Raw genomic sequence first — 230,686 nt, forward strand, 5'->3', positions numbered from 1 at the left:
TCACTGAAAATTTCAAATCGCACTGATAGTGAATCCTCACTGCCAGGGCAGAAGTGGATAATGTGAGAGCAGACATATGCAAGAGATCGTCAAAGGTTTTCTGAATTTTCAACAGAATGTGTTCCCTGAAAGGAAGGATCTTTTCAAAAGTTTGGCATCCAACCAAAATCCCAAAGCCCTGTTTATCTCCTGCTCAGACAGCCGTCTGGTGCCAGAGCTGGTGACGCAGTCGGAGCCGGGTCAGCTGTTCGTGATCCGTAACGCCGGTAATATCGTGCCACCGTTTGGTCCAGAGCCGGGCGGCGTGTCTGCCACCATTGAGTACGCAGTAGTGGCGCTGGGCGTGACCGAAATTATTATTTGTGGTCACTCCAACTGCGGTGCCATGAACGCGATTGCTTCCAATGCCGATCTGGAAACCATGCCAGCGGTTGATCACTGGTTGCACTACGCCAACGCGGCGAAAGCGGTGGTGGAAGAGCGCAACTACGATTCGGTTGAGAAACGTCTCAACGAAATGGTGAAAGAGAACGTGATCGCGCAGCTGCACAATATCAAAACACACCCTTCTGTGGCGGTCGCGCTGCGTAAAGGCAAAGTGCGCCTGCACGGGTGGGTTTATGATATTGAGAGCGGTGGCATCATTGCGCTGACCAAAGGCGGTGAATCCTTTATTTCACTGTCGGAAAACCCGGAAACCTGCTTCGAGTAATTCCGCCTAACCACCTGCAATGCAGGTGGTTTTTCCTCGCATTTCGCTAATATTTCCTCCCGCGCTGAAAACCAACTTCTACACTTGAGAAGCAATTACCTCTGATAAGGGCTCTCTCATGCGATTTCCCCTTTGTGTTCCCGTGTTAACGCTGGCGCTGCTGGCTGCGGGCTGTACCTCTCATGTGGCCGACAAAAAACAATATTCCGGCTTCCTCGGCGATTATAGTCAGCTGCAATCGACCCAATCGCCAAGCGGTAAACCGACGCTGCGCTGGATCTCTCCCGACTATCACGATGCTGATTATCGAGGCGTGGTTTACACGCCGGTGGTCTATTATCCGGCGGCGCACCCGACTGCGCGTATCAGCCAGCAAACGCTGGATGAGGTGCGCAGTTACACCGATAGCCAGCTGAAGCGGGCGATTTCTGAACGCAAGCCGCTGGTGACCACCAAAGGCCCGCGTACGTTGCTGGTGAAAGCGGCGATTACGGCGGTATCGGCAGAGAATGAAGGCGTGCAGTTCTACGAAGTGGTGCCGATTGCCGCCGTTGTTGCCAGCACCATGGCGGCCACCGGACATCGCACGCAAGAGAGCTCGCTGTTCCTCGAAATCGAAGCGGTGGATGCACAAACCGGCAAGCCGATGATTAAAGTAGTGCGCAAAGCCTTCGGCAAAACCCTACCGAATAACAACACGCCAATTACCCTCACCGATCTCCGTCCAGGCATCGATGAGATGGTGCGCGACACGTTGGCGTTCTCCGTGCCGTGAACCTGTGCCCGGCCGTGTGCCGGGCTTAATGTTTTGTAAATCCTGCACATCCTTTGTCACGCGCTGACTACCCTTAACGGCAGACCGTGATAAAGGAGAATGCCATGCGTTTACTGCCCGCCGCGCTGCTGTTTGGCGCTTTAAGCACGTCCTTACCGTTATTCGCCGCCGATGTGCAGGTTCAGTTGCTACAGGACAAGCTCGATCATCCGTGGTCCGTGGCTTTTCTGCCCGACAATCAAACGCTGTTAATTACTGAACGATCCGGCCAGCTGCGCAGCTGGCAGCCGGGCAAAGGCCTGTCGCAACCGATCGGCGGCGTGCCGAAGGTGTGGGCGAATCGTCAGGGCGGCTTGCTGGATGTGGTGCTGGCGCCGGACTTTACCCAAAGCCGCCGCGTGTGGCTCAGCTACACCACCGCCGATGCCAGCGGTCGCGCCGGCGGCGTGGTGGGTTATGGCCGATTAAGCAATGACAACCGCCAGCTGAGCGACTTTAAAGTGGTGCTGGAGCAAACGCCAAAGCTGTCGAGTGGCGCCAATATCGGCACGCGACTGGCGTTTGATCGTCAGGGCTTTCTCTATATCGCCTTCGGTGACAACTTCGCCAGCAGCAGCGCGCAGCAGCTGGATAAGCTCTCCGGCAAAATCGTGCGTCTGACCAAAGACGGTGAAATCCCGCCGGACAACCCGTTTGTTAATCGCCAGGGCGCGCGCGCTGAGATCTGGTCCTACGGCATGCGCAATCCGCAAGGGCTGGCGCTCAATCCGTGGACGCAGCAAATGTGGGAAAGCGAACACGGCCCGCGCGGCGGCGATGAGGTAAACATCCCGGAGAAGGGCAAAAATTACGGCTGGCCGCTGGCGACGTACGGCATTGATTACAGCGGAGAGAAAGTGCCGGAAGCGAAAGGCAGTGAAGTCGAAGGTACCGAGCAACCGCTGCACTACTGGAAAGTCTCGCCGGCCATCAGCGGCATGGCGTTCTATAACAGCGCGCGCTTCCCGCAGTGGAAAAACTCACTGTTTATCGGCGCGCTGAAGGAGAAGAGTTTGATTCGCTTGCAGGTGAATGGCGAGAAAGTGGTGGAGGAGCAGCGCTTACTGGAGGATCGTGGCGAACGTATTCGTGATGTACGACAAGGCCCGGATGGTTATCTCTACGTGCTAACCGATGAGTCTAACGGCAAGCTGCTAAAAGTGGGGCTGCCAGACGCCGCCAGCGCCCCACGCGGTTAACTTAGCGCGCCCAGTTACACACTTCCCATCCGCGCTGCTGTGCTTCCTGCAGCAGCAGCGGATTGGGATTCACCACCCATGCATGGTCGGCATGCGCCAGCAGCGGTAAATCATTCATTGAATCGCTGTAAGCCCAGGTGCGTTCAAAGCGTTGATCCTGCTGTAACGCTTTCCAGTCGCTGAGGCGCGTCACTTTGCCTTCGCGATAGGTCATGGTGCCGTAAGTTTGCCCGCTGTAGCGTTCATCCACCACTTCAACGCCAATTGCCAGTGCGCCGTGAACACCAAGGCGCTCGGCGATCGGTACCGCCAGATGATCGCCGCTGGCAGTAATGATCATTACCGTATCGCCGCGCTGCTGATGCCACTCAATGCGCTCGCGGGCGGCGGGGAACACGCGCGGCATGATGTCGCGATGGATAAAGCGGCGTACCCAGCCTTCAACGGTCATAGTGGCCATACCGGCGAGTGGCGCCAGCGTGGTATTCATGTACTCTTCAATCGATAACGTACCAGTGTGATATTTTTCCATCAGGATTTTCTCCTGCTGGATGATCTCTTCGGGGGCAAATCCCTGTGAAACCAACCAGCGCAGCCATAGGCTGGTGCTGTCTTCACAAATCAGGGTTTCGTCCAAATCGAAAATGGCTAAGTCCATCGCGGCTCTCCTCAGGCTGACTGAATTCAGGTTAGCGGAAATTTGTGACTGGCTTAACCGTTCTGCGAAAAATCGGAATTACACGCAAAATTTTTCAATAGTCAGATGGGCAAAAGTGGCGGCGCTGCGCGGTTGGTGCCAGGGTTACTCTAATAAACTCTATAAAACTTTACGATTGGACGGTTTTTTTCGCTGGCCTGAACCGTTAGCGTGGGATGAGACATGTCTTATCTGCAAAAAACCAAGATTTAACAAGGACAATCTGGTCATCCTCATGAGAAAAAACACCTTCGCTACTGCATGGCGGCCGCTGGCTGCATCGTCACTATTATTACTTTTCATTCCTATTTCAACGCTGGCAGAACAAGCTCCAGCCGCTCCGCAGATAGACGCTAAAGCCTGGATCTTAATGGATTACAACAGCGGCAAAGTGCTGGCGGAATCCAATGCCGATCAGCGCCTCGATCCCGCCAGTTTGACCAAAATGATGACCAGCTATGTGGTCGGCCAGGCGCTGAAATCGGGCAAGATTACCAACGATGACATGGTCACTATCGGCCAGGATGCATGGGCAACTGGCAATCCCAAACTGCGCGGTTCATCGCTGATGTTCCTCAAGCCTGGCGATCGCATTCCGGTCTCTGAACTGAATAAAGGCGTGGTGATTCAATCTGGCAACGACGCTTGTATCGCATTGGCTGATTATGTCGCGGGCAGCCAGGATTCGTTTATTGGGTTGATGAACAACTACGTCAAAGCCTTCGGCCTGCAAAATACCCACTTTATGACGGTGCACGGCCTGGACGCTGAAGGACAATACAGCACCGCGCGTGACATGGCGATTATCGGCCAGCGCCTGATCAGCGATGTACCGGAAGAGTATGCGCTTAACAGCGAAAAAGAGTTCACCTTCAATAAGATTAAGCAGATGAACCGTAACCGTCTGCTGTGGAGCACTAATCTGAAGGTGGATGGTATTAAAACCGGTCACACCTCCGGCGCAGGCAATAATCTGGTGGCCTCGGCAACCGAAGGTGATATGCGCCTGATTTCCGTGGTGCTCGGTGCGGCAACCGATGCTACCCGTTTCCGTGAAAGCGAGAAGCTGCTGACGTGGGGCTTCCGTTTCTATGAAACCGTGACGCCGATTAAGGCCGACAAGCCGTTTGCACAGCAGCGCGTATGGTTTGGCGATCATAGTCAGGTGAATCTCGGTGTAGCAAAAGACGCTGCCATCACCGTGCCGAAAGGGCAGATGAAAAACCTCAAGGCCAGCTTTACTCTGAATTCACCGCAGCTGGAAGCGCCGCTGGAGAAGAATCAGGTGGTGGGCACTATCGATTTCCAGCTGGATGGCAAAACCATTGAACAACGCCCGCTGGTGGCGATGGAAGCGGTGCCGGAAGGCGGCTTTATTGGCCGGATTTGGGACTTCATTATGATGAAATTCCACGGCTGGTTCGGGAAGTGGTTTAGTTAATAAAAAACGGTGCGCATCAAGCGCACCGTGTTGTAGGGTCGCCATTCATGGCGACCTCATCCCTCACTCACGTATCCACCCTTTCTTAATCGGCATAGCAAACAGTGCGCGATACACCTGATGCGTAAACGCCAGCATGCGCTCGCCATACAGCTGCCACGCCATGTGCGATGCCAGACACGCCAGCAAACCAACCAAAAAGCCGCCCAGCATATCCATGGGCCAGTGCACGCCAAGGTAGACGCGTGACCACGCAATGGCGCTGCCGATCACCAGTAACAGCACGCCCGACCACAAGCGATGCCAGAAGATAAATGCCAGCGCAAAGGTAAAAATGGTGGTGCCGTGATCGCTCGGATAAGAGTCATCTGCGGCGTGAGATAAGAACTGATGCCCGAATCCTATGGCAAAAGGACGCGGATGTGGCAACAGCTGGCCGACGCACCATGAGATGCTCAGCGCGTATAGCAGCGCCATGCCGGTTTTCAACACCAGCGCGCGTTGCGATTGAACATGTTCGCGCGGTCCCCACAGCCACAGCGCCACAATCAGCAGCGGCACGATGGCAATCACATCTTTGGCGATAAAGGTCGCCAGACTGATCAGCCACTGTGGCGAATCCTGCGTGGCGTTGATCCATAAAAAAAGCGTGTGGTTCAGTGCTTCCATCACGATTCCTTGTCCTCGTCTTGTTTACCCGAAAAACAGCAGCGCAAATATGGCTGCAAAATAAGCTGGATAGATTAAAAGCGGGCCACTGATGAGTACATAGTCGCGCTCTTAAACTTATTGCGGGTTGTTGGAGTGTTTAACTTTGATGAAAGTTGCGTGACGGTTTAATTAAAACAGGGCGTAGCAAGAGGATGACGAAGGGGATTTTGGCAAGCTGGCGAAATAGCCATAAAAAAACCCGCAAGTCAGTGACCGGCGGGCTCCACAATTTGGGGATTTCAAAGAAAAGCAGTGGCACTTATTCAGACTGCGCCCCCCAAAGAAAGTTCTGGACAGCGCGAAAATATTTTTATAAAGGCAAAAGCGGCCAGATTATCACGATCAAGGTGCCAGCCAGCGTCAGCAAAACGTTAGCAATCGCATAAGTTCCTGCATAGCCTAAGGCTGGAATGCTGCTGCGCGCGGTATCGCTGATGATCTCCATTGCCGGCGCACAGGTGCGTGCGCCCATGATGGCACCAAACAGTAGCGCGCGGTTCATGCGCAGTACATAAGCGCCGAACAGATAGCAAATCACCACCGGCAGCAAACTCACCAGTAAGCCACTCACCAGCATCAATGCTCCGGCGCTGCCAAAACCGTGCTGCAAACCGCTGCCCGCGCTCAGGCCAACGCCCGCCATAAACACCATCAAACCAAACTCTTTCACCATCGTCAGCGCACCCTGCGGGATATAGCCAAAGGTCGGATGGTTGGCGCGCATAAAGCCGAGCATGATGCCCGCGAACAACAAACCGGCGGCATTACCGATGCCAAAGCTGAAATTGCTAAACTGGAAAGTGATCATGCCGATCATTAAGCCGACGATAAAGAAGGCGCAGAAGGCGAGCAGATCGGTGATTTGGCTGTGAATGGCGATAAAACCAATGCGATCGGCAAGGCTCTTGACGCGGCGTGCTTCGCCGCTTACCTGCAGCACATCGCCTTTGTTGAGCATAATGCTGTCATCGATCGGCATCTCGATCTGGCTGCGAATCACGCGGTTGAGGAAGCAGCCGTGATCGGTCAGTTTGAGGTGGCTCAGGCGCTTGTTCACCGCGTTGTGGTTTTTCACCACGATCTCTTCGGTGACGATGCGCATATCCAGCAGATCGCGATCGAACACCTCTTTGCCGTTACGGAAGCTGGGATCAAGACGCGCGTGCGCATCGGGATAGCCCACCAGTGAGATATCGTCGCCCAGCTGCAGCATCGCGTCGCCGTCCGGGCTGGCGAGAATGCCGTTGCGGCGCAGACGTTCAATGTAGCAGCCGGTCTGGCGATGAATGCCCAGCTCGCGCAGGTTTTTGCCGCCGCTCCACTCCACCAGTTCCGGGCCGACGCGATAGGCGCGAATCACCGGCAGAAACACTTTGCGCTGACTGTCGGCGTCGAGGCCGCGCTCGCGTGCGATTTGCTGCGCACAGGTCGGTAGATCCTGATGTTGCAGGCGCGGCAAATAGCGTGCGCCAAAAATCAGGCTGACTAAACCTACCAGATAGGTGAGGGCATAACCGAGGCTGAGATTATCCTGCATCAACGTGAGCTGATGGCTGTCGCTGATGCTTTGCCGCAGCGTATCGCCAGCGCCCACCAGCACCGGCGTCGAGGTCATCGAACCGGCTAACATGCCTGCGGTTAAACCAATATCCCAGCCGAATACTTTGCCAAGCGTCAGGGCGATTAACAGCGCGCTGACCACCATGACAATCGCCAGGAAGAAGTAATTTTTACCGTCGCGAAAAAATATCGAGAAAAAGTTAGGTCCGGCTTCCACGCCGACACAAAAAATAAACAACATAAAGCCAAGACTTAATGCGTCAGTATTAATGGCGAAATGCTGTTGACCTAAAATCAACGAAACAACCAGGACACCAATGGAATTACCGAGTTGGACCGAGCCGAGGCGTAATTTACCTAAGCAGAGTCCGAGTGCTAAAACGACAAATAATAACAGAACGTCATTTCCGCTTAACAATTCTGCGACGTTAATGTTCACGGTTTAACTTCTTCTTAACCTGTAACCAGTTGATGAGAGGACCTTTTTTCGCTATCTTGTGCCGAACGTTAAGGTTCCTGCAACAAAAGCGTTCAAGCCGAAATCTAAAGCGGCGTCATTCTAATCATAATTAACACCCTCAGCTATCGGCAGTTTTCATTCCTTTCGCCTCCAGCTGTTTCTTTTTATTTCCAGTCGTGCGCATCAGGGCAGAAAAAGTTTCATAATTGTTAACGTCAAAGTTGAGGATAATTATGTTGCAGCGCAATAATCGCTGGCCAGCATCCATTCTGGGCGTGATGCTTTATACGCTGGTGTTTATTTATGCACATCATTTCTGGGCCGCCGCCAGTGAACAAGCCGTGCGCGGACAACCAGAATTACTGCTGTTTTTACTGCCGGGATGTTTGATGGCGCTACTGCAGCCGGAAAGTCCGCTGATCAGCACCTTGTGGGTGGCGCTGGGCGGTACGCTGCTGGGCATGATGTGGTTAATGCTGGCGGTGCCAATGACGCATAGCGGCTTGTTGGTTGTGGCCTGGAGTTTAAGTGCGCTGTTTTGGGCGGGATGTGGTGCGCTGCTGGTGCGCTTGCTGCGGATTATGCTGGCGATGCGTGCCGAATAGCACCAATAAAAACGGGCCCGCAGGCCCGTTCTCTTACGCTTCGATACCCAGGTTTTCTTTGGTCCAGGCAGCGAATTCGGTGTAACCACCAATGTGCTGATCGTCGAGGAAAATCTGCGGCACGGTTGTTACCGGCTTGCCGGCACGGGCTTCCAGATCGGCTTTAGTAATGCCGGTGGCCTGAATATCAACGTACTGATAGTTAAAATCGTCGCGCTCGCTGGTCAGCTTGGCGGCCAACTCTTTCGCACGTACGCAGTAAGGGCAGCTAGAACGGCCAAAAATCACTGCAATCATTGCTTCTCTCCTTCCGCTGCTGTTTTGTGACTAGAATCACATCACAGCGTGAATAATGCGTCACATCATGCCCGCCCATCCTGCTTAATGAAAGAAGAAGTTACCTGTTATTCTGATACCTGCTGCCTATGCAGACGCTAAAACTGAATGAACGCCAAGGAACCCTCGCATGCGTGATCTCGCCACATTACCGAAACCCGTGTTATTGCTCGAAGTGCTCGGCGTGCTTGCCGTGATTGGCGCATTGTTGCTCACCAACGATTGGGTGAGCGCACCTGACTTCATCGCGAAAAAGCCGCTGGCGACGCTGCTGTTTTTTCTCGGCATCGCGTTGATGCTGCCTGCCGCGTGGATGATGATGTGGCGCACGGCGAAGGCGATGGCTCCACAATTGTTCAATCATTCCAACAAAAAGAAGTAACCACCGGAGAGGATTTATGACGCCGACTATCGATTTACTGTGCAGCCACCGTTCCATTCGCGCTTTTACCGAACAGGGCATTGATGAGGCGCAACGCAGCGCCATTATTGCAGCGGCACAAGCGGCTTCGACCTCCAGCTTTTTGCAGTGCTCCTCGATTATTCGTATTACCGATCCCGCAAAGCGCGAGCAGCTGGTACAGCTGACCGGCGGCCAGCCTTGGGTCAGCGCGGCAGCGGAGTTTTGGGTGTTCTGCGCGGATTTCAATCGTCATCAGCAGATCTGCCCAGACGCGCAACTCGGGCGCGCTGAACAGCTGCTGCTCGGCTGCGTTGATACCGCGCTGATGGCGCAAAATGCCATGGTGGCGGCGGAATCGCTGGGCCTTGGCGGCGTATTCATTGGCGGGATTCGTAATAGCATCGCTGAAGTAACCGAGCTGCTGGAGCTGCCGAAGTTTGTGTTGCCGCTGTTTGGCTTCTGCGTCGGTCATCCAGCTGATGCGCCAGACGTCAAGCCACGTATGCCGCAAGCGATGCTGGTGCATGAAAATAGTTATCAGCCCGTCGATAAAAAGGTGCTGGCACAGTACGATGAGCAAATTACTGCCTATTATCAGCAACGTGATAGCAACCAGCGTTCCGAAACCTGGAGCCAGCTGATTCAGCGCCTGATTATTAAAGAAACGCGTCCCTTCATACTGGATTACCTGCATCAGCAGGGTTGGGCGACGCGCTAAGCACAAGGAACTCTGCAATGAAAATGGCCATTCTCACCCGCGATGGATCGATCTATTCGTGTAAGCGTCTACGCGACGCCGCGGAGGAGCGTGGTCATCAAGTGCAGATCATCGATCCGCTCTCCTGCTACATGAACATCAATTCCGATTCACCGGCGGTGCACTATCGCGGCGAGACGCTTGGGCATTTTGATGCAGTGATCCCGCGCATTGGCACCGCCACCACCTTTTACGGCACCGCCGTGCTGCGCCAGTTTGAGGTGCGTGGCAGCTATCCCCTCAATGAATCAGTCGCTATTACCCGCGCGCGCGACAAGCTGCGTTCGCTGCAGCTGCTGGCGCGTGAAGGCATTGATATGCCGATCACCGGTTTTGCCTCCTCGCCGGATGATACCGATGATTTGATTGCGATGGTGGGCGGTGCGCCGCTGGTGGTGAAGCTGGTGGAAGGCACGCAGGGCATCGGCGTGGTGCTGGCGGAAACGCGGCAGGCGGCGGAGAGCGTCATTGACGCTTTTCGTGGCCTCAATGCGCATATTCTGGTGCAGGAGTTCATTAAGGAAGCGCAAGGACGTGATATTCGCTGCCTGGTGATTGGCAATGAAGTGGTGGCGGCGATTGAGCGCGAAGCGAAAGAGGGCGATTTTCGTTCTAATCTGCATCGCGGCGGTAAAGCGCGCGCCGTGCAGATCACCGAAAAGGAGCGGGATATCGCGGTAAAAGCCGCCAGCACGCTGGGGCTTGAGGTGGCTGGCGTGGATATCCTGCGCGCCCATCGTGGACCGCTGGTTATGGAGGTGAACGCCTCGCCCGGACTGGAAGGAATTGAGGGCATTACCGGTTTAGATATCGCCACCATGATGATCAAGTGGATTGAGCAGCACGCCTGCCCCGGCTATCGTCCTAAAACCGGCGGCTAACCCGCGCTTTTCAGCGGTTTTCGTGGCATCCAGATCGGTTTTTCCGTAAGCTAAGGCGCTCATTTCTTCACCCCACAGGATATTACGATGGATTCACTGGTCGTTCCGGACATTGACGTGCTGCGTCGCTGGCTGGATCAACAAAATATCACCTGGTTCGAATGCGATGCCTGTCAGGCACTGCATCTGCCGCATATGCAGAATTTTGACGGGGTGTTTGATGCAAAAATTGACCTGGTGGATAACGTTATCCTCTTCTCCGCGCTGGCAGAAGTAAAACCGACGGCGCTGATTCCGCTGGTAGGCGATTTATCGCAGATCAACGCCAGCTCGCTGACCATTAAAGCCTTTGTTGATATTCAGGACGACAATCTGCCGAAGCTGATTGTCTGCCAGTCGATCAGTACCAGCGCCGGATTAACCTTCGGTCAGTTCTCCCACTTTATGAAGCAAAGTGAAGAGGGCGTTTCTATGGTGATCATGGAAGCCTTTGCTAACCACTTGCTGGTGGTAGAAGAAGAAGAGGAGCGACAACCCAGCTCCAGCAGCCACGCGATGCTGCACTGAGTTCCCCGCCTCGCTAACTGCCGCTTTTTGCGGCAGTTTTCATTTTTGCCCCACCACTTTTTATTCTGCACTTTGCCCTTTATTGCCAGATATTAGTCGTGCTTTATGCCACTAACGCCAAACCCCATAGCAGAAACATGCATAACTTATCGCGAAAAGGCGTTTTTTAAGCTGGGATCTGGTGCAGGTGGTGCGGGGGGGCTATTCTTGCGGGGCTGCTTGAGACGTGCAACCTCAGCGCAGGTATAGGTTTTTGCTATTAAACTCCCGCTGAATATTGATTCATTGTGTGCCTGTGATTTAACAGAAAACGCAACGTCCGGATCGCCGTGTATGCAGCGTTGTGATGACCCGCTCAGGAGGAAGTAAAACATGTTCAACCAACGTAAAAAATGGTTGTCAGGTGTGGTTGCTGGTGCATTGATGGCTGCGGCCGGCGGTGCGCAGGCCGAAGGTAGTACGGTTCATGTGTATAACTGGTCCGATTATATCGCGGCGGATACCGTGCCGAACTTCGAAAAGCAGACCGGCGATAAAGTGGTTTATGACGTCTTTGACTCCAACGAAGTGTTGGAAGGCAAACTGATGGCCGGTAGCACCGGTTATGACGTGGTGGTGCCGTCGTCGAGCTTCCTCGCGCGTCAGCTGCAATCGGGCGTGTTCCAGGAGCTGGATAAGAGCAAGCTGCCGAACTACAAAAATCTTGATCCCGATCTGATGGCGAAAGTAGCCCAGCACGATCCGGGTAACAAATACGCAATTCCTTATCTGTGGGGCACTACTGGCATCGGCTACAACGTCGATAAAGTGAAAGCCGCACTGGGCAAAGATGTACCGCTGGATAGCTGGGATCTGGTGCTGAAACCAGAAAACCTGGAAAAACTGAAAGGCTGTGGCGTCTCCTTCCTTGATGCACCGGAAGAGATCTTCGCTACCGTGCTGAACTACCTCGGCAAAGATCCAAACAGCTCTGACGCGAAAGATTACTCTGGCGCGGCGACTGATCTGCTGCTGAAACTGCGTCCAAACATCCGTTACTTCCACTCGTCGCAGTACATCAACGACCTGGCGAACGGCAACATCTGCGTGGCGATTGGCTGGTCGGGCGATATCCTGCAGGCGAAAGATCGCGCGGATAAAGCCAACAACGGTGTGCATCTGGGCTACATCGTGCCGAAGCAGGGCGCACTGGCGTTCTTCGACATGTTTGCGATTCCTAAAGACGCGAAAAATGTGGAAGGGGCGTATCAATTCCTCAACTACATGATGGATCCCAAAGTCATCGCTGATGTTTCCAACAACATGAACTATGCCAACGGTAACAAAGCCTCGCTGCCGCTGATCAATGCGGACGTGCGTAACAATCCGGGCATTTTCCCAACGCCGGATGCCATGGCCAAACTGTTTGTGCTCAAGGTCCAGGATCCGAAACTGGATCGTGTGCGTACCCGTGCATGGACTAAAGTAAAAAGTGGTAAGTAATTCGTTCTGAACGATTATTGCCTGAAGACGACAGCAGAGGCGCAGTGATGGCCTCTGTTGTGCCATTTTTAGCGGCTGGCTGTGCCGCGCGATTTTAGCGCCGGAGAAATGTTAGTGAACGACGCGATTCCCCGCCCCCCAAATAAAACGGCTAAGGCGATGACGCCGCTGCTGGAAATTCGCAACCTGACCAAATCTTTTGACGGCCAGCACGCCGTGGATGATGTCAGTCTGACCATTTACAAAGGTGAGATTTTTGCGCTGCTGGGCGCATCCGGCTGTGGCAAATCGACCTTGCTGCGCATGCTGGCGGGATTCGAACCGCCAACCAGCGGCCAGATTGTGCTGGATGGCCAGGATCTCTCCCATGTTCCGCCGTATCAGCGCCCAATCAACATGATGTTCCAGTCCTACGCACTGTTCCCGCACATGACGGTGGAGCAGAACATTGCCTTTGGCCTGAAGCAGGACAAACTGCCGAAAGGCGAAATCACTAGCCGCGTCGAAGAGATGCTGTCGCTGGTGCACATGCAGGAATTCGCGAAGCGTAAGCCGCATCAGCTCTCTGGCGGTCAGCGTCAGCGTGTGGCGCTGGCGCGTAGCCTGGCGAAACGCCCTAAGCTGCTGCTGCTCGACGAACCGATGGGCGCGCTGGATAAAAAATTGCGTGATCGCATGCAGCATGAAGTGGTCGATATTCTCGAGCGTGTCGGCGCTACCTGCGTGATGGTAACGCACGATCAGGAAGAGGCAATGACCATGGCGGGCCGTATCGCCATCATGAACCGTGGCAAATTCGTGCAGATTGGTGAGCCGGAAGAGATCTACGAGCATCCAACCAGCCGCTACAGCGCGGAGTTCATCGGTTCAGTGAATGTGTTTGAAGGCTTGCTGCGCGAGCGCGGTGAAGACGCGCTGATCATTGACGCGCCAGGCTTAGTGCATCCGCTGAAAGTGCAGACCGATGTCTCAGTGGTGGATAACGTGCCGGTGCACGTGGCGCTGCGTCCGGAAAAAGTGATGCTGTGCGAAGAAGTGCCTGCCGATGGCTGTAACTTTGCCGTGGGTGAAGTGGTTCACATCGCCTATCTCGGCGACCTGTCGATTTATCACGTGCGTCTGCGCAGCGGTCAGATGATCAGCGCACAGTTGCAAAACGCCCATCGCTACCGCAAAGGCGCGCCAACGTGGGGCGATGAAGTGCGTCTCTGCTGGGACGCCGACAGCTGTGTGGTTCTGACGGTTTAAGGGGGCGATATGAGCCAGATTTCTCAACGCAGCGAGCCCGAAGTGGTGGGCACGCCGCTGCAGCGCTGGGCAACGCGCATCAAGATGCAGCATGGCCGCAAGCTGGTGATTGCCTTGCCGTATCTGTGGCTGATCCTGCTGTTCCTGCTGCCGTTCCTGATCGTCCTAAAGATCAGTTTCGCCGATATTGCGCGCGCCATTCCGCCGTACACCGATTTGGTCACCTGGGCCGATGGCGAGCTCAATCTGGTGCTCAACCTCGGTAACTACTTCACGCTGACCGACGATCCGCTGTATGCCGACGCATATCTGACGTCGCTGAAAGTGGCGGGCATCTCCACCATTATCTGCCTGATGATCGGATATCCGCTGGCGTGGGCGGTGGCGCACAGCAAGCCTTCGATGCGCACTATTCTGCTGCTGCTGGTGATCCTGCCGTCGTGGACCTCATTCCTGGTGCGCGTGTACGCGTGGATGGGCCTGCTCAACAACAACGGCATTCTCAACCGCTTCTTGATGTGGCTCGGCGTTATCGATCATCCGCTGGTGATCCTCTACACCAACACGGCGGTGTATATCGGCATCGTTTACTGCTATCTGCCGTTTATGGTGCTGCCAATTTATACCGCGCTGACGCGTATTGATTATTCGCTGGTGGAAGCCTCGCTGGATCTCGGCGCACGTCCGTTGAAAACCTTCTTCAGCGTGATTGTGCCGCTGACCAAAGGCGGAATTATTGCTGGCTCAATGCTGGTGTTTATTCCGGCGGTCGGTGAGTACGTGATCCCGGAACTGCTCGGCGGTCCGGACAGCATCATGATTGGGCGTATTTTGTGGCAGGAATTCTTTAACAACCGCGATTGGCCGGTAGCGTCCGCGCTGGCGGTGATCATCCTGTTGATTCTGATATTGCCAATTATCTGGTTCCACAAGCACCAGAACCGTGAAGTGGGAGAGAAAGAATGAGCCAGTTACCGACCATTCGCTCTCCGTGGCGCACCGTGATTCTGGTGCTGTGCTTTATGTTCCTGTATGCGCCGATGCTGCTGCTGGTGGTTTACTCCTTCAACAGTTCGCCGCTGGTTACGGTGTGGGAGAACTTCTCGTTCCACTGGTACAAGGTGCTGTTTCAGGATCAGGCGATGCTGGATGCGGTGGGTCTCAGCCTGACCATCGCCGCGCTCTCAGCCACCATGGCGGTGGTGCTTGGCACCATGGCGGCGGTGGTGATTGTGCGCTTTGGTCGCTTCCGTGGGCATAACGGTTTCGCCTTTATGCTGACGGCGCCGCTGGTAATGCCCGATGTGATCACCGGTTTATCCTTGCTGCTGCTGTTCGTGGCGATGGGCAATACCTTTGGCTGGCCGAGCGATCGCGGCATGCTGACTATCTGGCTGGCGCACGTGACCTTCTGTACCGCTTACGTGGCGGTGGTGATCAACTCGCGTCTGCGCGAGCTGGATCGCTCGATTGAAGAGGCGGCGATGGATCTCGGCGCCACGCCGGTGAAAGTGTTCTTCGTGATCACCGTGCCGATGATCGCGCCCGCTATCGTCACCGGTTGGCTGCTGGCGTTTACTCTATCGCTGGATGATTTGGTGATTGCCAGCTTCGTAACCGGCCCAGGCGCGACCACTTTACCGATGGCGATTTTCGCTACCGTGCGTCGTGGCGTCAATCCAGAGATCAACGCTTTAGCCTCGCTGATTCTGTTTGTCGTCGGTTTAGTCGGTTTTATCGCCTGGCGCTTTATGGCGCACGAAGAAAAGCAGCGTTTACGCGATATTCAGAAAGCAAAACGTGGCTGAACGCCGTAACATTAAGGTCGCCATTAATGGCGACCTTACGTCGTAGGGTGCGCATTTATGCGCACCTCAGTTACGGAGCAATACCATGTCGGAAACCCTGAAACACGGTTCAATGATTAACGCTACGCCGGTGCCGGTAATGGTGGCGGGCTGCGCCATCATCATTACGCGCTGCCTCAGCGTGTTGATGCTGGCCAACGAACTGGGTTACGACGAACTTGCCAATTTCGTGCATCGCAGCGCGCAAGCCTGGGATTCCACACTGATCTTTATCGCCAGCCAGCTGATTTTCCTGTTTGAACTGCGCTGCGCCTTTACCCTGATGCGCGGCAATAATCGTGGGCGCTGGGGCTATGTCGCGACGCAAATCATTGTGCTGATCTACATGTTGATGGCATCGGTGGGCTGGATCTACCCGGAAATTTTCAGCATCCCCGGCGAAAGTAATGCGCAGATCATTCATCACACGCTGCTGCAAAAGCTGCCGGATGTGCTGGTGCTAGCGCTACTGTTTGTGCCCGCTAGCAGTCGCGCTTTTTTCCGGCACCGGTGATACAATCGCCCCCCATTTTTTCTCCCGATTCTGAATACAGGCATTTGCATGCATTGCGCGCTTTATGATGCCGGTCGCTGTCGTTCATGCCAGTGGCTGGAAAAACCCTATCCGCAACAGCTCAACGACAAGCAGTCGCTGCTGGAACAACTGCTGGCTGAGAGGCCGGTAGGCGAATGGCTGCCGCCGGTGCAATCCGCGCAGCAAGGGTTTCGTAATAAAGCCAAAATGGTGGTGAGCGGTAGCGTGGAGCGGCCGATTTTCGGCATGGTGTCGCGCGACGGTGAACCGGTCGATCTCTGTGCTTGTCCGCTCTATCCCGACAGCTTCAGCGCGGTGTTCACGCTACTCAAACCCTTTATCGCCCGCGCCGGTTTAACGCCCTATAACATAGTGCGTAAACGCGGTGAGCTGAAGTTCCTGCTGCTGACGGAGAGTACGCAGGGCGGCATGATGCTGCGTTTTGTGCTGCGATCCACCAGTAAGCTGCAGCAGCTGCGCGATGCCTTGCCGTGGCTGCAACAGCAGTTGCCGCAGCTGAAGGTGATCTCCGCTAATATTCAGCCGGTGCATATGGCGATTCTTGAAGGCGATGAAGAGATTGCGCTGACGCCGGATCAGACGCTGGCCGAGCGCTTTAATCAGGTGCCACTGTATATTCGTCCGCAAAGCTTCTTCCAGACCAATCCACAGGTTGCAGCCGATCTCTACGCCACCGCGCGTGATTGGGTTGCGCAGTTGCCGGTTAATAGCATGTGGGATCTGTTTTGTGGCGTCGGGGGATTTGGTCTGCACTGCGCAACGCCGGAGATGCAGCTGACCGGCATCGAAATCAATGCCGAAGCCATCGCCTGTGCGCAGCAGTCGGCTCAGCAGCTGGGATTAGAAAAAGTGAGTTTTGCCGCGCTGGATTCCACCCAGTTCGCCACGTCGCGGGAAGCGGTGCCGCAGCTGGTGCTGGTGAATCCGCCGCGTCGCGGTATTGGTGAGGAGTTGTGTGCTTATCTCAGTGAAATGGCACCGGATTACATTCTCTATTCCAGCTGCAATCCCACCAGCATGGCACAGGATATTGCGCGTCTGGCGGAGTATGACGTGAGCCGCGTGCAGCTGTTCGATATGTTCCCGCATACTGCGCATTTTGAAGTGCTGTGCTTGCTTAAGAAGGGTGAGAAGGGTGGAACAGCGTAGCGTTCACCGGAACGGAGGACGTGCAGAACCTGTCTGGCGCCCGCCACGCTATCCCATAATGCTTATTCCGGGAACCACTTCTGATTGATCTGCTGCCAGGTGCCGTTGGCTTTCAACGCCACTAACGCGCTGTTCAGCTCGTTGAGCAGCGGCTCATTGCCTTTGCGTACTGCAATGCCTAAACCGGTGCCGAAGAAGTCGGTATCGGTGATGTGCTCGCCGACCGCGCTAAGATCGTCATTGGCCTTCAGCCACTGATTCACCACAGCCGTATCACCAAACACGCCGTTCAGCCGACCGTTTTTCAGATCGAGAATCGCGTTCTGATAGCTGTCATACGCCACCGCAATCACCTCTGGATGTTTCTCCAGCAGGTATTTCTGATGCGTGGTGCCGTTCTCAACGCCAACACGTTTGCCTTTCAGCTGGCTGAAATCGGTGAACTGGCCTTTATGCGCAATCACAATCGCCGAATTAGCGTAGTAAGGCTGGGTGAAATCGACCTGCTTACTGCGATCGGCGGTGATGTCCATGCCGGAAATGACCGCGTCGTAGCGACGGAATTTCAGCGATGGAATCAGGCTATCGAAGGCGTTATTGGTGAAGGTGCAATCCGCTTTCATCTGCTGGCACAGTGCTTTTGCCAGATCGATATCAAAGCCAACGATTTGGTTGTCGTGATCAAGGGATTCGAACGGGGGATAAGTTGCGGAAGAGGCGAAGCGGATTTTTTCGGCCGCATAAGCATTCATTGCCAGAGTTGCCAGTGCAGCAGCAACGATCCATTTTTTCATTATGTAACTCCTGTAAACCATGCCAGAGACGGAACGGGTTACACGATGCCAGTTAATGAATTTATATGCAATATTTTTGCTTATTAATTTAAATGATAACAGGCGCCGTTTCAGGCGCCTGTTGTGGTGGCATCAGTTACGGCGCTCAAATGCCAGCGCACGCTTCTCAACCAAACGCATCATCAGCGTCAGCAAGCCGTTAACCACCAGATAGATCAGGCCAGCGGCAGCGTACACCGAGATATCGTAAGTGCGGCCATATAGCAGCTGCCCGTGGCCCATCACTTCCATCAGCGTAATGGTGTAAGCCAGCGAGGTACTTTTGAATACCAGCACCACTTCGTTGGAGTAGGACGACAGGGCGCGCTTGAAGGCGTACGGCAGCAGAATGCGCAGCGTATCTTTGCGATTCATGCCGAGCGCCGCGCAGGATTGCCATTGACCGGACGGAATGGCACGCACCGCACCGTAAAACAGCTGGGTGGTGTAAGCCGCACTGTTGAGTGACAGCGCCAGCAGTGCACACAACCAAGGCTGCGACAGCAGATGCCACAACCAAGGAACGTTCTGGATGCTGGGGAACTGGCCGGGACCGTAATAGATTAGAAAGATCTGCACCAGCAGCGGCGTGCCGGTGAACAAGGTGATATAGCCTTTCACCAGCCAATTCAGCACTGGCACTTTGAGCGCCAGCACGATGGTGCAGAGCACAGAGAGCACCAAAGCCGCAATCAGCGAAGCCACGGTTAACGTCAGGCTGGTGTGTAACCCTTTCAGTAGCTCGGGTAAGTAATCCAGCATGCTTAAGCCCCTCGCTCAAAACGCGTGGTGCGCAATTCAATGCGGCGCAGCACGAACTGACTGAATAGCGTGATAATCAGATAGATCGCCGCCGCCACCAGATACCAGGTAAACGGCTCTTGGGTGCGGGTGGCAATGCTTTTGGTTTGCAGCATCAGATCGTTGACGCTGATTAGCGATACCAACGCGGTATCCTTCAGCAAAACCAGCCATTGGTTGCCCAAACCGGGCAGCGCGTGGCGCCACATCTGCGGCATGATCAGGCGCAGAAAAATCGCCGACTTCTTCATGCCCAGCGCCTGGCCCGATTCCCATTGGCCGACCGGCACCGCTTTCAGCGCGCCGCGCAGGGTTTGTGACGCATAGGCGGAATAGAGCATCGCCAGCGCAATCACACCGCACAGAAAGGGACTGACGTCGAAGTTTTCAATCTGCACCTGCACCGGAATGTTGAACAGGCCGAGATTGATGTGGAAGCCATCGGAGAGCGTCAGAAGCAGCTGAGAAGCGCCGAAATAGATAAACAGCACCACCAGAATTTCCGGCAGGCCGCGAATCAGCGTGACCAGCGCGGTACCGATCCACGCCAGCGGTTTCCAGCGTACCGATTCCCAGCCAGCAAACATCATCGCCAGCACAAGGCCGGCGATCAGTGCACAAACGGCAAGGCCGACGGTCATACCGGCGGCGCTTGCGAGTGGAATCATTTCATTCATCAGAAATTACTGCTGGAACCATTTGCTATAGATGGTTTTGTAAGTGCCGTCAGCTTTGATCTTCTCCAGCGCCGCATTGAACTTGCCCTGCAGCTCGCTGTTGCCCTGACGCACGGCAATCCCTAAACCGGTACCGAAGTAATCTTTGTCCGTCACTTTCTCACCCAGCGGCGCGAGGTTGGCGTTCTGCTTCAGCCACTCGTTGACCACGGCGGTGTCACCGAACACGGCGTCGATGCGACCGTTTTTCAGATCCAGCACCGCATTCTGATAGCTGTCGTAAGGCACAACGGTGATGTCGCTGTGCTTGTCAGAGAGGTATTTCTGGTGCGTGGTGCCGTTCTGCACGCCAACACGTTTGCCTTTCAGCGCGGCCACGTCAGCCATTTTGCCTTTCTGCGCAATGAAGATGGCAGAGTTGTCGTAGTACGGCTTGGAGAACAGCACTTGCTTCTCACGATCTGGCGTGATGTCCATGCCTGCCATCACCGCGTCAAAACGACGGAATTTCAGGCTGGGGATCAGGCTATCGAACGCCTGATTGGTGAAGGTGCAGGTCGCATCCATCTCTTTACACAGCGCGTTAGCCAGATCGACATCAAAGCCCTGAATTTTGTTATCAGAGTCGACGAATTCAAACGGAGGATAAGAAGCCTCGGTAGCAAAACGCAATGTCTGTGCCGCTGAAGCGCTGAGGCTCAGGCCAGCAAGGAGGGCAGCAATTACAACTTTTTTCATTAGAAGCATCCTGACTTAATGCGAAAGATAATTAGCAAACGCGTCGGTTTGCGGCTGTGTAAAGTGGCTGGCATCGCCTTGTTCAACAATGTGACCGTTTTCCATATACACCACGCGGCTGGCGGTTTTACGCGCCACTTCCACTTCGTGCGTGACGATCACTTGTGTGATGTTGGTCTGTGCCAGCTCACGAATAATGCTGACGATCTGGGCAGTGATTTCGGGATCGAGCGCGGCGGTCGGTTCATCAAACAGCAGCACCTGCGGCTCCATCATCAGCGCACGGGCAATCGCGACACGCTGCTGCTGGCCGCCGGAAAGATGCAGCGGGAAGCGATCGGCGTACGGCGTCAGGCGCAGACGATCCAGCAGCTTTTCCGCACGCGCACGCGCGGCATCTTTGCTGAGACCGAGCACGCGGCACGGTGCTTCAATCAGGTTTTGCACCACGCTAAGGTGCGGCCACAGATTGTATTGCTGGAATACCATGCCCACGTTCTGCCGCAGCTCGCGAATCGCGCTGTCGGAAGGGGCTTTGGTGAAATCAAACTGGTTGCCGGCAATCTGCAGGCTGCCGGAACGCGGTTGCTCCAGCAAATTGAGAACGCGCAGGAGCGAACTTTTACCCGCGCCACTCGGGCCGAGCAACACCAGCGTTTCACCCTGCGGACAAGCCAGGTTGATATCGAACAGCGCCTGATGGGCACCGTAAAAACAGTTTATGGCGTTTAGTTGAATACTCATGCGCAAAAAATGAATAGTAATTAGTGTCGCGGATTTTAACGTCACCAGAATAGTTATGCAATTGTGGTGGGTTAATATTTATTAAAGAGCAGTGAAACCTCCAAAGCGTAGCACAATATCGCGCAACTCAAGGTGGATGAGGGCTGGCGAGCCCTATTTAGTTCACAAAATATCAACAAAAAGCGCCGCAAGGATGCGGCGCGCTAATCAATGGTGTTAACTGCGCGAAAAGTAAACGGTTACTTTTTCGCTTCCAGCAGCTGCGTCAGCGAACCGCCACCGACGTGTGGCACCTGGCCGACATAACGCACATCATCAACAACCCAGCATGTGCCTTCGTGAATCATCAGCACTTCATCTTTCCAGGTTTTGTTATCGCGGCTCAGCTCAACGCGCAGCGGGATATTGCGCGCGTCGCGATTAGGAATGGTGGATGCGCTGGCAACCTCCGCCGAAGTTGGGCCTTGCGCCAGGCTGGAGAAGAGATCGCCCTGGCTCCATGCCGCCGGTTTCGGGTTATGGCTGCTGGCACTCAGCAGCTTCTGATACAGGTGATCGCTCAGATAAGGGCGATATTTCGCCAACGTGTTGCTGTCTGGCAAACCTTGTGTCGGCTGACTGACGCGTAAATCGTAGAACTGTTGTGCCACGCTGTCCGGACCACCTTCAACACAGGCAGCGGTGCGCGGGCCATTATCCTTAATGACCGGCTCAACGGTGGTACAAGCACTCAGCAGCAACGCTGCGGGAATAAGCAGCGCAAAGGCATTGTTTCTCATCTCGATTTCCTTATTGTTCACTGGCAAAGCGCCATTTTTAGCATAGAGTATAGCCTTGCTTTTAAGCGCTACGAGCTGATTCAGAAAAGGAGAACATCATGAAATTTTCTACAACGCCCACGCTGGAAGGACACAGCATCAGTGAATATTGCGGCGTGGTCGCCGGAGAAGCGATTCTCGGCGCCAATATTTTCCGCGATTTCTTCGCCGGCATTCGCGATATCGTCGGTGGCCGCTCTGGCGCCTACGAAAAAGAGTTACGTAAAGCACGCCAGATCGCCTTCAAAGAGCTGGAAGAGCAGGCCAAAGCGCTCGGCGCCAACGCGGTGGTGGGCATTGATATCGACTACGAAACCGTGGGCAAAGAGGGCAGCATGTTGATGGTGAGCGTCACCGGCACCGCCGTGATTATTCGCTAATGCGCGTGGTGGTTCTGTTGGCGATGGCGCTGTTACTGAGCGCTTGTCAGTCATCAATTGAAGCGCGCCACGGTTATTGGGTCGATACCGCGCATCCGGCGCAGGGCGCGCGACCGCGCATTAAGGTGGTGGTGATTCACTATACTGCCGAAGATTTCTCCAGTTCGCTGGCGACGCTGACCGATCGTGACGTTAGCGCGCACTATCTGATTCCGCAGCATCCGCCGCAGAAAAACGGCAAGGGCGTGGTGTGGCAGCTGGTGCCGGAAAGCCAGCTCGCATGGCACGCGGGCCCGAGTTTCTGGCGCGGCGCAACGCGCATCAATGACACCTCGATTGGCATTGAAATTGTTAACAGCGGTTATCGTCGTACTTTGACGGGTTTGCAGTGGCAGCCTTTTACGCCGCAGCAAATCAGCGCGCTGATGGCGCTGGTGGAAGACATCACCCAGCGCTACGGTATCGCGCCGGAAAATGTGGTCGGACACAGCGATATCGCACCGCAGCGTAAGCAGGATCCCGGTCCGCTGTTTCCGTGGCAGCAACTGGCAGAGCAAGGTTTAGGCGCGTGGCCCGAGCAGGCAACGGTGCAGCGCTATCTTAACGGACGCGCGGCGGATGAGGGCGTGGATCATGCAGAATTGCTGGATGCGCTGCAGCGCTATGGCTACGACGTCCCGGCGGCAACCACGCCGCAGATGCAGCGCAAGCTGATTGCGGCGTTTCAGATGCATTTCCGACCGCGTGATTATCGCGGCATCGCCGATGCGGAAACCCTGGCGATTGCGCGTGCGTTATTAGCGAAGTACGGTGCGGCGCAGTAGCAGTGGTCGCCATGAATGGCGACCCTACGATGTTTGTTTACTGCTGCAGGAACGCCTGCCAGTGCGCGACCAGCCGTTGCAGATCCTGACGGCTGACATCCAGATGCGTGACAATACGCGTCACGGGCCCGACGCTGATTAACACATCGCCCGACTGCATCCAGCTTTTCAGTGCTTCAACTTTTTCGGTTGGCACCTTCACAAACAGCATGTTGGTGTGCTGATTGATCACCTCAACACCGATGGCACTCAGCTGCTCGCCTAACCATGCCGCGTTGTCATGATCGTCTTTGAGACGCGCGACATTGTGCTTTAACGCATACAGGCCAGCAGCGGCCAGAATGCCCGACTGGCGCATGCCGCCGCCGGTCATTTTGCGCCAGCGACGCGCTTGCTCAATGTAGGCTTCATCGCCACATAACAGCGAACCAATCGGCGTGCCGAGCCCTTTTGACAGACAGATGGTTAAGGTGTCGCAGTAACGTGCAATCGCTTCCAGTTCAACGTTCTGTTCCACCACAGCGTTAAAAATACGCGCGCCATCAATGTGCAGCGCCAGCTTGCGCTCGCGGGTGAATGTCCAGGCTTGCTCCAGATAGCTGAGCGGCAGCACTTTACCGTGATGGGTATTTTCCAGGCTCAACAGACGCGTGCGGGCGAAGTGGAAATCGTCGGGTTTGATGGCGGCAGCTACATCCGCCAGCGGCAGGGAACCATCTTCGGCGTGCAAAATCGGCTGCGGCTGAATGCTGCCGAGCACCGCTGCACCACCGGCTTCATATTTGTAGTTGTGCGCCTGCTGACCCACGATATATTCATCGCCGCGCTGGCAATGGCACAGCAGCGCCACCAGATTGGCCTGCGTGCCGGTGGGGAAGAACAGGGCAGCGGCTTTGCCGCTCAAGCGTGCGGCTTCGACTTCCAGTGCGTGTACGGTGGGGTCATCGCGGTAGACATCATCGCCGGTTTCGGCTGCCATCATGGCATCGAGCATGGCAGCACTCGGGCGGGTTACGGTATCACTGCGTAAATCGATCACGTCGCTCTCCTGAAATAAAAAAGCGGGCAGAGCGCCCGCGTTATCATCATGTTTGGCCTGAATTGTTTTACCTCAGCCAGTTGGTTTTCGCCAGCTCCACGATCTCATCACCACGTCCATTCAGAATGGCGCGCATCATATAGAGGCTAAAACCTTTAGCCTGCTCGGCTTTGATCTGCGGCGGCATCGACAACTCTTCCTTGGCGGTAATCACGTCAAGCAGCACTGGACCATCATGCGCAAAGGCTTCCTGCAGCGCGCCGTTGAGATCGGAGGCTTTCTCGACGCGAATGCCTTTGATGCCGCAGGCGGCGGCAATGGCGGCGAAATCAGGGTTTTCGAGATCGGTGCCATCGGTTAGATAGCCGCCAGCTTTCATCTCCATCGCCACAAAGCCCAGCACGCTATTATTGAAGATCACCAGTTTCACCGGCAGTTTCAGCTGCGCCACCGAAATGAAATCGCCCATCAGCATGCTAAAACCACCGTCGCCACACAGCGCAACCACCTGACGCTGCTTGTCCAGCGACTGCGCACCTAACGCCTGCGGCATGGCGTTGGCCATCGACCCGTGATTGAACGAGCCGATTAAACGACGTTTGCCGTTCATCTTCAGATAGCGCGCCGCCCACACGGTTGGTGTGCCGACGTCGCAGGTAAAGATGGCGTCATCATCGGCATATTCACTGATTTGCTGGGCCAGATATTGCGGGTGAATCGCCAACTTATCGTTGGCGGTGGCCAACTCATCCAGCCCTTTACGCGCATCGACATAATGCTCCAGCGCTTTATCCAGATGCTGGCGATCGGTTTTGCTGGTGAGCTGTGGCTGCAGCGCATGTAAGGTGGTTTTGATGTCACCGACCAGCGCCATATCGACATGGCTGTGCGATCCGAGGCTGCCGGGATTGATATCGATCTGGATGATTTTGGCATCGGCCGGATAGAAGGCGCGATAGGGAAATTGTGTCCCCAGCAGCACTAAGGTATCGGCGTTCATCATGGCGTGGAAACCGGAGGAGAAGCCAATCAATCCGGTCATGCCGACATCGTAAGGGTTATCGTATTCGATGTGCTCTTTACCGCGCATCGCATGCACGATCGGCGCTTTCAGCGTTTCTGCCAGCTTCACCACTTCGGCGTGTGCGCCAGCACAACCGCTACCGCACAGCAGGGTGATATTTTTTGCTGCATTCAACGTTTCGGCTAAGGCGGATACTTCGCGGGCGGTTGGCACCACATGCGGCAACTGCGGTGGATACCATTCGCTACGTGCGCTTTCCGGCGCCGGCTGCAACGCCACGTCGCCGGGGATCACAATTACCGATACGCCACGATTGAGAATCGCTTTACGCATCGCAATGCCCAGCACCTGCGGCAGCTGCTCCGGATTGGACACCAGCTCGCAATAGTGGCTGCATTCGCGGAACAATTCTTGCGGATGAGTTTCCTGGAAGTAGCCGCTACCGATTTCGCTGGAAGGGATGTGGGCGGCGATCGCCAATACCGGAACGTGGTTGCGGTGGCAATCAAACAAGCCGTTGATGAGATGCAGGTTGCCCGGTCCACAGGAACCGGCGCATACCGCCAGCTCGCCGCTGATTTGGGCTTCGGCGCCGGCGGCGAACGCCGCTACTTCTTCATGGCGCGTTGGCATCCATTCAATGGTGCCCATGCGATTCAGGCTGTCGCTCAGCCCGTTAAGTGAGTCACCGGTGACGCCCCAAATGCGTTTCACGCCGGCGTTTTCCAGGGTTTTTGCCAGCATTGCTGCCACAGTTTGCTTCATCGTTATGCTCCTTTCTGGTGTTGAGCCATCCATGCCGATGGCGAAAACGTGTCAGTCAGAAAGCGTAGACGATGAAGCTGGCGTGCAGCCGTGAAAAAATGCGTTATGCCGAGAACAGGGCGATCAGGATTGGGGCCAGCAAACTCATAATAAAACCGTGCACAATGGCGGCGGGCACGATTTCCATGCCGCCGGTGCGTTGCAGGATCGGCAGGGTGAAATCCATTGAGGTCGCACCGCTCAAACCCAGCGTCATGCTGCGTTGACGCGTTATCAGCAGCGGAATCAGCATAATGGTGATCAGCTCACGCAGCAGGTCGTTGAAGAAGGCGGCGCTGCCTATCACCGGGCCGAAAGATTCGCTCATCAGAATGCCGGAGAGTGAATACCAGCCGAAGCCGCTGGCTAACGCCAGACCGGTTTTGATCGGCAGATCTAATAGCAGCGCGGCAATCATGCCGCCCACCAGTGCACTACACAGCGATACCAGCGCTACCAGCATGCCGCGCCGGTTGATGGTGATTTGACGCAGCGTCATGCCGCTGCTGCGCAGTTGAATACCGACCAGCAATAGCATCAGCATCAAGGCGTATTCACTGATGGTCGAGGCATGACGCAGCGGTGCCCACTGACTCAAACCAAGCAGAAAGCCCGCCAGCACCGAACCGCACAACTTGAGCGACTCCAGCGCCATATGCAGCCTTGACGGCAGCGCTTGAGGTTTGTGCTGATGACGCCACGGCCAGCGTCGCTCCAGCAGCCACAGCGCTAGCAGCGAGCAGGCAAGAATGCTCAGCATGCTCACCAGCGCGATGTGGAAAATGGCCAGCAAATTGCTGCTCAGGTTATCGAGAAACGCCAGGCTGGTGCCCATAAAGAACAGAATGATGTAGACCAGCGCGCTCAACGTGCGGCCAACCGCCTGTAAAAGCGTGGTGTGCCGCAGCGGCAGCAGATAGCCAAGAATTAGCGGCAAAAGGATGATAATCAATCCGTACATGTGGGTTTTCTATCCATGATTGGCGGGCTGCCACGCTAGCGAAAAACGGTTGAAGTGTAAACCTTTTCCCCCGGCGCTGACTTGACCAACGCAGCGTGGCGGACCATGCTCAGGCAAAGCATCGGATGGAATGTATGATGATTCTGGAACATATCGATATTCACGGTTTTCGCGGCATTAATCGGCTGTCATTGCCGTTGACCAACACCAATTTGCTGATTGGGGAAAATGCCTGGGGTAAATCGAGCCTGCTCGATGCACTGACGCTGTTGCTGGCGCCTGCCGCCGAGCCTTATCAATTCACTGAACACGACTTTCACTTTCCTCCCGGCGATATTGATGCCCGCATGCGTCAGTTGCAGCTGATATTTCGTTTTCGCGCTCAGAGCGATGATGAAAGCGCGTTGTTTCAGCCTTTCTGGCAGCACGATGAGCATGGCCGCTATATTCGCTTCAGCACTCGCGCTAAGCGTCAGGATCAGGGCGTAAAAACTACCTGGCGTTTCATCGATCAACATAACGATGTGTTGCCGCTGGCGGGCACCGACGCGGCGCTGGCACATCTGCGCGCTTATTATCCGGTATTGCGTTTACGCGATGCGCGTTTTGGCCGTCGTAACCGCCATGCGGACAGCGATGTGGAACGCCGCGCGACGACGCTGACGGCACTGGCACAGGAAGTGGAAAATCTGACGCGCGATTTGGTGGTGCGTCCTCAAACGCTGAGCGACGATCTGTTGCGTCAGGGATTGCACACCATGCAGCAGCTGCTGGAACACTATTTTCTGGTGCAGCAATCAGGCAGTAGCGCGCCGCGCGTGGCACCGGAAGTTCGCGATGGCAGCGAAGGCTGGCGTTCGCTGGATAAACTTAATCACCTGATTGCCGGTACGGAATCGCGCAGTCGTCAGGTGATTTTGCTGCGTATGTTCTCGCTGTTGATTCAGGCGCACGGCAACGAACCGCTGCCAGCGGGCGCGCATCCGCTGCTGCTGGTGGAAGATCCAGAAACGCGGCTGCATCCCATTATGCTGTCGGTGGCGTGGAATTTACTGGAGCTGATGCCGCTGCAAAAAATCGCCACCACCAACTCGGGCGAACTGCTATCGCAGGTGCCGCTGGAGAATATCTGTCGGCTGGTGCGCGAACCCGCGCGTGTGGCGGCATGGCGCATTGGACCCGAAGGTTTAAGTGCTGAAGAGAGCCGCCGTATCGGTTTCCACATCCGCGTTAATCGTCCTTCAGCGCTGTTTGCCCGCTGCTGGCTGCTGGTGGAAGGCGAGACCGAAGTGTGGATTATCAATGAGCTGGCGCGGCAGCGTGGCTATCACTTCGCGGCGGAAGGGGTGAAAGTAATTGAGTTTGCGCAATCGGGTTTGAAACCGCTGCTGAAGTTTGCCCAACGTATGGGCATCGCCTGGCATGTGCTGACCGATGGCGACCAGGCGGGCAGCAAATATGCAGCTACCGCCCGCAGTCAGCTGCCATCGGCGGCGCGGGAGAGCGATCATCTCACGCAGTTCCCGGCACCGGATATCGAACATTTTCTCTATAAGCAGGGCTTCAGCGATGTTTATCACCAGACGGCGCACCTGCCGTTAAACGCGCCGATGAATACGCGGCGTATTATTAGTAAAGCCATTCAGCACAGCTCGAAACCTGAGCTGGCGATTGCCGTCGCGATGGCTGCGGCTGAGCGCGGGCCACAGGCGATCCCGCCGTTGCTGGATCAACTGTTTGCGCACGTGATGTGGTTGGCGCGCGGTCGGGCGGATTGAGGAAAGGGTGAGATGAGCCAAATAAAAATGCCAGCGTCTGCGGCTGGCATTTTTTTTCGGGAGTGGTCAGAATACGTGAAACAGCATGCGCGTTAAGCGACCGCGGCTTGCGTGGCTTCACAGGGCACGATCAGGCTGGCATGATTGCCTTTTGGTCCTTCATGGACATCAAACTGAACCTGCTGGCCAGCTTTCAGCGTTCTGTATCCCTCCATCTGAATCGTGGAGTAGTGTGCGAAGATATCGTCGCCGCCGCTAATCGGACAGATAAACCCGAAGCCTTTGGCGTTGTTGAACCATTTTACTGTACCCGTCTCCATGCTTTTACTTCCCTCGCAAGACATTTTGATAAGTAGGTGAGGTCATTGAAGCTGTGAGTCGAGTTTGTTTAAAACTCAATCAGCTTGTGTTAGTAGAATGTAGAGAAACGGACCTTATCGTCAAGCAAACGGCCCTGGCGGACAGGGATAAATTCATCAAAATTTGAGGCAGTTAACGCTATTGCAAATTTTGTGATACAGGTCGCGCATGTGCTTTTAGGGCCAGTTTTTATCATCTGAAAACCGGCTTGACAGGCATGTTAAACTTTAGGAATGGGCGCAGAGATGTGCACAACCGTAACGCAGAATTTCGACGGAACATTATGGCAAACACAAACGACTGGCTTAATTTTGAACATCTAGCCGAAGATAAAGTACGCGAAGGGTTAAAGCCGCCTTCAATGTATAAAGTCATTCTGAACAATGACGATTATACACCTATGGAATTTGTTATTGACGTTCTGCAAAAGTTCTTTTCTTATGATATTGAACGTGCAACGCAGCTGATGTTGAAAGTTCACTACCATGGAAAAGCAATCTGTGGTGTATTCACTGCAGAAGTGGCGGAGACCAAAGTAGCCCAGGTGAACAATTACGCACGAGATAATGAACATCCGTTGCTGTGTACGCTAGAAAAAGCCTGAAGCCATCTCCATATAGGAGATAGGTTGTCAGAGCGATAATTGGGGGAGGTGCCAAATGCTCAATCAAGAACTGGAACTCAGTTTAAATATGGCTTTCGCCAGAGCGCGCGAGCACCGTCATGAGTTTATGACCGTCGAGCATCTGTTGCTGGCATTGCTCAGTAACCCGTCGGCCAGAGAGGCACTGGAAGCCTGCTCGGTGGATATCGTGGCTCTGCGTCAGGAACTCGAAGCCTTCATCGAACAAACCACGCCGGTGCTGCCTGCCAGTGAAGAGGAGCGCGATACCCAACCTACGCTCAGCTTCCAGCGCGTGTTGCAGCGCGCGGTATTCCATGTCCAGTCTTCCGGTCGCAGCGAAGTCGCAGGCGCGAACGTGCTGGTCGCGATTTTCAGCGAGCAGGAGTCGCAAGCGGCTTATCTGCTGCGCAAACACGAAGTGAGCCGCCTCGATGTGGTGAACTTCATCTCCCATGGTACGCGTAAAGACGAACCCGGCCAGCCGCAGAACAATGCGGAGAATCCGGTTAACGAAGAGCAAGCAGGCGGGGAGGATCGTATGGAAAACTTCACCACCAATCTTAATCAGCTTGCTCGTGTCGGCGGAATCGATCCGCTGATCGGCCGCGATAAAGAGCTGGAACGTACTGTTCAGGTATTATGCCGTCGTCGTAAGAACAACCCGCTGCTGGTGGGTGAATCGGGCGTGGGTAAAACTGCGATTGCTGAAGGGCTTGCCTGGCGCATTGTGCAGGGCGACGTACCGGAAGTGATGAAAGAGTGCACCATCTATTCACTCGACATCGGTTCGCTGCTGGCGGGTACCAAATACCGTGGTGATTTTGAAAAACGTTTCAAAGCGCTGCTGAAACAGCTGGAACAGGACAGTAACAGCATCCTGTTTATTGATGAAATTCATACCATTATCGGTGCTGGTGCAGCATCGGGTGGCCAGGTCGATGCGGCAAACCTGATCAAACCATTGCTCTCCAGCGGTAAAATCCGCGTGATGGGTTCAACCACTTATCAGGAATTCAGCAATATCTTTGAGAAGGATCGTGCGCTGGCGCGTCGTTTCCAGAAGATCGATATTACCGAGCCTTCTGTGGAAGAGACCGTGCAGATTCTCAACGGCCTGAAGCCGAAGTACGAAGCGCACCATGATGTGCGTTATACCGCGAAAGCGGTGCGTGCGGCGGTGGAACTGGCGGTGAAATACATCAACGATCGTCATCTGCCGGATAAAGCTATTGACGTGATCGACGAAGCCGGTGCGCGTGCGCGCCTGGTGCCGGTCAGCAAGCGTAAGAAAACCGTCAACGTTTCGGATATCGAAACGGTGGTGGCGCGTATTGCGCGTATTCCTGAGCAGAGTGTGTCAGCAACCGATCGCGATACGCTGAAAAATCTTGGCGATCGTCTGAAGATGCTGGTGTTTGGTCAGGATAATGCGATTGAAGCACTGACTGAAGCAATCAAGATGAGTCGTGCAGGTTTGGGGCAGGATCGTAAACCGGTTGGTTCCTTCCTGTTTGCGGGCCCAACCGGTGTCGGTAAAACAGAAGTTACTGTCCAGTTAGCCAAAGCGCTGGGTATCGAGCTGCTGCGTTTCGATATGTCCGAATATATGGAACGTCATACCGTCAGCCGCTTGATTGGTGCGCCTCCGGGCTACGTTGGCTTCGATCAGGGCGGTTTGCTGACAGATGCGGTAATTAAACATCCGCACGCTGTGGTGCTGCTGGATGAAATTGAGAAAGCGCACCCGGATGTCTTCAACCTGCTGCTGCAGGTGATGGACAACGGTATGCTGACCGATAACAACGGCCGTAAAGCAGACTTCCGCAACGTAGTGCTGGTGATGACCACCAACGCCGGTGTGCGTGAGACTGAACGTAAGTCGATTGGTCTGATTCATCAGGACAACAGTACTGACGCGATGGAAGAGATCAAAAAGATCTTTACGCCAGAGTTCCGTAACCGTCTCGACAACATTATCTGGTTCCGTCACCTGTCTCAGGAAGTGATTCATCAGGTAGTGGATAAATTCATCGTCGAGTTGCAAGCTCAGCTGGATGCGAAGGGCGTATCGCTGGAAGTTAGCGATGATGCGCGCGATTGGCTGGCTGATAAAGGTTACGACAAAGCGATGGGAGCGCGTCCGATGGCACGTGCCGTACAGGAAAATCTGAAGAAACCGTTGGCGAATGAACTGCTGTTTGGTTCGCTGGTTGATGGTGGATCGGTATCAGTAGCGCTGGATAAAGATAAAAACCAGCTTACTTACCACTTCCTGAGTGCGGAAAAACGTAAAACCGAAGGTACGGTGCACTAAGCGAAATGCAGATATGAAAAAGGCCGGATGCGAATCCGGCCTTTTTTTCGCGCTATGTAAATATAACCATCGCGAGATGTGAATATTTACTTAGCGACTACGGAAGACAATGCGGCCTTTGCTCAGGTCGTACGGGGTCAACTCGACAGTCACTTTGTCGCCCGTCAGGATGCGGATGTAGTTTTTGCGCATTTTACCGGAGATATGAGCGGTAACCACGTGCCCGTTTTCAAGCTCTACGCGGAACATGGTGTTCGGTAACGTATCCAGTACGGTACCTTGCATTTCAATATTGTCTTCTTTGGCCATCGAATCCTCTGGGTGTACTACCAAACTGTTGAACCGGCAAGATAATGCCGAATTCCATGATTTATGTAAAGAACCGTTGATGATTTTGCCAACGCTTCGCCGTGCGTCGCGCCGTTGCGCGTGCAGTACGGATAAATTAGGGTGTTTTTTGACGTCTGCGGGGGATTAGCGGGCTAAGAATCTGTAGCAATCGGCATCAGTTGCACAATCAAAACAGCTTCGGGAAATGTGTGAGATTCCCAACCTGGCAATTCCGGCTCGCCACAGCGAAGCGCGGACGACATACCAAACTCGCTTATTGTATCACTTTTGTCGGGAATTGTGTGCAAAACATCGGTGACCGATGTCAAAAAAGGGTTTGTGTTTGCCAGCAACTCTCGGAAACCGGTTGCCACGCCAGCGTTTGCACGTACTGTAGATAATCGACGCGGGGAATTTCAACCGCACCCAGGGAAGCGGTATGCGGGTTCAGTACCTGACAATCAATCAGTCGGCCCTGATGCGCGAGAAAATGTTGCGCGAATACCCAGAGTGCGGTTTTCGAAGCATTTTCCTGGCGGCTAAACATCGATTCACCGCAAAAAATTTGCCCCAGCGCCAGGCCATACATCCCGCCGACCAGTTGCTGATCGCACCAGACTTCAATCGAATGTGCATGGCCCAGTTCGTACAATCGTAACCACGCCCGTTTCACTTCAAAAGTAATCCACGTCCCTTCCTGTCGACCACTGGCACAGCCTTCCAGTACCTGCGGAAAAGCATGATTCATGGTGACGCGATACGGTGAGCGCTTATGGAAGCGCGCCATACTGCGGCTGAGATGGAAAGATTCTGGCAGCATTACCGCGCGAGGATCCGGCGACCACCAAAGAATCGGATCGCCCGGAGAAAACCACGGGAAAATTCCACGCTGATAAGCATTCATCAGGCGAGCAGGGGAGAGATCGCCGCCCATCGCCAATAATCCATTGGGCTCGCGCAGCGCCATTTCCGGTGGTGGGAAATTTAATGAATCTCGTGAAAGCTGTATCAGTCTCATTGCGTCAATCACACTCAGGGCTGTTGGCTAAGACTATAGCGTAAAGCGCTGATGGAAACGCCAGTAGCGGCCTGCTTTTGAGATTAATTCGGCGTGCGAACCGGATTCAATAATCTGTCCCTGATCCATAACGCAAATACGGTCCATGGCATCTAAACCGCTTAAGCGATGCGTCACCATAATCAGCGTTTTACCACGGGTGACGTGCTGCAATAGCGTCAGAATCTGCTGCTCGGTGCTGGCATCAAGACCTTCAGTGGGTTCATCCAGCAGCCACAAATCGCAATCGTGCAACAGAGCGCGCGCAATTGCCAGACGACGCAGTTCACCGCCAGATAACGGTCGACCGCCATCGCCCATCCATGCGTTCAATCCTTCGTTGTGCTCGGCCAGATGAGCCAGACCGACCTTGTTTAATGCATCAACCAGTTGCTCATCACTGGCATCAGGTTTTGCCAGCAACAGATTATCGCGCAGCGTTTGGCTAAACAGATGCACGCGCTGTGTTACCACGCTAATGCGGCTGCGCAGCGAAGCTTCATCCCATAAAGCGATATCGCTGTCGTTCAGGCTAATCGAACCTTGTTGCGCTTCCCAACCTCGGGTAATCAGCGCCAGTAGGCTGGATTTGCCGCAGCCGGTTGGACCGAGCAGCGCCAGATGTTCGCCTGCATTTAGCGATAGAGAGAAATTCTGCAACACCGGTTCAGGACGCTGCGGATAGCTGAAGCTGATGTTCTCCATTTTCAGGCTGATACCTGATGCACTACTGATTTTAGCGTTGGGAAAACGGATTGCGGCGGGCTGTTCAATGATTTCCTGGACCCGCTTAGCGGCGCTGGTCACCTGCGAAAGCGGCAGAAACGCTCCTGCAACCGGGGCCAGCGCTTCAAATGCCGCCAGTCCGCAGAACACAAACAGCGCGATAAATGCGCCCGGTGCACTGTTTCCCCCCACGTCATTGGCGGAGATCCATAACAACAGCGTCACCGTTGCGCCGCTGATGACCAGCAGCAGACTTTGCGCCAGCGCCTGCAGGCGATGTTGCCTGCGTTGCGCCTGTTGCCAGTTAAGTTCTTCGCTATCAAGCTGGGCGCGCCACATATGTGCAGCGCCATAAATTTTCAGCTCAGACAGACCGGTAATCCATTGCGTCAATTGCATGCGCCAGCTGGCCTGATGCTGGGCAATCTGGTGTCCGGCTGAAGTGCCAAGCCGCCAGAAGAGCGGCGGCATAAGCAATAGCGTCAATAGCATGATGCCGCCGAGCAGCAAAGCTAGCGGTACATCCAGCAAGGCTAAGCCGCAGGTGACCACCACAATTACCACGGCTGCGCCAATCAACGGTGAGATCACACGCAGGTAGAGATGATCGAGTGTATCGACGTCGCTGACAAAGCGGTTGAGTAATTCACCCTGACGAAAACGAGCCAGCTGTTCCGGCGCGAGGGCGATGACTTTGCCAAAGGTGAACACGCGCAAATGTTGCAGCACGCGGAAAGTGGCATCGTGACTCACCAGTCGCTCAAAATAACGCGCAGCCGTGCGCGTGATCGCCGCGCCACGTACGCCAGCTGCGGGCAACATATAGTTGAACGTGTAAAGTCCCGCTACGCCCGCCAGTGAAGAGGCGGCGAGGAACCAGCCGGATAACGTAAGCAGTCCAATACTGGCAAGCAAGGTGATGATGGCAAGAACAACGCCAAGTCCTAAACGCCATGGATGACGGCTAAACAGACGCAGGAAAGGCAATAAATCGTTCATTATGCGATCTCCTTTTGACGATGCTGCGCCATTTCGCGCAGTGGTCCATCTTGTTCAATCAGCTGCTGCCAGGGACCTTGTTGCACCAGTTGCCCCGCCTGCATCACCCACACTTCATCCCAACTCGCGAGCTCGTTAAGTTGGTGTGTGATCATCAACGTGGTTTGCTGAGTGGCTGCTTGTTGCAAGGCATTGATGACATGCTGCTCGCTCTGGCTATCCAGCCCGGAACCGGGCTCATCGAGCAGCAGCAATTGCGCTGGTTTAAGCAATGCACGCGCTACGGCAATACGCTGCGCCTGACCGACGGAAAGACCCACGCCGCCATCGCCTAAAACGGTATCTAATCCTTGTGGCAGACGATCTAAAAATTCATCAACACCCGCGCGCTGTAGAACCGACATGAGCGTAGCGTCATCAATGCGGCTATTGAGCAGCAGATTTTCGCGCAGCGTTTGCGCGGGTAAATGGGGATTTTGGCCAACCCAGGCGATATGTTTTTGCCAGCTGTCGCGGCTGATATCGCGCAGCTCCTGTCCACTAATCTGCAGCGATCCTTGATAAGGCAGGAAACCCAGCAAGACGTTCATCAGCGCGGTTTTCCCTGCGCCGCTTTGTCCTACTAACGCCACGCGTTTACCGGCGTTGAGAGTAAAATTCAGCGATTGAGACAGCGCTTCACCGCTGGCTGTCATTACCACTAGGTCCTGCGCATGAAGGTGTAGCGGTGCCGTGAGGGAAAGCTCGCGGGAAGCGTGTTCTAAGGTTGGATCGGGACTTTCACGTAGAAACTGGTCCAGCGCATCAGCTCCGCCAATCGCTTGCGCTTTGGCGTGATAAAAAGTGCCTAAATCGCGTAACGGCTGGAAAAATTCGGGCGCCAGAATGAGTGCCAGAAAACCGGCAAACAGCGTTACGCCGGTGCTGTAATGACCAAAATTCAGTTCGCCAAGGTAAGAAAAACCGAAATAGACCGCGACGACAGCAATCGCCAGTGAGGCAAAAAACTCCAGCACGGCGGAAGAGAGAAACGCCAGTCGCAACACTTCCATGGTGCGCTGACGGAAATCGGTGGTGCTGGCGGCAATCGCTTCTTGCTCTGCCGCGGCGCGATAGAACAGGCGCAGCGTTTCACGTCCACGCAAACGATCGTAAAAATCACCGCTCAGCCTTGCGAGAGCAACAAAGTTGCGGCGGTTGGCATCCGCCGCGCCCATACCAACCATCGCCATAAACAGGGGAATCAGTGGCGCGGTCACCAGCAGAATCAATCCTGCCGCCCAGTTAATCGGGAAAATGGCGATCAAAATAGCTAATGGAATAAAGACCGCCAGCGACATTTGTGGCAGATAGCGCGCGTAGTATTCCTGCATCTCTTCGATTTGCTCGAGCAGCAGCGTAGCCCAGCTGCCTGCGGGTTTGCCCTGAATCCAGGCGGGACCGAGCACATTGAGGCGATCCAGAACCTGCTGACGCAGCGCACGGCGAATGGCGACGCCAGCGCGATGTCCTGCCATTTCGCGGGCGTAATGCAATCCAGCACGTAAGACAAAGCACAGGAGCAACAACAGAAAATCGGTGAGCAGTGATGCACGAGGTTGTTGCGCGACCAGCAGATTTTGCAGCAGTGAAGCCATTAACCAGGCTTGGGCGATAATGACCAGTGCGCCAGCAAAACCCAACAGCGAAGCTACACGCAAGTTGCGCGCACCGTGATGACGTTGCTGACGGAGCCAGCGGAGAAGTTCTTGTTGCCGTGATTTGTTCATGCGATGCCGTTTGGTAACTCAAAAGAGATGTGAATCCCGGATGAAAACCCAGCAATGTCGGGCGCGTGAACTGTAGCACGCAGGTAACAAAAAAGGCGACCAAAACTGGCCGCCTTTAGGCTATTATGATCAGGTTATTAACAACTTACTTATCGTTTTTAACCAGTCCATCGAGGAAGCGTTCCGCATCCAACGCAGCCATACAGCCGGTACCGGCAGAGGTAATGGCCTGGCGATAAATATGATCCATCACATCGCCGGCAGCGAACACGCCTGGGATGCTGGTTTGAGTGGCGTTACCATGCAAACCAGACTGCACTTTGATGTAGCCATTTTCTAAATCCAGCTGACCATCAAAGATTGCGGTATTTGGACTGTGGCCGATAGCGACAAACAGACCAGCGACATCGAGTGATTCCGCCGCTTCACCTTTGGTAGACAGCAGCTTCAAGCCGGTCACGCCCATTTGATCGCCAACCACTTCGTCCAGCGTGCGGTCGGTGTGCAGCACGATGTTGCCATTACGCACTTTTTCCATCAGGCGATCGATGAGGATTTTCTCCGCGCGGAAGCTGTCGCGACGGTGAATCAGATGCACTTCAGCGGCAATGTTAGCCAGGTAAAGTGCTTCCTCAACGGCAGTGTTGCCTCCACCAATCACGGCAACTTTCTGGTTGCGGTAGAAGAAACCGTCACAGGTCGCGCAAGCAGACACGCCTTTGCCTTTGAACGCTTCTTCTGATGGCAGACCGAGATAACGCGCTGAGGCGCCAGTTGCGATGATCAACGCATCAGCAGTGTATTCACCGCTGTCGCCGACCAAACGGAACGGACGGTTCTGCAAATCGACGGTATGAATGTGGTCAAAAATGATCTCGGTGTTGAATTTCTCAGCATGCTCTTGCATGCGCTCCATCAACGCTGGACCGGTCAGATCGTTTGCATCGCCTGGCCAGTTCTCCACCTCGGTGGTGGTGGTGAGCTGACCCCCTTTTTCCAGCCCGGTGATTAATACCGGATTCAGGTTAGCGCGCGCTGCATATACCGCAGCAGTGTAACCGGCAGGGCCGGAGCCCAGAATGAGCAGCTTACTGTGTTTGGCCGTACTCATGCGTTCCTCAATTTTTCTGACAACATAGTTTTTGATTGTAGGGAAATTAACGTCGCAAAAAAAGGCTTCAGCAATTTTGTTAACAATCACTGCGAGCGGCGTAGACGATGAGTGTAAATTTTGCACGCGCGTTGCGCCAAAAGGGGGCAATGCTCGGCAATTAGTGGTGCAGCAGCATAAAAATTCTCATTTAAAAACAGCAACCCAGAACTCTATCTGGCATCTTGTACTGAATTTGGATGTTTTACTTTGACAATCGCCTGCGCTTTTGCGAAAACATTGGGAGAAGCAGAGAATATTTAGCGATTCAAAACAGAATTTCATTTCTGTTTTGGCCTTTTTAGCCGAATAAACTCAGCCTGACATTGGTAGTGACGCATGATGTGGACAGACAACATGCGTCATACGGATGGACGCGTTACTGCACAGGCTTATGGTCTTCACTTCAGTAAGGCCCTGAACAATGAGCGTTTTCAGGGTGTGGCAGGTAAAGGGAAGGAATTAAGAGAGACAATAATAATGGTAGACAATAAGAAACGCCCCGGAAAAGATTTAGATCGTATCGACAGAAATATTCTGAATGAACTGCAGAAAGACGGTCGAATTTCCAATGTCGAGCTTTCCAAACGTGTTGGATTATCGCCAACTCCTTGTCTTGAGCGCGTACGCCGCCTCGAACGTCAAGGCTTCATTCTGGGCTACACTGCGCAGCTCAATCCCCATTATCTGGATGCTTCACTGCTGGTTTTCGTTGAGATTACTCTGAATCGTGGTGCGCCAGATGTGTTTGAACAATTTAACGCCGCTGTGCAAAAACTTGAGGAAACTCAAGAGTGTCACCTCGTTTCCGGTGACTTTGACTACCTGCTGAAAACTCGTGTACCGGATATGTCCGCCTATCGTAAACTGCTGGGTGAAACCTTGCTGCGTCTGCCGGGCGTAAACGACACCCGTACTTACGTGGTGATGGAAGAGGTCAAACAGAGCAATCGTCTGGTGATCAAAACCCGGTAGTGCAGGGCAGGTGCAAAGCTTGCAGGATTTCGGTACACTCCTGTGAATTCATACAGGACCAGCGTCGGGCATGCCCGACGTTGTTGCCTTCTTAATTTACAGGCACCTGGAGAGTTCTCTTGAGCCAGGAATATACAGAAGATAAAGATGTTTCGTTACAACCGCTGAGCAGTGGACGTCGTCTGCTGGAAGCGTTGCTCATTCTTGTGGCCTTGTTCGCCATCTATTTGATGGTGTCGCTGGTTAGTTTTAACCCTTCAGATCCAAGCTGGTCACAAACCGCATGGCACGAACCTATCCATAATTTGGGTGGTAGCGTCGGCGCATGGCTGGCCGATACGCTATTGTTCATTTTTGGCGTGATGGCTTACGCCATTCCTCCCGTCATTATTGGTCTGTGCTGGATCACCTTCCGCCAACGCGATCGTCAGGATTACATCGACTACTTTGCCGTTGGTTTACGTCTGATTGGCGTACTGGCCCTGGTGGTGACGACTTGTGGTCTTGCGGCGCTCAACGTTGATGATATCTGGTACTTTGCTTCCGGCGGCGTCATTGGCAGCCTGGTCAGTAATGCGATGGCGCCGTGGTTCAGTTCTGCTGGCGGCACTTTAACGCTGCTTTGCGTCTGGGCTGCCGGGATCACCCTTTATACCGGTTGGTCATGGCTGACGATTGCCGAGAAGATCGGCGGCGTGGTAATGGGTGTTCTGACCTTTGCCAGCAACCGTTCACGGCATGACGAACCCTGGCAGGAAGAAGAATACGACGACGAAGAGCAGGCTGATGAGGTGTCGCCTTCTATGCCTGCTTTACAGCCTGCAAATGAAGAAGACGATGTCTTGTTAGCCAAACCGCGCAAGATTAGCGAACCCGTTGTTGCAGAGTTGGGCGATGATCCGCTACTAGCTAAGGCCAGTGCGGCAACTGCCGCTGCGATTGCGGTTACCACGCAAGCCACACAGCAAACCCCGGCAACCACGCAGCCTGCGGCAAGTGCGTCTGCAGAACCCGCCGCAATGCCGCGCGTTACTGAATCTGCTGCCCAGCCAACTTCGGTTCCACAGCCTGTCGCTGCGGCGCCTGAACCGATCGCGCAGCCTTCTACGCCGCTCTATCGTTTCGAGATGCCAAATGAACCGGCACCTTCACCGTTTTCGCCGGCTGATGACGATGAGGGCCCGAGAATGGGCAACTGGCAGGATGCCGCTCCATCTTCAGCGCCTTTAAATAGTGTCGCCGCTTCATCATTAGCTGCGGGAGCAGTAAAAGCAGCATCTTCAACAGCTGCTTATTCGCCTGCTTTCGATATCGTGCCTGAGCGTGATTACAACCCGCAGGTCAAGCAGGGCATTGGTCCAGAATTGCCGCGTCCGAATAAGGTTAAGTTGCCAACACGACGCGAGTTAGCGTCGTACGGCATTAAGTTGCCTTCGCAGCGCATGGCGGAAGAGCAGGCTAAAGATGCTGAGCAGCAACAGCCGGAAGTCACCGCGTCTTACAGCGTTCCTTCACAGGAAGATGATGGTGAGCTGCAAGAGGCGCAGTTGCGTGAAGCCTTCGCATCACAGCAGCAGAATCGTTATGGCGAAAGCTGGCAGGATGCGTCCGAGCCTGAGGATGAAGATGCATTGCAGCAGGCTCAACTGGCACGTCAGTTCGCCGATCAGCAGCAGCAACGCTATAACGAACCTGAAGTGAAAGAAGCGCCGGTCTTTAATCTGGACACATCGTCTGCTTTTGATTTTTCGCCAATGAAAGATCTGGTCGACGACAGCCCAAGCGAGCCGCTGTTTACGATCTCTGCAACGCCAGAGCCAGAAGAACCTGCGCAGTGGCAGCAACCCGCTGCGCCGGAGCCAGCGTCATTACCGTCGTTGAGTGCTGAATCTAGCCCGTGGTCGTCACCGGAACAGGAAGCCTATTCTGCGCCGCCTGCACCAGTGAAACCTGCTGCGTCAGCGCAGGATAGTTTGTTCCATCCGTTCCTGGTTCGCCATGAACAGCCGCTGGAAAAACCCTCTACGCCGCTGCCAACGCTGGATCTGCTCACGTCACCACCGGCAGAAGAAGAGCCGGTGGATATGTTTGCACTTGAGCAAACGGCGCGACTGGTTGAGGCTCGACTGGCTGATTATCGTGTGAAGGCGGAAGTAGTAGGTATTTCGCCTGGGCCAGTCATCACCCGTTTTGAGCTCGACTTAGCGCCAGGCGTTAAAGCCTCACGTATCTCTAACTTGTCGCGTGACCTGGCGCGTTCACTGTCAGCGGTTGCCGTGCGCGTGGTGGAGGTGATTCCAGGCAAGCCTTATGTCGGGCTTGAACTGCCAAATAAACATCGTCAAACCGTTTATCTGCGCGAAGTGCTGGATTGCCCTAAATTCCGTGAAAATCCGTCACCGCTTGCAGTGGTGTTGGGCAAGGACATTGCTGGCCAGCCGGTTGTGGCTGATTTAGCGAAAATGCCTCACTTGCTGGTTGCCGGTACCACTGGTTCCGGTAAATCGGTGGGCGTTAACACCATGATCATCAGCATGCTGTATAAAGCCACGCCGGAAGAAGTACGCTTTATCATGATCGACCCGAAAATGCTTGAGCTGTCAGTCTACGAAGGCATTCCGCACTTGCTGACGGAAGTGGTTACCGATATGAAAGATGCGGCTAATGCGCTGCGCTGGAGTGTTGGTGAAATGGAGCGTCGCTATAAGCTGATGTCTGCATTGGGCGTGCGTAATCTTGCCGGATATAACGAGAAGATTGAGCAGGCTGCGGCGATGGGCCGACCGATTCCCGATCCGTTCTGGAAGCCGGGCGATAGCATGGACACCACGCCGCCGGTGCTGGAAAAACTGCCTTATATCGTGGTACTGGTCGACGAATTTGCCGATCTGATGATGGCGGTCGGTAAGAAAGTTGAAGAGTTGATTGCTCGTCTGGCACAGAAAGCACGTGCGGCGGGTATTCACCTGGTGCTGGCGACACAGCGTCCGTCGGTCGATGTGATTACCGGTCTGATCAAAGCCAACATCCCGACACGTATCGCCTTTACCGTTTCCAGTAAGATCGACTCACGCACCATCCTCGATCAGGGCGGTGCGGAATCGCTGCTGGGCATGGGTGACATGCTGTACATGCCGCCAAACTCCTCAATGCCAGTGCGTGTGCACGGTGCATTCGTGCGCGATCAGGAAGTCCATGCTGTCGTTCAGGACTGGAAAGCACGTGGTCGCCCGCAATACATCGAAAGCATCACCGCTGGTGAAGAGAGCGATAGCGCGGCTGGCGGTATGATGGGTGATGAAGAGCTGGATCCGCTGTTCGATCAGGCTGTCTCTTTCGTGGTGGAAAAACGCCGGGCGTCCATTTCTGGGGTTCAGCGCCAGTTCCGTATTGGTTATAACCGTGCTGCACGCATCATCGAGCAGATGGAAGCGCAGGGCATCGTTTCTGAACCGGGACACAATGGCAACCGTGAAGTGCTTTCACCGCCGCCACACGAAATGTAAATTATCGCGTGCGATTGTCTGCTTATGGGCCAGTTAACACTGGCCCATTGTTTATCTGTTGGTCGATCCCCATATCTTCGGGAGCTTTCGGCTTTTTCTCCTGTCGAAGAGACAGGACGGCAACTGCATTTAATGCAGTAAGTGTCGGGAAACAATGAATAAGGAATCGAATCAGATGAAATTACGCGTTATTGCCTGTGGCCTGTTGGCCAGTTTTGTTTCCGCATCAGTATTGGCGGATGCGTCCAGCGATCTGCAACAGCGTCTCAATAAAGTGAACAGCTTCCATGCCAGCTTCAGTCAGAAAGTGACCGATGGCAGCGGCGCTAACGTGCAGGATGGTGAAGGTGAGCTGTGGGTTAAGCGCCCAAGTTTGTTTAACTGGCACATGACCGCGCCGGACGAAAGCGTAATTATTTCTGATGGCAAAAACCTGTGGTTCTACAATCCCTTCGTTGAACAAGCCAGCGTTAGCCTGCTGCAAAATGCGGCCAGCAATACGCCATTTATGCTGATTGCGCGTAACCAACCAAGCGACTGGAAACAGTACAACATCAAGCAGCAGGGTGATAACTTCGAGCTAACGCCGAAGAGCAGTGATGGCAACCTCAAGCAGTTCACCATCAATGTGACATCGTCTGGCACCATCAATAAGTTCAGCGCGATTGAGCAAGATGGTCAGCACAGCGATTATCAGCTGAAGAGCCAAAACAACGGCGCCATTAGCCCAGACAAATTCACCTTTACGCCGCCAAAAGGGGTAACGGTGGACGATCAACGTCAGTGAGGTCACGGTGAGTAACCTGTCTCTGGATTTCGCACCTTTGAATGAGTTTCAGCCGCTGGCCGCACGTATGCGGCCAGCTACGCTGCAACATTACATTGGGCAGCAGCATTTGCTGGCGCCCGGTAAACCGCTGCCGCGCGCTATTGAGGCCGGGCATCTGCATTCGATGATTTTGTGGGGACCGCCGGGGACAGGGAAAACAACATTAGCCGAAATCATCGCCCATTACGGTAAAGCTGATGTTGAGCGGATTTCTGCGGTGACTTCTGGCGTCAAAGAGATTCGTGAAGCGATAGAGCGCGCCCGGCAAAATCGTCAGGTGGGCCGACGCACCATTCTGTTTGTCGACGAAGTTCATCGCTTTAACAAAAGTCAGCAGGATGCATTCCTGCCACATATTGAAGATGGCACCATCACGTTTATCGGTGCCACCACCGAAAATCCCTCGTTTGAGCTCAACTCGGCGCTGCTATCGCGTGCTCGTGTCTACCTACTCAAATCTCTCACCACTGCTGATATCGAACAGGTTTTGCTGCAGGCGATGCATGATGACGATCGCGGTTATGGCAAAAGCGATATTGTGCTGCCGGATAATACGCGCCGCATGATTGCAGAGTTGGTGAACGGGGATGCGCGTCGGGCACTGAATACGCTGGAAATGATGGCGGATATGGCCGAAAGTAACGCCGAAGGACAGCGTGAATTAACGCCACAATTGCTTAACGAAGTTTCCGGTGAAAGAGCGGCGCGTTTTGATAACAAAGGCGATCGTTTCTACGATTTGATCTCCGCTCTGCATAAATCGGTACGCGGTTCAGCACCTGATGCGGCACTTTACTGGTATGCAAGAATCATCACCGCCGGTGGCGATCCGCTGTATGTCGCACGCCGTTTGCTGGCTATCGCTTCGGAAGATGTGGGTAACGCCGATCCGCGCGGCATGCAGGTTGCGTTAGCGGCCTGGGATTGCTTCACCCGCGTCGGTCCAGCTGAAGGCGAAAGGGCGATTGCGCAGGCGATTGTCTACCTTGCCAGCGCACCCAAAAGTAATGCCGTTTACACCGCTTTCAAAGCCGCGATGCGCGATGCCCGCGAATTTCCTGACTACGATGTGCCGGAACATTTACGCAATGCTCCGACCAAATTGATGAAGGAGATGGGGCTGGGTAAAGAGTATCGCTATGCGCACGACGAGACTAACGCCTATGCCGCTGGCGAAGTCTATTTCCCGCCAGAAATGGCGCAGACACGCTACTATCAACCGACTAATCGCGGGCTTGAAGGGAAAATTGGCGAAAAACTCGCCTGGCTGGCTGAGCAGGATCAAAATAGCCCGATAAAACGCTACCGCTGATAAACACCTTACGGTAAGGTGAGCAAGGATTTCATTGCATTCCATAGGGATGCAAGTCCCGCCATTCGTTCAATCAACCTTTTATTACACAGGATTAGCATGCTCGATCCCAACCTGCTGCGTAACGAGCCAGACGCAGTCGCAGAAAAACTGGCACGCCGAGGATTTAAACTGGATGTGGAAACCTTACGTTCGCTTGAAGAGCGTCGTAAAGTCTTGCAGGTAGAAACTGAGAATCTGCAAGCTGAGCGTAATTCCCGATCCAAATCCATCGGTCAGGCCAAAGCACGTGGGGAAGACATCGAGCCGCTGCGTCAGGAAGTGAACGCACTGGGCGAACGCCTGGATGCGGCTAAAGCAGAACTGGATGCCCTGCAGAACGAAATTCGTGACTTTGCCCTCGCATTGCCAAATCTCCCGGTTGACGAAGTCCCGTTGGGTAAAGATGACAGTGAGAACCAGGAAGTCAGCCGCTGGGGCCAGCCGCGCCAGTTCGATTTCCCGGTAAAAGACCATGTTGAGCTGGGTGAAGCCGCCAAAGGTCTGGATTTTGCCGCAGCGGTTAAACTGACGGGCTCACGTTTCATTGTGATGCAGGGCCAGATTGCGCGTCTGCACCGTGCGCTTAGCCAGTTTATGCTTGACCTGCACACGCAGCAGCACGGTTATCTTGAAACCTATGTTCCGTATCTGGTTAATCAGGAAACACTGTATGGAACCGGACAACTGCCGAAATTTGGTGAAGATCTGTTCCATACCAAGCCGCTGGGCGAAGAAGCAGGTAGCAGCAACTATGCGTTGATCCCAACCGCTGAAGTGCCGCTGACCAATCTGGTGCGCGATGAAATCGTTGAAGAAGAATCTTTGCCGCTCAAACTCACCGCACACACGCCATGCTTCCGTTCTGAAGCCGGTTCGTACGGACGTGATACGCGCGGTTTAATCCGTATGCACCAGTTCGACAAAGTGGAAATGGTGCAGATTGTGGCGCCTGAAACTTCTATGGACGCACTGGAAGAGTTGGTCGGCCATGCAGAGAAAGTGCTGCAGCTGCTCAATCTGCCATACCGTAAAGTGCTGCTTTGCACCGGCGATATGGGCTTCGGTTCTGCCAAAACTTACGATCTGGAAGTTTGGCTGCCAGCACAGGACACCTATCGTGAGATCTCCTCTTGCTCCAACATGGGTGATTTCCAGGCTCGTCGTATGCAGGCGCGCTGCCGCAGCAAAACCGACAAGAAACCACGTTTGGTGCACACGCTGAACGGTTCTGGTCTGGCGGTTGGTCGTACTCTGGTTGCTGTGCTGGAAAACTACCAGCAAGCAGATGGCCGCATTGAGGTGCCTGAAGTGTTGCGTCCTTACATGGGCGGACTGGAATTCGTTGGCTAATCAACGCGCAATTATATAAGCCCGGCAATGCCGGGTTTTTTGTTTCTTAAGCTGAAAAAGAATTATTTTTTAGTCGGAATTAATCAGAAATAAACGTCATCGACAATAAATGGCTGTTAACCATTAAAAATCATAAATTCAATTAGATAGATGCCTGCCTGTTATCTTTCATCCTGCCTCTAACCCGCTGAAGATAAATAAAATAAATTGTGCTGCAGCAAATCGTGCGGCGACGATTTTTTGCACATTGACTTTAAATTAGCAAATGGCAAACTGCGCGCAATTATCGTCATCTCTTTTGGTTTTATTCCCTATGTCAACCTGGTCGCGCCCCGTCGTTTTGCTGCTTTGCGGCTTAATGCTCATGACGGTGTCTATTGCTGTGCTTAATACGCTGGTACCGCTATGGCTTACCCATGATCAATTGCCAACCTGGCAAGTGGGTATGGCTAGCTCATCGTATTACACCGGTAATTTGCTGGGCACTTTGCTCGCGGGCTGGTTGATCACGCGTTACGGTTTTAATCGCTGTTTCTACCTCGCCAGTGTGCTTTTCGCCGTGGCGACCATGGGCATGGTGATGCTGGATGGTTTCTATAGTTGGACCATGCTGCGCTTCACCGCAGGTGTGGGTTGTGCACTGATTTGGGTGGTGGTTGAGAGCGCCTTATTATGCAGCGGTACCGTACGTAATCGTGGTCAGCTGCTCGCGTCATATATGATCATCTACTACCTCGGCACGGTTGCCGGCCAGTTGTTGGTGAGTCGTGTGTCGACAGAGCTGCTCCACGTGATTCCGTGGGTTACTGCGCTGATTATCTGTGCGGTGTTGCCGGTCGTATTTGTGCATGTTAATGCCAGCGCTGCGACGGAAGAGGCTTCAACGGGTCACCTTTGGGTGATGTTGCGCCGTCGTAGTTCACGTCTCGGCATCAATGGCTGCATCATTTCCGGTATCGTTCTCGGCTCGCTTTATGGCTTGATGCCTTTGTATCTGTCGCATCAGGGCATGAGTGATGCAACCGTCGGTTACTGGATGGCGTTACTGGTCAGCTCGGGTATTGTCGGCCAGTGGCCAGTAGGACGTTTAGCCGATCGCTTTGGTCGCCTGATGGTACTACGTGTACAAGTGTTTGTGGTTATTCTGGGTGCGATTGCCATGTTGGGTGATGCTGCGATGGCGCCAGCACTTTTTGTACTGGGTCTGGCAGGTTTCACTCTCTATCCGGTGGCAATGTCATGGGCGTGCGAAACCGTGGCGCATCATGAGTTAGTGGCGATGAATCAGGCATTACTGTTCAGTTATACCGTGGGCAGTTTGGTGGGGCCGGGAATGACGTCAATGCTGATGCAAAACTACTCTGATCGCTTGCTGTTTGTGATGATAGCTGCAGTTGCACTGGTATATCTGGTGATGCTGCTGCGTAAAGCCGATCATCAGGCAACGCCGGTTGCACATGCTTAACGCATTAATATGAAATAGTAAAAAGGGGAGCCAGCGGCTCCCCTTTTGTTTGCGGTTAATACATCACTTCATGACCGTAGCTGGCGAGGATATTTTTCACTCGCTCCATGGTTTCTTTACTCGGCGGCTTAACACCATCCAGCTTGTACTCTTCACCCATGGCAATCCATTTGTGTTTGCCTAACTCGTGATAAGGCAACAGTTCAATCTTCTCAATGTTATCCATATCCTTAGTGAACTCACCTAAGCGATGCACGGAATCATCATCATCAGAGTAACCAGGCACAACAACGTAACGAATCCAGGTGCGTTTGCCTCTCTTCTGCAGGTAGCGCGCGAAGTCCAGCGTACGATGATTGGAAACGCCCACCAGAACTTCATGCACATCATCATTGATCTGTTTTAAGTCGAGCATGACCAAATCTGTGGCATCCAGTAATTCATCGATCACTGGGTCGTAGCGACGAACAAAACCGTTGGTGTCGAGACAGGTGTGAATACCTTCAGCCTGGCAGGCGCGGAACCAGTCACGCACAAACTCGGCTTGTAAGATCGCTTCGCCACCCGACGCCGTCACGCCGCCGCCAGATGCATTCATAAAGTGACGATATGAGAGCGCATCCTTCATCAACTCTTCAACGGTAACTTCTTTACCGCCATGCGTGTCCCATGTATCGCGGTTATGGCAATACAGGCAGCGCATAAGGCAGCCCTGAAAAAAGGTGATGAAACGGATGCCTGGGCCGTCAACGGTGCCGCAGGATTCAAAGGAGTGGATACGACCGATGGTTGACATTGCGATGGGTTCTCCAGGTGAGCCTGAACCTCAGGCAGCACAATCTATGTCGTGCTCTAAAAGTGAAAGTCGATTTTGCCAGGTCGCCAGCACCAGCAAGCTGGCAAAACGGACTTGTGGAGAAAAGGCTCCCGCAGGAGCCTTTTAATCTCAGTAAAGTGCTATTACAACGACTGAGTGAACGTACGGGTAATTACATCTTTCTGCTGCTCTTTGGTGAGCGAGTTAAAGCGAACAGCATAACCGGATACGCGAATGGTCAATTGAGGATACTTCTCAGGATGTTCCATCGCATCCAGCAGCATCTCACGATTCATCACGTTAACGTTTAGATGCTGACCGCCCTCAATGTTAGCTTCATGGTGGAAATATCCATCCATCAAGCCAGCAAGGTTAGTTTTACGCACGTTATCATCTTTACCCAGTGCATTCGGCACGATGGAGAAGGTATAAGAGATGCCGTCTTTAGCATAAGCGAAGGGCAGTTTCGCGACCGAGGTCAATGAAGCTACTGCACCTTTCTGATCACGGCCGTGCATTGGGTTAGCACCCGGTCCGAACGGTGCACCCGCACGACGTCCATCTGGCGTGTTACCGGTTTTCTTACCATAAACCACGTTAGAAGTGATGGTCAGTACTGACTGAGTTGGCACCGCATTGCGGTAGGTTTGCAGTTTCTGAATTTTTTTCATGAAACGTTCAACCAGATCGCACGCCATGTCATCAACGCGCGAGTCATTGTTACCAAACTGCGGATATTCACCTTCAATTTCAAAGTCTACCGCTAAACCATCTTCATCACGGATGGTTTTCACTTTGGCGTATTTGATAGCAGAAAGTGAGTCAGCGGCAACAGACAGACCCGCGATACCACATGCCATGGTGCGATAAACGTCACGGTCGTGCAGTGCCATCAGTGAAGCTTCATAGCTGTACTTATCGTGCATGTAGTGAATGATATTCAGGGAGGTGACGTACTGCTTCGCTAGCCAATCCATGAAGTGATCCAGACGCTCCATCACGATGTCGAAATCAAGAATCTCGTCAGTGATTGGCGCTTCTTTCGGACCAACCTGCATTTTCAGTTTTTCATCAACGCCGCCGTTGATTGCATACAGCAGGGTTTTTGCCAGGTTGGCACGCGCACCGAAGAACTGCATCTGCTTACCGACAATCATTGGGCTAACGCAGCAGGCGATAGCATAGTCATCGTTGTCAAAGTCAGGACGCATCAGGTCGTCATTCTCATACTGCAATGAGGATGTATCGATAGAAACTTTTGCGGCGTATTTCTTGAAGTTAACCGGCAGTTTTTCAGACCACAGAATGGTCATGTTTGGTTCCGGAGATGGACCCATGGTGTAAAGCGTATTCAGGAAACGGAAGGTACTTTTGGTCACCAGAGTACGGCCATCTACGCCCATACCCGCTAATGATTCTGTTGCCCAGATTGGGTCACCGGAGAACAGCTCATCGTATTCAGGCGTACGCAGGAAGCGAACCATACGCAGTTTCATCACCAGATGGTCAATCAGTTCCTGTGCGTCTTCTTCAGTCAGTTTCCCGGCCTGAATATCGCGATCAATGTACACATCAAGGAAGGTGGATACGCGACCAAAGGACATCGCCGCACCATTCTGAGATTTCACCGCCGCGAGGTAGCCGTAGTAAGTCCACTGAACGGCTTCTTGTGCATTGGTAGCGGGCAACGAGATATCTGAACCATACTTCGCAGCCATCTCTTTGATTTGACCCAGCGCACGATGCTGTTCAGAAATCTCTTCACGCAGGCGAATAGTGGCTTCGAGGTCAACGCCATTCTCCATATCGCTTTGCAGAGAATTGAACTGAGCAACTTTGTCTTTCATCAGGTAATCGATGCCGTACAGCGCGACGCGGCGATAGTCACCGATGATACGACCGCGACCATAGGCATCAGGCAGACCCGTCAGTACGCCTGATTTACGGCAGCGCATGATGTCTGGGGTATAAACATCGAATACGCCTTGGTTATGGGTTTTGCGGTAATCAGTGAAGACTTTTTTCAACGCGGGATCGAGTTCGCGGCCATAAACCTTGCAAGAGCCCTCAACCATTTTGATGCCGCCGAACGGGATGATGGCACGTTTCAGAGGCGCTTCAGTTTGCAGACCAACAATTTTTTCCAGCGATTTGCTGATGTAGCCGGCGTCGTGAGAGGTGATGGTTGAAGCCAAATCGGTGTCAAAATCCACCGGCGCGTGAGTGCGGTTCTCAATTTTGATGCCTTCAAGCACGCTGTCCCACAACTTAGTTGTGGCTGGAGTCGCGCCCGCGAGGAAGGACTCGTCGCCTTCATACGGTGTATAGTTTTTCTGGATAAAGTCACGGACGTTGACGCTGTTCTGCCATTCGCCGGCGCTAAATCCTTCCCAGGCTGACGCCATTTTTTCATTCAGTTCGGACATGATATACCTGCCTTATTTAGGGAGACTTTGACGTATGGCGCGCTGCTTCAGCACGCCAGTACCAATTCATTAATGCACCGGCTCATCGCCACGCAGATAGATTACCCAGTAGGTCAAACCGACTAATAATCCGCCGCCAATAATGTTGCCGATGGTTACGGGAATAAGGTTATTAAGAATAAAATCGCTAACGCTGAGTGAGGGAAACTGTGCTGCGCTTGCACCAGCCATTTGCCAGAATTCCGGGCTGGCAAAATCACGGATAACAATGGCCATCGGAATAAGGAACATGTTGGCTATGCTGTGTTCGAAGCCGCAGGCAACAAACATCGCTACCGGTAAGATCATCGCAAACATTTTATCCATCAGGCTTCGGCCGGAGTAACTCATCCATACCGCCAGGCAAACCATCAAATTGGCGAGCGTGCCGAGACTGACTGCTTCAATAAAGGTGTGATGCATCTTGTGGTCAGCGGTTTGCAGAAGGTTTAAGCCCCAGGCACCATTCGCCACCATGTGTTCACCGGCCAGCCAGATCAGCGCTACAAAGAACAGCGCGCCAAACAGGTTACCTATATAGACGGTCAACCAATGTCGACCAAGTTGCAGCCAGGTGATTCGGCCGCTGGCTTTTGCCACCACGATCAGAACAGTTGAGGTGAACAGGTCAGCGCCACACACGACCACTAACATTAAACCGAGTGAGAAACAGATACCGCCGATCAGTTTTGCTATGCCGTAGGGCATGGCTCCACTTCCGGTAGTTGCAGTGATATAGAAGACAAATGCAATTGAGATAAATACGCCAGCAGTAATGGCAAGGAAGAATGTGGTTAAAGGACGTTTAGTAGCTTTATATATGCCGGCTTCTTCTGCAACTTTCGCCATTGCCGCCGGTAATAATGAATTAAAAGGGTTGTCAGCTTTCACACTAACGCTCTCCAAAAATTGCCTGTAAAGATACTAACAAAGGAGTATAGGTCAGAAATTGATGTGGATCATATTTGACCGGAAGGTTACTGATAAGCGAAGCGATAAAGCATGCATTTTGTGATTAAATAATTGAATTATTTAAAATAAATAATTTTTAATTTATACAAAATAAGTTGAAGTCGGATGCAGTCAAGGCTGGGTTTTGTTAAATATCATTAACGAATGAAGCTTAATTGTTATTCAATAATACGCTTTAATATCTTTGCATGGTCAAAATAAAAAAATGGCACTGATTTTTTTCAGTGCCATTTACCAATACGCTAATTTCTATGGATAAGACTTAAAGCGTTAAGGCTATTTTTGTGACCAATAACGACGCTTAGCTGTCTGCAGTTTTTCATAGGCAGCGAGTAATGATTGATGCGCAGGGAATGCTTTGAGGTCCAAATCGACCGCTTGCAATCCATAGAAAGGCGCTTCACCACTGATAGCCGCTGAAGCGGCCTCAACTGCCGCCTGGCCATACATACGGATAAAGGCACGATGATATTGAAGCGGATCGCGTTCCTCTTCCATTGCCAGCAGCAGCAAGGTTTGCAGGCAGCGATAGTAGTTAGCGCGCTCTTCGCTGAAGATGGACTGGTTAAATTCCATCGTCCATTCAGTCCAGATCAGAGCCTGATCCAGGTCGCCACCTGCCAGCGCTAGCATCGCTTTCAGCTCGCCGATACGCAGCGTGTACCAACCATTATCTTTGCCTGATGCCAGACCCAGCAGTTCGCGCACGCGAGTAAAGTCATCATGACCTTCCTCATCCAGTTGCACGATCAGCTCGAGATAGGCCTCAGGTTCCCATTGGCTTTCCGGCAGCGCCAGCAGCGTTTCGCGCAGTGGTGCACCCATGCTGTTATTCGCCAGCAGCAGATCTTCCGCTGGATAAATATCAGACATACCAGGAACGATAATGCGGCAAGCGTAAACGCTCAGATGTTCATAGTCAGCGATATAGACTTCTTTATCTTCCGCACGGAAGATCGCCATCAGCGTATCAAACTCTTCGTGCGTGGTACCCGCAAAGCTCCAGTCGACGAAAGGATAGTCAGCATCGTCTTTGAACATATCCCATGAAATCAGACCGCTTGAATCGATGAAATGCGTTTCCAGGTTAGCGTGTTCCGCCACTTCTTCATCATCAAACGTCGGCGGAGTAAACACGTCGAGATCTTTCAGACCACGGCCCTGCAGCAGTTCAGTAACTGTACGCTCCAGTGCGACGCCAAAGTCCGGATGTGCACCAAATGAAGCGAAACAGGTACCATTTGCTGGATTGAACAGCACTACGCAGATAACCGGATATTTACCGCCCAGTGAAGCATCGTAAGAGAAGATTGGGAAACCTTCTGCTTCCAGACGATCAATCGCTTCAATTACGCCAGGATAACGTTGCATCACCTCTGCTGGAATTTCTGGCAGGCTGATGGATTCGGCGATGATGCGATTCTTGATATGGCGCTCAAAAACCTCAGACAGGCCCTGTACGCGCGCTTCGTTCGCGGTGTTACCGGCTGACATACCATTCGAAACGTACAGATTACCGATGATGTTCATCGGGATATAAACCGTTTGCTGGTCAGATTGACGGGTAAATGGCAGGCCACAAATCCCACGCTCGTCATTGCCGGATTGCAGATCAATCAGCTCAGAAGCACCCAGGCTCTCATCAGGATCATAGAACTTGCGCAGGCGCGCATCCAGAATGCCTTCTGGCAGGCTGTCGTCTTCAGTGAGCGGGAACCACTTTTCATTCGGATAGTGAACAAAATCGCCATTAGCGATGGATTTACCTAACCAGAAATCGGCGAAGAAATAGTTAGTAGAGAGGCGCTCAAAATATTCGCCCAGTGCTGAAGCCAGAGCGGCTTTTTTGCTAGCACCTTTGCCATTTGTAAAGCACAACGGGCAGTCGCGATCGCGAATGTGTACTGACCAGACGTGTGGCACCGGATTCAGCCAGGAAGCTTCTTCAATATTGAAACCAAGGTCTTGCAGTTTCTGCTGAAAGCGAGCAATGGAATCTTCCAGTGCGGCGTCTTTTCCGGGGATAAACGTTTGCGTCATGGTGGCGCTCTCTTAAGTCAAAGGGGTGGGCGTAAAGCGCGCAATAATACGGGTTTTATGCGTGCTTCGCTATTCAGTCAGCCAAATTTATCTCAGTCTGGTTAAGGTTTTTACGCTATTCCGCTCCCCGCTTTTTCTTTCTGGAACTACCTCACAAAATTCCACAGCTTAATGCATTTATGACATAAGCTGCGGTGGAGCTGGCTCTGGAAATGTGATCGCTGCCGGATTAATGATTGCAGCCATCTGGAGGCAATGATAAAACCGGTGGGGTATTCATAACCGTTCGATATGACAGTGGTGAGGGGAAATGACTCAGGTTTATAATTTTAGCTCTGGCCCGGCTATGCTGCCGGTAGAAGTGCTCCGTCGCGCAGAACAAGAACTGACAAACTGGCACGGATTAGGCACCTCGGTGATGGAGATCAGTCACCGCAGTAAAGAGTTTATTGCTGTTGCAGAAGCGGCAGAACAAGATTTTCGCGATCTACTAAAGATCCCATCCAACTACAAAGTTTTATTCTGCCACGGCGGTGCGCGTGCACAATTCGCGGCCATCCCCGGCAACCTATTGGGTGACGCAAAAACCGCAGATTATATTGACGGCGGTTACTGGGCTCACAGCGCAATTAAAGAAGCCGAAAAATTCTGCTCGCCAAATACCATTGATATAAAAACCACTCGTGATGGTAAACGTGCTTTATTACCAATGCGTGAATGGCAGCTGAATGATGATGCGGCTTACGTCCATTTCTGCCCGAACGAAACGATTGATGGCATTGCTATCGATGAAGAGCCAGATTTTGGCGATAAGATCGTCGTTGCCGATCTCTCTTCTACTATTTTGTCTCGTCCAATCGATGTGAGTCGTTATGGCGTAATCTACGCTGGCGCGCAAAAAAATATTGGCCCGGCGGGCTTAACCTTAGTGGTTGTGCGCGAAGACCTGCTGGGTAAAGCACAGCGTTATGTGCCTTCTATCCTTGATTACAAGGTGCTGGCCGAAAACGAATCGATGTTCAACACCCCGCCAACTTTCGCATGGTATCTCTCTGGCCTTGTATTCAAATGGCTGAAAGAGAAGGGCGGCGTGGCCGAGATGGACAAGCTGAATCAGGCAAAAGCCGACTTACTGTATGGCGTGATTGATAACAGCGCGTTTTATCGCAACGATGTCGCGAGCGAAAACCGTTCACGTATGAACGTTCCATTCCAGTTAGCCGATTCATCTTTGGACAAAGTGTTCCTGGAAGAGTCTCTCAAGGCTGGTCTGCATGCGTTGAAAGGCCATCGCGTGGTTGGCGGTATGCGTGCATCGATCTACAATGCGATGCCGCTGGAAGGCGTTAAAACACTGACTGAGTTCATGGTTGACTTCGAACGTCGCCACGGTTAATTGCTTTTTTCATGCCAGCTTGTCTGGTATCAGACCCCGTCACATGATGGGGTCTCGTATTTTCTGGAGATTTGGTTTCACATGCAGGACTCCCTGACTCTACAACCGATTGCTCGCGTTGACGGCACGGTAAATTTACCGGGTTCAAAAAGCGTCTCGAACCGCGCTCTCTTGCTGGCCGCGCTGGCAAAAGGCACCACTCGCCTGACTAATTTGCTCGATAGCGATGACGTTAAGCACATGCTGAACGCCCTGAAAGCGCTGGGTGTCAGCTACACGCTCTCTGACGATCGCACCGTATGCGAAGTAGTAGGTAACGCGGGACCTTTGCGCGCTGAAAAGTCACTTGAGCTGTTTCTGGGTAACGCAGGCACTGCGATGCGTCCATTGGCCGCTGCGCTGTGTTTGGGCCAGCAGTCAATTGTCCTGACTGGCGAGCCACGCATGAAAGAGCGTCCGATTGGTCACCTGGTTGATGCACTGCGTCAGGGCGGAGCAAAGATCGACTATCTTGAGCAGACCGATTACCCACCAGTACGCCTCAATGGCGGTTTTGTTGGAGGCGAAGTCAGCGTTGATGGCAGCGTTTCCAGCCAGTTCCTGACGGCGTTGTTGATGACCGCGCCGCTGGCGCAGCAAGACACCATCATCACCATTAAAGGCGATCTGGTTTCTAAGCCTTATATTGACATTACCTTGCACCTGATGCGCTGCTTTGGTGTGGACGTTGATAACCAGAACTATCAGCGTTTTGTGGTCAAAGGGCAGCAACAGTATCAGTCTCCGGGCGATTACCTGGTGGAAGGTGATGCGTCTTCTGCTTCTTATTTCCTCGCTGCGGCTGCCATTAAAGGTGGTACCGTGCGTGTAACCGGTATCGGCCGTAACAGCGTGCAGGGCGATATTCGTTTTGCTGATGTGCTAGAAAAGATGGGCGCAGTGATTGAGTGGGGCGATGATTACATCTCCTGTACGCGTGGATCGTTGACGGCAATCGATATGGATATGAACCATATTCCCGATGCGGCAATGACCATTGCAACCACAGCACTGTTCGCACAAGGCACCACGCTGATGCGCAACATCTATAACTGGCGTGTAAAAGAGACCGATCGTTTGGCTGCGATGGCGACTGAGTTGCGTAAAGTCGGTGCTGAAGTGGAAGAAGGACACGACTTTATTCGTGTGACACCGCCGGCTCAGTTGCAACATGCGGATATCGGTACCTATAACGATCACCGCATGGCGATGTGCTTCGCGCTGGTGGCTCTGTCTGATACGCCGGTAACCATCCTTGATCCAGGCTGTACCGCGAAAACCTTCCCAAGCTATTTCCAGCAGTTGGCGAAAATCAGTCATACTTCCTGATCGTCTAACCCGGCGCACTACGCCGGGTTTCTTTGCTCTCCTTTGGCCTTATCAGGCGGAAATTGTTCTGAATCTGTCTATATTTCTAGCGATGTCTACGCTAAAGGGTAACTAACCTGATGCAGGCAGCGTATAATGCCGCGCAATCCAGGCGGCCTGGAAGGGCTGACAATAAGCACGCAGCAACAGGAGAGAACAATGACGGCAATCGCCCCGGTTATTACCATCGATGGGCCAAGTGGCGCAGGTAAAGGGACTTTATGTAAAGCGATGGCGGAGTCGTTGCAGTGGCACTTACTGGATTCTGGCGCTATTTATCGCGTTTTAGCATTGGCTGCACTTCACCATCAGGTGGATATTGAGTCTGAAGAAGCATTGGTTCCGATTGCCGCGCATCTTGATGTGCGTTTTCTGTCGGTTGACGGTGAAATGCAGGTGGTGCTTGAAGGTGAAGACGTTACCGGTGAAATCCGCACGCAAGAAGTGAGCAACACCGCATCGCGCGTCGCCGCTTTCCCGCGGGTGCGTGAGGCGTTGCTTCGTCGCCAACGTGCATTCCGCGAAGAGCCCGGTTTAATCGCTGATGGACGAGATATGGGAACCGTGGTTTTCCCAGATGCACCAGTGAAAATTTTCCTTGACGCCAGCTCGGAAGAGCGTGCGCATCGCCGTATGCTACAGTTGCAGGAGAAGGGCTTTAATGTTAACTTTGATCGCCTTTTATCCGAGATAAAGGAACGCGACGACCGCGATCGTAATCGTGCCATCGCACCTTTAGTGCCTGCCACAGATGCTCTGGTACTGGATTCAACCAGTATGTCGATTGAGCAAGTGATTGAAAAGGCACTTGATTATGCTAAGCAAAAGCTCGGCATTTAATCTTTCGGCAACCGAATTGCTGTAACCCTGTACCAAGGACCCGGTGCAGGGCATGTGAAACAACCCCATCCGACAATGAAGTCAGGTGGACGTTAAATTGAAGAATCCTAAGATTATCAATATGACTGAATCTTTTGCTCAACTCTTTGAAGAGTCCCTGAAAGAAATCGAAACCCGTCCGGGTTCCATCGTTCGTGGCGTTGTTGTCTCTATCGACAAAGACGTAGTTCTGGTTGATGCGGGTCTGAAATCTGAATCTGCAATTCCTGCAGAGCAGTTCAAGAACGCAGCCGGCGAACTGGAAATCCAGGTAGGCGACGAAGTTGACGTTGCGCTGGACGCAGTAGAAGACGGCTTCGGTGAAACCCTGCTGTCCCGTGAGAAAGCTAAACGTCACGAAGCTTGGATCACGCTGGAAAAAGCTTACGAAGACGCTGAAACTGTTACCGGTGTTATCAACGGCAAAGTTAAAGGTGGCTTCACAGTTGAGCTGAACGGTATTCGTGCGTTCCTGCCAGGTTCACTGGTAGACGTTCGTCCGGTTCGCGATACTCTGCACCTGGAAGGCAAAGAGCTTGAATTCAAAGTAATCAAGCTTGATCAGAAACGTAACAACGTCGTGGTTTCACGTCGTGCAGTTATCGAATCTGAGAACAGCGCTGAGCGCGATCAGCTGCTGGAAAACCTGCAGGAAGGCATGGAAGTTAAAGGTATCGTTAAGAACCTCACTGACTACGGTGCATTCGTGGATCTGGGTGGCGTTGACGGCCTGCTGCACATTACCGATATGGCTTGGAAACGCGTTAAGCATCCGAGCGAAATCGTCAACGTGGGCGACGAAATCACTGTTAAAGTGCTGAAGTTCGACCGCGAGCGTACCCGTGTATCTCTGGGCCTGAAACAGCTGGGCGAAGATCCTTGGGTGGCTATCGCTAAGCGCTATCCAGAAGGCACCCGCCTGACTGGTCGTGTAACCAACCTGACTGATTACGGCTGCTTCGTAGAAATCGAAGAAGGCGTTGAAGGTCTGGTACACGTTTCTGAAATGGACTGGACCAACAAAAACATCCATCCGTCTAAAGTTGTAAACGTAGGCGACGTGGTTGAAGTAATGGTTCTGGACATCGATGAAGAGCGTCGTCGTATCTCCCTGGGTCTGAAGCAGTGCAAATCTAACCCATGGCAGTTGTTCGCTGAGACCCACAACAAAGGCGATCGCGTTGAAGGTAAAATCAAGTCAATCACTGACTTCGGTATCTTCATCGGCCTGGACGGTGGCATCGACGGTCTGGTTCACCTGTCTGACATCTCCTGGAACGCGACTGGCGAAGAAGCCGTTCGTGAGTACAAAAAAGGCGACGAAATCGCTGCCGTTGTACTGCAGGTTGATGCAGAGCGTGAGCGCATCTCTCTGGGCGTGAAGCAGTTGGCTGAAGATCCATTCAACAACTACATCACCCTGAACAAGAAAGGCGCTATCGTGACTGGTAAAGTCACTGCAGTTGACGCTAAAGGTGCTACAGTAGAATTAGCTGACGGCGTAGAGGGTTACCTGCGCGCTTCTGAAGCTTCTCTGGACCGCATCGAAGACGCAACTCTGGTTCTGAGTGTTGGCGACGACGTTGAAGCTAAATTCACCGGCGTTGACCGTAAGAACCGCGTTGTGAGCCTGTCTGTTCGTGCTAAAGACCAGGCTGATGAGAAAGAAGCTATCAACACTGTTAACACCAAACAGGATGAAGGCAGCAACTTCTCTAGCGCGATGGCTGAAGCGTTCAAAGCGGCTAAAGGCGAGTAATCGACCTAAGGCACCGGACGATGAAAATCGTCCGGTTTCGGTAAAAGCTGTCATACCTTTCCCAATAAGGATTAACCGGAGGTTACATGACCAAGTCAGAACTGATTGAAAGACTTGCTGGCCAGCATACTCATATTCCGGCGAAAGTCGTTGAGGATGCGGTCAAAGAGATGCTTGAGCACATGGCCACTACGTTGGCCCAGGGCGAGCGCATTGAAATCCGGGGATTCGGCAGCTTTTCTTTGCATTACCGTGCACCGCGTACGGGTCGTAACCCGAAAACGGGTGACAAAGTGGATCTGGAAGGTAAATACGTTCCTCACTTTAAGCCGGGCAAAGAATTGCGTGACCGTGCGAACATCTACGGCTAAGCCGTTACCGAACGATAAAAACGACACTTTAGGGTGTCGTTTTTTTTGCTTGCAGTATGCAGAATTGCGAGCTGCTTTCCAAAATGAAGTCCCACCAATGTAATCTCTGCAAAATTCTCTGAATCCATCGCGACACACACTCTTTTCACTGAAGCAAATCCCCCATCTTCACTGCAAACTCTTCCCCCAATGAGGGAGATTACTAATGCATATGAACTGGATTGTTCTGGCGAGATTGATGATTGCCTCGGCGTTGCCGTTGGGCATATTGCCGCACATACCCGCCGCCAGCGTAATACTCATCATGGTTGGATTCGCGGTGTTACTCGGGTTGATGCCAATCACGTTTCTGCGGATATTAGGGATTGCTCTGTTAATGTTGGCCTGGACATTGAATGAAGCTCGGCAGATGGTTAATAGCATTGAGGAACTGGCTGCCGCGTCTATTGAAGCCACGGTGCGTATCACTGAAGTGCGTGAACAGAAGCAGCAGCTGACAGCGCAAATCCTGCGTGTCGGTCAGCGTTATCAATTTCCTCCTCTATTTGTCACGCTCAATAATGCTTCTACAGACCAACCATTTTGTGCCGGTCAGCGCTGGCAGATGAAATTGCGGCTGCGTGCCGTGCACGGCAGACTGAACGAAGGGGAGTTCGATCTGCAACGCTTTGCTTTGTCGAATCACACTCCGCTGCAAGGTCGCATCATCAGTCAGCAGGCGGAATCGCTAACCTGCAACTGGCGCACGCGTTTTATTGATTATCATTTACCTAAATTTGATACGCTCCAGCAACCCGCAATCATGCAGGCTTTAGCGTTTGGTATACGTACCAACATGACCGAAGAGCAGCGACAGTTGCTGCGGGAAACAGGCACCGCCCACTTGATGGCCATCTCAGGCATGCACATTGCGTTAGCTGCCAGCGTTGGATGGCTATTATCACGTGCAATCCAGGTGACTTTACCTGCTCATTTGATTGGCTATTTGTTTCCGCTGCTGATTAGCATCATAACCGCAGCCATTTACACATGGGTTTCTGGCAGCCATGCACCGGCCCAGCGCGCGATTATCGCGCTCATGCTTTGGACAGGTATTCGTAGCGTTGGTTGGCAACTCAGTGGCTGGCAAGTCTGGACGTTGTGTATTGGCGCATTGCTGGCCCTTGATCCTTTAACCGTTCTGTCAGAAAGCATTTGGTTGTCAGCGCTGGCGGTCGCGATGCTGATTGTCTGGTATCAATGGTTTCCATTGCCGCATCGCTTGCGCGCAAAGCGTCGATGGCTGCTACTGCAATTGCTGCATCTGCAGCTTGGCATGATGATCCTCATGGCTCCGCTACAAATCTTCTTGTTTCAGGGAATAAGCCTGAGTGCTTTATTGGCAAATCTGATCGCGGTGCCGGTTGTGTCATTTGTCACGGTGCCACTGATATTGCTGGCAATGCTCTTGCCTGTGCCGCCGATTTCAGCGGGACTGTGGTATCTGGCGGATCTTTCAATAAACAAAATATTGCTCGTGCTGCAGTGGTTACCCGCGGGCTGGTGGGCATGGAGCGATACCTTACCCGCGATCGTGCTGCTGTGGGTGGGATTACTTCTTTGGCGTAGCAAGCTGATATATCGCAGCCTTATGCCGTGTTTTAGCCTGGTACTCGCGATCATCCTTTGGCGCAGCACTACTCAGCGTGATGATTGGCAAATCGACATGATTGATGTGGGGCACGGCCTGGCTATTGCCATTACGCAAGGCAATGAAGTGGTGTTATATGATGTTGGACCGGGCTGGAAGCAAGATGATGCCGGTTCACGCGTCATCCTGCCATGGCTGCAGTATCACGGCAGAAGCCTTCATTCTCTGATACTAAGCCACAAGCATCTGGATCACCGTGGTGGGCTACACTCATTGCTCAAAGTAAATCCAGCGGTAGCAATTCGAAGTGCCTTAGCGGAAAAGGGACATCTGCCATGCTTCCGTGGCCAGCAGTGGCAATGGGGCAAATTGCAATTTACCGCCTTGTGGCCGCCAAAGAGTCAGACCCAGGGACAAAATAACGATTCGTGTGTGGTGCGAGTCGATGACGGGCAATTTAGCGTATTGCTCACCGGTGATATTGAGTTAGAAGCCGAGAGAAAAATTGTCGCGCTGGAAAAAGATGCGCTCAACGCGACGATTTTGCAGGTGCCGCATCATGGCAGTCGCACTTCGTCAGGCGCGTTACTGTTACGTAATGTTGCTGGTAAGGCGGCATTCGCTTCGGTGGCGCGTTATAACGCCTGGCGTATGCCTGCACCAGCCGTGGTGCAGCGCTATCGTCAGCAAGGGTATATGTGGCACGACACGGCACAATCGGGGCAGATTCATGTGGGTATCAGACAAGGTCATTGGCAAATTAAGGGCTTAAGAGAGCAAATAAAGCCTCGCTGGTACCATCAGTGGTTTGGCGTCAAACGCGATTCCAGGTAGAATGAGCGGCTATTTCAAACAGCGTGAATAAATAATGCATCAAGATAAAGATCTCTCAACGTGGCAGACATTCCGTCGACTCTGGCCGATGATTGCGCCCCACAAGGCTGGCCTGTATGTGTCAGCGGTGGCGCTGATACTCAATGCGGCAGGCGATACCCTGATGCTCTCTCTGTTGAAACCTTTACTGGATGATGGTTTCGGTAAAGCTGACAGATCCGTAATGTTGTGGATGCCGTTAGTGGTAATCGGCCTGATGCTGGTGCGTGGCGTGACCAGCTATATCTCCAGTTACTGCATCTCATGGGTTTCCGGCAACGTGGTCATGAACATGCGTCGCCGTCTGTTCGGGCATATGATGGGCATGCCGGTAACCTTCTTTGACCAGCAATCAACGGGTACGCTGCTATCGCGCATCACCTACGATTCTGAGCAAGTTGCCTCTTCTTCTTCAAGCGCATTGGTTACCGTGGTGCGTGAAGGGGCCTCGATCATTGGCCTGTTCATTATGATGTTCTATTACAGCTGGCAGCTCTCTTTAATTCTCATTGTGCTGGCACCGATCGTCTCCTTTGCTATTCGTACCGTTTCCAAGCGTTTCCGCAGCATTAGTAAGAACATGCAGAACACTATGGGACAGGTCACCACCAGCGCCGAGCAGATGCTGAAAGGGCATAAAGAAGTGCTGATTTTTGGTGGTCAGGAAGTTGAGGCAAACCGTTTTTCTCAGGTCAGCAATAAAATGCGTCAGCAAGGCATGAAACTGGTGTCGGCGTCTTCAATTTCTGATCCTGTGATTCAGTTGATTGCCTCACTGGCACTGGCATTTGTGCTTTATGCCGCCAGCTTCCCAAGCGTGATGGAGACATTAACAGCCGGTACTATCACCGTGGTCTTCTCATCGATGATCGCCCTGATGCGTCCGCTGAAGTCACTGACCAACGTGAATGCGCAGTTCCAGCGCGGTATGGCGGCATGTCAGACGCTGTTCTCGATTCTCGACAGTGAGCAGGAAGTGGATAACGGCAAGCGTGAGATGGATCGCGCTAAAGGTGATGTTGAATTCCGTAACGTGACCTTTACCTATCCAGGCCGTGAAATCCCTGCGCTGCGCGATATCAATCTGTCGCTGCCTGCCGGTAAAACGGTTGCACTGGTCGGTCGTTCCGGCTCAGGTAAATCCACCATGGCCAGTTTGTTGACGCGCTTCTACGACATCGACAGCGGTGAAATCTTGCTGGATGGTCATGATTTACGTGAATACACCCTGCGCTCACTGCGTAACCAGGTCGCGCTGGTTTCTCAGAACGTACACCTTTTCAACGACACCATTGCTAACAACATTGCTTATGCCCGCAATGGTCAATACACGCGCGAGCAAATCGAGCAGGCTGCGACTATGGCGCATGCGATGGACTTTATCCAGAAGATGGATAAAGGCCTCGATACCGTTATTGGTGAGAATGGGGTGCTGCTCTCCGGTGGTCAGCGTCAACGTATTGCAATTGCGCGTGCGTTATTGCGTGACTGCCCGATTTTGATTCTCGATGAAGCCACATCAGCGCTGGATACCGAATCTGAGCGTGCGATTCAGGCCGCACTTGATGAGCTGCAAAAAAACCGTACTTCACTGGTGATTGCGCACCGTCTGTCGACCATTGAAAAAGCTGATGAGATCGTCGTGGTTGAAGATGGTCGCATTGTCGAACGCGGTACCCACAGCGTGCTGCTGGAACAGAAGGGCGCCTATGCGCAGCTTCACAAGCTGCAGTTCGGTCAATGATTGAACGCATCTGGAGCGGGCGCTCGCCGTTATGGCTACTACTATGGCCGCTGAGTCTGCTTTATGGGGCGATCACCTCGCTGATTCGCCTCAGCTTCCAGCGCGGATGGCGAAAAAGCTGGCGCGCGTCTTGCCCGGTGATTGTGGTGGGGAACCTCACTGCAGGCGGGAATGGTAAAACGCCCGTAGTGATTTGGTTGGTGCAGGCGCTGCAACAACGCGGTTTACGTGCTGGCGTGGTGTCGCGGGGTTACGGCGGAAAAGCTGAACGATATCCGCTGCTGGTTACCGCTGAAACGCCCACGGCGCAGGCTGGCGATGAACCTGTTTTAATCGCTCAGCGTACGCAGGTGCCAGTCGCGGTTGCACCGCAGCGGCGTCTGGCGGTAGAAGGTCTGCTCGCTGCGCACGATCTGGATGTGATCATTACCGATGATGGCCTGCAGCATTACGCGCTGCAGCGCGATCGTGAAATCGTGGTGGTGGATGGTATGCGTCGTTTTGGCAATGGGTGGTGGTTACCGGCTGGGCCGATGCGTGAACGTGCCTCGCGACTTAAGACGGTGAATGCGGTGATCGTGAATGGTGGTGATGCGCAGGCGGGCGAAATTGCGATGACATTGCAGCCCGGTCTGGCGGTAAACCTAATCAGCGGCGCAACCGTAGCCTTAGCGCAGTTGCCGGAAATTGTCGCGATGGCCGGTATTGGTCATCCGCCGCGCTTCTTCAACACGCTCAAACAGCAAGGTATTCAGCCGGTGGCAGAAATTGCCTTCGCCGATCACCACGCTTACAGCGAAGACGAATTGCAACGTCTGACTCAGGCAGAACAGTGCTTGCTGATGACGGAAAAAGATGCGGTGAAATGCCGTGGCTTTGCTCGCCCAAACTGGTGGTATCTGCCGGTAGATGCGCATCTGCAGGGCACGACGGTGGCAACCTTGTTAGACGATATCACTCATCTCTGCAGCAACGCGCGCGACGCCCGTTCGCGCTAACCTCCGAAAAGGGAACTGAGTCATGAACCGCGTCGCTTCCCTCTCGTTACAAACTGCTCGTCACCTTCATCTGGCTGCTCAGGGACTGTTACGTCCTCTGGGCCGCCGAGCGCGCTTTAGCGATATTCACGCCACTGTGCGTCAAATGTCTTTGCTGCAAATCGATACCATCAATGTGGTGGCTCGCAGTCCTTATCTGGTGCTGTTTAGCCGCCTTGGCGCATACCAGGCCAATTGGCTGGAACAGGCGCTGACATCTGGCGCGTTATTTGAATATTGGGCGCATGAAGCCTGTTTTATACCTGTCGAAGATTACCCATTGCTGCGCCATCGCATGCTGGAACCGCAGCGACTTGGCTGGAAGTACAACCAACAGTGGGTTGAGGAACATCAACAGGAAATCACTGACCTTCTGCAACACATCTCCGCCAATGGTCCGGTACGTGCTGCCGATTTCAGCAATGATAAACAGACCAAACCAGGCTGGTGGGCGTGGAAGCCGCATAAGCGTCATCTGGAGAATTTGTTCAGTGCCGGTCAGTTGATGGTGGTGGAGCGGCGCAACTTCCAGCGGGTTTACGATCTGCACAGCCGCGTAATGCCGGACTGGATTGATGAACAGCATGCACTGAGTGAAGACGAAGCCGTCATAAAAATGTTGAGTCACAGCGCACGCAGCCTCGGCATTTTCCGTGATAGTTGGCTAGCTGATTACTATCGCCTCAAACGCGCACCACTCAAGTCGTGGCTCATGGATGCCGCCGCACGCGGAGAGATAGTTCGCATTGAGGTCGAGCAGCTGGGTGAAATGTGGCTACACCACGCGTTATTGCCGCTGCTGGAAAAGCCACTCTCGGCTACGCATACCGCGCTGTTGTCACCCTTTGATCCGGTGGTATGGGATCGTCGTCGTGCGCTGGAGCTGTTTAATTTTGATTACCGCATCGAGTGCTACACGCCAGCAGAGAAGCGCAAATATGGTTATTTTGTCCTTCCAGTGCTACATCGCGGCGTATTGAAAGCGCGCATCGACGCCAAAATGGAGCGTCAGGCACAACAATTGGTCATTCGTGCATTCTGGCTGGAAGAAGGCATGCGCGTTAGTAACACTTTCCTTAGTGACGTACAAAAAGCCATCAATCGCTTTGCTGCGTGGCAAGGTGCCAATGAAGTGATTATCGAAAATGCGCCGGCAGAACTGCTGGCTGCCTGGTCAAATCGCTGGTCGATTGGTGAATAAAGCCGCCATTTGTCTGGCTTGAGTGCGCCATTCACGCGCACGCTATTATGATATGCTAACCGCCTGAATCGGTCCTGAATGGAGAAGATTATGGATCACCGTTTACTCGAAATCGTTGCCTGCCCGGTATGCAACGGAAAACTCTACTTCAACAAAGAGCAGCAAGAGCTGATCTGTAAACCGGATGGCCTGGCTTACCCTGTACGTGACGGCATTCCAGTGCTGCTGGAAGTGGAAGCGCGTACGCTGTCTGTTGAAGAGATCCATCCATGAGTTTTGTTGCCATTATTCCCGCGCGTTACGCTTCAACGCGTCTGCCCGGCAAACCGCTGGTGGATATTCAGGGTAAACCGATGGTGCTGCACGTCATGGAACGCGCGCGTGAATCGGGTGCCGATCGCGTGATTGTCGCCACCGATCATCCGGATGTGGCGGCGGCGGTAACCGCAGCGGGCGGCGAAGTGTGCATGACGCGGGTCGATCATCAGTCTGGCACCGAGCGTTTGGCAGAAGTGGTCGAGAAGTATCAGTTTGCCGACGACACCATCATCGTTAACGTGCAGGGCGACGAGCCGATGATCCCGGCGGAGATTGTACGTCAGGTGGCAGTTAATCTGGCGCAATCTGAAGCCGGAATGGCGACGCTAGCGGTGCCGATCACCGATGCAGAAGAAGCCTTTAACCCGAACGCGGTGAAAGTGGTGATGGACGCCAAAGGTTATGCGCTTTACTTCTCACGCGCCACCATTCCCTGGGATCGCGAGCGTTATGCTCAATCGCGCGAGCAGATTGGCGACACGCTGCTGCGCCACATTGGTATCTACGCTTATCGCGCCGGTTTTATCCGTCGCTATATCGCGTGGGAACCTTGCCCGCTGGAGCACATTGAGCTGCTCGAACAGCTGCGCGTGCTGTGGTACGGTGAAAAGATTCACGTCGCGGTGGCAAAAGCTATCCCAAGTGTTGGGGTGGATACGCCGGAAGACCTTGAGCGGGTTCGTCTCGCTATGCAGGGTTAATCTCCGACCGGCCAGCGGCTCTCGCTGGCCTTAAAGTTTGATCTGGCGCTAAGCTTTGCGCCGCCATCACCTCCAGCATATTCCAGCCCTTTGACTTCGGAGGATATTGCATGGAACAGCTCCGTTCAGAACTCGCATTGGTGCTCGGTGAATGCATCAGCCGTCTCGAAACCATTAGCGAGAATACGCACACGCGGTTGTATGCGCTATACGATAACGCCGGTAAACCGATGCCGCTGGTGGTAAAGTATTTTCGTCATCAGGGACGTGCTGCGCTGGAAGCCAAAAAGCTGACCATGCTCGGCCATGATGGCTTAATTGCCGTGCCCGCAGTGTTTGGTCTGGTGCTCAGCCAGCAAAAGCCGGTACATGAAATGTTGCTGATGGCGCGCTTTAACGGCGTCTCGGCGGAAGCTCCGGCACGCAGCGCAGCACGCTGGGAACAGCTGTGCGAGCAGATCGTCGAAGGCGTATTGGCGTGGCATCGCATCGACAGCCATGGCTTAGTCGGCAGCGTGGACAGCGTGCAGGAGAATAGCTGGCCCGCATGGTATCGCCAGCGGGTGGATGTATTGTGGTCAACGCTGGGTTATCTGTCACCGCCGTTTTTCACACTGGAAGACCGTCAAATTCTGTTTCGCAGCCGTCAGCTATTACCGCGTCTTTTCAACGGCTTTGACGATCCCTGCGTGCTGATGCATGGCAATTTGCGCTTAGCCAGCATGCTGAAAGATGCGCACAGCGATCAGCTGATTGCGATGATGCAGCCGGGCAACATTCTCTGGGCACCACGCGAATATGATCTGATGCGCCTGGCGGATAGCGGCGCAGAAGCGTCATTGCTGCAACACTATCTGCAGCGTGCGCCCGTGGCGGAAGGTTTCCTCTGGCGACGCTGGTTGTATCAACTGTGGGATTGCGTCGACACGCTGGTCAGCAGCGGACAGTTTGACCGCCCGCGCTTCGATCATGCTCGTGCGCAATTACTCCCTTGGCTGGGTTGAGGTGAGATCGTCACCGCGCAGCTTCTGCCAGATCTGTCCTAGCGTTTCATAGATCGCTCGCTCACTGTGACCGAGCCACAGCGGTGACGGAATCGCGCGTTCCCACCAGTTGAGCGGCGATGTCACCGCCAGCTGGTTCGCCGGTGCAGCCAGAGGATTCATGCCAGCACTTTGGAAGAATTGCATCGCACGTGGCAGATGGTTAGCGGAGGTCACCAGTAAAAACGGATGTTCCCCAATCGTCTGTTTCACCGCGCGTGCTTCACCAATCGTATCCCGTGGTTGATCCAACTGAATAATCGCTTCTGATGGCACACCCAGACTTTCTGCCACTTCAGCCGCCACGCTGGCGCTGCTGCGTGGGTTTTCGCCGGCTGCTGCGCCTGTAAAGATCATTTTCGCTTGCGGATAGCGCCGCCACTGACGCACGCCTTCAGCCACGCGCGGCAAGCTATTACTGATTAAATTTGAACTCGGCGCCCAATTCGGATTGAAGGTATAGCCGCCGCCAAGCACAACGATATAATCGACCGGCTCGTTACCGTTCCAGGTGGGATAATGATTTTCCAGCGGTGACAGCAGGCGATCGGCAACCGGCTGCAGGCTTAACACCAGCAGTAGCAGCCAACTGCAAGAGATAAGGATTTTGCCGCTTTTTTGCCAGCGGCTGAACCAGAGCAGCAAAAGTCCTGCCGCCATCAGCAATAACAGCAGCGGCAAGGGGAGCAACATCCCGCCAATGACTTTTTTAAATGCGAAAAACATCGAATATGGCCTCTTTTGTCCAAAAAAACAGCTGCCAGACGGTTACTGCGGCATGAAAGGTTCATTCTTGTTGAGCCTGTGACAAAATAGCACAAGTTGAATGCAGCAAAGCGGAGCCATCATCATGCAGGATCGTAACTTTGACGATCTGGCGGACAAATTCTCACAGAACATTTATGGCACGCGCAAAGGGCAAGTGCGCCAGGCGATTGTCTGGGACGAGCTGGAAGCCCTGTTACCGACACTGCCTGCCGGATCTTTGAAGGTGCTGGATGCCGGCGGCGGCGTGGGACAAGTCTCAAGCGGCTTGGCGGCACGCGGTCATCAGGTAGTGCTGTGCGATCTCTCTGCTGAGATGCTGAAGCTGGCGGAAGCCCATGCGCTCGCCGCAGGTGTGAGCCACAACATGCAATTCAAACAAATTAGCGCCCAGCAGGTGGGCGAACATTTGGATACGCAGGTTGATCTGGTATTGTTTCACGCGGTGTTGGAATGGGTCGCGCATCCGGAAGAGGTGCTGCAAGCGCTGTGGCACACGCTCAAGCCCGGCGGCGTGCTGTCGTTGATGTTTTATAACGCGCACGGCTTAACCTTCCGCACCCTGACGCTCGGCAATTTCGGCTATATGCGCGCCAATATGAGCAAACGCAAAAAGCGAACGCTGTCGCCCGATTTCCCGCGCGATCCCGATGATGTGACGCGCTGGCTGACAAACTGCGGATTTGAAATTGAACGGCGTGCGGGCATTCGCGTCTTCTGTGATTACATGAAGCCGCAACCCGGCGCAGGGAAGAGCGTTGAGGAAATCATTGAGATGGAACGGCGTTTCTGTCGCCAGGAGCCCTTTTTAAGTTTAGGGCGCTATATCCACGTGACCGCGCGCAAACCCAGCTAGAAGGATCAACTATGAGCGAATTTTCCCAGACGGTCCCCGAATTGGTGGCATGGGCGCGCAAGAACGATTTTTCGCTTGCGCTGCCGGTAGAACGTCTGGCCTTTTTGCTGGCCATCGCCACCTTAAACGGTGAGCGCATGGACGGCGAGATGAGTGAAGGCGAGCTGATTGACGCGTTTCGTCACGTTAGCAAAGCATTCGAACAAACCCACGAAACCGTGCAGGTCCGTGCCAACAACGCCATCAATGACATGGTGCGTCAGCGCTTGCTTAATCGCTTTACCAGCGAGCTGACGGAAGGCCACGCCATCTATCGTCTGACGCCGCTCGCCATCGGCATTACCGACTATTACATCCGTCAGCGCGAGTTCTCCACGCTGCGCCTGTCGATGCAGTTGTCGATTGTGGCACAAGAGTTAAAACGTGCCGCAGACGCCGCCGAAGAAGACGGTGACGAATTCCACTGGCATCGCAACGTGTTTGCACCACTGAAATATTCGGTGGCGGAAATCTTCGATAGCATCGACATGACGCAACGTCTGATGGATGAGCAGCAGCAAGCGGTGAAAACCGATATTGCCGATCTGCTCAACAAAGACTGGCGCGCAGCGATCTCCAGCTGTGAAATGTTGCTGTCGGAAACCTCCGGTACGCTACGCGAACTGCAGGATACGCTGGAAGCGGCGGGCGATAAGCTGCAGGCCAATTTACTGCGCATTCAGGATGCGACGCTAAGCAGCCCGGATCTGGGCTTTGTCGATAAGTTGGTGTTTGACCTGCAAAACAAGCTCGATCGCATTATCAGCTGGGGCCAGCAGGCTATCGATCTGTGGATCGGCTACGACCGCCACGTACACAAGTTTATTCGTACCGCCATCGACATGGATAAGAACCGCGTGTTTGCGCAGCGTTTACGCCTGTCGGTGCAAAACTATTTCGATCAGCCGTGGGCGCTGACCTACGCCAATGCCGATCGTCTTTACGATATGCGCGATGAAGAGATGACGCTGCGTAATGACGAGGTAATGGGCGAGCTGCCGCCGGAAATGGAATACGAAGAGTTTAATGAGATTCGTGAGCAACTGGCCGCGATGATCGAAGAGGCGCTGCAAATTTATAAGCAGGAGCAGAAGCCGCTCCATCTTGCCACGGTGATGCGCGACTATCTGTCGCAGTATCCGCGCGCGCGCCACTTTGATCTGGCGCGTATCGTCATCGATCAAGCGGTGCGACTCGGCGTGGCCGAAGCTGATTTAGCCGGTCTGCCTGCGCAATGGCAGGCCATTAATGATTACGGAGCCAAGGTGCAGGCACATGTCATCGACAAATATTGAACAAGTGATGCCAGTCAAACTGGCATTGGCTCTGGCAAACCCGATTTTCCCGGCGCTCGATAGCCAGTTACGCGCGGGTCGCCACATTGGCATTGAAGAGCTGGATAATCATGCCTTCCTGATGGATTACCAGGAATTTCTCGAAGAGTTTTACGCGCGCTACAACGTTGAGCTGATCCGCGCGCCGGAAGGCTTCTTCTATCTGCGTCCGCGTTCAACCACCTTGATTCCGCGCTCGGTGCTGTCCGAGCTGGATATGATGGTGGGCAAAATTCTTTGCTATCTCTATCTCAGCCCGGAACGTCTGGCGAATGAGGGGATTTTTACCCAACAAGAGCTGTATGACGAACTGCTGTCGCTGGCCGATGAGAGCAAATTGCTCAAGCTGGTAAATCAGCGTTCCACCGGTTCCGATCTTGACCGCGCCAAGCTGCAGGAAAAAATGCGTGCGTCGCTGAGCCGCCTGCGCCGTCTTGGCATGGTGTGGTTTATGGGCAACGACAGCAGCAAATTCCGCATCACCGAATCGGTGTTCCGCTTTGGCGCCGACGTGCGCAGCGGTGACGATGCGCGTGAAGCGCAGCTGCGCCTGATTCGTGACGGTGAAGCGATGACGCTGGAAAGCGCGCCGGCTGCGGCAGAAAACGATGAAGCAGATAACGATATTGACGCTGAAAGCGACGCGAGTGATAACGCGGAGGATGAACAAGCATGATTGAACGCGGTAAATTTCGTTCGCTAACGCTGATCAATTGGAACGGCTTCTTTGCCCGTACTTTTGATCTTGATGAACTGGTCACCACGCTTTCGGGCGGTAACGGTGCGGGTAAATCCACCACCATGGCCGCCTTCGTTACGGCGATGATCCCTGACTTAACCTTGCTGCACTTCCGTAACACCACCGAAGCCGGTGCAACTTCAGGTTCGCGTGATAAAGGCCTGCACGGCAAGCTGCGCGCTGGCGTCTGTTATTCGGTGCTTGATGTGGTCAACTCACGCCATCAACGCGTGATTGTTGGCGTACGTCTGCAGCAGGTAGCGGGACGCGATAAAAAGGTCGATATCAAGCCATTCAGTATTCACGGCTTGCCGAGCGATTCACAGGCCACCGATATGCTGACCGAAATCCTCAACAACCGTCAGGCGCGCGTATTGCCGCTGACGGAAGTGAAGGAGCGCGTGGAAGCGCAGGAAGGCGTGCAGTTCAAACAGTACAACTCGGTCACCGATTATCATGCGGTGCTGTTCGAGCTCGGCGTGGTGCCGCGTCGTCTGCGTAACGCCAGCGATCGCAGCAAGTTCTATCGTCTGATCGAAGCCTCACTGTACGGCGGTATCTCTAGCGCCATCACCCGCTCGCTGCGCGATTACCTGCTGCCAGAAAACGGCGGCGTGCGTAAAGCCTTCCAGGATATGGAAGCCGCGCTGCGGGAAAACCGCATGACGCTGGAAGCGATTCGCGTTACCCAATCGGATCGCGATCTGTTTAAGCATTTGATTTCGGAAGCTACCAGCTACGTTTCCGCCGACTACATGCGCCACGCCAACGAGCGTCGCATTCACCTCGACGGCGCGCTGCAGCTGCGTAATGAGCTGTTTACCAGCCGCAATCAGCTGATTTCCGAGCAGTATCGCCACATTGAAATGGCGCGTGAGTTGTCCGAGCACAACGGTGCCGAGAGCGATCTGGAAAGCGATTATCAGGGCGCCAGCGACCACCTGAATCTGGTGCAAACCGCCATGCGCCAGCAGGAGAAGATTGAGCGTTACGATGCCGATCTGGAAGAGCTGACTTATCGCCTTGAAGAGCAAAATGAAGTTGTAGCCGAAGCGCGTGAAGTGCAGGAAGAGAATGAAGCACGCGCCGAAGCGGCTGAAGTGGAAGTGGATGAGCTGAAAAGCCAGCTTGCCGACTTCCAGCAAGCGCTCGACGTGCAGCAGACGCGTGCCATTCAGTATCAGCAAGCCTTGCAGGCGCTGGAGAAAGCACGTACGCAGTGTCAACTGCCCGATTTATCTATTGATAACGCCGCTGAAAGGCAGGAAACCTTCCAGGCGCGTGAAGAGGAAGCCACCGAGCGCCTGCTGCGTCTCGAACAGAAGCTGAGCGTCGCCGAAGCGGCGCACAGCCAATTTGAGCAAGCGTTAGCGTTAGTCACCAGCATCGCCGGTGACGTCGGTCGTCAGGATGCGTGGCAAGTGGGGCGTGATTTACTGCGTGACGCCGGCAATCAGCGCCATCATGCCGAACAACTCTCCTCGCTGCGTCTGCGCCTCAATGAATTAGAAACCCGTCTGCGTGAGCAGCATGATGCCGAGCGTCTGCTGGCGGATTTCTGCAAACGTCAGGGCCAGCAATACGATGCGGATGCGCTGGACGGCTTGCAGCGTGAACTTGAAGCGCAGATTGAACAGCTGAATAGTAGCGTCGCCGATGCCGGCGAACGCCGCATGTTGATGCGTCAGGAGCTGGAGCAGCTGCGTGAACGCATCACCGCGTTGACTGCGCGTGCGCCACACTGGCTGGCGGCGCAGGAAATTCTGACGCAGCTGAGCGAGCAAACCGGTCAGGAGCTGACCAGCAGCCAGCAGATCACTGAATTTATGCAGCAACTGCTGGAGCGCGAGCGTGAAACCACGGTTGAACGCGACGAGCTGGCCGCGCGTAAGCGTGAAGTTGAACAGCAGATTGAACGGCTGAGCCAGCCGGGCGGCGCGGAAGATGCGCGCCTGACGCAGCTGGCAGAACGTTTTGGCGGCGTACTGCTGTCGGAAATTTATGATGACGTTACGCTGGATGACGCGCCGTACTTCTCGGCGTTATACGGCCCATCGCGCCACGCCATCGTGGTGCCGGATCTGTCGCTGGTGCGCGACTTGCTCGACGGTTTAGACGAGTGCCCGGAAGATCTCTATTTGATTGAAGGTGATCCGCAAGCCTTTGACGACAGCGTATTTAGCGTCGAAGAGCTGGAAAAAGCGGTGGTAGTGAAAGTGGCTGAGCGTCAGTGGCGCTACTCCCGCTTCCCGAAAGTGCCGCTGTTTGGTCGCGCGGCGCGTGAAAACCAGCTTGAGTTGCTGAACAACGAACGTGAACAGCTGGCTGAGCGTTATGCCACGCTGTCGTTTGATGTGCAGAAAACCCAGCGTCTACATCAATCCTTCAGCCGCTTCATCGGCAGCCATTTAGCAGTGGCGTTTGATAAAGATCCAGAAGCGCAGATTCGTCAGCTTAACAGCCGCCGTGGCGAGCTGGAGCGGGCGCTGGCGCAGCATGAAAACGACAATCAGCAGCAGCGTGCGCAGTTTGAGCAGGCAAAAGAGGGCGTCAGCCAGCTTAACCGCCTGTTGCCGCGCGTTAATCTGCTGCTCGACGACACGCTTGGCGATCGCTGTGAAGAGATCCGCGAGCGCGTGGAAGAAGCGCAGGAAGCCGCGCGCTTCCTGCATCAGCACGGCAACAAACTCAGCAAGCTGGAGCCGCTGATTTCTGTACTGCAAAGCGATCCGCAGCAGCACGATCAGCTGCAACGTGACTATCAGCAGGCACAGCAGCAGCAGCGCGATGCGCGTCAACAGGCCTTTGCCCTGACCGAAGTGGTGCAGCGTCGTGCGCACTTCAGCTATGAAAGTTCGGCTGGCATGTTGGGCGGCAACAGCGATCTCAATGAACAGTTGCGTCAGCGTCTGGAACAGGCGGAAGGTGAGCGCAGCCGCGCACGTGAACGTCTGCGTGGACATCAGGCGCAGTTGACGCAGTATTCACAGGTGCTGGCTTCGCTGAAAAGTTCTTACGATGCCAAACGCGACATGCTGAAAGAGTTGCAGCAAGAGATGCAGGACATCGGCGTGCATGCCGATGCCAGCGCAGAAGAGCGTGCGCGCATTCGTCGTGATGAGCTGTACAGCGCGTTGAGCCACAACCGTGCGCGTCGCAACCAGCTGGAAAAACAGATCACCTTCTGTGAAGCCGAAATGGACAGCCTGCAGAAGAAACTGCGCAAGTTGGAACGCGATTATCATCAGATTCGTGAGCAGGTTGTCAGCGCGAAAGCCGGCTGGTGCACGGTGTTGCGTCTGGTTAAAGAGAACGGCGTTGAGCGTCGTCTGCATCGTCGCGAGCTGGCCTATCTCAGCGGCGATGAGCTGCGTTCGATGTCGGATAAGGCGCTGGGTGCGCTGCGTCTGGCGGTAGCGGATAACGAGCATCTGCGCGATGTGCTGCGCATGTCGGAAGATCCGAAACGTCCGGAACGTAAGATTCAGTTCTTTATCGCGGTGTATCAGCATCTGCGCGAACGTATTCGTCAGGACATCATTCGTACCGACGATCCAGTTGAAGCCATCGAGCAGATGGAAATCGAGCTGAATCGTCTGACCGAAGAGCTGACGGCGCGTGAACAGACGCTGGCAATCAGCTCACGCAGCGCGGCGAACATCATTCGCAAAACCATTCAGCGCGAGCAGAACCGTATTCGTCAGCTGAACCAGGGCTTGCAGGCGGTGAGCTTTGGTCAGGTGCGCAGCGTGCGCCTCAACGTGAACGTGCGTGAAGCGCACTCAACGCTGCTGGATACGCTGTCGGAAGAGCATGAACAGCATCAGGATCTGTTTACCAGCAACCGCTTAACCTTCTCGGAAGCGCTGGCGAAACTCTATCAACGCCTAAATCCGCAGATCGATATGGGCCAGCGTACGCCGCAAACCATTGGTGAAGAGCTGCTCGACTACCGCAACTATCTTGAGATGGAAGTGGAAGTGAATCGTGGCTCTGATGGCTGGTTGCGTGCAGAAAGTGGCGCGCTTTCGACCGGTGAAGCGATCGGTACCGGGATGTCGATTCTGGTGATGGTTGTGCAGAGCTGGGAAGAGGAATCACGTCGTCTGCGCGGCAAAGATATCTCGCCGTGTCGTCTGCTGTTCCTTGATGAAGCGGCACGTCTGGATGCGCGTTCAATTGCCACGCTGTTTGAGCTATGTGAACGTCTGGAGATGCAGCTGATCATCGCGGCACCAGAGAATATCAGCCCGGAAAAAGGCACCACTTACAAACTGGTGCGTAAAATGTTCAATAACACCGAACACGTGCATGTGGTTGGTCTGCGCGGCTTCTCGGCGGATCCTGCACCGAGCAAGGATCAAAGTCCTAAGGTCGGTCTTGAATATGAGAATTCATAGCGCTTAATCTGGTTAAAAAACAGCACTACGTTTAATCTGTATGCGGCATCTGCACTTAGAGGCAGATGCCGTTTTTTATTCGTATACTCAACATTAAGAGTATGGCTGTACATGGCGATCACAGGGCGCTATGTCATTGGTGAGAAGGGGGCAGGGATGTTGCTAAACAATAAGCGCAAAATGAGCCGTGCTGCAGTAGCACTCGGTTTGTCATTGGTATTATCGCCGCTGGCTGTCAGCCATGCGGCCATCACCTCCACGCTACCCAACTCGACGCATCATAGTTCGATGTCGGTTGCTGCCAGTCAGCAACAGATTCAGCAGGCGTTTAGCGCCACTGAACAACCCTTCTACCTGCCAGGCTTGGCCGGCATTTATGCGTCACGTGACATGGCGCCGCTGTGGCAGGACCAGCAAGCGGTGCAGGCTTTCCAGCAGCAGCTTGCGGAAGTGGCGCTCTCAGGCGTGCAGCCGCAGTTCACTCGCTGGGTGGAGCGGCTAACCAATCCGAACATTAAAGGCCTGGCGCGCGATATCGTGCTCAGTGATGCAATGCTTGGCTATCTGCAATTTGTTGCCAATGTGCCGACGCAGGGTGAAACCTGGCTTTACAGCAACGTGCCGTACAAGCTGACCATGCCATCGCTGGCCGCCATCAATCAATGGCAGAATGCGGTGAACGGCGGCGGAAGCCGTACTTTCGTGGTGTCACTGCAGCCGCAGCATCCGCAATATCTACCGATGCATAATGCATTGAAAACGTTGCTAAACGATCATCATCCGTGGCCGCAATTGCGTGATACCGCTACGCTGCGCCCAGGACAAATCAGCAATGATGTGCCTGCGCTGCGTGAGATTCTGCAACGCACCGGCATGTTGACCGCCAGTCACAGCACTACGCCAACGCCGGCGGAAGATGCAGTACCCACGGCGCCGGTTCCGGTGAGTCAGAGCAATCAGCCGGTGGCGGTGAGCCCGTCAGCGGCGAACTTTGATGATATTGATGCGGCTCCGGCACTCGCTGCTGCGCCTGAAGTCGCTAATAATGTGGCTGCCAATCCAGCGGCAACCGGCCCCAACGTCTATGACGCTGCACTGGTGGAAGGTGTGAAACGCTTCCAGCACTGGCAAGGCTTGGCCGATGATGGCGCAATTGGTCCGCGTACACGTGAATGGCTGAATGTGCCGCCGCAGATGCGCGCCTCGCTGCTGGCGCTCAATATTCAGCGTCTGCGTCTGCTGCCGGATGATATGCATAACGGCATCATGGTAAACATTCCCAACTATTCGCTGACCTACTACAACAATGGTGCCACCATTTTGTCATCACGCGTGATTGTGGGTCGTCCCGACCGCAAAACGCCGCTGATGCGCAGCGCGCTGAATAATGTGGTGCTGAATCCACCTTGGAATGTGCCAACCACGCTGGTGCGCCAGGATATTGTGCCGAAGGTGAAGCAAGATCCGAGCTATCTGTATAAACACGGTTATACGCTGCTGTCGGGTTGGAGCGCGGATGCGGAAGTGATCGATCCTTCAATGATTGACTGGCATATGGTGTCGGCGGCGAGCTTCCCATATCGCATTCGTCAGGCGCCAGGCGCGACTAACTCGCTGGGTCGCTACAAATTCAATATGCCGAGTTCGGATGCGATCTATCTGCACGATACGCCAAACCATAATCTGTTCCAGCGTGATATTCGTGCGCTCAGTTCCGGATGTGTGCGCGTCAATAAAGCCTCGGAATTGGCCGATCTGCTACTGCAGGATGTGGGCTGGAATGACGGCCGTATTTCGGACACATTGAAAGAGGGGAATACCCGTTATGTGCCGATTCGCCATCGTATACCAGTGAACCTTTACTACCTCACCGCCTGGGTTGCAGATGATGGACTTCCGCAATATCGTACAGATATTTACAATTATGATAACCCTGCGCGTTCCGGCAGTCAGGTGCTGTATAAAGCCGGCCAATTGTTACTCTAGTACTTGATTTGGCTGTTTTCTCTTCACATGAATTTAACCAAGACCAGTCTCGAAAATTTGATTTTGAGCTGGTTTTGGTCTTCTGCAACATATTCTGGGTTGACTGAGTCTTAGGCGGACGTTAATGTTCGGCCTTGTGTATTTTTCGCACATATTTTATCCGCTTTAGACTAGGTAACCTCGCTTCATGGCTAATATTGATTCTCAACGTCGTCGATTACTCTTGATTGGAGGCGCAGCTGCAGGATTATCACTGCTTCCTGGCTCCGCTCTGGCTTCGCTTTCCACCGCCCGCCCTCGAGTATTGACACTTAGTAACCTTCACACCGGCGAAACCCTTAAAACGGAGTTTTTTAACGGTAAGCGTTATGACAAGGATGAGTTAGCCCGCTTAAATCACTTTTTCCGTGATTACCGCGCGAATCAGGTGAAGAACATCGATCCCCATCTTTTTGATCAGCTTTACCGCCTGCAAACGTTGCTCGATACGCGTAAGCCGGTGCAGTTGATCTCGGGTTACCGCACCTTAGCCACCAACACCATGCTGCGTGAATCGGGTCCGGGCGTGGCGAAAAAAAGCTATCACACCAAAGGACAAGCGATGGATTTCCACATTGAGGGAATTTCGTTGAGCAATGTTCGCAAAGCGGCGTTATCTATGCGCGCCGGTGGTGTAGGATATTACCCGCGCAGCAACTTCGTACACATAGATACCGGGCCTGCAAGGCACTGGTCCTGATACCGGCAGCGCTGCGTGTGTCGGTCATGGAGCGCTATGAATTACCAAATTATTCCGGTTACGGCTTTTTCCCAAAACTGTTCAGTTATTTGGGATGACGAAACCCAACAAGCCGCATTGGTCGATCCCGGCGGCGATGCAGAAACCATCAAAGCCGTGCTGGCAGAACGTGGTTTAACGCCGTCACAAATCCTGCTCACACATGGACATCTTGATCACGTTGGTGCCGCTGCGGAACTTGCGGCACATTATCAGGTGCCGATTGTCGGTCCGCATCCGCTTGATGCTTTCTGGTTAGACAATCTGCCTACACAGAGCCGCATGTTTGGATTACCTGAATGCGCGCCGCTGACGCCTGACCGCTGGCTGGAAGAGGGTGAAACTGTTCAGGTTGGAAATGTCGTGCTGGAAGTACTGCTTTGTCCGGGCCATACGCCGGGACACATCGTGTTCTTTGATCGTGCTGGACGTCTGCTAATCTCAGGGGATGTGATTTTCAACGGTGGCGTGGGACGCACCGATTTCCCACAGGGTAGCCACAGCGACCTAATCGATGCGATTAAAGCGAAGCTGCTGCCGCTAGGCGAAGATGTGACTTTCGTGCCGGGTCACGGGCCAATCTCGACGCTAGGTCGTGAGCGCCTCAGCAATCCGTTCCTGCAAGAATAAAAAATGGGCCACTTCGGCCCATTTGTCGTTATTCGCCGCCTGATTTATAAAACCGCGACAATCGCTTCACACAGCGCCGACATGTTATCTGGCGTCATGCCTGCCACGTTAACGCGACCAGAATTTACAGCATACACACCAAACTCTTCACGCAAACGTACCACCTGATCTTTGGTCAGGCCGCTAAACGAAAACATGCCGTTCTGCTTGATGATGAAGCTAAAGTCCTGATTAGCACCTTTCTCCGCCAACGTGTTCACAAATAGCTGACGCATGCGCTGGATGCGCTGACGCATATCGGTCAGCTCCTGAATCCAGATGGTACGCAGCGCATCGTTGCTGAGGATGGTGGCGACTACTGCCGCGCCGTGTGACGGCGGGTTTGAGTAGTTGGCGCGAATCGTATATTTCACCTGGCTAAACGCGGTTTTCGCCACGTCGCTGCTCGCAGCAACCAGCGTCAATGCACCAACACGCTCGTTATACAAACCGAAGTTCTTCGAATAAGAACTGGCAACGATCAGTTCCTGATGTGAAGCGGCAAAAATACGCAACCCTTCAGCATCTTCGTCCAGACCGCGAGCAAAGCCCTGATAGGCGAAATCAAACAGCGGCAGCCAGCCTTTTTCTAGCGACAGCTGCGCCAGCTGCTGCCATTGATCTGCAGAAGGATCAACGCCGGTTGGGTTGTGGCAGCAGCCGTGGAACAGCACTACATCGCCCGCTTTGGCTTCCTGCAGTGATGCCACCATCGCGTCGAAATCCAGGCTGTGGCTCGCTGCATCGTAATAATCGTAATCACACACTTCAAGGCCAGCAGCGTTGAACACGTTGTTATGGTTCGGCCAGCTTGGGTTGCTCACCCAAACGCGCTTTACGCTGGTCTGGTTTGCCAGAAAATCTGCCGCTACGCGCAGGGCGCCGGTGCCACCTGGCGTTTGTGCGGTGCAGGCGCGACCGGCTGAAATCAGTGCGCTCTCTTTGCCGAACAGTAACTCCTGCGTGCAACGTGCGAAATCCGCCAGACCATCAATGCTCAGGTAGTTCTTGGTGGTTTCATTTTCCAGCAAATACTGCTCAGCTTTTTTGACACTGGTGAGGACCGGCGTTTTACCGGTTTCATCTTTATAAACACCAATGCCAAGATTGATTTTATTCGGCCGGTCATCGGCACGAAAAAGGTCAGCCAGTCCCAGAATAGGATCGGCGGGTGCGGCAGAGATCGATTCAAACATGAGTCAGTTCCGTTTGGGTGAACTTTAGCGAAATGAGCTATCAGGTTAACGTCAGTCGGCACGCTTGCCAACCGCTGATATAAAAAAGAAATATGTCGGCAGGATAAAGTAGAAAAGCTAATTGCGAAGCCGATCACTGAAATGCAAAACGGAGCCCGAAGGCTCCGTTTTTAGGTATTACGCAAATCTAATCGGGTGATTAGAACTGGTATACCAGACCCAGTGCAACAACGTCGTCGGTAGCCAGACCCAGTGGGTTGTCATCGTTCAACTGGTTGATTTTATAATCAACGTAGGTAGCCATGTTTTTGTTGAAGTAGTAGGTTGCGCCCACTTCAATGTATTTAACCAGGTCAGCATCGCCAACGCCTTCGATGTCTTTGCCTTTAGACTGAACATAGGCGATGGACGGACGCAGACCGAAGTCGAACTGATACTGTGCTACAACTTCGAAGTTCTGAGCTTTGTTAGCGAAGCCAGAAACGGTAGTTTGAGTACCATCAGCTAAGGTAGCTTGCGCACCTGAGATTGGCGTTGAGTTACGGGTTTCACCGTACATTGCAGCCAGGTATACGTTGTTTGCGTCATATTTCAGAGCGGTAGCCCAGTTTTCAGCACGCTTACCTGCACCGATGTTAGTCGCTACTACATCACCATTGCTATCTACTACTGAACCAGCAGACTGCAGGTTAGTACGGTCGCTGCTGCTATAAGCTGCAGCTACACCAACACCGATTGGTGAGGTGTAAGAGGTTGACAGGCCATAGCCGTCACCGTTTGCACGGCGGATATCAGAGCGATCGTTTTTGCCCTGGTACTGTGCTGCGAAGTTCCAACCGTCAACCAGACCGAAGAAGTTGGTGTTACGGTAGGTCAGCAGACCGGTGCTACGACCGTTCATGAAGTTATCTGAGTAACCTGAGTCGCCACCGAATTCTGGCAGAACGTCAGTCCAGCCAATTGCGTCATATACAACACCGTAGTTACGACCGTAGTCGATTGAACCCGCATCGCCAAATTTCAGACCTGCGAAGCCCAGACGGGTTTTGTTGCCGTCTTGCGCATCAGAACCTTCAGAGTTGTTAGCCTGAATGTTGTATTCCCACTGGCCGTAACCGGTCAGTTGGTCATTAATTTGGGTTTCACCCTTGAAGCCGAAGCGAACATAAGTCTGGTCGCCGTCGCTGCCAGCGTCATCCGAGAAATAGTGCAGACCAACAGCTTTACCGTACAGGTCCAGCTTGTTGCCGTCTTTATTATAGATTTCTGCTGCGTTTGCTGCGCCGGCAGCTAACAGAGCAGGGATAACCACTGCAAGAATGTTGCGCTTCATCATTTTTTATTACCCTCATTGGAGTTATTTGGACATCTGCCACTGCTGCCAAGAAATCTTTACAGAACCTTGAAAGAAGTTTGATGTCTCCTGTGTCTGCACGCATCTTTCCATCACAGGGTTGCTAATTCTAGCCCGAAAATGATTCAAATCTCTCGATTAAGTATCAAAAGGAAAATATGTATTACAAAATGTAAGATATTGGGAACTTTGTGAGAGAACTCTAAATTTACAAAAATAAAAAAAGGCCGGCTAGGCCGACCTCTTTATATATATGAATTACTTATAATTAATCGCTAAATTTAGAAATTCGCATTGCGTGGCGTACGTGGGAAGGGGATAACATCCCTTACATTTTGTACGCCGGTGACATAGGCGATTAATCGTTCGAAACCTAATCCAAAACCAGCATGTGGCACGGTGCCGTAACGACGCAGGTCACGATACCACCAATAATCTTCTTTATTGAGACCCATTTCCGCCAGACGCGCATCCAGCACATCCAGACGCTCTTCACGCTGTGAACCACCGATGATTTCGCCGATGCCCGGCGCAAGAACATCCATCGCCGCCACGGTTTTACCATCTTCGTTCATACGCATATAGAAAGCTTTGATGTCTTTCGGATAGTTTTTCACTACCACTGGCGCTTTGAAATGCTGCTCTGCGAGGTAACGTTCGTGCTCGGATGACAGATCCACGCCCCATGAAACCGGGTTCTCGAAGGTCTGGCCGCTTTTCAGCAGGATTTCAACCGCATCGGTGTAATCCACCTGAGCAAAGTCGGTAGTCACGAAACGCTCAAGACGCGCAATGGCATCTTTATCCACGCGCTCGGCAAAGAATGCCATGTCATCAGCACGTTCGTTGAGAACGGCCTGGAACACGTATTTCAGCATGGATTCAGCCAGAGCTGCGGCATCATCCAGCGTTGCGAAAGCAATTTCCGGCTCCAGCATCCAGAATTCCGCCAGATGACGGCTGGTGTTGGAGTTTTCTGCGCGGAAAGTTGGACCAAAGGTATACACCTTCGACAGCGCACAGGCGTAAGTTTCGGCATTGAGCTGGCCGGATACGGTCAGGAACGCTTCTTTACCGAAGAAGTCTTTATCGAAATCGATTTTGCCCTGCGGATCGCGCGGCAGGTTTTCCAGGTCCAGCGTTGAAACGCGGAACATCTCGCCGGCACCTTCGGTATCCGAAGCGGTGATCAGCGGAGTCGAAACCCAGAAATAGCCGTTTTCGTGGAAGAAGCGATGCAGCGCTTGCGCCAGCGTATGACGCACGCGCGCCACGGCACCCACCAGGTTGGTACGCGGACGCAGGTGCGCCACTTCACGCAGGTATTCGATGCTGTGACGTTTCGCCGCCATCGGATAGGTATCCGGATCGTCAACCCAACCAGTAACTTCAACCTTGGTTGCCTGCATCTCGAAGGCCTGGCCTTCGCCTGGAGATTCGACCACTTTGCCGGTAATGATCACCGAGCAACCGGTTGTCAGACGCAGCACTTCATCCTGATAATTATTCAGAGAATTATTGACGACGGCCTGAACGGGATTAAAGCAGGAACCGTCGTAAACGGCGATAAAGGAAAGACCAGCTTTGGAATCTCTTCGGGTACGCACCCAACCACGTACGGTGACTTCACTGTCAACCGCGACACGGCCGTGCAGTACATCCGCTACAGGCACAACGCTCATAAAGTTCTCTCTATATATAAAAGAAGGTGGATAAAAACCCTTTTTCAGGGTTTTGCTATGTTACTTGCGAGCCGACAGGAAACAAGCAAAATTGCCGGGTTAATCGGAGATTTGTTGCGTGAAAGCAGGGTGCAAGCACCCTGCAATAAGAATCAGCTGGCTCTTTTGACCAGCGGCAGATCGAAGGCTTTGCGCAAGGCGCGCACGAAGGCTTTATCCTGGCAAATGGTTTTGCCGGGACTGTCGGAGAGTTTTGCCACCGGTTTGCCATTGCAGCTCACCAGTTTGATCACGATATTCAGCGGCGTCACGCCCGGAATATCGCAGGACAAGCGCGTACCGATACCGAACACCACGTTGGCCCGTTGGCCAAAGTGACGATAGAGTGCCAGCGCTTTATCCAGATTGAGATTATCTGAGAACACCAGCGTTTTGCTTTTCGGATCGATATCCAGACGCTGATAGTGCGCAATGGCTTTTTCACCCCATTCCACTGGATCGCCGGAGTCATGGCGCAGGCCTTGATAACGATGAGCAAAGCCTGGACCAAAGTCGCGCAGGAAGGCATCCATGGTGATGCAGTCGGTCAGGGCGATACCTAACTGGTCGTCATACTCATCCAGCCAGGATTGCAGCGCCGCACGTTGGCTGTTCGCCAATACCGGACTGATTTGCTGGTGCGCCTGGAACCATTCGTGTGCTTGCGTGCCCACCGGATTAAGCTGCAGGCGGCGCGCCAAATCGTAGTTGCTGGTGCCAACCAGCCAAGGAAATTCCGCTTTGAGCGTAGCGACAATCGCTTCCTGTACGGCTTTGGAGTAGCGACGACGCGTACCAAAATCCATCAGCTGGAAGCGTGACATATCCAAATCGCCGACCTGCTGACGGAAATCCGTAAGCTTGTGCTGCAAGTGCGCAACCGCCTGATCCACACCCATTTGCGGCGTGCGATGGCGATGCACCACCTCACTGATCAGCGCCAGCAGCGGCACTTCCCACAGAATCACTTCACGCCACGGCCCGCTGATCTGAATCGTCAGATGGCCGTTGTTGTTACGTACGTTGACTTGTGACGGATCGAGGCGGAACTGGCGCAGCCAGTTAAGGTAGTCGCTTTGGAAGAAAGGCAGCCCGCTGAGATAGTGATACTCATCGTCGCTCAGGGCGAGCGTTTGCAGGGTTTCAATTTGTGCGCGGATCTCGTCCGCATAAATACCGAGCAGTTCGTCGCCACGGCAGCGAAATTCCGCCGTAACCGGGACATCATAATAGCGATGATAGACGGCCTGCTGCATATGAAGCTTGTACGCATCGGTATCAAGCAGCGTGGTCAAAATCGGGGAAGCATGTCCAGTCATGGTGCGTTTCAGCATCCTCTTCCGCGGAGCAGAGCCCGGTGTTCAACAAAGTCATAAAGACGCAGGAGTATAAAACAGTAATGACCGCGATCACACCATAATTGCGGGTGGCAGGTCGAGGGTCATTTGTGCCATTGTTAATGAATTGTAGCCTTTTCAACGAACGCACGCATTGACCGTGGCAACCGAGGCACAACCCGCTTAGACTTTGACGGGTCAACATATTAACGATTTAACGATGCGAGAAGGACTCATGACGCAACAGCCGCAAATTAAATATCGCCACGATTACCGTGCGCCGGATTACACCATTACCGATATCGACCTGACTTTTGATCTGGATGCAGCTTCGACGCGCGTTACGGCGGTCAGTCAGCTGAAGCGTCTGGGTGCGCCGGGTGCGGAACTGCGTCTGGATGGCGAAGATCTCACACTGGTATCGCTGGCGGTGGATGGCAATCCGTGGTCGCATTACCGCGAAGAAGAGGGCGCGTTGTTCATCAGCCAGCTTCCGGACAACTTCACTCTGACCATCATTAATGACATTCATCCGGATAAAAACACCGCGCTGGAAGGGTTATACCAATCTGGCGAGGCGCTCTGTACCCAATGTGAAGCTGAAGGTTTCCGCCACATTACGTGGTATCTCGATCGCCCGGACGTGCTGGCGCGCTTCACCACCACCATCATTGCCGATGCCGCGCGTTATCCTTATTTGCTCTCCAACGGCAACAAGCTGGAGAGCGGGCGCAATGAAGATGGCCGCCATTGGGTGAAGTGGCAAGATCCGTTCCCGAAACCGTGCTACCTGTTTGCGCTGGTGGCGGGTGATTTCGACGTGCTACGCGATAGCTTTACTACCCGCTCTGGTCGTGATGTGGCGCTGGAGATCTTTGTCGATCGCGGCAATCTCGATCGTGCCGATTGGGCAATGACCTCGCTGAAAGCCAGCATGAAGTGGGATGAAGAGCGCTTTAACCTCGAGTACGACCTCGACATCTTTATGATCGTCGCGGTTGATTTCTTCAATATGGGCGCGATGGAGAACAAAGGCCTCAACGTCTTCAACTCCAAATATGTGCTGGCGAAAGCTGAAACCGCCACCGACAAAGATTACCTCGGTATTGAAGCCGTTATCGGTCACGAATATTTCCATAACTGGACCGGCAACCGCGTGACCTGCCGCGACTGGTTCCAGCTCAGCCTGAAAGAGGGTTTGACGGTGTTCCGCGATCAGGAGTTCAGCTCCGATCTCGGTTCGCGCGCGGTGAACCGTATCGATAACGTACGCGTGATGCGCGGTGCGCAGTTCGCGGAAGACGCCAGCCCAATGGCGCATCCGATCCGTCCGGATCAGGTGATCGAAATGAACAACTTCTACACCTTAACGGTGTATGAAAAAGGTTCAGAAGTGATCCGCATGATGCACACCTTGCTGGGCGAAGTGAATTTCCAGAAAGGCATGCAACTCTATTTCGAACGTCACGACGGCAGCGCCGCAACCTGTGATGATTTCGTGCAGGCGATGGAAGATGCGTCGAATGTCGATCTGTCGCAGTTCCGCCGCTGGTACAGCCAGGCGGGCACGCCGATTTTGACAGTGCGCGATGACTACAATCCAGAGCTGGAGCAATACACGCTGCACGTCACTCAGCGCACGCCGGCCACCGCCGAGCAGAAAGAGAAGCTGCCACTGCACATTCCGCTGGATATCGAACTGTACGATAACGAAGGCAAGGTGATTCCGCTGCAGCATAACGGTCATCCGGTGCATCACGTGCTGAACGTTACCGAAGAGTTCCAGACCTTTATTTTCGATAACGTTTATTTCCAGCCGGTGCCATCGCTGCTGCGTGAATTCTCTGCGCCAGTGAAGCTCGATTATAAATGGAGCGACGCACAACTTACCTTCCTGATGCGCCACGCGCGCAACGACTTCGCGCGCTGGGATGCGGCGCAAAGCCTGCTGGCGACCTACATTCGCCTCAACGTGGCGCGCCATCAGCAGGGTCAGCCGCTGTCGCTGCCGCTGCATGTGGCTGACGCGTTCCGCGCGGTATTGCTGGATGAGCAGGGCGATCCAGCGTTGAAAGCGTTGATTCTGTCGCTGCCGTCTGAGAATGAAATCGCCGAACTGTTTGATGTCATCGATCCGCTGGCGATCTCGGCAGTACGCGATGCGCTGGTACGTACGCTGGCTAAAGAGTTGAGTGACGAATTCTTCGCGCTCTATCTGGCCAACCAAAGCGGCGAATACAAAATTGAGCATGCGGAGATTGGCAAGCGCACGCTGAAAAACGTCTGCCTCGGCTATCTGGCGTTTGCCGATGCGGCACAGGCCGACAAGCTGGTGCAGGCGCAATATCAGCAGGCGAACAACATGACCGACGCGTTAGCGGCGCTGGCTGCAGCGGTAGCGGCGAATCTGCCGTGCCGCGATTCACTGCTGGCAGCCTATGATGAGCGCTGGCATCAGGATGGTTTGGTGATGGATAAATGGTTTGTGCTGCAAGCCACCAGCCCAGCGGCGGATGTGCTGAGCAACGTGCGTAAGCTGCTGAATCACCGTTCGTTCACCATGGGCAACCCGAACCGTATCCGTTCACTGATTGGTGCGTTTGCTTCAGGCAATCCAGCGGCATTCCACGCCAAAGATGGCAGCGGTTATCAGTTCCTGGTGGAGATGTTGACCGATCTGAACACGCGCAACCCGCAAGTGGCTGCACGGATGATCGAGCCGCTGATTCGCCTGAAACGCTACGATGCCGATCGTCAGGCGCTGATGCGTAAGGCGCTGGAAACGTTGAAAGGGCTGGATAAGCTGTCTGGCGATCTGTACGAGAAGATCACCAAAGCGTTGAATGCGTAAAAGTAACCGTAGGGTCGCCATTTATGGCGACCTCTATCATTAACTCTGCTGCGCAAACTTCAACGGCTGTTCTGACGAGCCACGCTTCATCACCCGATCCAGTACTTCCGCTTCCAGCTCCGCCAGACGTGCCGATCCACGACGGCGTGGCCGTGGCAAATCGACGAGCAAATCCAGGCCAATCTGTCCTTCCTCGATGAGCAGCACGCGATCGGCAATCGCCACCGCTTCGCTGACATCGTGCGTCACCAGCAGCACGGTGAAGTTATGCTGCTGCCACAGCGACTCAATCAATCCCTGCATTTCGATGCGCGTCAACGCATCCAGCGCACCGAGTGGCTCATCGAGCAGCAGCAAACCTGGACGGTGAATCAGCGCACGTGCCAGCGCCACACGCTGTTTCTGCCCGCCGGACAACGCAGCAGGCCACTCGTAGGCGCGGTCCGCCAATCCCACGGCTTCCAGCGCGTCCAGCGCGGCGGCGCGCCATTCGCGACCTTTCAGTCCCAGCCCAACATTATCAATCACCTTTTTCCACGGCAGTAAGCGTGAATCCTGGAACATCAAACGCGTATCTTCGCGTGCTTCGGATAACGGCGCATTGCCCGCCAGCAACGCCCCGCGCGTGGTAGATTCGAGTCCCGCCAGCAGACGCAGCAAGGTACTTTTCCCGCAGCCGCTGCGGCCGACGACGGCGACAAACTGCCCGGACGGAATATGCAGATCGATATTATTCAGGATGGTGCGATCGCCATATTGCTTGCTGACGCCATTCACACCAACCGGCGTACCGCGATTTAAACGCGCCGGATTTAGGGTTGCGTTGCTCATGCGTTCTCCTTCAATTGGTAGGCTGGATGCCAGCGCAGCCAGACGCGCTCCAGCAGTTGTGCTGCAACGTCGGCCAGTTTGCCGAGCAGGGCATAGAGAATGATGGCCACCACCACCACGTCGGTTTGCAGGAATTCACGGGCGTTCATCGCCAGATAACCAATGCCAGAGTTAGCGGAAATGGTTTCGGCGACAATCAGCGTCAGCCACATCAGGCCAAGGGCAAAACGTACGCCAACCATAATAGAAGGCAGCGCACCTGGCAGAATCACCTGAATGAACAGGCTCCAGCCAGACAAGCCGTAGCTGCGCGCCATCTCAACTAAACCCCGATCAATGTTACGAATGCCGTGATAAGTGTTGAGGTAAATCGGGAACAAGGTGCCGAGCGCCACGAGGAAAATCTTGGCGGATTCGTCGATGCCAAACCACAGAATCACCAGCGGAATCAGCGCCAGATGCGGCACGTTACGCAGCATCTGCACCGAGGTATCCAGCAAGCGTTCACCGACGCGCGAGGTGCCGGTAATCAATCCCAGAATCAAACCAATCGAGCCGCCGATAGAGAAACCGATGGCGGCACGCCAGCTGCTGATCGCCAGGTTTTGCCACAGTTCACCGCTCACCGTCAGCTTCCAGAAGGTGATAAGGATGTTTTCTGGCGACGGCAAAATACGCGTCGACAGCCATCCCACTTGCGATGCCAGTTGCCACACCGCAATCAGCACCACCGGTAAAACCCAGGGCAGTACAGCATTCGTCAGCTTGGTTTTAACGTTCGCCATCATCGGCTCCTTTAGCTCTGCGACACTTTTTGCGGTGTGAAATCGTTGGCCACCGCTTCACCGTGCGCCTGTACTACCCGCGGCTTCGGTACTTCCGGAATCGCTAAATCGAGGTGCGGGAACAGCAACTCGCCAACGCGATAAGCCTCTTCCAGATGCGGATAGCCGGAGAGAATAAAGGTCTCGATGCCGAGATCCTGATACTCCTGCATGCGCGCCGCTACGGTTGGGCCATCGCCCACTAACGCGGTTCCCGCGCCGCCACGCACCAGACCGACACCGGCCCACAGATTCGGGCTGATCTCCAGCTTGTCGCGACGCCCACCGTGCAGTGCGGCCATGCGCTGCTGTCCCACTGAATCAGTGCGCGCAAACGCCGCCTGCGCTTTGGCAATGGTGGCATCGTCGAGATGGGCAATCAGGCGATCCGCCGCTTGCCACGCTTCTTCATTGGTTTCACGCACAATCACATGCAGACGAATCCCGAAGCGCACGGTGCGGCCTTGCGCTGCCGCTTTGGCGCGCACTTGCTCAATCTTCTCTTTAACTAACGCGGGCGGTTCGCCCCAGGTGAGATAAACATCAACCTGCTCGGCGGCCAGATCCTGCGCGGCATCCGACGATCCGCCAAACCACAGCGGCGGACGCGGTTCCTGCACCGCTTTAAACATCAGACGCGCGCCGCGCACCTTCACATGCTTGCCTTCGTAATCGACCGTTTCGCCTTCGCTAACCCGACGCCAGACGCGGGTAAACTCGGCGGATTCTTCATAGCGTTCGCGGTGATCGAGGAATACGCCATCGCCGGCCAACTCTTCCGGATCGCCGCCGGTAACCAGATTAAACAGCGCGCGACCATTCGACAGACGATCCAGCGTGGCGGCCTGACGCGCCGCTTGCGTCGGTGAAATCACGCCCGGACGCAGAGCAACGAGGAAACGCAGACGCTGCGTCACCGGAATCAATGATGCTGCCACCAGCCAGGCATCTTCACAGGAGCGGCCGGTGGGGATCAGCACTCCGCCGAAGCCAAGGCGATCCGCCGCCTGCGCAATCTGTTGCAGGTACCCATGATCAACCGGGCGCGAACCTTCCGCTGTGCCAAGATAGTGACCATCGCCGTGCGTCGGGAGAAACCAAAATACGGATACGCTCATGATTAATTTCCTTTGGGCTGGGCGGATTGTGGATGCCAGATGCGGTCTGCGATATTCACTTTTACCGGCATCAGATGATTGGCATAAAACAGATCGGCCGTTTGCTGTTGGGCCTGCGCGGTATGGGCGCTGACCGGCGTAATGGTGGTGGGTGGACGATGGTCGAGATAGCTGGCAATTACCGGTTTCGGTAAGCCCATGGCGTTTGCCAGCAGATCGATACTCTGGTCGCGCTGACTGCGCGTTAATGCATCGGCGTCGCTGAAGGTATTCAGAACCTGCTGCACGAAGGCGCCGTTAGCTTCGGTGTATTTGCGCGTGGCTAAATAGAAGGAGCCGGTTTGATTGAGTTTGCTGCCGTCGGCCAGCACGCGCACGTTGCCTTGCAGCAGGGCGGCGGAGTAGTAAGGATCCCAAATCGCCCAGGCATCGACGTCACCTTGCTGGAACGCGGCGCGCGCATCGGCGGGCGTCAGATAGGTTGGCTGAATATCTTTAAAGCTCAGTCCGGCTTGTTCCAGCGCACGCAACAGCAAGTTGTGCGAGCTGGAGCCTTTCTGGAACGCCACTTTATGGCCTTTCAGTTCGGCCACGCTGTGAATCGGACTATCTTTCGGCACCAGAATTACTTCGGCCTGCGGCTTGGGTGGCTCCGAGCCGACGTACAGCAGATCGGCACCCGCAGCTTGGGCAAACAGCGGCGGGATATCGCCGGTGCTGCCCAAATCGATGCTATCGACGTTAAGCGCTTCGAGCATTTGCGGGCCAGCCGGGAATTCCACCCACTTGATGTTGGTATGCGGGAAGCGCTGCTCCAGCAGCTTATGGGTTTTCGCCAAAACCATGCTCACCGAACCTTTCTGATATCCGATACGCAACTGTTCGGGTGCGTCGGCGCCCTGGGCGCTCACGCTCAAGGTGAACAGTGCCGCTACGGCTGGCATGAGTAAACCCGTCAATATCCTTTTCATCTCTCTTCCTTTATACCGCTTGTGCGTAGGGTTGGTGGCGACGATGCAGCGCGTGCCAGAAGGTATCCAGCGCTTCGTCAATGCGTTGCGACAGCAGCGGATCGAGCAGCGGCTGGCGATCGTAATCAGTAATCTGGCCGTCAGTGGCGAACACGCCGTGCAACACTTCCTGCGCCTTCAGCGCATTCAGCACCGGCTTCAGCGCGTAATCCACCGCCAGCAGATGTGACGCGCTGCCGCCGCTTGCCAGTGGCAGCACCACTTTGTGCTCCAGCGCGCGCTCTGGCAGCAGATCGAGCAGAGTTTTCAGTGCGCCAGAAAACGAAGCTTTATAAATAGGCGTGGCGACAATCACGCCATCTGCCAGCGCCAAATCAGCTTTCAACGCGGCTAAGGCAGGTGAATCGAAGCGTGCATAGAGCAAATCTTCAGGCTGGAAGTTGTGAATATTCCACGGAATCACTTCAACGCCGCGTGCTTCCAGCGCGTGCTGGCAAAGGCTCAGCAGCGCAGTAGAGCGTGAAGGGTAGCGAGGGCTGCCCGCCAGCGTAATAACCCGCATGGTCACTCCTTATAACTGAAAGTTATTGATTATCTGATATTCAGAACTGATGTATTCAATACTGTCAGAGCAGGCAGCGAGGCTTAAATGATTTATCTGGTAATCCTAAGTCGCAAAATGGGATAGCCAGCGACATATAAAGGAAGGGTAAAAAAGCTGCCGATGGGTACTTAGGCATAATCTGAAAAGCGGTGCAGGAAGTAGGCGGTTATATAAATCCTGAGGCCCATTGGACTGAGTTTAATGATTAAGGGTCGTAATGCATGGGTAAAACAGAGGAGTAACCGGAGAAATATATTTACACAGACCACGTGGATACCGGATAAATGCGGTGGTTACTATTGAAAGATATGGGGAAAAACCATCAATTCACCACTATTCATTTTTTTATGAATCGGATTAAACTTAGCAAGCTTTGATTGTTTCCTAATATACCGTGGTTTTTATTTCGCGAAATTTATGTCGAAACGCGAATAAAGGTTAATAAAATACGTGCCATTCATCTCGCTGGTTACAACTAATGCAAATTTGCGCAGATCAACTTCACACTTCATGCAGTCGCGCTAAACAATGAATCTCTTAAGTTACGTGTTAATGCTATTAGTGGTTGGAATTACAATCCCCGGCCTGTTTATAATTGGTTGAGCTAATTTCCGCTAGAACACGATAACGATATTTCACTTATTTATTTACGCCCGCGTTTTGTGGCGTGAACTGCCGTTGCGGCAAGCTAATTTATTCTTAGGGAGATAAATATGGGTAGTTCTTCATTTGCTCAGGATTTAACTGAGCAGCAGGTCGTGCCTGCCACCTTCAATCGCATCTCACCCTCACCTAAACCAGAAGAAGAGCTGGTGTGTTATTGGCTGCAACCCGATGCCGCAGGCGCGCATCTTACTTCTTCATTGCTACCAACCTTCCCACACAGCACGCCGGCAGAAGATGACTTCCTGCTGTTCAGCGCGGAGCGCAGCGCCTTGCCGGCCAGCCTGCTGCAGGATGTGGCGAAGCTCAGTGACCAGCGTCCAGAGCTGAACTGCTTTATTATCTCGCTGGCGAAGCGCGACTTGGCGAACGGCTTACACTCGTCTCTGCAGCTGTTTCAGCAACTGCATGAGCAACGCTGGTGGCAGCAGGGCGGCTTTGCGGTGATCTTGCGTGCTGGCCTGGCCCGCGTGGGTGCGCCGCTGACACGTATTCAGGATGTGATGCTGGCCGGATTACTGCATACGCAAACGGCGTGGGTGCTCGACTACGCCAGCGAAGCGTCGCTGACCACCAAAGCCGATGCCGTGCCGCGCTTAACTTATCAGCAATTTATTACTGATTATGAAAAACTCACGCGTTTGTCACACTATATTCCGGAGCGAAACCGCTATCGGGAAAGTTATTTACGCAGCGGCTTATTACAATTAGTCCAGTACGAGTTAAGTGGCGCGGCGAAATTCTCAGATAATACCCGCCATGCATTAACCTACTTTGCGGAAAACTTCCCGGCCAAGGGTGCAATGGAAAAACTTATGTTGAAACAACCTGACATCTATTTCTCCATGATGAAAATGAGAAAAAGGCTGGGCGCTTAGCACCAAGGTTAATTTTAAGAATAACTCCGGTGTGCGCGTGAATACTTTTATGTCACGCTTAAGGCCACTGAGATAATCCCCAGATGCCAAAACACCTATGTCTATAAAACGTAACGCGATTGCCAACTATGTTGGTCAAATCTATCTGACGCTGTCAGGTATTTTGGTTGTACCACTTTATATTCAACACTTAGGAATGGAAGCCTACGGTTTAGTGGGCTTCTTTTCGATCTTATTAACCTGGCTGCAATTACTCGATGCCGGCGTTTCCACCACCTTAATGCGGGAAGCGGCGCGCTATCGTGCCAATCAGTCGGAATTCGTCTGGTTCCCGGCGCTGTTTGCCACGCTGACCAAATTCTTCCTGTTCTCTACCATTGTGCTGGTGGTGTTGGGCTGGCTGGCAACGCCGTGGATTGCCACGCACTGGCTGGATGCGCGTCATCTTCCGGCGGGTGATGTGGTGATTGCCGTGGCGATTATGGTGATTACCGCCGCGATTCGCTGGCGCACCAGTCCGTATCGCAGCGTGATTGTCGGCTTCGAACATCAAGTCTGGCTGAACGGCGTCAACCTGGTCATCACCACCTTACGCACCTTCGGCGCAGTGCTGGTGATTCAGTTCTTCTCCAATCCGGTATTGGCGTTCTTTATCTGGCAGCTGCTGGTGTCGATTGCCGAAGCGGCCTGCTGTATCTACAAGTCCTGCCAGCTGATTCCAAAGGCGGCACGCAAAGAGAAGCGCGGCGATCTGAAAGAGGTACTGAAACCCTTTATTCGTTTTGCCCTCAGCGCGGCATTCTCCAGTGCGGTGTGGACCTTTATTTCGCAAATCGACCGATTGGTACTTTCTAAGACGCTGCCGCTAAGCGAATACGGTTCGTTTACCGTGGTGGCGACGGCTGCGACCGGCATTCTGTTGCTCAGTAGTCCGATAATGCAGGCGATTGTGCCACGTATGACCGGCATGAAAACTCGTAAAGAGGGCGATGCGGAGTCGCTGAAACTCTATCGCTACACCACGCAGGCGGTGGCGATCTTTATGGCACCGCTCAGCATCACTATCGCCTGTTACGCCGGCCCGCTGCTGTGGGCGTGGACGCAGAAGAGTCAGATTGTTGATGAGATGTCGTTTGTTCTCAGCCTGTACGCGTTGGGCAGCGGCATTCAGGCCATCTGTGGCTTGCTCTATCACCTGCAATACATCAACGGCAACCTCAAGCTGCACATGAAAGGCTTCACCTGCTTTGCCGTGCTGCTGGTGCCGCTCAACATCTGGTGCGCTATTCACTACGGCGCGTTGGGCACCGGTTGGTTGTGGCTGGGGCAAAACATCTTCTATTTGGTGGGTTGGGCGTGGCTGGTGCATCGCCGTTTCGCGCCTGGCATTCATTTCACCTGGTTAACCCGCGACGTAATGCTGATTTGGGCGGTATCCGCCGCCATCGCCTGGTTAAGCACTTTCTTGCCGATCGAGTGGAATCAAAATCGTTGGATCAACCTGCTGTGGCTCGGCTTGATTGGCGCGTTCAATCTTGGTGTCTGCTGCCTGCTGCACAGCGTGGTGTTGAAGCGTCTCAAAATTCCGTTGTTTAACGTTGAGGAAAGAGGATGAGCATGATGTCATCTCACCGTATCCCTACGGTTTCGGTCATCATTCCGAACTGGAATTGCGCGCCCTGGCTGCCAGAAGCGATGAGTTCTTTGTTGCGGCAGTCATCGCCGCCGGAACAGATCATTGTTATCGACGATGGCTCCAGCGATAGCAGCGTGGCCTGGCTAACGGCATTTGCGGCCCAGCATCCGCAGGTGATGCTGCTGAGCGGTGAGCGCGGTGGCGTCAGTGCCGCGCGTATGAAAGGGCTCTCAGTAGCAACCGGCGATTTTGTTTACTTCATGGATGCGGATGATTTTGTCTCCACTGACTTGTTCGCCGACTTCCGTCGCGTGCAGGCGCGCCATGAGGATATTGACCTGTTCTGCTTTGGCGCAAAAATGTTCTTCGATCTGCCCGCCGCGCAGCGTCACTATCAAACCATTCATCAGCGTCACGTCAGTGGATTATTGCCCGGCGGCAGCACCAGCTTGCGTACGCTGATGCAGCATCAGTCGGCGCACCGCGTGGTGTGGAGCAGCATCATTTCGCGTCGCTTAATTGATCAACTGGCGCTGCAGTTTCTGCCGATCCAGAACCATGAAGATGCACCGTACATGTTTGCGCTCTATCTGCAGGCGCGTAACATCTATTGCACTAGCCAAAGCTATTATTACAAGCGCTTTATGCTGACTTCGCTGTCGCAAAGCACGCGCGATTTTTCCTACGTGAAAAACTACTTTATTGCGCGTGAAAGCAGCGAACAGTTCCTGCGTGACCAGCAATTGCCGGTGGATGCAGCCTTGCTGGATAGCTATTACCAAACGGTGATGCACAGCTGCCTGGCGCAGATCCGCAAAAATCACATGGTGATTCCGACAGATTGGCAGCCGCAGGTGAATCAGCTGGTGCGCAATGTGTTGCAGCACAGCGCGCGTCTGAAGCTGATGTGGTACTGCCCGACGATTTACAGTGGCCTGCAGGCGTGTCGTGAACAGCTTGGCCGCTATTCTGCACGACGCTGATAACGATCAAATTGTGATGCAGTAGAACAATTTACTTTTGCGCCAGAGCACCTTACCATTCTGGCGCACATTTTCCCGTGCACCCCGACTTCCCTGGTTTCCGTCATTGAGGAGAGTGCATGTTATATCCTATCGTCCGGCCGGCGCTGTTTAAGCTTGATCCTGAGCGTGCGCACGAACTCACCTTTCAACAACTGCGTTTTATCAGCGGCACCCCGCTGGAAGGGCTGATTCGCCAGTCGCTGCCATCCCGTCCGGTCACCTGCATGGGATTAACCTTCCCGAACGCGCTCGGCTTAGCGGCCGGCCTCGACAAAAATGCCGAGTGCATTGATGCCTTCGGCGCGATGGGCTTTGGTTTTGTCGAAGTGGGAACGGTAACGCCGCTGGCGCAACCGGGAAATGATAAACCGCGTATGTTCCGCTTAGTGCCTGCGGAAGGGATTATTAACCGCATGGGGTTTAATAATCACGGCGTTGATCATCTCATTGCCAACGTCAAAAAGTCGCGCTTTAAAGGCATTCTCGGCATCAATATTGGCAAAAATAAAGATACGCCGGTGGAAAATGGCAAAGACGATTATCTGATCTGCATGGAAAAGGTATATGCCCACGCCGGTTATATTGCCATCAATATTTCCTCACCGAACACGCCAGGATTACGTACGCTGCAATATGGTGAAGCGCTGGACGATCTTCTCTCTGCCATCAAATTAAAACAGCAAGAGCTGCAAGAACGGCACCTTAAATATGTGCCGGTGGCGGTAAAGATCGCGCCGGATCTTACCGAAGAAGAATTGATCCAGGTTGCTGACAGTTTGCTGCGCCACAATATTGATGGTGTGATTGCCACCAATACCACGCTCGATCGTTCGCTGGTGACCGGCCTTAAATATGCCGAAGAAGCGGGTGGATTAAGTGGTCGTCCGGTGCAATCACGCAGCACCGAAGTGATTCGCCGCCTGGCGCAAGAGCTGCAGGGCCGCTTACCTATTATTGGCGTCGGTGGTATTGATTCGCTGGTTTCTGCGCGCGAGAAAATTGCCGCAGGTGCAACATTAGTGCAGATATACTCCGGATTTATTTATAAAGGCCCAGGCTTAATTAAAGATATCGTGACCCACCTCTAAGACATTTCCCACTTTACTGCGCCGAGGGGTTTATTTATCCCTTCGGCTCGTTTATATTTTGTCCTGCTGGTGCATTTTTCAGCTTTTTCTCAGCTTTATTTTTTTAATTAAGCGCCATTTAGCGCAGCGATAAACCACAGGGCAGATCATGAAAATCAAACCTGATGACAACTGGCGTTGGTATTTCGACGCAGAGCATGACCGCATGATGCTGGATTTAGCCGACGGCATGTTATTTCGCTCGCGCTTCTCGCGCAAAATGCTGACGCCTGATGCATTTAATATCAGCGGCTTTTGCGTTGATGACGCCGCGCTCTATTTTACTTTTGAAGAACGTTGCCGTCAGAGTGGATTAAAAGGCGATCAGCGTGCCGAATTAGTTTTAAACGCGCTGGTGGCCAGCCGTTTTCTCAAACCCTTGATGCCTAAAAGCTGGCACTTTACTAATCACGCGCACAGCTGGCAGCCGGCTGCGGGCGATATGGTGGCGGTGACGCTGGCCGATAGCGGCGAGCAGGCACGACTGTTTGTGGTTGAAAGCGGTGAAAATGCGGCGCTGTGCTTATTAGCGCAAAATGCGTTAACCGTGGCGGGTAAAGGTATGCAGTTGGGTGATGCGATCAAGATCATGAACGATCGTTTACGTCCACAGCAGCAGGAACAAACCGCCCACTTTGCGCGGGCGGTGTAATCGGCTTACGCCAGTTCGATATCGCCTGCCGGAATACAGCTGCAGCTTAAGATCGTGCCATCTGCGCGCACAGCGCTTTTCTTCAGTGCTTTCACTTCACCCGCGACCAACGTCACTTTGCAGCTGCCACAAAGTCCGGCGCGGCATGAGTAGGGAATGCGGAAACCCTGCATCTCCAGCTGTTCCAGCAACACTTGCTGATTGTCGCCGCTAAAGCGCGCACCCTGATAATCAATGGTTACTGTACTGTGACTGCTGGCGGCCGGCGCCAGCGTTTCGACCACGGCACCCGCACCGTAAGCGCGCGGCGTTTGCTTCTCTAAAATGGTCACCGCATCGCCGACGCGAATAATGCCGCTGTTGAGCGCAATCAAATTCAGACCGAAATCGATGTCGCCGCTGCCATCCTGCGCGCTGCGGAAACCCTGCAAGGTGGTAAGCGGTTCGCCATTAGGATGTTTACGGCCGGTTTCGGTGCCGACAGTGGTAAACACGCAGCGGCTGCACGGCTTCGGCATCTCAAAGGTGATCTCGCCAATTTGCAGACGCTTCCAGCTATCTTCTTCCCACGCGGCCGCGCCGCTTACTACCAGATTGGGTCGGAACTGCTCAACGCGCACGCTGGCCGGACAGCGCTGTTGCAGATCCTGCAATGAGGCCATGTTCACCAGCAGGTAGGGAAAACCGTCGGCAAAGCTCAGCGGCACGTGATCAAAACGTTTCACGCGGCGCGTCGGTTCCGCGCCGGTCCAGCGCAGTTGCACCGGACGCGGGAAGAAGGTGCTCAACCAGCTATTGATCGTTTCCGGTGCAATACGCGCGGTAAAATGATTGCCCCATACTTCGGTAGGTGACTGCTCAGCGGTGAAATCACTGAAGCGAATCAGCGCCTGCGATCCATCCGGTGCTTGTAAAAACAGGCCATCCGGCAGCAGCGCAGGTGTGAAACGCACCATTTCCGGAAACTGGCGCGCGGTCACAAACGTGCCGTCCAGTTCGGTCACCATAAAGATGCGATCAAAGCCCAGACCGCTTTCCAGCACCTGCGCATGTGACAGTTGCAGACCGCGCATAGATTTAACGGGATGGATGTAAAGGCGTGAAAGCGTAATCATCACCACTCCAGAAATAGGGTCATAAGTTTAAAAGAAGCTAACTTTATGACATAGCACGCTGATTCGCTATAATGCGCAGCAATTTAAGCAAGAGTAAAAAGTGACGATATGAATTCTCTGTTTGCCAGTACGGCGCGTGGGCTCGAAGAGCTGTTGAAAAGTGAGCTAGACGCGCTGGGTGCGCAGGATTTGCAGGTGGTGCAGGGCGGCGTCCACTTTCAGGCCGACGACCATGTAATGTACCAAAGCCTGCTGTGGAGCCGTCTGGCTTCGCGCATTTTGCTGCCGCTGGGAGAATTTGGCGTCTGGAGCGATCTCGATCTTTACGTGGGTGCGCAAAGTATTCCATGGACCGAGATGTTCGACAGCAACACCAGTTTTGCCATCCATTTTAGCGGCACCAACGAGGTGATCCGCAACAGCCAGTTCGGTGCGCTGCGTATCAAAGATGCCATCGTGGACAGCTTTACCCGTCAGAACCTGGAACGTCCGAACGTTGATCGTGAACAGCCGGGCATCCGCATCAATGCGTGGCTGAACAAAGATCGCGTCAGCATCGCGCTGGATCTGAGCGGTGATTCACTGCATCAGCGCGGCTATCGCCAGCAAACCGGCGCCGCGCCGTTAAAAGAAACCTTAGCGGCGGCGATTGTGATGCGTTCCGGATGGCAGAGCAGCACGCCGCTGGTCGATCCGATGTGTGGTTCCGGTACGCTGCTGCTGGAAGCGGCGTTGATCGCCTGCGATCGCGCGCCTGGCCTGTTGCGTACCCATTGGGGCTTCAATCGCTGGAAGAAACACAATCAGGCGGTGTGGCAGGAGGTTCATGCTGCCGCGAAAGAGCGCGCACGCGTCGGCACCGCCGCTGCGACCGCCCGTTTCTATGGCTACGATAATGACAGCCGCGTGCTGGAATCGGCGCGCGCCAATGCTCGTCGTGCAGGCGTGTTCGAGCTGTTCACCTTCGCGCAGCAGGATGTGATCAAGCTGAAGAATCCGCTGGCGGGTAAAGAGATCACCGGTACGGTCTTGAGCAACCCGCCGTACGGTGAGCGTCTGGAAAGCGAACCAGCGCTGATTGCTTTGCACAGCCAGCTGGGCCGCATCATGAAGCAGAATTTCGGCGGCTGGAATCTGTCGCTGTTCAGCGCTTCGCCAGAGCTGCTGAGCTGCTTGCAACTGCGTGCCGATCGCCAGTTTAAAGCCAAAAACGGCCCGCTTGAGTGCGTGCAGAAAAACTATCAGCTGGCTGCAACCAGCGCAGAAGGCGGCGCGCAGATCGCGGAAGATTTTGCTAACCGTCTGCGCAAGAACCTGAAGAAGCTGGATAAATGGGCGCGTCAGTCGAATATCGACTGCTATCGTCTGTATGACGCCGATCTGCCTGAGTACAACGTGGCGGTCGATCGTTACGCTGATTGGGTGGTGATTCAGGAGTATGCGCCGCCGAAAACCGTGGACGCCAACAAAGCGCGTCAGCGTCTGTTCGATGTGATCAGCGCCACGCTGAGCGTGCTGGAGATTCCGGCGAATCGTCTGGTGATGAAAACCCGCGAGCGTCAGAAAGGTAAAAGCCAGTATCAAAAGCTGGGCGAGAAGGGCGATTTCTTCGAAGTACAGGAATTTGATGCGCGCCTGCTGGTGAATCTCACCGATTATCTGGATACTGGTTTGTTCCTCGATCACCGTATCGCGCGCCAGATGCTGGGCAAAATGAGCGCAGGCAAAGATTTCCTCAACCTGTTTGCCTATACCGGCACCGCCAGCGTGCACGCCGGTTTGGGTGGCGCGAAAACCACCACCACCGTAGATATGTCGCGTACTTATCTCGAGTGGGCCGAGCGCAACCTGCGTCTTAACGGTTTAACCGGCCGTCAGCACCGCCTGATGCATGCGGATTGCCTGAGCTGGCTGCGCGAGAGTGACGAACAGTTCGATTTGATCTTTATCGATCCACCGACGTTCTCTAACTCAAAGCGCATGGAAGACGATTTCGACGTGCAGCGCGATCACATGATGCTGATGCAGAACCTGAAACGTCTGCTGCGTCGCGGTGGCACCATTATGTTCTCCAACAATAAGCGCGGCTTCAAAATGGATCTCGACGGCTTAGAACGTCTGGGTCTGCAGGCGCAGGAAATTACCCAAAAAACGCTGTCGCAGGATTTCGCGCGCAACCGTCAAATTCACAACTGCTGGCTGGTTAGCCACGCCGGTAAGGAATAAGTTTTATGTCACTGATCAGTATCCATGGCGCTTACCTCTCGTTCAGCGATGCGCCGCTGTTGGATAACACCGAACTGCATATCGAAGAGGGCGAACGCGTCTGTCTGGTTGGCCGTAACGGCGCCGGTAAATCGACGCTGATGAAAATCATCAACGGCGAACAGCCGCTGGATGATGGCCGCATCATTTATGAGCAGGATTTGGTGGTGGCGCGTCTGCAACAGGATCCGCCACGCAACATTACCGGTTCCGTATACGACTTCGTTGCCGAAGGCGTGGCCGAGCAGGCTGAGCATCTTAAGGCTTATCACGCGATTTCCCATCTGGTGATGGAAGATCCAAGCGAGAAGAACCTCAACGAGATGGGCCGTCTGCAAACCATTCTTGACCATCAAAACCTATGGCAGCTGGATAGTCGTATCAACGACGTGCTGCTGCAGATTGGTCTGGATGCGGATACCGAGTTGTCTTCGCTCTCCGGCGGCTGGCTGCGTAAAGCGGCATTGGGCCGCGCGCTGGTGAGCAACCCGCGTGTGCTGATGCTCGACGAACCGACGAACCACCTCGATATCGAAACCATCGACTGGCTGGAAACGTTCCTCAAGACCTTTAGCGGCAGCATCGTGTTCATCTCGCATGACCGTTCATTTATCCGCAACATGGCAACGCGTATTGTCGATCTCGATCGCGGCAAGCTGGTTTCCTGGCCGGGCAACTACGATCTGTTCCTGACCGGTAAAGAAGAAGCTCTGCGAGTCGAAGAGATGCAGAACGCCGAGTTCGACCGCAAGCTGGCACAGGAAGAAGTGTGGATCCGTCAGGGCATCAAAGCGCGCCGCACGCGTAACGAAGGCCGCGTACGTGCCTTGAAAGCGCTGCGTAACGAGCGCTCTGCACGCCGTGAAGTGATGGGCAAAGCCAATATGCAGGTCGGCGAAGCGGCACGTTCCGGCAAAATCGTGTTTGAGATGGAAGATGTCAATTACAGCGTGGGTGGCAAAACCCTGGTGAAAGACTTCTCTACTCAGGTACAGCGCGGCGACAAAATCGCCCTGATTGGCCCGAACGGTTGCGGTAAAACCACCTTGCTGCGTTTGATGCTGGATCAGCTGAAAGCCGACAGCGGTCGTGTGCACTGCGGTACTAAGCTGGAAATCGCTTACTTCGATCAGCACCGCGCTGAGCTGGATCCGGATCGTACCGTGATGGATAACCTCGCTGAAGGTAAGCAGGAAGTGATGGTTAACGGCAAACCGCGCCATGTGCTCGGTTACCTGCAGGACTTCCTGTTCCATCCGAAACGTGCCATGACGCCGGTGCGCGCTTTGTCCGGCGGTGAACGTAACCGCCTGCTGCTGGCGCGTCTGTTCCTCAAGCCAAGCAACCTGCTGATTCTCGATGAACCGACCAACGACCTCGACGTCGAAACGCTGGAGCTGCTGGAAGAGCTGGTGGATGGTTATCAGGGCACCGTGATGCTGGTGAGCCACGATCGTCAATTCGTCGACAATACCGTGACGGAGTGCTGGATCTTCGAAGGAAACGGCGAAATTGGTACCTTTGTTGGTGGCTATCACGATGCACAGCAGCAGCGCGCGGCTTATAAGCAGGGCAAAGCCACTCAGGCCAAATCGGCTGCACCGGCGAAAACTGCAGAGAAAAGTGACGCCGCCAAACGTCCGGCCAACAAGCTAAGCTATAACCTGGCACGTGAACTGGAACAGCTGCCGCAAAAACTGGAACAGCTGGAAACCCGCATCGGTGAGTTGCAGGCTAAAATGAGTCATCCGGACTTCTTCAGCCAGCCACACGATAAAACCCAGCCGGTTCTGGATGCGTTAGCGCAAACCGAGCAGGAACTGGAAGTGGCGTTTGAACGTTGGGAAGAGCTGGAAGCGCTGAAAAACGGCGCGTAATCGGAAGGAGTCAGCATGTGTGCAGCGGATCAAGCGCATCAGTGGAGTCTTTGTCCACAATGTGATTTAACAGTAAAGCTGCCCGCTGTACCGGTCGGCAGCCGTGCGCGTTGCCCGCGTTGTCACACCACGCTGCAAGCCAACTGGCAGGAGCCGCGTCGACGTCCGACCGGCTACGCCCTTTCGGCGCTGTTTATGCTGGTGCTGGCCAATCTGTTTCCTTTCATCAATATGCACGTCGCGGGATTGAGCAGCCAGATATCGCTGCTCGAAATTCCGCAGGTGATGGATCGTGAAGATTACCGCAGCCTGGCAACGCTGTTTCTGCTGTTTGTGCAGGGCATTCCCGCCTTCTGCATGATCACCATTATCCTGCTGGTCAATAACGTTCGCATGCCGCATAACCTGCGGCTTGGGTTGGCGCGCGTGCTGTTTCAGCTGCGTAGTTGGGGCATGGCGGAAATCTTTATGGCTGGCGTGCTGGTCAGTTTCGTTAAGCTGATGGCGTACGGTGAAATTGGCCTCGGCAGCAGCTTCTGGCCGTGGTGTCTGTTCTGCGTGCTGCATCTGCGGGCGTTTCAATGTGTTGATCGCCGCTGGGTGTGGCAACGTATCGATCCGTTACCGCCACTGCCGAAAGTGCCGCTGGCCGGTATTAGCGGCTTAAAACAGGGTTTGCGTAGTTGTCCTTGTTGTACTGCTATTCTGCCCGCCGACCAACTGGCGTGCCCGCGTTGTGGTGTGAAGGCGCATGCGCGCCGTAAGAACAGTCTGCAATGGACGCTGGCGCTGCTGATCACCTCGGTGATGCTCTACATTCCCTCAAATATCATGCCGATCATGGTGACCGAAACACTCGGTTCGCAATATCCCTCGAACATTATGGCCGGGGTGATTTTGCTGTGGAGCGACGGTTCGTGGCCGGTAGCGCTGGTGATCTTCATCGCCAGCATCATGGTGCCTTCGCTGAAAATGCTGGCGATCGCCTGGCTGTGCTGGCACGGCAGCGGACGCGGCGGGCGCGATGATGAAAAGATGCACGTGATTTATGAGGTGGTTGAGTTCGTTGGCCGCTGGTCAATGATTGATGTGTTTGTCATCGCCGTTCTCTCTGCGCTGGTGCGGATGGGAAGGCTGATGAGTGTGTATCCTGCGCCGGGTGCGCTGCTGTTTGCCATGGTGGTGATTCTCACGATGTTCGCCGCCATGACCTTTGATCCGCGCCTGCTGTGGGATCGACAACGAAAAACTGAACGTAAGGAGCCGCGTCTTGACGGACAACCATCACGGGACTGCTAAGGTCGACCAGATTAAACGCTGGTCACCGGTCTGGATTGTACCCATCATCACGCTGTTAATAGGCGGATGGATTCTTTTTTATCACTTCAGCCATCAGGGCCCGGAAGTCACGCTGATTACCGAGAATGCGGAAGGCATTGAAGCCGGTAAAACCACCATTAAAAGCCGCAGCGTTAACGTCGGCGTGGTGGAAAGCGCGGTTCTGACCGACGATCTACATCACGTCGAGATCAAAGCGCGTCTCAACTCCGGCATGGAAAAGTTGCTGCAAGGCGATAGCGCATTCTGGGTGGTCAAACCGCAAATTGGCCGCGAAGGTATTTCCGGTTTAGGTACCTTGTTGTCGGGTGCTTACATCGAACTGCAGCCGGGCGCGAAGGGCGATAAGCCAGAGAGATACCAACTGCTGGATGCGCCGCCGTTAGCGCCGCCGGATGCCAAAGGCATTCGTGTCACGCTTGACAGTAAGAAAGCGGGACAGCTGAATCCGGGCGATCCGGTGTTGTTCCGTGGTTATCGTGTCGGCTCGGTTGAAACCAGCACCTTTGATACCGATAAACGCATGATGGCTTACCAGCTGTTTATCTCGGCGCCTTATGATCGCCTTATTACCACCAACGTGCGCTTCTGGAAAGACAGCGGCATTGCGGTGGATATGTCGGCTTCCGGCATGCGCGTAGAGATGGGATCGCTCACCACGCTGTTCAGCGGCGGCGTCAGTTTTGACGTGCCGGACGGCGCTGAGTTGGGCCGTGCTGCGGAGAACAAAGCGGAATACCATCTGTACGACGATCAGCGCAGCATCCAGGATTCGCTCTACAGTGCTCACACCGATTTCCTGCTGTTCTTCACCGATTCGATTCGTGGCTTGCAGGTTGGCGCACCGGTTGAGTTCCGCGGTATTCGTCTGGGTACGGTTTCACAAGTGCCTTACATGATTCCTGGTGTGAATCAGGCGCTGAATACTGACTATCGTGTGCCGGTGCTGATTCGCATTGAGCCGGACCGTTTTGTTAATCGTCTGGGCGGGGATTTCAATCTTGAGCAGCATCTGCAAGAAGGCAAAAAACGCGGTCTGCGTGCGACGCTGAAGACCGGTAACCTGCTGTCTGGCGCGCTGTTTATCGATCTTGATTTCTACGACAACGCACCGGCGTATAAAGGCCCGAACGAAGTGGCGGGACTGGAAGTGATTCCGACCGTCAGCGGCGGCCTGGCGCAGATTCAGCAGAAATTGATGGCGGCGCTGGATAAGATTAATGGTTTGCCACTCAATCCTGTGCTGAACGAAGCCACCGGTACCTTGAAAGAGAGCCAGCGCACGCTGCAGCAGCTGCAAAAAACGCTGGATAACCTCAATCAGGTAACGGCGAATCCGGCGATGAAAACGCTGCCTTCAGATATGCAGCAAACCCTGCGCGAACTGAATCGTATTATGAAAGGGCTGCAGCCAGGTTCGCCGGCTTACAGCAAACTGGTAGGCGACATGCAGCGGCTTGATCAGGTGCTGCGTGAACTGCAGCCGGTGCTGAAAACGCTGAATAGCAAAAGTAACGCGCTGGTGTTTGAAGCCAAGCCGGGCCAGGATCCACAGCCAAAGAGGGCGAAACAGTGAAAAAAGGGCTAATTATCGGGGCGCTGTTGCTGCTGGCAGGCTGCAGTAGCACCATTGAAAATACCTATTATCAGCTGCCGGCGGGCAATAATGTGGCGCGCGTTGAAAGTGCCGCTGGCACTGGACAGCCGATGATTTGGGTCGAGCAGGTGACAGTGCCGGATTATATGGCGGGCAATGGCCTGGTGTATCAGACCAGCGATGTGAAGTACGTGATTGCGGCCAATAACCTGTGGGCCAGTCCGCTTGATCAACAGCTGCAGCAAACGCTGATCAGTAATCTCAGCAAAGCGCTGCCTGGTCGTTTGGTTGCTGGTGCTCCGCTGGGCGATAGCCACGATACGCTTTCCGTCAATGTCACCGGTTTCCAGGGACGTTACGATGGGCAAGTGGTGGTGAGTGGCGAATGGTTACTGCAGCATCAAGGGCGCCTAATCAAACATGGCTTTAATCTGACGCTGCCGCAAACTGAAGATGGCTATGATGCGTTGGTGCGTACTCTGGCTCTCGGCTGGCAGCAAACGGCGCAACAAATCGCAAATAGTGTCGTTTCGCTAAATTAAGATTTGTTCGATGCTTATGCTAAGTCCTTGATTTGCTGTAGTGTGATCGCAGTCAAATCAGGGGCTTTTTTTATTGTCTAATCAGCCAGATAGACATTCCACTGACAATTCCACATGGCACTTTAACGTCAAAAACATGACATTGGCGTGAATTTTGCGCATTGACCTTTCTTCTGCATCGGGTTAGAACATTACTGTGGTTGAACATTATATCGCCACTCTTTCTTTCCACCCAGATTCCACCAGACCTGAAAAATGAGGGAAACGAGGCATGAAGAGACAGAAGAGAGACCGCCTGGAACGAGCACATTCACGAGGCTACCAAGCCGGGATTACAGGGCGTTCAAAAGAGATATGCCCTTATCAATTGATCGATGCACGGTCTCACTGGTTGGGAGGTTGGCGTCAAGCCATGGAGGACAGGTCAGCGGTGGCCTAGCACTGCTGGATGTCTATCATTAAGGAAGAAACCTCCGCTGCGTGCGGAGGTTTTCGTTTGGAAGGATTAGAAAGCTGAAGTGTCTTTGAACAGACCTACTTTCAAATCAGTCGCAGAGTAAATCAGGTTCCCGTCAACGAAGACTTCGCCATCTGCCACGCCCATCACCAGTTTACGGTTGATCACACGCTTGAAGTGAATTTTGTAGGTCACTTTCTTCGCGGTAGGCAGGACTTGTCCAGTGAACTTCACTTCACCCACGCCCAATGCGCGGCCTTTACCTTCTGCGCCCAGCCAGCCGAGGTAGAAACCAACCAGCTGCCACATCGCATCAAGGCCAAGACAACCCGGCATCACCGGATCGCCAATGAAGTGGCAGTCAAAGAACCACAGGTCAGGGCGGATATCCAGTTCGGCTTCTACGAAACCTTTATCGAATTTACCGCCATCTTCGGTCATTTTGACCACGCGGTCCATCATCAACATGTTGTTGGATGGAAGCGGCGGTCCATTTTCGCCAAACAGTTCGCCGCGACCCGAGGCAACCAGGTCTTCTTTACTATAGGATTCGCGTTTATCTACCATGTTCTCAATATGCCTTCTTTTAGTGAAGCCCGAATATTAGCGAACAGTTGTACGCTGAGCAATCTTATCAGCTGTGGTTGAACCAGTTGAGCCAACGTAATGGCCATGGACGCAGGCGAGCTTCCTGCTGGTTCAACTGGGTAATGCGTTCCTGAATGGTGCTAAGCAATGATTCGCCGCTTTCACTCTGCCAGGCAATACCGGTCAGCAGCGGCAGCGCTTCATCTACGCTCTCAATGGCCCAGAGATGGAATTGTCCGGCTTTAACCGCCTCCACTACATCCTGATTCAGACTGAGATGACGCGCGTTACTGGCAGGGAAAATCACACCTTGCTTGCCGGTCAGTTCACGTGAGTTACAGATGTGGAAGAAGCCTTCAATTTTTTCGTTCAGGCCGCCGACGGGCTGCACGTTACCAAACTGATCGACTGAACCGGTTACCGCAATCTGCTGATTAACCGGCTGATTAGCCAGCGCACTGATTAACGCACACAGTTCGGCCAGTGAGGCGCTATCGCCATCTACTTCGGAATAGGATTGTTCAAACACCAGCGAAGCCGAGAAGGGCAGCTGTTGTTCCAGTTCCAGCTCGGCAATCAGGTAGGCTTGCATAATCATCATGCCTTTCGCATGAATGTTGCCACCCAATTCAGCTTTACGCTCCACATCGGTGAACTCGCCATCGCCCGGATGAACCACACAGGTAATGCGTGAAGGTTCGCCCCACGGACGCGGATGACCAGGGAACTCAACCACTGAAAGGCCATTGATTTGGCCAACCACTTCGCCTTCGGTCTCAATCATGATCTGATTAAGCAGAATTTCATCGCGCATGCGATCGGCGAGGAAGCCTTCACGCCACTGGCGTGCTTCCAGCGCTTCTTTTAACGCTTCGCCATTGATGCTGTCGCCATGCAGCGCCGTTTCCTGCAGCTGACGACGGAGCCAGCGTGGGCAAAGCGGTAAGGTGTCTTGATCACCGGTCATGCGTGCCGCTTCGGTGATCAACAATGGCCAGAAATCCGCTTCAGGCTGCGCTAATCCGGCTTGTTCAGCTTGGGTTAGCGTCCATTGGCACCATGACGTCATGTCGTCTTCGTCGAGAATCTGTAAGCTCTCTTCAAATTCGCTATACAGCGCCATCTCATGAACTTCGACGTCCATTTCCTGGAAGGCGGCCAGTGCATCACGATCGCCACACAGTACCAGACGCACTTGCAGCGGTAGCGAGGGAATGGCGACGGGCAGCGGTTGACGCTCATCCTGTGAATACCAATCGAAGCGACCTTGCTCAATGCACTTACGCAGACGTAGCCACAACAGCGGCTGTGCCAGCAAAGTATTGACCGCAAGTATTAACGTGCCGCCATTGGCGCGATGCAGTAAGCCTGGTTCAGGCTGCACACGGTCTTTATATTGACGTACGCAACCGAACAGTTGCTCAGCTTCAATCCAGTCGGCGAAATGCACGCCGCCCTGGCTGGTAAACGGACGATTGATATCGGTGGGCGCGAGTAGGCTAACGTTGTCGCCCATCACATGATAGTCACCACCGTAGAGAGCAATCTCATCCGGCTGGAAACGCTGCGCTGCATCGGCGATGCAGGCCAGGTAATCGCTATTTTCCTGACTGCGCAATAACAGCAGTGGAAAACCCAGGGTTTGATGATGCAAATGCGCCAGCGCATTCAGCAGACGCGGCTGAACCGCGGCAAGACTATCGCAATCTTCCAGTGAGACGTTCGAGAAAATGGATTGGTAGCGGTCGCTATCCGGCTGCAGGGCTTGCCACGTAATTTGAGTGCTGGTCAAAATATTCGCATTAGTCTGATTTAGGAAAAGCGCGATTATACAGGAATCAACCCGGTTAATCACGGCGGAGTTCCGGCCCGGATTGTGACGGCTGCAACATGTTTTTCCTTGCTGCATCCAGGAAAAAAGCTGTTATTCTTAGTTTGTTACGTGATCACGATGAGATTCCGATGAAATACCAGCAACTCGAAAATCTTGAAAGTGGATGGAAGTGGAAATACCTGGTGAAAAAGCATCGGGAGGGTGAACTGATCACCCGTCATCTTGAGCTTAGCGCGGCGCAAGCTGCGGTTGATACGCTGCTATCGATGGAAAATAGCCCGGTTGAGGTTAACGAGTGGATCGCCCAGCACATTCATCCTGATTTGGAGAATCGTCTCAAGCAGACGATACGTGCGCGCCGTAAGCGTCACTTTAATGCCGAGCATCAACATACGCGTAAGAAATCGATCGATCTGGAATATCTGGTGTGGCAGCGTCTGGCAGGATTGGCGCAGCGTCGGAGTAATACGCTGTCAGAAACTATCGTCCAATTGATTGAAGATGCCGAACGCAAAGAGAAGTATGCCAGCCAGATGTCTACGCTGAAGCAAGATCTGCAGGCGATCCTCGGGAATGGTGGCTCGGAAAAAGAGTAGAATTCTTTTCGTTCTCATTACATTCAGCCATAAAAAAACCCCGCCTTAGCGGGGTTTTTTACTGCGTGATAACTTAAGCCTGTGGCTGAGTTACAACGTCTTTGATACCTTTCACGTCGATTTCAACGCGACGGTCTGGCGCCAGGCAGTCGATCAGGGCATTACGGCCTTTCACGCTGTCACAGGTGTTGCCAGTAACTGGGTTAGATTTGCCCATACCGCGTGCAGAGATCTTGTTAGAAGGGATACCTTTAGATACCAGGTAATCAACTACAGACTGAGCACGTTTCTCAGACAGTTTCTGGTTGTACTGCTCTGAACCGATGCGATCGGTGAAGCCCAGTACTACAACAGAACCGTCTTTCGGATCCATTGAGCTCAGCTGGCTGTACAGCTGATCCAGAGCCTGCTGACCTTCTGGCTTCAGAGTTGCCTTGTTGAAGGTGAACAGAACGTCAGACTTCAGAGTGAAACGCTTGGTTTCAACAACTGGCGCTGGAGCTGGAGCCGGAGCTACAACTGGCGCTGCATCTTCTTCCTGACCGAAACGGTAAGAAACGCCGACGCTCAGCATGCTGTTGTCTGGACGCGCACCAACGGTACCTGCGTCACCGATGTTGTTAACCCACTGATAGTCCAGGCGAGTCGCCCAGTTTTTGGTCAGTGCGTATTCAACACCAACAGCAGCCAGCGGAGAAACGCCGGTGTCGTGGTCGCTGATGCGGCCAGTAGTTGGGTTGGTCTGAGTAGAGTCAGCACGCCATACCATACCACCCAGACGGGTATAGACATCAAAGTCTTCGGTGATTGGGTAGCTCAGTTTAGCAGCCAGCTGAACGCCTTGTGCTTTGAACGCGCCATTGGTCACGCTGCCTTTGTTAGGCATACGGCCTAACCAGTCGTAGCCCAGCTCGAAGCCCAGGTACGGGTTAGCCTGGTAGCCCATGAATGCACCAGCACCCAGCTGAGATTCGTGAGTTGGACCGTTGTTGTTCTCGTAACCGTTACCGTAGTAACCAGTATCGTGATACTGAGACCAGCCCAGTTTAGCACCGGTGTACCAGGTGTTATCTTTAGGTGCGGCCTGCGCTACGGTAGCGAAGCCAGCCAGTGCCACTGCAATTGCGATAGCTGTCTTTTTCATTTTTGCGCCTCGTTATCATCCAAATAGGCAATGAGCAAAAAGGTTGCTCTTTGTGTTAATCCTTCGCCGGGTCTAAACGCTCGCTTTTGACTCTACCGAAAAAACGGAGGTTATTGAGCACCCTGGCGAGCTAAAGTCTACAACGAGATTGGAAACTTACAAGTATGATGTGACGCCGGGCAGCAAAAAAACAGCGATTTATACACACATTTTAACAAATCACCTGGCTAAATCTTCGGTATTAGAAAACAAAAAAGCTTCTAAGCCATTGTCATAGCTGGCGGGAAAAGAATCAGTAGCTTAGATGCAACTTATGCAAAAAAAATGCTGAGAAAATTCCTGGAATTTACTTAATGAAACAATTCAGACGGAATTTTTGCTGAGTTAGGTTGTCTGGAAGGGGCATATTGACGTCCCTGCGGACGCAAAATCAGACCGAGTGCTTCACCTTCCGCCGCTGCTTGTTCCAATTCTAATCGCTCTTCATCACTCAATTCGTACGGAATCCAGGCAAGAACGACGCTGTAATTACCCGTACGTAATGCTTTCACCATACTTTCCACGGTGTTAAAACGCTCAGATTCGGTGATATGCATACTCTTTTCTAACGGCAATCCCGACTGCTGCATCCAGTTACGATTCAGCTTATGCGCTGGAGTGAGCCACAGCTGCCAGCGTGATTGCTCACTAAGCTGTTTTAGTACCGGCAACAGCATAAGTTGCATCATTCCAGGTTGTTCGCTGGAACGCAGTTCAGTGATTCCACCCAGCGAAGGTTGCGCTAAGCTGGATGAAGCGAAACGATTTGAACGGTCAGCAGAGCCAGAGAATTGAGTACGCATAATTTAATCACTCAGTAATGAACTGTATGGATGTACAGTAATGACTTCCTGGATAAAGATCAACCTCAATTTCTGAAAACGCCTCGCAATTTCTGCACAAGATACCGCCCGCCTGCTTTTATTCATTGAACAGCTAAATCGTTTTTTTTATCTTCTAACCAGATGAATCTGCGAGCTTTTATAGGAAATTTCCCGCGCATGGAATCCATTGAAGGGGGCGTTATGAAGAGATATAACCCGGTAGTTGAGCAATCGAAAGCGCAGTTGGCAGCATTAGGTAAAATTGAATCGCGCACGCAATTTGGTGGTTATGCACTGACTGTTGAGAAGGTAATTTTTGCGTATATCAATGAGGATGCACTCTATCTTCGAGCCAGCGAGGCGCTTCACGTCTATAACGCACAGCGTTCACTGGAACCGCTGGTGTACCGTAAGCGTGGCGTGCCGGTGACACTGAGCTACTTCAAAGTGGATACGCAATTGTGGCAAAACCCTGAACAGTTATTGCAGCTGTCAGCATGTTCTCTGCGTGCCGCACAGGACGAAGCGGCTACCAGACTTGTCTCGCTGCGTCTGAAAGATCTGCCGAATTTAAGCCTGCGATTAGAGTTGATGCTGCATAAGGTAGGGATCAGTTCGGTGCAATTGCTGTGTGAAACAGGGTCGCGACAAAGCTGGCTGAAACTGCGGGCGGTGAATAAGCACATTGGGTTAAAAACGCTGTTGGCGCTGGAAGGTGCAATATCAGGACATCATGAAGCAGCGTTACCCAGCGCAATCAGGCAAGAGCTTTATACCTGGTATCTAAAAATGCTCCGCCAGCACGCGGCGGAGCATCAACCGCTTTAATCGTTGACGAGGGTACGGCGTAGACGGGCGATTTCAGGCAGCAGCGCGACTAACAAGCCCAATTGCTGAATCACTAGTGGTGCGCGTGTATCCGGGCTGTTTTTCATCTCGCTCATGCGCTGCATTAGCGCCTGCTGCATCTCAGTGGCTTGAGCATCCGTAACCCGGTCGATCTGCAGCACATCTTCAATGAAGCAGACGGCGTCATCCAGTAAGGTAAGCAAGGTGCTATCCGCGAGATGTTCGCGGTGCGCTCCCAATGCGGAGATATAGCTGAGGAAGGAGTGGTTCAGGCACAGCAGTCGAAACGCATTCTCACGTAGCGGTTGTTGTAGCTTGAGTTCACTACGGATGTTTGACACCACTGACGCTAGCTCGGCATCGGCGTTATGCGCATCGCGACGTGCCACACGATAAGCGAGACGATTGTCCTTGCCTTGATGGTATTGCTCCATAATCGCATCCAGATAGCGGCAGTTCGCATCCAGTGTACGATCGGCAACGGCAGTGATTTTGCGAAAACGCCAGTCTGGCCAGACAAAGGCCACGGCCAGCCACGCCAGACCGCAGCCCAGTAAGGTGTCCACCACGCGCGGTAGCGCCACTTCAAAACCTTCGCCGAGCAAATTAAAGCACAGCAGAACCAGCAAAGTGATAAACAAGGTGGCTTGAGCATACTGAATCTGGCGGAAGGCGAAGAACAGCACGCCGCTCAGTACAATCAGCACCAGCTGGCCTTCAATCGAGGGCACTAGCCACAAGACCGGCAGGCCGATGGCAATGCCGGCTAAGGTGCCGCCAATACGCAATGCCAGGCGTCGTCGGGTGGCGTTGTAGTTGGGCTGGCAGACAAACAGGCTGGTCAGCAAGATCCAGTAACCGCGATCGACGCCGGTGATTTTAATGAAGGCGTAGCCAACGCACAGCACCAGCGACATACGCACCGCATGGCGGAAGAGAGCAGATTGCGGGCTAAGATGGCGACTGAGCCGCAAGCGGATATCCGCCCAGCCGCTGAGTCCTTCCCGTGATAGATGGTGATCGCTCTGCGGGGACGGTTCGGCCAGCATCTGTTCTGATTCAATCGACGCCAGTTGAGCATCAATAGCACGCAGATTACGCAGCAGCCAAAACAGCGCGTGAATGTGTGGATCCTGCGGCTCATTCTGCTGAAGACGTTGCAGCGCGGTTTCCAGCCGTTCGAAGGTGCGCTCAAAGTGGCTGTCATGATGCCACGGCTGACGCAGCAAAATGGTCTCCGCCAGCTGCCGACAGGCACGCGCTTGCATATTCATCAGGCGCTGGAAACGGAACAGCACTTCGTTGTAACGCCAGTTATCACGCAGCAGATGGTATTGCAGATGCGAGGAGCTGGCGCGCTCATGGATATCCTGCGCGACAAAATAGTAGTGCAGGCTGCGGCGCGTGCTGCGTGAACCGCGATCACCACGCAAACGGCTTTGAATGGTGCTTTTGGTGAGATTCAGCTGTGCCACCAACTGACTGTTAACCATCGCCGTGGCAACCAGCGTGGCGTCATCCTGATCGCCGCCATCGGGATCAAACAGGTTCGCTTTGGCTTCGAGATAACGCGCCAGCTGGGAAAAACTGCCTGCCAGCTGCTCCTGTACCGGGCGCACCGGGAACATCAAATGGCCAATAAAGGTCAGCAAGTTGTACCAGAGGGCACCAATCAACAGCAGCGCTGGCTGCATCCACCATTGTGGGAATAAGCCGATGCCCAGCATGGTGTAAACCGCAATCAGCAGCGCACCGAAGGCGATGGTGGCATAACGCTGTCCCAGCGCACCGAGCAAAATAAAGCCCCAGCTGGAAAGCGCCAGGCCCAAACCGAATGCCCACGGATGGGGGAACAACAGTTCCACCGACACCGAAGCAATACAGAAACACACCAGCGTGATCAACAGATTGCGTACACGCCCAATCCAGCGATCATCGAGATCCGCCAGCGCCGCAGCGACTACACCCAGCGTCAGCGGAATGGTCCACTCGATTTGGTGCAGCCACCACGGCACCGCCGCGCATCCGGTTAAGGCAAAGAAGATGCGCAGCAAATAGCGCAGGCTGCTGTTAAACAGATAACGTCGCCAGCCTGGCAAGGCGTCATGAATCATTGAACGGCCTCAGTAACGGCGACGCGCATTGGCTTCACGCGCGGCCTGGGCTTCTTCAACAGAGACCACGCGACGGCCCACCGGCCACAGCGCAATCGCGGCGATTTTGAAGTTGGCGATGCCAACTGGAATGCCGATGATAGTCAGACACTGCACGATACCGGCCGAGATATGCGCCAGACACAGCCACCAGCCAAACAGAATCAGCCAGAAGATGTTGAGGAAGGTGCCGCCAGTATTCATCACATGGCTTTTGCTGTCGGGGCGCAGCACATCGACATGCACCGCTTCGTTGCCAAAAGGCAGCAGAGACAGCTTGGTGATTTCCCAGCAGGAACGCGTCAACGGCAGCGTGAAAATCAGTACGATGCTCACCAGCGTGGCGAACAGCCAGCTGAGGGTGGTGAAGAAGCCGCCGAGAATGAAATTAAGAATATTAAGTACGGTACGCATAAACGTGTTTTTCCTTTTGCAATCCGCAATATGTGGCGCCAAGTTTAGCTCTTTTTAAGGCTGGAGCGCCAAGAGTCTGACAGGTAAACTGCGCGATATCGAATTCCACATGACGGTGCGGACATGGAACTGAAAGCAACATCAATGGGTAAACGTCTGGCACAGCATCCCTATAATCGGGTGCGCTTGCTGGCCGCCGGCGTGGAAGTCAGTGGCGATCGCCATGAATATCTGATTCCGTTTAACCAGTTGCTCAACATTGCCTGCAAGCGCGGCATGGTGTGGGGCGAACTGGAGTTTCTGCTGCCAGATGAGAAAGTGGTGCGCCTGCATGGCACCGAATGGCAGGAAACGCAGCGCTTTTTCCATTACTTGCAGCACGCCTGGCAGCAGTGGAGCCAGGAGATGAGCGAGGTGAGCGCCGAGGTGCTCGCCGCGCTGGAGCAGGAAATCCTCGCCTTTACACAGCAGGATCGCTGGTTGAAACGCAGTGAGCTGAGCGCGGTGAAAGAGAGCATTACGCGCCAGTTTTCTGCCTTGCCGTTGCCCCTCGCGCGTATTGCCGAGTTTGAAAACTGCCGTGAACGCTGGGAATTCTGCCAGCAATGGCTGGATCAGGGTGAAACGGCCATTCGCCAACGCAATCGTGAATGGACCAGCAAGATCCTCAGCGATTATCACGAATTCTTCTCCAAGGTTGAAACCACGCCGCTCAATCCATCGCAATGTGAAGCTGTAGTAAATGGCGAAGATGCGCTGCTGGTGCTGGCGGGTGCTGGCAGCGGCAAAACCTCGGTGCTGGTGGCGCGCGCGGGTTGGCTGCTGAAACGCAAACTGGCGCAACCGGATCAAATTCTGCTGCTGGCGTTTGGTCGTCAGGCGGCAGAAGAGATGAATGACCGCATTCAAACGCGTCTTGGCGAGAGCGCGATTCAGGCGCGTACCTTCCATGCGCTGGCGCTGCATATCATCCGCGAAGGCAGTAACAAACAACCGGTAATCAGCAAACTGGAGAGCGACAGCAAGGCGCGGCGACAGCTGCTAATTGAGACCTGGCGTGAGCAGTGCAACAGCAAAAAAGCGCAGGCCAGCGGCTGGCGTCAGTGGTTGCAGGATGAGTTGGAGTGGGAAATCCCCGAAGGTCCGTTTTGGCAGGATGACAAACTGGCGCAGCGTATCGCATCGCGCATGGAGCGCTGGCTGGGTTTGATGCGCATGCACGGCGGCGCGCAGGCGGCAATGATCGCGGATGTGGCAGAAGCGCAGCGCGATAACTTCAGCAAACGCGTCAAACTGATGGCGCCACTGCTTAAAGCGTGGAAAAGCGCGCTGAAAGAGGAAGGCGCGGTCGATTTCTCAGGGCTGATTCATCAGGCGATTGCCATTCTGGAGAAAGGGCGCTTTATCAGTCCGTGGAAGCATATTTTGGTCGATGAATTCCAGGATATCTCACCGCAGCGAGCCGCACTGCTGACGGCGCTGCGTCAGCAAAACAAGCGAACCAGCCTTTACGCGGTGGGCGATGACTGGCAGGCAATCTATCGCTTCAGCGGTGCCGAAATGAGTCTGACCACCGCGTTCCATCACTATTTCGGTGATGGCGATCGCTGCGTGCTGGATACCACCTATCGCTTTAACGATCGCATTGGTGAGATTGCCAATCGCTTCGTGCAGCAAAACCCGCATCAGCTGCGCAAGCCGCTAAATAGCTTGAGCAAGGGCAATAAAAAATCGGTGACTTTGCTGCCGCAGGAGCAACTGGAAGCGCTGTTCGATAAACTGAGCGGCTATGCCAAACCCGATGAACGCGTGCTGCTGCTGGCGCGTTACCACCATTTGCGGCCAGCAATTCTCGATAAAGCCAAAACGCGCTGGCCAAAGTTAAAGCTGGATTTTATGACCATTCATGCCAGCAAAGGCCAACAGGCGGACTTCGTCATTGTGTTGGGGCTGCATCAGGGACGCGACGGTTTTCCGGCAGAAGCGCGTGAATCCATCATGGAAGAGGGTTTGCTGCCGCAGCCGGAAGATTTCCCGGATGCGGAGGAGCGGCGGCTGGCGTATGTGGCGATGACGCGCGCGCGCCAGCAGGTATGGCTAATGTTTGATAAAGATCGGCCTTCGGTATTTGTCGAACACCTGCGCGAGTTAGGTGTGCCGCAAAGCCGTAAGGCTTGATGATTAGGGTTTCAGACGTTCGGCGAGATAACGCTGATAGTCTGGAATCTGAATCTCAATCTGCTGGGCAAATTTCGGTGACTGAATAATAAAGTCTGCGGTGGTGCGGTTATTAGCCACCGGGATATTCCACACTGTGGCGAGGCGCAGCAGCGCTTTGACATCCGGATCGTGCGGCACCGCATTCAGCGGGTCCCAGAAGAAAATCAGCACATCAATTTTGCCTTCCGAAATCAACGCGCCCACTTGCTGATCGCCGCCCATCGGGCCGCTCAGCATGGCGTTAACGTCTAATCCAGTATGACGATTAATCAGATTGCCGGTGGTGCCGGTAGCGTAAAGCACATGCTTTTGCAGCGTGCTTTGGTTGATTTGCACCCATTCAAGCAGCGAGGCTTTGCAGTGATCGTGTGCAACGAGGGCGATATGTTTCTGAACCTGAAGGGTACGAACGGTCTGCTCCATAGGGCTTCCTGTTTCTTCTCATGCATTATGTGTTAATGCAGGAGTTTACCCCTGGCGTTTCATCACTATCAACTTGTGCGTAAGGTTTTCATCCAGCTAATAAAACGCAGACGTGTGGCGGCATCAAAACGCTTGAACCAGCCTTGCAAAGAGGGGAGATCGCTAACGTCCTGCCAGGCGTAGTCCATATTCAACTGCGCCTCGCTCACGCTCAGCGAATGTAAGGCAAAACGCGGAACCGAAGCGGCGTGGGCATCACGATTATAATTCACCATCGCCTTTTCGAAATCGTTATCACTTTCCTTTGGCAAATGGTCGCGCAGGCTGGTGATCTCCATGCCGCGTTCATCAATCAGCTGGAAGTTGAGCGTTTTGTCGAAGGTAGTGCGTTCGCGACGATTATTGAGCGCGGGCAAGCGAATCGCCACCGAATGGGCGTTGGCGTTAAAAGTGACAATCATCGGCACGGATTGAAAGTGCGCGGCGTCAGCGCCCGGTTTTTCCACACGAAACAGAAACTGATGCTGCCCACGCTCCAGCTCAAGGCTGCCAGCACCTTTCAGCAGCGAGCCAGAGATTTTACGCCCGTCCAGCACCAGCAGTTCGATCTCGGGATCGAGCTTGAGAGTGATGGCCTGGCATGAGGCTGATACGAGCAACAGCAGTAAACTCGTAGCAGTTAAAGACAGCTTCATTTCAACTCCCGGCAGAAGGGGGTAAATCGATTATGTGTAGCAAAGTATTACATTATGGCAGTAAATTTACATTTTTACATATTTATTCGTGCTGCTGCGCAAAGTTCTCGTGCCCGGCAGTTGCAGCCTAATGCGCAATGCCATCTACACTTAAGCGAATGAACCAGGAGAAAAAAGATGAATGATCAAACGATTCGCGATGTGCTGACTAAAACCAAACGTATCGCATTAGTAGGCGCCAGCGATCGTCCCGATCGCCCAAGCTATGGCGTGATGAAATACTTGCTCGATCAGGGATACGACGTGATTCCAGTGAGCCCTAAACTGGCAGGTCAACAACTTCTTGGTCAAACCGCTTATGCCACGCTGGCGGATGTACCTGGAAAAGTGGATATGGTGGATGTGTTTCGCAATGCCGAAGCGGCGTGGGGCGTAGCGCAGGAAGCGATTGCCATTGGGGCGGATACATTGTGGTTACAGTTGGGCGTGATTAATGAGCAGGCGGCGGTGCTGGCGCAGGACGCGGGTATGACCGTAGTCATGGATCGCTGTCCGAAGATTGAAATTCCGCGGTTAGGTATCACGCGCTAAAACAAAAACGGCGACCTGAGTCGCCGTTGTCATTAATGTCGCAGGCTGGGTGCCTGCAGCTGCTGCCGAATTGACGCGGCCAGCTCATCCATTGAAGGTTGTTCGGGATGTTCAAAGGAGGTTTCTCCCGCCAGCTGAACTTCCGCAACGTAGGTATGCACCTGATCACCTTCTTCATCTTCCATCACCACATGATACCAGGGCGCGGCGCGCAGCGTTTCGCTGGCAGCGACATCATCAACTTCTGGCTCATCAAGCGAAAACTCCGGATCGACATCCACGATAACGCCGAGCACCCCGGAGAGACGATGTCGGACCTGCTGTCCAATTCCAAATTTAGTCGTAATCATTGTGACCTCCCAAAAGACTGCCCTGTAACCAATATGGAGGCAGGGACAGCGTTTTCAAGTCACAGCACGCGGCAGGCAAAACCTTTCAGATAAAGCCCTTCAGGATAGCTGGCGATCACTGGATGGTCGGCTGCCTGACGGAACTGCTCTATAAATTGTACATCACGCCCGGCATCAACGGCGGCATCCGCGATGATTTTCTGGAACAAATCGGTCGGCATCAGGCCAGAACAGGAGAAGGTCAGCAACACGCCGCCGGGATTCAACAGCTGAATGGCCAGCATGTTGATGTCTTTATAGCCGCGACACGCGCCCATCAACTGGTTCTTGTTCTCAACGAATTTCGGCGGATCCATCACGATCAGATCGAACTTCTCGCCGCTGTCGCGATAACGGCGCAGCAGTTTGAATACATCGTCACGCACGAACTGGGCGCGCGACACATCCAGACTATTGAGCTCAACGTTCTGTTTCGCCACGTCGAGTGCGTCCTGCGAAGTATCAACGCTGATCACTTCACGGCAGCCGCCCATCAAGGCCGAAACCGCAAATCCACCGGTGTAAGAGAAGCAGTTCAGCACGCGTGCATTCTCTGAGTAGCCACGCGTGGCAAAACGGCTGTCACGCTGATCAAGGTAATAACCGGTTTTATGGCCGCCTTGAATATCCACCAACAGCTTCATACCGTGTTCGGTAATCGGCAGCAGCGCTGGCGGCAGTTCACCCGAAACCGGGCCTTGTGCCAGCTCCAGTCCCTCTTTTTTACGCACCGCGACGTCTGAGCGATCGTAAATAGCGCAATCCGGGAAGCACTGTTGCAAGGCTGATACGATAGCCGGACGTTGATATTCGGCACCCGCAGACAACAGTTGCAATACCAGGAAATTACCAAAGCGATCGATGGTAACGCCCGGCATGCCATCGGACTCACCGGCAATCAGGCGATAGCTGTCCAGCCCATCACGTTTAGCCAGCCAGTCACGCCACAGCTGCGCTTGCTCAAAGCGGCGCACGAAGAAGGTGATGTCGATTGACTCATCCTGTTGCCAGCTCCAGACGCGTGCGCGAATTTGTGATTGCGGAGAATACGCGGCGCGAGCCAGCCATTTGCCATTGCTGTCACAGACATCAATGGTTTCACCAGACTGGGCTTTACCTTCCATACGTGCAACGGCACCAGAGAACACCCACGGATGGCGGCGGAGCAGGGATTTTTCACGTCCCTTTGCGAGAATCAATCGAACGGTCATAGTTTGCTATGCTTACCTGAAAAAATGAGGCGCCATTTTCCGGCGGATGGCGGCAAATTGCAACGCAAGGTGATGGGAGAACGTAATGGCAACCACATGCTGCAAAATTTGGGTGCATGGCATCGTGCAGGGCGTGGGATTTCGCTACCACACGCAAGCGCAAGCCAGAGAGTTGAATCTTAACGGTTATGCGCACAATCTGGCGGACGGCAGCGTTGAAGTGCTGGCGTCCGGTGAAGCGCAGCAGGTCGATGAATTGATCAGTTGGCTAAAAGCGGGTGGGCCGCGTAGCGCGCGGGTGGACAAAGTGCTGGTGGAGCCGCATCAGCCCAGAGAAGTGCCTACGCAATTCACCACCGGCTGATTACAGGCACTTGGCCGGTTTCGGCAATCCGGCAATTTTGGTCGCTTGCTTCGCCGGGCCTTCCGGGAAGAGGCGGAACAGATAGCGGCTGTTGCCTTTCTCCTCGCCATACTTTTGCGCCATAGCTTTCACCAGCATGCGCACCGCCGGCGAGGTATTAAATTCCTGATAAAACGCGCGCACAAAGTGCACCACTTCCCAATGCGCTTCACTCATCACGATCGCCTCTTGCTCCGCAATAGCGGCGGCCAGCGGTTCGCTCCAGTCCGCGCTATTTTTCAGATAGCCTTCCGCATCGGTGGCAATCTCTTTACCGGCAAAATTCACAGTCATTCCTCATTGCGTTAATCGATACATTGTAAATTCGCCCGGCCATAAAAAGCAAAAACCCCGCCGAAGCGGGGTTTGATAACTGTTACGGCATCTTAATCGCGGTTAGCGAAGCCCAGCAGGCTCAACAGGCTAACAAAGATGTTATACAGCGAGACATACAGACTCACGGTGGCGCGAATGTAGTTAGTTTCGCCGCCATGAATGATGTTGCTGGTTTCCCACAAAATGGCACCGGCAGAGAACAGAATGAACAGGGCGCTAATCGCCAGATGCAGCGCAGGCAGTTGCAGGAAGATGTTAGCAACAACCGCCACCAGCAGCACCACAAAGCCGGCCATCATCATGCCGCTCAGGAATGACATATCACGGCGCGTGGTCAGCACATAAGCCGAACAACCGAAGAACACCAATGCGGTGCCGCCTAATGCCATGGCGATCACATCACCCATGCCCGCAGTGAGGAACGAACTGAGGATTGGGCCAAGGCAGTAACCGAGGAAACCGGTAAAGGCGAAGGCGGCCAGAATACCTGCTGGGCTGTTAGCTAGTTTATGCGTCAGGAACATCAAACCATAAAAGCCCACCAGCATCAGAATCAGACCCGGTGAAGGCAACGCAAACACGGTGCTAAGTGTTGCGGTAACCGCCGAGAAGGCCAGCGTAAAGCCAAGTAACAGATAAGTATTGCGCAGCACCTTGTGGGTGCTGACTAACGATTGCTGCGACGAGCTAAAAACTCTTTCCATCACGCGCTCCTTAAAGAGAGAAACACCAAATATGGCACGAGGATACGCAGCGCCTGAAAGACAGAAAAGGCGTTTTACCCATCTTTACGCGATAAATTGCTGTTTCACTGAGCAGAATGGCGAAATTGACGCCGAAAAAATAGAATTTGGCTGTTTTTCAGCCGAACGATTCATTGCAGGCTTTACATCGTTATGGGGGATGTTTATAGTGCGCCTCATTGCGGAGGGGTGGCCGAGTGGCTTAAGGCAACGGTCTTGAAAACCGTCGATGGGAAACCATCCGAGAGTTCGAATCTCTCCTCCTCCGCCATCACTCTTGCTGAGTGATGACGCAACAAAAAAATCCCCGGAGGGATGGCCGAGTGGCTTAAGGCAACGGTCTTGAAAACCGTCGATGGGAAACCATCCCAGAGTTCGAATCTCTGTTCCTCCGCCATATTAAAGAAGCCCGCAGAAATGCGGGCTTTTTGCTTTTCTGCGTTCACAGATTCCGAAAAACATCGCGTTGCTTTTCAATCTGCTGCCATTGCCCAACGCCACGCGCGTTTACTGCTATATTCCATGCACGGTTTTTTGCAAACATCTGGCGATTTTCCGATGCAAGCTGAGTTACACTGTGCGGTAATTCGCTCTTTGGCGGGCTAATCGTTTGAAAGCCAGAGTGTTTCACTGATGAATTATGGAATAGGCACAATGATCAAGAAACTGAGTCTTTGCGCGTTGTCAGTCATCGCTGCGCTCCCGATGGGCATGTCCGCATATGCTGCGGATGGAGATATGCAACTCCAGCAGGTGCTGATGTTAAGCCGTCATAACCTGCGTGCGCCGCTCGCCAATAACGGCAGCGTACTGGAACAATCCACCAAGAAGAGCTGGCCGCAGTGGGATGTAGCGGGCGGTGAGCTCACCACTAAAGGTGGCGTGCTGGAAGTCTACATGGGTAATTACACCCGTCAGTGGCTGGCACAGCAGGGCTTAGTCCAGAACGGTACTTGCCCGGACAGCAGCAACATCTTTGTCTATGCCAACAGCCTGCAGCGCACCGTGGCGACCGCGCAGTACTTTATCACTGGCGCTTTCCCTGGCTGTGATATCGCGGTAACGCATCAGGATGCGATGGGCACCATGGATCCTATCTTCAATCCGGTCGTCACTGACGGCAGCGATGAATTCAACAAGAAAGCGTTGGCTGCCATGACCGCCGCCAATGAAAAGCTGGCACTGAAACCTGCCTTCCAGCACCTTGAAAAAATCGTTGATTACAAATCTGCCCCGGCCTGTAACGGCAAAAAGCAGTGTGATTTAAGCAGCGGCGATAACACCTTCAGCGCGGATAACGGTAAAGAGCCAAACGTAAGCGGTCCGCTTAAAATCGGCAACTCGCTGGTGGATGCGTTTACGCTGCAATATTACGAAGGTTTCCCGGCCGATCAGGTTGCCTGGGGCCAGATCAAAACGCCTGAGCAGTGGAAAGAGCTGGCGTCGATCAAAAACGGTTATCAGGATGCGCTGTTCGCCTCTCCTGAAGTGGCGCGCGAAGTGGCCGCACCGCTGGTGGATTACATCCGCAGCCAGTTAGTCGATCAGGACAAAGCCAACGCGCCAAAAGTGACGTTGATGGTCGGTCATGATTCAAACATCGCATCGTTACTCAGCGCACTGCAGGTTAAGCCTTATGAGTTGCCGGGCAACGATGAGAAAACGCCAATTGGCGGCCAGGTGGTATTCGAACGCTGGCACGATGTGAAGAACAACAAAGATCTGCTGAAAATTGAGTACGTCTATCAAACGGCCGATCAGCTGCGCGATGCCGACGTGCTGAGCCTGAAAAATCCACCGAAGCGCGTCACGCTGCAACTGGCAGGCTGTGAAACGGATGCCAACGGCTACTGCAGCTGGGATCAATTCACCGGCGCACTCAATGGCGCTCTGCAAGGTACGCCACTTCAGCCTGCTGCTGCACCAGCTCCGGCAGAACAGCCAGCACCAGCGGCGGCCGCACCGGCCGCAGATGATGCCAAGCAGAAAGCCGATCAGGCCGCTGCCGATAAAGCGGCTGCAGACAAAGCAGCAGCAGATAAAGCCGCAGCACAGAAGGCTGCAGACGCGAAAGCGGCTGAAGAGAAAGTGAAGGCGGATAAAGCTGCAGCGCAGAAAGCCGCTGACGAGAAAGCCAAAGCCGAGAAATCCACCGCCCAAAAAGCAGCGGATGACAAAGCTAAGGCCGATGCGGCTGCTGCACAGAAAGCACAAGCCGATGCCACGCCAGCCAAGCCAGAAGAGCCGGCCAAAGCGGCGACCAGCAACTGAGTTTGCTGAAAAAACAAAACCCCGCCGAAGCGGGGTTTTTTTATGCCTGTGAACTTAACCGGCAACCACAACCAATTTTTGGTTAGCGAACTCTTTAATACCCAAATCCGACAGCTCTCGCCCGTAACCGGAACGTTTGACGCCACCAAACGGCAGCTCTGCTGAGGTATCGCTCTGCGAATTGATGAACACCATGCCGGTTTCAATCTGCGACGCCATCTTACGGCCGCGCGCAATGTCTTTGGTCCAGACCGAACCGCCCAAGCCGTAATTTGAATCATTCGCCAGCGCCACAGCGGCACGATCGTCCGCCACCACATACACCTGTGCCACCGGACCAAAGAACTCCTGATAATAAGCCGGATTATCTGGCGTTAGACCGGTAAGCACCGTTGGCTGGTAATAGCAGCCGACGCCATCAATGGCGCGTCCACCAAATTCCAAGCGCGCGCCATTTTTTACCGCTTCATCAACCTGCTTCACTAATCGATCGCGCGCATCTTTAGAAGAGAGCGGACCGAGCGTGGTTTTCTCATCGAGCGGATCGCCCGGCGTGGCCGATTGCAGAGCCGCGCTAAATTTGGCCATAAACGTATCGGCAATTTTCTCGTGCAGAATAAAGCGTTTGGCAGCGGTACACACCTGGCCGCAGTTGCTGAGGCGAGCCTGCGCGCCCTGACGAACCGCTTCATCGATATCGGCATCGTCCAGCACCACAAACACATCGTTACCGCCCAGTTCCAGCGTTGATTTCTTCAGATGTTTACCGGCCTGTTCCGCCACGGCGCTACCGGCACGTTCGGAACCGGTCAGCGCCACACCTTGCACACGTGGATCGGCGATCAGATCCGCAACCTGATCGGTAGAGATAAACAAATTGGTCCACGCGCCTTTTGGCGCACCGGCTTCTTCCACCAGCTTTTCAAATACATCGGCGCAGTGCGGCACAATGTTGGCGTGTTTTGCCAGTACCGGATTGCCCAGCGCCAGGTTTGGCGCCAGTACGCGCATCAGCTGATAGTAAGGGAAGTTCCACGGTTCAACCGCGACAATCACGCCAATCGGATGGTACTCAAGCCAGGCATCGCCCACATCGCTGGCGTAGGGCTGCGGCTGTAAAAATGTCGCGGCATGTTCAGCGTAGTAGCGGGCGATCTGCGAACAAATTTTCACTTCACCGCGACTTTGCCCAATTAACTTGCCCATCTCTTTACTGGCGATGGTCGCCAGTTCTTCAACACGTTGGTCGATCAGGTCGGCTAAACGATGCAGCACCTGCAAACGCGGCTGAATATCGCCTTTACTCCACGCGGAATGATAGAGCGAATCTGCGGTTTTCAGTGCCTGTTGTGCATAGGCATCATCGTGCTCGTTCCACGCTTTTAGCAGTTGGTTATTGGCTGGATTGATACTTTGATAGGCAGACATACAAGGCTCCTTGGTGATGTAAAGGTAACAAAGGCGGGACAGTGCCCGCCTGTAACTCAAACGTTTTTCCGCTCGACCGTTTTGTCGTCCCAGGTCAGAACATCCTGGTCGGTCTTTTTGAAGGCGCGAATCAGCACTTCATCACTGCCTTGCTGACTCCAGATCTGCTCGGCTAAACGTTCGTCGTAGTTGGCTACCTCAAAAATGGCTTCAGCGATTTCGCGTGAAGTGTGGCGCAGTGATGCCCATTCGCCCACGTGATGCTCTTTCGACTGTTCTGTTGTCATGAAGATCTCCTGTTGTGGATTTTATCCCTGCAGCTTAACCGCCAGTCCGGCGACGTGTTGACCCTGATAACGGGCAATATCCAGTTCTTCCGCCGAAGGTTGACGTGATCCATCTCCGCCCGCCAGCGTAGTCGCGCCGTAAGGCGTTCCGCCGCGTACGTGAGAAATGTCAAAAAGTTGTTTCGTGCCATAACCGATAGGAACGATCACCATGCCGTGGTGGGCGAGGGTGGTCCAGACGGAGGTGATGGTTTGCTCCTGGCCGCCGCCGGTGCCCGTAGAGGCAAAGACGCTGGCGATTTTGCCGTACAGCGCGCCCGAAGCCCACAGACCGCCGGTGCGATCCCAGAAGTTACGCATCTGGCCCGCCATGTTGCCGAAACGCGTGGGTGTGCCAACGATGATGGCATCGTACTGCGGCAAATCTTCCGGTTTCGCTTCAGGCGCGGCCTGATTCACTTTGCCGCCAACCTGGGCGAAACGCTCGGCATCCATGCTTTCCGGCACGCGTAATATCGTGACTTCCGCGCCACTTACGCTCTTTGCACCGTCGGCCACGGCTTGCGCCATGGTTTCAATATGTCCGTACATCGAATAATAGAGCACCAAAATCTTTGCCATAGTTTTCATCCTGCTGGGGTGATGAGTAATCAGAAGTATAGAAGAGCCTGCGCAGGCTGCTGTACAGAGGTTAAGCAGGTGCCAATAAGTGTCGGCTAACTGCTTGTAACGCGGCGGTAAATTTGGTTTTTCGCAGATAAATTAGTGAATTATCTGTTTCAAATTATGAATATCAGGCCGATCTCACCGTTGCGTTGTCTATTATTTAATCAGGCGTGTGGAATGTCCGCCGCCGTGCTTTTCACGGCAGCATCGTGATCAGCCCCTAATCTGAATGCTCAATCCCTGGAGGAAATGATGGCCGAACATCGTGGAGGATCAGGCAATTTCGCAGAGGACCGTGAAAGGGCCGCAGAAGCGGGTCGCAAAGGCGGCAAAAACAGCGGGGGTAATTTCAGAAACGACCCACAGCGCGCTTCTGTAGCCGGTGAAAAAGGGGGACGCAGCCGCGGCAAGAAATAACGCGACTGCCCGTTAATCCCCGGCCGCCGGGTTCGCCCGGCGGTAACAAGCATTGCAATTTCCCCGCTCTCTGAGCAAACTGACCGCCAACTGATTATTCTGGTGCGTTATGTCCGCTTCCTTTTCTCGTCTCAGCCTGCGTATTTCGCGTCAGGAGCTGGTGCTCATTTTTATTACCATGGTTTGGGGCGGCACCTTTTTGGTGGTACACCGCGCGATGGCGCATTCCGGTCCATTCTTCTTTGTCGGATTACGTTTTGCCACGGCATCGCTGCTGCTGGCCTTTTTCTTCCGTCGATATCTTAAGCAGGTGACCTGGCTGGAAATCAAAGCCGGCGCGCTGATCGGCCTGTCGATTGCCGGCGGCTACGGTCTGCAAACCTGGGGCATGCAAACCATTTCCAGCAGCCAGTCAGCATTTATTACCGCGCTGTATGTGCCGGTGGTGCCGCTACTGCAGTGGTTATTTCTGCGCCGTCCGCCGGGATTAATGGCGTGGCTGGGCATTTTGCTGGCATTTACCGGTTTAGTGCTGGTGGCCGGTCCACAGGATGGCAGTTTGACGCTGAATGCCGGTGAGATCGCTACCTTGCTGAGTACGCTGGCGATTGCGGCGGAGATTATCCTGATCAGCCGTTATGCCGGACAAGTTGATGTGCGCCGCGTAACGCTGATTCAGCTGATGGTGGCATCGGCCTGCGCTTTTGTTCTGATGATCCCGAATGGCGAATCGGTTCCCGCTATGTCAACGCCGCTGCTGTTGAGCGCGTTGGGTTTGGGCGCAGCCAGCGCCTTGATTCAGGTGACGATGAACTGGGCGCAACGCAGTGTTTCACCGACGCGTGCCACGGTGATTTACGCCGGTGAACCGGTATGGGCGGGCGTGGTGGGACGTTTGGCGGGTGAGCGTTTACCTGCGGCGGCACTGTTGGGCGCGGCATTGATTGTTTGTGGCGTGATCGTCAGCGAGCTGCGTATTCGTCGCAAGAAAGCAGTGCCCGATCAGGCACCGCTCGAACCTTAAGGATGTTGCCGCGCCGCCTGGTTCGCCAGTGCGGCGCCGCGACGTTGCAAAATGGCGTTCAGAATGATGGCACCAAAGGTTGCAGTGCCAATGCCGCCAATGGTGAAGCTGCCAATCTTCAGCGCAAAATCACCCGCGCCCAGCACTAGCGTGGTCGCTACCATGATCAAATTGCCATTTTGATTGAAATCCACGTGGTTCTGCACCCAAATGCGTGCGCCTGCCACCGCAATCAAACCAAATACCACAATTGATGCGCCGCCAATCACCGGACCGGGAATGGTGTGAATCAGCGCGCCAAATTTCGGTGAGAAGCCGAGCACCAGAGCGATCACTGCGGCGGCCACGAAGGCCAGCGTGGAATAGACTTTGGTTACCGCCATCACGCCGATATTTTCCGCGTAAGTGGTGACGCCGCTGCCGCCGATAGATCCCGACAGCATGGTTGCCAAACCGTCGCCGACAAAGGCGCGGCCCATCCAGGGATCGAGGTTGCGCCCGGTCATGCCCGCTACGGCTTTAATGTGGCCGAGGTTTTCCGCCACCAGAATGATCGCTACAGGCGCAATCATCACGATGGCCTGCATATCAAAGATCGGTGCGGTGGTGTGCGGCAGACCAAACCATGGCGCGCTGGCAAGGCCGCTGAAATCCACCGGTTTGCCAAAGCCCATCACGTTAGTCAGCAGCGCGTAGATGGCCCACGCGACAATCAGACCGACCAGAATCAGCAGGCGCTGGATCATACCGCGCGTGAACACCGCGACCAGACCAATGCACAGCACCGTCATCACCGCCATCCAGCTGTCGAACATCGAGCCGGAAACGCCGTGCACCGCAATCGGTGCCAGGTTCAGACCAATTGCCATCACCACCGCGCCCGTGACCACCGGCGGCATCAGGCGTTCAATCCAACCGGTGCCGACTTTCATCACGATCAGGCCAATCACGGTATAGAGCGCGCCGCAGGCGATAACGCCGCCCAACGCAAGCGCCAGATTAGGGTTGAGTCCCTGGCCGTTAAAGCCGGTTACCGCGATGATCACGCCGACAAACGCCGCGCTGGATCCGAGATAGCTGGGTACGCGTCCGCCGGTGATCAGGAAGAACAGCAGCGTACCGATGCCCGAAACCAGAATCGCCAGATTGGGATCCAGTCCCATCAGCAACGGCATCAGCACCGTTGCGCCAAACATTGCCACAGCATGCTGCAGGCCAAGGACGACTGTCTGCGCAAACGGCAGCGTTTCGTCCGGCGCAATCAGCCCATCATCGTTCAAGGCTGACTTTTTCTGCCAGCGGGGGAACCAGGAACTCGCCATCGTCATCTCCAGGGTGTCAGTGAAAGCGGGCCGCACAAGGCGGCGTTAGCGGGCGTCCTGCCGTAAAAGGTGATGATAGCCACGGTCAAACCATGCCAGACCGTGGGTTTCATCATTGCGTACCAGCGCCTGCACTTCGCAAAACAGAATGTCGTGCGTGCCCACGCTGACTACTTGCGCCACTTTGCAATCAAACGACACCAGCGCGCCGTCTAACAGCGGTGAACCGCTGGCCAGCGTGTGCCAGTCAGCGGCGGCAAAGCGTGCTGCCATTGGCGTTTTGCCGCCAAACAGCGTCGAGAGTTGTTCATGCCCGGCGGCCAGCGTGTTAACGCACAGATAACCGTTGTCGCGGAAAATCGGCCACACCGACGCTGAGCGATTAAGACAAACCAGCAGCGTTGGCGGCGTATCGGTCACGCTGCACACCGCCGAGGCGGTAAAACCGGCACGTCCGGCGGGGCCGTCGGTGGTGATGATATTTACCGCTGCGCCTAAGCACGCCATCGCGTTGCGAAATGCATCGCGTTCTACAGCGGGTAAAACCGGCAGTTCATGCACGCTCATTGGCTGCTCCTGTGATTAGCTGGCCGCACGCTGAGCAGGCGCAGCCGTGTCGGCCAGCCAGCGCAGCAGCAGCGCATTAAAGTTGTCGGCATCGGTGACACTCATCGCGTGTCCGCCCCATGCCATCTCAATCAGGCTGCCGTTAGGCAGCGCCTGCGCCAGCTGTGGTGAGCAACTCCACGGCACCAGCAGATCGTCCTGGCTGCAAATCGCTAATACCGGCTGGGTGATGCGCGCCACATGTGGACGGAAATCCGCGCTTTTTAGCGCATGCAGGCGGCGCAACAGGTTTTCCATGCCCTGGAAATGGGCGACATGGTACGCATCTTCCGCGTTAATGCGCTCCTGATTGCGCGCCAGCCATTCAGCGGGATAGAGGAACAGCGGCTGCGCACGCACAAAGGCTTCGACGCCGACGTTCATCAGCAGATCCTGACGCACCTGGAAGCAGCGCTGCGTGTGCGCATCCAGCGAAAGCCAGCCGTTGATCACCACCACGCGGCCCACGCGCTGCGGGAAGTCCAGCGCCAGCTGCAGGCCGATTAAGCCGCCCAGCGCATGGCCGATAATGTCGTAATGCTCAATGCCGTGCTGTTCCAGCGCCTCCGCCAGTTCCGCCGCCATCATCGTCATGCTGTAGCCGTCCGGCAGCGTATCTGCGCTGCGGCCGGTGCCGCGCTGATCGAAGGTCACCACGCGATAATGCGGCGTCAGCGCCGCCAGCTGCGGCTGCCAGAAACCGGCGACGCCGCCTAAACCAGAGGCGAGCACCAGCGTCGGCGCATCTTCAGTGGTTAAACCCTGAATCTCCAGATGCATCACGCCTCCTGTTTGCCGATATGCGCAACGGTGGCGATTTCAATCAGCGCATCCGGTTTCACTAAGCCACACTGAATGCAGAAGCGCGCCGGTTTATCGCCGGGGAAGTACTCGGCATAGATCTGGTTAATCGCCGCGTAGTTGCTCCAGTCGGTGAGAAAAATCGAGTTGAAGGTCACGTCGTCCATCGTGCCGCCGGCGGTTTCGATCACCTTTTTGATGGTCTCCAGCACGTGACGCGTTTGCGCGGCGGCATCACCGACGTGCACCACGTTGTTGTTGGCATCGAACGGCAAGGTGCCGGAGACGTACACAATGCCGTCAGCTAGCGTGCCGGGCACGAATGGCGCGATTGGCGTACCGCTGCCGGGCGGAATAATCACACTTTTAGGCATGGTGAAATCCTCTTGTTATTGATGTGCAGGTGAATCGAGGCGTTAGCTTTTCAGCGTTTCGCAGAACGTGTCGGTATCGCTGACCCAGCCAAAAAACGTTTCAATGTTGAAAATGGCCGCCTGCTGCGCAAACGCCGGACCTGCCTGATAGGTCGCGTCTTCCAGCACCACGCCGAAATACTCCAGGAAGAAGCCGTCACGCAGCGTCGATTCCACGCAGACGTTGGTAGCAATGCCGGTAAACACCAGATGGCGGATGCCGCGGCTGCGCAGCATGCTGTCGAGCGAGGTGTTGAAGAAGCCGCTGTAGCGTGGTTTCGGCAGCACGATATCGCCTTCCTGCGGCACCAGTTCATCGACCAGCGCATAATCCCAGCCGCCTTTCGACAGCAGCGTGCCCTGCAATTCCGGGCGCTTGCGCATGGTTTTCAGCGCGTTGGATTTGTGGAAGTTAGGGGATCCAGCGTCACCGGCTTCGACGTATTGGTCGTCCCAACCGTTCTGGAACCAGATGATCTGCATCCCGGCGGCACGCGCTGCGGTGACCGCCTGATGAATTTTGGCAATCACCGGTTTGGTGGCGGAGACATCAAAGCCCGCCAGATCGAGATAGCCGCCTTGCGTGGCGTAGGCGTTCTGCATATCCACCACAATCAGCGCACTTTGCGCAGGCGGCAGCGCGATGGCTTCCGGGCGCGCCGGCAAGGTGACGTTCGGTAAACTTGAGGTGTGGGCGCAAACAACGGTACTCATCAGGCAACCTCCTGCTGGGATGCGATTAAATCGTGACGACACTGCATTAATGGCTGAATACGTTCACCGAAATCTTCGATGCCTTGCAGGAAGTCGTCGAAGGTGAGCAACACGCCTTGCGTGCCATCTACTAAAGCAACCTCATCCAACATTCGTGCCACATTGGCGTAAGAACCCACCAGCGTGCCCATGTTGATGTTGACGGCGGAAGTTGGATCGGCCATCTGGCGCACGTTGGTGTCGCTACCGGATTTGGTATCCTGCTGACTTTGCGTGGTGAGCCAGGCGAGCGCCTCTTCATCGGCTCCGGCTTTGTAGTGCTCCCATTTGGCGCGTGCGGCTTCGTCGCTTTCGGCGGCAATGATCATAAACAGCACATAAGAACCGACGTCGCGGCCCGCTTTATCGGCAGCTTGTTTCATGCGCGCGGCGGTTGGCGCGAAGGCGGTTGGCGTGTTGACGCCTTTGCCAAAGCAGAAGTTGTAATCGGCATGCTGCGCCGAGAACGCCATGCCCGCATCGCTCTGGCCGGCGCAGATCACTTTCATCGGTTTCTGCGGCTGCGGGCTGACGCGGCAATCGTTCATAGTAAAGAACTCGCCTTTGAAGTCGCTCTGGCCGGTGCCCCACAGATCGCGCAGCACGGTGACGTATTCGGTCAGATATTCGTAACGACTGGAGAAGTAGGCATCGCCCGGCCACAAGCCCATCTGCTCGTACTCGGGTTTCTGCCAGCCGGTGACGAGGTTGACGCCGAAGCGGCCATTGGAGATGGAATCAATGGTGGAGGCCATACGCGCCACAATCGCGGGCGGTAAGGTGAGCGTGGCGGCGGTGGCGTAGATCTCAATGCGTGAGGTCACCGCCGCGAGTCCCGCCATCAGCGTGAAGGATTCGAGGTTGTGATCCCAAAACTCGGTTTTACCGCCAAAGCCGCGCAGCTTGATCATCGAAAGGGCAAAGTCGAAATGATAATGCTCCGCTTTCAGCACGATCTCTTTGTTCAGTTCAAAGGTCGGTTTGTATTGCGGCGCATGGGTGGAGATCAGCCAGCCGTTATTACCAATCGGGATAAAGACGCCAATTTTCATGTGAAACCTCTCTGCATTAGACGGGGACTGCTTCACGCGCTGCGCTGCTTCCTGCACGCATCCTGCGGGCGGCGCTCCATCACAAAATTGCAAAGGCTGTGCCACATTTTCAAAAGACTTAAATAACAATGTGTTAAAAGTAGCGATATTTGTAAGCTGGAGTAATTGGTCCAATTCAGACCGTTTGGTCAAAACGTTCTGCACGTTTTTCATGCGCGACATGGTCAAAAAAGGTGCAGGCAGGCGATTAGGCAGGAAAGAGGGCCTTTGTTATGATGCGTTCACGCAGGACGGAAGAGGTAACAGTGTGAAAAGCGATGAAAAAAAACCGGGACGCCGTTCGCGTGCGGTCGCCGCAAAGCGGGCAGCCATTCTGGAAGCGGCATTAGCCTTCTTCTCGCAATACGGCATTCACGGCACCAGCCTGGATAAAGTGGCGGAGCGTGCCGACGTCTCGAAAACCAATCTGCTGTATTACTATCCGTCGAAAGAAGTGCTGTATGTGGCCGTTTTAAAAGAGATTCTTGATGTGTGGCTGGCACCATTGCGTGCGCTGCAGCACGATCACGATCCGCTGACGGCCATTCGTCAATACATTCGGCTCAAACTGGAAGTCTCGCGCGATCATCCGCAAGCTTCACGGTTGTTCTGCCTTGAGATGTTGCAAGGCGCGCCACTGCTGAAAGGTGAACTGGCCGGTGATTTAAAAGCGCTGGTGGATGAGAAAGCGGCGATTATCGAGCAGTGGATCGCTGAAGGGCGGCTGGCGGGCGTGCAGCCGCAGCACCTGTTTTTCCTGCTGTGGGCGACCACGCAGCACTATGCGGATTTCGCCTCGCAGGTGGAAGCGATTACCGGCCAGACGTTGAACGATGCGGCGTTCTTTGAACAGACGCTGGAAAATGTGCAACGCATGATTATTGAAGGGATCCGCGTGCGCTGATCCCGCTGGTTCAAGGAGAGTGCATGGATTCGTTATCACAATTGACGTTAGGCGCGGCGGTCACGGTTGCGGTGATGGGCAAACGCGTTCCGCTGTGGCAAGCGGCGCTGGTAGGCGCGGTGGCGGGCACCTTGCCGGATCTCGATGTGTTTATCGATCACGGCGATGCTATCCGCAATATGACGCTGCATCGTACCGAAAGTCATGCGCTGATATTCCTCACCTTATTTGCACCGCTGCTCGGCTGGCTGGTGGCTGGTGCGACACGCAGTCGCGCACATTGGCGCGGCTGGACGCTGGCGATGTGGCTGGCGCTAATAACGCATCCGCTGCTGGATCTCACCACGGTTTACGGCACGCAGCTGGGCCTGCCGCTCACCGATTTCCCCTATGCCATTGGCAGCATGTACATCATCGATCCGCTGTATACCTTGCCGTTGCTGATTGCGCTGCTGGTGGCTCTATGGCGGCGTGATGCGGTGGGTTTGCGCTGGAATCAGGCGGGATTGCTGGTGAGTACGCTCTATCTCGGCTGGAGCATGGTGGCACAAAGCATCGCGACTCAGCACATTGAGCAAGCGCTGACGCAGCAATCGGTGCAGCCCGAGCAATTGCTGGTGACGCCGACCGCGTTTAATACGCTGGTGTGGCGCACGGTGATCATGACGCCGGATCGTTATGGCGAAGCCTATTGGTCGCTATTGTCGCCCGGGCGTCCGCTGCAGATAAGCTGGCACGACCGTCAGCCCGCGCTGTTTGCACCGTTCAAAGGGCAATGGCACGCCGAGCGTGTGGCGTGGTTTAGTCATGGTTTTTACGCGATGAAGCAGCAGGGCGATCGTACGTTGATCAGCGATTTGCGCATGGGTGAAGAGCCGGATTACACCTTTACCTTTAATCTGGGATCGCCGCAGTCGCCGGAAGTGGCTCCTCAGCGTGAACCTTCGATGCGGCCCTCGCTGGCGCAGGCATGGCACAAACTCCGCGAGCGACTCTGATTTGTAGGGTCGCCATTTATGGCGACCAATGCTTATGGCTATCTGGTTGCATTTTTCTTTAGGATTGCTATCCGTGCGGGCTCTGACACATCTGCTACGTCACGGGCCGTCCTCGCGCCGCTAGCGCGGTGCCTTCGGCTTTCACGTCGTGCCGACGGACCATTCGGGGATCGGCCCTCCTGGCCGGCCCCGAACTGCCTCACGCATCCATGCGCGAGGCTCCTGGCCCAACGTTAAAGCCTCAGCGCTGCGGATAGCCCTTTTGCCGCAGCAGACGCGTCAGCGCCTCTGGCAAATGTGTCCCCGGCCAGCGCACGGGCGATTGCCTTAAATAACAAGCATTACGCCATTCATGGCAACCGGTAACTTTTACGCTTTACGACGACGTAACAACCAGCCCATGGTCAACATCACAAACCACAGCGGCGTTATCATCAGCGCCTGACGGGTATCTTCCTGCAGCGTCAACAGCACCAGCACAAAGGCGAAGAACGCCATGCACGCCCAGCACATAAACTTACCCAGCGGCATTTTGAACGTCGATTCGGCATGACGTTGTGGATGCTGCTTACGGTACGCCAGATAGCTGCACAGGATGATGGTCCAGACGAACATAAACAGAATCGCCGACACCGTAGTGACCATGGTGAACACTGTCATCACATCCGGAATCAGGTAGATCAGCGCCACGCCGGCCAGCAAACACAGGCAGGAGAAGAACAGGCCGGTGGTTGGCACCGCACGCGCTGAGAGGCGACCAAAGGCTTTATGCGCCACGCCTTGTTCCGCCAGGCCGTACAACATGCGGCTGGTGGAGAAGATACCGCTATTAGCGGAAGAGGCGGCGGAGGTCAGCACCACGAAGTTGACGATGCTGGCAGCAGCAGGCAAGCCAATCAGCACAAACATCTCAACGAACGGGCTGCGATTTGGTAGCACATGATTCCACGGCGTTACCGCCATAATCACCATCAGCGCCAGCACGTAAAACATAATGATACGCAGTGGAATGGCGTTGATCGCGCGTGGCAGAACTTTGTGCGGATCTTTGGTTTCTGCTGCCGCAGTGCCAACCAGCTCAATACCGACAAAGGCGAAAACCGCAATCTGGAAGCCGGCAAAGAAGCCGCTTAGTCCTTTCGGAAACATGCCGCCGTGATCCCAGATATTGCTCAGGGAAGCGGTGCCACCGTTCGGCGACGGATAATGCATGCTCACCAGCACAATGCCGGTAATAATCAGCGCCACAATGGCGACGATTTTAATAATCGCGAACCAGAACTCCATCTCACCAAACAGCTTCACCGTGGCGATGTTCAACGCCAGGAAGACAAAGACGCACAGCAGAGCGCTCATCCAGATGGAGAAGTCCGGGAACCACAACTGGAAATAGGCGCTGATGGCGACCACATCGGCAATCCCGGTCACCACCCAACAGAACCAGTAAGTCCAGCCGGTAAAATAACCCGCCCATGGACCAAGTAAGTCAGCGGCGAAATCGCTAAAGGATTTGTATTCGAGGTTGGATAACAGCAGTTCGCCCATGGCGCGCATGACGAAGAACAGCATAAAGCCAATGATCATATAGACGAAAATGATCGACGGACCCGCCAGACTGATGGTTTTACCCGAGCCCATAAACAGCCCGGTGCCGATGGCGCCACCGATGGCAATCAGCTGGATGTGACGATTATGCAGGCTACGCTGGAGTTTATCCGGCTGTTCGGCCTCAATGAGCGCCTCTTTTGATTGATCAACCATAAATTATTCTTTCCTGTCGGGATGTTGTGTCAGCTATGTCAGCTCTAATGGCTGTTTTGCCCGTCATACTTCAAGCCGCAGATGCGTTGGCTACGCGTGTTCACCCCAGTCACTTACTAAAGTAAGCTCCTGAGGATTCACACACTTGCCGCCTTCCTGCGGCTCGAATTATTTAGGGCAATCGTTATGAGCCGTTGTATAGGCAAGTGGCATAAGATAGTGGAAAGCTAAGCAGTGTCGGTAATGGTTTTTCCCCCTTTGTGACCTTTTACGCGCTTTGCTGTGTCAGTAATTATTTACAGAGTTTAAAGCGCAGTCATTTTGCGTAAATCTTCAACAATTAAGCGATTTACGTCACTTTCCGCACGCATGACTTCTACACTTGTTAGTTCATTTCATCAGGAAAAGTGAGGCATTGTGCGCGCTCTGTTCGCCGTCGCGTTGCTGGCTGTTTGCGGCTGGCTCAGTTTGCCGTGGTTGAAAACCCATCTGCCGCCTCAGTGGAATCCCTTCACGCCGCTTAAGGTCACCGATCCGCCCGGTTGGATGACGCGCTACAAGTTGAAAAAGCTGAGTGGCGATCCTGCCGCCTGCATGGCGGTGATGCGGCAAGCCAGTGAACAGCGGCTGGTGCAGTTTCGCGCCGTGCCGCCGATGCAGGGTGATTGTCCGATTGAGCAGCCGCTACGCATCAGCGGCTATGGCGATGTTTCTCTTAGCAGCAGTTTTCTCGCCAGCTGTCCAATGGCGGTGACCAGCACCATGTTCGTGATTAACAGCGACAGCGCGTTGCGCCAGGCCGGTTTTGACAGCCCGCTGAAACGCATTGCCCATGTTGGCAGCTACGCTTGTCGCAATATCTATCATCGTCAGGAAGGGCGTTTGAGTGAGCACGCCAGCGCTGATGCCTGGGATATAACCGGATTTCAGCTGGCGAGCGGGCGTTGGTTACAGGTAGGGAAAAACTGGCAACAGCCGGAGGATGCGGCGGCAGGACTGCATGCGCTGTGGCGTAACGGCTGCGCCACATTCGGTAATGCGCTGGGGCCTGATTACAACGCTGCGCATGCCAGCCATTTTCATCTCGGCATGCGCGGCTCAGGTTACTGTCGTTAGCTATACCGCAGGATTAAGTCCACGTTTTATCAGGAAATGATTAGCCGGCCAGGAGAAAATAAAGCCAATCATTATTGCCAGCTGCAGCATAAACCAGAATGCCACCAGCAGCGGATTGACTTGCTCGTGCAGCACAAACTTTAGGGCCAATGCCATAAAGATAAAAATACCTAATTGATAAATCAGCAGTGGGAAAATCTCGGTTTTCAACGCCAATAATAATGCGCTGCCAAATGAATGTTTTTCACGTTGACGAATCGCCAGGAATTGAAATAGTAATCCGATGAACAATGAAACGATAATGCAAATAAGCGCCTGCATCCCAATCGTTGGATTAAAGGCAAATTGTTTTAGTAATGTGACTATCGGGATTGTCATTATATCGCCGAATATACAGGCCGCTGCGGATAATGAAGTGGAAATAAATATGGTTTGCCAGCTGGCATTACTGCGTATTTTTTGGGGAACCAGCAGCGCAAGTTTTTGCTGTTGTGAAGGCTTGCGGCCTAAGTACCACCAGGCTATCCAGCCAATAAAAGGCATATACAAGCCAGTAATAGGCCAAATGATATTCATCACCGCGACAGGATGCGGATGGCGGAACAGGTCTTTTAGAATCATCAGGGCAGTACAGCCGCCCAGAACAAGGAAAGGTAATGCCAACTGGTTCAACATAGTCTGTTCCGCTAAGTTTCCCACCTACCTGTGACAATACGTGTGAGCCGTTCTGTCGCATTGTCCCCCATTGCCTCTTTACCTTCATTTCTCATGCCGCGAGTATTAAGCGTAGCCGTGAATCAGCATGAGAGAAATCACATCATTACTAAAAGCATCATCTTAACCGCAGAAATAGGTGGGATTAAGATTAAGTAAAAACTAATGCACTGTAGAAATGGCGTTGATAGCAAAAGAATATGCTTTGCCATGCGTTAATTTTAGTTAATGACGATGCTAAAAATTTATCAATCTAACGTCCATTTTCAATCAAACGGGTGATTGAAACTACTTCAGAAAAATCCTATTCTAATCTGCTGAGGAATTAAAGTTGTGAACCTGTTAACAAATAGCGTGAACTTACACATTTCCATTACGTTAAAGCATTGACATTAGAAGAGTTATGCCCGCTGCTGGAAAATATGCTCTCTTTTCAATCAATATTTTTTGTCTGGCTAATTTATTTTTTTTGCGTTAACACGAATCAATTTCAGAATGTAAAAGCGTGAAACAGCGCTAAGGCAATAATGACGACCGATAATTATTTCGTCTGGCGAGACGAAATGGAAAATGAATTTCTGGCGCTAACGCAAGTGGCGCATTTGAAATCGCTATTGCAACAGCAGATTGAAAAGCTGGGTTTTGATTACTTCGCTTTTTTGGTTCAGCATCCGGTACCTTTTACCCGGCCGCGCCTGTTTTTGTTCAGTACGTACCCGGAAAGCTGGGTAAAACGCTATGAAAGTGAGAACTATTATGCGGTCGATCCGGTGCTATTACTCTGTCAGCGGCCGGGACGCGGTGTGGAATGGACGCGCGATTTATTTACCGGTGCGGGTAATTTATGGGCGGAAGCTAACGCCGCAGGATTAATGAGCGGCTTTTCCTGCTCAGCAATGGCACCAAATCGTACCATTGGTATATTATCAATTGCATCGACGCTTCACAGTAAGACCCAACACTTACGTGTACAGTTAGAGGTGAAACTGCATCTTCTGGCGGAACTGAGTTTGCGCGTGTTGGAGCGTCTGAATGACGATTCTATGGTCGTTTTATCTAACGATTTTAGTCAGCGTGAATTAGAAATTCTGAAATGGACGGCAGAAGGAAAAACGTCTGCGGAAATTTCACTTATTTTAGCCATATCTGAACATACGGTGAATTTTCACCAAAAGAATATGCAAAAGCGTTTTAATGTTTCCAATAAAACGCAGATTGCCTGTTATGCCGCAGCGGTTGGCCTGATATAACGAAAACGCAACTACTAATTTTAGTAGTTCCTTCTCTAGTGTCAGTTGTCTACCCTGCGCGCAATGTTGCCAGGCTGGCTCAAAGAAATCATTGCATACATGGGGATGTCAGAGGCGCATGATGAAAGTAATTCAAACACAGCTTAAGGATATGCCGTCCTCACTGTTGGCAGAACTGGGAACGTATCGCTATAGCGTGTTTGCGCGCGGTGAAGGGTGGTCGATTCCACCGCGATTAAGTACGCCAGGGCAAGAATACGATCGGTTTGATCGCTCGGATGTTACCTGGTTGATTGCCTGGAACGCTCGTCAGGGTATTTGTGGTTGCGCACGCTTGTTACCGTGGCATGAACCTGAGGTGCCTGAAGGTTTTGTTCTGCCTTTCGATCAGGAAAAGGTTTGGGAAATGTCGCGCTTCTCGGCGCGTCTTGAAGTAGACGCTGAGTTGCCACTGAGTATTTTGTGGCACTCGGTGCAATTAGCAGAACTGAGCGGCATGGAGTATTTGATCAGTTCGGCGACGCCGATGCTTGAGAAGATGTTTGAACAGCATCAGGTGGTCTACGAACCGCTCTCACCGGGCTTGATCCAATCTGAAGACAATCTGTTTGCCATTCGCATTCCGGTTGATCAACCTGCGCTGGCGGATAAGTATCGTGGTACGCGACGCTTTAGCCCGGAAGAGGTGCTGCCATCGCTGGGTGTTTCAGTGAATTGGCAATCACACAGCTAAATACCCCGCGCATCGCGCGCGGGGCATATCGCTTATTGACGGTAAGCAGTTTTGATCTGACGAATCGTATTGTTAAATACTTCCGCCTGCGGCTTATCGCCTAACGAAGCTTGCACATAACGCTCCATGTTGATGATCACCTTACCGGCATCGGCTTGGCCCATTCCTTTCAGAATCAGCGTCACCATCATTTTCAGACAGGCGACTTCGTCTGCCAGCGCCTGCGTGTCTCGTGAAGTTGCGAAATCTTCATCACTCATAATTGACTCCTTGGTGGTGTTACTCAATGTAGACACATTCTTCCTGTGCGTAAAAAAGAGAGTATATCATATGGTTGTCAGACGAATTTTAATGCAGGCGAAGCGGTAAAATCCAGACCGCGATTTAATTGCCTATTGCGCTATTTGTCAGCAATCAGAATTAGCGTTTAGCTGTTATTTACCCGGCAAACAGAGTGCGACAACAAAATCGAGCTATAAATTATAACTTAATGATATTAGTCACAATTTTACTTCTCTAATTTTGCATGTTATTGCCCCGTGCTGTAAAAGCAAGTTCAAAAGAATGTTATTGATTTGCATCATTTCATTTGAGATTTATCTGTGGCGATAGATGTTTTTTCCACCTGAAAACCGGTAAGATAGCCGCTCTGAAATATATTTCCCTTTCTTAACCTGCGGAGTACGTCCCGTTGATCAGCCTGCTTCTTGTTGATGACCATGAACTGGTCCGCGCCGGTATTCGCCGCATTCTGGAAGATATGAAAGGACTCGTCATAGCCGGTGAAGCGGCCTGCGGTGAAGACGCCGTGAAATGGTGCCGCAGCAATCCGGTTGACGTGGTGCTGATGGACATGAACATGCCCGGTATTGGCGGCCTGGAAGCAACACGCAAAATTGTGCGCTTTAACCCCGACATCCGCATTATCATGCTCACCATTCATACCGAAAATCCACTGCCGGCAAAAGTGATGCAGGCGGGCGCAGCAGGTTATCTCAGCAAAGGTGCCGCGCCGCAGGAAGTGGTAAGTGCGATTCGCTCGGTGCATTCGGGGCAACGCTACATCGCCTCGGATATTGCTCAGCAAATGGCACTCAGCCAGATCGAACCGCAAAAAGCCGAATCACCCTTCAGCTGCTTGTCGGAAAGGGAATTGCAGATTATGCTGATGATCACGCGCGGGCAGAAAGTGACGGAAATCTCCGAACAACTCAGTCTCAGCCCGAAAACCGTTAACAGTTACCGCTATCGCATGTTCAGTAAGCTGAATATCAGTGGCGACGTCGAGTTAACGCATTTGGCCATTCGACATGGCCTGTTCAATGCGGAGCCATTAATCAGTAGTGAGTGACGTCTTCAATTCCAAAGCCTTTCTCAGCACCGTGACCAGCCAACCCGGCGTCTACCGTATGTACGATGCGACCGGCACGGTGATCTATGTTGGTAAAGCCAAAGACCTCAAAAAGCGCCTGACCAGCTACTTCCGTACGCAGGTGGGCAGTCGCAAAACTGAAGTGCTGGTCAGCAACATCCAGAACATCGACGTCACCGTGACGCACACCGAAACGGAAGCGCTGCTGCTGGAGCATAACTACATCAAGCTCTACCAGCCGCGCTATAACGTGCTGCTGCGCGATGACAAATCCTATCCTTACATTTTCCTCAGCAGCGATAGCCATCCGCGCCTGGCGATGCACCGTGGTGCGAAGCATGCTAAAGGCGAATACTTTGGGCCGTTTCCAAATGGTTATGCGGTGCGTGAAACCCTCGCGTTGTTGCAGAAGGTGTTCCCGATTCGTCAGTGTGAAAACAGCGTGTATCGCAACCGTTCGCGCCCGTGTTTGCAGTATCAGATTGGCCGCTGCCTTGGGCCTTGCGTTTCGGGGCTGGTCAGCGAAGAGGAATATGCGCAGCAAACCGATTACGTGCGTCTGTTCCTTGCGGGCAAAGATGATCAGGTGATCAATCAACTGGTCAAACGCATGGAAAAGGCCAGTGAGGAGCTGCGCTTCGAAGAGGCGGGGATCTTACGTGACCAGATTCAGGCGGTAAGGCGTGTTACCGAGCGGCAGTTCGTCTCCAATCAGGGTGAAGACCTGGATGTGATGGGCGTGGCCTTTGATGCCGGCATGGCCTGTTTGCACGTGCTGTTTATTCGTCAGGGCAAAGTGCTCGGCAGCCGCAGCTACTTCCCGAAAGTGCCCGCTGATACCGAACTGACCGAAGTGGTGCAAACCTTTGTCGGCCAGTTCTATCTGCAAGGCAGTGAAGCGCGCACTTTGCCGGCGGAAATCCTGCTGGACTTTAATCTGCCAGAACGCGAGCTGCTGGCCGAATCGCTTAGCGTGCTGGCGGGGCGCAAAGTGAATATTCAAAGTAAGCCGCGTGGCGACCGCGCGCGCTACCTGAAACTGGCGCGTACCAATGCGGCGACGGCGCTGATTACCAAGCTGTCGCAGCACTCGACCATTCAGCAGCGTCTGGCGGCGCTGGCGACGTTCCTCGAGCTCGACACCATTCATCGCATGGAGTGCTTCGACATCAGCCACACCATGGGCGAGCAGACCATTGCATCGTGCGTGGTGTTTAACCGTGATGGTCCGCTGCGTTCCGATTACCGTCGCTACAACATTGAAGGCATCACGCCGGGCGATGATTACGCGGCGATGAATCAGGTGCTGCGCCGTCGTTATGGCAAAGCGCTGGAAGAGGACAAAATCCCCGACGTGATTATCATCGACGGCGGTAAAGGTCAGTTAGCGCAGGCGAAACAGGTGTTCGCCGAGCTGAATGTGCCGTGGGATAAAGATCGTCCGATTTTACTCGGCGTGGCGAAGGGTAGCGATCGTAAAGCCGGGCTGGAAACGCTGTTCTTTGAAGCGGAAGGTGAGGGCGTTTCCTTGCCGCCGGACTCGCCTGCACTGCATGTGATCCAGCATATTCGTGATGACTCTCACAATCATGCGATTTCAGGTCACCGGAAAAAACGCGCCAAAGTGAAGAACACCAGCGCACTGGAAAGCATTGAAGGCGTGGGGCCAAAACGGCGCCAACAGCTGCTCAAGTATATGGGTGGCCTGCAACCGTTGATGAATGCCAGCGTCGATGAGATCGCCAAAGTGCCGGGAATTTCTACCGCGCTGGCGGAAAAAATCTTCTACTCACTGAAACACTAACGTTGAAAGAGGGGGGGCAATGTAGGAACATACATGAAACCCTACTCACACCAGACAGTTACTGGCATATGCAATTTAACATTCCGACGTGTCTTACCCTGTTTCGAGTCGTACTTATTCCCTTCTTTGTCCTGGCGTTTTATCTGCCATTTCAATGGGCTCCTTTTGCTACTGCACTGATCTTTGTGATTGCTGCGGTCACTGACTGGTTTGATGGTTTTTTAGCGCGTCGCTGGAAGCAGACCACGCGTTTTGGCGCGTTCCTCGATCCGGTGGCGGATAAAGTGCTGGTGGCGATTGCGCTGGTGCTGGTGGCAGAGCATTTCCACGCGTGGTGGATTACGCTGCCTGCGGCAACCATGATCGCACGCGAGATCATAATCTCTGCGCTGCGCGAGTGGATGGCGGAAATTGGCAAACGCAGCAGCGTAGCGGTGTCGTGGATCGGCAAGGTGAAAACCACCGCGCAGATGTTCTCGCTGTTCGCCTTGCTGTGGCGTCCTGAAGCCACAGTAGTTGGCGTGGGTGTGGTTGCGCTGTACATCGCCGCGGTGCTGACTTTCTGGTCAATGTTCCAGTATTTGAGCGCGGCGCGCGGCGATTTGCTCGATAGCTGATCGATGCGATTTAAAAAGCAGCAAACGGACGCAGTGTGTGGATAATTATATTGACTCACTGCGTCAGATAAGTAGAATGCATCGCATCGAACAGCAGCGAGTCTGCAAGAAGCTGAGTTAAATCAGTAAGTTCGATGAAGAAATACAGAATCTCCTTTGTAAATTTGCAGGTAATACGGCAGCAAATAAGCAGGCGAAGATTATGCGGGAATAGCTCAGTTGGTAGAGCACGACCTTGCCAAGGTCGGGGTCGCGAGTTCGAGTCTCGTTTCCCGCTCCAAATTTAGTAATTCGTATTCAACGAATTACATATCAGATTAAAGGCGCGTTGGCAGAGTGGCCATGCAACGGATTGCAAATCCGTCTACCTCGGTTCGACTCCGGGACGCGCCTCCAATTTACACCCTGCCCGGGTGGTGAAATCGGTAGACACAAGGGATTTAAAATCCCTCGGCTTATGGCTGTGCGGGTTCAAGTCCCGCCCCGGGCACCATATTCGCAGTTGATAAAACGAATAAAATAAAGCAATAAGCAGTAATGTCGTAACCGCCCAAGGGCGGTTTTTTTGTTTTTGTCTTTTACTAAATTCAATAAAAAATCCGGCAAAGCCGGGCAAATCATTACGATTGTGGTTGTCCCACCGGACCCGCACCTTCGCTGGCGCCTGGCACTGGTTGGTTACTTGGCGCATGTGGACGCCCATCGCCGCCGACCGCATCACTTTTGTGCATACAGCCCGCCAACGAGACCAACGTTAACGTCACCAATGCTGCTTTTGCTAAAACTTTCATCTATTGCTCCTCATAAATGAGCGATTGAGTAACCAATCTCAAAGAGATCAAAGGATTGACCTTGAGGTAAGCAAAGTCAGTAACAGCTAATTACGCAAGCGAAGCGCGTTGATAAGCATAAAAAACGCCGGATTTCCGGCGTTTTTCGTCTCAATCCTAATAATTGCTATCCCAAGTTCCCACTCAGCCGCTCGCGGAAATCGCTGCTGCGGTTATCCAGCCCAATAAAGGTGACTTTCGCGCCATGGCGCTGATAGCGATATTCGATGGCATCAAGGGCCGCCACGCTGGATGCGTCCCAAATCTGCGCATGGGTTAAATCGATAGTGACAGATTTAGGATCGTGGCCGTAATTGAAGTGCTCAAACAAATCATTGCTGCTACCGAAGAACAGCGGGCCGCGCACGGTGTAATTGACCTGTTCGCCATCGTCGCTCAAGTGGCGTTCTGCGTGAATCACATGGGCGATACGGCGGGCAAACAGCATCATTGCCAGAATTACACCAACCAGTACGCCAATCGCCAGGTTGCCGGTCCACACGGTGACCGCCACCGTCAGCACCATTACAAAGGTTTCAGACCACGGCATGCGTTTCAACGTTGCCGGTTGCAGGCTGTGCCAGTTCACGGTTTTCACCGCCACCACCATCATAATGCCCGCCAGCACCACCATTGGGATCTGCGCCATAATCTGGCTCAGTCCGGTCACTAATAACAGCAGCACGATACCCGCCGCGATAGTTGAAACACGCGTACGCGCTTTGCCCAGCTCGACGTTAACGATGGTTTGACCAATCATCGCGCAACCGGCGATGCCGCCATAAAAGCCGGCCAGAATGTTGCCAACGCCGAGCGCCCAGGATTCGCGGCGTTTACCGGAAGGCGTATCAGTGATGTCATCCACCAGTTTGGCGGTCAGCAGCGATTCCATCAGGCCAACAAAGGCGATGCTCAAGGCGGTTGGCCAGATAATTTGCAGGGTGTGTAGATTGATTGGCACCAATAAGGTGGTGAAGCCAGGCAGACCAGCAGTCATTGGCCCTTCATCGCCGACGTTCGGTACACGATAGCCGAGCAGCAACGCTACAGCCGTCACCACCACAATGGCGACCAGCGGTGATGGGACGCTTTTCAGCACTTTCGGCAGCAGCAGGACAATCGCCAACGTCACGGCAAACAGAGCCCACACCAAAGTGGATTGCCCCCAAACGTGCGGGACTTGCGCAAAGAAGATCAGGATGCCGAGGGCGTTGACGAAGCCGATCATCACCGAGCGCGGGATATAGCGCATCATGCGCGACAGTCCAGCAAGGCCAAAGATAATTTGGATAATGCCGCCCATAATCACGGCGGGCAGAATGTATTCGACGCCGTGCGCATGCACCATCGGGCCGATCACCAGCGCCACCGAACCGGCTGCAGCGGTAACCATCGCCGGACGGCCGCCCAGAATCGACAGCGTCAGGCACAGCACCACAGAGGCCACAAGGCTGACTTTGGGATCGACACCGGCAATCACGGAGAAGGAGATCACTTCAGGGATCAGCGCCAGCGCGGTGATAATGCCGGCCAGAAACTCGCGGGTTAGCAGGGCAGGCGAACGTAATACGCGCCCCACGGTGATATCGCTCTCCACCGTAGTGGCGCGCTCAGTTGGTTGGCTCATAGATTGTGCAGGCTCTTTTATTATTGTGCGCATACCGTCACGGTACGGCAGTAACCAGTTTGAATTTTCGAGAGAGGATGTTACCGGGCAATAAGATTAGACGCTAGCGCGTTGGGGCAGATGAGGGTGATTCCATCCCTGGAATCCGGCTTTAGACCGCGAGATCGTCAGGTGTTTTATTCACAACCAATTCAAGCAGGTGGCGATAAATATCCAGCTGAATCACATCGCTTTCCATCTCAAGACGGTTAATCAGCGATGCAATAATCGCTTTATTGGAAACCGGCATACCGGCTTGCAGGATTTCGGCGATGATCTGCCCGAAAACTTCCATCTCACTGCTGTCGCTGTTACCGGCCAGTTTGAAGTAGTCAGCGATGGCAGCGCTACTGTTTGCGGCGTTTTGCATATGTGAAGCCCTTAAGATCGGCCTGATGGCAATGTGCCTTCAGCTCCATGATGAAAAAACGTGCACGCGGACAGACGCGCACCACCCAACTCATCAACCAACGCAAAAAGACACCTCTGAAGGTGGAAATCCACAACACCTTCAGAGGCGACGCAAAGTGCATCATTCGTTACGGAGCCATCAGCTGGCTCGCGGGATGTAAACTTATACAATCTGGAGTAACTTGTACAACAAGGATCTTAAGCAATTTGTGCTAATGTATATTTAACAAAGAGTTATAATTTGTAATGTTTTCTAAAATCTATACAAACCTATGCAGGAACAGCAAAAAAATCCGCGAGTTGTACAACTGATACAGAAAGCTGGAGATTTTTTTGCCGTGCCAACTACGTTTGCTAATGTAAGCAAGGTTTTCATTGGTGAGCGGCTTCGCCTATAATAACGCTCCCGTTTAGTTAGATACCTAACCATTAGGCCACTACGTTTTGAGCGACTATCCGCAACCCTTTTCTCGTTTGCTGCATCTCACCGCGCACGCGTGGCGTTTGGCCGTTGATCGTCGCCTCAAAGAGAGCGGATTAAGTATGAGCAGCTGGATGGCGATTGCCAGCGTCGCTACCGCCGCCGAGCCGCCAACGCAAAAAGCCCTGGCGCAATTGCTCGGTCTGGAAGAGGCCAGCGTCGTGCCCTTGGTCGATCGCCTGGTGAAGCAGCAGCTGTTGGCGCGCGTGCAGCCGCCGGAAGATCGCCGCAAGCGCCTGCTGATTTTGACGGAGCAAGGCAGCGTGGCCTTTGCCGAAGTGAAAACCCAGGCCGATGAGCTACGTGCGCAGTTGCTGGCGGATATCGATCCCGAATCGCTGGCGATAACGGAACAGGTGCTGAAACAACTGCTGGCGCGTCTGGGAAGCGTTTAACCGTGGCGAAACGTAATCCTTATGCTCCACGCGAATGGCTGCCACATGAAAAGCCGATGCTACCGGGCTCGCCCTCAACGCCGCTGCATTCGCCCTCGAAGCGCATCGCGTTTGGCATCATCGGCTTACTGATCTCAATTACCGGCGCGTTGAGTAACGCGTTGGTCTCTGCCAACCTCACCAATCTGCAAGGCACTTTTGGCGCCTACAGCAATGAGATCGCCTGGCTGCCTGCGGTGTATGTGATGGGCAACATCTCCATCAACCTGCTGCTGGTGAAGTTCCGCCAGCAGTTTGGTCTGCGGCTGTTCACCGAAGCATTTCTGGTGCTGTATGTGATCGTGGCGTTTTTCCACCTGCTGGCCAACGATCTCAGCTCGGCCATCATTGTGCGCACCGCGCACGGCATGGTTGGTGCGGCGTTGAGTTCGCTCGGCATCTATTACCAGATTCAGGCGTGGCCCGCGAAGCATCGGCTTAAAGCCCTGGTGATTGGCATCACCGCGTCGCAGCTGGCGATTCCGCTGGCACGATTGTTCTCCACTGAACTACTGCAACTGCAAGAGTGGCGCGGTTTGTACCTGTTTGAACTCGGTCTGGCGCTGATCTCGCTGGGCTGCGTGCTGGTGGTAAAACTGCCGCCCGGCGACCGCATCAAAGCGTTTGAAAAGATGGATTTCCTCACCTTTATGCTGATGGCGCCTGGCATGGCGCTGTTGTGTGCGGTGCTGTCGCTGGGACGCATCGAATGGTGGTTCAGCACGCCGTGGCTCGGTGTGGCATTGGCGCTGGCGCTGGTATTAATCGTGGCGGCGATCGTCGTCGAGCACAATCGCAAGAATCCGTTGATCAACACACGCTGGCTGAGTAACGGCATGATTGTGCGACTCGGCATTGTGATGATCATGATGCGTATTCTGCTGGCTGAACAAAACACCGGCGCGGTGGGTTTCCTGCAGCAATTGGGCTTACTCAACGATCAGATGCGCGGTCTGGCGTTAGCGATCATCGCCGGGGTAATTTGCGGCATGATCGCCAGCGCGTTAACCATCAAACCTACGCATCTGAGCTGGCCGATTGTCGCGTCGCTGGTGGTGATGATCGTCGCCTCACTCATGGATGCGCAATCCAGCCCGCTGACGCGAGCCAATAATCTCTACTTTAGCCAGTTTTTACTCGGCTTCGGCAGCGCCTTCTTCCTCGGGCCAGCCATGCTGCTGGGGATTGGCGGCGTGGTGACGCAGCCGAAGAACCTGGTGAGCTTCTCGGTGCTGTTTGGCATGAGCCAGAACTTAGGCGGCTTGATCGGCGCAGCCATTCTCGGCACGTTCCAGACGTGGCGCGAAAAGTATCACTCCAGCTTATTGGGCGATCAGCTGTCGCAGCTTGATCCCAACGTTACCGAACGCCTCAGCCAGTACAGTTCGCTGTTCAGCAGCCAGTTGCCGGATAGCGTTCTGCTCAGCGCGCAAAGCAGCAGCCAGCTGCAAATTGTGGCGACGCTGCAAGCCAACGTGCTGGCCTATAACGACACCTATCTTCTTACCGCCGCGCTGGCCTTCATCACCTTAATCTGGGTGCTGTATCGCCTGACGCGTTTACGCTATATCAACTGGCGTCAGACCAAAATGAATGCGGCACAACCAGTAAACCCGACGGAGAATTCATGAGCCAACAGGACGACATTCAGGCGGCAGAGCGCGAGCGCACCAACCGCCGACGCATTCTTTCCATCGCCGCCGGCAGCGGCATTGTTATCGTCGGCGTGCTGGTGATTTTGTATGCCTGGCAGCTGTGGCCGTTCACCAGCACCGTTCAGTCGACGGAAAACGCCTACGTACGCGGCCAGGTGACCTTTATTAGCCCGCAGGTGAATGGCTATCTGACCGAGGTTAACGTGGTGGATTTGCAGCCGGTGACCAAAGGCCAGCTGCTGATGACCATCGACGATCGTATTTACCGTCAGCGCGTGCATCAGGCGCAGGCGCAGCTGGATATGAAAATCGCCGCGCAGAATAATAACCAGCAGCAGCGTAAAAGTGCCGAAGCCAACATTCTCAGCAACAAAGCGGCACTGGAAAATGCCAAAGCGCAGGCGCTGAAAAGCAGCCTCGATCTCAAGCGTGTAGAAAATCTGGCGGCTGACGGTTCGCTGTCGGTACGTGAACGTGACGCGGCGCGCGCGGCGAATGCCCAGGCGCAGGCGCAGTTGCGTCAGGCGGATGCGCAGGTCGCCGTTTCACAACAGAATCTGCAAACCGTGGTGGTAAATAAGGCTTCACTGCAAGGCGATGTCGCCAGTGCGCAAGCGGCGTTAGAGCTGGCGAACATCGACCTGGCCAATACACGCATCATCGCGCCGGACAGCGGCCAGCTCGGTCAGTTGTCGGTGCGTAAAGGCACCTATGTCACCGCGGGCACGCGTTTGACTTCGGTGGTGCCGGAAAACAAATGGATCATCGCCAACTTCAAAGAAACCCAGCTGGCGCGCGTGCGTCCCGGTTTGCCGGTGAACATCCGCGTCGATGCGCTGGACGGTAGGCATTACGATGGCCGCGTCGAGTTTATCTCGCCTGCCGCCGGTTCCGAATTCAGCGCTATCTCGCCGGATAACGCCACCGGCAACTTTGTGAAAATTGCCCAGCGTATTCCAGTGCGCATCAAAATTCTTAACGACGATCTGCACGCACTGCGCCCCGGCATGTCGGTGGAAGTGAGCATTGATACCGCCGCTGAACCGCACAAGGATGCGCCATGAAGCGCTTACTGTTAGCCACGTGCGTGGCATTAATGGTGGGCGGCTGTGCGACGGAAGTGGAAAAAGCGCCGTCATCGTTGCCGATTCCCGATAGCTGGCGTCAGCAGGTCGGCCCACATGCGCTGCCGGAAGCGCAATGGTGGCAGAACTTTGGCGATGCCGATCTCAATCGCCTCGTCACGCAGGCGTTGCAGCACAACAGCGATATTCTCACGGCGCGTTCACGCGTCGATCAATACCGTGCCGAATTACGTGCCGCGCAGGGCGACAATTTCCCAACGCTGTCGGCGGGCGTCGCGGCCACGCATCAGCGTGCGCTGTCGGCGGCCACCGGTCAGCCGTATGAAAACGCGGTGTTTCAGGGATTGCTGCAGGCCAACTATGAAGTGGATTTATGGGGCAGCCGCAGCAACAGCATTCGCGCCGCGCAAGCTTCGCTGGATGCGCAGCGTGCCGCCGCGTCTGCCGCTGAGCTCACCGTCGCCAGTTCGGTGGCATCGGGCTATCTCAGCTTGTGCGCACTTGATGAGCAGTTACGCGTCACTGAAGCGACGTTAGCAACGCGCGAAAACTCGCTCAATCTGGCGCAGCGCCAGTTTGAAACCGGCTACACCTCGCGTCTCGAATGGATGCAGGCCGCCTCGGAATATCAAACCGCCAAAGCGCAGATCCCGCAGCTGCAGCATCAGATCGAGCAGCAGGAGAACGCGCTCAGCGTGCTGGTGGGCATGAACCCGCGTGAAATTGCGCGCAGTAGCCAGTTCGACCACATCAAACCGCAAACCTTGCCATCGCTGCTACCATCGCAGTTGCTGAATCGCCGGCCGGATATCGTGCAGGCACAGCGACAGCTGCTGGCCGCCGACGCGTCACTGGCATCATCCCAGGCCAAATTGTTGCCGTCGCTTAATCTCACCGCCAGCGGCACCTTGCAAAGCGGCGAACTTCATCAGCTGCTGGATAATCCGTTCCGTTTGTGGAGCATTGGCGGCAGCATTCTGGCACCGCTGCTGAATCGCGAAGCGCTGACAGCACAGGTTGATGTGGCGATGGCGACGCGCAATCAAGCGCTCTACGGTTATGAGAAGGTGGTGCGCAATGCGTTCTCCGATGTGGATAACGCGCTGGATGCCATTCGCCGCAGTCAGGAGCAGCTTGAAGAGTTGCAGAAGCAGGAAGGCTATGTGGCGGAAGCGTATCGCATTGCGCATAACCGCTATCAAAACGGTTACGCCTCTTATCTGGATGAGCTGGACGCCCAGCGCACGCTGTTCAGCACTCAGCTCAATATCGTGTCAGTGAAAAATACGCTGCTGCTGGCACAAATCGATCTTTATCGTTCGCTCGGTGGCGGCTGGCAGGGTTAAACATCATGCGACAAGGCCATTTTTCGGTAGAAATTCCGCCGTAAGAGGGCCTGTGAATAGTTTTAAATCGGCATTAAACGATTCTTAAGTGATTCATGCTTATTTTTACTTGTCTTTACAAATAATGTTATTATCCGCCCGCTTTACACAGTCTGAACGGAACAGTGTTGGTAAGTTTACCAGCGCGGTCGCTCACTGAGGCGGCTTGCAAAGACAGGGGAAGAAAAGGAAATGATGAATAAGAAAATCGGTTTGGCTTTGTTAGTATCTGCGGTCCTGTTAACCGGCTGCGCGCCACGTACCGCGCCGATCGAGAATGTTAGCCAGACCGTGGGTCAAAGCTACTCGGATGATCAAATGAAGCAGGCTATTATCCAGTCAGGTGCCGCTAACCATTGGGTGATGACGCCAGCCGGTCCAGGCGAGATGAATGGTCACCTGGCCGAGCGCGGACATACCGCAGATATTCGCGTGAATTACACCGCGAATAGCTATCAAATCCAGTATGTCAGCAGCCAGAATCTGAAAGCCGGTAGCGGTCAGATTCACCGTAATTACAACCGCTGGATTCAGAACCTGAGCCAGGGCATTCAAACGCGTCTGGCGGTCGAAGCCGCTAAATAAGCGCGAAGCGTGATTGCTGACATAATGTTGTAAAGTTAGCCGACACGCTGCCGAAATAGAAACAGGCGGGCCATGTGCCCGCCTTGTTAATCGGCGACATCCGCATGGGATGACGGGTATTGAGAGCAAGGAAGGGATGCCGCGCAGCGAAAATCTGACCATCCCTGAGGCTGAAGAAAGAATACAGGTATGAAACTCGCTTACTCCCTTGTTGACTGGCACGCCATCGCGCCGGGCAACAGCACCGCAGAAGAGTGGCAACGTTGGGCGCAACAGGCTCCGGCGTTAGATGCCACGCAACCCATCGCGAAACCCCAATTTTTGCCGATGATGACCGCGCGTCGTCTCAGCCCAGGCAGCCGTGCAGCGGTTGAGTGCGGGCTGGCGCTATTGGCGCGGCAAAGCGTGGACGCCATCGTCTTCACCAGTCGCCACGGCGAACTGGAACGCAATCTGCGCATTCTCACCGCGCTGGCGGAACAGCAAGCGCTGTCGCCGACCGATTTCGCCATGTCGGTCCACAACTCTGCGGTGGGCAGTTTGACCATCGCTGCGCGTCAGCCGCTGGTTTCATCCTCGATTTCGGCCGGTATCGATAGCTTCCAGCAAGGATTGATTGAAGTAGCGACGCTGCATCAGGCGGGTTACGCGCAGGTGCTGCTGGTGGATTTTGACGGCGTGGTGCCGGATTACTATCGTCCGTGGCTGCCGGAAATCGATCGCTTTAATGCGCCGTACGCGGTGGCGCTGCTGCTGCGCGCGGGCGAGGCGTGGCGCTGCGAAGCGCAGGCGGGCAAACTCGCCGATCCGCATGATGAGCTGCCGCAAAGCCTGCAATTCCTGGCGGCGATGCTGCACAACACGCCTGCTTTTAGCGTGGCTGGCGAACGCCATCAATGGCACTGGGAGCGTCAGCATGGTGGATAATTCGCTGGCGCAGGCGCGTCCTGGTTTCAACTATTACTGGCGGCTGGTAATGACCGCCGTCAGCTTCACGCTGTTCAGCGTGGGCGGCCTGCTGCTATCGCTGATCTGGTTCAATCTTCTGCTGCTGGTGCAGCGCGATGGGCTGCGTCGTCGCCACATTGCCCGCAGCAGCATTGCGTGGAGCTTCCGCTGCTTCCTGCGTTTCTGCCGTTTTGTCGGCGTGTACGATTACCAGATCATTGGCGCAAAACAGCTGCGGCAGGATCGCGGCTGCCTGATCGTCGCTAACCATCCGTCATTGATCGATTACGTGATGATCGCGTCGGTGCTGCCGGAGATGGATTGCCTGGTGAAAGCCGAGCTGCAGCACAACATTTTCTTCCGTGGCGTGATTCGCGCCGCCGATTACCTGATTAACAGCGAAGCCGATACGCTGCTGCCGGACAGCCAACAGCGTCTGGCGCGCGGCGATACCATTCTGATTTTCCCGGAAGGTACGCGCACGCGTTATGGCGAGCCGCTGAAGTTACAGCGCGGAGCTGCCAACATTGCGGTGCGCGCTGGCTGCGATCTGCGCGTGGTGCACATTAGCTGCACCGAGCGCATGCTCGATAAGCAAAGCCGCTGGTATCAGATTCCGCTGGTTAAACCGATTTTTACTGTACGCGTACAATCGCGTATTGCTAGCCACGCCTTTAGTGAAGCTGAAGAGGATGCGCAGCCGCTGGCTGCACGTCGTCTGACGCGTCATCTGCAACAGGCGCTGGTGCCTGACGAGACCAACTAAGTTATGCAAGTACTGATTAACGACATCAAACAGATGATTATCGACACGCTGAATCTGGAAGATATCAGCCCTGACGACATCGAAACCGACGCGCCGCTGTTTGGCGAGGGGCTGGGCCTCGATTCAATCGATGCGCTGGAGCTGGGACTGGCGGTGAAAAATCGCTTCGGCGTACAGCTCTCAGCCGAGAGCGAAACGCTGCGCGCGCACTTTTTTTCCGTGGCTACACTGGCCGCGTTTGTTGAACAACAGCAAGCCTGAGAACAGTCAACATGATGAACAAAAACGAAATTTACCAGGAAGTGGCTTCGCTGCTCACCTCGCTGTTTGAAATTGAGCCGGAGGATATTCGTCCGAACGCTCGCCTGTATGAAGACCTCGAGCTGGATAGCATCGATGCGGTGGATATGGTGGTGCATCTGCAAAAGCGTACCGGCCGCAAAATCAAACCGGAAACCTTCCGCGCGGTGCGTACCGTGCAGGACGTGGTGGATGCCGTCGACCAACTGATGCGCGACGAAGCCTGATCGTATGCTGCTGCGGCTGCTAAACGGCGTGGCGCTGCTGGCGTGGCCGTTTCTGGTGTGGTTAACCATCACCCAGCCACAGTGGCGCGGCGTGACGGCTCTGCTGGCGCTGCTGTTTGTGCTGCGCGTCTGGACGCTGCGCCGCGCCGCCAGGCCGATGGCGCGCGTGATGCTGCTGCTGGCGCTGGTCGGCAGCGCGTTATGTCTCGCCAGCCTGCTGCTGCGATCGCAACATCTGCTGTTGTGGTATCCGCTGGTGGTCAATGCGCTGATGCTGCTGCTGTTTGGCGCGTCGCTGTGGAGCCCAATGCCGCTGGTGGAGCGGCTGGCGCGGCTGCGCGAACCGGATCTGCCACCGCGCGCGGTGCGTTATACCCGCCGCGTGACGCAAGTGTGGTGCGGCTTTTTCATCTTCAACGGCAGCGTGGCATTGCTCACCTGCCTGCTCAATGATGTCACGCTTTGGACACTCTGGAATGGGTGCATCAGCTATTTGCTGATGGGCACGCTGATGGGCGGCGAATGGCTGCTGCGTCAGCGCATAAGGAAACAGGCATGAACCTACATAGCCTTCGCGACTGGCTCAGCGCGCCGGATCGCATTGTGGCCTGGCACGGCCAACAGCAATATACGCTGCATATCTTGCGTCAGCAGGTGCAGGCGCTGGTTGATCGGCTGCAAAATCAGCCCGGCCAATATTGGGCGCTGTGCTTTGATAACAGTTATGCCTTCACTGCCGCGCTGCTGGCGCTGTGGCACGCCGGTAAAACGCCGGTGATCCCCGGACACTGTCGCGCGGCCCAGCTGGAAGAGATGGCCGATAGCCTCGATGGCGTGATCAGCGATATGCCGCTGGCGGTATCCTTGCCGCAGTTGTACTGGGATGGCGCGTTGGCGAGCGACGCATTACCGCCGATCGCCACCGACGCCACGCTGGTGCTGTTTACGTCCGGTTCGACCGGCACGCCGCGTCGCGTGGTGAAATCGCTGCGCGCGCTGGATCTCGAAGCCCACTGGCTCAACACCTTGTGGGGCGCACGCTTACGTGATTGCCATGTGATTGCCTCCGTCAGCCATCAACATCTGTATGGCCTGAGTTTTCGTATCGTGCTGCCGATGGCGCTGGGTTTACCCTTTGCCGCGCAGCAAATTTTCTACAGCGAACAGCTGGCCGATCAATCACCCGATCGTCGCTACGCGTTTATTAGCAGCCCAGCGTTTTTGCGTCGTCTCGATCCGGCGCTGGCCGGGCCGTGCTGTGAGCTGATCGTCTCCGCCGGTGGCGCATTGCCGTGGACGGCGGCGCAGCATGCGCAACAGGCGCTGAGCTGCACGGTTGATGAAATTTATGGCAGCACTGAAACGGGTGTGATTGGCTGGCGCTGCGCCAGCGAGGAGAACGCACTGTGGCACTGTTTCCCGCAAATTACCTTGCGTGAGCAGGAAGCCGGACGCTGGCGGGTGTTTTCCGCTTTGCTGGAAACCGATGCCGGTTGCGCGCTTGACGATCGTATCTTGCAGCAACCGTCCGGGCAGTTTCAGCTGGCGGGACGTCAGGATCGCGTGGTGAAGATTGAAGATAAGCGCGTCTCGTTGAGTGAAATTGAACGCCGCCTGCTGGCGTTGCCCGGGGTGGACGATGCCGCCGCGCTGGCGATTCAGCGTCACGGTCGCCACGCGATTGGCGTGGTGCTGGCGCTGCCCGAAATGCTGGATGCGGCGACGCTGCATCAGCTAAAAATTGAGTGGAAACGCGCGCTGCAACCCTGGCTGGAGCCGGTGGCGATGCCGCGCTACTGGCGCGTGGTGACAACCATTCCTGTCACCGCACAAAGTAAACGCGCCTGGCCACAAATTGAGGAGTTGTTTGATGTTGCCGGTTGAACTGCATGCCGAACAGCAGAGCGATGCACTGACATTGCGCCTGCACGTTGCCGCCGATCTGTTTTGGTTCCGTGGACATTTCCCGACGCTGCCGATTTTGCCGGGCGTGGCGCAGCTCGACTGGGCGCTGCATTACGGCCTGACGCGTTTAGCTGTCGGAAAATCCTTTGCCGCCATCGACAATATCAAGTTTCAGCAGCCGGTGCCGCCGGATGCTGAACTGCAATTACAGCTGCAGTGGCAGGCAGAAAAATCGCTGCTCAGTTTCAGCTACAGCCTGATCAACGGCGACGTGGCAACGATCGCCAGCAGCGGGAAGATCCGCCTGTGTTAAGCCCTGACTTCATGCCTTGCGTATTAATTCCCTGCTATAACCACGGCGCGATGCTAGCGTCGGTGCTGGCGCGGCTGGCACCGTTTAATTTGCCGGTGATTCTGGTGGATGACGGCAGCGATGCCAGCACCAAACAGCAGATTGCAGCGCTGGATGCGCCACAGTTGCAGGTGCTGACGCTGCCGCATAATCAGGGCAAAGGCGCGGCGGTGATTGCCGGTTTGCGCGCGGCGGCGGCGGCGGGTTTTAGCCATGCGCTGCAGCTCGATGCCGATGGCCAACATCAGGTGGAAGACACGCCGCGTATGTTAGCCGAAGCGCAGCGTTATTCGCACTGCCTGATCTCCGGTCAGCCGCTTTACGACGCTTCGATTCCCAAATCGCGCCTGTATGGTCGCTACATCACCCATTTCTGGGTGTGGGTCGAAACGCTGTCGTTTTCGCTGAAAGACAGCATGTGCGGCTTCCGCGTCTATCCGCTCGCACCGTCGCTGGCGTTGTGCGATCGCCGCCCGATTGGTCAGCGCATGGATTTCGATACCGAAATCATGGTGCGTCTCTATTGGCAGGGCACGCCGAGCCGTTTTATCACCACGCGCGTGACCTATCCGGCCAGCGGCGTGTCGCACTTTGACGCGCTGCGTGACAACCTGCGCATCTCATGGATGCACACACGGCTGTTCTTCGGCATGTTGCCGCGCATCCCGCAATTGCTGCGTCAGCGTGGCGATGCGCAGCACTGGTCGGCGACGCCGGAACGGCGCGGTCAGAGCGGTTTACGCTTTATGCTGTGGCTCTATCGGCGTGCCGGACGCTTACCTTTTGTCTTACTGTTGTGGCCAGTGGTGGCGGTTTACTGGCTAACTGGACGCACCGCGCGCGCCGCCTCGCAGCAGTGGCTGACTCGGGTGCAGGCGGTGGCGCAACAGCAGAACATCGCGCTGCCTGCGCCGCTCAACAGCTATCGTCACTTTCTGCGTTTCGGCTACAGCATGCTGGATAAAGTCGCCAGCTGGCGCGGCGATCTGCAATGGGGACGAGATATCGATTTCGCGCCCGGTGCTGAAGCCACCATTCGCGCCGCCGAAGGCAAAGGTCATTTGATTCTCGCCTCGCATCTCGGTGATATCGAAGCCTGCCGCGCGATGGCCAAACAGGTCAGCGGATTGGTGATTAACGCGCTGGTGTTTACCGACAATGCGCAGCGCTTCCGCGAGGTGCTGGAGAGCATTGCGCCACAGGCGGGCGTGAATCTGATGCCGGTCACCGATATCGGCCCGGAAACCGCCATTCTGCTGCAGCAAAAACTGGATGCCGGTGAATGGGTGGCGATTGTTGGCGATCGCACCGCCGTGCATCGCCAGCGTGGCGGCGAGCGTCGCGTAGTGTGGAGCGAATTTATGGGCCAGCGCGCACCGTTTCCGCAGGGACCGTTTGTGCTGGCGGCGGCGTTGCGTTGTCCAGTGCTGCTGATGTTTGCCCTGCGTGAACAGGGCCGGTTGCGAGTGCATTGCGAAGCCTTCGCCGATCCGCTCTCGCTGCCGCGTGCGCAGCGCCAGCAGGCGTTACAAGCCACGGTCGATCGCTACGCCGAACGGCTACAACAGCACGCGCTGATGGCGCCGCTGGACTGGTTTAACTTTTACGATTTCTGGACGTTGCCCGAGGAGAAAAGCCGCGATGAGTGAAAGCAACTACCGCGCTGAGGTGGAAATTACCGTGTCGTTTCACGATTGCGATCCGATGGGCGTGGTGTGGCACGGCAACTATTTCCGCTTCTTTGAAGTGGCGCGCGAAGCCTTGCTGCGCAGCGTCAATTACAGCTACGGCGAAATGGCCGCCAGCGGCTACGTCTGGCCGGTGGTGGATACCCACGTGAAATACCGCCAGCCGCTGCGCTGCGAAGAGGTGGTTCGCGTCGCCGCCAGTATCAGCGAATACGAAAACCGTTTGCGCATCGATTACGTGATCCGCAACGCGGCGGGGCAGGTGACCACCAAAGCACACACGCTGCAGGTGGCGGTAAATGCGGCCACGCAGGAGATGTGTTTTGTCTCGCCCGATATTCTGTTTGAACGCCTGGGAGTGAAACCGTGATCAGAATCCTTTGTCTGCTGCTGCTGGTGATCTGTGCCAACGCCAGCGCGGTCACGATCGAGCAGCTGCAACAGCGCTTCGCCAGCCAACCGGTGATCCGCGCCAATTTTGTTCAGGTGCGCACCATTGCTGGCATGGCGCAGCCGCTGGTGTCACGCGGTCAGCTATTGATCGCCCAGCAGCAGGGTTTGTGGTGGCAGCAAGCCACGCCGTTCCCGCTGATGCTGATCCTCGATGACAAGCGCATGGTGCAAAGCATGAGCGGCCAGCCGCCGCAGGTTATCACTGCCGACAGCAATCCGCAGATGTTCCAGTTCAACCATCTGTTGCGCGCGCTGTTTCAGGCGGATGAAAAGGTACTGCGCGAGAACTTTGAGCTCGATTTCCACGATCAGGGCAACAACCGCTGGCAGCTTGGCCTGACGCCGAAAGCCGCGCCGTTAAATAAGATCTTTAACCGTATCGATCTGCAGGGCGAAGCGTTCCTCAACCGCATCACGCTGGATGACAAGCAGGGCGATAAAACCGAGATCACGCTGAGCGATACCCGCACCGAACCTAAACAGTTAACCGATGAAGAGCGAGCCCGTTTTGCCCCAGCGCAGTGAGAAAACCGTTGCGCTGCTATGGCTGGCGGTATGCCTGACGTTAGCGCTGGCGCTGGCGATGTTGCTGCCGCGCAGCCAGCTGAACAGCAGCGTGCTGGCGTTATTGCCGCAGCAGAACCTCGGCCAGGCACCGGCGGAGATCCAGCACGGCTTTATGCAGCGCCTCGATCGTCAACTGGTGTGGCTGGTGAGCGCCAACAATCAAGACGGCGATGCGGTCGCGGCCTGGTGGCAAGCGCAGCTGCAAGCCTTGCCGATGCTGAAACAGGTCAGCGGCGCGCTGGATGACGATCAAATGCAGCGCTGGGGCGCCTATGCTTTTCAGCATCGCAACGGCTTGATCGATCCGGCTACGCGCACACGCATGCAGAACGGCGGCGGTGCGCAGGCCGACTGGATTCTGGCGCAGCTGTTCTCGGCCTTCGCGGGCGTCGGCAGCAAAGAGATCGGCAACGATCCGCTACTGCTGGTGCGCGGCGCGCAATTAGCGTTGCAGCAGAGTGCCAACAAAATGCTACTGCATAACGGCTGGCTGACGGTCAACGATGCGCAGCAGCGCCGCTGGTATTTCCTGCACGGCGAACTGGCGAGCAATGCTTTCAGTATCAAAGAGAGCCATCAGCTGGTGACCGCGCTCAATCAGCTGGAGCAGCAGCTGAAAACCCGCTGGCCGGATGCGCAATTACTGACGCGTGGCACGGTGCTGTTTAGCGACGATGCCAGCCAGCGCGCGCAGCATGATGTCGAAACCCTCGGTAGTGCGACATTAGCGGGATTGCTGCTGCTGGTGTGGCTGGTTTTCCGTTCGTTGCGACCGCTGGCGCTGTGCGCACTGTCGGTGGCGATTGGCGCGATGGCGGGCACGGTGCTAACGCTGCTCTGTTTTGGTGAGCTGCATCTGACAACGTTAGTGATGAGCCTCAGCATTGTCGGTATCTCGGCCGATTATACGCTTTACTACCTGACGGAACGCATGGTGCACGGCGAGCAGGCCACGCCGTGGCAAAGTTTGCATAAGGTACGCGGCACGCTGTTGCTGGCGCTCGGCACCACGGCGATTGCCTGGCTGCTGATGCTGCTGGCACCGTTCCCCGGCTTGCGCCAGCTGGCGGTGTTTGCTGCCAGCGGATTGAGCGCTTCCTGCCTGACGGTGATCGGTTTTTATCCGTGGCTGGTGCGCGGTTTACCGGTGCGACCGATTCCGGCAATGGTGTGGCTGGCGCGCTGGCTGGCCGCGTGGCGGCGCAATAACTGGCTGAAGTGCGGTTTACCGGCGCTGGTAGCGATCTATGCGCTGAGCGGCATGCTGCAACTTAAGGTCGATGATGATATTGCCCATCTGCAAAGCGCACCGGCGCAACTGTTAGCGCAGGATCGCCAGCTGGCGCAGTTGACCGGTCAGCAGGCCGATCAAACCTGGTTTGTGGTGTGGGGCGATGATGAACAGCAAGCGCTGCAAAGGCTGAGCGCGCTGGCACCGCAGCTACAGCAGGCGCAGCAGCAAGGCTGGTTTAGCAGTTATCGCGTGCTGCCGCTCAGTTCGCTGGCGCAGCAGCAGCAGGATGTGGCGCTGCTACAACAGGCCGCACCCACCATTCTGCAGCAATTGAAGCAGGCGGGCATCACGGTAGCGAATGCCAATCTCAGCGCCATGCCGGTGACCGCCGCCGACTGGCTGGCGAGCCCGCTGAGTGAAGGCTGGCGGCTGCTGTGGTTGTCGCTGCCGGACGGACGCAGCAGCGTGCTGGTGCCGATCGGCGGCGTTAAAAACAGCACCGCGCTGCAGCAGCTGGCGTCACAACAGGCGGGCGTCAGCTGGGTCGATCGCAAGGCCAGCTACGATGAACTGTTCCGCTTCTGGCGCACGCTGCTGAGCGGATTGCTGGCGCTGGCGTTATTGCTGATTACCGCCAGCTACATGCTGCGGCTGGGCGTGAAAGCAGGCATGCGCAGCGCGCTGCCGTCGTGGCTGTCGCTGGCGGCGGCGCTGGCGACACTGGGTTGGATCGGCGCGAGCCTCAATCTGTTTGCCTTGCTGGCGTTAATATTGGTGCTGGGCATCGGCATCAACTACACGCTGTTCTTCAGCAATCCGCGCGGCACGCCGTTAACCTCGATGCTGGCGGTGACGCTGGCGATGATGACCACGCTGTTGACGCTCGGCATGCTGGTGTTCAGCAGCACTGCGGCCATCAGCGGTTTTGGTACCGTGCTGTGCAGCGGGATTTTTTGTGCATTCTTGCTGGCGCCGCTGGCGCTGGCTCCGGGGAAAAGGAAGCAACGATGAAAATGGGCATTTTGCTGCTGTTGAGCCTGCTGGTAAGCGGCTGCGCGCAGCATCAGAGCGATCTCAATCGGCCGAGCGCGTGGCTGAAACCGGGCGTGCGCGTCACGCTGCCAGCGCCGGGTATTTCGCCAGCGTTTCAGCAGCAGCAGTTGCTGACCGGCCACGCCAAAGGCAAAACCCAGTCGCTGCTGGTGCTGCTGAGCGCTGATTCGCAACAGCTGAGCCTCGCCGGTTTGTCATCGCTTGGCATCCGCCTGTTCCGCGTCACCTATGATAAAAACGGCATTCACACGCAGCAGATGATGGCGCTGCCGGAAATGCCGCCCGCCAGTCAGGTGCTGGCGGATGTAATGCTCAGCCACTGGCCGATCAGCGCGTGGCAGCCGCAGTTGCCGCGCGGCTGGACGTTGACCGACATCGACGATCGCCGCGAGCTGCGCGATCCGTCCGGCAAGGTGGTGACGCTGATTCGCTATCTGCAGCGCGGCGAGATGCGTGAGCCTATCAGCATCGATCAACGTGCTTTTGGCTATCAGATTCAAATCCAACATCTGGATGCGTCATCATGATCTACATCTCCGCTTTTGGCATGGTGAATGCGCTGGGCAATAACCTGGCGCAGATTGCCGCGCAGCTGCAAGCCGGTGAAGCGCCGGGCATGCAGCCGCGCGACGGCTGGCTGCAAGACGGCAAACGCTGCTGGCTGGGCGAAGTGCAGGGCGCGTTGCCGCCGATTCCTGCCGCGCTGGCGGCGCATAACACCCGCAACAATCAGCTGGTGCTGGCTGCGCTGGCGCAGATACGCCCGGCACTGGATGCGGCCATCGCACAATATGGCCGCGAGCGCGTGGCGATTGTGCTCGGCACCAGCACCTCCGGCGTCGATGAAGGCGATCGTCAGGTGGATGACGCATTGCCGGGCTACGATTACCGCATGCAGGAGCTTGGCGATCCGTCGCGCTTCCTGGCACACTATCTAGAACTGGATGGTCCGGCTTACACCATTTCGACTGCCTGCTCCTCCAGTGCTCGTGCGATCATCAGCGGCCAACGTTTGATTGATGCCGGATTAGCGGACGTGGCGCTGGTGGGCGGCGCGGATTCGCTGAGCCGCATGCCGATTAACGGTTTCGCCAGCCTTGATTCGCTCTCTGAAGGTCACTGCGCGCCCTTTAGCGCCAATCGCGACGGCATTTCGATTGGCGAAGCTGCCGCGCTGCTACTGTTGACGCGCGAACAGCAGCCGCTGGCGCTGCTCGGCTGCGGTGAATCGTCGGACGCGTGGCACATGTCGGCACCGCATCCGGAAGGTATCGGTGCCGAGCGCGCTATGCGGATGGCGCTGCAACAGGCGGGTTTACAGCCGCAGGATGTCGGTTACATCAACCTGCACGGCACCGCTACGCCGCTGAACGATCAGGTGGAATCTGCAGTGATTCATCGCCTGTTTGGCGACCGCGTGCCGTGCAGTTCAACCAAACACCTTACCGGCCACACGCTGGGCGCGGCGGGCGCGACCGAAGCGGCTTTGGCTGCACTGATTCTGCAGCAGAATCTGCCGCTGCCGCCGCAGGATTTCTCGCAGGTGGCACGCGATACCTCGCTGCCAGAATGCGGTTTGATCACCGCGCCGCAGCCTTTGGCGCGTCCGGTGATTGCTTCAAATTCGTTTGCTTTTGGCGGGAACAATGCCTGCCTGATTGTAGGAAAGCCTCATGAGTGATTTTCTGCCGGTTGATGCCTATCTGCCGCATCGCGCGCCGATGCTGCTGCTGGATCGCGTCATCCAGGTCACCGACGACAGCGTGATCTGCGAAGTCAGCATCAACGCAACGGGCGTGCTGGCGCCGTTTCTCACCCCGCAGGGCGATTTGCCGGCGTGGTACGGCGTGGAGATCATGGCGCAGACCGTTGGCGTCTGGTCGGGATTTCATGCGCGTCAGCGCGGCGACAGTGAGATTCGTCCCGGCATGCTGCTGGGCGGACGCGGCTATCGTGCCAGCAGCGCCGCTTTCGCCGCCAACAGCAAGCTGTGCGTTGAAATGCGCCTGCTGATGCGCGACGACCGATTGGGCAGCTTCGAAGGGGAAATCCGCTGCGGTGAGGCGATCATCGCCAGTGGGCGGCTGAATACTTATCAGCCCAATGAACACGAGTTAATTCAATTGCAACAAGGAATTCAGCCATGACACGCAGCGTTTTAGTGACCGGCGCAAGTAAAGGAATTGGCCGCGCGATTGCACAGCGTCTGGCGCAGGATGGCTTTGAGATTGTGGTGCATTATCACCGCGACAGCGCCGGTGCAGCGCAGACGCTGGCAGAGATTGTAGCGGCGGGCGGATGTGGACGCACCTTGCAGTTTGACGTGGCGCAGCGCGAGGCTACACGCAGCGCACTTGAACAGGATATCGCCGCGCACGGCGCCTATTACGGCGTAGTGAGCAATGCGGGCATCACGCGCGATGCGGCGTTTCCGGCGCTGACCGATGATGAGTGGGACAGCGTGATCCACACCAATCTCGACAGCTTCTACAACGTGATTCATCCGTGCGTGATGCCGATGATTGGCCTGCGCAAGGGCGGACGTATTATTACGCTCTCTTCGGTATCGGGGATCATGGGCAATCGCGGCCAGGTCAACTACAGCGCCGCCAAAGCGGGCATCATCGGTGCCACCAAAGCGCTGGCAATTGAGCTGGCGAAACGCAAAATTACCGTGAACTGCATCGCCCCCGGCTTGATTGATACAGGCATGACCGATCTTGAGCCGCTGGTGATTGATGAAGCAATGAAGCTGATTCCGATGAAGCGCATGGGCGCGGCAGATGAAGTCGCCGGATTGGCCAGCTACTTAATGTCGGACATCGCGGGCTACGTCACGCGTCAGGTGATTTCAATCAATGGAGGTATGCTGTGATTCAGCGTGTAGTGGTAACCGGCATGGGCGGCGTGACTGCCTTTGGTGAGAGCTGGAGCGCGGTGGCTGAGCGGATCAGGCAGGGCAAAAATGCGGTGCGTCATATGCCGGAATGGCAGGTTTACGACGGCTTGCACACGCTGCTTGGCGCGCCGGTGGACGACTTCACGCCTCCCGCGCATTACACGCGCAAACGCATTCGCTCGATGGGCCGCGTTTCACTGATGGCGACGCGCGCGACCGAACTCGCGCTGGAACAGGCCGGTTTGATCGACCATCCGGTGCTGACCAACGGTGAAACCGGCATTGCCTACGGATCCTCAACCGGCAGCACCGGACCGGTGAGTGAGTTCGCTACCATGCTGACCGAAAAGCACACCAACAACATCACCGGCACCACTTACGTGCAGATGATGCCGCACACCACCGCCGTCAATGCGGGCCTGTTTTTCGGCCTGCGCGGCCGGGTGATCCCGACGTCCAGCGCCTGTACTTCGGGCAGCCAGGCGATTGGTTATGCGTGGGAAGCGATTCGCCACGGTTATCAAACCGTGATGGTGGCGGGTGGTGCAGAAGAGTTGTGTCCATCCGAAGCAGCGGTGTTTGATACGCTGTTTGCCACCAGCCAGCGCAACGACGCGCCGCACACCTCGCCCGCGCCGTTTGATCAGCAGCGCGACGGTTTAGTGATTGGCGAAGGCGCCGGCACTTTGATTCTCGAATCGCTGGAACATGCGCAGGCGCGCGGAGCCACCATTTACGCGGAGCTGGTGGGTTTTCACACCAACTGCGACGCCGCGCATATTACCCAGCCGCAGCGGGAAACCATGCAGATTTGTATCGAGCGTGCGCTGAAAACCGCCGGTGTTACGGCGGAGCAGATCGGCTATATCAACGCCCACGGCACCGCCACCGATCGCGGCGATATCGCCGAGAGTCAGGCCACTGCGGCGATTTATGGCAATAGCACACCAATCTCTTCGCTGAAAAGCTACTTTGGTCATACGTTGGGTGCGTGCGGGGCGCTGGAAGCCTGGATGAGCATTGAGATGATGCGCGAAGGCTGGTTTGCGCCCACGTTGAATCTGTCGCAACCGGCAGCGGAATGCGGTGAACTTGATTACATCATCGGCGAAGCGCGCCAGATTGAGACGGACTTTATTCAATCCAATAACTTTGCGTTTGGCGGTATTAATACCTCGTTGGTGTTTAAACGCTGGCGCGAGGTCTGATAGCAGGTCGCTATGAATGGCGCTTGTTAGTTAAGTCCGCGACGAACGCATGCCAGATGCGCTTTTGGTCCGGCGGTCCTCGCGCCGCTTACGCGGTACCTTCACTTAGCTCGTTTGCCTGACGGACCGGCGGAGACGGGACTTCCTTGTCCCGGCTCCGCCTTTCGCCCGCGTCCTGCGGGCTCTCCTGGCTTCCTCGCTTCGTTCAGCGCTGCGGATTGCCTAACCAAAAGCGCACCTGGCCTGCTCGTAAGCTTCGGTACATGTTGTTGAAAAGGGCACAGTTGCCAGAGGCGCTGGCGCGTCTGCTGCGGCAAAAGGGCTATTCGCAGCGCTGAGGCTTTTACGTTGGGCCAGGAGCCTCACGCATGGATGCGTGAGGCAGTTCGGGGGCGGCCAGGGAAGGCCGATCCGCGAACGGTCCGTTGGCACGACGTGGAAGCCGAAGGCACCGCGCTAGCGGCGCGAGGACGGCCCGTGACGCAGCAGATGTGTCAGAGCCCGCTACCTATTCAAAGCAAAACCCTTTCTTCAGTGATAAGCATTGGTCGCCATGAATGGCGACCCTACAAGACCGGGCAGGGTATCTAATGCACCACTCCTCCATGATATGAACGCAGAAAGTAGGATTTTTCTTGCTTTCGGGCAACGACTGCGCATAATCGCAAACCGCAATAATAATGATTATCACTTCGTTTGCATTAGGGGATCCCATGCGCGCTATGCCTTTCAATCCCGGACTGAAACCGACGCTGTTGGCCGTTATGGTCAGCGCCGGTTGTTTGCCAGTGATGGCTGCTACCACCAACACCACAACTCAAACCAACGCGAAAAATGAGCAGCAGACGCTGACCGTGACCGCGACACCACAAACCGATTTCAAACCAGGCGGCGACGATCTGGTACCAGCGTTCCTTGATGGCCAGGTTGCGCACGGCGGCCGTCTCGGCATGCTGGGTGAGCAAAACGCCATGGACGTGCCGTTCAACGTCATCGGTTTTACCTCGAAAATGATTCAGGACCAGCAGGCGCAAACCATCGGTGATGTGGTGCGTAACGATGCTGGCGTGCAGAATCTGAAAGGCTACGGCAACTTTGCCGAGAGCTATCGCATTCGTGGCTTCAAACTGGATGGCGATGCCATGACTTACGGCGGCCTGGCCGGTATCGTGCCGCGTCAGGTGATGGATGCCTCGCTAATCGATCGCGTGGAGATCTTCAAAGGCGCTAACGCCTTGCTGAATGGTTCGGCGGAAAGCGGCGTCGGCGGCATGATTAACCTTGAGCCGAAGCACGCTGATGATACGCCACTGACGCGCATCGGTGTGGATTACACTTCCGGTTCACAAGTGGGCGGCACCGCCGATATCGGCCGTCGTTTTGGCGACAATAACCAGTTTGGTGTGCGTCTGAATGCGGTTAACCGCGAAGGCGGCACTGAGGTGGATGGCGAGAAGAAACGCACCACCGCTGCGTCACTCGGCCTGGATTATCGTGGCGATCGTCTGCGTACGTCGCTCGACGTCGGCTACCAGAAAAAGACCTTCCACGATGCGCGTAACGGCATCAACATCAGCGGCATCGATTTCATTCCTGATGTGCCGTCCAACTCGAAAAACTACAGCCAGAATTGGGTGTTCAGCGATATCGAGTCGGAGTTTGGTCTGGCGAAAGCCGAATACGATCTCACCGATCAGTGGACCGCCTATGCGGGCCTCGGCGCGCAGCACACCCATGAAGTGGGCAACTACGGCATTCCGAAGATCCTCGATAGCGCTGGCAACGCCACCATTGGCCGCTTCCGCACCAATCGCGTGCAGGACAACATGAGCGGCATGGTTGGTCTGCGTGGTGATTTCACCACCGGTCCAGTGACGCATAAAGTGAACTTCGGCTATTCAGCGATGACCGCGAATGCGAAAAACAGCTATCGCATGTCGTCGGGCAACGATGCCAATGTGAACATTTATAATCCGCAGGATGTGGCCGAACCGGATAGCGTGTTTGCTGGTGGCGCTAAGTTCAGCGATCCACTGACCACGTACCGTTCACGTTCGCAGGGCTACCTGCTGAGCGATACGCTGGGCTTCTTTGATGACACCTTGCTGGCAACTGTCGGCGCGCGTCATCAGAAGGTGGTGGTGCGTAACTACGGTTATGACGGCGCAGAAGATACCGCGACACGTTTCGACAGCAGCCGTTGGTTGCCAGCGTACGGGTTGCTGTATAAAGCCACGCAAAATATCTCGCTGTATGCCAACCATACCGAATCGCTGACGCCGGGCACCGCCGCGCCGTTTACCGCCACCAACTACGGTAGCGTGACCGGCATCGTGCACGCGAAGCAGAACGAAGTGGGTGTCAAAGCGGACTTTGGCCGCGTTGGCGGATCGCTGGCGCTGTTTGAAATCAAACAGCCGGTTGGCGTGCTGAACAATTCAGTTTACCAACTGAATGGCGAGCAGCGTAACCGTGGCGTGGAGCTGAACGTATTCGGTGAGCCGGTGCTGGGCCTGCGTCTCAACAGCAGCGCCACCTGGATCGATCCGGATATGACCAAAACCGGTGACAGCGATCAGAATGGCAAAAACGCTATTGGCGTTCCGCGCTTTACTGCGGCGCTGGGTGCGGAGTATGACATCAAGCCGGTGGACGGTTTGACTGCCACGGCATTGCTGAACTACACCGGTTCGCAATACGCTGACCTGGCAAACAACATGAAGCTGGATGATTACACCACGCTGGATTTGGGTCTGCGTTACCGCATGAAGGTTAACCAGAACGATATGGTGTGGCGCGTGGGCGTGGATAACGTCACCAATGAGAAATATTGGGCCAACGTCGATGACAGCGGCACCTATTTGTCTCAGGGTGAACCGCGTACGGTGAAGGTTTCACTGAGCTACGATTTCTAATCTGTTCTTCACGGGGCGCTTGCGCCCCGTTATTTTTTCCGCAAGAAATAATCCTGTAACTTAGAGCACATTGCATTACACTCTGAGCGGCAATCCTGCACGAAAACTCGCCTTTATTTTTGAGTCATCATGAGTTCACCTGCACCACCAGACGACCACGACGAACCTTATCGGCAGCCGCTCGACGACGCGCTCTTCGCTATTGTGGTACTTGCAGTCACTTCGGTTACGCTTATAATCTTCGTCCTGATGATTACGCTGTGGATGAGTTAAGGTCAGCACCGGGAAAAGGAAGCCTGCAAGGAGATGTCGATGGAATCCAGAGATGACAAACTGATCGCCATAATTGGCCTGCTCTCCGCCTGTCTAATTGGCGTGGTATTTCTCTTCACTATGACCTGGCTCACCGACGTACGTCATCCGGCTGATCCTTCACTTGATGTGCAAACCTGTCCGCAAAAACCAACCACCACGCAACAGTCTTAGCTTTTTGTCTGCCAGTTCTGCCACTTAATCTGTTGACTGCGCAACTCCAGCGCCAGCGCCTCATGCAAGGTGCGATTGCCATTGGGATCGCCGAGGCCGAACAGCGCGCCCGGTGAACGCCGATCGTCGGCCCACGCTGGATATTCCACCACCGGATAGAGCGAAATTCCTTCCAGCGCCACACCCTGATCCAGCGCCAGACGCGCTTCTTCACTTATGTGACGCAGCCAGGGCGCACGCGCATCACCTTCAGCGCCGGTTTCAGCCAAAATCATCGGGCGCTGATAGCGTTGCCAGCACTGCATTAATAAACGGTGCAGCGGTTGCCGCGTTGGATGGTCGAGCGGAATGGTTTCGCCTGAGAAAAACCAGTGATTGTCGGGATAGTAATTGAGACCCAGAATATCGAGAAAATCCGCGCGACCGCCCAGTTCCGGCGCATCGCGTCCGCCAATCCAATCCCAGGCCTCAAATTGCGCCTGATGCTGCGCGTCGGCGTAGGGTTTGCTGTCGGGATTCTCAGGATCTGTCGCCACCTGCACCAGCGGATCGGTCAGCACAAAACGGGCATCGGGATAGACTTCGCGGATGGCGTGCATCGCCGCCAGCGAGGCGCGCACCAGTTGGCGCTTCAGCTCGCGACCGCGATCGCTGGCGTAGGGATCGAGCCAGGAAACGTCCGCGCCGGCCCACGACCAAAATGAGATTTGGTTAATCGGCGTGAAAAAGGGCTGTTCGATGCCTTCATCGCGCATCAGTTGCGCCATCGCGCGGGCGAAGCGTTCGAAGTGATCGACAAAGCTGGCTTTCCAGATATCCAGGTGATCGGGATAGCCAAAGTGCGCCAGCTCCCAGATAATCTGCATGTCGTGACGCGCAGCGGCATGCACCATCGGCAGAAAGGTGCGCCAGTCATATGTGTTGGGCACGGCTTCAATCAGATGCCAGCGAGCGCCATCACGCGCGGTGTGCAAACCTTCTTGCGCTAACGCGGCATAATCTTTTTCCAGCAGCATATCGTGGCCGCTGCTGATCACCATATCGAGCCGACGTCCGCCTGCACGACAGGCGGTTGAACAGGGAAAACTGCCCTGAAAGAAACTGCGGAACAGCTGAGGGTGATGGCGCAGGGATTGCTGAGTCATAATCCTCTCCTCACGGTGAACGCCGGATGCAGAATGCAGAACGCCTGGCTAAGTCTAGACTAAATTGACGGTGCGCCATCGGGCAGAAAAGGAAGCCTCCGATTGCTTGTTAGCGCATTGATACCAACAATAATAGGTCCACAGCTTTCAGGGATTCACTATGAGTGAAGCAGCAACTTCTTTGCCGCCTGAGGAACATTCGGGCAACGGGCTGAAACCGAGTGTTGAGGCGCGTTGCGCGCGGCATCCGGGCATGAGCGGCATTCATCCGCTTAACGATGGATTGGACGCTTTTGCTGCGCGCTATCAGATGATGAGCATGGCGCAGCACAGCATTGATGTGCAGTACTACATTTGGCACAACGACATGTCCGGCCGCTTACTGTTTAGCGCACTACTGGATGCCGCCGAGCGCGGGGTGAAGGTGCGACTGCTGCTGGATGACAACAACACGCCGGGTTTGGATGAAACGCTGGCGGAACTCGATCGCCACGCCAATATCGCCGTACGTCTGTTCAATCCGTTCTCGTTCCGCACCTTGCGCGCGCTCGGTTATCTCACCGATTTTTCCCGCCTCAATCGGCGGATGCACAATAAAAGTTTGACGGTGGATGGCGCGGCGACGCTGGTGGGCGGGCGCAATATCGGCGACGAATATTTTGGTACCGGCGATGAGCCGCTGTTTACCGATCTCGATGTGCTGGCGATTGGTCCGGTGGTGGACGAAGTGACACAGGATTTCGAACGCTACTGGCGCAGTAAAGCCGTTTCGCCGCTGCGCAAGGTGGTTGACGTGAGCGGCGATGCGCATCAGGCGGTGCGCTTGCCGCAAGAGTGGCAGCAGAGTGAAGCGGTAGAGCGCTATCTGGCGCGGCTGGAGCATTCATCGTTTATCAGCCAGATGGAGCAGGGCGAGCTGGAGATGACGTGGGCGGAATCGCGCCTGCTGAGCGACGATCCGCGTAAAGGGCTCGGCAAAGCAAAACGCCGCAGTTTGCTGCCTCAGCGCATGCTGGAAGTGATTGGCACGCCGCAGCAGCAGTTCGATATTATCTCGGCCTATTTTGTCCCGACGCGTGCTGGCGTGGCGCAGCTGCTGGCGTTGAAGCGGCGCGGGGTGAAGATTGCGATACTCACCAATTCGCTGGCGGCGAATGACGTCACGGTGGTGCATGCCGGTTATGCGCGCTGGCGCAAAAAACTGCTGCGCCACGGTATCGCGTTGTATGAACTGAAGCCGCAGGATAATCCGCAAAGCGCGCCACACGATCGCGGCATCACCGGTAATTCGGGTTCCAGTTTGCATGCCAAAACCTTCACCGTCGACAATCGCAAAGTGTTTATCGGCTCGTTTAACTTCGATCCGCGTTCCGCCATGCTAAACACCGAAATGGGTTTGGTGATTGAGAGTGAAACCCTGGCGCAGCAAACCCATCAGCGCTTTATTGCCGGGATGCGCGATCGCGCCTGGACGCTGCGTCTGGATAAGTGGGGACGCGTCAATTGGGTGGAGTTTGCGAACGAGCAGGGCGAAGTGGTGCATAAACACGAACCGCAGTGCACGCTGCTGCAGCGCTTGCTGGTGCGTTTGGTGTGGCGTTTGCCGGTTGAGTGGTTGTTATAATTTGGGTCACCATAAATGGTGACCCTACAAAAGTTGGGCCCGGTTTTCCAGGTGCGCATTTATGCGCACCTGGAAAACCAGGCATTTCTGGCTTGAGTCTGCTGCGTTAACCGATTATTTCTTTTGCTGCTGCGGCTTACCGGAGAACAGGAAGCGCAGCAGCGGAATGCGCAGATGGATTTCATACAGCGTAAACGCCACGCCAAACACCATCAACAAGCCGACAAAGAAACCGAGCGTGTCGCTACCGATGTGCGGCGTGATGTAGATGCCGTACAAAATGGTCAGCGGATGGTGCACCAGATAGATAAACAGCGAAGCATTCACCAGATACATAATGCGCGGCGAATGGCTGTTCAGCAGCTTGTGCCCGAAGCTAAAACAGACGTTTAGCATGCACAAACCCATCAGCGTCGAAATAATCATATCGATCTCGTACAGCCAACCTTCACCGCTGCTGTAACGCTGATTCAGGCTGTAAGCGATAAATACCGCGATAGCGCCAAAGCACATCACCGGATTAAAGCGTACAAACAGCGCCTTCAGCGCCTGATGCTTCCAGCTCAGCGCGCCCAGCATAAAGAACGGCAGGAACATCAGCATTTGCATCACGGCAATGCTGAACAGGCCATCGGCAAAAACGGCCGGGACGAAATAAAACAGCACGCGGCGGAAGGCGCACCAAATCAACGCATAAATCAGCAGCGCCAGCGTCAGTTTACCCCAGCCAATTTGCTGATAATTGATGCTGCGCTGCTGCTTGTTTAGCCAGCGAAACGCCACCATACCCAGCGTGGTCAAAATCACCAGTACCAGTAAAAACCACAGATGCGAGATCAACTCCCACATCAGCGTGTTGTACTTGTCGTACAGCGAGAAACTGCTCCAGTCGCCGATTTTATCGGTGAGATTTTTAGTGATGAAAAACTGTGGCAGCGTAATCAGCGGAACGGCGGTCAACATCGGGATACCGACACGCTCCAGACGCACTTTCAACCAGCGTTGCGGCTGGTAGCGTAAGTAGAGCATGTAGGAAAAATAGCCTGAGATAACAAAGAACACCTGCATGCGGAAGGCGTGAATAAAGTCATTCAACACCGTCAACCACATCGATGCGTCATGGCTGTTCACAGCCCATTTTTGCGTGGAGTAAATCAGGGAGACGTGAAAAGGCACGCCTAATAACATTAAATATGCGCGAATCGAATCGAGGAAATATTCACGTTCGGGTTTTGCTGAACTCATAATCTTCCAATAGTCAGTTTACTTGCCGGTTTCACCCTGAAACCGGATTATGCCGAAGGAAAATTCTACCGGCTGTAAACAGGGTATACTATCAGGTGAATCTGTATGTGATTTTGCGGGGTTTAATTATCCTAAAAGCACACTTTCAGCTTACAAATCAGCGGAACAATCTATTACATACGCTGTCGGAAAACCGAATAATCCTTTAAGATAATCGGGTTTGATCTAAGCACACGAAAGGGGGGGATGTGCTGAATAATGTGAATAATAAAGTGGGACTGGTAAAGATGCGCTGGGTAGGCGCGGCAGTTCTGCTGGCTATGTATGCCAACAATAGTTGGGCGTTTAACATTGATGATGTTGCAAAACAAGCCAAGGCGTTGGCAGGGAAAAGTTTCGAAGCGCCAAAAAGCAATTTACCCTCTCAGTTTCGTGAAATGAAGTTTGCTGACTATCAGCAGATCCAGTTTAACCACGACAAAGCTTATTGGGGCAAACTGCGCACGCCGTTTAAGCTTGAGTTCTATCATCAGGGCATGTATTTCGATACGCCGGTGAAAATTAACGAAGTGACGGCGTCTTCAGTACGTGAAATTAAATATAACCCTGACTACTTCAATTTCGGCAACGTAAAACACGATGCTGATTCAGTCAAAAACCTCGGCTTTGCTGGGTTTAAGGTGTTGTATCCTTTAAATAAAAAGGGCAAAGACGACGAGATCACCAGCTTCCTCGGTGCCAGCTATTTCCGTGTGATTGGCGAAGGCCAGGTGTACGGTCTTTCGGCGCGCGGTCTGGCGATTGACACTGCCTTGCCGTCCGGCGAAGAGTTCCCGCGCTTTAAAGAGTTCTGGATTGAACGTCCAAAACCGCAGGACAAACAGCTGGTGATTTATGCGCTGCTGGATTCACCACGTGCGTCCGGTGCCTATCGCTTCATCATCAAACCGGGCAAAGAATCGACGGTTGATGTGCAATCTAAAGTTTACCTGCGTGATAACGTCGGCAAACTGGGCGTTGCGCCGTTGACCAGTATGTTCCTGTTTGGTGCTAACCAGCCTTCGCCGGTGACTAACTTCCGTTCAGAGCTGCACGATTCGAATGGTCTTTCGATTCATGCTGGCAACGGTGAATGGATTTGGCGTCCGCTGAATAACCCGAAACATCTGGCGGTCAGCACCTTTACCGTTGAAAACCCGAAAGGCTTTGGCCTGCTGCAGCGCACGCGCGATTTCAGCCGCTTCCAGGATCTCGACGATCGCTACGATCTGCGCCCAAGTGGCTGGGTTGAGCCGCAGGGTGATTGGGGCAAAGGTCGCGTTGAGCTGGTAGAGATTCCAACCGCGGATGAAACCAACGACAACATCGTTGCGTTCTGGACGCCGGAAAAACTGCCTGAGCCAGGCAAAGAGATGAACTTCCAGTATCGTCTGCACTTCACCCGTGACGAGAATCAGCTGCACTCCGACGATATCGCCTGGGTGAAAGACACGCTGCGCTCTGCCGGTGATGTGAAGCAGTCGAATCTGGTACGTCAACCTGATGGTTCTATCGCCTTCACCGTGGATTTCGTTGGCAAAGCGATGAGCAAGCTGCCGGAAGATACGCAAGTGGCACCGCAGGTGAGCGTGGGTAATAACGCTGACGTGGTTGAGCAGAGTGTGCGCTACAACCCGGTGACCAAAGGCTGGCGTCTGGTGTTGCGTCTGCGTGTGAAAGATAACAAGCAGCCGACTGAGATGCGTGCGGCGCTGGTGAGCGGCGACAAGACATTGACGGAAACCTGGAGCTATCAGCTACCTGCCAATGAATAAATCGATATTTCTACCTCAATCTTACGTGGAGGCTCTGCCGCTTGATGCGGCAGGGCGCGCCCGTCTGAGCGATTCGCTACAGAATGCGCAGGCGTTCCACGCTATTCATACGTCGCTGGGGCAGGATAACGCCGCCAGCGAGCGCCCGGATGATGCGCCGCTGAAATCGGTGTCATCCCGTGTGCAAATGGCCTGGCCGGACTCACTTGCGGATGGTCAGCAGCTCAGCAAGGATTATCTCGACCGCACCACACTCAAGGCGATGCCGAAAGTGAAGCGTTCGCTGATGTTCCCGGAGATCTGGCGTACCAACCCGATTGCGCGCGCCTGGGATTCCCTGCGCGGCCAGAAATCCAATCCGCGTTATGCCACCGTTGAAGAGCAGAAAACCGAAGATAAGTGGCGCCACGTTGGCTCCATGCGTCGTTATGTGCTGCTGATTCTGACGATTCTGCAGACCGTGGTGGCAACCTGGTACATGAAAACCATTCTGCCGTATCAGGGCTGGACGCTGATCGATCCGATCGAGATGTTCAACCAGAACTGGCTGCAGTCGGTTGAGCTGATTCTGCCGTATATCCTGCAGACCGGGATTTTGTTCCTGTTCGCCATTCTGTTCTGCTGGGTTTCAGCCGGTTTCTGGACCGCGCTGATGGGCTTCCTGCAGTTGCTGATTGGTCGCGACAAATACAGCATTTCGTATTCGACCACCGGCGATGAACCGCTGAATCCGGAACATCGTACTGCGCTGATTATGCCGATCTGTAATGAAGACGTAGAACGTGTGTTTGCTGGCCTGCGTGCGACCTGGGAATCGGTCAAACGTACGGGCAACGCCGAGCACTTCGACGTCTACATTCTGAGCGACAGCTACGATGCGGATATCGCCATCGCCGAACAGAAAGCCTGGATGGAGCTGGTACGTGATGTCGGTGGCGCGGGCAAGATTTTCTATCGTCGCCGTCGTCGTCGTGTGAAGCGTAAAAGCGGCAACATCGATGACTTCTGCCGTCGCTGGGGCAGCAATTACAGCTACATGGTGGTGCTGGACGCCGACAGCGTAATGAGCGGTGAGTGTCTTACCGGCTTGGTGCGCATGATGGATGCTAACCCGAACGCCGGTATTATCCAGTCTTCGCCAAAAGCATCAGGCATGGATACGCTGTATGCCCGTTGCCAGCAGTTCGCCACGCGCGTGTACGGTCCGCTCTTCACCGCCGGTCTGCACTTCTGGCAGTTGGGTGAATCACACTATTGGGGCCATAACGCCATCATTCGTGTGCAGCCGTTTATCGAGCACTGTGCGCTTGCGCCGTTGCCGGGTGAAGGTTCCTTCGCCGGTTCGATCCTGTCGCATGACTTCGTTGAAGCCGCGCTGATGCGTCGTGCCGGTTGGGGCGTGTGGATCGCCTACGATCTGCCTGGCTCCTATGAAGAACTGCCGCCGAACCTGCTGGATGAGCTGAAGCGTGACCGTCGCTGGTGCCATGGTAACCTGATGAACTTCCGTCTGTTCCTGGTAAAAGGGATGCACCCGGTTCACCGTGCGGTGTTCCTGACGGGCGTAATGTCTTATCTCTCTGCTCCGTTGTGGTTCATGTTCCTTGCGCTGTCTACTGCCTTGCAGGTGGTGCACACGCTGATGGAACCGACCTACTTCCTACAACCACGCCAGCTGTTCCCGGTGTGGCCGCAGTGGCGTCCGGATCTGGCGATTGCCTTGTTCTCAACCACTTTGGTGCTGTTGTTCCTGCCGAAGCTATTGAGCGTGGTGCTGATTTGGTTCAAGGGAGCGAAACCTTACGGTGGCGCCATCCGCTTGTTCTTCTCGCTAATTCTGGAAATGCTGTTCTCGGTGCTGCTGGCGCCGGTACGCATGCTGTTCCACACCGTGTTCGTGGTCAGTGCATTCCTCGGCTGGGAAGTGGTGTGGAACTCGCCGCAGCGTGATGATGATGCGACGCCGTGGAGCGAAGCTTTCCGTCGTCATGGTTCACAGATGCTGTTGGGTATCGTGTGGGCAGGCGGAATGGGCTTCCTCGACCTGAACTTCCTGTGGTGGCTGTCGCCGATCGTCTTCTCGCTGATCCTGTCTCCGTTTGTGTCGGTGATGTCGAGCCGTGCAACGGTAGGGCAGAAGAGTAAGAACGCCAAACTGTTCCTGATCCCGGAAGAGTATGAGCCACCAAAAGAGCTGGTCGATACCGATCACTACCTGCAGATCAACCGTCAACGCGCGCTGAAAAATGGCTTTATGCATGCGCTGTTTAACCCGGCGTTTAACGCGCTGGCGACGGCGATGGCAACATCGCGTCATAAGCAGAGTGATTTGCTGGACCATGCGCGTGACCGTCGTGTCGATCAGGCGTTGAGTGATGCGCCAGAGAAACTGAACCGCGAGCAGCGTTTGCAGCTGATCAGCGATCCAGTGGTGCTGGCGCGTGTGCACTCACGCCTGTGGGAAAGCGCGGACAAATATCATCAGTGGGTGGAAAGCTATCAGAAGCTGAAGCTCAATCCAGAGGCGCTGCCACAGCGCTAAAGATGAGAAAGTGAAAAGCGGCAGAGATGCCGCTTTTTTTTCGCCCGGAATATGACGCAATCTTTACGCGTCAGGAGTAGGTATTTCACCTCACAGGCAGTTAAACTAACGCCAGTTCATTGTGAGTAAATGTTGTGAATTATTTCCTGAAAATAACCGCGCTTAGCGCCGCCATTCTTCTGCTCACTGGTTGTGGCAGTATCATCAGCCGCACCTTTCCTGGCCAAGGTCACGGCAATCAATACTATCCCGGCGTGCAGTGGGACGTTCGTGACGGACCGTGGCGTGTGCTGACCATTCTCGATTTGCCGCTATCGCTGGTCATGGACACGCTGTTACTGCCCGTGGATGCCAGTCACGGCCCGTACGAATAAGCGTTATTACAGATTGTCAGAAGGGCTGTTGTCGTCTTCCCACTCTTGCGCCGCAGCTTCACCCTCTTCAAGGTCACGCGGAGGTTCCAGCTGGAATTCGCCTTCATCCCATTCGTGCAGCGTATTTTCCGCCTGCCACTCCTGACGTAGTTCGACTTCATCAAAATCGCCGTCAAAAATGGCCTGCGCGGCTTCTCCGCTGGAGATCGGCAGGCATTCACCCTGGCCATCCTCTTCAGCGAAAAACTCGGCCTGCCACATAATGTCGCCATCCTGCATCACATACTTCTGCAGGGCAAACTGGCTGACGCTGGCATCTTCTTCAGCGATCTCAGGTTGGCTGGCAAGGAACTCTTCGCGAGCGGCTTCAATGGCTTCTTCAAGGGTGCTAAACAGGCTCATCATCAACTCCATGTCTGTAAAAAAGGGATTTCACAGAAGGATAGACGAAAAATCGTGAAGTGCAGGACGCAAAGGGAATATCGGTTGGGCGGTTGCATGAAATTCAACCGCCCAACCGGTCAGGCTATTTTCTGAGGAAAGTGTAATACCGGACGTACAGATTCATGAATAATTGGAGCAGAGTAACGAATACAACATTTAATACAGGGCTTAACCTTTTTGAAATTAATACGAGCGGTTGATAATGCCTGATTTAAGTTATACAGAGTGCCGATAAAAACCATATCCTCCTTTACGGGTAGCCGTTTGCACTCTTTTCGATGCAGAAGATGATAACCTTCCTGATCGGTACTGATCGTCACGTAGTAGTAGATGCCTTTATTCATTTTATGATTGTCCTGAGATATATTTGCTGTGTGTAATCTTTTTATATTTTTTAAAAGTGAACTTAATGTTCTAACTGACATCACGAAATTAACTGGATTCGAATTTGCCGACAAATTCCATAAGGATATAAAGACGCGGAATTTTTTCGCAAAAAGGAATATGGGTATTTTTATTAAGACAATACCTTGTTTAGTAAGTTAATTTTACTGCATTGATAAGCGAGGCCGAAGGGTTCAGTAAAATTAAATAGGAATAGCCCTGGATGTTGGGAAAAACAGGTCCGAAACGGCATATTTTGATTAGTAAATATTTCCGATCAAGCTGCGGCAGAATCAAATACTAGCGCAGTTTTTTGCCGGCGCATTGCCTTGAAAGATTAATTTCTTGCAAAGATATAGCTAAGAAAGAAGGATTTGATGGGTTAAGAGTGGTGCTAACTGAACAATTAGCCCAAGCTCAAGCTGGACCGATTAGCTGGTTAATAACCGGATAAAATCACGTAATAAGGTAAATTTCTGCTGAAGGGCGTGGGGCGCGCAATCATGCCCCACATCACATTAATAAACCGAAGGCTCACCTTGCGGACGGGTTTTAAAACGACGATGCAGCCACATATATTGCTCTGGAGCCAGTAACACCGTCTCTTCCACCACTTTATTCATCACTACAGCGGTCTCAAGTTCTGATTCCAGAGTAAATTTATCACGGATATCAGGCATCATTTTCAGCTCATAGCCGCGTGCGTTTGGCAGACGTCGCGCCAGGAATGGCACCACGCTGGGATTTGCCAGACGAATCAACATATGGGTACCGGTGGTTGTCGCCGCGTCCTGAACCGCAAAGAAAGGCGCAAATACGCTGCTGCGCGGGCCATAATCATGATCCGGTGCATACCAGATAATGTCGTTGTTCTTCATGGCGCGAATCATGCCTTTCAGATCTTTGCGGTCCAGCATGCTTTTATTGGAACGCATGCGGCCCCAGGTTTGCAGCCAGTCGATGAGCTTATTGTCGTTCGGACGATACACGCCAATGCCTGGGTTATGCATACCAAATACCCGCGCGCCCAATTCCAGAGTCAGAAAGTGCATACCAATTAATAATATGCCCCGCTTCTCTGCCAGCGCGTTAGCAACATGTTCCAGGCCGCTGGTGGTGACCCATTTACGGATGCGCCAGTCTGGCCAGAACCACGCCATGCCGGTTTCAATCAGTCCCATGCCCACCGATTCAAAGTTGTGCTTCACCATCGCGTCGCGTTCATTGGTTGGCATGGTGGGAAAGCACACTTCCAGATTGCGCTGCGCCACTTCAACACGACGTTTCATGAAACGCATGGCAATGCGACCCAGTCCACAGCCAATGGCATGCAACACCGGATAGGGCAACAGCACTAACAAGTAGAGAAAACCAATGCCGAGCCAGGTCAGCCAATAGCGTGGATAGAGGAGTTCACGGGTGAGTTTGGGAAGTTGAGTCATGGAAATGTCAGTATCCTGCGTCTTATGCCAGAGAGTCCGGTTTCTGTAATTTTTTGTCATTATGCCATTTTTTCATTCTGGCTGAAATCAAGCATAGACCGTGGACGGCTATCTGGCAGCAGGTATGCGCACGAAAACGCAATTGTGTCGCAGAAATGCGCCTGTAATTGCACTCGTCAGGCTTATCACACCAAAATTTTTGTATCCGGCAGAATTCGGGTATCATACGCGCGCTAAATTTCTCTGATTGCTAACAGGACGAACACCATGCCAGTGTTACATAACCTTGTTTCCAATAAAGAGCTGAAGGAACGTATGTTGGCGGAAACCGAACCACGTACCACAGTCTCTTTTTATAAATACTTCCAGATTGCCGATCCTAAAGCCTTCCGTGATGCCCTTTACGTTGAGTTAACCAAACTCAAGGTGTTTGGTCGCGTCTATGTCGCGCATGAAGGTATCAACGCGCAAATCAGCGTGCCAGCCAGCCGCTACGAAAAAATGAAGGCAGCCTTGTATGCCTTTGATGCAGCGCTGAATAACCTGCGCATGAACATTGCGCTGGATGATGACGGTAAATCTTTTTGGGTGCTGCGCCTGAAAGTGCGTGAGCGCATTGTGGCGGATGGGATTGAAGACAATAGCTTCGATGCCAGCGATGTGGGCGCTTACCTGAAAGCCGCTGACGTTAACGCGATGCTCGACGATCCGGATGCGCTGTTCGTGGATATGCGTAACCACTACGAATATGAAGTGGGGCGTTTCGATAATGCCATGGAAGTGCCGGCCGATACCTTCCGCGATCAGCTGCCGATGGCTGTTGATATGCTGCAGGATAAGAAAGATAAAAAGATTGTCATGTACTGCACTGGCGGCATTCGGTGTGAAAAGGCCAGCGCCTGGATGAAGCACAACGGCTTCAATGATGTTTATCACATTGAAGGTGGGATTATTGAATACACCCGTCGCGCGCGCGAGCAGGGCTTACCGGTGCGTTTCAAAGGCAAAAACTTTGTCTTTGATGAACGCATGGGCGAACGCATTTCCGACGATATTCTTTCCAGCTGTCATCAGTGCGGCACGCCTTGCGATAGCCACACCAACTGCATCAATGATGGCTGTCACTTGTTGTTCATTCAGTGCCCAAGCTGTGCTGAAAAGTACAACAACTGCTGCAGCCCAATCTGCATGGAAGAGTCAACGTTGTCGCCAGAAGAGCAGCGCGCACGCCGTGCGGGCCGTGAAAATGGCAACAAGGTGTTTAACAAATCACGCGGTTTGCTGAACATGACGATGGCGATTCCCGCGCCAGATAAAAAATAAGCGCAAAACAGCCTGAAGTCAGCGGACTTCAGGCTGCATTTGGTTTACTTACGCACGCCTTCCACCGAAATAATCAGTTCAGCTTTCTGCGATGCCGGGCCAAGATCTTTGCTGATGTTGAACTCTTTCAGCACGATTTCACCGCTGGCTTCAAATCCTGCACGATAGCCGCCCCACGGATCTTTGCCTTCTCCCATCAATTTTGCATCCAGCGTCACGGGCTTGGTCACGCCATTCAGCGTCAGGTCGCCAGTGATTTTGTAATCCTTGCCGTCTTTCTTCACAGCGGTAGAAGCAAAGGTCGCCTGCGGGAACTTACCGGTGTTGAGGAAATCCGCGCTGCGCAGGTGTTTATCACGCTCAGCATGGTTGGTATCGAGGCTGTTAGTGTTGATGGTCACGTTGACTTTATCTGCTGCAGGATTGGCTTCATCAAACGTGAAGCTGCCGTCAAAATCTTTAAAGGTGCCGTACAACCAGCTGTAGCCCAGGTGCTGAATGCGGAACTGAACAAACGCGTGCTGGCCTTCCTTATCAAACTTATAGTCAGCTGCGCTGGCCGTCAGGCTGGCGCTCAATAAGCCGGCCGCGGCTACGGCCAATAATGTCTTCTTTAGCATGTTACTTTTCCTTTTCAGAGGTTAACGGGATGCGGTAACCCAACATCCTTTTCAGTGTCACATCACGGTCGATTAAATGGTGTTTCAGGGCTGCCAGCGCGTGCAGTGCAGAGAACAGCACTAAACCCCACGCTAGCCAAAGATGAATGTCACCCGCCACATCCGCTTGCTGCGCGGCACCGCTGAATAGAGCGGGAACCTCAAACCAGCCAAATACTGAGATCGGTTTGCCATCGGCGGTGGAGATGAGATAACCGGTGAACAGCAGCACAATTAGCAAGCCGTATAACATCCAGTGCGCGGCAGTGGCACCGCGCCGAACGGCGGGGGAATAGCTCGACAACGGTTTGGGTGGCGGTGAAATAATTCGCCAGCCGAGGCGCAGCAGCAGCGCAGCGAACAGCAGGATGCCGATGCCTTTATGAATTTCGGGCGCGTCATGATACCAGCCGTCGTAATAACCCAATCCGACCATCCACAAACCCAGCGCAAACATACCGTAAATAGCCAGCGCCATAAGCCAATGCAATAAAATGGAGACAGCGCCGAAATGCTGTGTGGAATTACGCCACATATGAAGTTCCAGGAATGAAATAAGTGGCAATGAGCATCTACATTTTGCAATGAAAGATCAATTAACCTTACTTTTCTATAAAGTCGAAAATCATCTTCGGAATAAATGAGGATTTAATTAAAACTCAGTCAGGATAATTGAAGGGATGACTTAAAACATGAGGGCTATTGCGGGGTATTGCATATTGACTACACCAAATGCGGCATATCGCTGCATTGAATGTTTATTTAGGTAATTAAATGTCAACTTGCGTCAATCTTGCCGGCGCGGAATGAGCGCCGGCATCTGCGCATCAGTTAAATCGCGCGAGTGAGAAGGGCTTAATATCGAAAGAGAATGGTTTGTTCTGGGCAAATTCACTGGCAAGTTCACCCAACACGCTGGCGAATTTGAAACCATGCCCGCTTAAACCGGTGATGATCAGGCGATTTGGCTCACCGGGCAGCGTATCGATTATGAAATCTTCATCCGGCGTATTGTCGTAGCTGCAGGCTTCGCCATGCAAACAGACGCCCACGCCCGGCAGGAATTTACGCAGGAAGTTAAAGGACTCGTTACCATCCACCGCGATGCTGCCAAAAGGTTTGCGGTCTGCCGGCGTTTGCATTAATTGGCCGCCATCGTGACGTCCCACTTTCAGCGCATTGTTATCCGCTGGGAAGCCATAGAAGTGGCTGCCATCGCTCATCTCTACGGTAAAGCCGGGGAATTTGTTGTTCTCGCTGTAGCGACCATCTGCCTGATACCAGGCAAAAACTTTACGCACCGGCGCAACCGGCAGATCAGCGACCAACTGGCTAACCCATGTTCCGGCGCTGACCAGCAATTTACGCGCGCGGAAAATGCCATCGCTGGTGGTGACCTGCTGCAGATCGCCATCGCGACCAATTTCTGTCACCGGACAGTTAAACAGCTGCGCGCAGCCGGCTTGTTCCGCCAGCTGCACCCAGCTGCGCACCGCCTGCTCGCATTTGAGGAAACCGGAGTTAGGTTCGAACACGCCAATATAGCCATCTGGCACCGTGAACTGCGGCCAGCGCGCGCGCACTTCATCGGCTTGCAGGATTTTCACATCCAGCTGCCATGCTTTCGCGCTATCGATGACATTTTGAATAAAGGAGGAGGTAATAGGCGCTAAGTTGAGGATGCCGCTACGATGCATGATGCGCTCGCCGCTCTGGCGTTCCAGTTCATCCCACAGCGTCTGCGCGCGCAGCACCAGCGGCACGTAGCGTTCACCTTCGCCATAAGCATGCCGAATCAGGCGGGTTTCGCCATGATGCGTGCCCTGGCTGTGCGGGGGATGGGCGCTATCAATCATCAGTACCGATAAGCCAGCCTGCGTGGCGTAAAACCCGGCTGCTGCGCCTACCGAACCGCTTCCCACCACAATCAGATCATAAACCATAACGACATCACTCCAGCAAAACGGCGAAATTTTTCAATAGCATATCAAAAGAGAGCGCCCATGAAAAAGGCACCCTGTTGGGTGCCCTTTCACGCGATAGTAGAAATTAATGCTTTTGATTGTCGCGTAGGTACTGCTCGGTAGACTCTATTTTTGCAATGCCAGCTTCGAGTAGAGAGATGAACTGTCTGGCTACATCGGTGGTCAGCCAGTAGGTCGGGCCCACGTCAGCTTCTTCTTCTTTCTGCCCCTGCGAGGAGAGCGAGTGCAGGCGAATCATCATGGCGTCATAACTGTCTACGGTGCTGATGTCCCATCCTACCAACGGATGAGTCTGGATGACGTCTTTATTTCTGTCCATTATAACCTCCGTATTACTCGTTAAACGAAGTGCTTCTTGAGGTTCAATGCGGCTGTATCGTGCACTAGCGAAACAATTATAACATGAAATAGCGGGTACAATAGTTAAAAGGTATGACGAACCTAATCTGAGTGAAAATAAATGCGCTTCACATTGACGTTATGGCGAATAATAAAATGCCCGAAACGTCAGGCATTTTATTGGAAATATTACTGGCAGTAGTTACGAAATTATCGGCTTTTATAAGAGAAAACTTTAGGCCGAAAAAAGAGAATCTTTTAGGCGTGTGGCTCGCTCGGCAGCAGGCCGTGACGCTTCTGAATCTCTTCCGCCAGCCGGGTAAAATGCTGCTGTAACTGCTCGTCATGGTTCTGGTTTTGCGCTTCCAGCGTCAGGTTGTGGACCAGCAACTGATTGGCGCGATCGTCGAGACAGAAGGTCAAGGTGGCAAACGCATTTTCTAATACGGTTAAGCGGCGCTGTTGCTCAGCAATAAATGCCAGCAACTCTCCGAAGGTCATCGCCTCTTCTGGTTTTTCAGTAGTCATGTAAAACACCTCCTGTAAGCATGACGAGGCAAGAATAGGGGATCGTTTAACATGAGTCTAGATGCAGGAAGTTTTTCTGGCGAGAGGGAAATAAAAACAAAAAAGCCGGGTGGCGAAACCCGGCAAAAACGGCACAGTGGCTGTTAATCGTTATTAAACCAGTCGTCAGCGCTTTCCCAGGTTTCTTGTAACAGTTCGCTGATGCGTTCGCGTGACTCTTTGCAGCCACCAAACACGCTAAGTTGGTTGCCGCCGGCATAACGCACTTTGACGTGATGATCGTCGTCAGGGAAATCCTGCGTAATGCGACGAACCAGTTCGATGCTGAGTGCATCAAGTGCACCTGCAGGAAGGGGCGAAGTTTTTGCTACGGTAATTTCAACGCGCATAGAAGCCTCCGGAATAATATACTGTTTATTTGTACAGTATAATTATCCCGAAGGCAAGCAGCAGAAAATTATTCTTTGATGCGCCAGTTCAGCGTTTCACCGGCAAGGAAAGGCACCAGCGTGTCATCCGCCAGGGCAATGCTCTCTTCAACCTGCCAGGATTCACGCACCAACGTCAAAGTGCCTTCATTCAGCGGCAAACCATAGAAGTTCGCGCCATTTTCCGAGCAGAAGGCTTCGAAATGCTCCAGCGCATTCAGCTCCTCAAACACCGTGGCGTAAGCAGGCAATGAGGTCGGCGCATTGAACACACCGGCGCAGCCGCAACTGGCTTCTTTCAGGTGACGCAGATGTGGCGCGGTATCGGTCCCGAGGAATACGCGACGATTACCGCTGGCGACCAGTTTACGCAGCGCTTCCTGATGAATATTGCGCTTCAGAATCGGCAAGCAGTAGAGATGCGGACGCACGCCGCCAACCAGCATGTGGTTACGGTTGAACATCAGGTGTTGTGGCGTAATGGTGGCGCCCAGCAGTTCGTTACCGGCAGCCAGATATTCTGCTGCTTCTTTGGTGGTGATATGTTCCATCACCACTTTCAGCGCCGGGAACTGTTTGCGCAGCGGTTCCAGCACGGTTTCAATAAAGCGCGCTTCGCGATCAAAAATATCGATATGAGAATCAGTCACTTCACCGTGTACCAGCATCGGCATGCCAATCTGCTGCATGCGATCCAGCACCTTCGCAATCGCGGCGATATTGGTGACGCCGTGGCTGGAGTTGGTGGTGGCGTGCGCAGGGTAGAGCTTGGCAGCAGTAAAAGTGCCGTCACGGAAGCCACGTTCGATCTCATCGGGATCGAGTGAATCGGTGAGATAGCAGGTCATCAGCGGAGTAAAAGCATGCTCAGCAGGCAACGCAGCCATGATGCGCTCGCGGTAAGCCACGGCAGCGGCCACGCTAATAACCGGTGGAACTAGGTTAGGCATGACAATCGCACGACCATTTACTGCGCTGGTATAAGGCAGTACGGCGTTGAGCATCGCGCCATCGCGCAGATGGATATGCCAGTCGTCAGGGCGGCGGATGGTGATTTGCTGAGGTTGGGCTGTCATTCAAAAAGACTCCGGCTGAGAAGAAAACGAGAGGCACGTTTAGGCCGGGGAGTAATCATAAGGATGTGGGCAACCGTTTGCACGGGATTTTATTGTGACAAACAAAAACCGCACCCGAAGGTGCGGCTGCGCGGATTAATCAGTAAACGGAATCACCAATTGTCCCGGTTTCACTTCTATCCCTTTAGCGAGTTTCTTCGCCAGCGCTTCGCCTTTGCTGCGGTCTGCGCTCAGCACGTAGGCGGGTTTCTCATTGAAGTAGCGCTTCAGCGACTCATTGAGATAAGGCGTAAGGGTTTTCATGATCGACGCCATTTTTTCCGGCTGCACCTGCGCATCGACAATCTCCATATCATGCAGATAAATCGCGCCTTCCTGTGCGTTGTAAACCGGCTGCGCCTTCATCTTCAGTAGCATTTCGGCCTGTTGCGGGCCAAACAGCGAGCTGACATTGATATTGGCTTTACCCGAGAGGGTGATTTTGCCGGGTTCTTCACGGCCAATTTGGCTGTTGAGATCGCTCAGCACAATGTGCGCATTCACCAGCCCGGAAACACCGATGTCTTTTTCGAAGTTATTGCGCTTTTGCAGCGCCTGATTCACTTCCTGTTCGCTGATGGTGTATTGCGTCAATTGGTTACAGCCGCTGAGTAGCACGGCAAAAAGCAGGGCGACAAGCCCGGTAAACGCCTTTTTCATATAGTCCTCATCCTGATCGAAACGGCAAAACAGCGATAGCCTGCCTGAATCAGCGGCACCTGTCACCAGGAGAGAGATGAGAAGCGCCGGAGCGCCTCTCGTGGATGAGGATTATGCGGCGATGGAGGAGAGCAGATTGACCTGAGTTTGTTTCGCCATATTATCGCGATAATCGGCAACGCGACTCGGCCACTCAATGCCGTTGACCAGCGTTAAGGAACGCAGCAGTGGAAACAGATGAATGTCATCTTCTGAGAGTTCGCCATTGACCGCATTGGGTTTGACGATCAGCTTATCGAGCTGGCGCAAATCGTCGCTGATGTTTTTGATTAAGCCCGGCGCGTGTTTCCGCAACTCGCTGAAATCGCCGACGCTGGCCTGCTTCTTCTCGCTAAAGTAACTGCGCGCTTCCGGCGTAGCGAATTCGGCAAAGGAGGCATCGGCAATGCGCGGTAGCAGCAGCTTATTCACGTAGCCATTTACATGGCGCAGCCAGTCGCTAATCGCCGGATTGCTTTTGCCATTGAGCAGCGGCTCGTGATCGTATTTATCCACCAGCCGCACAATATCCATACTTTCCGGTACCGCGCTGCCATCGGCCTTTTGCAGAATCGGCGCCATTTTCTGGCCGATCAGTTTTTTCGGTGTTTGCTCGTCGTCATTCAGCATAACGATGAGTTCTAACGGCAGATTTTTTAAGCCGAAAATCATGCGTGCTTTGACGCAGAAAGGGCAGTGATCGTAGATGTAGAGTTTCATCCCGTTTCTCCTGTGGTTCTAAGGGTGACGGAGGTCACCCTTTTTTCGGACGTGCGGGAAGTATGGAAGAGATCTGTGGCAGGGGCAAACTAGCTGCTGAAAATCGCTGGCGCCACCGAACGCGGCTGGAACTGCCACCACAGCGCCAAAAGGGTGATCATGCCGACGCTGCTCAGCAGCATCCACGGCAGTTCCGGCAGCGCCCATTGCTGGCCCATATCGAACATCCAGCCGCCACCGGAGTAGCCGATCAAGCCGCCAATGGCGAGGCCGAGACGGCTGAAGCCCATGTAGCTACCGCGTGCGCGGGAGCTGGCGAGCGAAGCGCTGAGTGTCTCACGCGCCGGTTCAGCAATGATCGAGCCGAGATAAAAGATGGCGATCAGCATAAACAGCGACGGCAGCGAGTCGGTCATGCCAACCGGCAGCAGACTGAACGTCATCAGGAACAAACCGGCCATCAGACGCGTTTCCAGGCGGAAGCGTTTTTCGCTCCAGCGTGCCAGTGGATAGAGCAGGCTTAATGACAGCAGCGCTTCAATGGCGTACATCCACTTCACCGCAGCAGGCGCACCGGCCACCTGATTCACCATCACCGGCAGCATCAACATCACTTGCACGGCGAGAATGTAGTAGCCGGTCAATGTCAGTACATACAGGCGAAAACGCTTATCCTGCCAGACGCGTTGCATCCCTTCACGCATCGCAATGCGTTCGGTTGAGATACGCCACGCCGGTAACCAAATGGCGTTGAACAGCGCAGCAGCGACAAACACCGCCGCGCCAACCCAGCACACCAGGCGGAAATCCCACGCCAACAGCCAGCTACCAATCAGCGCGCCCAGCACCGCTCCGGCACTGTCCTGCATCATCAGCAGTGAGAAGAAGCGGCCGCGATCGCGTGCGCGCACCAGTTTCATCACCAGCGCGCTGCGTGGCGGATCAAACAGCGTGCCGCCAAGACCGGAAAGTAAACAGGCGAACCACAGCAGCCAGGGTTCATGCGCCAGCGCCATGCAGGCAAAACCCGCCGCACGCATTAACATGCCGGTGACGATCAGCGGACGCGCACCAAAACGGTCGGCAATCGCACCGCCGAAGATGCCGAATCCCTGTTGGACGAACTGCCGCAAGCCAAGCGCAATGCCGACCATCAATGCGGCCCAGCCCAGCTGTTCGACAAAATGGATGGAGATGAGAGGAAATACCACGAAAAATCCCATCACAACCAGCATGTTATCCACTAAAAGAAATGTTTTACCGAGGCGTCGTGCCCGCGCAACCCGAGACATGCTAATTCCTGAGCAAGTGAGAGGAGAAAAGAGACCAATTGGTCTATTTTCCGCCTGCTCAGGGGCGAAAAACAGCTTTATCAGGATGATATTTTTTCATCGAATCAGCAGAAATATTAATCCTAAATCAGGATGAATCCGGAGGAACGCGTTCAAGGGTTTTACCGCAAGCGGGGTGACGGTTATAGTGAGAAGTATCGCCGCTGGCGTACATCTTTCTTAAGTTATGGATTTCAGGAGTCATGATGTTTGGCTATCGTTCTGCTGGCCCACGCGTGCGCCTCACTACCGATCGCTTAGTGGTGCGTTTAGTACACGAACGCGATGCCTGGCGATTAGCGGATTATTACGCTGAAAATCGTGCGTTTCTCAAGCCGTGGGAACCGGTGCGCGACGAGAGCCACTGTTATCCTTCAGGTTGGCAAGCACGCCTCGGACTGATCGCTGACATGCATAAACAGGGCTCAGCCTACTATTTTGTGCTGATGGACCCGGAAGAGACCGAAGTGCGTGGTGTGGCCAACTATAGCAACGTGCTGCGCGGATCGTTTCACGCCTGCTATCTCGGCTATTCTCTGGGCGAGAAGTGGCAAGGTCAGGGATTGATGTTTGAAGCGCTCACGACCACCCTTCGCTATATGCAACGCCAGCAACGCATTCACCGCATTATGGCAAACTACATGCCGCACAATCAGCGCAGTGGCGATCTGCTGGCGCGTCTCGGATTTGAAAAAGAGGGCTACGCCAAAGATTACTTATTGATTGATGGGCGCTGGCAGGATCATGTCCTGACTGCGCTGACCTACCGGGAGTGGACCCCGGATCGTCGTGGACAATAAAAAAGGATTCCCCCAATGAAAATGGCTTTATCCGCGCAGGCGCTGCGCGTAATTGGATGCCTGCTGGAGAAGCAGGTCACCACGCCGGATCAATATCCGCTCTCCCTCAATGGCGTCGTCACCGCCTGTAATCAGAAATCCAACCGCGAACCGGTGCTGAATCTCAGCGAGATGGAGGTGCAAACGCAGCTCGATGAGCTAGTGAAAAAGCATCTGGTGACCTCCAATAACGGCTTCGGCCAGCGCGTCAGCAAGTATGAACAGCGTTTCTGTAATTCCGCGTTCGGCAACTTGCAGTTGAGCAGCGCTGAAGTCGCCGTCCTGACTCTGCTGTTCCTGCGCGGCGCTCAGACGCCGGGCGAACTGCGTACTCGCAGCGGCCGTCTGCATGAATTCAGCGATATGAATGAGGTCGAGCAGACGCTTAACGGCTTGAGCACGCGCGATGATGGTCCAATGGTGGTGCGCCTGGCGCGCGAACCGGGCAAACGTGAAAGCCGCTATATGCATCTGTTTGGCGGCGAAGTGGTGGAAGACGCGGCCAGCGCAGAAACCGCGAGCGACAATAACGATTTAACCGCGCGTGTCGCGCAACTTGAAGAAACGGTTGCTCAGTTGCAGTCGCAACTGCAACAGCTGCTGCAAAAGGAGCACTGATATGACGCTGCGCATTGGCATTGTAGGTTTAGGCGGTATCGCGCAGAAAGCGTGGCTGCCGGTGTTATCGCAGGCCAGCGGCTGGCAATTGGCTGGCGCTTTTTCGCCGAATCAGGCAAAGGCACAACCGATTTGCGATAGCTATCGCATCCCCTATTTTGGTCAACTGGATACGCTGGCCGCAGCCAGCGATGCGGTGTTTGTTCACAGCAGCACCGCCAGCCATTACGAAGTGGTCAAAGCGCTATTGCTGGCGGGAAAAGATGTGTGCGTCGATAAACCGCTCGCCGAAACGCTGCAACAGGCCGAAGCGCTGGTGGCGCTGGCGGACAAGCATAAGCGCAAGCTGATGGTGGCATTTAATCGCCGTTTTGCGCCGCGTTACCAGCAGCTAAAAAATGACATGCCACGCGCGGCCTCGCTGCGTATTGAGAAGCATCGCGCGGATAGCGTTGGCCCGCACGATCTGCGTTTTACCCTGCTGGATGATTATCTGCACGTGGTTGATACCGCGCTGTGGCTGGCGGGCGGCACTCTGACGCGCGAGTTGGGACATATCGAGACCAATGACGATGGCGCGATGTTGTACGCCGAACACCATTTCACCGCCGGTTCGCTGCAAATCACCACCAGCATGCATCGTCGCGCCGGGACGCAACGCGAAGTGGTCAGCGCCATCTGTGACGGTGATTACATCGAAATTAACGAGATGCGCGACTGGCAGCAGGAAAACCGCAGCGGCATCGTGCGTGATGTGCCGCCCGCGTGGCAAAGCCATCTTACCCAGCGCGGTTTTAGCGGCGCAGCGCACCATTTCATTCAGTGTGTTGAAAATCAGACGATGCCTGAAACCAGTGGTGAACAGGCGCTGGCGGCGCAGCGTCTGGTGGAAAAGTTGTGGCGCGATGCCGAACGTGAATAATCCCTTGTAACACTCAATGCTGGTCATTTCCCGCCGTGTCAGTAGACTATCGCCGGACATCACGGGATGTCCGCGCTAAGTCGCTCATTTCTCCGACACTTTTCAGGATGCGCCACTCAATATGAATTTGTTGAAATCGCTGGCTGCGGTCAGTTCGATGACCTTGTTTTCCCGCGTACTGGGCTTTGCCCGCGATGCCATTGTGGCGCGCGTTTTCGGTGCGGGGATGGCAACCGATGCCTTCTTTGTTGCCTTCAAACTGCCTAACCTGCTGCGCCGCATTTTTGCCGAAGGCGCGTTTTCTCAGGCGTTCGTGCCAATCCTGGCGGAATATAAAAGCAAGCAGGGCGAAGATGCCACGCGGGTGTTTGTCGCCTACGTTTCCGGTTTATTGACGCTAGTGCTGGCGGTGGTGACCGTGTTGGGGATGATTGCTGCGCCCTGGGTGATTGTGGTGACGGCGCCAGGCTTTGCCGATACCGCTGATAAATTCGCTTTAACCAGCGCGCTGTTGCGCGTCACCTTTCCTTATATTCTGCTGATCTCGCTGGCCTCGCTGGCGGGCGCCATCCTCAATACCTGGAACCGTTTTTCCGTGCCGGCGTTTGCGCCGACGCTGCTCAACATCAGCATGATTGGTTTTGCCGTCTTCGCTGCGCCGCATTTTAATCCTCCGGTGATGGCGCTGGCGTGGGCCGTGGTGTTGGGCGGCGTGTTGCAGCTGTTTTATCAACTGCCGCACCTGAAGAAAATTGGCATGCTGGTTCTGCCGCGTCTGAATCTGCGCGATGCGGGCGTGTGGCGAGTGATGCGTCAAATGGGGCCGGCGATTCTTGGCGTGTCGGTCAGTCAAATTTCACTGATCATCAACACCATCTTCGCCTCCTTTCTGGTTTCCGGTTCGGTTTCGTGGATGTACTACGCCGATCGTCTGATGGAGTTTCCTTCCGGCGTGCTGGGCGTGGCGCTGGGCACCATTTTGCTGCCCTCGCTGGCGAAGAGTTTTGCCAGTGGCAACCAGGAAGAGTATTCACGGTTGATGGATTGGGGCCTGCGTCTCTGCTTCCTGCTGGCGTTGCCGAGCGCGGTGGCGCTGGGGATTTTGTCCGGACCGCTGACGGTCGCGCTGTTCCAGTACGGGAAATTCACCGCCTTTGATGCCTTGATGACGCAACGCGCGCTGATTGCCTATTCTGTAGGTTTGATGGGACTGATCGTGGTGAAAGTACTGGCACCCGGCTTCTATTCTCGTCAGGACATCAAGACTCCGGTGAAAATTGCCATCGTGACGCTGATTGTGACGCAATTGATGAACCTGGCATTTATTGGCCCGCTCAAACACGCCGGTTTGTCGCTGTCGATTGGTCTTGCCGCTTGTCTGAATGCCGCGCTGTTGTACTGGCAACTGCGTAAGCAGGATATCTTCCAGCCGCAGCCTGGCTGGTTCAGTTTCCTGACTCGTTTACTGATTGCGGTATGTGTGATGGCCGCAGCATTGCTGGGCATTCTGCAGGTCATGCCAGCATGGGAAGAGGGGCAGATGTGGTGGCGCCTGATTCGTCTGGCGGCGGTCTGCGCTATCGGCGGTGGCTCATACTTTGTGATGCTTGGCTTGCTCGGCTTCCGCCCGCGCGACTTCGCGCGCCGCACTATGGCGTAAAAAACCAGCTCTCACGCAGACGGAAGTTTGTTTTGGTCCGGCGGTCCTCGCGCCGCTTCGCGGTTCCTTCACTTCGTACGTCAGCCTGACGGACCGGCTCAGACGGGACTTCCTTGTCCCGGCTGAGCCTTTCGCCCGCGTCCTGCGGGCAAATCCTGGCTTCCTTTCTCAGTTCAGCGCTGCGGATGCCTGCCCAAAACAAGCTCCCGCCTGCTGTTTATCTCTTGTGCGCTGTACTTAAAACCAAAACAAAAAGGCCGCCATCCCGAAAGATAGCAGCCTCTTCAAACCCACTTTTTTTACCCTTTACGACTCAGCGTCGCCTGACCTTTACCCAAACCATCCGGCCCGTAAAATGCCTGCGTTTGGTGCGGGCGCAATACCGCCAATGCTTCATTGGTGAAGCCAATCTGATGCTGCAACAAAATCCCGTTATGCGTATTGGCATCGCGCAAGCGGCGCGTATGCTGTTGAATACGCATCCAGCGGTTTTCGCGATCGCTGTGATCACCATAGGGCGCCTGCGTACCGAGGGATTTCTCGGTGGTGCGGCGCATCTCGTCCAGATAATTCAACGTAGTCAGCAGCGCGCTTTTATCTTCAGAAATACGCTGCAGCATGTTGCCATTAACCTGGCCGGCAGAAAGTTGCTGTTGTTCTTCATCCATTACCAGCGCAAGGGATGTCAGCACGTCCTGCATTTTGTCTAAGGTGATCAGCAGATTGTCCATTGGGATTAGTTACCCTCTAAATACGCCTTGGTATCGGCGATCAGCGCGTCGGCGATCTTACCGGTATCCATTTTCAATTCGCCATTACGAATGGCCGTCTTCAGCTGCTCAACGCGCGCTGTATTGATGTCTTTGCTGCCAGGCTGCATCAGTTGCGCCTGCGCGGTACTCAATTTCACTTCCGCACCGCTTTCGCTGGTGGTGCTGGCTGCTGGCGTCGCGCTCTGACGCACTTTGCTGCTGTTATCGTTGGTATCGCGTGTTTGAACAGTGCTAACCGGATTCGTAGGCTGCGTTCTGTCGATGCTCATGGTAAGGCTCCTGTAAGGTCAGTTGGGGGTCAGCCAACTGAGTCAGCATAGGGTAATGTCTTTGTTGATATCTCTATCGGCAGAACAACAGGGTTCTTTAACGCTTTATAGCGATATCAGAATATTCCCATCCGCGTCGACGCGACCACTGACAACCTGACCATTTCCCATCCTCACGCGCACCATTTGTGCCGCACTGGCGTTGTTCAGCGCACGTCCTTCGCTGCTGGCATTAAACCCGTTTCCACTGGCGACTACCATCACATTTTGACCGGCTTTCACGCGCCACGGCTGGCGCACCATGGTGGCAGTCACCGGCTGTCCTGGCGGGATATCGCGCAATGCGACGGCATCGATGACGCCGCTGCTATCCATCAAGGCGCGCGCCGGCAGTTCATCCAGCCGCCCGGTTTCCAGACGCACATCAGACTGGCTGAGATTGCTGCCGCGCGCCACCTGACGGCTCGCCACCAGATATTGTCCGGTGACCTGCACCTGCACCTGCAGGAAACGACGATTTTGATCGCAGTTAGCGGCGATGCTGATGTTGCCCCACTGACGGCTATTACCCGGCAGTTGCAGCTCAGGGGTTTCGCAGTTTGGCCACTGCGCCTGCGGCGTACGTACCACCACCGTCATGCCGGCGGCATGTTGTGGGTCGCGCGCCTTAAAAAATTGGGTTAACTGCGCGGTAAGGTCCGCGGCAGAACTGGGTAGCGCCAGTGCCAGCAAAAGTGTGGCTAGCAAAGTGGAATATCTGCGCATAACGCCTCCTGACGAGAAGATGGCACCGAGTCTACGCCTCGCGCAAAAAAATCAATGTCAAAAATAGCCGTCATTTTTGCTGCTATTCAGACGATCGCCCTTGCATTTGTCCACTTAAGCTGTCAACTCAAAATTCTCATTCGCGGAGGAAGCATGCTCGACAAACTCGATGCCGCGCTGCGATTTGGTACTGAAGCGTTAAACCTGCGTGCTCAGCGTCAGGAAATCCTGGCGTCAAACATTGCCAACGCCGATACCCCGGGCTACCAGGCGCGGGATATCGACTTTGCCAGCCAACTGAGCAAGGTGATGCAAAACGGTCGCGCCGAAGGCAGCAGTCTGGCGCTGAATGTGACGTCCTCACGCCACATTGAAGCGCAAACCAACTCTCAGCCGTCACTGGATCTGCTGTACCGCATTCCCGATCAACCCGCCGCGGATGGCAACACCGTGGATATGGATCGCGAACGTACGCAGTTTGCTGATAACAGCCTGAAATACCAAACCGATCTCACCCTCATCAGTAGCCAGATCAAAGGCATGATGAGCGTTCTGCAGGGGCAATAAGCATGGCATTGCTGAATATCTTTGATATCGCCGGTTCTGCGATGACAGCGCAATCACAGCGCCTCAACGTCAGCGCCAGTAACCTGGCCAACGCCGACAGCGTAACCGGCCCTGATGGCCAGCCTTACGTGGCAAAGCAGGTGATTTTCCAGACCGACGCCGCACAAGGTGCAGCGACCGGCGGCGTGAAGGTCGCAGGCGTGGTTAACGATCCTACTCCGGCAAAACTGGTGTATGACCCAGGCAATCCGCTGGCGGATCAGAAGGGCTACGTCAAGATGCCAAACGTTGATGTTGTGTCCGAAACCGTTAACACCATGTCCGCGTCGCGCAGCTACCAGGCCAACGTTGAAGTGCTGAACACGGTGAAGTCGATGATGATGAAAACCCTCACCATGGGTCAATAACGGAGAGACATGATGGGCATTGCAGTAGGCGTAAATGATTCACTCGACCCAACGGTTCTGAGCTCCTCCAGCAGCTCAAGCACGGGTAACAGCGCGCAAGATTTGCAGAATCAGTTCCTGACCATGCTGGTTACACAGCTGAAGAACCAGGATCCCACCAATCCAATGGATAACAGCCAGCTGACCACCCAGTTGGCACAGATCAACACCCTGAGCGGTATTGAAAAGCTGAATACCACGCTGGGATCCATCTCGGGTCAGATTAGTTCTAGCCAGTCGTTGCAGAGCGCGACCTTGATCGGTCACGGCGTGATGGTAAACGGCAGCCAGGTTCTGGTCGGCAGCGGCACCACCACGCCGTTTGGTGTGGAATTGACCACCGCGTCAACCGCCACCACCGCTACCATCAAAGATGCCAGCGGCGCGACCGTTCGCACTATCGATTTGGGTGCGTTGACTGCAGGCGTGCACACCTTCTCATGGGATGGCACCTTGACCGACGGCAGCACTGCGCCAGATGGCAAATATACCGTTTCACTGGCCGCCAGCAATGGCAGCACCCAATTGGTGGCACAGCCGCTTAACTATGCCTACGTCAATGGCGTCAGCACAGTGGATGACACCGCAAAACTGGATCTCGGCACCATGGGCTCCGCAACCCTCGATGAAATTCGTCAGATTCTCTGATTAACCTTTTAGCAGGAGAAATACTATGTCTTTTTCACAAGCGGTGAGTGGTCTGAGTGCTGCCTCCAGTAACCTCGACGTCATCGGTAACAACATCGCCAACTCCGCCACAGCCGGTTTTAAATCCAGCACCATCTCGTTTGCCGACATGTTTGCCGGTTCAAACGTCGGTATGGGTACCAAGGTTGCAGCGGTGATTCAGAACTTTAACGACGGTACCACCACCACCACCAGCCGTGGCCTGGATGTGGCACTGAGCGGCAACGGCTTCTTCCGTATGACCGACACCAGCGGCGCAGTTTACTACTCGCGTAACGGCCAGTTCACGCTGGATGCCAACCGTAATCTGGTCAACACCCAGGGCTTATCTGTCACCGGCTATCCTGCAACTGGCACGCCGCCAACCATTCAGACCGGTGCTAACCCGGTGGCGCTGAGTGTACCGACCACCCAGATGTCAGCCCGCGCGACCACCACGGCGACACAGGTTGCCAACCTGAACTCCACCAGCACCGCGCTGGATGACACCAAATTCGATGCGTCGGCAGTTGATACCTATAACGCTAAAAGCACCGTGACCGTTTATGACTCACAGGGTAATGACCACGCGCTGGATTTGTACTACGTCAAAACTGCGGATAACACCTGGTCAGTACATGCGATTGACTCTACTACCGGTAAAAGCGCCGGTAATTTTGCTGTTGGCTTCGACGAAAGCGGGAATATGACTAGCCTGGGTGGCGTCAATGGCGCAACCACCGTTGGCCTTTCTATTGATGGCAGCAACGGTGCCGCTGCGGGCCAGGCTATCACGCTGAACATGAGCGGCAGCCTGCAGCAGAACACTGGTGCTACTACCTTCGGTAACCCAACGCAGGATGGTTATGCGCCAGGCGATCTGACCAGCTATGCCATCAACGATGACGGCACCATCACCGGTACCTATTCCAACCAGAAAACCCAGCTGTTGGGTCAGGTGGTGCTTGCCAGCTTCTCTAACCCGGAAGGTCTGAAGTCTGAAGGCGACAACGTCTGGTCTGCGACTAGCTCTTCGGGTCAGGCAGCGATCGGTTTGGCGAACACCGGCACCTACGGTTCATTAACCGCTGGCGCGCTGGAAGCGTCTAACGTCGATATGAGCCAGGAACTGGTCAACATGATCGTGGCACAGCGCAATTATCAAGCTAACGCCCAGACCATCAAAACTCAGGACCAGATTCTTAACACCCTGGTTAACTTACGTTAATTCGCTAACGGGATTGCTTTATGGATCACGCAATATATACCGCTATGGGCGCGGCCAGTCAGACGTTGGAGCAGCAGTCGGTAACGGCCAGCAACCTCGCCAACGCCTCAACGCCGGGCTTTCGTGCTCAGCTCAACGCGTTGCGCGCAGTGCCGGTCAGCGGCTGGTCGCTGCCAACGCGTACGCTGGTTGCCGCTTCCACGCCGGGCGCCGATATGTCACCGGGCTCAATGGATAACACCGGCCGCACGCTGGATGTGGGTGTCGCGCAGGATGGCTGGTTGGCAGTGCGTGCCGCTGACGGTACCGAAGCCTATACCCGCAACGGCAACATGCAGATCAGCTCGACCGGTATTTTGACCATTCAGGGCAATCCCGTGATGGGCGATGGCGGTCCGATCGCCATCCCGCAAGGTGCTGAATTGACCATCGCGGCGGACGGTACTATCACCTCGCGTAACGCCGGTGATGCACCCAATGCCACGGTGCAGATTGGTCGCCTGAAGCTGGTGCGCGCCACCGGTAAAGAGATGCAACGTGGTGATGACGGCATGTTCCGTCCTAACCAGCAAACCCAGGCGACGCGCGGCGCTGCGCTGGCGAACGATGCCACCATGACGGTGATGCCTGGCGTGCTGGAGGGCAGTAACGTGAAGCCGGTGGAAACCATGGTCGATATGATCGCCAACGCCCGACGTTTTGAGATGCAGATGAAAGTGATCTCCAACGTCGATGAAAACGAACAAAAAGCTAACAGCTTGCTCAACATGAGCAGCTAAGGCGTAAGGAAAACACCATGATTCGTTCTTTATGGATCGCCAAAACCGGTCTTGACGCTCAGCAAACCAACATGGACGTCATCTCCAACAACCTCGCGAACGTGAGCACCAACGGCTTTAAACGTTCGCGCGCGGTATTTGAAGATTTGATGTACCAAACCCTGCGTCAGCCGGGCACTCAGTCGTCGGAGCAAACTACGCTGCCGTCAGGTCTGCAGATCGGTACCGGTGTGCGTCCTGTCACCACCGAACGTCTGCATCAGCAGGGTAACCTGTCGCAGACCAGCAACTCGAAAGACGTGGCAATCAACGGCCAGGGTTATTTCGAAGTGCAGATGCCAGACGGCACCTCGGCGTATACCCGTGATGGTTCATTCCAGGTTGACCAGAACGGTCAGCTGGTAACAAACGCCGGTTATCCGGTTCAGCCAGGCATCACCATTCCGGCCAACGCCACCAGCATCACTATCTCGCGCGATGGCGTGGTGAGCGTGACGCAGCAGGGCCAGACCAACCCGGCGCAGGTCGGTCAGTTGACGCTCAGCACCTTCATGAACGATGCGGGCCTGAATAGCCAGGGTGAAAACCTCTATCAGGAGACGCAGGCATCCGGTGCGGCAACGCAGAGCACGCCGGGCCAGAACGGCGCGGGTCTGCTGTATCAGGGTTATGTCGAAACCTCGAACGTCAACGTGGCGGAAGAGCTGGTCACCATGATCCAGACGCAGCGCGCCTACGAGATCAACAGTAAAGCGATCAGCACCTCCGATCAGATGCTGGCGAAGTTAACCCAGCTGTAATGCTGGTGTCGTTGGGCCAGCCTGGCTGGCCTGATTAAGCAACATGAATAAGGTTAGAACTCCGTGGCGAAGCAAGTGATTCTCAAGCCTGGTCATTGGTTGGTAGCCACGCTGCTACTCACTCTTAACGGTTGTGCGCTGGTTCCGCGCACGCCACTGGTGCAAGGGGCGACAACGGCAGAGCCGACGCCATCCGCACCGCCAGTGGTGAACGGTTCCATTTTTCAGGGCGTCGCACCGCTGAACTACGGCTATCAGCCGCTGTTTGAGGATCGCCGTCCACGCAACATTGGCGACACATTGACGATCACCTTGCAGGAAAACGTCAGCGCCAGCAAAAGTTCTTCCGCCAACGCCAGCCGCGATGGCAGCAACAGTTTTGGTGTGACAGGTGTACCAACCGGCCTCAGTGGTCTGGTGGGTGCCGGTGGCGAAAAAGCCACGCTGGATGCCAATGGCAAAAATGATTTCGCCGGCAAAGGTGGCGCCACGGCGAATAACACCTTTACGGGCACCATCACCGTCACCGTCAATCAGGTGTTGTCGAACGGCAACCTGCGCGTGGTGGGTGAGAAACAGATCGAAATTAACCAGGGCACCGAATTCATCCGCTTCTCGGGCGTGGTTAACCCGCGCACCATCAGCGCCAGCAATGCGGTGCTCTCCACCGCGGTGGCCGATGCACGTATTGAGTACGTCGGAAATGGTTATATCAATGAAGCGCAGACGATGGGCTGGTTCCAGCGTTTCTTCCTGAACGTCTCGCCGATGTAAGAGGTATTAAGAATGAATATGACGACTCTGCTTCGCCTGTGCCTTGGTTTGCTGCTTGGTTTTAGCGTGCTGGCGCATGCTGATCGCATCCGCGATCTGACCTCCGTACAAGGTGTGCGCGATAACCAGCTGATCGGTTACGGCTTGGTGGTGGGCCTTGATGGTACCGGTGACCAGACCACGCAAACCCCGTTTACCACGCAAACCGTGAGCAACATGCTCTCCCAGCTCGGCATTACTTTGCCAGCGGGTACCAACATGCAGCTGAAAAACGTGGCGGCCGTTATGGTCACCGCCAAACTGCCGACCTTTGCGCGTCAGGGCCAAACCGTTGATGTGGTGGTCTCCTCGCTGGGTAACGCCAAAAGTTTGCGCGGCGGTACGCTACTGATGACGCCGATGAAAGGCGTCGATAACCAGGTTTATGCGCTGGCGCAGGGTAACATTCTGGTTGGCGGTGCCGGCGCTTCAGCCGGTGGCAGCAGCGTACAGGTTAACCAACTGAACGGTGGCCGTATTACCGGCGGCGCAACGGTAGAGCGTGAACTGCAGAGCAACTTTGGTAGCCAGAACACCATCAACCTGCAGTTAAATAATGAAGACTTCAGCATGGCGCAGCGCATCGCCGACGCCATTAACAGCCGTGGTATTGGCTCCGCGCAACCGTTGGATGCGCGCACCGTGCAGATCCGCGTGTCGCCGAATAACAGTTCTCAGGTGCGTCTGCTGGCTGAAATTCAAAACCTCGACGTTTCGGTGCCGCTGGAAGATGCCAAGGTGATTATCAACTCACGTACCGGTTCGGTAGTGATGAACCGCGAAGTGACGCTGAACACCTGTGCGGTGGCGCAGGGCAATCTGTCGGTTACCGTCAATCAGCAGCAGAACGTCAGCCAGCCTGATACGCCGTTGGCGGGTGGTCAGACGGTGACCACTAACAATACCCAGATCGATCTGCGTCAGAGTGGCGGCGCGCTGCAACGTGTTAACTCCAGCGCCAACCTCAACAACGTGGTGCGTGCGCTGAATGCGCTGGGTGCGTCACCGATTGAGCTGATGTCGATTTTGCAATCGATGGAAAGCGCAGGCTGCTTGCGCGCCAAACTGGAAATTATCTGATGAACGATACGCAATCGCTGGTGAATGCGGCGTATGACAGCCGCTCGCTGAACGACCTGAAACGCGAAGCCGCCGCCGACCCGAAAGGGAAGGCGATGCAGGTGGCCAAGCAGGTGGAAGGGATGTTCGTGCAAATGATGATGAAAAGCATGCGCGCAGCGCTGCCGCAGGATGGCCTGCTGAGCAACGATCAGACGCGGCTTTTCACCTCGATGTACGATCAGCAGATTGCGCAAGACATCGGCAAGCGTGGTCTCGGCATGGCCGATATCATCGTTAAACAGATGCAGCCCGCTCAGGAGCCGGACGAAACCGCCGGTACGGTGCCGATGAAGCTGGATAACAGCTTCATCTATAGCAATCTGCCGTCGAATCAGCTGGAGCAGATGGTGCGTAAAGCGGTGCCGCGTTTGCCGGTCTCGCCCAGCAGTTTGCCGAGCGACAGCAATGACTTTATCGCGCAGCTGGCGCAGCCGGCGCAGGTCGCCAGCCAGCAGAGCGGCATTCCGCATCACCTGATTCTGGCGCAGGCCGCGCTGGAATCCGGTTGGGGCCAGCGACAGATTCTGACGCGCGACGGCAAGCCGAGTTACAACGTGTTTGGCATCAAGGCGAGCGGCGACTGGAAGGGCGAAACCACCGATATCATGACCACCGAATACGAAGGCGGCGTGGCGAAGAAAGTGCGCGCCAGTTTCCGTGTGTATGGCTCCTATATGGAAGCGCTCAGCGACTACGTCAAACTGCTGTCCAACAATCCTCGTTATGCCGCCGTTGCCAACGCACCGAGCGCCGAGCAGGGCGCGCGTGCCTTGCAGGCCGCCGGTTACGCTACCGATCCAAAGTATGCGCAGAAACTGGTGGGAATGATCCAGCAATTCAAAAACATGGGCGAAAAAGTGGTTAAGGCGTACAGCAACGACATCACCGATTTGTTCTGATTTTTGCTCTCAAGTTTCACTTAAGCACGCCGATAACAATCACATGCCGCGGGCGTTCACCGCCCGCGCAATCGCACTGATGACTGCCAGCCCGGTTAACGGGAAATTAAGGAACCGAGATGTCCAGCATAATTAACTCAGCGATGAGTGGGCTGAGCGCCGCACAGGCTGCATTAAGCACCACCAGTAACAACATCAGCAATTACACGGTAGCGGGCTATTCGCGTCAGACTATTCTGTTGAGCCAGGCCAACAGCACGCTCTCCGGCAGCAGCTACTACGGAAATGGTGTCAACGTGACCGGTGTGCAACGTGAATACGATCAGTTCATTACCGCGCAATTGCGTGGCGCCAGCGCCAATTACAGTGCGGTGAACACCCAATATTCGCAGATCTCCAATATCGATGATCTGCTCTCTACCTCGACCACCAGCCTGTCGACGTCGATCCAGAACTTCTTCACCAACGTGCAGAGCGTGGTGAGTAACGCAGATGATCCGTCGGCACGTCAGTCGATGCTGAGTTATGCGCAAGGCCTGGTGAACCAGTTCCAGACCACCGCGCAGTATCTCAACAACATGCAGAGCAGCGTGAATACTGATATTGGCTCCAGCGTTGACCAGATTAATACCTATACCAAGCAAATCGCCGATCTCAACACGCAGATCGCGAAGCTGACCACTGGCGGTGGTACGGCGCCAAACGACCTGCTCGATCAGCGCGATCAGTTAGTCAACAACCTGAACAATGTGGTTGGCGTGAGCGTGTCGCAGCAGGATGGCAGCTATGTGGTTTCTATGGGCAGCCTGACGCTGGTTAACGGCAAAAACACCACGCAATTGGTGGCGATGCCTTCCAGCAGCGATCCATCGCGCACCACGGTTGGCTATGTCGATAAGCTGGCGGGTAACGTTGAAATCCCGGAAAAAACCCTCACCACCGGCTCGCTCGGCGGTTTGCTGGCGTTCCGTACCCAGGATCTGGATACCGCGCAGAATCAGCTGGGTCAGTTGGCTGCCGCGTTCACCACCAGCTTCAACGCGGTGCAAACTCAGGGTTACGACAGCAACGGTAATCAGGGAACCAATTTCTTCACCATCGGCAGCCCAACGGTGGTCAGCAACAGCAAGAACACCGGCACCGCGACAGTCAGCGCGGCCTGGTCAGACAGCAACGCCTTAAAAGCCTCGAACTACACCGTAAGCTATGACGGCAGCAACTGGTCTGTGACGCGCATGTCGGACAACGTGAAAATCACTCCGACGCAAGGCACGGATGGCAGCGGCAATACCACATTGAGCTTCGATGGTCTTGATCTGACAGTTAGTGGCAGCGCGAGTGCAAAAGATAGCTTCCTGGTGAAACCGGTACAGAACGTGATCGCTGGCATGACGGTAGCGATTACCGATGAGTCGCAGATTGCGGCGGCATCCTCGGCGACCAGCGGTGAAAGTGATAACACCAACGCGCAAAAGATGCTGAACCTGCAGGACGCCAACCTGGTGAACGGCAATGCCACCATCGCGCAGGCTTACGCCAGTATCGTTAGCACCATCGGTAACAAAACCAGCTCGCTGGAAACGGCAAGCACCACTCAGGAAAACGTGGTTAATCAGTTGACCGATCGTCAGCAATCCGTTTCCGGCGTTAACCTCGATGAAGAGTACGCCAACCTGACTAAGTATCAGCAATTTTACATGGCTAATGCGCAGGTGCTGCAAACGGCGAGCACCATTTTCAATGCGCTGATGGACATCCGCGGCTAAGCAGAGAGGATAAAAGCCCATGCGTTTAAGTACTAATATGATTTTTAACCAGCAGGTACGCGGGATTACCGATTCGCAGTCTTCCTGGTTGAAAGTGGGTGAGCAGCTTTCCAGCGGCCGCCGCGTTAGCAATCCATCCGATGATCCGATTGCCGCCGCACGTTCTGTGGTGTTGTCGCAGTCACAGGCGCAAAGCAGCCAGTATGCAACGGCACGCAGCTACGCCGATCAAAGCTTGTCGATGGAAGAGAATGCGCTCTCCAGCGTCACCAGCAGTATTCAGGATGCGCAGACGCTGATCGTTTACGGCTCAACCGGTACGCTGAGTGATGATGACCGTGGCTCCATTGCCACGCAGTTAGAAGGCATTCGTGCGCAGTTGCTCAACCAGGCGAACAGCCAGGATGGCAACGGCCGCTACATTTTTGCTGGCTACAAAACCGATACCGCACCGTTTACCGATTCAGGTACCGGCGTGACGTACACCGGCGGCACCGACGCTATTTCGCAGAAAGTGGACTCTAGCCGCACCATGACGGTGGGCGATACCGGCAACTCGGTATTTATGTCGATCACCGGAAACGCGAAAGCCGAGCCCGATGGCAGCGCCAGCGAAACTAACCTGTTTAACATGCTGGATAGCGCCATTGCCGCGCTGAAAGTGCCGCAGGATGACGCTGATGCCGCGACGAAACAGACTTTCCAGGATGCCCTGGACAAGACTAACCGTGGTTTGAGCAACTCTCTGAACAACGTGTTAACCGTGCGTTCTGCCGTGGGTACGAAGTTAGCTGAACTGGATACGCTGGATGCGCAAGGTGACGATCGTGACACCATCATGGCGTCGCAGATGAGTGATTTGGTTGAGGTTGACTACACCTCAGCGATCTCCAGTTACACCATGCAACAGACAGCGCTGCAGGCGTCGTATAAGACCTTCACGGATATGTCGCAGATGTCGCTGTTCCAGCTTAATTCGTAATTGACCTGAACCTTTGAGCGTACTTTAACCGGGTGCGCTTAGTTTCTCCCACCGCCTTTCGGGGCTGTGGGATTTTTTTTGCCTGTTATTCAGGTCGCCATAAATGGCGACCCTACAGTGGTTTGGTGTAATGCCGCGCATTGTAGGGGCGCCATTTATGGCGACCGCAGGCAATAAAAAACCCCGGACTGGCCGGGGTTTGCTGTTTACTGGCGTGTTTTAGCTTACGCGCTTTCCGGACGTGTTGCCGGGGCGGTGGCCTGATGCGTCGCGCTGTGACCGCCGGCAGAGCCGCGGCCCTCGAAGCCAAAGGCTGGACGGACCCAGTCGCTGTTACGAACCGGTTCAGGTTCCCACGCCGGAGCCGGTGCTTTGGTCATCGGTGCGGTAGCGTGGTGCTTGAAGCGCGTCTCTACCGTGGTAACTGCGGTATCACGAGCCGCAACCGGCGCATGAGGTTCAGTGACCGGCGTGACTTCCGCTTTAGCCGCGACTGGCGCAGCCAGCACTTCTTCAACCTGAGCTTCCACTGCTGGAGAAACATCAGCTGGCGCCTGCTCTACAACCGCAGCGACTTCGCTGACTTCACCTTCAGGCTTCGCTTCTTCAACGACAACAGCCGGTTCCGCTTGAGCCGCAGTTTCCTGTGCAACTTGTTCATCAGCAGCAGAGATCACGGCTGGCTCTTCGTTGACAGGCGCGGCAATCGGCGTGACGTCATCAGTGTTTACCACTGGAACATCGGTATGTGCCTGTGGTTCAGCATGATGCACAGCTTCTTCAGCGGCAACCTGCTCAGCGGCCGGTTCAACTGCAGCGGGTTGAGCCTCGGCATCTGCGGCTTGCTGGTAGCCGTAATCCGACACTTCATGCATCGCATCTTGCGTGCTGTACTCTTCCTGCGCTTGCGCAACCGGGTAAGAAATCCACACTTTGCCTGACGCCATTTCTGGTGAGGCAGCAGCAGATTCCAGCGGCATTGCAGACTGCGTTGGGTAACGCTCGTCACGATAACGGCGACGACGCTGTCCACTCACGCGCAGGTGACGCGGTGAACGACGTGAACGGCGCGGCATATTGGCGCTATCACGGTTATCGCTATCATCTTGCTCGTCATTGCTGGCTTCAGGATGTTCGTGGTACTGAGCGCGCGGCGCAGTTTCAACGGCGGCTTCATGAACCACTGGCGCTTCGGCAGCAATTTCAGTGGTATCGCCCACACGCACGCGCTGTGACAGCTGACGCTGCTTACGACGCGGCATAACCTGAACGCGTTCTTCTTCCTGCTCGACGTTTTCGTCAACAACAGGAGCCTGAACAACCGGCTCAGCGGCTTTCTGATCCTGCTGCTGAGTGCGCTTCTCTTCCTGACGACGACGCTGGCGATCGGCACGCTGTTCGCGGCGCTGTTGTTGCTGCTCATCACGTTGCTCAAGTGCTTCATCGCTCAGGACCGGACGCGCTTCACGCGGCTCGTTCTGACGCTTGTTGCGACGATTGTCCTGATTGTCACGCGGTTCGCGGGCTTCACGTGGCTCACGTGCTTCACGCGGCTCGCGCGGTTCACGACCTTCGCGCACCTGACCATTCTCGCCATTACGCGGAGTACGTTCGCGACGGTTGTTGCGGCGGTTGTTATTGTTGCGACGTTCGCCACGCTGCTGGGTATTTTCAGATTCAGCAGCAACAACGGCTGGGGATTCTTGTTTAGTTTCAGCAGGAGCCGCAGCTGGCGCATCACCGGCAAACAGTTTCTTCAATCCGCTCAGCAGGCGTGCCACGAAGCCGGTGTTAGTCACCGCTGGTGCTGCAACAGCAGGCTTGGTTTTCACTTCTGCTGCAGGCTGAGACTCTTTCACCACTTCAACCGGCGCAGGCGGCGCATCAGGCATCGCGAAGGCGGCCAATGCTGGCTGCTCCGGACGACGACGCTCAGCGTGCTCTTCTTCAGAAGGCAGCGCCATTTCCGCTTCGTGCAGTTTCGGTAAGTGATAGCTCAGCGTTTGCGTCTCTTCGCCGGTGCGAACACGCAGTACCGAGTAGTGTGGCGTTTCCATCTGATCGTTTGGCACGATGATGGCACGCACGCCGCCCTGGCGTTTTTCGATGGCGCTAACGGCATCACGCTTTTCGTTCAGCAGGTAAGAGGCGACCTGAACCGGAACAATGGCATGCACTTCTTTGGTGTTGTCTTTCAGCGCTTCTTCTTCAATCAGACGCAGAATAGACAGCGACAGCGATTCGTTATCACGGATGGTGCCGGTACCGCTGCAGCGAGGGCAGACGTGATGGCTGGATTCACCCAGTGACGGGCTCAGACGCTGACGCGACATCTCCAGCAAACCGAAGCGTGAAATGTGGCTGATCTGAATACGCGCACGATCCTGACGCACCGCTTCACGCAGACGGTTTTCTACCGCGCGCTGATGGCGCACTGGCGTCATGTCGATGAAGTCGATAACAATCAGGCCGCCGAGATCGCGCAGACGCAGCTGGCGAGCGATCTCATCGGCCGCTTCCAGGTTGGTGTTATAGGCGGTTTCTTCGATATCACCGCCGCGAGTTGCACGTGCGGAGTTGATATCAATCGCCGTCAGGGCTTCGGTACTATCGATAACAATCGAGCCGCCTGATGGCAGACGCACTTCACGCTGGAAGGCTGATTCAATCTGCGATTCGATTTGGTAGTGGCTGAACAGCGGGATTTCACCGGTGTACAGTTTGATTTTGCTGCTGAAGTCTGGACGACCCAGTGCAGCAATGTGCTGACGAGCCAGTTCCAGGACTTTTGGATTATCGATAAGGATTTCACCGATATCCTGACGCAGATAGTCGCGGAAGGCGCGCACGATAACGTTGCTTTCCTGATGGATCAGGAAAGGCGCCGGGCGGCTGTCTGCGGCTTTCTTAATGGCTTCCCAGTGCTTCATACGGAAGCTGAGATCCCACTGCAGTGATTCGGCAGATTTGCCTACGCCCGCAGTGCGAACGATTAATCCCATGCCGTCTGGAAGTTCCAGTGCGGAAAGTGCTTCTTTTAATTCGGTACGATCGTCGCCCTCAATGCGGCGTGAAATACCACCGGCACGTGGGTTGTTCGGCATCAATACCAGATAGCTACCGGCCAGAGAAATAAAGGTGGTCAGTGCTGCACCTTTATTACCGCGTTCCTCTTTATCAATTTGAACGATAACTTCCTGACCTTCACGCAGCACATCTTTGATATTCGGACGACCATGTGCGTTGTAATTGGCGGGGAAGTATTCGCGGGAAATTTCTTTCAGAGGGAGGAAACCGTGACGTTCTGCACCGTAATCGACAAATGCAGCTTCAAGGCTGGGTTCAACGCGGGTGATTTTACCTTTGTATATGTTGGCTTTTTTCTGTTCGTGTCCAGGACTTTCAATATCCAGATCGTACAGACGTTGTCCATCAACCAGGGCAACGCGCAACTCCTCCTGCTGAGTTGCGTTAATTAACATTCTTTTCATCGTGACTTACTCGTTATTCTCACATGAGTGATCTAGCTGCGGGCATCGTTACCCTGGACGAGAATCAACCGATGGCCCCGTGTCTTAATGCACTGACGTCAACCTCACGGTTGTCGGCGGCTAAAGGGGCGCAAATCTTGTCGGTGGCCTGTTTTTCATAAGGAAATCCAGCGCCTGAAGGTGGAAATGTTACAGAGTATTCAAAAATCCACACATCCTAGTCTGTCGTCCAGGCCGCAACCCGCAGCCCGCTAAGTGCCTGATTTAACATTACGTCTTACGCCATTGCTGCGTGTCCGTTCAATCCGGCAAAATGACTTATTTCGCTCTTTTTCCTGCCTGAATCTTTCCAGGGCAGAAACACCTGCATTATTCCATTGCTAACCAACATTAAGCAAGGCGACTTTTGCCAAGCTGAGAAGTTTATTCGTCCATAACCTGTTCATTTGCAGGGCTAATCATCGCATCGCTGAAAATGTCGCCATTTTCACCGTTTCATCACGCGACAAAGAGAGAGTTAAGCACAGAAAAAGGGGTGGCGCTATCCAGGGACACTAATTAGAATCGCCGCCATGAAAACAGAGAATCCCGGCGTACAGTATGTCGCCATCACGGCTGAAAATGCCGGACAACGAATTGATAACTTTTTGCGCACCCAGCTCAAGGGCGTGCCGAAAAGCATGATTTATCGCATTTTGCGTAAAGGCGAAGTGCGGGTGAATAAAAAGCGCGTCAAACCTGAGTATAAGCTGGAGGATGGCGACGAGCTGCGTATTCCGCCGGTGCGGGTTGCCGAGCGCGAAGAGAACACGGTTTCACCTAAGCTGGATAAAGTCGCGGCGCTCACCAATGCCATTCTCTATGAAGATGATTACCTGATGGTGCTGAATAAGCCGTCGGGCACGGCGGTGCACGGCGGCAGCGGATTAAGTTTTGGTGTGATTGAAGGGCTGCGTGCGTTGCGTCCGGAAGCGCGTTTCCTTGAGTTAGTCCATCGCCTCGATCGTGATACCTCTGGCATCCTGCTGGTGGCGAAGAAGCGTTCTGCTTTGCGCTCGCTGCATGAGCAGCTGCGCGAGAAGGGCATGCAGAAGGATTACCTTGCTCTGGTGCGCGGTGACTGGCCATCGCATCTGAAAGTGGTGCAGGCTCCGCTGCTGAAGAACATTTTGCAGAGCGGCGAGCGCGTAGTGCGCGTTAGTGCGGAAGGCAAGCCTTCTGAGACGCGTTTTAAAGTCGAAGAGCGCTTTGGTTTCGCGACCTTGGTGAAAGCCAGCCCGGTGACCGGTCGTACCCATCAGATTCGTGTGCATACGCTTCATGGCGGCCACCCGATCGCCTTCGACGATCGTTACGGCGACCGCGAGTTTGATGCACAGCTCAGTTCAACCGGTTTGTCGCGCCTGTTCTTACATGCCGCCGCGTTGACCTTCACCCATCCTAACACCGGAGAAGTGTTACGGATGGAAGCGCCACTGGATGGCGCACTGAAGAATTGCCTCGCCAAACTGCGTCAGAAAAAAGCCTGATTATCCGGGCATTAACACAATGCGTTGATGCCCACCTTTCTTAGCATTTCATCTAGCGCAATCAGCGGTAAACCAATCAAGGTATTGGGATCGCGACCTTCCAGCCTGTCAAATAAACAAATCCCCAATCCTTCACTTTTGAAACTGCCGGCGCACTGCAGCGGCTGCTCCTTTTCGACATAGCCACGAATCTCTTCAGCACTCAACTCGCGGAAATGCACGGTAAAGGGTTCGCAAATGACCGATTGTTTGCCGCTCTGCGGTTGCAGTAGCGCCAGACCGGTATAAAAGGTGATGGCGTTGCCACTGGCCGCCGCAAGTTGCTGGCAGGCTTTCTCCACAGTGTGCGGTTTGCCGGTTATCTCGCCATTCAGCACACAAACCTGATCGGACCCGATTATCCAGCTGTCCGGGTAACGTGCGGCCAGCGCCTGCGCTTTGGCTAATGCCAGACGCTGCACCAGCTCAGGGGCCGATTCATGCGGTAGCGGGGATTCGTCGCAATCTGGGGCGGCGGTAATAAAAGGCAGGCCCAGTTTGCTTAGCAGCGCCTGACGAAAAGGGGAGGTAGAGGCTAAAACCAAAGGTGTCGTCATTTTTTTTCAGAATAGATAGCGTAAAGATGACAGTCATTTTAAACTATGCGCCGCACTGGATGCGACTAACGGGTGAAAGATGCCGTAAACCGGCCTTTTTCTTTGACTCTATGACGTTACAAAGTTAATATGCGCGCCCTATGCAAAAGGTAAAATTACCCCTGACGCTCGATCCGGTCCGCGCCGCGCAAAAACGCCTTGATTATCATGGTGTTTATGCACCTGAATTGGTGGCGCGCTTGGCCGAAACGGTCGTGAGTGTGGACAGTGAAGTTGAATGCGATATGTCGTTTGCGGTTGATAACCAGCGCCTCGCCGTTCTGCAAGGAACAGCCGAAGTGCAGGTGACTCTGTCATGTCAACGCTGCAACCAGTCGTTTCCACGTCATGTTCACGTAAGCTATTGCTTCAGTCCTGTCTCTTCTGATGAGCAGGCCGAGGCACTACCGGAAGCCTACGAGCCAGTTGATGTCAATGATTTTGGTGAGATCGACTTGCTGGCAGTGATCGAAGATGAGCTCATCCTCGCGCTGCCCGTGGTTCCGGTGCATGATTCTGAACACTGTGAAGTGTCCGACGCGGACATGGTGTTTGGTCAACTGCCTCCAGAGGCAGAAAAACCAAATCCCTTTGCCGTATTAGCCAGTTTAAAGCGTAAGTAATAGGAGTAAGGTCCATGGCCGTACAACAGAATAAACCAACCCGTTCTAAGCGTGGTATGCGTCGTTCACACGATGCTCTGACCACTGCTGCTCTGTCAGTAGATAAAGTTTCTGGCGAAACTCATCTGCGTCACCATATCACTGCGGATGGTTACTACCGCGGTCGCAAGGTTATCACCAAGTAATCCTCGCGATTACACAAGGCGATACCTTGACACGTTTGACCCTGGCAGTTGATGCCATGGGCGGGGACTTCGGTCCTTGCGTGACAGTGCCTGCAGCCTTGCAGGCACTGGCCTCTCATTCGGAGCTGGTTCTTCTTCTGGTCGGCGATCCCGACATCATCTCGTCATTTCTTGCCAAAGCAGATTCCTCGTTACAGAGGCGTGTGCAGGTTATTCCTGCCGAATCGGTTATTGCAAGTGATGCCAAACCTTCTCAGGCGATTCGTAATAGCCGCGGCAGTTCCATGCGTGTGGCGTTAGAGTTGGTGAAAGAGGGGAAAGCACAAGCCTGTGTCAGTGCCGGAAATACCGGCGCGCTGATGGGACTGGCGAAAATGTTATTAAAGCCGCTGGATGGCATTGAGCGTCCGGCGTTGATGACGGTGTTGCCGCATCAGCAGCATGGCAAAACGGTGGTGCTTGATCTTGGCGCTAACGTGGAGTCTGACAGCGCCATGCTGGTGCAGTTTGCGATCATGGGCGCTGTAATGGCAGAAGAAGTGCTGGAGATCGCCCAGCCGCGTGTGGCGCTGCTGAATATTGGTCAGGAAGAGACCAAAGGATTAGAAACAATCCGCGCCGCATCTGCGGTGCTGCGAGCGTCACCGCAAATCAACTATATTGGATACCTTGAGGGGAACGATCTCCTCACCGGCAAGACGGATGTGCTGGTTTGTGATGGCTTCGTTGGTAACGTCACGTTGAAGACCATGGAAGGCGTGGTAAGAATGTTCCTCTCTCTGATCAAATCTTCAGAGGAAGGAAAAAAACGGGCCTGGTGGCTAACATTGTTGGGGCGCTGGATTCAAAAGCGTCTGGCAAAGCGTTTCGGCCATCTCAACCCCGACCAGTACAATGGCGCTTGTCTGTTAGGATTGCGCGGGACAGTGATCAAAAGCCACGGTGCGGCGAATCAACGTGCATTTGCCGTGGCGATAGAGCAGGCAGAGCAGACGGTGCGAAAGCAAGTCCCAGAGAGGATTGCTGCGCGCCTTGACACTGTATTAGCCAGGAGTGACAAAGCGTAGATGTTTACCAAAATTATCGGTACGGGCAGCTATTTGCCTGAGCAGATTCGCTCCAATGCGGATCTGGAAAAAATGGTCGAGACGACGGACGAGTGGATTGTCACCCGTACCGGCATCCGTGAGCGCCGTATTGCCGCTCCGGAAGAAACCGTTGCTACTATGGGCTTCACTGCAGCACAGCGCGCGCTGGAAATGGCGGGTGTGAATGCGAGCGACGTTGGCCTGATCATTGTGGCAACCACCTCTTCCAGCCATGCCTTCCCTAGTTCAGCGTGCATGATCCAGCAAATGCTGGAGATCAACGATTGCGCTGCCTTCGATTTGGCCGCTGCCTGTGCGGGCTTCACCTATGCACTGAGCGTTGCCGATCAATACATCAAAAATGGTGTGGTAAAACATGCGCTGGTGATCGGTGCAGACGTGCTGGCACGTACGCTCGATCCTAACGATCGTGGCACTATCATTCTGTTTGGTGATGGCGCGGGCGCGGTGGTACTGAGCCAGAGCGAAGAGCCAGGCATCCTTTCTACCCATCTGCACGCCGACGGTCGTTACAGCAAACTGCTGACGCTGCCGTATCAGGATCGTGCCCATCAGGATGAGCCTGCTTATCTGACGATGGCGGGCAATGAAGTCTTCAAAGTGGCCGTGACTGAACTGGCGCACATTGTTGATGAAACCCTGCAAGCCAACAATCTTGATCGTGAAATGCTCGACTGGCTGGTGCCGCATCAGGCGAACCTGCGCATTATTAGCGCAACCGCCAAAAAGCTCGGCATGGGCATGGATAAAGTTGTCGTTACGCTGGATCGTCACGGTAATACCTCGGCCGCGTCAGTGCCAAGTGCACTGGACGAAGCGGTGCGCGATGGCCGTATCAAACCGGGACAACTGATTCTACTGGAAGCCTTTGGTGGTGGTTTCACCTGGGGTTCTGCGCTGGTTCGCTTTTGATTGACAGGAACGAAAGATGACGCAATTTGCTTATGTTTTCCCAGGACAGGGATCGCAGACCGTCGGCATGTTAGCCGAGCTGGCTGCTGAAAACCCGCAGGTTGAAGCCACTTTCCGTGAAGCTTCTGATGCGCTGGGTTATGACTTATGGCAGCTGGTCCAGCAGGGACCGGCTGAAGAATTGAATAAAACCTGGCAGACGCAACCTGCGCTGCTGGCGGCTTCTGTTGCTATCTATCGCGTATTGCAGAGCAAAAATGCGGTGCAGCCAACCATGATGGCCGGCCACAGCCTCGGTGAGTACTCGGCGCTGGTATGTGCCGGTGTGCTGAATTTCGCAGACGCCATTGAATTGGTTGAGCTGCGCGGCAAACTGATGCAGGAAGCGGTACCGGAAGGTACTGGCGCTATGCAGGCGATTATCGGCCTGGATGACGCATCCATCCGTAAAGCCTGCGAAGAGAGTGCTCAAGGCCAGGTGGTTTCACCGGTTAACTTTAACTCGCCGGGCCAGGTGGTTATCGCTGGCAACAAAGAAGCGGTTGAGCGTGCAGGTGCAGCTTGTAAAGCTGCCGGTGCCAAACGTGCACTGCCGCTGCCAGTCAGCGTGCCATCACACTGTGCGTTGATGAAACCTGCGGCCGATAAATTGGCGGTGGCGCTCGAAGCGATCACCTTCAATGCACCTTCGGTACCAGTGGTAAATAACGTCGACGTGAAGTGTGAAACTGAAGCTGCTGCGATCCGTAGTGCGCTGGTCCGTCAGCTGTATAGCCCGGTGCGCTGGACTGAATCGGTCGAGTTTATTGCTGCGCAGGGCGTTGAGCAATTGCTGGAAGTCGGTCCAGGTAAAGTCCTGACCGGTCTGACCAAACGTATTGTGGATAGCCTGAGTGCTGCTGCGGTGAACGATACTGCTTCACTAAGTGCTGCACTTACACAGGAATAAGAGGAAAAACATGAGCTTTGAAGGTAAAGTAGCGCTGGTTACCGGTGCAAGCCGTGGAATTGGTCGCGCCATTGCGGAAACGCTGGCTGCGCGCGGTGCCAAAGTGGTGGGAACCGCCACCAGTGCAAGCGGTGCGGAAGCAATCAGTGCTTACCTCGGCGACAAGGGCAAAGGCCTGCTGCTGAACGTCACTGATGCCGCCTCAATTGAGAGCGTCCTCGAACAAGTTCGCGCCGAATTTGGCGAAGTGGACATTTTAGTCAATAATGCAGGCATTACGCGTGACAATCTATTGATGCGCATGAAAGACGATGAGTGGGCGGATATCCTTGATACCAACCTGACATCTGTCTTCCGTCTTTCTAAGGCGGTTATGCGTGCCATGATGAAAAAACGCGTGGGCCGTATCATTACCATCGGTTCTGTAGTTGGAACCATGGGTAACGCGGGTCAGGCAAACTATGCGGCAGCAAAAGCAGGTTTGATTGGCTTTAGCAAATCACTGGCGCGAGAAATTGCGTCACGTGGCATTACTGTAAACGTCGTGGCTCCGGGCTTTATTGAGACGGACATGACGCGTGCACTGAACGAAGATCAACGTTCGGGTATTTTGGCAGAAGTTCCAGCAGGTCGTTTAGGTGACCCGCAGGAAATTGCCAATGCTGTTGCATTCTTAGCCTCTGACGAAGCAGCCTACATCACGGGTGAGACGCTTCATGTCAATGGCGGCATGTACATGGTCTGATAATCACGAAAACATTTGCTTTATCTGCGGCAAACACCGCAGAATAACTCAAAATCGTGGTTCGACCAGCCGGGATTTTGTTGCATCTTTTTCAACATTTTATACACTACGAAAACCATCGCGAAAGCGAGTTTTGATAGGAAATTAAATAGTATGAGCGATATCGAACAACGCGTTAAGAAAATCGTAGCTGAGCAGCTGGGTGTTAAAGAAGACGAAGTGATTAACACTGCTTCTTTCGTTGAAGACCTTGGTGCAGATTCTCTTGACACCGTTGAGCTGGTAATGGCTCTGGAAGAAGAGTTTGATACTGAAATTCCAGACGAAGAAGCTGAGAAAATCACTACCGTTCAGGCAGCGATCGATTACATCAATAGTCATAAACACGACTAATGAATATCTTCAGGCGGTCACCTCGACCGCCTGAGTTTTATGTATGCCCCACATAGCGTTATTTTTTCCCTCCCTGGAGGACGTGCGTGTCTAAGCGTCGTGTAGTTGTGACTGGTCTTGGCATGTTGTCTCCTGTCGGCAATACCGTAGAGTCTACCTGGAGTGCTCTCCTTGCCGGTCAGAGCGGCATTAGCCTGATCGACCATTTTGATACTAGTGCCTATGCAACGCGTTTTGCGGGCTTAGTAAGAGATTTTAATTGCGATGATTTCATCTCGCGCAAAGATCAGCGCAAGATGGATGACTTCATCCAATACGGCATCGTTGCAGGCATTCAGGCTATGGCAGACTCCGGTCTGGTCGTAACCGATGAGAATGCTGGTCGCATTGGTGCGGCAATCGGTTCTGGTATTGGCGGACTGGGTTTAATCGAAGATAACCACAGCTCGCTGGTCAACGGTGGACCGCGCAAAATCAGCCCATTCTTCGTGCCTTCTACCATCGTCAACATGGTTGCAGGTCACCTCACCATCATGTACGGCCTGAAAGGTCCAAGCATCTCTATCGCAACTGCCTGTACGTCCGGTGTGCACAACATTGGTCATGCGGCGCGTATCATTGCGTATAACGATGCTGATGTGATGTTGGCCGGTGGTGCGGAGAAAGCCAGTACGCCGTTAGGTGTCGGTGGTTTTGGTGCTGCGCGTGCGCTCTCCACGCATAATGACAATCCTCAGGCGGCAAGCCGTCCGTGGGATAAAGATCGTGACGGTTTCGTGTTGGGTGACGGTGCTGGCATTATCGTACTGGAAGAGTACGAACACGCGAAGAAACGTGGTGCGAAGATTTATGCTGAGATCATTGGTTTCGGCATGAGCAGCGATGCTTACCACATGACGTCACCTCCGGAAGACGGTTCAGGTGCAGCAGCAGCGATGGTTAACGCGCTGCGTGACGCGCAGCTGAACGCTGAGCAGATTGGTTATGTCAACGCGCACGGCACCTCGACGCCAGCCGGTGACAAAGCGGAAGCGCAGGCGGTGAAATCGGTGTTTGGTGCGGCAGCTCACAGTGTGATGGTCAGCTCCACCAAGTCGATGACTGGCCACCTGTTGGGCGCTGCGGGCGCAGTAGAAGCGATTTATTCGATTCTGGCGCTGCGCGACCAGGCGATTCCACCAACCATCAACCTCGACAATCCTGACGAAGGTTGCGATCTGGACTTCGTGCCGCATACGGCGCGCCAGGTCAGCGGACTGGAGTACACCTTGTGTAACTCCTTTGGATTTGGCGGCACTAACGGCTCGCTGATCTTCCGCAAGGTTTAATCGCTCCTCAGCCATACAGAGGCCCGCATTGCGGGCCTTTTTTATATTTTCTACCGGGCTAATCAAGGCGGCCAACATGTGGATAAACGGCATACCGCAAACCGAGCTTTCAGCACGCGATCGCGCAGTGCAATTTGGTGATGGCTGTTTTACCACTGCTGCAGTGATCAACGGCCATATTGTTATGCTGGATGCGCATCTGCAGCGGCTGAAAGAGGGCTGCGCACGGTTATTGATGGATGCACCTGATCTAGTTCAACTCGCCGCAGAAATGCATCACGCCGCTGCGCAACAAACGCAGGCAGTGCTCAAGGTGATTTTGACGGCAGGCGCAGGAGGACGCGGATACAGCCGCGCAGGCTGCCAAACGCCGACGCGCATCCTTTCGCTCTCGCCGTGGCCACAGCATTACGCCACGCTGCAACAGCAGGGCGCTGTGCTCCACACCAGCCCAATACGCCTGGCACGCAATCCATTGCTGGCCGGCGTAAAGCACCTGAATCGCCTTGAACAGGTGCTGATTCGCCAGCATCTTGACCAGACGGGCGGCGACGAGGCGCTGGTGCTTGACACTAACGGGACGGTGGTGGAATGCTGTGCGGCCAATTTATTCTGGCGCAAAGGCAACCACGTCTTTACACCTAAGCTTGGGCAGGCTGGCGTGGATGGTATTATGCGTCGTTATCTGATGGCGCAGATGGCCGCGAATGGCCAGACTTGTCAGCTAATTGATGGCAGCAGGGACGACGTGTTGAACGCCGATGAAGTGGTGATATGCAACGCCCTGATGCCCGTTTTACCCGTGCGACAAATTGACGACGTTTCGTTTACCGCACGCTCGCTGTATCAGCAACTGCGCGCCAGTTGCCCGACGATGGAAGCATCATGACTCGAATGAAAAAAATTCTCGCAGGCGTTGTGGTAGTCGCAGGACTCGCCGCCGCCTTTAGCTATTGGCAGATTGAACGGTTAGCTGATACGCCCCTAACACTGCAGCAGGAAACCATTTACACCTTGCCGGCTGGCAGCGGCCGTGTAGTACTGGAAGCGCAACTCGAAAGTCAGCACATCATTCCGCAAAGCATCTGGTTTGGCCCGTTACTGAAGCTTGAACCGGAACTGGCGCGTTTTAAGGCCGGTACCTATCGTCTGGAAACCGGTATGACGGTGCGTCAGTTGTTGCAATTGCTGGCAAGCGGTAAAGAAGCGCAATTCCCGGTGCGTTTTATTGAAGGTTCTCGTCTTACCGAGTGGTTAGCCGAGTTGCGTAAAGCGCCATACCTGAAACACACGCTGACCGACGATCAATTTGCCAGCGTTGCCGCTGCGCTCAAACTCGACGTGGGCCAACTGGAAGGCAGCTTCTATCCTGATACGTATCTCTACACTGCCAATACCAGCGATGTGGCGCTGCTGGAACGTGCCCACGCGCGCATGAATAAGCTGGTCGATGAGATTTGGCAGGGACGCATGGAGAATCTGCCTTACAAGAAAGATCAGGACATGGTCACCATGGCATCGATCATTGAGAAAGAGACTGGCGTGAGCGAAGAGCGCGCGCGCGTGGCGTCGGTGTTTATTAATCGCCTGCGTACCGGGATGAAACTGCAAACCGATCCCACGGTGATTTACGGTATGGGCGACAGCTACACCGGCACGCTAACCCGTAAAAATCTGGAAACGCCAACCGACTACAACACCTACACCATTAGCGGTTTGCCGCCGGGACCGATCGCGATGCCGGGCCGTGCTTCACTGGAAGCGGCTGCGCATCCGGAAAAAACCAATTACCTCTATTTTGTCGCGGATGGCAAAGGTGGACACACCTTTACCACCAATCTGGCCAGCCACAATAAAGCGGTGCAGGTTTACCGGCTGGCAATGAAGGAAAAAAATGAAAAGTAAGTTTATCGTCATTGAAGGCCTGGAAGGTGCAGGCAAAACCACCGCGCGCGATGCGCTGGTTGCTGTGCTGCATGAGCATGGCATTAATGATGTCGTCTTTACGCGCGAGCCGGGCGGTACGCCGCTGGCAGAGCAATTGCGCGTGTTGGTCAAGCAGGGCATTGATGGCGAGCAGGTGACCGATAAAGCCGAGCTGCTGATGCTGTACGCGGCACGCGTGCAGCTGGTAGAGAACGTGATCAAACCGGCGCTGGCACGCGGTGCCTGGGTGGTCGGCGATCGTCACGATCTCTCCTCACAAGCTTATCAGGGCGGCGGACGAGGTCTGGATGCACAGCTAATGACCACGCTGCGCGATGCGGTGCTGGGCGATTTCCGTCCCGATCTCACACTCTATCTCGACGTAACGCCAGAAATTGGCCTGCAACGCGCCCGCGCTCGCGGTGAGTTAGATCGTATAGAGCAGGAATCATTACGGTTCTTCGAGCGCACGCGTGAACGCTATCTGGCTTTAGCCGCTCAGGATCCCTCAATTCTAACCATTGATGCGACGCAAAATATTGCAGACGTGACATCGTCACTTCAAGGCACCTTGCGTAGCTGGCTGGCAGGCCAATCCGCATGAACTGGTATCCGTGGCTGAATCAGCCTTATCGACAAATTATCGCCCGCCATCAAAGCGGCCAGGCGCATCACGCCTTACTGGTGCAGGCCATTGAAGGCATGGGTGACGATGCGTTGATCTGGGGCGTAAGCCGTTGGTTGATGTGTTTGCAGCCGGAAGGATTGAAGAGCTGTGGCCACTGCCACGGCTGCCAGTTAATGCAGGCGCATACGCATCCCGATTGGTATCGCCTGGAAGCCGAAAAGGGGAAATCCTCGCTTGGTATTGATGCGGTGCGCGACGTCACTGAAAAGCTGTATCACTTCGCCCAGCAGGGCGGCGCAAAGATCGTTTGGTTGCCCGATGCCGCGCAGCTGACAGAAGCCGCCGCCAACGCATTACTGAAAACGCTGGAAGAGCCGCCGGCGAATTGCTGGTTTTTCCTCAGCGTGCGCGAACCTTCGCGCCTGCTGGCGACGCTGCGCAGTCGCTGCATGACGTGGCATCTGTCGCCGCCGGAAGAGGCGCATAGCCTGCAATGGCTGCAGAAACAGCAACCGCAGCCGGAAGAGAAGCTGCGCGCCGCCTTACGTTTGAGTAATGGCGCACCCGCCGCCGCCTTGACGCTGTTGCAGCCCGAGCGCTGGCAGGCGCGTGAAACGCTGTGCGAAACGCTGATCAAAGCGCTTAACGGTGATGTACTGCAGCTATTACCCGCGCTGAACAGCGAAGATGTGGCCGAACGCCTCAGCTGGCTGATTTCGCTGCTGGTGGATGCGATGAAAGTGCAGCAGGGCGCCAGCCAGTGGCTGAGCAACGGCGATCGTCCGGATGTAGTTACGCAGTTGGCGCAAAGAATGAACAGCAGTGCGCTTAACAGCAGCGCACAGCAATGGATGCAGTGCCGCGAACAGCTGTTACATGTCGCCGCACTCAACCGTGAATTAATGTTGACCGATCGTTTACTCGCCTGGGGACGTTTACTGACTCCGGCAACGGTCGGCTAAGCGAAAAGAGAGCTCTATGTTTATTGTCGATTCCCACTGCCATCTCGATGGCCTCGATTATGAAAAACACCATCGCGATCTGGATGATGTCATCGCCAAAGCGGCGGCGCGTGATGTGAAGTTTATGCTGGCAATTGCCACCACCTTGCCGGATTACTACAAAATCAAACAGCTGGTGGGCGATCGTGAAAACGTCGCGCTGGCTTGTGGCGTGCATCCGCTGAACCAGGAAGCGCCGTACGACGTCGAAGAGTTCCGCCGTCTGGCCGCCGAGGATCGCGTGGTCGCGCTGGGTGAAACCGGGCTGGATTACTTCTATCAGCAGGAAACCAAAGCGCAGCAGCAAGTCTCGTTTCGTGAGCACATTCGTACCGGTATCGCACTGAATAAACCGATCATTGTGCACACGCGTGATGCGCGTGAAGACACGCTCGCAATTCTACGCGAAGAGCAGGTGGAGAAATGTGGCGGCGTGCTGCACTGTTTTACCGAAGACAAAGAAACGGCAGCCAAATTGCTGGATCTTGGTTTTTATATCTCCTTCTCTGGCATTCTGACCTTCCGTAACGCCGAACAGATCCGCGATGCGGCGCGCTATGTGCCACTTGATCGCATGCTGGTAGAAACCGATTCGCCGTATCTGGCGCCGGTACCGCACCGTGGTAAAGAGAATCAGCCAGCGTTTACGCGTGATGTGGCAGATTACATGGCGGTATTAAAAGGCGTGGATATCGAAACCCTCGCCGCTGCCACCACTGAAAACTTCTCCCGCCTGTTCCACATCCCGATGAGTCGTCTCGGCGGCTAACCGCTTTATTTCAAAGGCTGTAATTAATCAAAAATAACCCAACTGCACTGCGTCTGACTGGACGCAGGCAGTGATTTATTGCTGTTTATTAGCGCAAATCAGTCAGAAATGACTGAAAGGAAGAGGCCGCTCTTAGCGAAATGTGATGGCCGTCAATTTAACAATTAGCGATTTATTTTACTCTTCGTAATAAATCAAAAGACGCTCAGCGTCACCCCGGCGAAGGATCCTCCCCCTAAGCCATGCGCACTGCGCAAAAAATTGCACTCATACTCAGGAGTTTCTATGTTCAAGAACGCATTTGCGAACCTGCAGAAAGTAGGTAAATCGCTGATGTTGCCGGTATCGGTTCTGCCGATTGCCGGTATTTTGTTAGGTGTTGGTTCAGCAAACTTTAGCTGGCTGCCGGAAGTGGTTTCCCACGTCATGGCCGAAGCGGGTGGTTCGGTGTTTGCCAATATGCCGCTGATCTTTGCGATCGGTGTGGCGCTCGGCTTTACCAATAACGACGGCGTGTCTGCGCTGGCGGCTGTGGTTGCTTACGGCATCATGGTGAAAACCATGGCGGTGGTTGCGCCATTGGTACTGCATATGCCTGCCGGAGAAATCGAGGCCAAGCATCTTGCCGATACCGGTGTGCTCGGTGGGATCATCGCCGGTTCCATCGCGGCGTATATGTTTAACCGCTTCTACCGCATCAAACTGCCTGAGTATCTCGGCTTCTTTGCCGGCAAGCGCTTTGTGCCGATCATCTCCGGTCTGGCCGCGATTTTCACCGGTGTAGTGCTGTCATTCATTTGGCCGCCAATCGGTACCGCGATTCAGGACTTCTCACAGTGGGCTGCGTACCAAAACCCAGTCGTCGCCTTTGGCCTTTACGGTCTGATTGAGCGTTCACTGGTGCCGTTTGGTCTGCACCATATCTGGAACGTACCTTTCCAGATGCAGATTGGTGAGTTCACCAATGCCGCAGGTCAGGTGTTCCACGGTGATATTCCACGTTACATGGCGGGCGACCCAACGGCAGGCAAACTGTCAGGCGGCTTCCTGTTCAAAATGTACGGTCTGCCAGCAGCAGCGATTGCGATTTGGCACACCGCTAAACCAGAAAACCGCGCCAAAGTGGGCGGCATCATGATCTCAGCCGCGCTGACCTCGTTCCTGACCGGAATTACCGAGCCAATCGAGTTCGCTTTCATGTTCGTGGCGCCGATTCTGTATGTGATCCACGCGATTTTGGCGGGCCTGGCCTTCCCAATCTGTATCCTGCTGGGTATGCGTGATGGCACCAGCTTCTCACACGGTCTGATCGACTTTATCGTGCTGAGCGGTAACAGCAGCAAAATCTGGCTGTTCCCGATTGTGGGTATCATCTACGGCCTGATTTACTACACCGTATTCCGTTTCCTGATTGTGAAACTGAATCTGAAAACCCCTGGCCGTGAGGACACCGCGATGGAGCAGAGCAGCGCAACTGGCAGTGAAATGGCTGGCAAACTGGTTACCGCGTTTGGTGGTAAAGAGAACATCACTAACCTTGATGCCTGTATCACGCGTCTGCGTGTGAGCGTGGCAGATGTGGGTAAGGTTGATCAGGCTGAACTGAAAAGCCTTGGCGCACGTGGTGTGGTGGTAGCAGGTTCAGGCGTTCAGGCGATCTTCGGCACTAAGTCCGATAACCTGAAAACTGAAATGGATGACTATATCCGCAGCATGTAACGATAAAGGGCAGGCAGAGCCGGTGCGATGAAGCGGCGTCAGATCGTAAAGACGCCATAAACCATCCCTGGGGCTCGGCCCAAGCCATCCCTGGCTTGGGACGCTTTACTCCTCTGCCGCCGCTTCATCGCACTTCACTTTCGGTGCGTAAAAATGCCCTCAAATGAGGGCATTTTTTATTTATAAATAAACCCGCAAATACTCCGTCAAACACAGCAGCGCCATCGCCTGACCATACGGCATCGAGGTGAGCGGTATCTGACGGTAATACTCCAGATCGCTGCCCATCGCCGTTCCGAACGACACCTGCTTCAGTTCCCCATCCTCATCGATATTACCGATCACGCCACGCAATGCTTTCTCCGCCAGCGGCAAATATTCGGGCGAAAGGTAGTGTTTGCGCACCGCTTTAAGAATGCCATAGGCGAAACCAGCGGTGGCGGAGGCTTCAGGATAGCTGTTGGGATCGTCAAGCAAGGTGTGCCACAAACCGCTGCTGTGCTGACAGGTGCTCAGCGCCTTCACCTGGCTCTCCAGCACCTGCTGCAGGAAACGCCGCGTGGCATGCTGTTCCGGCCAGTTCATCATCTCGAGGAAATCAGGAATAACGATAGTCAGCCAGCTGTTGCCGCGCGCCCAACGTGCGTTGGCGAAGTTGTGCCGCCCATCAAACGTCCAGCCGTGGAACCACAAACCGGTTTGGCGATCCATCAAATATTGGGTATGAATCAGGAACTGATAGCTGGCTTCTTCGACAAACTCCGGACGTTCCAGCAACTGACCAATCTTCGCCAGCGCCATCACGCTCATCATCAGGGTGTCATCCCACAGCTGCTGAGTGTTTTCGTTGTTGTAAACGATGTGCTGCAAGCCGCCTTGCTCGGTACGCGGCATCTCATACATCACCCATTCGGCCCAACGCTCCAGCACCGGCCGCCATGCGGCATTTCGCGTCTCTTCATAGCGATACGCCAGCGTCAGGAACGGACAAACGGTATTGACGTTCTTGGTTGGCGTACCTTCCGCCAGTCGCGTACTGAACCAGTCATCGATAATCTTCAGCGTCTCTTGATCGCCGGTTTGCTGATAGTAGTGCAGCATGCCGTACAGGCCGATGCCGTGTGTCCATTCCCAACCGGCCCAGCCTTTGGTATCGATCACGCGGCCATCATCAAGGCGCAGTAAAAACTCGCCGCTGTGATCGGTAATATTCACCAGATTATGGGTTAGCCGCTGAATCAACTGCACCAGCTCAGTACGTGGCAACAGATATTCAGGCTGGCGCAGTAACGCGCTGTGCTTCACAGGAAATACAGTCATGGTTCATTCCTATCGTTAATCAGGGTAGAGAGAGAAGGTAAAGATCGTGGCTGAGTCGGCAGCGGCGGTGCGGCAGGCTTATGACGGTTGAGATACCCGACGTTGTTATTGCCCCACAGATTTTCATACGGCATGCCCGCCAGCATTTCGACCACTTCACGCGCTTGCGGCGTAATGCGTTCGGGCACCACGCGTCCGGCTTCGCGCATTTTCAATGTCTCTTCGCGCAACACCGTGTGGGTTTGCAGGTTAAGTTTGAAGCGCAGTGAAATAATGAAGCCGCAGGCCAGCACGCACAGTGTGCCCACGCTGAGGATCGCCAGAATGGTATGGCCGACAGCCGGGACTTGTGTGGCCTTGCCGGAAGAGAAGCCCGCCAGCTGCAACACGATACCGACGAACATCACCGCACCTGCTTGTGAGGCTTTGCGCGTCAGCGTCATGATGCCGGCAAAAATGCCTTCGCGACGCTGACCGGTAATCACTTCATCAACGTCAGCGATATAGGTGTAAGTATTCCACGGCACATAGTTGATGCCACCGCGACCAAGACCAGCAAGGCCTGAAATCAGTACCAGCAAGGCGAAGTTGTCGTTCATGCCGGTGTACCACAATCCGGCGTAGGAAAGGGCGCTCAGACCAAACAGCACCACCACCATACGATAAGCGGGCGCCGGTCCAAGGCGGATACACAGCGGAATCATCGCCATCACCGCAATAAACTGCATCACCGCCATGGTGCCCATCAGGTTGGAGGCGATTTGCGCGCTTTGCATCAGCACAAACACCACATACCAGGTAAACACCGCGTTAAACACGTCCTGCGCGATATAGCCACCGAGATACATGCCAAGATGCTGACGGAAAATACGAATGCGCAGCGTTGAGGCCAGCTCGGTGTAGAGGCGTTTCAGGCTCTGCAGCAAGGTTAGCTGTGATTTTTCCTGCTCTGCGCGGCGCGATTCGGCAGAGAAATCGTCGGGATCGCGTTCCCAGGTAAACAGCCACACCAGCGTTAACACCAGCGCACAAATCACCGAGAACACCAGGCTGGCATAGAAAAAGGAGATCGGATTATCTTTGCCAAACCAGCCAATCAGCACGCCCGGCAGGAACGCCGCCAGAATGGCCGACAGCTGCGCCAACCCAATACGCGCGCCAGAGAAGCGGGTTTTCTGTTTGAAATCATCGGTCATCTCCGGCACCAGCGTTTCGTAGGGCACCAGAATCATGGTGTAGACCATATCGAACAGCAGATAAGTCAGCAGATACCACCAGAAACTCATGTCGCCAACCCACATCAGGCTGTAGCTGAACACGCACGGGATGCCGAGCAGAATGAAGAATTTGCGGCGGCCAAAGCGCTTGCCGAGCCAGGTCGAACCAAAGTTGTCGGTCAGAAATCCCATCAGCGGGCTCACTACCGCATCCAGCACGCGAGCGGCAGCAAAAATGAAGGTCGCCTGAATCGGCGAGAGCCCACAAAAGGTGGTGTAAAAGTAGAGCAGCCAGGCGGCGGTTAACGCCGTGGTGCCTGCACCGAGGAAATCCCCGGACCCATAGGCCAGATAATGGCCCAGGCCAATCTTACGAGAGCGCATGGCAGGTTCTCCTTGAATTAGTCGGTAAACACATCCCTCATCACTCCGTACAACTTGCTCGGATTGGATTGAAAGTAGAGCGGCTTAAGCGTGCAAACCTTCGTGATTTCGCAATGACTTGAAGGCGAGTGGCAAAATCACAAAGAAAATGGCGTGATATCTCTAATTTATAAAACAGTGTTTCATTTTTGTGGTTAATGAGATGTTAGAAATGCGAGTTGCAGCACAATGCGTGGCGAAGGGAGAAAACGGCTTAAAGGCAGTCATTTAATACAGGAAATGTGGTCCTGAGGTTGAAAGAAATGGAATTCCTCACGCATACTGCCTGACTGAACTCAGGCTTAAGGAAATGCACCATGGCTGAAGAAACCATTTTCAGTAAAATCATCCGTCGCGAAATCCCCGCCGACGTGGTTTATCAGGACGAACTGGTCACCGCCTTCCGTGATATCGCGCCCAAAGCGCCCACCCATATTCTGATCATCCCCAACGTATTGATTCCCACCGCCAACGATGTGCAGGCCGCACACGAGCAGGCGCTGGGCCGGATGATCACCGTGGCCGCCAAAATTGCCCGTGATGAAGGCATTGCCGAAGATGGCTATCGTCTGATCATGAACTGCAACAGTCATGGCGGTCAGGAGGTTTATCACATCCATATGCATTTGGTCGGCGGTCAGCCGCTGGGCCCAATGCTGGCCATCTAACTCAGGCGGACAAATTGATGCGTCAATGGCTGAGTGGCTTGCTGTTGCTGACCCTTGCAGGTTGCAGTAGCGATAAGCCGATGATTAATACCTCGCAGTCGCTGGTAATGGAATCGTCAGTATTATCTGCGGGCATTATTACCGATGATCCGAAACTGACCGAACAAGATGGTCAGCAGCGTGCCATGAGCGTGTTGTATAACCAGCGGGAAACGCCGGTGAAAGTGCACTATCGTTTCTATTGGTACGACGACAAAGGATTGGAAATCACGCCGGAAGAGCCGGCGCAGAGCCAAATTGTCCCGGCGCATGGCAGCGTAGAAGTGGCCTCACAAATGGGCAATCCGACCGCCAGTAAGGTGCGTCTCTATCTTTATCTTTGAGGAGTAAGCTGTGATTCGCAGTGTAAAACGTTCGGGCGCGTTGTTATTTGCGCTAATGCTCACCGGTTGTGTGGTGAAACAACAGACGCCAGCGCCGGTAGAACCCACGCAGCCGACTACGCCGACTCAGCCGGTCGAACCGACGCCGCAGCCGGTGCCGCCGCCAGAAACCGTGCCGCAGCCACCGAAGCTGAAAACCATTAACTGGGATGCCAGCGTTCAGCCGTTGGTCGGCAAGATGGTGCAATCTTCAGGCGTGAATCCTGGCAGCGTGCTGCTGGTGGATCGCATTAAGAACAGCACCAATGGCGCGTTGCAAACTGACAAAGCCACCGATGCGATTCAGAATGCGCTGGCCAACAACGGCAAGTTCACGCTGATCACTCCCGAACAGCTGGCGCAGGCCAAACAGACGCTGGGCTTATCGCCGGATGACAGCCTCAACTCGCGCAGTAAAGCGATTGGTCTGGCGCGCAACGTTAACGCGCAGTATGTGCTCTACAGCAATGCGCAGGGCGATGTGAAAGCACCAACGCTGCAAATGCAGCTGATGCTGGTACAAACCGGTGAAATCATCTGGTCAGGAAACGGTGTTGCTCAACCCTGATCCTCAGCTGCAAAACATGATTCAGCAACAATGGCCGACGGCGCAAGCTGCCGGTCATTTTTTCGCGCTGCCGGGACTGAGCGGGCAAAGCGTGCGCGTGCAGATGCCGCAGGGCGCGTTGCTGGCGCGACGTGCGCCGCCGCAGCCGATCCCGTTTGTTGATCGTCAGCGCGAATACCGCATCCTGCAGCAGTTCAGATATGCAGATCTCGGGCCGCAGCCGCTGGCGTGGCGCGATCCCTGGCTGCTGCAAAGCTGGTTGCCGGGCGAGGTGCTCATCTCCGCTCAGTTTAACGCGCAGCGGGAGGCGATTGTGGCGCTGCTGCAGCGCCTGCATCAACAGCCGCTCACCGGCTACCGTTTACGATTAGCGCCGCTGCTGCAGCGCTATTGGCAACTTTGCCAGCAGCGTCACTGGCGCTGGCAACGTCGTCTGCAACGCTTATTACAGCAGGGCGAACCGCAGCCGCTGCGCCTGGCACCGCTGCATATGGATGTCCACGCCGGCAACCTGATTGCCACGCCTGCCGGTTTGCGCCTGATCGACTGGGAATATGCCGCCGATGGCGACGTGGCGCTGGAGCTAGCGGCGGTTTGTGCGGTTGATGGCGATACGCGTTCAGCGTGGATTGCCGAGTACGCCGCGCGCGCGAAGTTGGATGAGCATGAACTGGCGCGGCAGATGCAGCGCTGGCAGCCGTGGCTGCAACTGCTGATGGCCAGCTGGTATCAGTTGCGCGCCGAGCAGAGCCAGGATGACACCTTACAACAGCTGGCGCAGGCCAGCTGGCACGACCTTTAACGTAGGATTTTAATCATGACCATGAATACGCCTGGACCGCTGATGCTCGACGTCGAAAGCTATGAGCTGGACGCCGAAGAACG

At 54.4% G+C, this 230,686-nt stretch carries 218 protein-coding genes, 5 tRNA genes and 2 pseudogenes (1 of these 225 only partly in view); 142 read left to right on the forward strand and 83 right to left on the reverse strand.

Features of this window, described 5'->3' with window-relative positions:
- Positions 1–76: 76 nt before the first annotated feature.
- From NR302_RS06640 to NR302_RS06650, 3 genes are all read left to right on the forward strand, one after another.
- Positions 77–712 carry a carbonic anhydrase gene (locus NR302_RS06640; RefSeq protein ID WP_007887698.1) on the forward strand — a complete coding sequence of 212 codons (636 nt, stop codon included), beginning with the start codon at positions 77–79 and terminating at the stop codon, positions 710–712.
- 118 nt (positions 713–830) lie between these two features.
- The gene (locus NR302_RS06645) at positions 831–1,487 is read left to right on the forward strand and encodes a DUF3313 domain-containing protein (protein WP_008102487.1); all 657 of its coding nucleotides are present in this window, start codon (positions 831–833) and stop codon (positions 1,485–1,487) included.
- Between the two features lie 104 nt (positions 1,488–1,591).
- Positions 1,592–2,725, forward strand: a complete 1,134-nt coding sequence (locus NR302_RS06650) for a PQQ-dependent sugar dehydrogenase (protein ID WP_258144844.1) — start codon at positions 1,592–1,594, stop codon at positions 2,723–2,725.
- Between the two features lies 1 nt (position 2,726).
- Here NR302_RS06650 and NR302_RS06655 read toward each other — a convergent pair whose 3' ends face one another.
- A complete protein-coding gene (locus NR302_RS06655; RefSeq protein WP_008102483.1) occupies positions 2,727–3,383 on the reverse strand; it encodes an HAD family phosphatase in 657 nt (218 codons plus the stop codon).
- Positions 3,384–3,657: 274 nt separating this feature from the next.
- On the opposite strand from NR302_RS06655, the gene NR302_RS06660 reads away from it, so the two are divergent.
- Positions 3,658–4,863, forward strand: coding sequence for a serine hydrolase (locus NR302_RS06660; RefSeq protein WP_154192059.1), 1,206 nt, complete (start codon positions 3,658–3,660; stop codon positions 4,861–4,863).
- 63 nt (positions 4,864–4,926) lie between these two features.
- On the opposite strand, the gene ybjG is transcribed toward NR302_RS06660, so the two are convergent.
- The gene (gene ybjG, locus NR302_RS06665; protein WP_061717185.1) at positions 4,927–5,532 is read right to left on the reverse strand and encodes an undecaprenyl-diphosphate phosphatase; all 606 of its coding nucleotides are present in this window, start codon (positions 5,530–5,532) and stop codon (positions 4,927–4,929) included.
- Positions 5,533–5,884: 352 nt separating this feature from the next.
- Positions 5,885–7,573: an aspartate:alanine antiporter gene (locus tag NR302_RS06670; RefSeq protein WP_061717183.1), complete on the reverse strand. Its 1,689-nt coding sequence runs from the start codon at positions 7,571–7,573 to the stop codon at positions 5,885–5,887.
- 254 nt (positions 7,574–7,827) lie between these two features.
- Between NR302_RS06670 and ybjM the strand changes: the two genes are divergently transcribed.
- Entirely contained in the window at positions 7,828–8,199 is a 372-nt protein-coding gene (gene ybjM, locus NR302_RS06675; protein ID WP_258144845.1) for an inner membrane protein YbjM, read from the forward strand.
- 33 nt (positions 8,200–8,232) lie between these two features.
- Here ybjM and NR302_RS06680 read toward each other — a convergent pair whose 3' ends face one another.
- Positions 8,233–8,496 (reverse strand): GrxA family glutaredoxin, encoded by a 264-nt coding sequence (locus NR302_RS06680; protein ID WP_007887673.1) that lies wholly within the window; start codon positions 8,494–8,496, stop codon positions 8,233–8,235.
- A gap of 169 nt (positions 8,497–8,665) precedes the next feature.
- Between NR302_RS06680 and NR302_RS06685 the strand changes: the two genes are divergently transcribed.
- From NR302_RS06685 to rlmC, 10 genes are all read left to right on the forward strand, one after another.
- A complete protein-coding gene (locus NR302_RS06685; RefSeq protein WP_008102474.1) occupies positions 8,666–8,917 on the forward strand; it encodes a DUF1418 family protein in 252 nt (83 codons plus the stop codon).
- 16 nt (positions 8,918–8,933) lie between these two features.
- Entirely contained in the window at positions 8,934–9,656 is a 723-nt protein-coding gene (gene nfsA, locus NR302_RS06690) for an oxygen-insensitive NADPH nitroreductase (RefSeq protein ID WP_258144846.1), read from the forward strand.
- Positions 9,657–9,673: 17 nt separating this feature from the next.
- Entirely contained in the window at positions 9,674–10,576 is a 903-nt protein-coding gene (rimK, locus tag NR302_RS06695) for a 30S ribosomal protein S6--L-glutamate ligase (RefSeq protein WP_154153091.1), read from the forward strand.
- An 87-nt stretch (positions 10,577–10,663) separates the two neighbouring features.
- Positions 10,664–11,143, forward strand: a complete 480-nt coding sequence (locus NR302_RS06700; RefSeq protein ID WP_008102469.1) for a YbjN domain-containing protein — start codon at positions 10,664–10,666, stop codon at positions 11,141–11,143.
- Between the two features lie 372 nt (positions 11,144–11,515).
- The gene (potF, locus tag NR302_RS06705) at positions 11,516–12,625 is read left to right on the forward strand and encodes a spermidine/putrescine ABC transporter substrate-binding protein PotF (RefSeq protein ID WP_008102467.1); all 1,110 of its coding nucleotides are present in this window, start codon (positions 11,516–11,518) and stop codon (positions 12,623–12,625) included.
- 114 nt (positions 12,626–12,739) lie between these two features.
- Positions 12,740–13,873: a putrescine ABC transporter ATP-binding subunit PotG gene (gene potG / locus NR302_RS06710; RefSeq protein ID WP_008102465.1), complete on the forward strand. Its 1,134-nt coding sequence runs from the start codon at positions 12,740–12,742 to the stop codon at positions 13,871–13,873.
- 9 nt (positions 13,874–13,882) lie between these two features.
- Positions 13,883–14,839, forward strand: a complete 957-nt coding sequence (gene potH / locus NR302_RS06715) for a putrescine ABC transporter permease PotH (RefSeq protein WP_008102463.1) — start codon at positions 13,883–13,885, stop codon at positions 14,837–14,839.
- A complete protein-coding gene (gene potI / locus NR302_RS06720) occupies positions 14,836–15,681 on the forward strand; it encodes a putrescine ABC transporter permease PotI (RefSeq protein WP_008102460.1) in 846 nt (281 codons plus the stop codon). Before potH ends, potI begins: the two co-directional genes overlap by 4 nt.
- A gap of 85 nt (positions 15,682–15,766) precedes the next feature.
- Entirely contained in the window at positions 15,767–16,234 is a 468-nt protein-coding gene (locus tag NR302_RS06725) for a YbjO family protein (protein ID WP_008102457.1), read from the forward strand.
- 48 nt (positions 16,235–16,282) lie between these two features.
- Positions 16,283–17,425 carry a 23S rRNA (uracil(747)-C(5))-methyltransferase RlmC gene (rlmC, locus tag NR302_RS06730; protein WP_258144847.1) on the forward strand — a complete coding sequence of 381 codons (1,143 nt, stop codon included), beginning with the start codon at positions 16,283–16,285 and terminating at the stop codon, positions 17,423–17,425.
- 62 nt (positions 17,426–17,487) lie between these two features.
- Here rlmC and artJ (NR302_RS06735) read toward each other — a convergent pair whose 3' ends face one another.
- The 6 genes from artJ (NR302_RS06735) to NR302_RS06760 form a co-directional block, all read right to left on the reverse strand.
- A complete protein-coding gene (gene artJ, locus NR302_RS06735; protein WP_097094391.1) occupies positions 17,488–18,219 on the reverse strand; it encodes an arginine ABC transporter substrate-binding protein in 732 nt (243 codons plus the stop codon).
- A gap of 132 nt (positions 18,220–18,351) precedes the next feature.
- Positions 18,352–19,020, reverse strand: a complete 669-nt coding sequence (gene artM / locus NR302_RS06740) for an arginine ABC transporter permease ArtM (RefSeq protein WP_258144848.1) — start codon at positions 19,018–19,020, stop codon at positions 18,352–18,354.
- A gap of 2 nt (positions 19,021–19,022) precedes the next feature.
- Positions 19,023–19,736: an arginine ABC transporter permease ArtQ gene (gene artQ / locus NR302_RS06745; RefSeq protein ID WP_258144849.1), complete on the reverse strand. Its 714-nt coding sequence runs from the start codon at positions 19,734–19,736 to the stop codon at positions 19,023–19,025.
- Positions 19,737–19,742: 6 nt separating this feature from the next.
- Complete coding sequence (gene artJ / locus NR302_RS06750) at positions 19,743–20,474, reverse strand: arginine ABC transporter substrate-binding protein (protein WP_008102446.1); 732 nt, start codon at positions 20,472–20,474, stop codon at positions 19,743–19,745.
- A 15-nt stretch (positions 20,475–20,489) separates the two neighbouring features.
- Complete coding sequence (gene artP / locus NR302_RS06755) at positions 20,490–21,218, reverse strand: arginine ABC transporter ATP-binding protein ArtP (RefSeq protein ID WP_008102444.1); 729 nt, start codon at positions 21,216–21,218, stop codon at positions 20,490–20,492.
- 239 nt (positions 21,219–21,457) lie between these two features.
- A complete protein-coding gene (locus NR302_RS06760) occupies positions 21,458–21,997 on the reverse strand; it encodes a lipoprotein (RefSeq protein ID WP_258144850.1) in 540 nt (179 codons plus the stop codon).
- A 98-nt stretch (positions 21,998–22,095) separates the two neighbouring features.
- Between NR302_RS06760 and NR302_RS06765 the strand changes: the two genes are divergently transcribed.
- Together NR302_RS06765 and NR302_RS06770 are read left to right on the forward strand one after the other, a co-directional pair.
- Entirely contained in the window at positions 22,096–22,416 is a 321-nt protein-coding gene (locus NR302_RS06765; protein WP_007887640.1) for a heavy metal-binding domain-containing protein, read from the forward strand.
- Positions 22,416–23,240: an N-acetylmuramoyl-L-alanine amidase gene (locus NR302_RS06770; RefSeq protein WP_154192082.1), complete on the forward strand. Its 825-nt coding sequence runs from the start codon at positions 22,416–22,418 to the stop codon at positions 23,238–23,240. The genes NR302_RS06765 and NR302_RS06770 overlap by 1 nt, the downstream gene beginning before the upstream one ends.
- 37 nt (positions 23,241–23,277) lie before the next feature.
- On the opposite strand, the gene ltaE is transcribed toward NR302_RS06770, so the two are convergent.
- From ltaE to NR302_RS06785, 3 genes are all read right to left on the reverse strand, one after another.
- On the reverse strand, positions 23,278–24,279 hold the full coding sequence (gene ltaE, locus NR302_RS06775) for a low-specificity L-threonine aldolase (RefSeq protein WP_258144851.1): 1,002 nt from the start codon (positions 24,277–24,279) through the stop codon (positions 23,278–23,280).
- Between the two features lie 67 nt (positions 24,280–24,346).
- Entirely contained in the window at positions 24,347–26,068 is a 1,722-nt protein-coding gene (gene poxB, locus NR302_RS06780) for a ubiquinone-dependent pyruvate dehydrogenase (protein ID WP_258144852.1), read from the reverse strand.
- A 103-nt stretch (positions 26,069–26,171) separates the two neighbouring features.
- Positions 26,172–27,068 carry a lysine exporter LysO family protein gene (locus NR302_RS06785; RefSeq protein ID WP_008102433.1) on the reverse strand — a complete coding sequence of 299 codons (897 nt, stop codon included), beginning with the start codon at positions 27,066–27,068 and terminating at the stop codon, positions 26,172–26,174.
- A gap of 137 nt (positions 27,069–27,205) precedes the next feature.
- On the opposite strand from NR302_RS06785, the gene NR302_RS06790 reads away from it, so the two are divergent.
- The gene (locus NR302_RS06790) at positions 27,206–28,846 is read left to right on the forward strand and encodes an ATP-dependent endonuclease (RefSeq protein WP_258145165.1); all 1,641 of its coding nucleotides are present in this window, start codon (positions 27,206–27,208) and stop codon (positions 28,844–28,846) included.
- Positions 28,847–28,938: 92 nt separating this feature from the next.
- Here NR302_RS06790 and cspD read toward each other — a convergent pair whose 3' ends face one another.
- A complete protein-coding gene (gene cspD, locus NR302_RS06795; RefSeq protein ID WP_007887624.1) occupies positions 28,939–29,166 on the reverse strand; it encodes a cold shock-like protein CspD in 228 nt (75 codons plus the stop codon).
- Positions 29,167–29,489: 323 nt separating this feature from the next.
- Here cspD and clpS point away from each other — a divergent pair, with 323 nt between their 5' ends.
- The gene (clpS, locus tag NR302_RS06800; RefSeq protein ID WP_007887621.1) at positions 29,490–29,810 is read left to right on the forward strand and encodes an ATP-dependent Clp protease adapter ClpS; all 321 of its coding nucleotides are present in this window, start codon (positions 29,490–29,492) and stop codon (positions 29,808–29,810) included.
- A gap of 55 nt (positions 29,811–29,865) precedes the next feature.
- Entirely contained in the window at positions 29,866–32,145 is a 2,280-nt protein-coding gene (gene clpA / locus NR302_RS06805; protein WP_008102430.1) for an ATP-dependent Clp protease ATP-binding subunit ClpA, read from the forward strand.
- 90 nt (positions 32,146–32,235) lie between these two features.
- On the opposite strand, the gene infA is transcribed toward clpA, so the two are convergent.
- The 5 genes from infA to trxB form a co-directional block, all read right to left on the reverse strand.
- Entirely contained in the window at positions 32,236–32,454 is a 219-nt protein-coding gene (gene infA, locus NR302_RS06810; RefSeq protein ID WP_002211347.1) for a translation initiation factor IF-1, read from the reverse strand.
- A gap of 346 nt (positions 32,455–32,800) precedes the next feature.
- Positions 32,801–33,493, reverse strand: a complete 693-nt coding sequence (aat, locus tag NR302_RS06815; protein ID WP_036647907.1) for a leucyl/phenylalanyl-tRNA--protein transferase — start codon at positions 33,491–33,493, stop codon at positions 32,801–32,803.
- A gap of 33 nt (positions 33,494–33,526) precedes the next feature.
- Entirely contained in the window at positions 33,527–35,257 is a 1,731-nt protein-coding gene (gene cydC / locus NR302_RS06820) for a cysteine/glutathione ABC transporter ATP-binding protein/permease CydC (protein ID WP_258144853.1), read from the reverse strand.
- The gene (gene cydD, locus NR302_RS06825) at positions 35,257–37,026 is read right to left on the reverse strand and encodes a cysteine/glutathione ABC transporter permease/ATP-binding protein CydD (protein ID WP_258144854.1); all 1,770 of its coding nucleotides are present in this window, start codon (positions 37,024–37,026) and stop codon (positions 35,257–35,259) included. Before cydD ends, cydC begins: the two co-directional genes overlap by 1 nt.
- A gap of 145 nt (positions 37,027–37,171) precedes the next feature.
- Complete coding sequence (gene trxB / locus NR302_RS06830) at positions 37,172–38,137, reverse strand: thioredoxin-disulfide reductase (protein WP_061717155.1); 966 nt, start codon at positions 38,135–38,137, stop codon at positions 37,172–37,174.
- Positions 38,138–38,656: 519 nt separating this feature from the next.
- Here trxB and lrp point away from each other — a divergent pair.
- The 7 genes and pseudogenes from lrp to NR302_RS06860 all read left to right on the forward strand — a co-directional run bounded on the left by lrp (position 38,657) and on the right by NR302_RS06860 (position 47,655).
- Positions 38,657–39,151 carry a leucine-responsive transcriptional regulator Lrp gene (gene lrp, locus NR302_RS06835; protein WP_006118610.1) on the forward strand — a complete coding sequence of 165 codons (495 nt, stop codon included), beginning with the start codon at positions 38,657–38,659 and terminating at the stop codon, positions 39,149–39,151.
- A 230-nt stretch (positions 39,152–39,381) separates the two neighbouring features.
- Positions 39,382–39,783: pseudogene (locus NR302_RS23725) on the forward strand (DNA translocase FtsK 4TM domain-containing protein); the annotation flags it as partial.
- A gap of 702 nt (positions 39,784–40,485) precedes the next feature.
- Positions 40,486–42,657: pseudogene (locus tag NR302_RS23730) on the forward strand (DNA translocase FtsK); the annotation flags it as partial.
- A gap of 175 nt (positions 42,658–42,832) precedes the next feature.
- Complete coding sequence (lolA, locus tag NR302_RS06845; protein ID WP_008102417.1) at positions 42,833–43,444, forward strand: outer membrane lipoprotein chaperone LolA; 612 nt, start codon at positions 42,833–42,835, stop codon at positions 43,442–43,444.
- Positions 43,445–43,451: 7 nt separating this feature from the next.
- Positions 43,452–44,798, forward strand: coding sequence for a replication-associated recombination protein A (locus NR302_RS06850; RefSeq protein WP_258144856.1), 1,347 nt, complete (start codon positions 43,452–43,454; stop codon positions 44,796–44,798).
- Positions 44,799–44,897: 99 nt separating this feature from the next.
- Positions 44,898–46,190: a serine--tRNA ligase gene (gene serS, locus NR302_RS06855; protein WP_008102413.1), complete on the forward strand. Its 1,293-nt coding sequence runs from the start codon at positions 44,898–44,900 to the stop codon at positions 46,188–46,190.
- A 313-nt stretch (positions 46,191–46,503) separates the two neighbouring features.
- Complete coding sequence (locus tag NR302_RS06860; protein WP_258144857.1) at positions 46,504–47,655, forward strand: MFS transporter; 1,152 nt, start codon at positions 46,504–46,506, stop codon at positions 47,653–47,655.
- Positions 47,656–47,710: 55 nt separating this feature from the next.
- Here the strand turns inward: NR302_RS06860 and pflA are convergent, their stop codons facing one another.
- From pflA to ycaO, 4 genes are all read right to left on the reverse strand, one after another.
- Positions 47,711–48,451 carry a pyruvate formate lyase 1-activating protein gene (gene pflA / locus NR302_RS06865; RefSeq protein ID WP_154153048.1) on the reverse strand — a complete coding sequence of 247 codons (741 nt, stop codon included), beginning with the start codon at positions 48,449–48,451 and terminating at the stop codon, positions 47,711–47,713.
- A gap of 164 nt (positions 48,452–48,615) precedes the next feature.
- Positions 48,616–50,898: a formate C-acetyltransferase gene (gene pflB / locus NR302_RS06870; RefSeq protein ID WP_258144858.1), complete on the reverse strand. Its 2,283-nt coding sequence runs from the start codon at positions 50,896–50,898 to the stop codon at positions 48,616–48,618.
- A 69-nt stretch (positions 50,899–50,967) separates the two neighbouring features.
- A complete protein-coding gene (focA, locus tag NR302_RS06875; protein WP_008102405.1) occupies positions 50,968–51,828 on the reverse strand; it encodes a formate transporter FocA in 861 nt (286 codons plus the stop codon).
- A gap of 357 nt (positions 51,829–52,185) precedes the next feature.
- Complete coding sequence (gene ycaO, locus NR302_RS06880; RefSeq protein WP_258144859.1) at positions 52,186–53,949, reverse strand: 30S ribosomal protein S12 methylthiotransferase accessory factor YcaO; 1,764 nt, start codon at positions 53,947–53,949, stop codon at positions 52,186–52,188.
- 310 nt (positions 53,950–54,259) lie between these two features.
- On the opposite strand from ycaO, the gene serC reads away from it, so the two are divergent.
- From serC to NR302_RS06940, 12 genes are all read left to right on the forward strand, one after another.
- On the forward strand, positions 54,260–55,345 hold the full coding sequence (serC, locus tag NR302_RS06885) for a 3-phosphoserine/phosphohydroxythreonine transaminase (protein ID WP_061717145.1): 1,086 nt from the start codon (positions 54,260–54,262) through the stop codon (positions 55,343–55,345).
- A gap of 81 nt (positions 55,346–55,426) precedes the next feature.
- Complete coding sequence (gene aroA, locus NR302_RS06890; protein WP_258144860.1) at positions 55,427–56,713, forward strand: 3-phosphoshikimate 1-carboxyvinyltransferase; 1,287 nt, start codon at positions 55,427–55,429, stop codon at positions 56,711–56,713.
- A gap of 198 nt (positions 56,714–56,911) precedes the next feature.
- Positions 56,912–57,592 carry a (d)CMP kinase gene (cmk, locus tag NR302_RS06895; protein ID WP_036647904.1) on the forward strand — a complete coding sequence of 227 codons (681 nt, stop codon included), beginning with the start codon at positions 56,912–56,914 and terminating at the stop codon, positions 57,590–57,592.
- A gap of 121 nt (positions 57,593–57,713) precedes the next feature.
- The gene (gene rpsA, locus NR302_RS06900; RefSeq protein WP_052025984.1) at positions 57,714–59,390 is read left to right on the forward strand and encodes a 30S ribosomal protein S1; all 1,677 of its coding nucleotides are present in this window, start codon (positions 57,714–57,716) and stop codon (positions 59,388–59,390) included.
- A gap of 86 nt (positions 59,391–59,476) precedes the next feature.
- Entirely contained in the window at positions 59,477–59,761 is a 285-nt protein-coding gene (ihfB, locus tag NR302_RS06905; protein WP_003849360.1) for an integration host factor subunit beta, read from the forward strand.
- Positions 59,762–59,966: 205 nt separating this feature from the next.
- Entirely contained in the window at positions 59,967–62,225 is a 2,259-nt protein-coding gene (locus NR302_RS06910) for a DNA internalization-related competence protein ComEC/Rec2 (RefSeq protein WP_258144861.1), read from the forward strand.
- A 34-nt stretch (positions 62,226–62,259) separates the two neighbouring features.
- On the forward strand, positions 62,260–64,008 hold the full coding sequence (msbA, locus tag NR302_RS06915; protein ID WP_258144862.1) for a lipid A ABC transporter ATP-binding protein/permease MsbA: 1,749 nt from the start codon (positions 62,260–62,262) through the stop codon (positions 64,006–64,008).
- The gene (gene lpxK / locus NR302_RS06920; RefSeq protein WP_258144863.1) at positions 64,005–65,006 is read left to right on the forward strand and encodes a tetraacyldisaccharide 4'-kinase; all 1,002 of its coding nucleotides are present in this window, start codon (positions 64,005–64,007) and stop codon (positions 65,004–65,006) included. The genes msbA and lpxK overlap by 4 nt, the downstream gene beginning before the upstream one ends.
- A gap of 22 nt (positions 65,007–65,028) precedes the next feature.
- The gene (locus tag NR302_RS06925; RefSeq protein WP_258144864.1) at positions 65,029–66,246 is read left to right on the forward strand and encodes a winged helix-turn-helix domain-containing protein; all 1,218 of its coding nucleotides are present in this window, start codon (positions 65,029–65,031) and stop codon (positions 66,244–66,246) included.
- Positions 66,247–66,336: 90 nt separating this feature from the next.
- Positions 66,337–66,519 (forward strand): Trm112 family protein, encoded by a 183-nt coding sequence (locus NR302_RS06930; protein ID WP_007887424.1) that lies wholly within the window; start codon positions 66,337–66,339, stop codon positions 66,517–66,519.
- Positions 66,516–67,265, forward strand: a complete 750-nt coding sequence (gene kdsB / locus NR302_RS06935; protein ID WP_008102384.1) for a 3-deoxy-manno-octulosonate cytidylyltransferase — start codon at positions 66,516–66,518, stop codon at positions 67,263–67,265. The genes NR302_RS06930 and kdsB overlap by 4 nt, the downstream gene beginning before the upstream one ends.
- A gap of 110 nt (positions 67,266–67,375) precedes the next feature.
- Complete coding sequence (locus tag NR302_RS06940; protein WP_008102382.1) at positions 67,376–68,269, forward strand: YcbJ family phosphotransferase; 894 nt, start codon at positions 67,376–67,378, stop codon at positions 68,267–68,269.
- Here NR302_RS06940 and elyC read toward each other — a convergent pair.
- Complete coding sequence (gene elyC, locus NR302_RS06945) at positions 68,249–69,034, reverse strand: envelope biogenesis factor ElyC (protein WP_258144865.1); 786 nt, start codon at positions 69,032–69,034, stop codon at positions 68,249–68,251. The genes NR302_RS06940 and elyC overlap by 21 nt on opposite strands.
- A gap of 124 nt (positions 69,035–69,158) precedes the next feature.
- On the opposite strand from elyC, the gene cmoM reads away from it, so the two are divergent.
- The 7 genes from cmoM to NR302_RS06980 all read left to right on the forward strand — a co-directional run bounded on the left by cmoM (position 69,159) and on the right by NR302_RS06980 (position 79,835).
- Positions 69,159–69,929, forward strand: coding sequence for a tRNA uridine 5-oxyacetic acid(34) methyltransferase CmoM (cmoM, locus tag NR302_RS06950; protein WP_258144866.1), 771 nt, complete (start codon positions 69,159–69,161; stop codon positions 69,927–69,929).
- An 11-nt stretch (positions 69,930–69,940) separates the two neighbouring features.
- On the forward strand, positions 69,941–71,263 hold the full coding sequence (gene mukF, locus NR302_RS06955) for a chromosome partition protein MukF (RefSeq protein ID WP_007887410.1): 1,323 nt from the start codon (positions 69,941–69,943) through the stop codon (positions 71,261–71,263).
- Positions 71,244–71,978 carry a chromosome partition protein MukE gene (mukE, locus tag NR302_RS06960; protein WP_154153015.1) on the forward strand — a complete coding sequence of 245 codons (735 nt, stop codon included), beginning with the start codon at positions 71,244–71,246 and terminating at the stop codon, positions 71,976–71,978. The genes mukF and mukE overlap by 20 nt, the downstream gene beginning before the upstream one ends.
- Entirely contained in the window at positions 71,975–76,441 is a 4,467-nt protein-coding gene (gene mukB, locus NR302_RS06965) for a chromosome partition protein MukB (RefSeq protein ID WP_258144867.1), read from the forward strand. The genes mukE and mukB overlap by 4 nt, the downstream gene beginning before the upstream one ends.
- A gap of 156 nt (positions 76,442–76,597) precedes the next feature.
- Positions 76,598–78,427: a L,D-transpeptidase gene (gene ldtD, locus NR302_RS06970; protein ID WP_154192126.1), complete on the forward strand. Its 1,830-nt coding sequence runs from the start codon at positions 76,598–76,600 to the stop codon at positions 78,425–78,427.
- A 187-nt stretch (positions 78,428–78,614) separates the two neighbouring features.
- Complete coding sequence (locus tag NR302_RS06975) at positions 78,615–79,166, forward strand: YcbK family protein (protein WP_008102370.1); 552 nt, start codon at positions 78,615–78,617, stop codon at positions 79,164–79,166.
- 36 nt (positions 79,167–79,202) lie between these two features.
- Complete coding sequence (locus tag NR302_RS06980; protein ID WP_258144868.1) at positions 79,203–79,835, forward strand: MBL fold metallo-hydrolase; 633 nt, start codon at positions 79,203–79,205, stop codon at positions 79,833–79,835.
- 44 nt (positions 79,836–79,879) lie between these two features.
- On the opposite strand, the gene NR302_RS06985 is transcribed toward NR302_RS06980, so the two are convergent.
- From NR302_RS06985 to pncB, 4 genes are all read right to left on the reverse strand, one after another.
- On the reverse strand, positions 79,880–81,070 hold the full coding sequence (locus tag NR302_RS06985) for an amino acid aminotransferase (RefSeq protein WP_258144869.1): 1,191 nt from the start codon (positions 81,068–81,070) through the stop codon (positions 79,880–79,882).
- A 199-nt stretch (positions 81,071–81,269) separates the two neighbouring features.
- Positions 81,270–82,406, reverse strand: a complete 1,137-nt coding sequence (ompF, locus tag NR302_RS06990) for a porin OmpF (protein WP_308713823.1) — start codon at positions 82,404–82,406, stop codon at positions 81,270–81,272.
- Positions 82,407–82,705: 299 nt separating this feature from the next.
- Positions 82,706–84,106: an asparagine--tRNA ligase gene (gene asnS / locus NR302_RS06995; RefSeq protein WP_008102363.1), complete on the reverse strand. Its 1,401-nt coding sequence runs from the start codon at positions 84,104–84,106 to the stop codon at positions 82,706–82,708.
- 152 nt (positions 84,107–84,258) lie between these two features.
- The gene (gene pncB / locus NR302_RS07000) at positions 84,259–85,464 is read right to left on the reverse strand and encodes a nicotinate phosphoribosyltransferase (RefSeq protein WP_036647933.1); all 1,206 of its coding nucleotides are present in this window, start codon (positions 85,462–85,464) and stop codon (positions 84,259–84,261) included.
- Positions 85,465–85,717: 253 nt separating this feature from the next.
- Between pncB and pepN the strand changes: the two genes are divergently transcribed.
- Positions 85,718–88,333 (forward strand): aminopeptidase N, encoded by a 2,616-nt coding sequence (gene pepN / locus NR302_RS07005; protein WP_258144870.1) that lies wholly within the window; start codon positions 85,718–85,720, stop codon positions 88,331–88,333.
- Between the two features lie 39 nt (positions 88,334–88,372).
- Here the strand turns inward: pepN and ssuB are convergent, their stop codons facing one another.
- The 5 genes from ssuB to ssuE are packed head-to-tail and all read right to left on the reverse strand — an operon-like array spanning position 88,373 to position 92,639.
- Positions 88,373–89,164 (reverse strand): aliphatic sulfonates ABC transporter ATP-binding protein, encoded by a 792-nt coding sequence (ssuB, locus tag NR302_RS07010; RefSeq protein ID WP_258144871.1) that lies wholly within the window; start codon positions 89,162–89,164, stop codon positions 88,373–88,375.
- Complete coding sequence (ssuC, locus tag NR302_RS07015; RefSeq protein WP_008102356.1) at positions 89,161–89,949, reverse strand: aliphatic sulfonate ABC transporter permease SsuC; 789 nt, start codon at positions 89,947–89,949, stop codon at positions 89,161–89,163. The genes ssuB and ssuC overlap by 4 nt, the downstream gene beginning before the upstream one ends.
- A gap of 11 nt (positions 89,950–89,960) precedes the next feature.
- Positions 89,961–91,106, reverse strand: coding sequence for an FMNH2-dependent alkanesulfonate monooxygenase (ssuD, locus tag NR302_RS07020; protein ID WP_008102354.1), 1,146 nt, complete (start codon positions 91,104–91,106; stop codon positions 89,961–89,963).
- A gap of 2 nt (positions 91,107–91,108) precedes the next feature.
- Entirely contained in the window at positions 91,109–92,077 is a 969-nt protein-coding gene (locus NR302_RS07025) for a sulfonate ABC transporter substrate-binding protein (RefSeq protein ID WP_154152988.1), read from the reverse strand.
- A 10-nt stretch (positions 92,078–92,087) separates the two neighbouring features.
- Positions 92,088–92,639 carry an NADPH-dependent FMN reductase gene (gene ssuE, locus NR302_RS07030; RefSeq protein ID WP_008102350.1) on the reverse strand — a complete coding sequence of 184 codons (552 nt, stop codon included), beginning with the start codon at positions 92,637–92,639 and terminating at the stop codon, positions 92,088–92,090.
- Positions 92,640–93,394: 755 nt separating this feature from the next.
- Here ssuE and NR302_RS07035 point away from each other — a divergent pair.
- The 5 genes from NR302_RS07035 to NR302_RS07055 all read left to right on the forward strand — a co-directional run bounded on the left by NR302_RS07035 (position 93,395) and on the right by NR302_RS07055 (position 98,662).
- Positions 93,395–94,222 carry a hypothetical protein gene (locus tag NR302_RS07035; RefSeq protein WP_258144872.1) on the forward strand — a complete coding sequence of 276 codons (828 nt, stop codon included), beginning with the start codon at positions 93,395–93,397 and terminating at the stop codon, positions 94,220–94,222.
- A gap of 97 nt (positions 94,223–94,319) precedes the next feature.
- On the forward strand, positions 94,320–95,837 hold the full coding sequence (locus NR302_RS07040; RefSeq protein WP_258144873.1) for a lipopolysaccharide biosynthesis protein: 1,518 nt from the start codon (positions 94,320–94,322) through the stop codon (positions 95,835–95,837).
- Between the two features lie 2 nt (positions 95,838–95,839).
- Positions 95,840–96,841 carry a glycosyltransferase gene (locus NR302_RS07045; RefSeq protein WP_238541688.1) on the forward strand — a complete coding sequence of 334 codons (1,002 nt, stop codon included), beginning with the start codon at positions 95,840–95,842 and terminating at the stop codon, positions 96,839–96,841.
- A 119-nt stretch (positions 96,842–96,960) separates the two neighbouring features.
- On the forward strand, positions 96,961–97,971 hold the full coding sequence (gene pyrD / locus NR302_RS07050) for a quinone-dependent dihydroorotate dehydrogenase (RefSeq protein ID WP_154192141.1): 1,011 nt from the start codon (positions 96,961–96,963) through the stop codon (positions 97,969–97,971).
- A 148-nt stretch (positions 97,972–98,119) separates the two neighbouring features.
- On the forward strand, positions 98,120–98,662 hold the full coding sequence (locus NR302_RS07055) for a cell division protein ZapC (RefSeq protein ID WP_258144874.1): 543 nt from the start codon (positions 98,120–98,122) through the stop codon (positions 98,660–98,662).
- A 5-nt stretch (positions 98,663–98,667) separates the two neighbouring features.
- Here the strand turns inward: NR302_RS07055 and NR302_RS07060 are convergent, their stop codons facing one another.
- Positions 98,668–99,777 carry a YcbX family protein gene (locus NR302_RS07060; RefSeq protein ID WP_258144875.1) on the reverse strand — a complete coding sequence of 370 codons (1,110 nt, stop codon included), beginning with the start codon at positions 99,775–99,777 and terminating at the stop codon, positions 98,668–98,670.
- Between the two features lie 108 nt (positions 99,778–99,885).
- On the opposite strand from NR302_RS07060, the gene rlmKL reads away from it, so the two are divergent.
- The 6 genes from rlmKL (at position 99,886) to rmf (ending at position 107,835) form a co-directional block, all read left to right on the forward strand.
- The gene (gene rlmKL / locus NR302_RS07065; RefSeq protein WP_008101457.1) at positions 99,886–102,003 is read left to right on the forward strand and encodes a bifunctional 23S rRNA (guanine(2069)-N(7))-methyltransferase RlmK/23S rRNA (guanine(2445)-N(2))-methyltransferase RlmL; all 2,118 of its coding nucleotides are present in this window, start codon (positions 99,886–99,888) and stop codon (positions 102,001–102,003) included.
- 5 nt (positions 102,004–102,008) lie between these two features.
- The gene (locus tag NR302_RS07070; RefSeq protein ID WP_258144876.1) at positions 102,009–103,919 is read left to right on the forward strand and encodes an ABC transporter ATP-binding protein; all 1,911 of its coding nucleotides are present in this window, start codon (positions 102,009–102,011) and stop codon (positions 103,917–103,919) included.
- A gap of 15 nt (positions 103,920–103,934) precedes the next feature.
- A complete protein-coding gene (gene pqiA, locus NR302_RS07075; protein ID WP_258144877.1) occupies positions 103,935–105,218 on the forward strand; it encodes a membrane integrity-associated transporter subunit PqiA in 1,284 nt (427 codons plus the stop codon).
- Positions 105,190–106,833 (forward strand): intermembrane transport protein PqiB, encoded by a 1,644-nt coding sequence (gene pqiB, locus NR302_RS07080; protein WP_258144878.1) that lies wholly within the window; start codon positions 105,190–105,192, stop codon positions 106,831–106,833. Before pqiA ends, pqiB begins: the two co-directional genes overlap by 29 nt.
- A complete protein-coding gene (gene pqiC / locus NR302_RS07085; RefSeq protein ID WP_008101448.1) occupies positions 106,830–107,396 on the forward strand; it encodes a membrane integrity-associated transporter subunit PqiC in 567 nt (188 codons plus the stop codon). The genes pqiB and pqiC overlap by 4 nt, the downstream gene beginning before the upstream one ends.
- A 271-nt stretch (positions 107,397–107,667) precedes the next feature.
- Positions 107,668–107,835 (forward strand): ribosome modulation factor, encoded by a 168-nt coding sequence (gene rmf, locus NR302_RS07090; RefSeq protein WP_071531634.1) that lies wholly within the window; start codon positions 107,668–107,670, stop codon positions 107,833–107,835.
- Positions 107,836–107,901: 66 nt separating this feature from the next.
- On the opposite strand, the gene fabA is transcribed toward rmf, so the two are convergent.
- Both fabA and NR302_RS07100 read right to left on the reverse strand, forming a co-directional pair.
- Entirely contained in the window at positions 107,902–108,420 is a 519-nt protein-coding gene (gene fabA, locus NR302_RS07095; RefSeq protein WP_007887361.1) for a bifunctional 3-hydroxydecanoyl-ACP dehydratase/trans-2-decenoyl-ACP isomerase, read from the reverse strand.
- Between the two features lie 67 nt (positions 108,421–108,487).
- Positions 108,488–110,350 (reverse strand): Lon protease family protein, encoded by a 1,863-nt coding sequence (locus tag NR302_RS07100; protein ID WP_258144879.1) that lies wholly within the window; start codon positions 110,348–110,350, stop codon positions 108,488–108,490.
- 53 nt (positions 110,351–110,403) lie between these two features.
- Here NR302_RS07100 and matP point away from each other — a divergent pair, with 53 nt between their 5' ends.
- Positions 110,404–110,871 (forward strand): macrodomain Ter protein MatP, encoded by a 468-nt coding sequence (matP, locus tag NR302_RS07105; RefSeq protein WP_008101445.1) that lies wholly within the window; start codon positions 110,404–110,406, stop codon positions 110,869–110,871.
- A gap of 73 nt (positions 110,872–110,944) precedes the next feature.
- On the opposite strand, the gene ompA is transcribed toward matP, so the two are convergent.
- Positions 110,945–112,015, reverse strand: coding sequence for a porin OmpA (ompA, locus tag NR302_RS07110; RefSeq protein ID WP_008101442.1), 1,071 nt, complete (start codon positions 112,013–112,015; stop codon positions 110,945–110,947).
- Between the two features lie 350 nt (positions 112,016–112,365).
- Positions 112,366–112,857: an SOS-induced cell division inhibitor SulA gene (gene sulA / locus NR302_RS07115; RefSeq protein ID WP_258144880.1), complete on the reverse strand. Its 492-nt coding sequence runs from the start codon at positions 112,855–112,857 to the stop codon at positions 112,366–112,368.
- A 222-nt stretch (positions 112,858–113,079) separates the two neighbouring features.
- On the opposite strand from sulA, the gene NR302_RS07120 reads away from it, so the two are divergent.
- Positions 113,080–113,706 carry a TfoX/Sxy family DNA transformation protein gene (locus NR302_RS07120; protein WP_061717085.1) on the forward strand — a complete coding sequence of 209 codons (627 nt, stop codon included), beginning with the start codon at positions 113,080–113,082 and terminating at the stop codon, positions 113,704–113,706.
- Here NR302_RS07120 and yccS read toward each other — a convergent pair.
- Entirely contained in the window at positions 113,703–115,841 is a 2,139-nt protein-coding gene (gene yccS, locus NR302_RS07125; protein ID WP_258144881.1) for a YccS family putative transporter, read from the reverse strand. The genes NR302_RS07120 and yccS overlap by 4 nt on opposite strands.
- 9 nt (positions 115,842–115,850) lie before the next feature.
- Positions 115,851–116,294, reverse strand: a complete 444-nt coding sequence (locus tag NR302_RS07130; protein WP_008101434.1) for a YccF domain-containing protein — start codon at positions 116,292–116,294, stop codon at positions 115,851–115,853.
- Between the two features lie 123 nt (positions 116,295–116,417).
- Between NR302_RS07130 and helD the strand changes: the two genes are divergently transcribed.
- Positions 116,418–118,472, forward strand: a complete 2,055-nt coding sequence (helD, locus tag NR302_RS07135; RefSeq protein WP_258144882.1) for a DNA helicase IV — start codon at positions 116,418–116,420, stop codon at positions 118,470–118,472.
- 3 nt (positions 118,473–118,475) lie between these two features.
- Here the strand turns inward: helD and NR302_RS07140 are convergent, their stop codons facing one another.
- Both NR302_RS07140 and NR302_RS07145 read right to left on the reverse strand, forming a co-directional pair.
- Positions 118,476–118,937, reverse strand: coding sequence for a methylglyoxal synthase (locus NR302_RS07140; RefSeq protein ID WP_008101429.1), 462 nt, complete (start codon positions 118,935–118,937; stop codon positions 118,476–118,478).
- A 68-nt stretch (positions 118,938–119,005) separates the two neighbouring features.
- Complete coding sequence (locus NR302_RS07145) at positions 119,006–119,632, reverse strand: DUF2057 family protein (protein WP_258144883.1); 627 nt, start codon at positions 119,630–119,632, stop codon at positions 119,006–119,008.
- 177 nt (positions 119,633–119,809) lie between these two features.
- Here NR302_RS07145 and NR302_RS07150 point away from each other — a divergent pair, with 177 nt between their 5' ends.
- Complete coding sequence (locus NR302_RS07150) at positions 119,810–120,223, forward strand: CoA-binding protein (RefSeq protein WP_154181458.1); 414 nt, start codon at positions 119,810–119,812, stop codon at positions 120,221–120,223.
- Positions 120,224–120,255: 32 nt separating this feature from the next.
- Here the strand turns inward: NR302_RS07150 and hspQ are convergent, their stop codons facing one another.
- Together hspQ and rlmI are read right to left on the reverse strand one after the other, a co-directional pair.
- Entirely contained in the window at positions 120,256–120,573 is a 318-nt protein-coding gene (hspQ, locus tag NR302_RS07155) for a heat shock protein HspQ (RefSeq protein ID WP_008101422.1), read from the reverse strand.
- A gap of 59 nt (positions 120,574–120,632) precedes the next feature.
- Positions 120,633–121,823: a 23S rRNA (cytosine(1962)-C(5))-methyltransferase RlmI gene (gene rlmI / locus NR302_RS07160; RefSeq protein WP_154192161.1), complete on the reverse strand. Its 1,191-nt coding sequence runs from the start codon at positions 121,821–121,823 to the stop codon at positions 120,633–120,635.
- Between the two features lie 85 nt (positions 121,824–121,908).
- Between rlmI and yccX the strand changes: the two genes are divergently transcribed.
- Complete coding sequence (yccX, locus tag NR302_RS07165) at positions 121,909–122,187, forward strand: acylphosphatase (protein WP_258144884.1); 279 nt, start codon at positions 121,909–121,911, stop codon at positions 122,185–122,187.
- Here yccX and tusE read toward each other — a convergent pair whose 3' ends face one another.
- Positions 122,188–122,514: a sulfurtransferase TusE gene (tusE, locus tag NR302_RS07170; protein WP_061717573.1), complete on the reverse strand. Its 327-nt coding sequence runs from the start codon at positions 122,512–122,514 to the stop codon at positions 122,188–122,190. It abuts the gene before it with no gap.
- A 98-nt stretch (positions 122,515–122,612) separates the two neighbouring features.
- A complete protein-coding gene (gene yccA / locus NR302_RS07175) occupies positions 122,613–123,266 on the reverse strand; it encodes an FtsH protease modulator YccA (RefSeq protein ID WP_008101414.1) in 654 nt (217 codons plus the stop codon).
- A gap of 222 nt (positions 123,267–123,488) precedes the next feature.
- Between yccA and NR302_RS07180 the strand changes: the two genes are divergently transcribed.
- From NR302_RS07180 to agp, 3 genes are all read left to right on the forward strand, one after another.
- A tRNA-Ser gene (locus NR302_RS07180) sits at positions 123,489–123,576 on the forward strand.
- Between the two features lie 38 nt (positions 123,577–123,614).
- Positions 123,615–123,702 (forward strand) — tRNA-Ser (locus NR302_RS07185).
- Positions 123,703–123,959: 257 nt separating this feature from the next.
- Positions 123,960–125,576, forward strand: a complete 1,617-nt coding sequence (gene agp / locus NR302_RS07190) for a bifunctional glucose-1-phosphatase/inositol phosphatase (protein ID WP_154181460.1) — start codon at positions 123,960–123,962, stop codon at positions 125,574–125,576.
- 54 nt (positions 125,577–125,630) lie between these two features.
- Here the strand turns inward: agp and NR302_RS07195 are convergent, their stop codons facing one another.
- From NR302_RS07195 to wrbA, 3 genes are read right to left on the reverse strand one after another with little or no spacing between them, the layout of a single operon-like run.
- Entirely contained in the window at positions 125,631–127,004 is a 1,374-nt protein-coding gene (locus tag NR302_RS07195) for an NAD-dependent succinate-semialdehyde dehydrogenase (RefSeq protein WP_258144885.1), read from the reverse strand.
- A gap of 56 nt (positions 127,005–127,060) precedes the next feature.
- Positions 127,061–127,291: a YccJ family protein gene (locus NR302_RS07200; protein ID WP_007887329.1), complete on the reverse strand. Its 231-nt coding sequence runs from the start codon at positions 127,289–127,291 to the stop codon at positions 127,061–127,063.
- Positions 127,292–127,312: 21 nt separating this feature from the next.
- Positions 127,313–127,912: an NAD(P)H:quinone oxidoreductase gene (gene wrbA, locus NR302_RS07205; RefSeq protein WP_258144886.1), complete on the reverse strand. Its 600-nt coding sequence runs from the start codon at positions 127,910–127,912 to the stop codon at positions 127,313–127,315.
- Positions 127,913–128,209: 297 nt separating this feature from the next.
- On the opposite strand from wrbA, the gene NR302_RS07210 reads away from it, so the two are divergent.
- Together NR302_RS07210 and NR302_RS07215 are read left to right on the forward strand one after the other, a co-directional pair.
- Positions 128,210–128,374, forward strand: coding sequence for a general stress protein (locus NR302_RS07210; protein ID WP_061717065.1), 165 nt, complete (start codon positions 128,210–128,212; stop codon positions 128,372–128,374).
- 109 nt (positions 128,375–128,483) lie between these two features.
- Positions 128,484–129,398: a DMT family transporter gene (locus NR302_RS07215; RefSeq protein ID WP_258144887.1), complete on the forward strand. Its 915-nt coding sequence runs from the start codon at positions 128,484–128,486 to the stop codon at positions 129,396–129,398.
- On the opposite strand, the gene rutG is transcribed toward NR302_RS07215, so the two are convergent.
- The 6 genes from rutG to rutA are packed head-to-tail and all read right to left on the reverse strand — an operon-like array spanning position 129,395 to position 134,345.
- Entirely contained in the window at positions 129,395–130,720 is a 1,326-nt protein-coding gene (rutG, locus tag NR302_RS07220) for a pyrimidine utilization transport protein G (protein WP_154192175.1), read from the reverse strand. The two genes, NR302_RS07215 and rutG, sit on opposite strands and share 4 nt — an antisense overlap.
- Before the next feature lie 45 nt (positions 130,721–130,765).
- Positions 130,766–131,287 carry an NADH-dependent FMN reductase RutF gene (rutF, locus tag NR302_RS07225; RefSeq protein ID WP_258144888.1) on the reverse strand — a complete coding sequence of 174 codons (522 nt, stop codon included), beginning with the start codon at positions 131,285–131,287 and terminating at the stop codon, positions 130,766–130,768.
- 15 nt (positions 131,288–131,302) lie between these two features.
- Positions 131,303–132,106 carry a pyrimidine utilization protein D gene (gene rutD / locus NR302_RS07230; protein ID WP_258144889.1) on the reverse strand — a complete coding sequence of 268 codons (804 nt, stop codon included), beginning with the start codon at positions 132,104–132,106 and terminating at the stop codon, positions 131,303–131,305.
- Positions 132,106–132,501, reverse strand: a complete 396-nt coding sequence (rutC, locus tag NR302_RS07235) for a pyrimidine utilization protein C (RefSeq protein ID WP_008109435.1) — start codon at positions 132,499–132,501, stop codon at positions 132,106–132,108. The genes rutD and rutC overlap by 1 nt, the downstream gene beginning before the upstream one ends.
- Positions 132,502–132,543: 42 nt before the next feature.
- Positions 132,544–133,254 carry a pyrimidine utilization protein B gene (gene rutB / locus NR302_RS07240; RefSeq protein ID WP_008109438.1) on the reverse strand — a complete coding sequence of 237 codons (711 nt, stop codon included), beginning with the start codon at positions 133,252–133,254 and terminating at the stop codon, positions 132,544–132,546.
- Positions 133,254–134,345, reverse strand: coding sequence for a pyrimidine utilization protein A (gene rutA / locus NR302_RS07245; protein ID WP_008109441.1), 1,092 nt, complete (start codon positions 134,343–134,345; stop codon positions 133,254–133,256). Before rutA ends, rutB begins: the two co-directional genes overlap by 1 nt.
- Before the next feature lie 307 nt (positions 134,346–134,652).
- Between rutA and rutR the strand changes: the two genes are divergently transcribed.
- Together rutR and NR302_RS07255 are read left to right on the forward strand one after the other, a co-directional pair.
- Positions 134,653–135,288: an HTH-type transcriptional regulator RutR gene (rutR, locus tag NR302_RS07250; protein ID WP_036649823.1), complete on the forward strand. Its 636-nt coding sequence runs from the start codon at positions 134,653–134,655 to the stop codon at positions 135,286–135,288.
- Positions 135,289–135,311: 23 nt separating this feature from the next.
- Positions 135,312–136,286, forward strand: coding sequence for a metal-dependent hydrolase (locus NR302_RS07255; RefSeq protein WP_258144890.1), 975 nt, complete (start codon positions 135,312–135,314; stop codon positions 136,284–136,286).
- Between the two features lie 369 nt (positions 136,287–136,655).
- Here NR302_RS07255 and cycA read toward each other — a convergent pair whose 3' ends face one another.
- Positions 136,656–138,047, reverse strand: coding sequence for a D-serine/D-alanine/glycine transporter (cycA, locus tag NR302_RS07260; RefSeq protein ID WP_258144891.1), 1,392 nt, complete (start codon positions 138,045–138,047; stop codon positions 136,656–136,658).
- Positions 138,048–138,464: 417 nt separating this feature from the next.
- Here cycA and NR302_RS07265 point away from each other — a divergent pair, with 417 nt between their 5' ends.
- Positions 138,465–139,163 carry an extensin family protein gene (locus tag NR302_RS07265; RefSeq protein ID WP_258144892.1) on the forward strand — a complete coding sequence of 233 codons (699 nt, stop codon included), beginning with the start codon at positions 138,465–138,467 and terminating at the stop codon, positions 139,161–139,163.
- On the opposite strand, the gene NR302_RS07270 is transcribed toward NR302_RS07265, so the two are convergent.
- Positions 139,164–139,838 carry a DUF4396 domain-containing protein gene (locus NR302_RS07270; protein ID WP_258144893.1) on the reverse strand — a complete coding sequence of 225 codons (675 nt, stop codon included), beginning with the start codon at positions 139,836–139,838 and terminating at the stop codon, positions 139,164–139,166.
- Positions 139,839–140,404: 566 nt separating this feature from the next.
- Here NR302_RS07270 and sdiA point away from each other — a divergent pair.
- Entirely contained in the window at positions 140,405–141,127 is a 723-nt protein-coding gene (gene sdiA / locus NR302_RS07275) for a transcriptional regulator SdiA (RefSeq protein WP_154192191.1), read from the forward strand.
- 121 nt (positions 141,128–141,248) lie between these two features.
- Positions 141,249–141,860 carry an acyl-homoserine-lactone synthase gene (locus tag NR302_RS07280; RefSeq protein ID WP_154181533.1) on the forward strand — a complete coding sequence of 204 codons (612 nt, stop codon included), beginning with the start codon at positions 141,249–141,251 and terminating at the stop codon, positions 141,858–141,860.
- A gap of 32 nt (positions 141,861–141,892) precedes the next feature.
- Here the strand turns inward: NR302_RS07280 and NR302_RS07285 are convergent, their stop codons facing one another.
- A complete protein-coding gene (locus NR302_RS07285) occupies positions 141,893–142,120 on the reverse strand; it encodes a DUF2594 family protein (protein ID WP_007887303.1) in 228 nt (75 codons plus the stop codon).
- 431 nt (positions 142,121–142,551) lie between these two features.
- Here NR302_RS07285 and uvrY point away from each other — a divergent pair, with 431 nt between their 5' ends.
- From uvrY to NR302_RS07315, 6 genes are all read left to right on the forward strand, one after another.
- Entirely contained in the window at positions 142,552–143,211 is a 660-nt protein-coding gene (gene uvrY / locus NR302_RS07290; RefSeq protein ID WP_008102320.1) for a UvrY/SirA/GacA family response regulator transcription factor, read from the forward strand.
- Positions 143,204–145,036, forward strand: a complete 1,833-nt coding sequence (gene uvrC / locus NR302_RS07295) for an excinuclease ABC subunit UvrC (RefSeq protein ID WP_258144894.1) — start codon at positions 143,204–143,206, stop codon at positions 145,034–145,036. The genes uvrY and uvrC overlap by 8 nt, the downstream gene beginning before the upstream one ends.
- A gap of 68 nt (positions 145,037–145,104) precedes the next feature.
- Entirely contained in the window at positions 145,105–145,653 is a 549-nt protein-coding gene (pgsA, locus tag NR302_RS07300) for a CDP-diacylglycerol--glycerol-3-phosphate 3-phosphatidyltransferase (RefSeq protein WP_008102316.1), read from the forward strand.
- A 204-nt stretch (positions 145,654–145,857) separates the two neighbouring features.
- Positions 145,858–145,933: transfer RNA gene (locus NR302_RS07305), tRNA-Gly, on the forward strand.
- Between the two features lie 42 nt (positions 145,934–145,975).
- Positions 145,976–146,049, forward strand: a tRNA-Cys gene (locus NR302_RS07310).
- Positions 146,050–146,060: 11 nt separating this feature from the next.
- Positions 146,061–146,146: transfer RNA gene (locus tag NR302_RS07315), tRNA-Leu, on the forward strand.
- A gap of 127 nt (positions 146,147–146,273) precedes the next feature.
- On the opposite strand, the gene NR302_RS07320 is transcribed toward NR302_RS07315, so the two are convergent.
- The 3 genes from NR302_RS07320 to NR302_RS07330 all read right to left on the reverse strand — a co-directional run bounded on the left by NR302_RS07320 (position 146,274) and on the right by NR302_RS07330 (position 148,519).
- Positions 146,274–146,444: a hypothetical protein gene (locus NR302_RS07320; protein ID WP_008102314.1), complete on the reverse strand. Its 171-nt coding sequence runs from the start codon at positions 146,442–146,444 to the stop codon at positions 146,274–146,276.
- Positions 146,445–146,610: 166 nt separating this feature from the next.
- Positions 146,611–148,110: a SulP family inorganic anion transporter gene (locus tag NR302_RS07325; RefSeq protein WP_258144895.1), complete on the reverse strand. Its 1,500-nt coding sequence runs from the start codon at positions 148,108–148,110 to the stop codon at positions 146,611–146,613.
- Between the two features lie 151 nt (positions 148,111–148,261).
- Positions 148,262–148,519, reverse strand: a complete 258-nt coding sequence (locus NR302_RS07330) for a biofilm/acid-resistance regulator YmgB/AriR (protein WP_008102310.1) — start codon at positions 148,517–148,519, stop codon at positions 148,262–148,264.
- A 485-nt stretch (positions 148,520–149,004) separates the two neighbouring features.
- Here NR302_RS07330 and NR302_RS07335 point away from each other — a divergent pair, with 485 nt between their 5' ends.
- The 23 genes from NR302_RS07335 (at position 149,005) to NR302_RS07445 (ending at position 171,186) form a co-directional block, all read left to right on the forward strand.
- Complete coding sequence (locus NR302_RS07335; protein ID WP_258144896.1) at positions 149,005–149,436, forward strand: MarR family winged helix-turn-helix transcriptional regulator; 432 nt, start codon at positions 149,005–149,007, stop codon at positions 149,434–149,436.
- Between the two features lie 2 nt (positions 149,437–149,438).
- Entirely contained in the window at positions 149,439–151,106 is a 1,668-nt protein-coding gene (locus tag NR302_RS07340; protein WP_258144897.1) for an MFS transporter, read from the forward strand.
- Positions 151,103–152,194, forward strand: coding sequence for an HlyD family secretion protein (locus tag NR302_RS07345; RefSeq protein ID WP_258144898.1), 1,092 nt, complete (start codon positions 151,103–151,105; stop codon positions 152,192–152,194). The genes NR302_RS07340 and NR302_RS07345 overlap by 4 nt, the downstream gene beginning before the upstream one ends.
- Positions 152,191–153,561 (forward strand): efflux transporter outer membrane subunit, encoded by a 1,371-nt coding sequence (locus tag NR302_RS07350; protein ID WP_154152807.1) that lies wholly within the window; start codon positions 152,191–152,193, stop codon positions 153,559–153,561. Before NR302_RS07345 ends, NR302_RS07350 begins: the two co-directional genes overlap by 4 nt.
- A gap of 234 nt (positions 153,562–153,795) precedes the next feature.
- Positions 153,796–154,185: a hypothetical protein gene (locus NR302_RS07355; protein WP_374990642.1), complete on the forward strand. Its 390-nt coding sequence runs from the start codon at positions 153,796–153,798 to the stop codon at positions 154,183–154,185.
- A 189-nt stretch (positions 154,186–154,374) separates the two neighbouring features.
- Positions 154,375–155,112, forward strand: coding sequence for a beta-ketoacyl synthase chain length factor (locus tag NR302_RS07360; RefSeq protein WP_258144900.1), 738 nt, complete (start codon positions 154,375–154,377; stop codon positions 155,110–155,112).
- A complete protein-coding gene (locus NR302_RS07365; protein ID WP_258144901.1) occupies positions 155,102–155,899 on the forward strand; it encodes a 1-acyl-sn-glycerol-3-phosphate acyltransferase in 798 nt (265 codons plus the stop codon). The genes NR302_RS07360 and NR302_RS07365 overlap by 11 nt, the downstream gene beginning before the upstream one ends.
- Positions 155,900–155,902: 3 nt before the next feature.
- Positions 155,903–156,160 carry a phosphopantetheine-binding protein gene (locus NR302_RS07370; protein WP_007887282.1) on the forward strand — a complete coding sequence of 86 codons (258 nt, stop codon included), beginning with the start codon at positions 155,903–155,905 and terminating at the stop codon, positions 156,158–156,160.
- 11 nt (positions 156,161–156,171) lie between these two features.
- Positions 156,172–156,426 carry an acyl carrier protein gene (locus NR302_RS07375; RefSeq protein WP_258144902.1) on the forward strand — a complete coding sequence of 85 codons (255 nt, stop codon included), beginning with the start codon at positions 156,172–156,174 and terminating at the stop codon, positions 156,424–156,426.
- 4 nt (positions 156,427–156,430) lie between these two features.
- Complete coding sequence (locus tag NR302_RS07380) at positions 156,431–156,985, forward strand: hypothetical protein (protein ID WP_258144903.1); 555 nt, start codon at positions 156,431–156,433, stop codon at positions 156,983–156,985.
- Complete coding sequence (locus NR302_RS07385; RefSeq protein WP_258144904.1) at positions 156,982–158,310, forward strand: AMP-binding protein; 1,329 nt, start codon at positions 156,982–156,984, stop codon at positions 158,308–158,310. Before NR302_RS07380 ends, NR302_RS07385 begins: the two co-directional genes overlap by 4 nt.
- Complete coding sequence (locus NR302_RS07390; protein WP_258144905.1) at positions 158,297–158,644, forward strand: hydroxymyristoyl-ACP dehydratase; 348 nt, start codon at positions 158,297–158,299, stop codon at positions 158,642–158,644. Before NR302_RS07385 ends, NR302_RS07390 begins: the two co-directional genes overlap by 14 nt.
- An 11-nt stretch (positions 158,645–158,655) precedes the next feature.
- Entirely contained in the window at positions 158,656–160,332 is a 1,677-nt protein-coding gene (locus NR302_RS07395) for a glycosyltransferase (RefSeq protein WP_374990643.1), read from the forward strand.
- Positions 160,325–160,741 (forward strand): thioesterase family protein, encoded by a 417-nt coding sequence (locus NR302_RS07400; protein WP_258144907.1) that lies wholly within the window; start codon positions 160,325–160,327, stop codon positions 160,739–160,741. Before NR302_RS07395 ends, NR302_RS07400 begins: the two co-directional genes overlap by 8 nt.
- Complete coding sequence (locus NR302_RS07405) at positions 160,738–161,349, forward strand: outer membrane lipoprotein carrier protein LolA (protein ID WP_258144908.1); 612 nt, start codon at positions 160,738–160,740, stop codon at positions 161,347–161,349. The genes NR302_RS07400 and NR302_RS07405 overlap by 4 nt, the downstream gene beginning before the upstream one ends.
- Positions 161,315–163,636: an MMPL family transporter gene (locus tag NR302_RS07410; RefSeq protein ID WP_258144909.1), complete on the forward strand. Its 2,322-nt coding sequence runs from the start codon at positions 161,315–161,317 to the stop codon at positions 163,634–163,636. Before NR302_RS07405 ends, NR302_RS07410 begins: the two co-directional genes overlap by 35 nt.
- Positions 163,633–164,205 (forward strand): DUF3261 domain-containing protein, encoded by a 573-nt coding sequence (locus NR302_RS07415; protein WP_258144910.1) that lies wholly within the window; start codon positions 163,633–163,635, stop codon positions 164,203–164,205. The genes NR302_RS07410 and NR302_RS07415 overlap by 4 nt, the downstream gene beginning before the upstream one ends.
- Positions 164,202–165,359, forward strand: a complete 1,158-nt coding sequence (locus NR302_RS07420; protein WP_258144911.1) for a beta-ketoacyl-[acyl-carrier-protein] synthase family protein — start codon at positions 164,202–164,204, stop codon at positions 165,357–165,359. The genes NR302_RS07415 and NR302_RS07420 overlap by 4 nt, the downstream gene beginning before the upstream one ends.
- The gene (locus NR302_RS07425; RefSeq protein WP_258144912.1) at positions 165,352–165,825 is read left to right on the forward strand and encodes a 3-hydroxy-fatty acyl-ACP dehydratase; all 474 of its coding nucleotides are present in this window, start codon (positions 165,352–165,354) and stop codon (positions 165,823–165,825) included. Before NR302_RS07420 ends, NR302_RS07425 begins: the two co-directional genes overlap by 8 nt.
- A complete protein-coding gene (locus NR302_RS07430; RefSeq protein WP_258144913.1) occupies positions 165,822–166,553 on the forward strand; it encodes a 3-ketoacyl-ACP reductase FabG2 in 732 nt (243 codons plus the stop codon). Before NR302_RS07425 ends, NR302_RS07430 begins: the two co-directional genes overlap by 4 nt.
- A complete protein-coding gene (locus NR302_RS07435) occupies positions 166,550–167,785 on the forward strand; it encodes a beta-ketoacyl-ACP synthase (RefSeq protein ID WP_258144914.1) in 1,236 nt (411 codons plus the stop codon). Before NR302_RS07430 ends, NR302_RS07435 begins: the two co-directional genes overlap by 4 nt.
- A gap of 713 nt (positions 167,786–168,498) precedes the next feature.
- Entirely contained in the window at positions 168,499–170,700 is a 2,202-nt protein-coding gene (locus NR302_RS07440) for a TonB-dependent siderophore receptor (RefSeq protein ID WP_154181476.1), read from the forward strand.
- A 312-nt stretch (positions 170,701–171,012) separates the two neighbouring features.
- The gene (locus NR302_RS07445) at positions 171,013–171,186 is read left to right on the forward strand and encodes a hypothetical protein (RefSeq protein WP_258144915.1); all 174 of its coding nucleotides are present in this window, start codon (positions 171,013–171,015) and stop codon (positions 171,184–171,186) included.
- Here NR302_RS07445 and NR302_RS07450 read toward each other — a convergent pair.
- Positions 171,183–172,331, reverse strand: coding sequence for a beta-glucosidase (locus NR302_RS07450; protein WP_258144916.1), 1,149 nt, complete (start codon positions 172,329–172,331; stop codon positions 171,183–171,185). The genes NR302_RS07445 and NR302_RS07450 overlap by 4 nt on opposite strands.
- 160 nt (positions 172,332–172,491) lie before the next feature.
- On the opposite strand from NR302_RS07450, the gene NR302_RS07455 reads away from it, so the two are divergent.
- Positions 172,492–173,955, forward strand: coding sequence for a phosphatidylserine/phosphatidylglycerophosphate/cardiolipin synthase family protein (locus tag NR302_RS07455; protein WP_154192225.1), 1,464 nt, complete (start codon positions 172,492–172,494; stop codon positions 173,953–173,955).
- Positions 173,956–174,069: 114 nt separating this feature from the next.
- Here NR302_RS07455 and mdoC read toward each other — a convergent pair whose 3' ends face one another.
- Complete coding sequence (gene mdoC / locus NR302_RS07460) at positions 174,070–175,200, reverse strand: glucans biosynthesis protein MdoC (RefSeq protein WP_258144917.1); 1,131 nt, start codon at positions 175,198–175,200, stop codon at positions 174,070–174,072.
- Between the two features lie 278 nt (positions 175,201–175,478).
- Between mdoC and NR302_RS07465 the strand changes: the two genes are divergently transcribed.
- The 3 genes from NR302_RS07465 to NR302_RS07475 all read left to right on the forward strand — a co-directional run bounded on the left by NR302_RS07465 (position 175,479) and on the right by NR302_RS07475 (position 179,930).
- Positions 175,479–177,014, forward strand: a complete 1,536-nt coding sequence (locus NR302_RS07465; RefSeq protein ID WP_175501680.1) for a glucan biosynthesis protein G — start codon at positions 175,479–175,481, stop codon at positions 177,012–177,014.
- Entirely contained in the window at positions 177,007–179,556 is a 2,550-nt protein-coding gene (gene mdoH, locus NR302_RS07470; protein WP_008103139.1) for a glucans biosynthesis glucosyltransferase MdoH, read from the forward strand. Before NR302_RS07465 ends, mdoH begins: the two co-directional genes overlap by 8 nt.
- A 134-nt stretch (positions 179,557–179,690) precedes the next feature.
- Positions 179,691–179,930, forward strand: coding sequence for a YceK/YidQ family lipoprotein (locus NR302_RS07475; protein ID WP_008103136.1), 240 nt, complete (start codon positions 179,691–179,693; stop codon positions 179,928–179,930).
- A 6-nt stretch (positions 179,931–179,936) separates the two neighbouring features.
- On the opposite strand, the gene NR302_RS07480 is transcribed toward NR302_RS07475, so the two are convergent.
- The 3 genes from NR302_RS07480 to NR302_RS07485 all read right to left on the reverse strand — a co-directional run bounded on the left by NR302_RS07480 (position 179,937) and on the right by NR302_RS07485 (position 182,200).
- Complete coding sequence (locus NR302_RS07480) at positions 179,937–180,332, reverse strand: MysB family protein (RefSeq protein ID WP_008103134.1); 396 nt, start codon at positions 180,330–180,332, stop codon at positions 179,937–179,939.
- A gap of 119 nt (positions 180,333–180,451) precedes the next feature.
- Positions 180,452–180,718, reverse strand: coding sequence for a hypothetical protein (locus NR302_RS23690; protein ID WP_008103132.1), 267 nt, complete (start codon positions 180,716–180,718; stop codon positions 180,452–180,454).
- A 558-nt stretch (positions 180,719–181,276) separates the two neighbouring features.
- Positions 181,277–182,200 carry a Kdo(2)-lipid IV(A) acyltransferase gene (locus NR302_RS07485; RefSeq protein ID WP_008103130.1) on the reverse strand — a complete coding sequence of 308 codons (924 nt, stop codon included), beginning with the start codon at positions 182,198–182,200 and terminating at the stop codon, positions 181,277–181,279.
- A gap of 267 nt (positions 182,201–182,467) precedes the next feature.
- Between NR302_RS07485 and NR302_RS07490 the strand changes: the two genes are divergently transcribed.
- Positions 182,468–183,523, forward strand: coding sequence for a rhodanese-related sulfurtransferase (locus tag NR302_RS07490; RefSeq protein WP_258144918.1), 1,056 nt, complete (start codon positions 182,468–182,470; stop codon positions 183,521–183,523).
- 44 nt (positions 183,524–183,567) lie between these two features.
- Here NR302_RS07490 and NR302_RS07495 read toward each other — a convergent pair whose 3' ends face one another.
- The 10 genes from NR302_RS07495 to mdtH form a co-directional block, all read right to left on the reverse strand.
- Positions 183,568–184,143 (reverse strand): YceI family protein, encoded by a 576-nt coding sequence (locus NR302_RS07495; protein WP_008103126.1) that lies wholly within the window; start codon positions 184,141–184,143, stop codon positions 183,568–183,570.
- 1 nt (position 184,144) lies between these two features.
- A complete protein-coding gene (locus NR302_RS07500; RefSeq protein WP_258144919.1) occupies positions 184,145–184,717 on the reverse strand; it encodes a cytochrome b in 573 nt (190 codons plus the stop codon).
- Between the two features lie 292 nt (positions 184,718–185,009).
- The gene (gene solA / locus NR302_RS07505) at positions 185,010–186,125 is read right to left on the reverse strand and encodes an N-methyl-L-tryptophan oxidase (RefSeq protein ID WP_258144920.1); all 1,116 of its coding nucleotides are present in this window, start codon (positions 186,123–186,125) and stop codon (positions 185,010–185,012) included.
- Between the two features lie 106 nt (positions 186,126–186,231).
- On the reverse strand, positions 186,232–186,486 hold the full coding sequence (bssS, locus tag NR302_RS07510; protein WP_008103119.1) for a biofilm formation regulator BssS: 255 nt from the start codon (positions 186,484–186,486) through the stop codon (positions 186,232–186,234).
- 278 nt (positions 186,487–186,764) lie between these two features.
- A complete protein-coding gene (locus NR302_RS07515) occupies positions 186,765–187,034 on the reverse strand; it encodes a hypothetical protein (RefSeq protein ID WP_008103116.1) in 270 nt (89 codons plus the stop codon).
- A 143-nt stretch (positions 187,035–187,177) separates the two neighbouring features.
- Positions 187,178–187,423: a DNA damage-inducible protein I gene (dinI, locus tag NR302_RS07520; RefSeq protein WP_007893661.1), complete on the reverse strand. Its 246-nt coding sequence runs from the start codon at positions 187,421–187,423 to the stop codon at positions 187,178–187,180.
- Between the two features lie 68 nt (positions 187,424–187,491).
- Complete coding sequence (gene pyrC / locus NR302_RS07525) at positions 187,492–188,538, reverse strand: dihydroorotase (protein WP_154152737.1); 1,047 nt, start codon at positions 188,536–188,538, stop codon at positions 187,492–187,494.
- Positions 188,539–188,673: 135 nt separating this feature from the next.
- The gene (locus tag NR302_RS07530; protein WP_008103112.1) at positions 188,674–189,237 is read right to left on the reverse strand and encodes a lipoprotein; all 564 of its coding nucleotides are present in this window, start codon (positions 189,235–189,237) and stop codon (positions 188,674–188,676) included.
- Positions 189,238–189,348: 111 nt separating this feature from the next.
- Positions 189,349–189,996 carry a glutaredoxin 2 gene (gene grxB, locus NR302_RS07535; RefSeq protein ID WP_008103110.1) on the reverse strand — a complete coding sequence of 216 codons (648 nt, stop codon included), beginning with the start codon at positions 189,994–189,996 and terminating at the stop codon, positions 189,349–189,351.
- Positions 189,997–190,085: 89 nt separating this feature from the next.
- On the reverse strand, positions 190,086–191,288 hold the full coding sequence (gene mdtH, locus NR302_RS07540; RefSeq protein ID WP_008103107.1) for a multidrug efflux MFS transporter MdtH: 1,203 nt from the start codon (positions 191,286–191,288) through the stop codon (positions 190,086–190,088).
- A gap of 245 nt (positions 191,289–191,533) precedes the next feature.
- On the opposite strand from mdtH, the gene rimJ reads away from it, so the two are divergent.
- The 4 genes from rimJ (at position 191,534) to murJ (ending at position 195,366) form a co-directional block, all read left to right on the forward strand.
- Positions 191,534–192,127 (forward strand): ribosomal protein S5-alanine N-acetyltransferase, encoded by a 594-nt coding sequence (rimJ, locus tag NR302_RS07545; protein ID WP_008103106.1) that lies wholly within the window; start codon positions 191,534–191,536, stop codon positions 192,125–192,127.
- A gap of 15 nt (positions 192,128–192,142) precedes the next feature.
- Positions 192,143–192,784, forward strand: coding sequence for a DUF480 domain-containing protein (locus NR302_RS07550; RefSeq protein ID WP_258144921.1), 642 nt, complete (start codon positions 192,143–192,145; stop codon positions 192,782–192,784).
- Position 192,785: 1 nt separating this feature from the next.
- Positions 192,786–193,706 (forward strand): Gfo/Idh/MocA family protein, encoded by a 921-nt coding sequence (locus tag NR302_RS07555; protein WP_258144922.1) that lies wholly within the window; start codon positions 192,786–192,788, stop codon positions 193,704–193,706.
- A 121-nt stretch (positions 193,707–193,827) separates the two neighbouring features.
- Entirely contained in the window at positions 193,828–195,366 is a 1,539-nt protein-coding gene (gene murJ, locus NR302_RS07560) for a murein biosynthesis integral membrane protein MurJ (RefSeq protein ID WP_258144923.1), read from the forward strand.
- A 299-nt stretch (positions 195,367–195,665) separates the two neighbouring features.
- Here murJ and flgN read toward each other — a convergent pair whose 3' ends face one another.
- The 3 genes from flgN to flgA form a co-directional block, all read right to left on the reverse strand.
- On the reverse strand, positions 195,666–196,097 hold the full coding sequence (gene flgN / locus NR302_RS07565) for a flagellar export chaperone FlgN (protein ID WP_258144924.1): 432 nt from the start codon (positions 196,095–196,097) through the stop codon (positions 195,666–195,668).
- Between the two features lie 5 nt (positions 196,098–196,102).
- Complete coding sequence (gene flgM / locus NR302_RS07570) at positions 196,103–196,408, reverse strand: flagellar biosynthesis anti-sigma factor FlgM (protein WP_008103096.1); 306 nt, start codon at positions 196,406–196,408, stop codon at positions 196,103–196,105.
- A 105-nt stretch (positions 196,409–196,513) separates the two neighbouring features.
- Complete coding sequence (gene flgA / locus NR302_RS07575) at positions 196,514–197,173, reverse strand: flagellar basal body P-ring formation chaperone FlgA (RefSeq protein ID WP_154152717.1); 660 nt, start codon at positions 197,171–197,173, stop codon at positions 196,514–196,516.
- 153 nt (positions 197,174–197,326) lie between these two features.
- On the opposite strand from flgA, the gene flgB reads away from it, so the two are divergent.
- The 11 genes from flgB (at position 197,327) to flgL (ending at position 207,241) form a co-directional block, all read left to right on the forward strand.
- Entirely contained in the window at positions 197,327–197,740 is a 414-nt protein-coding gene (gene flgB / locus NR302_RS07580) for a flagellar basal body rod protein FlgB (RefSeq protein WP_008103091.1), read from the forward strand.
- A 2-nt stretch (positions 197,741–197,742) separates the two neighbouring features.
- Positions 197,743–198,147: a flagellar basal body rod protein FlgC gene (gene flgC, locus NR302_RS07585; RefSeq protein WP_008103089.1), complete on the forward strand. Its 405-nt coding sequence runs from the start codon at positions 197,743–197,745 to the stop codon at positions 198,145–198,147.
- A gap of 12 nt (positions 198,148–198,159) precedes the next feature.
- On the forward strand, positions 198,160–198,834 hold the full coding sequence (gene flgD, locus NR302_RS07590; protein ID WP_258145167.1) for a flagellar hook assembly protein FlgD: 675 nt from the start codon (positions 198,160–198,162) through the stop codon (positions 198,832–198,834).
- A 25-nt stretch (positions 198,835–198,859) separates the two neighbouring features.
- Positions 198,860–200,080 (forward strand): flagellar hook protein FlgE, encoded by a 1,221-nt coding sequence (gene flgE, locus NR302_RS07595; protein WP_258144925.1) that lies wholly within the window; start codon positions 198,860–198,862, stop codon positions 200,078–200,080.
- A gap of 20 nt (positions 200,081–200,100) precedes the next feature.
- Positions 200,101–200,859: a flagellar basal body rod protein FlgF gene (locus NR302_RS07600; RefSeq protein ID WP_008103084.1), complete on the forward strand. Its 759-nt coding sequence runs from the start codon at positions 200,101–200,103 to the stop codon at positions 200,857–200,859.
- A gap of 17 nt (positions 200,860–200,876) precedes the next feature.
- The gene (gene flgG / locus NR302_RS07605) at positions 200,877–201,659 is read left to right on the forward strand and encodes a flagellar basal-body rod protein FlgG (protein WP_007885801.1); all 783 of its coding nucleotides are present in this window, start codon (positions 200,877–200,879) and stop codon (positions 201,657–201,659) included.
- Between the two features lie 63 nt (positions 201,660–201,722).
- On the forward strand, positions 201,723–202,433 hold the full coding sequence (locus tag NR302_RS07610) for a flagellar basal body L-ring protein FlgH (RefSeq protein WP_008103082.1): 711 nt from the start codon (positions 201,723–201,725) through the stop codon (positions 202,431–202,433).
- A 12-nt stretch (positions 202,434–202,445) separates the two neighbouring features.
- Positions 202,446–203,552, forward strand: coding sequence for a flagellar basal body P-ring protein FlgI (locus NR302_RS07615; RefSeq protein WP_308713837.1), 1,107 nt, complete (start codon positions 202,446–202,448; stop codon positions 203,550–203,552).
- Entirely contained in the window at positions 203,552–204,493 is a 942-nt protein-coding gene (gene flgJ / locus NR302_RS07620) for a flagellar assembly peptidoglycan hydrolase FlgJ (RefSeq protein WP_258144927.1), read from the forward strand. Before NR302_RS07615 ends, flgJ begins: the two co-directional genes overlap by 1 nt.
- A gap of 119 nt (positions 204,494–204,612) precedes the next feature.
- Positions 204,613–206,259, forward strand: coding sequence for a flagellar hook-associated protein FlgK (flgK, locus tag NR302_RS07625; protein WP_258144928.1), 1,647 nt, complete (start codon positions 204,613–204,615; stop codon positions 206,257–206,259).
- Between the two features lie 19 nt (positions 206,260–206,278).
- Complete coding sequence (gene flgL / locus NR302_RS07630; RefSeq protein ID WP_258144929.1) at positions 206,279–207,241, forward strand: flagellar hook-associated protein FlgL; 963 nt, start codon at positions 206,279–206,281, stop codon at positions 207,239–207,241.
- Between the two features lie 224 nt (positions 207,242–207,465).
- Here flgL and rne read toward each other — a convergent pair whose 3' ends face one another.
- A complete protein-coding gene (gene rne, locus NR302_RS07635; protein ID WP_258144930.1) occupies positions 207,466–210,732 on the reverse strand; it encodes a ribonuclease E in 3,267 nt (1,088 codons plus the stop codon).
- 572 nt (positions 210,733–211,304) lie between these two features.
- On the opposite strand from rne, the gene rluC reads away from it, so the two are divergent.
- Positions 211,305–212,261: a 23S rRNA pseudouridine(955/2504/2580) synthase RluC gene (rluC, locus tag NR302_RS07640; protein WP_008103072.1), complete on the forward strand. Its 957-nt coding sequence runs from the start codon at positions 211,305–211,307 to the stop codon at positions 212,259–212,261.
- An 11-nt stretch (positions 212,262–212,272) separates the two neighbouring features.
- On the opposite strand, the gene NR302_RS07645 is transcribed toward rluC, so the two are convergent.
- A complete protein-coding gene (locus NR302_RS07645; RefSeq protein ID WP_258144931.1) occupies positions 212,273–212,857 on the reverse strand; it encodes a nucleoside triphosphate pyrophosphatase in 585 nt (194 codons plus the stop codon).
- 140 nt (positions 212,858–212,997) lie between these two features.
- Between NR302_RS07645 and yceD the strand changes: the two genes are divergently transcribed.
- The 14 genes from yceD to ptsG all read left to right on the forward strand — a co-directional run bounded on the left by yceD (position 212,998) and on the right by ptsG (position 225,183).
- On the forward strand, positions 212,998–213,519 hold the full coding sequence (gene yceD / locus NR302_RS07650; RefSeq protein WP_007885785.1) for a 23S rRNA accumulation protein YceD: 522 nt from the start codon (positions 212,998–213,000) through the stop codon (positions 213,517–213,519).
- A gap of 14 nt (positions 213,520–213,533) precedes the next feature.
- A complete protein-coding gene (gene rpmF, locus NR302_RS07655) occupies positions 213,534–213,704 on the forward strand; it encodes a 50S ribosomal protein L32 (RefSeq protein WP_007885783.1) in 171 nt (56 codons plus the stop codon).
- 26 nt (positions 213,705–213,730) lie between these two features.
- Entirely contained in the window at positions 213,731–214,771 is a 1,041-nt protein-coding gene (plsX, locus tag NR302_RS07660; RefSeq protein WP_008103068.1) for a phosphate acyltransferase PlsX, read from the forward strand.
- Entirely contained in the window at positions 214,772–215,725 is a 954-nt protein-coding gene (locus tag NR302_RS07665) for a beta-ketoacyl-ACP synthase III (protein ID WP_008103066.1), read from the forward strand. It abuts the gene before it with no gap.
- Between the two features lie 16 nt (positions 215,726–215,741).
- Positions 215,742–216,674 (forward strand): ACP S-malonyltransferase, encoded by a 933-nt coding sequence (gene fabD / locus NR302_RS07670; RefSeq protein ID WP_258144932.1) that lies wholly within the window; start codon positions 215,742–215,744, stop codon positions 216,672–216,674.
- Between the two features lie 10 nt (positions 216,675–216,684).
- On the forward strand, positions 216,685–217,419 hold the full coding sequence (gene fabG, locus NR302_RS07675; protein ID WP_007885776.1) for a 3-oxoacyl-ACP reductase FabG: 735 nt from the start codon (positions 216,685–216,687) through the stop codon (positions 217,417–217,419).
- A gap of 153 nt (positions 217,420–217,572) precedes the next feature.
- Positions 217,573–217,812 carry an acyl carrier protein gene (acpP, locus tag NR302_RS07680; protein ID WP_008103063.1) on the forward strand — a complete coding sequence of 80 codons (240 nt, stop codon included), beginning with the start codon at positions 217,573–217,575 and terminating at the stop codon, positions 217,810–217,812.
- 86 nt (positions 217,813–217,898) lie between these two features.
- Positions 217,899–219,140: a beta-ketoacyl-ACP synthase II gene (gene fabF, locus NR302_RS07685; RefSeq protein ID WP_258144933.1), complete on the forward strand. Its 1,242-nt coding sequence runs from the start codon at positions 217,899–217,901 to the stop codon at positions 219,138–219,140.
- A 76-nt stretch (positions 219,141–219,216) separates the two neighbouring features.
- Positions 219,217–220,029, forward strand: a complete 813-nt coding sequence (pabC, locus tag NR302_RS07690) for an aminodeoxychorismate lyase (RefSeq protein ID WP_258144934.1) — start codon at positions 219,217–219,219, stop codon at positions 220,027–220,029.
- Positions 220,026–221,045, forward strand: a complete 1,020-nt coding sequence (gene mltG / locus NR302_RS07695; RefSeq protein ID WP_258144935.1) for an endolytic transglycosylase MltG — start codon at positions 220,026–220,028, stop codon at positions 221,043–221,045. Before pabC ends, mltG begins: the two co-directional genes overlap by 4 nt.
- Positions 221,035–221,670, forward strand: coding sequence for a dTMP kinase (gene tmk / locus NR302_RS07700; RefSeq protein WP_154152695.1), 636 nt, complete (start codon positions 221,035–221,037; stop codon positions 221,668–221,670). Before mltG ends, tmk begins: the two co-directional genes overlap by 11 nt.
- Positions 221,667–222,656 carry a DNA polymerase III subunit delta' gene (holB, locus tag NR302_RS07705; RefSeq protein WP_154152691.1) on the forward strand — a complete coding sequence of 330 codons (990 nt, stop codon included), beginning with the start codon at positions 221,667–221,669 and terminating at the stop codon, positions 222,654–222,656. The genes tmk and holB overlap by 4 nt, the downstream gene beginning before the upstream one ends.
- Positions 222,657–222,672: 16 nt before the next feature.
- Entirely contained in the window at positions 222,673–223,464 is a 792-nt protein-coding gene (locus tag NR302_RS07710; protein WP_258144936.1) for a metal-dependent hydrolase, read from the forward strand.
- Positions 223,465–223,749: 285 nt separating this feature from the next.
- Positions 223,750–225,183 carry a PTS glucose transporter subunit IIBC gene (gene ptsG / locus NR302_RS07715; protein WP_008103049.1) on the forward strand — a complete coding sequence of 478 codons (1,434 nt, stop codon included), beginning with the start codon at positions 223,750–223,752 and terminating at the stop codon, positions 225,181–225,183.
- A 180-nt stretch (positions 225,184–225,363) separates the two neighbouring features.
- Here ptsG and NR302_RS07720 read toward each other — a convergent pair whose 3' ends face one another.
- Complete coding sequence (locus NR302_RS07720) at positions 225,364–226,503, reverse strand: glycoside hydrolase family 105 protein (RefSeq protein WP_258144937.1); 1,140 nt, start codon at positions 226,501–226,503, stop codon at positions 225,364–225,366.
- On the reverse strand, positions 226,500–228,104 hold the full coding sequence (locus tag NR302_RS07725) for an MFS transporter (protein ID WP_154194698.1): 1,605 nt from the start codon (positions 228,102–228,104) through the stop codon (positions 226,500–226,502). Before NR302_RS07725 ends, NR302_RS07720 begins: the two co-directional genes overlap by 4 nt.
- A 356-nt stretch (positions 228,105–228,460) precedes the next feature.
- On the opposite strand from NR302_RS07725, the gene hinT reads away from it, so the two are divergent.
- The 5 genes in view from hinT to nagZ are tightly spaced (at most 17 nt apart) and all read left to right on the forward strand, a layout consistent with a single transcriptional unit that may run on beyond the window.
- Positions 228,461–228,811 carry a purine nucleoside phosphoramidase gene (gene hinT, locus NR302_RS07730; protein ID WP_007885755.1) on the forward strand — a complete coding sequence of 117 codons (351 nt, stop codon included), beginning with the start codon at positions 228,461–228,463 and terminating at the stop codon, positions 228,809–228,811.
- A 17-nt stretch (positions 228,812–228,828) separates the two neighbouring features.
- Entirely contained in the window at positions 228,829–229,194 is a 366-nt protein-coding gene (locus NR302_RS07735) for a YcfL family protein (protein WP_008103043.1), read from the forward strand.
- A gap of 10 nt (positions 229,195–229,204) precedes the next feature.
- The gene (lpoB, locus tag NR302_RS07740) at positions 229,205–229,801 is read left to right on the forward strand and encodes a penicillin-binding protein activator LpoB (protein ID WP_008103041.1); all 597 of its coding nucleotides are present in this window, start codon (positions 229,205–229,207) and stop codon (positions 229,799–229,801) included.
- 16 nt (positions 229,802–229,817) lie between these two features.
- Positions 229,818–230,603, forward strand: a complete 786-nt coding sequence (gene thiK, locus NR302_RS07745; RefSeq protein WP_374990639.1) for a thiamine kinase — start codon at positions 229,818–229,820, stop codon at positions 230,601–230,603.
- Between the two features lie 15 nt (positions 230,604–230,618).
- Positions 230,619–230,686, forward strand: partial view of a beta-N-acetylhexosaminidase gene (gene nagZ / locus NR302_RS07750; RefSeq protein ID WP_154152676.1) — the 5' portion only. The gene runs 976 nt beyond the window's last position; only the first 68 of its 1,044 coding nucleotides appear in the window; its start codon is at positions 230,619–230,621; the stop codon falls past the right edge of the window.

It is taken from the genome of Pantoea sp. SOD02, from assembly GCF_024707505.1.
Classification (GTDB): Bacteria; Pseudomonadota; Gammaproteobacteria; order Enterobacterales; family Enterobacteriaceae; genus Pantoea; species Pantoea symbiotica.

Coding starts and splice junctions, on each gene's coding strand:
- NR302_RS06640 (WP_007887698.1), top strand. CDS start 77: ATGCAAGAGATCGTCAAAGGTTTTCTGAATTTTCAACAGAATGTGTTC.
- NR302_RS06645 (WP_008102487.1), top strand. CDS start 831: ATGCGATTTCCCCTTTGTGTTCCCGTGTTAACGCTGGCGCTGCTGGCT.
- NR302_RS06650 (WP_258144844.1), top strand. CDS start 1,592: ATGCGTTTACTGCCCGCCGCGCTGCTGTTTGGCGCTTTAAGCACGTCC.
- NR302_RS06655 (WP_008102483.1), bottom strand. CDS start 3,383: ATGGACTTAGCCATTTTCGATTTGGACGAAACCCTGATTTGTGAAGAC.
- NR302_RS06660 (WP_154192059.1), top strand. CDS start 3,658: ATGAGAAAAAACACCTTCGCTACTGCATGGCGGCCGCTGGCTGCATCG.
- ybjG (WP_061717185.1), bottom strand. CDS start 5,532: ATGGAAGCACTGAACCACACGCTTTTTTTATGGATCAACGCCACGCAG.
- ybjM (WP_258144845.1), top strand. CDS start 7,828: ATGTTGCAGCGCAATAATCGCTGGCCAGCATCCATTCTGGGCGTGATG.
- NR302_RS06680 (WP_007887673.1), bottom strand. CDS start 8,496: ATGATTGCAGTGATTTTTGGCCGTTCTAGCTGCCCTTACTGCGTACGT.
- NR302_RS06685 (WP_008102474.1), top strand. CDS start 8,666: ATGCGTGATCTCGCCACATTACCGAAACCCGTGTTATTGCTCGAAGTG.
- nfsA (WP_258144846.1), top strand. CDS start 8,934: ATGACGCCGACTATCGATTTACTGTGCAGCCACCGTTCCATTCGCGCT.
- rimK (WP_154153091.1), top strand. CDS start 9,674: ATGAAAATGGCCATTCTCACCCGCGATGGATCGATCTATTCGTGTAAG.
- NR302_RS06700 (WP_008102469.1), top strand. CDS start 10,664: ATGGATTCACTGGTCGTTCCGGACATTGACGTGCTGCGTCGCTGGCTG.
- potF (WP_008102467.1), top strand. CDS start 11,516: ATGTTCAACCAACGTAAAAAATGGTTGTCAGGTGTGGTTGCTGGTGCA.
- potH (WP_008102463.1), top strand. CDS start 13,883: ATGAGCCAGATTTCTCAACGCAGCGAGCCCGAAGTGGTGGGCACGCCG.
- potI (WP_008102460.1), top strand. CDS start 14,836: ATGAGCCAGTTACCGACCATTCGCTCTCCGTGGCGCACCGTGATTCTG.
- NR302_RS06725 (WP_008102457.1), top strand. CDS start 15,767: ATGTCGGAAACCCTGAAACACGGTTCAATGATTAACGCTACGCCGGTG.
- rlmC (WP_258144847.1), top strand. CDS start 16,283: ATGCATTGCGCGCTTTATGATGCCGGTCGCTGTCGTTCATGCCAGTGG.
- artJ (WP_097094391.1), bottom strand. CDS start 18,219: ATGAAAAAATGGATCGTTGCTGCTGCACTGGCAACTCTGGCAATGAAT.
- artM (WP_258144848.1), bottom strand. CDS start 19,020: ATGCTGGATTACTTACCCGAGCTACTGAAAGGGTTACACACCAGCCTG.
- artQ (WP_258144849.1), bottom strand. CDS start 19,736: ATGAATGAAATGATTCCACTCGCAAGCGCCGCCGGTATGACCGTCGGC.
- artJ (WP_008102446.1), bottom strand. CDS start 20,474: ATGAAAAAAGTTGTAATTGCTGCCCTCCTTGCTGGCCTGAGCCTCAGC.
- artP (WP_008102444.1), bottom strand. CDS start 21,218: ATGAGTATTCAACTAAACGCCATAAACTGTTTTTACGGTGCCCATCAG.
- NR302_RS06760 (WP_258144850.1), bottom strand. CDS start 21,997: ATGAGAAACAATGCCTTTGCGCTGCTTATTCCCGCAGCGTTGCTGCTG.
- NR302_RS06765 (WP_007887640.1), top strand. CDS start 22,096: ATGAAATTTTCTACAACGCCCACGCTGGAAGGACACAGCATCAGTGAA.
- NR302_RS06770 (WP_154192082.1), top strand. CDS start 22,416: ATGCGCGTGGTGGTTCTGTTGGCGATGGCGCTGTTACTGAGCGCTTGT.
- poxB (WP_258144852.1), bottom strand. CDS start 26,068: ATGAAGCAAACTGTGGCAGCAATGCTGGCAAAAACCCTGGAAAACGCC.
- NR302_RS06785 (WP_008102433.1), bottom strand. CDS start 27,068: ATGTACGGATTGATTATCATCCTTTTGCCGCTAATTCTTGGCTATCTG.
- NR302_RS06790 (WP_258145165.1), top strand. CDS start 27,206: ATGATTCTGGAACATATCGATATTCACGGTTTTCGCGGCATTAATCGG.
- cspD (WP_007887624.1), bottom strand. CDS start 29,166: ATGGAGACGGGTACAGTAAAATGGTTCAACAACGCCAAAGGCTTCGGG.
- clpS (WP_007887621.1), top strand. CDS start 29,490: ATGGCAAACACAAACGACTGGCTTAATTTTGAACATCTAGCCGAAGAT.
- clpA (WP_008102430.1), top strand. CDS start 29,866: ATGCTCAATCAAGAACTGGAACTCAGTTTAAATATGGCTTTCGCCAGA.
- infA (WP_002211347.1), bottom strand. CDS start 32,454: ATGGCCAAAGAAGACAATATTGAAATGCAAGGTACCGTACTGGATACG.
- aat (WP_036647907.1), bottom strand. CDS start 33,493: ATGAGACTGATACAGCTTTCACGAGATTCATTAAATTTCCCACCACCG.
- cydC (WP_258144853.1), bottom strand. CDS start 35,257: ATGAACGATTTATTGCCTTTCCTGCGTCTGTTTAGCCGTCATCCATGG.
- cydD (WP_258144854.1), bottom strand. CDS start 37,026: ATGAACAAATCACGGCAACAAGAACTTCTCCGCTGGCTCCGTCAGCAA.
- trxB (WP_061717155.1), bottom strand. CDS start 38,137: ATGAGTACGGCCAAACACAGTAAGCTGCTCATTCTGGGCTCCGGCCCT.
- lrp (WP_006118610.1), top strand. CDS start 38,657: ATGGTAGACAATAAGAAACGCCCCGGAAAAGATTTAGATCGTATCGAC.
- lolA (WP_008102417.1), top strand. CDS start 42,833: ATGAAATTACGCGTTATTGCCTGTGGCCTGTTGGCCAGTTTTGTTTCC.
- serS (WP_008102413.1), top strand. CDS start 44,898: ATGCTCGATCCCAACCTGCTGCGTAACGAGCCAGACGCAGTCGCAGAA.
- NR302_RS06860 (WP_258144857.1), top strand. CDS start 46,504: ATGTCAACCTGGTCGCGCCCCGTCGTTTTGCTGCTTTGCGGCTTAATG.
- pflA (WP_154153048.1), bottom strand. CDS start 48,451: ATGTCAACCATCGGTCGTATCCACTCCTTTGAATCCTGCGGCACCGTT.
- pflB (WP_258144858.1), bottom strand. CDS start 50,898: ATGTCCGAACTGAATGAAAAAATGGCGTCAGCCTGGGAAGGATTTAGC.
- ycaO (WP_258144859.1), bottom strand. CDS start 53,949: ATGACGCAAACGTTTATCCCCGGAAAAGACGCCGCACTGGAAGATTCC.
- serC (WP_061717145.1), top strand. CDS start 54,260: ATGACTCAGGTTTATAATTTTAGCTCTGGCCCGGCTATGCTGCCGGTA.
- aroA (WP_258144860.1), top strand. CDS start 55,427: ATGCAGGACTCCCTGACTCTACAACCGATTGCTCGCGTTGACGGCACG.
- cmk (WP_036647904.1), top strand. CDS start 56,912: ATGACGGCAATCGCCCCGGTTATTACCATCGATGGGCCAAGTGGCGCA.
- rpsA (WP_052025984.1), top strand. CDS start 57,714: ATGACTGAATCTTTTGCTCAACTCTTTGAAGAGTCCCTGAAAGAAATC.
- ihfB (WP_003849360.1), top strand. CDS start 59,477: ATGACCAAGTCAGAACTGATTGAAAGACTTGCTGGCCAGCATACTCAT.
- NR302_RS06910 (WP_258144861.1), top strand. CDS start 59,967: ATGCATATGAACTGGATTGTTCTGGCGAGATTGATGATTGCCTCGGCG.
- msbA (WP_258144862.1), top strand. CDS start 62,260: ATGCATCAAGATAAAGATCTCTCAACGTGGCAGACATTCCGTCGACTC.
- lpxK (WP_258144863.1), top strand. CDS start 64,005: ATGATTGAACGCATCTGGAGCGGGCGCTCGCCGTTATGGCTACTACTA.
- NR302_RS06925 (WP_258144864.1), top strand. CDS start 65,029: ATGAACCGCGTCGCTTCCCTCTCGTTACAAACTGCTCGTCACCTTCAT.
- NR302_RS06930 (WP_007887424.1), top strand. CDS start 66,337: ATGGATCACCGTTTACTCGAAATCGTTGCCTGCCCGGTATGCAACGGA.
- kdsB (WP_008102384.1), top strand. CDS start 66,516: ATGAGTTTTGTTGCCATTATTCCCGCGCGTTACGCTTCAACGCGTCTG.
- NR302_RS06940 (WP_008102382.1), top strand. CDS start 67,376: ATGGAACAGCTCCGTTCAGAACTCGCATTGGTGCTCGGTGAATGCATC.
- elyC (WP_258144865.1), bottom strand. CDS start 69,034: ATGTTTTTCGCATTTAAAAAAGTCATTGGCGGGATGTTGCTCCCCTTG.
- cmoM (WP_258144866.1), top strand. CDS start 69,159: ATGCAGGATCGTAACTTTGACGATCTGGCGGACAAATTCTCACAGAAC.
- mukF (WP_007887410.1), top strand. CDS start 69,941: ATGAGCGAATTTTCCCAGACGGTCCCCGAATTGGTGGCATGGGCGCGC.
- mukE (WP_154153015.1), top strand. CDS start 71,244: ATGTCATCGACAAATATTGAACAAGTGATGCCAGTCAAACTGGCATTG.
- mukB (WP_258144867.1), top strand. CDS start 71,975: ATGATTGAACGCGGTAAATTTCGTTCGCTAACGCTGATCAATTGGAAC.
- ldtD (WP_154192126.1), top strand. CDS start 76,598: ATGTTGCTAAACAATAAGCGCAAAATGAGCCGTGCTGCAGTAGCACTC.
- NR302_RS06975 (WP_008102370.1), top strand. CDS start 78,615: ATGGCTAATATTGATTCTCAACGTCGTCGATTACTCTTGATTGGAGGC.
- NR302_RS06980 (WP_258144868.1), top strand. CDS start 79,203: ATGAATTACCAAATTATTCCGGTTACGGCTTTTTCCCAAAACTGTTCA.
- NR302_RS06985 (WP_258144869.1), bottom strand. CDS start 81,070: ATGTTTGAATCGATCTCTGCCGCACCCGCCGATCCTATTCTGGGACTG.
- ompF (WP_308713823.1), bottom strand. CDS start 82,406: ATGATGAAGCGCAACATTCTTGCAGTGGTTATCCCTGCTCTGTTAGCT.
- asnS (WP_008102363.1), bottom strand. CDS start 84,106: ATGAGCGTTGTGCCTGTAGCGGATGTACTGCACGGCCGTGTCGCGGTT.
- pncB (WP_036647933.1), bottom strand. CDS start 85,464: ATGACTGGACATGCTTCCCCGATTTTGACCACGCTGCTTGATACCGAT.
- pepN (WP_258144870.1), top strand. CDS start 85,718: ATGACGCAACAGCCGCAAATTAAATATCGCCACGATTACCGTGCGCCG.
- ssuB (WP_258144871.1), bottom strand. CDS start 89,164: ATGAGCAACGCAACCCTAAATCCGGCGCGTTTAAATCGCGGTACGCCG.
- ssuC (WP_008102356.1), bottom strand. CDS start 89,949: ATGGCGAACGTTAAAACCAAGCTGACGAATGCTGTACTGCCCTGGGTT.
- ssuD (WP_008102354.1), bottom strand. CDS start 91,106: ATGAGCGTATCCGTATTTTGGTTTCTCCCGACGCACGGCGATGGTCAC.
- NR302_RS07025 (WP_154152988.1), bottom strand. CDS start 92,077: ATGAAAAGGATATTGACGGGTTTACTCATGCCAGCCGTAGCGGCACTG.
- ssuE (WP_008102350.1), bottom strand. CDS start 92,639: ATGCGGGTTATTACGCTGGCGGGCAGCCCTCGCTACCCTTCACGCTCT.
- NR302_RS07035 (WP_258144872.1), top strand. CDS start 93,395: ATGGGTAGTTCTTCATTTGCTCAGGATTTAACTGAGCAGCAGGTCGTG.
- NR302_RS07040 (WP_258144873.1), top strand. CDS start 94,320: ATGTCTATAAAACGTAACGCGATTGCCAACTATGTTGGTCAAATCTAT.
- NR302_RS07045 (WP_238541688.1), top strand. CDS start 95,840: ATGATGTCATCTCACCGTATCCCTACGGTTTCGGTCATCATTCCGAAC.
- pyrD (WP_154192141.1), top strand. CDS start 96,961: ATGTTATATCCTATCGTCCGGCCGGCGCTGTTTAAGCTTGATCCTGAG.
- NR302_RS07055 (WP_258144874.1), top strand. CDS start 98,120: ATGAAAATCAAACCTGATGACAACTGGCGTTGGTATTTCGACGCAGAG.
- NR302_RS07060 (WP_258144875.1), bottom strand. CDS start 99,777: ATGATTACGCTTTCACGCCTTTACATCCATCCCGTTAAATCTATGCGC.
- rlmKL (WP_008101457.1), top strand. CDS start 99,886: ATGAATTCTCTGTTTGCCAGTACGGCGCGTGGGCTCGAAGAGCTGTTG.
- NR302_RS07070 (WP_258144876.1), top strand. CDS start 102,009: ATGTCACTGATCAGTATCCATGGCGCTTACCTCTCGTTCAGCGATGCG.
- pqiA (WP_258144877.1), top strand. CDS start 103,935: ATGTGTGCAGCGGATCAAGCGCATCAGTGGAGTCTTTGTCCACAATGT.
- rmf (WP_071531634.1), top strand. CDS start 107,668: ATGAAGAGACAGAAGAGAGACCGCCTGGAACGAGCACATTCACGAGGC.
- fabA (WP_007887361.1), bottom strand. CDS start 108,420: ATGGTAGATAAACGCGAATCCTATAGTAAAGAAGACCTGGTTGCCTCG.
- NR302_RS07100 (WP_258144879.1), bottom strand. CDS start 110,350: ATGCAGCAAGGAAAAACATGTTGCAGCCGTCACAATCCGGGCCGGAAC.
- matP (WP_008101445.1), top strand. CDS start 110,404: ATGAAATACCAGCAACTCGAAAATCTTGAAAGTGGATGGAAGTGGAAA.
- ompA (WP_008101442.1), bottom strand. CDS start 112,015: ATGAAAAAGACAGCTATCGCAATTGCAGTGGCACTGGCTGGCTTCGCT.
- sulA (WP_258144880.1), bottom strand. CDS start 112,857: ATGCGTACTCAATTCTCTGGCTCTGCTGACCGTTCAAATCGTTTCGCT.
- NR302_RS07120 (WP_061717085.1), top strand. CDS start 113,080: ATGAAGAGATATAACCCGGTAGTTGAGCAATCGAAAGCGCAGTTGGCA.
- yccS (WP_258144881.1), bottom strand. CDS start 115,841: ATGATTCATGACGCCTTGCCAGGCTGGCGACGTTATCTGTTTAACAGC.
- NR302_RS07130 (WP_008101434.1), bottom strand. CDS start 116,294: ATGCGTACCGTACTTAATATTCTTAATTTCATTCTCGGCGGCTTCTTC.
- helD (WP_258144882.1), top strand. CDS start 116,418: ATGGAACTGAAAGCAACATCAATGGGTAAACGTCTGGCACAGCATCCC.
- NR302_RS07140 (WP_008101429.1), bottom strand. CDS start 118,937: ATGGAGCAGACCGTTCGTACCCTTCAGGTTCAGAAACATATCGCCCTC.
- NR302_RS07145 (WP_258144883.1), bottom strand. CDS start 119,632: ATGAAGCTGTCTTTAACTGCTACGAGTTTACTGCTGTTGCTCGTATCA.
- NR302_RS07150 (WP_154181458.1), top strand. CDS start 119,810: ATGAATGATCAAACGATTCGCGATGTGCTGACTAAAACCAAACGTATC.
- hspQ (WP_008101422.1), bottom strand. CDS start 120,573: ATGATTACGACTAAATTTGGAATTGGACAGCAGGTCCGACATCGTCTC.
- rlmI (WP_154192161.1), bottom strand. CDS start 121,823: ATGACCGTTCGATTGATTCTCGCAAAGGGACGTGAAAAATCCCTGCTC.
- yccX (WP_258144884.1), top strand. CDS start 121,909: ATGGCAACCACATGCTGCAAAATTTGGGTGCATGGCATCGTGCAGGGC.
- yccA (WP_008101414.1), bottom strand. CDS start 123,266: ATGGAAAGAGTTTTTAGCTCGTCGCAGCAATCGTTAGTCAGCACCCAC.
- agp (WP_154181460.1), top strand. CDS start 123,960: ATGATCAAGAAACTGAGTCTTTGCGCGTTGTCAGTCATCGCTGCGCTC.
- NR302_RS07195 (WP_258144885.1), bottom strand. CDS start 127,004: ATGTCTGCCTATCAAAGTATCAATCCAGCCAATAACCAACTGCTAAAA.
- NR302_RS07200 (WP_007887329.1), bottom strand. CDS start 127,291: ATGACAACAGAACAGTCGAAAGAGCATCACGTGGGCGAATGGGCATCA.
- wrbA (WP_258144886.1), bottom strand. CDS start 127,912: ATGGCAAAGATTTTGGTGCTCTATTATTCGATGTACGGACATATTGAA.
- NR302_RS07210 (WP_061717065.1), top strand. CDS start 128,210: ATGGCCGAACATCGTGGAGGATCAGGCAATTTCGCAGAGGACCGTGAA.
- NR302_RS07215 (WP_258144887.1), top strand. CDS start 128,484: ATGTCCGCTTCCTTTTCTCGTCTCAGCCTGCGTATTTCGCGTCAGGAG.
- rutG (WP_154192175.1), bottom strand. CDS start 130,720: ATGGCGAGTTCCTGGTTCCCCCGCTGGCAGAAAAAGTCAGCCTTGAAC.
- rutF (WP_258144888.1), bottom strand. CDS start 131,287: ATGAGCGTGCATGAACTGCCGGTTTTACCCGCTGTAGAACGCGATGCA.
- rutD (WP_258144889.1), bottom strand. CDS start 132,106: ATGCATCTGGAGATTCAGGGTTTAACCACTGAAGATGCGCCGACGCTG.
- rutC (WP_008109435.1), bottom strand. CDS start 132,501: ATGCCTAAAAGTGTGATTATTCCGCCCGGCAGCGGTACGCCAATCGCG.
- rutB (WP_008109438.1), bottom strand. CDS start 133,254: ATGAGTACCGTTGTTTGCGCCCACACCTCAAGTTTACCGAACGTCACC.
- rutA (WP_008109441.1), bottom strand. CDS start 134,345: ATGAAAATTGGCGTCTTTATCCCGATTGGTAATAACGGCTGGCTGATC.
- NR302_RS07255 (WP_258144890.1), top strand. CDS start 135,312: ATGGATTCGTTATCACAATTGACGTTAGGCGCGGCGGTCACGGTTGCG.
- cycA (WP_258144891.1), bottom strand. CDS start 138,047: ATGGTTGATCAATCAAAAGAGGCGCTCATTGAGGCCGAACAGCCGGAT.
- NR302_RS07270 (WP_258144893.1), bottom strand. CDS start 139,838: ATGTTGAACCAGTTGGCATTACCTTTCCTTGTTCTGGGCGGCTGTACT.
- sdiA (WP_154192191.1), top strand. CDS start 140,405: ATGACGACCGATAATTATTTCGTCTGGCGAGACGAAATGGAAAATGAA.
- NR302_RS07280 (WP_154181533.1), top strand. CDS start 141,249: ATGAAAGTAATTCAAACACAGCTTAAGGATATGCCGTCCTCACTGTTG.
- NR302_RS07285 (WP_007887303.1), bottom strand. CDS start 142,120: ATGAGTGATGAAGATTTCGCAACTTCACGAGACACGCAGGCGCTGGCA.
- pgsA (WP_008102316.1), top strand. CDS start 145,105: ATGCAATTTAACATTCCGACGTGTCTTACCCTGTTTCGAGTCGTACTT.
- NR302_RS07320 (WP_008102314.1), bottom strand. CDS start 146,444: ATGAAAGTTTTAGCAAAAGCAGCATTGGTGACGTTAACGTTGGTCTCG.
- NR302_RS07325 (WP_258144895.1), bottom strand. CDS start 148,110: ATGAGCCAACCAACTGAGCGCGCCACTACGGTGGAGAGCGATATCACC.
- NR302_RS07330 (WP_008102310.1), bottom strand. CDS start 148,519: ATGCAAAACGCCGCAAACAGTAGCGCTGCCATCGCTGACTACTTCAAA.
- NR302_RS07345 (WP_258144898.1), top strand. CDS start 151,103: ATGAGCCAACAGGACGACATTCAGGCGGCAGAGCGCGAGCGCACCAAC.
- NR302_RS07350 (WP_154152807.1), top strand. CDS start 152,191: ATGAAGCGCTTACTGTTAGCCACGTGCGTGGCATTAATGGTGGGCGGC.
- NR302_RS07355 (WP_374990642.1), top strand. CDS start 153,796: ATGAATAAGAAAATCGGTTTGGCTTTGTTAGTATCTGCGGTCCTGTTA.
- NR302_RS07360 (WP_258144900.1), top strand. CDS start 154,375: ATGAAACTCGCTTACTCCCTTGTTGACTGGCACGCCATCGCGCCGGGC.
- NR302_RS07365 (WP_258144901.1), top strand. CDS start 155,102: ATGGTGGATAATTCGCTGGCGCAGGCGCGTCCTGGTTTCAACTATTAC.
- NR302_RS07370 (WP_007887282.1), top strand. CDS start 155,903: ATGCAAGTACTGATTAACGACATCAAACAGATGATTATCGACACGCTG.
- NR302_RS07375 (WP_258144902.1), top strand. CDS start 156,172: ATGATGAACAAAAACGAAATTTACCAGGAAGTGGCTTCGCTGCTCACC.
- NR302_RS07380 (WP_258144903.1), top strand. CDS start 156,431: ATGCTGCTGCGGCTGCTAAACGGCGTGGCGCTGCTGGCGTGGCCGTTT.
- NR302_RS07385 (WP_258144904.1), top strand. CDS start 156,982: ATGAACCTACATAGCCTTCGCGACTGGCTCAGCGCGCCGGATCGCATT.
- NR302_RS07390 (WP_258144905.1), top strand. CDS start 158,297: ATGTTGCCGGTTGAACTGCATGCCGAACAGCAGAGCGATGCACTGACA.
- NR302_RS07395 (WP_374990643.1), top strand. CDS start 158,656: ATGCCTTGCGTATTAATTCCCTGCTATAACCACGGCGCGATGCTAGCG.
- NR302_RS07400 (WP_258144907.1), top strand. CDS start 160,325: ATGAGTGAAAGCAACTACCGCGCTGAGGTGGAAATTACCGTGTCGTTT.
- NR302_RS07410 (WP_258144909.1), top strand. CDS start 161,315: ATGAAGAGCGAGCCCGTTTTGCCCCAGCGCAGTGAGAAAACCGTTGCG.
- NR302_RS07415 (WP_258144910.1), top strand. CDS start 163,633: ATGAAAATGGGCATTTTGCTGCTGTTGAGCCTGCTGGTAAGCGGCTGC.
- NR302_RS07420 (WP_258144911.1), top strand. CDS start 164,202: ATGATCTACATCTCCGCTTTTGGCATGGTGAATGCGCTGGGCAATAAC.
- NR302_RS07425 (WP_258144912.1), top strand. CDS start 165,352: ATGAGTGATTTTCTGCCGGTTGATGCCTATCTGCCGCATCGCGCGCCG.
- NR302_RS07430 (WP_258144913.1), top strand. CDS start 165,822: ATGACACGCAGCGTTTTAGTGACCGGCGCAAGTAAAGGAATTGGCCGC.
- NR302_RS07440 (WP_154181476.1), top strand. CDS start 168,499: ATGCGCGCTATGCCTTTCAATCCCGGACTGAAACCGACGCTGTTGGCC.
- NR302_RS07445 (WP_258144915.1), top strand. CDS start 171,013: ATGGAATCCAGAGATGACAAACTGATCGCCATAATTGGCCTGCTCTCC.
- NR302_RS07450 (WP_258144916.1), bottom strand. CDS start 172,331: ATGACTCAGCAATCCCTGCGCCATCACCCTCAGCTGTTCCGCAGTTTC.
- NR302_RS07455 (WP_154192225.1), top strand. CDS start 172,492: ATGAGTGAAGCAGCAACTTCTTTGCCGCCTGAGGAACATTCGGGCAAC.
- mdoC (WP_258144917.1), bottom strand. CDS start 175,200: ATGAGTTCAGCAAAACCCGAACGTGAATATTTCCTCGATTCGATTCGC.
- mdoH (WP_008103139.1), top strand. CDS start 177,007: ATGAATAAATCGATATTTCTACCTCAATCTTACGTGGAGGCTCTGCCG.
- NR302_RS07480 (WP_008103134.1), bottom strand. CDS start 180,332: ATGAGCCTGTTTAGCACCCTTGAAGAAGCCATTGAAGCCGCTCGCGAA.
- NR302_RS23690 (WP_008103132.1), bottom strand. CDS start 180,718: ATGAATAAAGGCATCTACTACTACGTGACGATCAGTACCGATCAGGAA.
- NR302_RS07485 (WP_008103130.1), bottom strand. CDS start 182,200: ATGACTCAACTTCCCAAACTCACCCGTGAACTCCTCTATCCACGCTAT.
- NR302_RS07490 (WP_258144918.1), top strand. CDS start 182,468: ATGCCAGTGTTACATAACCTTGTTTCCAATAAAGAGCTGAAGGAACGT.
- NR302_RS07495 (WP_008103126.1), bottom strand. CDS start 184,143: ATGCTAAAGAAGACATTATTGGCCGTAGCCGCGGCCGGCTTATTGAGC.
- NR302_RS07500 (WP_258144919.1), bottom strand. CDS start 184,717: ATGTGGCGTAATTCCACACAGCATTTCGGCGCTGTCTCCATTTTATTG.
- solA (WP_258144920.1), bottom strand. CDS start 186,125: ATGGTTTATGATCTGATTGTGGTGGGAAGCGGTTCGGTAGGCGCAGCA.
- bssS (WP_008103119.1), bottom strand. CDS start 186,486: ATGGACAGAAATAAAGACGTCATCCAGACTCATCCGTTGGTAGGATGG.
- NR302_RS07515 (WP_008103116.1), bottom strand. CDS start 187,034: ATGACTACTGAAAAACCAGAAGAGGCGATGACCTTCGGAGAGTTGCTG.
- dinI (WP_007893661.1), bottom strand. CDS start 187,423: ATGCGCGTTGAAATTACCGTAGCAAAAACTTCGCCCCTTCCTGCAGGT.
- pyrC (WP_154152737.1), bottom strand. CDS start 188,538: ATGACAGCCCAACCTCAGCAAATCACCATCCGCCGCCCTGACGACTGG.
- NR302_RS07530 (WP_008103112.1), bottom strand. CDS start 189,237: ATGAAAAAGGCGTTTACCGGGCTTGTCGCCCTGCTTTTTGCCGTGCTA.
- grxB (WP_008103110.1), bottom strand. CDS start 189,996: ATGAAACTCTACATCTACGATCACTGCCCTTTCTGCGTCAAAGCACGC.
- mdtH (WP_008103107.1), bottom strand. CDS start 191,288: ATGTCTCGGGTTGCGCGGGCACGACGCCTCGGTAAAACATTTCTTTTA.
- rimJ (WP_008103106.1), top strand. CDS start 191,534: ATGTTTGGCTATCGTTCTGCTGGCCCACGCGTGCGCCTCACTACCGAT.
- NR302_RS07550 (WP_258144921.1), top strand. CDS start 192,143: ATGAAAATGGCTTTATCCGCGCAGGCGCTGCGCGTAATTGGATGCCTG.
- NR302_RS07555 (WP_258144922.1), top strand. CDS start 192,786: ATGACGCTGCGCATTGGCATTGTAGGTTTAGGCGGTATCGCGCAGAAA.
- murJ (WP_258144923.1), top strand. CDS start 193,828: ATGAATTTGTTGAAATCGCTGGCTGCGGTCAGTTCGATGACCTTGTTT.
- flgN (WP_258144924.1), bottom strand. CDS start 196,097: ATGGACAATCTGCTGATCACCTTAGACAAAATGCAGGACGTGCTGACA.
- flgM (WP_008103096.1), bottom strand. CDS start 196,408: ATGAGCATCGACAGAACGCAGCCTACGAATCCGGTTAGCACTGTTCAA.
- flgA (WP_154152717.1), bottom strand. CDS start 197,173: ATGCGCAGATATTCCACTTTGCTAGCCACACTTTTGCTGGCACTGGCG.
- flgB (WP_008103091.1), top strand. CDS start 197,327: ATGCTCGACAAACTCGATGCCGCGCTGCGATTTGGTACTGAAGCGTTA.
- flgC (WP_008103089.1), top strand. CDS start 197,743: ATGGCATTGCTGAATATCTTTGATATCGCCGGTTCTGCGATGACAGCG.
- flgD (WP_258145167.1), top strand. CDS start 198,160: ATGGGCATTGCAGTAGGCGTAAATGATTCACTCGACCCAACGGTTCTG.
- flgE (WP_258144925.1), top strand. CDS start 198,860: ATGTCTTTTTCACAAGCGGTGAGTGGTCTGAGTGCTGCCTCCAGTAAC.
- NR302_RS07600 (WP_008103084.1), top strand. CDS start 200,101: ATGGATCACGCAATATATACCGCTATGGGCGCGGCCAGTCAGACGTTG.
- flgG (WP_007885801.1), top strand. CDS start 200,877: ATGATTCGTTCTTTATGGATCGCCAAAACCGGTCTTGACGCTCAGCAA.
- NR302_RS07615 (WP_308713837.1), top strand. CDS start 202,446: ATGAATATGACGACTCTGCTTCGCCTGTGCCTTGGTTTGCTGCTTGGT.
- flgJ (WP_258144927.1), top strand. CDS start 203,552: ATGAACGATACGCAATCGCTGGTGAATGCGGCGTATGACAGCCGCTCG.
- flgK (WP_258144928.1), top strand. CDS start 204,613: ATGTCCAGCATAATTAACTCAGCGATGAGTGGGCTGAGCGCCGCACAG.
- flgL (WP_258144929.1), top strand. CDS start 206,279: ATGCGTTTAAGTACTAATATGATTTTTAACCAGCAGGTACGCGGGATT.
- rne (WP_258144930.1), bottom strand. CDS start 210,732: ATGAAAAGAATGTTAATTAACGCAACTCAGCAGGAGGAGTTGCGCGTT.
- rluC (WP_008103072.1), top strand. CDS start 211,305: ATGAAAACAGAGAATCCCGGCGTACAGTATGTCGCCATCACGGCTGAA.
- NR302_RS07645 (WP_258144931.1), bottom strand. CDS start 212,857: ATGACGACACCTTTGGTTTTAGCCTCTACCTCCCCTTTTCGTCAGGCG.
- yceD (WP_007885785.1), top strand. CDS start 212,998: ATGCAAAAGGTAAAATTACCCCTGACGCTCGATCCGGTCCGCGCCGCG.
- rpmF (WP_007885783.1), top strand. CDS start 213,534: ATGGCCGTACAACAGAATAAACCAACCCGTTCTAAGCGTGGTATGCGT.
- NR302_RS07665 (WP_008103066.1), top strand. CDS start 214,772: ATGTTTACCAAAATTATCGGTACGGGCAGCTATTTGCCTGAGCAGATT.
- fabD (WP_258144932.1), top strand. CDS start 215,742: ATGACGCAATTTGCTTATGTTTTCCCAGGACAGGGATCGCAGACCGTC.
- fabG (WP_007885776.1), top strand. CDS start 216,685: ATGAGCTTTGAAGGTAAAGTAGCGCTGGTTACCGGTGCAAGCCGTGGA.
- acpP (WP_008103063.1), top strand. CDS start 217,573: ATGAGCGATATCGAACAACGCGTTAAGAAAATCGTAGCTGAGCAGCTG.
- pabC (WP_258144934.1), top strand. CDS start 219,217: ATGTGGATAAACGGCATACCGCAAACCGAGCTTTCAGCACGCGATCGC.
- mltG (WP_258144935.1), top strand. CDS start 220,026: ATGACTCGAATGAAAAAAATTCTCGCAGGCGTTGTGGTAGTCGCAGGA.
- tmk (WP_154152695.1), top strand. CDS start 221,035: ATGAAAAGTAAGTTTATCGTCATTGAAGGCCTGGAAGGTGCAGGCAAA.
- holB (WP_154152691.1), top strand. CDS start 221,667: ATGAACTGGTATCCGTGGCTGAATCAGCCTTATCGACAAATTATCGCC.
- NR302_RS07710 (WP_258144936.1), top strand. CDS start 222,673: ATGTTTATTGTCGATTCCCACTGCCATCTCGATGGCCTCGATTATGAA.
- ptsG (WP_008103049.1), top strand. CDS start 223,750: ATGTTCAAGAACGCATTTGCGAACCTGCAGAAAGTAGGTAAATCGCTG.
- NR302_RS07720 (WP_258144937.1), bottom strand. CDS start 226,503: ATGACTGTATTTCCTGTGAAGCACAGCGCGTTACTGCGCCAGCCTGAA.
- NR302_RS07725 (WP_154194698.1), bottom strand. CDS start 228,104: ATGCGCTCTCGTAAGATTGGCCTGGGCCATTATCTGGCCTATGGGTCC.
- hinT (WP_007885755.1), top strand. CDS start 228,461: ATGGCTGAAGAAACCATTTTCAGTAAAATCATCCGTCGCGAAATCCCC.
- NR302_RS07735 (WP_008103043.1), top strand. CDS start 228,829: ATGCGTCAATGGCTGAGTGGCTTGCTGTTGCTGACCCTTGCAGGTTGC.
- thiK (WP_374990639.1), top strand. CDS start 229,818: ATGATTCAGCAACAATGGCCGACGGCGCAAGCTGCCGGTCATTTTTTC.